Origin of the sequence: Bacillus sp. SORGH_AS_0510 (assembly GCF_030818775.1) — a bacterium.
GTDB lineage: Bacteria > Bacillota > Bacilli > Bacillales > Cytobacillaceae > Neobacillus.
Genome location: NZ_JAUTAU010000001.1, coordinates 140,001 through 370,686, shown reverse-complemented (window position 1 = coordinate 370,686; position 230,686 = coordinate 140,001). Strand labels below are relative to the sequence as shown.

Genomic DNA, 230,686 nt, shown 5'->3' with positions numbered 1-230,686 from the left:
CAGGACTCTATTCCCCACTCGCTTCGATGGAACGGGCAAAAAACCGCCAAAAGATTATTTTACAAAGCATGGTGAATAACAAGTACATCTCGAAGGCTACTGCCAAAAAAGCAGCAGAGCAGCCGCTCACACTAGTGGGCGCTCATACGACCAAGCAAGTAAAGATCGCACCTTATTTTCAGGATGCCGTCAAGAACGCTCTAAGGAACCAATTGCATTTAGATGACCGCACGATTGCTCTCGGCGGATTAAAGGTATATACCACCCTTAACCTTAAGCAGCAGGAGGCGGCAGAACAACAAGTCCATCAATATGTGGACAGCACATCTAAAATTCAAGCTGCCTTAGTCGCCATGGATCCGAAAAACGGGTATGTAAAAGCTCTAGTAGGTGGCCGGGACTATGAGAAAAGTCCTTTTAACCGGGCGATTCAAGCGATTCGCCAGCCAGGTTCCACCATTAAGCCGCTATTGTATTATGCGGCACTTGAGCAAGGCTTTACCCCTTCATCGACCATGAGGAGTGAATCTACGACCTTCCATTTTGATGATGGCCAGGCGGATTATACGCCGCATAACTTTAATAATAAGTATGCTGACGGCGAAGTCACACTCGCTCAAGCATTAGCTGTATCCGATAATATTTTTGCTGTTAAAACTCATTTGTTTTTAGGGGAAGATACATTAATTAAAACCGCCAAAAGATTTGGTTTATCCACGAAAATGACAGAGGTTCCGTCTCTAGCATTAGGAACTTCAGGTGTTCGAGTCATCGAAATGGCCAATGCCTACAGCCTGTTTGCCAACGGTGGAAAAAGTGTAAACCCAACATTCATTACAAAGGTAGAAGACTTTAACGGCAATGTCATTTTTGAAAAAGAAAACCAAACTAAAAAAGTATTAGACCCAGCCAAAGCTTTTGTCATGACCCAACTGCTGACGGGGATTTTCGACCCGAAGCTCAACGGATATGCCAAGGTTACGGGTAGTACGGTGATCAAAAATATCACCCGGCCATATGCAGGAAAGTCAGGTTCCACGGAAACGGATAGCTGGATGATTGGTTTCTCGCCGCAGCTCGTGACCGCTGTGTGGGCAGGATATGATATCGGTAAGCCGCTTGAGCTAACTGCGGAAAAGACGTATGCGAAGAAAATTTGGGCGAACTTTATGGAGGAAGCGTTAGACGGAAAGACGGTCAAAGCGTTTAAACCGCCAAAAGAAGGAGTCGTCGGTGTGTACGTGAACCCGTTAAACGGCAAGCTGGCGACAAAGGACTGTCCGGTACGCCGATTCACCTATTATGTGGCTGGCACCGAACCAACCGACTATTGCACCGAGCATATCAAAAACCCTGAATCCATCAAAAAGAAGGAAAGCAAAAAGGTTCCATGGTACAAAAAGATTCTACCTTGGAATTAGAAAAACAGAAGCGCCTTGTTCAGCCCTGACAGGCAAATGTTCTTTTACAAGAAAAGTTGCTTTTTGACTTTTATTGCAGAAGGATATTTGACCCGAGGGGCTAGGCGCTGGAGCTAGATAATATTAAATTATACTTAAATAGAAAAGCTCCGGATTGCTCCGGAGCTTTTCTTGTCCTAGTTTTACGTGTGTTCACACACTGTTTATCATACTATCTATCGTGTAAAAAAACTACCAAAAATTATCTTTAGGTATTTTTTACTCCGCATTTAATCCTTGTTTTAACTCATCCGTAGAATTATTCCACAATACCTCATTATGATTTTTCAAAAAGTCAGCGAGTATCTTTTTTGACTTGTCGTCCATATCAGCGACGATAATATGGCGTTTCAGTGACTTATCCATGCGGTTAACATGCTCTGGAAGCGACTTGAAGCCGCGGCGGATTTCGCGGTCAACGGTCATGTAACATGCAGTCACGCCAGCATAATAGGGTCCCTCTTCATGGCGGTCAATCGTCACCCATACCAGCCAATACGGCTTGCCATTTGGAACCTCTTCTTTATTCGCTAAAAATTTGATACCCTTCTCCACCGCACTGCGGGCATGCATCGCACCAATATCGATCACCGCGTCCCCAGCTTCTACATCAATGATCACAGGCGACACATTATCAAGGCTAAGCGCCCCTTTTCCAAACCCTTTATGATTAGCCATTGGATCAGTTTTTTTAATTATATTGAACCCAAGCTTTTTCTTCTTTTCATCCATCGATCGGAGACCTCCTTAAAAAAACATGCTATAAAAGAAATGGCTTAACCCTTCTAATACCCACGGGATAACGAACCCGAAAATTGGCTGAATCGTATATTGATCCAGTGGTGTAATGACTAATATTAAAAAAATTAACACTCCATATTGTTCGTACTGGGTCATCTTCGCACGAATATGATTAGGCGCTAAATCCTCTACAATCCGATACCCATCAAGTGGCGGAAGCGGAAGCAAGTTAAAAATAAATAACACCACGTTAAGATTAATAAAGATATTGAGAAAATCAATAAAATTATCTGACGGCACAGTACCATAACGGTTTAGGGCATACCAAACGATAAAGCCAACACAAGCTAACACCAGGTTACTCAACGGACCTGCGACAGAAACGAGAACACCTGCCAAGCGCGGCTTTTTAAAATGGAAACGATTCACCGGTACAGGACGGGCCCAACCGAAGCCGGCAATTAAAATCAACAGTGTTCCGAATGGGTCAAGATGCTGAAGTGGATTTAACGTCAGCCGTCCCTGCTTCTTGGCTGTCATGTCACCGAATTTGTAAGCCACATAGGCATGGGCAAACTCATGAAACGTAAAGGCAAACATGAGCGTAATGACAACATAGGGAATTTCTCTTAGTGGATAGGCAAGAAAATGTTCCAAGGTATCCATTTGGCTTCTCCTTCCTTACTGAACGGAAGGCACGCAAATGATTGGGACTGCTTCCGTTTTTCTCTTTCTTCTATTATATTCCTTTTAGTATACATGAAATCCTATGGAAAAAGAAAATCAAAAATGCCAACCATTATTGCACTTTTTTGCAGAATGAGGGAAACTTAAAACTAGTTACGTTATCAAGGAGGAAATCATCATGCCATACGTTACAGTCAAAATGCTAGAAGGACGCACCGAAGACCAAAAAAGAGCACTAGTGGCTAAAGTCACTGACGCTGTCAGCGAAACAACAGGCGCTCCAAAAGAAAACATCACTGTTTTCATCGAAGAAATGAGCAAGAATCATTACGGCGTCGGCGGCGTCAGATTTAGTGATAAATAAGAAAAGCGGAGGCGCCTCGGTCAGCCCCGACAGGCAAATGTTCTTCGGCAAAAAAAGTCCGCACTTTGACTTTTATTGCCGAAGGTTATTTGACCCGAGGGGCTAGGCGCTGGAGCTGGACAATTCTCGAAGTAGAATTTTACTTTCTTATAATAAAGAAAGTGGAAGCGCCCTTGCGTTTCCACTTTTCTTTTTATTATTGCACTTTCGCCTTCAAGCTCTCAATGTATTGATACGCTTCATCAATCTCTGCTTCGGTATAGCGCTGGCTGCTTTTCAACGTAAATACCTTATTCGCAACTTCTTCCTTTGGAAGATTATCAAAATATAAAACCGTGGAAACAAGCTCAAGGAATCTAGCATTCTGCGCATTCATATCCACAAGGCAATCCTGTAAGAAAGGCATTTCCACTTCATTCATGTTCAAGAACTCTTTCCCTGCATCCGTCAATGTATAGCGATACTGAAAATATCCGCCCTTTTTCTCTTTCACTTCATTCAAAAAGCCCATATTACACAGCTCTTCTACCCGTGTCGTCAATTCCTCCGAGTACGGCCCGTAAAAATGAAATTGAAATCGCTCCTGAAACGGAAATTCAACCTTTTTGGCAATATATATCATCTTTTGCAGCTTTTTTCTTCCCGTAATTTCACCGGACACCAAAATCGCCTGCATCAGTTTAGCATGATCTTTTAACAACGTTCGTCATCTCCTACTCCATCTAAACATGTCTCATATTCTCTACTATTCTTGACTCAGGAAAACCGTCCGCCTATCAACTTTCCAAAAGAGCGCGGATTTTCGCTTTACTCTCCTGACAGCCGGAATCACTCTCTAAAAAATCAGCTGGATAATAAAGCTTATGATCGGTTCTTCTTTTTCCAGATATCGCATCAACTATTTCTGATTCGCGGGAAAGCTCACGTAATTCTCCACTTTTCATCAACAAATGAATCGGCAGCCGTTCTTCTTCTTCACCTGGGCGGTAAAAATCATACGGCAGATCGGAGGATGAATCGACCACTAAATAATATTCCGGATCAATTCCGGCTTTTTGGAATAAGACCGTCAATTCAGCCAGCTTCTTATATTCTTTCGCAGGGTCAAACTCTGCATATTTGAATAGATTACGATTCACAAACCGGCGGCAAAGGTCACTTAAAATCGGATCGGCCTCTTCCTGCCAAATTTGAAAATAATATAAAATAACAGATTCATCTAATTTTAAATAGTCTTCTAATGTCACTTTCTCTCGAAAAATCGACGTAAAGTGAATCGGCTCATATTTAAACGAGTAGTTCTCTTCAAATAACTGCTTTGCCCGGTGGAGAATTTTTGTCAAAATCACCTCGGCACTGCGGCTTACGGGGTGAAAATAGACTTGCCAATACATCTGGTAGCGGCTCATAATATAATCTTCTACCGCATGCATTCCACTCTTTTTGATGACCACTTGATCTTCTCGTGGCCGCATGACGCGCAGAATTCGTTCCATATCAAACTGGCCGTAGCTGACACCGGTAAAATAGGCATCCCGTTGCAGATAATCCATGCGATCGGCATCGATTTGGCTGGAAATCAGACTCACTACGAGTTTTTTCTCGGATGTTTTCTCAATGACCTCGGCTACTTGTGAAGGGAAATCAGGTCCTACCTTCAAGAGCACGCGGTTCACTTCGGTGTCACCTAAAATGATGGCGCGGGTAAATTCTTCGTGGTCAAAGCCAAAGACTTTTTCGAAGGAATGTGAAAACGGTCCGTGGCCCAGGTCATGGAGGAGGGCCGCACATAGGGTGAGAAGTCGTTCGTTATCGTTCCATTCCGGTCTTCCAGCGAAGACATCGTCGATGATCCGGCGGACGATTTCGTATACGCCTAATGAATGGTTGAATCGGCTGTGCTCTGCACCATGAAAGGTTAAAAAGGTCGTTCCAAGCTGTTTGATTCGTCGTAAGCGCTGAAACTCTTTTGTTCCGATTAGATCCCAGATTGCCAAGTCACGTACGTGTACGTAGCGATGAACGGGGTCTTTAAACACTTTTTCTTCATTCAGTTTTACCGCCGAATATTGCATGAACTTCCCTCTTCCTTATAAACTCACATCTGACTTTCTTTCTCCTATTATATCCCAAAAACCAGCAAATTTCTGCAGTAGTTTTCGACAAAACGCTGCTTTCGTTATTAAAATAGTCTGTTGATTCCCACTCCAGGCGCGAGCGGTTCGTGGGTGTTTCGGCGAGCCTTCTCGGAGAAACGCGCCTGCGGGGTCTCCCCTGAACCATACTCACACAGGACATTGAATCAGCTTCTTCGAATCAACACCGCACGAAGGAAATGCGGTAGCATTTTCGAGGATCTTCGCGCCTTCCGCTCCAATCAACAGAGGTTTGTCAACTCAACATTTGGCTTTAACATAGCCTATAAAAAAGAAAATCACCTTAATCAATTTTCTTAAGGTGATTATTTTATCTTTTTATTAATTTTCTCCATTAATTCCTCTTCCGTTAATGCGGCAACCGGGCGGTTATTAACGAAGGCAAAGGTTTTTTTCCGGCCAGGTCCACAGTAAGACTGGCAGCCAATTTTCACTTCAGCATTCGGATCGCAATCTTTCAAACGAGGGATCAATGTCTTTAAATTCACGGCCTGACAATCATCGCAAACGCGAAATTCATTGGACATTTGGTACAACCCTTTCTACAATCAATCATTTATCTACTAACTAGTATATCCAATTTTACTCCATTGGTATTTTACATTTTCTTTTTTTTGAATGCAAGTTGCAATCTTTAGCAATCCTTGGACAACCGTCTGAATCTTTCAGTTAAAAAATCTAGTATCCTTTTAATCATTTTGGTATAAAGCCTGAAAAACTTGTCCATCATAAGACTAGAACTTTAAAAAATTAGTCAGAAACACGACGGCACAATAAAGTAAATTATTTTTAGGGAGTTGAAAAACATGAAAGTACGTCAAGATGCATGGACAGATGAAAATGATTTATTACTAGCAGAGACTGTCCTTCGCCATGTAAGAGAAGGTAGCACCCAGCTGAACGCCTTTGAAGAGGTAGGGGACAAGCTGAACAGGACTTCTGCAGCCTGCGGCTTCAGATGGAACGCAGTAGTACGTCACACGTATGAAAAAGCATTGCAACTAGCCAAAAAACAACGTAAACAAAGACAGAGAGTATTAGGAAAAGAACAAGGTGGAAAGAAAAAGCTTCTCTACAGCCCACCAATTACTACTACTGAAGAATTTGATGCACTTCCGATTTCAGTGGAAATGCCGGTTGAGACAGCTGTTGAAATGCCAGATATGACAGCTGAAATGGCTGCTGAAACCTACGTTAAACCAGCTGCACCAAGTTACAAAACAGCACCTGCTGCTTCTGGTACAATGTCGCTTGATTCCGTTATTTCTTACTTACAAAACTTTCATCATGCCAATCTGCAAAATGAAGCATTAAAAAGTGAGAATGAAAGATTGAAGAGAGAGATAGCCGAATTAAGGAAGCAAAATGAAGAGCTATCGAATAAAATCGCTGGACTCGAACAAAATACCGAGACGATTCAAGAAGATTACGAGACCTTAATGAAGATCATGAACCGTGCTCGCAAGCTCGTATTATTTGAAGAAGAAGAAAGACCTGCTACAAAATTTAAAATGGACCGTAACGGGAACCTAGAGAAAGTAGCGGAATAAGGGAGAATAGAACACGCGCAGCATCCCATTTTAGAAAAGAGGTTGACTCATTTATTAAGAGTCAGCCTCTTTTTACCTTTCCGCTATCTTTTCGTTCCGCTCAACGACCCTTTGATAGTAACCGGGAAATAATGAAAACTCATATTCGTTTAATTGCCCGGCAAATAAATGGTCACTATTGCTTTTTAACTGGTTTAATAGTCGCAGCATGACATCTGCAATCGTAAAATGCGTTCCCAGTAATTCAGAGAGAGACGCCATTACTTCCGGCACAACTTGAGGGTATTCAAATTTGGTCTCTTCGTCTTTTTTTGCCAGCTGGTAAAATTGCTTCACCAATTCGGCTCGTGCACTTCCGCTGCCATTGACACACAGGTAAATTTGAACAGCTACGCCTCTTTTCAACCGGCGCTGTGAAATCCCAGCAAATTTTTTGCCGCCAATGCTAAGGTCATAGCTTCCCGGACAATACGATCCGACAATTTCTCTCGCCTCAATCGCTTGCGGAAAATCAGCAAACATCAGCTGAATCAAATCCCACATCGCATCATAACCACGATTAATATCAATTCCCTTTTCCGCCTCCGGAAAAATCAACGAAATATTAAGAACCCCTTCATCTAGAACGACCGCTAAGCCGCCGGAGTTCCTTACAATAGACTGATAGCCCTGACTTCTTAAATATTCGATGCCATCTTGTAAGAATGGCAGTTTCGTATCTTGAATGCCTAGCACCACGGTATTGTGATGTACCCAGGTCCGCGCTGTGGCCGGTGCTTGTCCGGTGCCAACCGAGGCACACAGGGTATCATCAGTGCCAAAGGATTGTGTTGCATGAAAATGAATGCCAACTGCAGACTGGTCGATGATTCGCCACTCAGGCTGGCGCAGTAAACCTTCCATTTGCCTAACTCCTTACCCGTCAGATAGAGTTATTTTATCAAAAAGTAAGAGAAGTAACCATTTCTGACTAAAAAAAGAGCCAGCCCCACCCTGGAACTAGCTCAACTCTTCTTATAATCCTTGTGCAGCTGTAATCAATGCCAGCTTGTACACGTCTTCTTCGTTACAACCGCGAGACAGATCATTTACCGGTGCATTTAATCCTTGTAAAATCGGACCAACTGCCTCGAAACCGCCTAAGCGCTGGGCAATCTTGTAGCCGATGTTTCCTGCTTCCAGGCTTGGGAAAATAAACACGTTCGCATCCCCTTGCAGGACAGAGCCTGGCGCCTTACTTTTTGCCACAGATGGAACAAACGCCGCATCAAATTGGAACTCCCCGTCCAATACAAGGGAAGCATCACGACGCTTCGCTTCTTCAACCGCAGCAATCACTTTTTCCGTTTCTGGAGACTTTGCAGAACCCTTAGTAGAGAAGCTTAACATCGCTACACGCGGCTCCATGTCAAACATTTCAGCCGTTTTCGCACTCTCAATTGCAATTTCCGCTAAATCGTTGCTGTCTGGGGCAATATTGATCGCGCAATCGGCGAACACATATTTTTCATCCTCGCGAACCATGATGAACACGCCGGATGTCTTCTTTACGCCTTCTTTTGTTTTAATGATCTGCAACGCAGGTCTTACCGTATCTGCAGTCGAATGCGCCGCACCGCTGACAAGACCGTGTGCTTTCTTTGTATACACAAGCATTGTGCCAAAGTAGTTTTCATCAAGTAATATTTTACGTGCATCCTCTTCAGTCGCTTTACCCTTACGACGTTCAACAAACGCAGCCACTAGTTCATCCATGCCTGCATAGGTAGCTGGATCGTAAATTTCAACAGCGTCTAAGGAAACGCCAAGCTCATTTGCTTTTGCCTGCACTTGCTCAATGTTACCTACTAGAATCGGTGTGATTAATTTTTCCTCAGCCAAACGAGCAGTTGCTCTTACAATGCGCTCATCTAAGCCTTCTGGAAAAACAATACGTAAATCACGGCCGGAAATTTTTTGCTTTAAGCCTTCAAATAAGTCACTCACAATAAAATCCTCCCTTTTAAAAAAACTACCCCTATTAGCATACTTTACCAAAGTAAAATTTCAAGCAAAGTACGTCACAGATAGCGGTTACACTAAAATGTTTTTGTTTTCAAAAAATTGCACTCTCGTTTTTACTATGTACCCTTTTTTATAAAAATATCCCTTCTCTTCAATTAAGGTTTTATTGAGGCTTCACTTGGTCAAACTATGATATAGTTAATAGTGTTAAAAGAAGAATCATTATTTAGGAGTGATTTTAATGAGTGAAGCAGCACAAACGCTTGATGGCTGGTATTGCCTTCATGATTTCCGTACAGTTGATTGGACAACTTGGAAGATGCTTTCAAGTGAAGAGCGCGAAGAGGCGATCAACGAGTTTCTAAGTCTTGTGGAAAAATGGAACCAAACACAGGAACGTAAAGAAGGCAGTCATGCTTTATATACAATCGTTGGCCAAAAAGCAGATTTTATGATGATGATTTTGCGCCCAACCATGGAAGAGTTAAACGAAATTGAAACAGAATTTAATAAGACTAAATTAGCAGAATTCACAGTTCCTGCGCATTCTTATGTATCTGTTGTAGAATTAAGCAACTACCTTCCAGCAGGAGAAGATCCATACCAAAACCCACAAATTTTGGCGCGCCTTTACCCAACGCTTCCTAAAACGAAGCATGTTTGCTTCTATCCAATGGACAAGCGCCGTCAAGGCAATGACAACTGGTACATGCTACCGATGGAAGAGCGCCGTAACATGATGCGCAGCCACGGAATGATTGGCCGTACATATGCAGGAAAAGTAAAGCAGATCATCACTGGTTCTGTGGGCTTCGATGATTACGAGTGGGGTGTAACACTGTTTGCAGAAGATGCCCTACAATTCAAGAAGCTTATCTATGAAATGCGTTTTGACGAAGTAAGCGCTCGTTACGGCGAGTTCGGAGCCTTCTTCGTTGGTGTCCTTCTTGAAGAAGAACGTGTAGCTAACTTCCTTCATGTCTAATAGTAAAAGTTCTCAGGCTCCCGAGCTTGAGAGCTTTTTTGTTTTCCTCTGCTTAACCAAGTCATATTTCCCCCTTCACACTCATACTATTTAAACAGCGAGTCTCAAATAAAGCTCCGTAAGTCTCATCAAAAAGAGGTGAGAAAAAAGTAGCATCCCAATTGTAACCATTTGGGCTTCTTTGGAGTATCAATAGACCATTGGGCGATTCGTTCAATCATTTTAGGAGGGGAAAAAATGAACCAATATTACAATCCAAAAGGATTTCAGCCTTATACTGGAGCTGGGCAACAAGGTGCCCAACCGATGGGTGGAGGGCAAGGCTTCCCGCAATTCCCACCAGCATCCGCGGGTGGGCAAATGCCACAGCAGCAAATGCCACAAATGCCACAAATGCCGCCAGCTGGTGGAGCAGGTCCAGGCATGCTTCCATTAGAGCAATCGTACATTGAGAATATTTTACGTTTAAACAAAGGAAAGCTTGCCACTGTTTTTGCCACCTTTGAAGGCAACTCACAATGGAATGCCAAAGAATTTAAAGGCATTATCGAGGCAGCAGGAAGGGACCATGTAATTTTAAGTGACCCTCAGGTAGGGACTCGCTTTTTAATCCCGATGGTTGCCGTCGATTACATTACGTTCCCTGAAGAAATTGAGTATGAATATCCATACGGTGCGGCACCAAGCTTAGGTACTTACCCGCCAAGATAAAATAATGCATGAAAAAGGCATTGGGTTATGTACGCCCAATGCCTCTTGTTTGTGTTATAGGAACGTATAGAAATCGACTTCGAGAATTGTCCAGCTCCAGCGCCTAGCCAGTTTTCATCCTGGATATTCTTCCGTGAGTATCTTGTAACAATCATGGCTTGATAAAGCGATGATTGTTACAGCTCGGGTCAAATAACCTTCGGCAAGTGAAGTCAAAGAGCGACTTTTCTTGCCGAAGAACATTTGCCTGTCGGGGCTAACCAAGGCGCTTGCGCTTTTCTAGTTAAAAATGTTTCACTGCCCCAACAATCATGAGGATCCATGCTGCTAGGAAGCATACGCCGCCAATTGGTGTGATGGCTCCTAATACGCCTACTTTTGTTAGACTTAATGCGTACAAGCTGCCGCTAAAAAGGATGATTCCAGCTAGCATTAACCAGCCTGACCAGGTAAATTGTGTACTTGCCGCTACTTTTCCAAGTAGAAGACCGATGATCAAGATCCCGGTTGCGTGGAACATTTGATAAGTGACACCTGTCTTCCAAATTTCTAGATAATGAGCATCTAGCTTGTCCTTTAATCCATGGGCGCCGAAGGCACCTAGTGCTACTGCTATAAAGGCATTAATGGCCCCTATTACGATAAAAGCTTTCATATAGAATCTCCTCCCTTGTGTTAAAAATCAAATAGTGAATCTCCGTTTGCTTCGTCGTCCATTTCTAGTTTCTTTCCTTGTTGGACGGGTGCCGTTTGCTGGAAGACAGGTTGATTCATGAGCGGTTGTTGAAAGACTGGCTGTGCGGCCACTGGCTGCTGATAAGCAGGTTGTGTGTATACTGGCTTCACGGCCGCAGGTGCAGTCAACATTCGTTCGCTCTTCGCTGATGGCTGATCATCCAGGATCAATTCGCATAATATTTTAATAGAGTACACCTTTTCCCGCAAGCTTTCTTGCGCTTGAGCATTTTTTGCTAGCTTCAGTTCGTCTTCTATTTTGTCTAACAGTTTTTGGATGGATATATTCATGTGTGACACCTCTATTTTCAGTCTCGTCTTTATTCTACCTGATTATCGTCTATTTTACGAAAAATAGACCCATCCACCGTTCGACATGTTCCACGTGAAACAAGTCGAATATCGTACTTTTAATAAAGTCTGTTGATTTCCGTTCCAGGCGCGAGCGGTTCGTGGGTGTTTCGGCGAGCCTCCTCGGAGAAACGCGCCTGCGGGGTCTCCCCTGAACCATACTCCCACAGGACATTGAATAAGCTTCATTGAATCAGCACCGCACGAAGGAAATGCGCTAGCATTTTCGAGGATCTTCGCCTTCCACTCCAATCAACAGGATGCCATTCTTACATGAAAACAAAAACCCGCACCATCTCCTGGTACGAGCTCGGTTTTATCCTAATATTCGTTGATAGATAGTTTTTGCGTGTGTTAGGTCTTTGGTTCCGTGGATTAGTGCGCGGCCATCTTGGAAAATAACCATTCGTTCGTTGCCCATTTCCACGGACAGCAAATATGGATTGCCTTTTACCGCGTACCCCAATGAACTAAGTTGACCGGCCAGCCGTTCCAAAGAAATCTCACCAGCCGAAGAGGGCCGGATTTGTACGGTATCACGGCCGCACAGCACCGTTGTTTTAGTCATATTTTCATAATCGAGATACGGATATGTCCGCTCCTCGCCGCAAGATAAGCAGCCGGCGAACTTCGCCTTCGACATCTTTAAACTCGTATATTCATTTCTCCACAGATCAAAGCTGACAAACGTGGTTCGAACGGCATCCCAATCCTCCACCAGCATCTTCAATGCTTCCGCTGTTTGATGCGCTATCACCATTTGCACAGCTGGAGAAATAATCCCGCCTGTATCACAGGTCAGCCCTTGCAGTGGAATCGACCGCAACAAGCAGTTGAGGCACGGCGTTTTTCCAGGAATGATGGAAAAACTCATCCCATAGCTGCCCACACAGGCACCGTAGATCCATGGAACCTGATATTTCTGCGACACATCATTCATTGCCATCCGTGTCTCAAAATTATCCGTTGCATCCATCATCAAATCTACGTCTGCTACTAGTTCCTCTAACAATTCAGGAGTTGCATCACCAATGATCGCCCGAACCTCTACGTCGGAATTGATGGCCCGTAGGCGTTTTTCTGCTGCAGCAGCCTTTGGAAGCTTCTCCGCCACATCTTCCTCCGTATATAACTGTTGACGCTGCAGGTTGCTTGCCTCCACATAATCTCGGTCAATAATTGTCAGCTTTCCGACACCTGATCGGGTTAAGACTTCTGCACTACCCGACCCCAATGCCCCGGCACCAATGATCAGAACATGTTTGTGACTAATCTTCTTTTGCCCTTCTTTACCGATGCCAGGAAAGAGAACTTGTCGTGAATATCGTTCATCCATTTTCAGGTCACCCGCCACTAACAGGAGGGATGAACGCAATGACATCACCTTCAGCAATGACCTCATCATTGGATGCAAACTCTTCGTTGATAGCCGTCATCACGGTGTCCATTTTCGGCAGGTTATAATTGGCGGCTAACTCGTCTTTTAATTCCGCAACCGTTTTACCGCTTGCATCGATCGTCAGGAACTCCTCACCGCCGATCGCATCACGCAAATGGGCAAAAAATAATACCTTATTCATTCAAGTCACTCTCCTCCGGCTTACCGCTTGGGTAGGCCACCGTTTCAAGCTGATTGCCCATCCATTCCTCGCCATCTTCCCAGTGCTCTTTCTTCCAGATTGGCACAATTTCCTTGATCCGTTCAATCGCATACCGGTTTGCTTCATAAGCATCGGCCCGGTGCGGGGTAGAAACAGCAATGACAACTGCCACATCCGTTATATCCAAGCGGCCAACACGGTGGGTAATCGCGACGCATGAACCTTCCCAGCGCTTTTCAATCTCTGCGCCAATTTGCTCCAGCTTTTTCACGGCCATCGCTTCATACGCCTCATAAATTAAAAATAAGGTTTTCTTTCCTTTTGTTAATTCGCGGACCGTACCGATAAAAGTTGTTATCGCCCCTGCATCTCGCTGGACAACTTTATCAACGATTGCTTGTATATCAATCGGTTCCTTTGAGATTTCAAACATCTTCATTTAATACACCTCTTCAGACAAGCGCTTTGGCTCTGCATTTTCCACTACTTGATAACCGCCAATTTTTTCTACCTGGGCCTTAAACGCAGGCGACTGGATCAGTTCAATTAGCTGTCTTCCGTTGTCACTTTCATAAAAGCTTCTTGTCATTAATAAATCATATTCTTCATCAGCTACAGGAATAAAGTCCAAATCCATCGCCTTTGCGGCCGGGTAAATTCCAAGCCCAGCTCCAGAGCGGTCACCCTTTACCTCTGCTGCCACCGCTAGATGGGAGAACATTTCCCGTTCATAGCCGACAATGTCTTCTGATGTGAGTCCCTCTTCGGAAAGCAGCAAATCAAATAGAATCCTTGTGCCGGCTCCTTTTTGACGGTTCACGAAATTCGCCTTCACTCTAGCCATATCAGCCACGTTCTCTATTTCTAGTGGATTTCCTTTTGGTAAAATCCATCCTTGCTTTCTTTTTAAAAATGGATAAAGAATGACATCTTGCCCTGCTAGAATTTTATTTACATATGACACATTATATTGCTTTGTACTAGGGTCAAGCAAATGAATACCCGCTACATGGGCCTCGCCTTTTCGAATCGCCATGATTCCGGCCATACTGCCGACATGTGACGAGACAATTTTTCTATCAGTAGCAACCCGTTTTAATTGCGATGACAATAGATCAATCGTCAAATCGTGGCTTCCGCAAAATACGATCGAGTTTTTTACCTCTTCAAACGGTCGTAACAGCTCTACCTCAGCAAGATCTCCTTGTTCATAGCCAATGATATTGGGCGGTACGATCAAAAGACCGTCTGCTCGGACATATGACATCGTTACCCCAGCAGCTCTTGTCAGTGGATTTGCAACAAACTGTCCGTTCACATAACCGATATTCATTCGGACAAAGTCCTCTGCACCCATGGAGGAGACAATACGGCGGCCTAGCTTCACCGTTACCGTCTGTCTCTTAGGTTCAGGAATGCCTAAATATTTGCAGACAAGTGGGCGGACAAACCACTCTAAGGCTAAATAAGCAGAGACCGGATATCCTGGAACGCCAATGACGATTTTCCCATTGATTTTTCCTAAAATTACAGGTTTACCAGGCCGTGCGGCGACCCCATGGGTAAAGACAGTGCCAATTTCATTAATAATATGGACCGTGAAATCCTTTCGACCCGCGGAAGAACCAGCATTGATCACAATAATATCAGAGGTTTCAGCTGCTGCTAAAAGAGCTTCTTTAATCTTCTCCGGCTCGTCCTTCACAATCGGGTGCAGCTTCGGTTTGCCGCCCCATTCCTTTATGAAGTTAGCAAACACTGTTCCATTAAATTCAATAATGTTGCCTGAAGAAAGCTCTGAATCTGCCGCCACCAATTCATTCCCTGTTGGAATAATCGTAACGAGGGGTTTTTTTACGACGGGAATAACGGTTTGCTGTGCGGCCAAGAGTACGCCTAAATCTGCCGGCCTCAATACATGGCCTTGCGGGAACAGCATCTCCTCCTGAACAATATCTTCCCCAATTGGGCGGATATGCTGCCATGGAGTAGCTGGTTCAATGATTTCAATCGTTTCTTCATCAATGGCATGAACGTGCTCAATCATAATCACCGCGTTAAACGAGGATGGAATAGCATTTCCTGTATCTACATAGCAAAATTGACTGCCTTTTTTCAGCTCCAATGGATTCTGTTCATGAGCTGAATAGGTGCTTTCTGCTACAACGGCAATGCCGTCCATAGCGGAGGCATGATAATGTGGCATCGAGACTCGGGCAAAAATGGGTTCAGCCGTTGCTCGTCCCAAGGCTTCCGATGTTGAGAGATACTCCGTTTCAGAGAGCAGCTGTTGTGCTGCAAGAATTTCTTCTCTTGCTTCCGCTCGGGGTTTATCTTCTAAATAAATTTTCCGTTGATAATACTTCTGGTTCATTTCCTATTCCCCCTATCGTGATGCAATCACAGGCACGTATTCTCCCTGTGAAATTCCCTCTTTTTCTGAAACAATCTCCACAATGCCATCGCTTTTCACTAATGTAGTGATCAGGCCCGATTTTCCGATAATCGGCTCTGCCCACCATTCTCCCTCTTTTTCCGACAGGCGGACGCGAATATAATCAGACCGCCCTGGAGAGGATGGAATATTCTTCGTGATTCTTGCATAAATTCGCTCTGGTTTATGCTCGGTTTTTTCACCCATCAACTTGCGTAAAATTCTTTCGCCAAATAGACGGAAGATGATCATCGCTGATGCCGGATGTCCCGGCAGCCCAATGACTGGTTTTCCATCTGCCATCGCAAGAATGGTTGGCTTCCCTGGCTTGATAGAAATCCCGTGGACAAATACCCCAGGATCCCCCAAGGATTGAATAACTTCCGTCGTATAGTCCTTTGCCCCGACAGAGCTTCCTCCTGAAAGAATCAAGCAGTCTACTTGGTCATATAACTCGCGGGCCTTTTGACGGAACGTATCGAAGTCATCCTTCACGATGCCGCCGTATACGACCTCTATATTCCATTCTCGAGCCAGCCCTGCAATCGTCAAATAATTGATGTCACGGATTTGGCCTTCTTGAAGTGTTTCCGTTTGATAGGGGACAATTTCATCTCCAGAAGAAAGATAGCCTACCTTCAATTGACGAAAAACCGTTACATGGGTAATCCCTAGAGAGGCAAGTGCTCCTAACTCTTGGGGACGGAGCTTTGTCCCTGCTGTAAGGAGGGTCTCACCTTCTTTGATATCTTCACCGGCACGAATTACATTTTCGCCCGGTGCAATTTGCTTGTATGTATTTAAGAGGCCATCAAGGTCCTCACAATGTTCAATCATAATGACACTGTCACTGCCTGAAGGCATCATACCGCCAGTTGGCACATAGACAGCATTGCCCGGGCCCACCACTGCATGGGGAACCTCGCCCATTTTCACTTCTCCTGTTACAGTAAGAAATCCTGGCATCGATTCAGAGGAACCATACGTATCCTTTGCTTTTACGGCATATCCATCCACAGTTGAGCGATTAAAACTCGGCACATTTTCCTTGGCTGTGACCGGTTCAGCAAGAATATAGTGGAGGGCCTCCTCAAGCCCCCGCACCTCTGTATGTGGTGTCACCGGTATTTGTTCCTCGATTAAGGCAAATGTTTCTTCAACTGTCTTTACTTTGAAAAATTGCATGGTTCCCCTTTTCCCCCTTGTGTTCATCTAATCTGCTTCGGCCCACTTTTTTGCATCTTCGTACTCATTCGGGTGATTCATATTAAAAAAGACCTTATCAAGATCTAGTAGGCTATTCGATTGCAAATCTCTTTCAGTAACATACAGCACCTGTAAGCGATCTAAAAGGTGCTTCATTCGGAGTGTTCCTTCTTCAATGCTCTCAGCCACTTTACCTGCAATCTCCTTTTTAAAGACAGCAAAAAGCGGGTGTTGTTTTCCATCAATCACTGGTATGACGGCATCATACTCGCCGCAGAAGCGGACGAGTGCTTGCGCGAGTTCCCCCGAGACAAACGGCATATCACAGGCAACGATAAAGTTCACATCGTAATCCGAGTGAGTCAGGCCTGCATGGACCCCTGCAAGCGGCCCCATGCCAGGATAATAATCTTTGATCATCTTTAATCCTAAAAATTCATAAGATTCAGGATTGTTCGTTACTAGAATTATATCATCAAAGAGGGGTTTTAGCGTATCTGCAATTCTTTCGATGTTTGTTTTCTCGTTTATTTTTAGCAGGGCTTTGTTGGTACCCATTCTGCTAGATTTCCCACCTGATAAAATAATAGCTGCAGCCTTCACCTTAGCACCTTCTTAATTCTCTATTTTTTTCACGCCTACTGGGTTGTATCCATTTTCTTGTGCGACGAAGTCTAGGTGGATGGAGGTTAAGTCTAGTAAGGCGGCAGACGGTTTCGTGATATATTGTCTTGTATCAATAATTTTAATATAGCCGTCACATTGCTCGCAAACTTGAATTTGGGAGACTGCATCGCCTTCAATGGTTAAAAACTGAATGGTTTTATGGTCCTCGTTGCCGCAGTGCGAACATTCCAGACGTCTTGCTTGCCAATGGAACAGACAGCGCGGGCAATGCATGACCTTTTTTCCTTCCTCTTCAAGGGACGCTAATCTTACCGGCTCACCGCAGACTGGACAGCCCGCTCCCGGCACAGTCTGATGTATATCCTTTTCAACCTTTTCTGCTATTACTTGTAAATAAGGGCGCAGGGCTGTTTCAGCTAAAAATTGTGGAATCCATTCTTCGAGTCCATTTTCTTCGGCAAACTTAGCAAAGTACATGTAATTGAAAGTAAAAGACTCATCGAGCCATCTCAAAGCTACTTTCTCATCTAATAGATGGCCAACTCCTGCTAGTTTTGGTTCTAAGTGTGGATTCATTTCCACTAGCATCGCAATAATTTCCGCTATCCACTGTTGGAATAGTGAAATTTCAAAGTCAACGGCTGTTAATGCTGCAACTGGCACTCCTGCGTCCATTGCTGCCTGGTCGAGGTCGGTGCGGATGGTCTCTCTATCAATCTGTTGCTTCCACTTTTCTTGAAGCATGACAATTTGCTTTTGTAATTCCTGGTACTCTCTTGAAACAACGGACTTAATCATTGCTGCACCTCATTCTTTTACTATTTTTTGCTATATTAAACTTGCCCGTTGATTTCCGCTCCAGGCGCGAGCGGTCCGTGGGTGTTTCGGCGAGCCTCCTCGGAGAAAAGCGCCTGCGGGGTCTCCCCTGAACCATACTCCCACAGGACATTGAATCAGCTTCTTCGAATCAACACCGCACGAAGGAAATGCGATAGCATTTTCGAGGATCGAGCGCCTTCCGCTCCAATCAACTAAGTGCAAATAACATAGCTATTTTAAAAAGCAAGAGGCTGTCATGTTACTGACAGCCACTGCCCTGATTTACATATTGGCTATCAAGCGCCTTTTTTCTTTTTGTTGCTTGGATCGTCTAGTTTTGGGAAGTTGCCTTTTTTCACTTCTTCTTCGTACCATTCGGTGTAGTGTTCTTTCGCCCACCAGGCAGGGACCTTTCCTGTGACTACCCCGGAGTAGCCTGGTCTTGAGTTTTTGTGAATCACACTTAGATAGATATGGCCCACTACAACTGCTATCGCTAGTCCAAAACCTACGTTATGGAAGAAATATCCCCACTGGACAACGGCTCTTGGGAAAAATTGCGGGAACCACATCGGGAAGCCTGAACCAATAATCATGATGGCACATACAATTTGTAGGATGGAGTTGATCTTCTCACCCGCATTAAAGAACGTTTGTTTTACATGCTTGAACTTAAAGCCAAATAGCTCTTTCACAAACTCTGTAAAAAACTGAAGATCTCTCTTTTTCCATGTAATAAGCTCTTTCATCCAATTCATAAAGCCTTTATAGTCAAAAATCAAAAAGATAATGGTTGGCGAAACAAAAGCAACCGCAAAGATGCGATGAAGCAGTCGCGCTCCCGCTGGACCGCCAAAAACCGGGTATAACCAATCAAAAAATTCGGTGTACATTGGCAGGGCTGTAATATAAAGCGCAAAGAAGGAGATGGCATTTATGGCATGTGCCCACACAAAGCCCTTTGAAAACCGTTTTACTTGTATAGTAGGTTTTTGCTGCTTACTCATCGCTACCACCTCCATTTTCCTTGCCTTCTTTATTGAAAAGCCTATTGGTTACAAATGCACCTACAAGAGCCATCGTTGTCGCACCTAGCATCATTTTACCGATTGGCTGGGCATAATCCTTCCAGGCCACTGCAGAGGTAGGAACCTTTGGATTTTCAGGCAAACCGTATACAGAAGGCTTTTCCGCCAAGACATACACGGTATGTGTTCCACCTACACCTTGCGGGTTGTACACCATGGCATTCGGATAGCGGTCCTTGATTTCCTTCACGCGTTTTTCTGCTTTTTGAATCATTGCTTCAGCCTCGCCAAATTCCATGGCTCCTGTGTGGCATGTTGTCACGCAGGCTGGTTGTAGGCCTTCATCCAGACGGTCTGTACACATGGTGCATTTATGCGACTTCTTGTACTCTTTTCCGTTTTTGTCTTTGTATGTTTTTAAAGAAATCACTTCAAATGGGCAGTTTTGGACACAGTACCCACAGCCCACACACTTGTCTTGGTCGATGACAACCGAGCCATACTTTGTATAGCTGATCGCGTTCTCCGGGCACACCTTCTCACAGGCCGCATCTGTACAATGGAAGCAGGAAGAATGGCGGAATAGGTATTCTAAATCACCCTTTCCATTTTCATGCTCGATGTACTGTAAGACGTTCCACGTATCGGCTGTAGTTTTCGCATGGGACTGTACGCTTCCCAAAAACTCTGTTGGCTCTGCCGGAAGGTCATTCCAGTTCTTACAGGCCACCATACAGGCACGACAGCCGTCACACTTCGTTACATCCACATATTTCACATATTTCGTCATTAGTCAGCCCTCCTAACATCACAGAGGAATGCTTTAAATTCAGGAATCATGGTATTGGCATCTCCAATGTGCGGTGTCAGGCGGTTGGCTGTATCTCCTGTTGCAAATCCTTTATAGCCAAAGTGCCATGGCATTCCTACTTCATGGACCTTCTTACCGTTAGTGATGATTGGCTTAAAGCGCTTCGTCACCATCGCAAAGGCTTTAATTTCTCCACGTGCGGAGCTGACAATGATCTTATCTTTGTTCTTGATGCCTTTTTCTTTTGCAAGCTCTTCGCTCATTTCCACAAACATATGGCCTGCTAATTCAGACAGCCACTCCTGGTTCCTTGTCATGGAGCCTGACTGCCAGTGTTCACTGACTCGATAAGTGGTCGCGATGATAGGGAATTTCTTTTTGTCACCCTTTTTATTGAAGTCACCCTCAATAACCACAGTTGCCGGATTCAATTGAACCTTAGAAAAAGCATTCGCTACAGGGCTTTCGAATGGCTCATAGTGCTCAGGGAACGGACCGTCATTCAAAGTAGGTGCAAATAATAGCGCTACACCATCCTTGTTCATCATAAATGCTCCCGTTCCGCCTGGCTCGGTAGGTCCTAATACTGGCTTAAAGTCTGGAACATCATTGCCGACCCATTTCTTCTGAACGGCATCCCACCAAATGACCGCCTTTTCCTTACTCCACGGTTGGCCACTTGGATCAGCAGAGGCACGGTTATAAAGGATACGACGGTTTGATGGCCAAGCATATGACCAATTCAAATAATTTTCCCCACCTGTATCTATGTTGTCGCGGTTTTTGGATTTATTTTTGCCTTCTTCAGGATAGAAGCCGGAATATATCCAGTTACCACTTGAAGTGGTTCCATCATCTAACAGCGCACCAAAACCAGCGATTAATTTGCCTGTTTTCAAGTCATAGCCGTTGATTTCTTTTGCCACAAGATCAATATCAGGTACTTCTCCAGTACCATAATTCCAATCAAGTGCTAAGAACGGTTTGTCTGCTGATTTAGGACTGTTTGCATATAACGCCTTCAGTTTTAGCGCTAATTCGTGAATGATATCGAGATCTGGCCGTGCTTCGCCTCTTGAATCGATGGCTTTCCAACGATACTGCATCCAGCGTGAGCTGTTCGATATACTTCCTTCTTTTTCAAACGAAGCGGAGGCTGGGAGCAGGAACACTTCTGTATTGATCGTTGCTGGGTCACTGCCCGCTTCTTTTTGCCAGAAGGCAGACGTTTCTGTTTCCCAAAGGTCAATGGCCACTAGCCACTTCAGCTTGCCCAAGGCTTCTTTTTCTTTTCCAGCATTCGGTCCGCCGACAACCGGGTTAGTTCCAAATAGGAACGCACCATCTAGCTCTCCCTTATACATCGCATTAAATAAATTGATGTGGGAGTAGTTTTTGTTGCCTTTTGGCAGGAATTGATACCCGAATTCGTTATCTTTCGTAGCGTTCGCACCGTACCAAGCCTTTAGCAAGCTGACCACGAATTTCGGCTTATTGCTCCAGTAGCCTGTTTTTGGTGTTTCTTTTTCCAAATATCCTTTAAGAGTGGCATGCTCTGAAACCGTTGCTTTTGGGGCACCGAGGTAGCCCGTTAAGTTATCAAATAATAAACCAAAGTCGGTTGAACCTTGAACGTTCGATTCACCGCGCATCGCGTTGATGCCACCGCCAGGTAAGCCAATGTTTCCTAATAAAAGCTGCAAGATGGCATAGATCCGGACGTTTTGAGAGCCGACCGTATGCTGGGTTGTACCCATCGCATACATGATGGTTCCTGCCTTGCCCACCTTACCTGTTGAACAGAACGCCTCGCATACCTTTACGTAGTCTTCTCTTGGTGTTCCTGTCACGGTTGTTACGGTATTTACATCATAACGAGAATAATGCTTCTTCATTAATTGGAAGACAGAGCGTGGATGTGTTAAGGATGCATCCTTCACCGGTTTTCCATCTTCTGTCGTTTCAATCGCCCATTTTGTTTTGTCATAGGCTCTTTTTGCTTCATCGTATCCGGAGAAAAGACCCTCATTAAAGTCATAACCTTCCTTCACGATGAAGGCAGCATTTGTATAGTTAACAACATACTCTTTGTGAATAAGATTTTTTTCAAGCGCATAGTTAATCATCCCGCCAATGAACGGAATATCCGTACCGGAGCGAAGCGGAGCATACACATCTGCCTGTGCGGACGTTCTTGTGTAACGCGGGTCCACACTGACGATTTTACCGCCTCTTTCCTTTGCTTTTGTCAGCCATCTAAAGCTAATCGGATGATTCTCTGCAGGGTTTGCGCCGATAATCAACGCACAATCCGTATGCTGCAAATCATTCCAATGGTTCGTCATTGCTCCACGACCAAATGTAGGTGCCAGACCGGCAACCGTAGAACTATGTCATATTCGTGCCTGATGCTCTAAGTAGGTGACACCAAGCCCTCTCATTAGTTTGGATAGCAGGTAGGTTTCTTCATTATCAAGCGCCGCACCGCCAAGGCTGGCAATCTTTTCAGTTTTATTTACCGTGATGCCATTTTCGACTTCCACAAAGGAACGGTCGCGCGTTTCTTTTGTCCGCTTAGCAATGGTGTCAAGCATCCAACCCCATTCTTTTTCTTCCCACTTATTGCTTCCAGGAGCACGATAAAGTGGTTTGGTTAAGCGTTTTTCAGATGTATATAACTGTCTTAATGTGGTTCCTTTACTGCATAGCTTACCTTCGTTGATTGGGTTATCCGGATCCCCTTCCGTATAAACCACCGTGTTGTTTTTGGTGTGGACGAGAATTCCGCATCCGACACCACAGTAGCAGCAAATGGTTGGTGTTACAGTAGCTTTGGCAATTTTGAATTCCTTCGTCTTTGCATAGGCAGTCTTTTCATTAAAGCCAAGTTCCACCACAGCAAGTGTAGCTGCCGTCGCCCCTGACAGCTTTAGAAATTGCCGGCGATTTAGGTTCATTTCAACCATCACGAATCTCCTTCCCATAATTGATTAAAACATCCCAGTTTTCTCTCTATCTAACTCGCAATCTTGAACTCTACGCTATGAATTCCCCCCTTCAATACTTCTCTCAACTGGCAGTTCCGCTGCTAGATCATTAGTCACACGGCCAGTAATGGTATAGATCGTGGCCATTTTTCCTCTCAAATAGCCAATCACCTCAATGTTCAAAAACTTGGCCAGTTGCACCGCCTGCTTAGTGGCTGCCGTACGTGACCCAATAACAGGAAAACCAAATTTTGCTGCTTTTGAGAGCATTTCATATGAAACCCTTCCGGTTGTGAGTAAGATTAACCTTTCACGATGTAACCGTTTTCTTAAACAGTGGCCAATAATCTTGTCGACAGCGTTATGCCTGCCAATGTCTTCACGGATAGTTAACCGACCGTCTTCATCAATAATGCAGGCTCCGTGCATTCCGCCTGTCTCTAGGTAAAGGTCTGATTTCTGGGCAAACTCGCTTCTCTTTTTTAAAAGATAGCTTAAGGTATAGGTTTGATTTGAGATGATTCTGTCAAAACTCTTCACGTCTGTCATGGAAAAGAAGGTGACCCCTCTGCCACAGCCTGCTGTGTAATGCTTCTTTTTCGAAAAGACTTGTTCTTCATCAAAATCAGAGCAGAGAGAAACGTGAATACTCCCCATTTCCTCATTGATGACGATGGATTCAATATCCCATGCATTCTGAATAAATCCTTCAGAAAACAAGTATCCATAGGTCCAATCCTCCAGATCGTATTTGGTTAATTGAAAAACAGCCATTTCATAGCCGTTAATGATTAAGGAAATTGGATATTCATCGGGACAACCCTTGCGGTTCATTGTTTTCCCTCCCCACCCGAAGATTTTTCTTTGTTCATTGTAAAAATAGGAGCAACTCCAACACAGCGACATTTGTCACTTTGTCGAAAAGTTTCAAACGTCCCTTTGCATTCATCGTACTTTTCGCTTCCTTTTTTGAAAGTAATATTTATCACGCTGCAGGCATGCAAATAGTACAATTGGTCTAATTGTCATTTTTCTGTCAAGGATTCCACCATCACACAAAAGCCAAATCACATTTATGTTAAATTTTTGGATTTGTTTTATAATAATAGAAGGTCTACTATCCTGAAGGAGGAGTACATAATGACAATTAAAAAAGTAATGACGATTGCTGGTTCTGATACGAGCGGCGGCGCAGGCATTCAAGCGGACTTAAAAACATTCCAAGAGCTTGGGGTTTACGGGATGACGGCGTTAACAACGATTGTAACCATGGATCCAAAAGACTGGCACCACAGTGTGTTTCCTATTGCAGTGGACACACTGGAAACTCAAATAGAGACTGTTCTTTCCGTTGGCATCGATGCGATGAAAACTGGGATGCTTGGTACTGTTGAAATTATTGAATTAGCAGCAAGAAAAATTGATGAGAACAAGCTGGAAAAAGTAGTTATCGATCCAGTTATGGTTTGTAAGGGTGAAGATGAGGTATTACATCCGGAGACAACTGACGCAATGCGCGAGCTGCTTTTACCACGTGCATTAGTGGTTACTCCAAACCTTTTTGAAGCTGGACAGTTGGCTGGAACGAAAACACCACGTACAGTGGAAGAAATGAAGGAAGCCGCTGTAAAAATCCATGAACAAGGCGCTAAATTCGTTCTTATTAAAGGCGGCAGCAAGCTTACTTCAGAGGATAAAGCTGTTGACCTTCTGTATGATGGAAAGGAATTTAAGCTATACGAATCCGAAAAATTCGAAACAACGTATACGCACGGCGCTGGCTGTACGTATTCATCAGCTATCACAGCGGAACTGGCGAAAGGGAAATCTGTATATGATGCAGTGGATGTGGCGAAGGAATTTATTACTGCTGCCATCCAACAAGGCTTCCGCTTAAATCAATTCGTCGGACCTACATGGCACGGAGCCTACCGTGGCGGCGCTGTTACCGAGTACTGTGAGGATTGTGAATAAATAAGATCAAGAGAGGTTGGCGTTCGTGCAGCCTCTTTTTACATTATTAGAAGTGAATTTTCGACTTTGAGAATTGTCCAGCTCCAGTGCCTAGCAGTTTTCCCCCTGAATAATCTTCCATGAGTATCTTGTAACAATCATGGCTTAATAAAGCGATGATTGTTACAGCTCGGGTCAAATAACCTTCTGCAAGTAAAGTCAAAGAGCGACTTTTCTTGCAGAAGAACATTTACCTGTCGGGGCTGATCAAGGCGCTTACGCTTTTCTTTAAGCATTCATTTCGCATTTTTCAAATGATTTTAGTATGATAGTTACATTATTAAATAACAATAGTTATAGATTCTGCTTGTGGAATAATGGGAAGGAGGTCATGAGGCATGGAGTTAGTGGATTTAAGCCGTGTCCAAGAGGCCATTAATGGCTTTGCCAATCAAGATGTTTATATTCACCTTGAAACAACCAACGGTGCTTACGCATCTCATAAGGATGCATCTTTCTTTTCCGCTGGTGCCTATATTCGTAATGCCCTAGTCCGTTATGAATTAGGGAAGATTACAGGACCTGGCCCGTATCGCGTCGGTCTCAAAATTAACCTCGGTTGGATTTACGCCGAAGGTATTACTCATTTTGAAATTGATGAAGAAAACCATCTATTATTAGCCGGCCATGACCACGAAGGCAAGCTTGCGGTTGCCCTTGAGATCAGTCATACTCCGTTCGAGTAAGAATGGGAGCGAGCAACAATTACCTCGGAAAGGAGAATATCTATGAAAAAAGAACGCCATGTCTTAGTCGTTTTTCCTCACCCAGATGATGAAGCATTCGGTGTATCAGGTACGATTGCGACACATGTCCAAAATGGAACCCCTGTCACCTATGCTTGCTTAACATTAGGGGAAATGGGGAGAAACATGGGAAATCCTCCTTTTACCAATCGGGAAAATCTCCCTAAAATAAGAAAGCAGGAATTGCAGGAGGCAGCCCGTGTATTGGGTATTCAAGACCTTCGCATGCTAGGTTACCGTGATAAAACAATTGAATTTGAAGATGAAGCGAAGTTAACGGACAGGATGGCAGCCTTAATTGACGAACTGAATCCATCCTTAATTATCACGTTTTATCCAGGCTATTCCGTTCATCCAGACCACGATGCGACCGGTGCGGCGGTCGTTAGAGCGGTGGAGAAGATGCCTGCGGCTGCAAGGCCGACCCTGCATTGTGTGGCCTTCTCGAATAATTGTGTCGAAGAGCTTGGGGAAGCGGATGTAGTCAACAACATCGCCCCTGTAGGCCAAACAAAGCTCGCAGCCATCCAAGCGCACCGTTCACAAACCGAGCAGATGTTTATCGGCATGGAAGAGAAGCTGAAAAACCAAGACCCACAAATCATGATGTGGATCAACAACGAACGTTTTTGGACCTATAAATTTGCAAACTAGGGAGCCCTTCGCGCATGAAGGGCTTTTTTCATTGTGTTTATGGTACAAAGGGCTCGTAGAGGTAGTCTATGCGACCAATGTTAATGCGAAAAAGGCAAAAAGGGCTCGTAGAGGTGGGCTATGCGACCAATGTTAATGGAAAAAAAGAAAAAAGGGTCCGTAGACGCGGGCTATGCGACCGATGTTAATGAAAAAAAAGAAAAAAGGGCTCGTAGACGCGGGCTACTCGACCGATGTTAATGGAAAAAAAGAAAAAAGGGCTCGTAGACGCGGGCTACGCGACCGATGTTAATGCGAAAAAAGAAAAAAGGGCTCGTAGACGCGGGCTACGCGACCAATGTTAATGCGAAAAAAGAAAAAACGGTTCATAGAAGCCTGGCCTTCTATCCGACCGTTACCACTGAAAAAAATTGCAATTGGTCTCGTAAAGACGTTCTATGCGACCGTTACCACGCGAAAAAAGTTCAAATCGTCTCGTAGACCGCCGCCTCTATGTTACCCAACCCTCACTTTACTCCCTTGTAAGGTCACGTAGACCAGCTTCTACACCACCCTCACCAATTCTAATACTCCTTATGCAGCAGCGTACAAAGGCTGCACCAGTCCAGAATTATGATTTTTCGGGACTTCAAATCAATCAATCCCTCTTTCTTCAGCTTCGAAAACACACGGCTGACGCTTTCGCGGGTGGTGCCGACCAGCGTTGCAAATTCCTGTACCGTCAAAGGAATTTCAATATCCCATCTCGCTCTCCCTGTATTAAACTTCTCCCCCAACCGTTCAAGAGTCTTCACCGTTTTCGCATACACATCCAGCAAAGCAACATCCCTTAACTGTGCCGTCATTTCTCGTAGGCCATCACTCATATAGCGAATCATTTGCATCGCAAGCTCAGGATCATTGTATAAATCCTTTTCCAGCTCCAGCTTATCTAAAAATAGGATCTCCCCATCCTGGAGCAACGTGGCCGTTGCAGGGTACTTCGCTGTTTTTTTCGTAAATAAACTAGCCTCAGCAAACACATCCCCGGTTTGCTTCACACAAACGATGATATCATTGCCATTCTCATCCTGTTTGGTCAGCTTCACCGCTCCCGTACGGACAAAATAAACTCCTCTCGCGACGTCATCCTCTGAAATAATCCTGGTTCCTTTTTTTAAAGAAAAGGACTGAATCCGTTTTTCAATAACCTGGAGGGATTTTGACGATAAATCCTTAAAGATAATAATTTTCCGCAAAAACTCACTATGTTTTCCCTCTTGATAAACCGATAGATGTGGATCCTTTACACACTCGGACTGCTTCATATTCCCCACTCCTCTTTTTCCCTATTGTAAGTAAGTTCTAACCAAGATGTAGTGACGAGATTCACAAAACGTTCATTTTTTAAAACCGTGACCACACTAGGCTTTTTCCTACCATTCACAAAACGTTCATAAAGAAAAATAAAACTGTGCTTTACGTCACAATTTTCCACCTGCATTCCATTTAGGATGAAGGTGTTCATTTAAAAAAGGCTTTGTTAAACTTGTCTGTTGATTTCCGCTCCAGGCGCTTCGCTTTCCATGGGCGTTTCGGCGAGCCTCCTCGGCGCTCACGCCTGCGGGGTCTCCCCTGAACCGTACTCCCATAGGAGTCTTCGCGCCTTCCGCTCCAATCAACAGGGGATAAAAATCAACATTGTTCTTTAGCACAGCCTTGAAAAAAGGAGGGGACAGAATGAATAAAGCACTTATTAGCTTTGCCATTAGTGCATTGCTTGGCTTTGGTCTTGGTTACCTTGTTTTCGGCGTCATTATGGGAGACTCTGAGCAACCAGCACAAACCGCCCAAACCGAAACAAAAGCGACAACAACCACCAAGGAAGAGGCGAAAGATACAACAAGTGCCTCTGTCAGCGATGACAATATCCTTAATAAAAAAGGATGTCTGGGCTGCCACAGTGTTGAGGCTCTTAACTTAAAAGGTGGTGCAGTCGGTCCAGACCTTTCACAGGCCTTTGTTAACGTGGAAGGCAAGCACGGCAAGCCCATTGAAGAATTCCTGAAACAGCCTACATCTGCTGTGATGTCAGGAGTCATTGGCAAAAGTCCATTAACAGATGACGAACGAAAGCAGGTTTTAGATCTTCTTAAACAAGCATCTGAAGCCAAATAATTGAAAAAGGTGGTGTAAGTGTAAATGAAAAAATGGATTCCGATTGCATCGGGACTTCTCGCAGGGTTTGTCGCCGCAACTATTTCTTTTGCCGATTTTTCAGCAAAAACAAATACGGAAGCCGCTTCGACCAATAAGAGCGACGCAGAAAAGGTTTATGTTCCATTCGGGAAAAAAGATGATTATTACTTATTTGCATCTGGCGGTCACTCTGGACAAATGTTTATTTACGGCGTTCCATCCATGCGCCATATCAGAACCATTCCTGTATTCTCGCCAGATTCTGCAACAGGTTACGGCTTTGATGAGCACTCCAAAAAATTGATGGGTGACTACACATGGGGAGACCTTCATCACCCAGCCTTCTCTGAAACAAAAGGAGACTATGACGGGAAGTTCATGTTCGCGACAGATGTCGGTAATAGCCGCGCGGCCGCCATGGACTTAAAAACATTTACCGTCAAAGACATTATTAAAGTTCCAAATACAAGCGGACCACACTGTGCGGCCTTCGTTACTGAAAATACAGAGTACATGTTCCTGCCTACACGCTTCGCCGTACCGCTTGGCCAAAAATATGAATCGTTGGATGACTACAGCACGAAATACCGCGGCGTCATGTCAGCCGTCACTTTTGACCAAAACAAAGAAAAGCTGAACATTGCCTACCAGGTGGCCCTGCCGCCATGGTCCTATGACCTTTCAGATGCGGGTAAAAAGGGATCCGCTGATTGGGCCGTTATGACGACTTACAACACAGAAGAAGCGACGACGAACCTTGAAATCAACGCCTCACAGGCTGACCGCGACTACATCATTCTTTTTAACTGGAAAGAGCTTGAGAAAATGGTCAAGGAAGGCAAGTACGAGGATGTTGGCGGTCAAAAAATGATTTTCCCTGAAAAACAAAAAGGCGGTATTTATCTAGTCCCTGTTGCCAAATCTCCACATGGTGTAGACGTCACACCTGATGGTAAGTACTTTATTGCCTCTGGAAAACTGGCTCCTTCCATGACTGTTTTTTCATTCGAAAAGGCCTTTAAAGCAGTGGAAAATAAATCATTTGCCGGCGAACGCAATGGCATTCCTATCTTAAAATATGAGTCTGTCATGGAACGAGAAGTGAACCCAGAGAACGCGCTTGGACCACTTCACACTCAATTTGATGATAAAGGTATGGCCTATACAACGATGTTCATTTCTTCTGAAATTGTGAAATGGGATCCGAAGACAGGTAAAACATTAGACCGTGTTCCTGTTCAGTATTCTCCAGGACATTCTGTTGCAGCAGAGGGTGACACCGTCGCACCTGACGGTAAATGGCTCGTGGCTCTTAATAAAATCGCAAAAGACAGTTACTTATCTGTCGGACCTTCACACCCTGAATCCATGCAGTTAATTGATATCAGCGGCAAGATGAAGGTCATTCAATCAGCACCAGTGAACCCTGAACCACACTATGCGCAAATGATTAAGGCAGACAAGATTAAAACCATAAATGTGTATCCAAAGGATGCAAAGAATAAAGACGCGGTGTACAAAAAAGCTGATGCAAAAATAGTCCGCAACGGCAATGAAGTCCATGTGTATGGCATCGCGATGCGCTCTAAATTCATCTTTGATGCAAAGGCCAAGCGTCCTGATGTGATTGAAGTAAATGAAGGCGATCACGTATTCATCCATCTCACCAATATTGACTTCGATGAGGACATTACGCACGGTTTTGCCATCAACAGCTATAACTTAAACATGGAAGTCCAGCCAGGTCAGACCAATACAATGGAATTTGTCGCGAACAAAGCTGGAACTTACCCACTTTATTGCACAAACTTCTGCTCAGCTTTACATCAGGAAATGACCGGTTACTTCCTTGTAAAACCTAAAAAGTAAATGGATGACGGGTATCAATTCTCAAAAAATTGGTACCCTCCTCCTTTTATCTAATTATCACTATATTAGGAGTGGTTAACTTGATTGGCAGTACTAAAAAATTGTCGTTATTGTCTTCATTACTATTAGGGGTTTCCGCGATTTTAATAGCCGCTTCACTCTTTTTCCCGTGGTGGAAGATGGTGTTCATCGCACCACAATATCCGGAAGGATTAAATATCATCGTCTATCCTAACAAGCTCGAAGGACAAATTGATATCGTTAACGGCTTAAATCATTACATCGGGATGTCCAACTTCAGTGAAGAAAACTTCCCTGAGTTATTCTATCTCCCCTATCTAATTGGTGGTTTAGCGGCTCTTACTCTATTAACAGCGCTGCTTCGAAAAAAATCTGTCCTCTATGGATTGATCAGCCTATTCGTCATCGGAGGGGCACTCGGCGTCCTCGATCTTCATGCTGCCTTGAAAAAATTTGGTACCAACCTAAGTCCTAAGGCACCAATTAAAATTGATCCATTTGTGCCGCCTATCTTAGGACATAACACGATCGCAAACTTCCATACGACAAGTCTGCTCGGTATGGGAACGTATTTAGTTATGGCTGCCTTTATTCTCTTACTCATTCCGTTATGGAAGGACAGAAAGTAACATGAAAAAATTCACGCTCCTATCGCTAGTTTTTTTTCTCTTTCTCTTGATAAAACCAGAAAAAGATATAGCTGCCGAAAACTTGCAAGCAACGATCGACAGCTTGAAAGAGGGGGCGGTTTTGAAGCTTGAAAATAAAACCTATGAAGGCAATATCGTCATTACCAAGCGATTAACCATCATTGGATCTAAAAACACCGTGATAAAAGGAGACGGTACGGGGAACGTGATAGCCATTAAGGCCCCTCACGTTAAGTTAAGCCATTTAACCGTGACCCATGGAAGTATGAACCGCAACTCTTCCGAAGAATATGCGGCCATCAAGGTTTACACGGACAACAATATCGTGGAGCACATCCGCATCCGCCATTCTTTTCACGGGATTTATCTGAGCCAGGCTCATCACAACCAAGTGCGCTATAACGATATTAAAGGGTTGGGCAAAGGAGAAATCGCCGCGCAAGGAAATGGTCTTCACGTCTATTATGCAAATAATAATCTCTTAGAAAAAAACACAATCGAGGGCACCCGCGATGGGATGTTCTTCGAATATGCCAACAACAATCAAAGCTATGGAAATAACATTAGCCACACACGGTACGGCCTGCATTATATGTATTCCGATGAAAATATCTTCATAAAGAATATTTTCACGATGAATACAGGCGGTGCGGCCATTATGAACTCGAACCATCTGAAACTCGAAGATAATCAATTTATTGTTAACTATGGAAACCAATCGTTTGGCTTATTACTCTTACAAGCCAACGATAATTATATAGCCCATAATACGTTTTATATGAACCAGCGCGGCTTATATATTGATCAGGCCACAAGAAACACCATTAAAGCGAACAAAGTGATTCAAAACCAAATCGGCATTGAGCTTTGGGCCAGCTCCAATGATCAAACGTTCACCTTAAACCGGATCTCGGAAAATACCATTCCCGTTGTCACCCTTGGCGGCACGGGAGAAAACAACACATGGAGCAAGGCTGGAAAAGGCAATGACTGGGGAAGCTCCTTTCCGCTCACAGATTTAAATCAGAACGGGATTGGCGACTTTGACGTTACCTATCATTCTTCACTTCATCAGCTGTTAGAAGACCAGGAATTAACCCACCTATTTTTAAAGAGTCCAGCCATTAAAATCTATGAAAAAATCCATGCCACCCTGACAGACGATGAAGTGATGTTTACTGATCCACATCCGTTAGCTGCTGCAAAAGGCAGTCAATCACCTGTTCTATTCGCTGCTTTAGGACTGTTGGTGGTCTTAATTTTATTAAAAGGGAGACATCTACTATGCATTACATTTGGAAGGAATGGAAGGAAAATATAAGAGGAAAAGGACTTTGGCTTTCCTTAAGTATCATTGTTCTTATTTCAATTAGTATCTTGTTTCGTTCCTCTGTCCTTTCATTTGATAAAGGGTTTTATGTTCTCTTAATCAATCTATTTGATACGATTATTTATTTCATCCCGATCCTGTGCTTATTTATCGGAGCCTTCTCCATCTTTCAGGAAAAGGAACAAAAAACATTAATCATGTTACTAACGAAGAAAGACAGCTTTTCAACCTTCTTTGTGAAAAAAAGCCTGGGGCTTTATACCGTAGTTTTAGTCCCGCTTCTAGCTTGGTTTTTCATCTATTTACTATTGTTAAAGTTTAATTTCCAACTAGATATGAAGGGCTATCTCATCTTTGTAGTAACCATTACCTGTTTAGCACTCGTGTTTTTACAAATGGGGGCCGCCATTGGCAGTTTTAGCCGCTCGCGGATGCAAATAATCGGCTATACGATTTTCGTCTGGTTTTACTTCTTCTTTTTGCACGATTTTATCCTGCTTTCCTTCTTACCAGACGTCACCTATGAAAATGTGAAGCTCTTTTCTGCCGTCTACTTTTTAAACCCGCTGCAAGCGGTCCGAATGTTTCTCGAAACAGGTACGGGCGTGTATTCCTTTGGCCATATGTCCCGACTCCTGCAGGCCTTTATGTGGACGAAGCCTGTGTTCTTCTTACTGGGAAATCTCATTTTTTGGCTCGTGGCATCCTACACAACGGCCATTTTATTCAACCGCAAGGAGGGGTATGAATGATTAAAGTAAGGAATGTAAACCAATCCTTCGGGAAAAAGCTAGTCCTTGACTCGGTATCCGTTGAGATCCATGAAAATGAAATTTGTGCCCTTGTCGGCCGTAATGGCGCAGGAAAATCCACCTTGATTAATAGTCTGCTCGGCCTTTTGCCCGTGAAGCAAGGCTCGGTTACCATTAACGGTATCGAGGTCACGAAGAAAAACAGTGACTGGAAAAAAGCGATAGCGTACTTACCCGAAAAATTCATGCTTTATCCCATGCTGACAGGCCTTGATAATATGACCTTTTTCGCAGAAGCGGTATTTAAACAAGCGGATGCTGAACGGATTCAGCAAGTATTAACCGCCGTAAGGCTGTGGGACGACCGCAATGTCCAAGTAAAGCAATATTCGAAGGGAATGTTGCAGCGCCTCGGCCTCGCGATCACCTTGTTTCAGGATTCACGCATTCTTATTCTTGATGAGCCGACAAGCGGTATCGACCCCATGGGGCGAAAGGAGATCTTAGAGGTGTTAGGCTCTCTTCAGGATAAAACCATTTTGCTTTCCTCCCACCATTTGGATGAAATCAAACAGGTGTGTACCCATGTGGCCTATTTAGATGATGGAAAAATAGAAAAGTATACAGTAGAGGAATTTTTAAACACTCATAACCTAGGAGGAATTGGTTCATGAAAACACGGTTTATGCTCGTCTTACTCTTGTTGGCCAGTTTAATAACGGGCTGCAGCAGCGGTCCTGATTATAAGATCAAAGTGACGAAGGCGCCTTACTATCAAAAAGATTCGGCGATGCCCTTTGAAATCAAGGTAACGGAAAACAAGAAGGCGGTTAAAGGACTGAAGGTTAGCGGGCAATTATCGATGACCAATATGGATCACGGGACTTATGATGTTACTTTTACAGAAGGGAAAGACGGTACGTACGCTGGTAAAGCGGCGCTACCTATGGGTGGCAAATATGAAGCAGCGTTTGTAATTGAAAAAGACGGGAAAAAGACAGAAAAAGTCATCGACATCAATGTCACAAAGCCTAAGGGTGTGGCAATGATTAACGGTGAATGGATTACGAATGAGGATGTAGCGTTTTATAAGTTTATTAATCAACTGCAGCTTGAAATTAACCGCGAGGCCGCTAAGAAGAAATACTCAGGTAAACAATTAGAGGAAGAATTAGCCTATCTGGAGTCACAGGAACAGATTAATAACAATAAGAATCAATTATTAACACAAATTATTCGTCTTCGCTCGATGGCAATGCTCGCGAACGAAAAAGGGCATAAGGCATCGGCTGCGGAAGTAGAGTCCGCTGTCGGAAAGGCCCGCGAACAATATAACCAATATGATGCGGCGAAAAAGTTAATTAAGGAGTATGGGGAAGATAAGTTTTGGAAGACTGAAAAGGAGCAATACCAAATGATTGTTCTTGCACAAAAGGTGCAAAAGGATCTGATTGCAAAGGTAAAAAAAGAAAACCCAACCTACGGCGAGCAAGAAGTCTACTTCCAAGCCCAGAAACAATACGAAGAACTCCTCGTCTCCCAAGTCAACTCCTTGAAGATTGAAATCTTGTAGGGTGTCAGGCACCATGTGAAAATTTCACATGGTGCCACTCTTTCCTACAATACCTCCAAAATCGCTTTCGCTACACCATGCTCATTGTTAGTAGCTGTGACAGCATCACAAATGGACTTGATGTACGTGCCCGCATTGCCCATAGCCACCGCTTTTCCAGCAGCTTCAAACATGGAGACATCGTTAAAGTTATCGCCAATCGCCATTGTTTCGGACAGCTCAATTCCTTTTGCTTTTACAAACGCTCCAAGTGCAATTCCTTTTTGCGCATTCTTGTTGGTAATTTCCAAGTTCTCATGACCTGATGTAGAAACAGCCAGATCGTCCAACTCAGCTAGAGACTTGTTCGCTGCTTCCAATTTATCTGCATCAAAGTCAAACGCCAGGAATTTGTAGATTTGGTAGTCATCGCTGGCGAATAAAACTTCGTAATCCTCAACGGTATGAATTAACCCATCTCGGATTCTTGCCCCTGCAGCCTCCACAATCTCTTGGACGTTTGCCTCCGGGTTCGCACTGACAACGATATCGACGAGGATAGAAACTGCCTTATCTGCATCAATTGTATAGGCCCCCTTATCGGTATACACCTCAAAATACACATCTTTTTCAACTAGCTTTGCGGCTACTTTTCTAGCCAACTCTTTGCTGATTGGAGTGGAAGCAAGAACTCCCCCATCCTTCGAGCGCACCTCAGCCCCATTCACACCGATGACCGGGCAGTTTAAACCAGCTTCTGCTAACACATAGGTCGCCTCTTGATAAGACCTTCCTGTCGCCACAACAAATTCAATACCTTGTGCCTGTGCTTTTAAAATTGCTTCTTTATTTTCTTCACTGATCGTTTGTGTGGAATTCAATAATGTTCCATCCATGTCTGATGCAATACATTTAATCAAGAGTCTCACCTTCCATAATTTTTCATTATGCCCATTCTAACATGAATAGTTACACATGAATGGTTTAATGCTCAGCCTACATATTTGCTGCCTTCGCGAACACTTAAAGGAGCAAGGGTATTTTCATTAATAAACCGCCTAACGGAAGCTGGATTTGTCTTCGAATATTCACGAAGTGCCCAGCCGATTGCCTTTTGGATAAAAAACTGATTACTGTAGGAATTGCTCCTTATGTATCGGTACAGCCGATCCTCATCGGTTTTCTCTTTATATTTCAATTGAAAAAGAATCGCTGTTCTTCGCAGCCACATATTTTCATCCATCGCCCAGCCATCAATCGTCTCCTCAATTACTTCTGGATACATTTCCGCTATTCTGCCAACCGGCTTTGCCGCGATCGCATCCACCGTATCCCACCAGGATTTTTCCAGAACTAATCTTTCCATTAAAGCTAAGTCATCCTTTTTCAGCTTCTTTAACATTTTTTCTATGTAAGTTAAGGCAGTATATTGATATTCTCTCTCGTTCTTTTTCCAAAGCTCTATGATAAATTCTTGGTCAAAGGGCTCTTTTACTATTCCTGTTTCTTTAAAAAATTCCTTTTCTAATTCCTTCCGAATCGGCGACTTGATCCCTAAAAATGAAAAATGATCCTTCATATACTTCTTCATGGGCCCCGCCTCTGTCTCATTTCGGTTCGCTTCGAACAGCTTAGTTACAAAATCCAGCTTGTCTGACAAAGAAATGCCTCCTATGTAAAAATTTCTATTTTTTTCTAGTAGTTTACCCTTTAATTATTAGCATGAAAACATCGTCTTACGCCACACTACAAGTAAAAAGGAGGGATCATCATGACGAAGAAATACAATAAAGGCAGTAACAATCAAAATTCTCCTCGAGCCGGACACGCTGAAGCAGAATTTGCGACTGAATTTGTAAGTGGCGATAATAGCAAAGGCAATAAAAACAATCACACGCAAAAAAAGAAGAAGAAATAGAAAAGTGAGGCTGACTCTTAGTCAGCCCCACTTCAATTGAGATTAAAAAACATTTGCTGCCGCAATATCTTTTATTTCCCCAGCAATTTTACTCTGAATGTTTTCCACAACAGAGAAGTCCATGGCAGAAACATAAATTTCTTCAAGTTCATCATGCAGTTCTTTTGCTTTAGCAAGATAGCTAGTTGCTTCATTCATTTTATTTTTGTATTTAGCGGAGATTTTGCTGATAAAATCCGCAAAAATTTCATCCGTTCCTGGCTCAATAAGAAGTTCATACATATCGAGAATTTCGTCGCCATCGCGGCTTGGGAAGTACTCATGTGGTGCCGTACTATCAAAAATGGCGATGCCGAGTTCTCTAAAAATACACATATCGAGGCTGTTTGGATCAAAGCCGCAATGATAAATCTCCACATCGACCCCGCGTTCCTGTGCTGCGGCGGCAAGTTTTTTCAACATCGTTGATTTTCCGGACCCAGGGCGCCCTTTAATAAAGTAGCGTTTCGGAATCTCCTCTGTTAAGTTCGGAACGAAATCAACGGCGCCTTTCGGTGTGGCCGCACCTAAGAAACGATGACGAACATCTGGCGTCTTATTCAATTTCATTTTTCCAAAGAAGGTATCAATCAATTTATTCGTTAATTGATCGGCCTTTTTAAAATTCATGCTATTAATATAGATTTTTTCCCAATCATCATGAATGTCTAATGCTTCCTTAAAGGTGGCATACGCCTTCTGAAATGATTGGCTTATTTGAGTCGTCAGCTTTTGGATCACATTTTTTTGCACACTAAGCTTACGGGCATTCCAAGCTTCGCCGAGATTAATATATTCCTCAACTGCTCCAGGTGCTTTCGGCTCAATGACATGTGGTGCCGTTCCATCGACAATCCCAACCCTTAGTGCTGGTATAAGCACACCATCAATGGAATTATTATCGGAGGAACAGTGTAAAAACTCCACATCATAGCCTTGCTCTACCCACTCATGGCCAATTTTTTTCATCAATGAAGATTTACCTGTTCCAGGTCCGCCTTTTAAAATAAACAACCGGTCTAGTCCTTGAAGATTGGAATCATATAGGTTATGAAAGCCTCTGGCTGTGTTCCCGCCAGCAAAATAATTTCTAACTTTTCCTGCCACTCATCAACACTCCCTTTTATGCTACTCAACTGCGCCTCGTCATCCTGCATTCTGTTTAGTGGCGAGTTATTAGGTGAGATATTTACACCCTATCATATGCACATATGGGTTATAGGTGAGTGCCTATAGAAAAATTCATCTGATTCTCATTTTCTCTTTGCTAAACTTGTCTGTTGATTTCCGATCCAGGCACGAGCGGTTCGTGGGTGTTTCGGCGAGCCTCCTCGGCGCAAGCGTCTGCGGGGTCTCCCCTGAACCATACTCCCACAGGACATTGAATTTGCTTCATCGAATCAGCACCGCACGAAGGAAATGCGATAGCATTTTCGAGGATCTTCGCCTTCCGCTCCAATCAACAGGTGTTTCAAATCAACATAATGCTTTAACATAGCCTCTCATTTTATAAGATCAATCACTAGCGCCTTTGTTACTTCTTGCAGTACGGTGGGGGCGAGGACGATTTGTACGCCGATCTTGCCTGCGCTGACGACCATCTCGGGAAGGTCCTTGCAGGTTTCGTCCAAGAAGGTCTTGTAGTCTTTTTTCATTCCGATAGGGGAGCAGCCACCGCGGATATAGCCCGTCCATTTTTGAATATCCTTCACAGGGATCATCTCCATGCTTTTTTCTCCAGCGGCTCTTGCTGCCTTTTTCAAATCCAACTCTTCGGCAACAGGAATGACAAACACATAAATGTTTTTGCTAGGGCCTTGTGCCACAAGGGTTTTATAGACTATCTTTGGATCTTTGCCAATTTTCTCAGCGACCGAAACTCCGTCAATCTTTCCATCTTTATTATCATATGTCAGCATGTCATACTCGATTTTTTTTGCGTCCAGGATACGCATTGCATTCGTTTTGATCTGTGCCATCGTCATTCTCCTTGAAAAATATTGTCAATTACAGTTAGTCTAATAGACCATGCCCTGAATGACAACCATACTTTATACACAAAATCACCTAAATATTGTCACTCGTTTGTCACTTTATCCTTCTATGACTATAGTAAACTTAAATTATGGAAGCATAATTTATTTAAATTTGTGAATATATTCACATTTCAAGAGGTGGAGTCATGAAATACGATTTAGTTCTCTTGCACGCACCAAGTGTTTACGATTTTAGAAAAAATCCTTTGCTAGCAGGTCCCATCAGCGATGTTGTTCCGTCATCGCCTGTATTTGAAATGTACCCAGTCGGGCTGACAAGTATTGCGGATTACCTAGAAAGATACGGACTAAGGGTAAAAATTATTAACATCGCCAATCGAATGCTGATGAATGAACATTTTGATGTCGAAGCCAAACTAAGAAACATCCAAACCAAAGCATTTGGAATCGACCTTCATTGGCTCCCACATGCACATGGCAGTATCGAGCTTGCCAAAATTGTAAAGACCCTTCACCCCCAAACACCCATCATTTTTGGAGGACTATCTGCCACCTATTATCATAAAGATTTAATTGAATACCCGTTCATCGACTTTGTCATGCGCGGCGATTCGACCGAAAAGCTTATGCTTCTCCTAATGAACAAAGTCGAGGCAGGCAACACCCACTTTGCGGACATTCCAAACTTAACCTGGAAAAAGGGAAGCAAGTACGGCTTCAATCCACTCACATATGTACCAAAGGATTTAGATGATATCGACGTTCCTGGCTACCGCTACACGATCCGCTCTGTGTTCAAGTATAGGAATTTCCTAGACCCGCTACCATACAACGGCTGGCTGCAATACCCAAATACCGCTCTTTTAACGGCCAGAGGCTGCACGCAAAACTGCTTGATCTGCGGAGGCTCACGGGAAGCGTATGATCAAAACTGTAACCGCAATGCCCTTGCGCTACGGTCGCCGAAAAAGCTAATTGAAGATATTCAGTTTATCTCAAGGTTTAGCCGCGCTCCCATTTTCATTCTTCACGACCTAAGACAAGGCGGCAGTGACTATGTAAATGAATTCTTTAACCGTCTTAAAAAACTTAGGCTTAAAAATGAAATCGTGTTTGAATTGTTTCAGTATGCGGATGAGGAATTTTTCAAGCAAATCAATGAGAGTGTACCAAAGTATAGCATTGAAATCACGCTGGAGACGCATGATGAACAAATAAGAAGGTATAATGGAAAGTTCAGCTGTACCAACGAAAAGGTCATCGACACTCTTAACTATGCTCTTAAAAATGGCTGTCAAAAAATCGATTTATTCTTCATGGTGGGGATACCTGGACAGACCTATCAAAGTGCCCTCGAAAATATTGATTTTTGTGAGGAAATTCATCTGGCCTGCCAGAAGGACCCCAGAGTCTATTACTTTGTCGCACCTTTGGCACCGTTCTTAGACCCGGCAAGTCCAGCTTTTGAACATCCGGAAATCCATGGCTATAAAAAACTCTGTCATACCCTTGAAGACCACCGCAAAGCGATCACACAACCTTCCTGGAAGCATATGCTCAGCTATGAAACTAAAGATTTGACACGAGATGATATTGTGAATGCGACCTATGAATCTGCTAAGAAATTAAACGAGTTCAAATTATACTACCAACTCATTGATCAGGAGGGATATCAAGAAATAAAGGAGAAGATCGATAAATCAAAAGCCTATATTGAAAAAATCGACCAGGTTTTGTCGCTTCCTGAGGAGGAGCAAACTAGGGAATTAGTGAAGATTCAAAAGGAAATTGAAGAGTTAAATAAGTACAGTATTTGCGGAAAGAATGAGTTAAAGTGGGAGGTTCAAAAGAATTATGCTAATTTCTTTTCCCTTGCTTTAGTGGGAATAGAACAGCTTTATCAGGATTATTCGAACATAATTCGAGCAAAAGTAAGCCCAAAACAACGGTTCCAATTTAAACTTGAAACAGATCGTCAAAAAATAAAGATATAACGAAAAAAAGGGATTACAGCCCCTTTTAAATGATAAGAAAACATATTCTTCGACTTCGAGAATTGTCCAGCTCCAGCGTCTAGCCCCTCGGGTCAAATAACCTTCGGCAATAAAAGTCAAAGAACGACTTTTCTTGCCGAAGAACATTTGCCTGTCGGGGCTGAACAAGGCGCTTGCGCTTTTCTTATTTAATGCCCACCCAAGTAGGCCGCTCTTATTTGATCGCTTTGCCCCAGCTCTTCCGCCGAACCTGAAGCGACAATTTTTCCTGTCTCGATGACATAAGCACGATCGGCAATCGATAAGGCCATATTCGCATTTTGCTCGACTAATAATATAGTCGTGCCTTGTTGATTGATTTCCTCAATAATTTTAAAGATGGTTTTTACCAGCAATGGGGCCAGACCCATGGATGGCTCATCTAGTAACAATAGGCGCGGTCTAGCCATAAGGGCACGACCCATCGCAAGCATTTGCTGCTCACCACCTGAAAGCGTACCTGAGAGTTGCTTGCGGCGCTCTTCTAATCGCGGGAAAAGCTGATAGACTTTTTCAAAATCCTCACGAATTCCTTTTTTGTCTTTGCGTAAATACGCACCTAACTCTAAATTTTCCTCAACAGACATATTTTGAAAGACTCGACGGCCTTCAGGAACCTGAGAAATGCCTCTTTTTACGATAGATTGGGCAACCTTCCCAGCCACATGCTCATTCTCAAAGACAATTTCTCCACTTTTTGGCTTCAAGAGGCCAGAGATCGACTTTAACAGCGTACTTTTACCGGCACCATTTGCTCCAATCAGTGTCACAATTTCTCCCTGATTGATTTCGAGGGAAACTCCCTTCAATGCATGAATATTTCCGTAATAGACATTCATATCCTTTATTTTTAGCATATTAAGAGACCTCCTCGCCAAGATACGCTTCGATGACTTTTGGATTATTTCTGATCTGTTCTGGTGTTCCCTCAGCAATCAATTGACCATGGTCAAGAACATAGATGCGCTCACAAACTCCCATAACAAGAAGCATGTCATGTTCAATTAATAGAATGGTTAATGAAAATTTCTCGCGAATAAGAGCGATTAAATTCATCAACTCTTCCGTTTCCTGCGGGTTCATACCAGCTGCCGGTTCATCCAAGAGCAATAGCTTTGGATTTGCAGCCAAGGCTCTCGCAATCTCAAGACGGCGCTGCTGGCCATATGGTAAGTTCTTTGCTTTCTCATGCAAGACATCGTCAAGCTTAAAGATTTTTAAGAATTCAATCGCCTTTTCTTCCATCTCCTTCTCGCCGGAAAAGTGGGAAGGGAGGCGAAGAATCGAGCTAACAATGGAATGCTTAGACAAAGTATGATAGGCAACCTTTACGTTATCCAGTACGGATAATTCACTAAACAAACGGATATTTTGGAAGGTCCGGCTGATTCCCTTTTTTGTAATCCGATAAGGAGCCAGGCCATTCAGTTTTTCTCCCTCTAATGAAATGCTTCCCTCAGTGGGAACATACACACCTGTCAGAAGGTTAAAGAAGGTTGTTTTTCCGGCACCGTTTGGTCCAATTAAACCGACAAGTTCACCCTGCTTTAATTCCAGGTTTACATCAGACACTGCTTTCAACCCGCCAAATCGGATTCCTGCATTTTCAACCTTAAGCAACTGTGTTTTTGCTGCCATGCTGTACTCCTCCTTTAGCGGACTTACCCGTTTTAAATAGTGATGTAATTTCTTTTGTACCCATCAAACCTTGTGGACGGTAAAGCATCATTACGATTAAGACTAAGCTATAGATAACCATCCGTACCTCTGGATAGTTTTGAAGATAGGTAGAGATGATGGTCAACAGGACAGTGGCGATAACGGCACCAGACATACTGCCCAACCCACCCAATACGACAAAAATTAAAATATCAAATGACTTTAAGAATCCGAAGTTAGTTGGCTGGATAATGTAGAAGTTGTGGGCAAATAATGCACCCGCAATCCCTGCGAAAAAGGCACCAAGCGCAAAGGCTGCGACTTTATAATAAGTCGTATTGATTCCCATAGCATCAGCTGCAATCTCATTCTCTCGGATGGAGATACAAGCTCTTCCATGTGTAGAGTTGGTGAAGTTTGCAATCACAATAATCGTTAGTAATACACATCCAATCAACCACGGCCATGTGGTTAAATGGGATACAGTCATCCCGCTGGCGCCGCCTACATAATCAATATTTAAAAAGACAATTCTTACAATTTCCCCAAAACCAAGAGTAGCAATGGCTAAATAATCTCCTCTTAAACGGAGGGTAGGGATCCCAATAATTAGACCTGCTACCGCTGCCGCTAATCCACCTGTTATTAATGCTACTGGAAACGGCATGCTTAATTTCATGGTCATAATTGCAGACGCATAGGCACCCACTGCGAGAAACCCAGCATGTCCAATGGAAAACTGGCCAGTAATCCCAATAATTAAGTGAAGGCTGACCGCTAAAATAATGTTAATTCCCATAAAAAACAGTGTATTTACATAAAATTGATTGAGTGTTCCGCCTGTAATAAAAAATTGCATCACGACTGCAAAAACAACGGCTAAAACGATTGAAGTCCAAAAAAACTTTGCCTGTTTAAAAATAGTCATCGTAGAAGCCTCCCCCTATACCTTTTCCCTGACATTTTTACCAAATAAGCCTGCTGGTTTGAAGATTAAAATTAAGATGAGGACAATGAATGCAACTCCATCACGCCATAAAGAATAGCCTGCCGCACTAACAAACGCTTCAATTGTACCTAAAACTAATCCGCCTGCCATCGCTCCTGGAATAATTCCGATTCCGCCCAAAACAGCAGCAACGAAAGCTTTCAGCCCTGGGATAATCCCCATCAGCGGTTCAATCTTCGTATAATACATTCCAAAAATAACCCCAGCTGCACCTGCTAGAGCAGAACCGATAGCGAAGGTAGCAGAAATAGTGTTATTTACGTTAATCCCCATCAATCTTGCTGCATCCATATCATGAGAAACGGCACGCATCGCTTTTCCAATTTTCGTTTTATGAACAATGAATTGCAGAAGAATCATTAAAACTAAGGATGTTCCTAGAATAAGGATGGATTGTCCACTAATTTTTACCCCAAACACATCTAAGCTCTTGATTGGGACCAAATTACTTGGATACGCTTCTGGCTGTGCACCACGAGCATAAATCGTTCCATATTCAATAAACAAGGACACCCCAATGGCTGTAATGAGAGCTGCTATTCTTGTCGCATTCCGCAATGGCTTGTACGCAATCCGTTCAATTAGTACCCCGAAGATAGCACAAGCTGCCATGGAAATAACTAAAGCAGGGAAAAATCCTAAATCTAAAATAGTAATAGAATAAAAGCCTATAAATGCACCGACCATGAAGACATCCCCATGGGCAAAATTAATCAGTTTGACGATACCGTATACCATCGTGTAGCCTAGGGCAATTAACGCATATATACTCCCCAGGGATATTCCGTTGACTAATTGTTGTATAAACTGTTCCATGTCCAAACACTCCCTTAAAAGGACTTCAACTTGTCTCTAAAATGGGAATAGGGAGACATCCATTCTCCCTATTCATTTGCCCATTATAAAATTTATTGAACCAGTATCCCTTATCATGTTGCTCTGTTATTAACTTGTCTAGCTTCAGCGCCTAGCCCCTCGGGTCAAATAACCTTCGGCAATAAAAGTCAAAAGGCGGACTTTTCTCGCTGAAGAACATTTGCCTGTCGGGACTGAACAAGGCACTTCCGCTTTTCTAATTTAAGGATTTACTTTCACTTTAAATTGTTGTTCGCCGTTTACATACTCAAGGATAACAGCTGCCTTGATTGGATCGTGATTTTTATCAAGCTTCATTTTTCCTGAAACAAGCTCAAGTCCATCTGTTTCAGCCAAGGCCTTCTGAAGTTTCTTCGAATCGCTGCTTCCTGCACGCTTAATTGCATCAGCAATAAAGTACACTGTGTCATAACCTAAAGCATTGAACGCATCTGGTGATTTGCCATCATATTTTGCTTTGAAGGCATTAACAAAGTCTTGTACTTTCTTATCACTATCACCTGATGAATAGTGGTTAGTAATAAATGTGTTCTTTAATGGTTCCGCGCCGCCAGCAATTTTTACTAGAGTAGGTGAATCCCAGCCGTCGCCACCCATTAATGGTACATTTAGACCAATTTCACGAGCTTGCTTAATGATTAGACCTACTTCTTCATAGTATCCAGGAATGAATACATATTCCGGATTTGCTGCCTTGATATTTGTTAAAGTAGCGTGGAAATCTGTATCCTTTGCCACGTATGCTTCTTCAGAAACGATTTTTCCGCCATTTTTCTTAAATGCTTTTTTGAACGAATCTGCAAGTCCTTTTGCATAGTCACTAGAACTGTCAATAAGGATCGCCGCTGTCTTTACCTTTAATTCTTTCGCTGCAAAGTTCGCCGCAACCGTACCTTGGAATGGGTCGATAAAGCATGTACGGAAAACAAAGTCACTTACTTTTCCATCTTTATTTGTGATTGTAGGATTTGTACCAGTTGGTGTAATTAATGGGATCTTATTATCTTGAGCAATTTGTACTTGTGCAAGCGTATTTGTACTTGTTGCTGCACCAATAATTGCAGCCACTTTGTCTTGAGTAGCTAATTTAAGCGCACCACTTGTTGCTTCAGATGCCTCTGACTTATTGTCAAACGTAACAAGCTTTAGTTTCTTTCCATCAATACCTTTTTTGTTGATTTCTTCGATAGCAAGGTCGATACCTTCTTTTTCTGATTGGCCGTAAGAAGCGACCCCACCAGACAATTCAAGGTTTGCTCCAATTTTAATCGTATCTCCTCCACCACCATCACCGCTAGTTGTAGAGTTACATCCTGCCATCACGCCTGCTGCTACCATCATTGACATAAAAATACCAGCTAATTTTTTCTTTCTCATGGCTTTACCCCCCGTTTTTTAAAAAAATTTCCCAAGATAGTTACTTTACTCTTCGCAATAAAGATAATATTCTGAAAACATTGTACATAATATTTAGGGGTTCGTCTAGTAGAAAAGTCCATTATTTTAAAATAATTTAGAAAATAATAAAAATTAAACTTTTCCTATACTTATAGGCTTTATTTCAGTAAAGTGAATAGAAATTTACTTTCAATTTAAAAGTAACGCAGCAAATGAATTATTTTGTCTAAATATGATTCTTTCGTCTGCTAATGTAAAAAAGAGATTCCTATAAGGGAATCTCTTTCCGTTTATTATTATACTAATTCTTTTCTTTTGGTTTCCTTTCCCAAAACGAAAACAGCTAATGCACCAATAAGAATAGAGATACAAAAGATTGTAAATATGGATGAAATAGCTACCTTTTGTGCAACAAGGTTACCTACTAATAAGGGCCCTAGCACACCGCCAATTCGCCCAAATGATGCTGCCATACCAGTTCCCGTACCGCGAATGATGGTAGGATATTGTTCTGGAGAGTACGCATATAGGCCTCCCCATGCTCCGAGGTTAAAGAAAGATAAGAGAATACCTGAAGTCATTAAGAGAGCCGTTGACTCAGCTGTACCAAAGAAGTAGGCACTCACAGCCGTACCTAGTAAATAAACCACTAACACAAACTTCCGGCCGAACTTTTCAATAAACCATGCCGCTGTAAAATAACCTGGTAACTGAGCTAGCGTCATAATCAGAACATATTCAAAGCTTTTAATTAAGCTGAATCCTTTCATCACCATTACACTTGGAAGCCATAAGAACATTCCGTAATATGAGAAGACGACACAGAACCAAACAATCCAAAGCATCGTCGTTTGGCGGATATGTTCTTTCGACCAAAGCTTTGCCAGGCCTTGCCATACAGATGGCTTCTCCTTACTCTTCACTGCTTCAAAACGAGGAGAGTCGGGGAGACCGATTCGTAAATAAAGCGCATAGATTGCAGGAAGGGCACTAATTAATAGAGCGACTTGCCAGCCATACTTGGGAATGACAAAATACGAAATAATGGCAGAAATTAACCAGCCACCTGCCCAAAAGCTCTCTAACAGCACAACGATTCTTCCACGCTTATCTGCTGATACACTTTCAGATACGAGTGTAGAGGCAACTGGAAGCTCTCCACCTAAACCTGCACCAATTAAGAAACGAAACACTAAAAAGACGGCTAACGTGGAGGCAAGCGCGGAAGCCCCACTGCCTACTGAAAATAACAATAAGGTAATAATAAAAACATTTTTTCGGCCGATCCGATCCGCCATTAGACCAAATATGAGTGCACCGACAGCCATCCCGATTGAATTGATACTGCCGATCCAGCCCATCTGTTCTGGAGTGAGGTCCCATTCCACTTTTAGAGCAGCAATAATAAAGGAAAGCATCCCCACATCCATGGCATCAAACATCCAGCCCAGCCCGGCAATGCCAAGTAACTTTCTCTCTGAAATTTCTTTTTGTATTTTCATCTTGTTCCCCCTATTAGGTTACCTGCACTTACATTATTCCCTAAAACCTATTTGTTTAGGTATAAAATGTAATTATAGTAATCACCTGTATTTTATCAACTGTCTTTACACTTGTCACGATAAAATACCTAAGGGAGAACAATTTCCTACAAAAAAAGAGAGAATGCGAATGCACTCTCTCTTACTCTAGTAAATTATTTAATCCAAGCTCCGTTAGAATCTAACTTATAACCGTCGATTACTGTATCGTGAGCCATTTTACCATTGCTGTATAGGTAGTACCACTTGTTAGACACTTTCACCCAGCCAGTAGCCATTGCGCCACTTGCTTTTAGGTAATACCACTCGCCACCAACTTTTGCCCAGCCAGTTACCATTGCGCCGTTTTGAGACATAAAGTACCAAACACCATTAACACTTGTCCAGCCAGTTACCATCTTACCAGTAGTTGGATTTAGATAGTACCAATTCTTGCCGGATTTAATCCAACCTAGTGTAGCTGAGTTATTCGTTAGGTAGTACCAATCATTTCCGTCTTTCACCCATGCGTTGCCAGTTAACCATGCTCCGCTAGTTCTAAGAATATAATTCGACTTACCTTCTTTTAGTAGACCCGTTACCATTTCACCTGACTTGTTAAGGAAATACGACTGACCTCCATCTTTTATCCAGCCAGTTTGCATTGCACCTGACTTGTTAAGGAAGTACCACTTGCCATCGACTTTTACCCAGCCAGTTTGCATTGCACCTGATTCGCTAAGGAAATACCACTTACCGCCATCTGATACCCAGCCAGTTTGCATTGCACCAGTTTTTGTATTGAAAAAGTACCAAGTACCGCCAATATTATTCCAGCCAACTGCTTTTTCACCAGTTTTAAGAATGTAATACCATGCACCATCAATTTGTACCCAACCAGTTTGAGAAATAGTCACTGAGAACGGAGATTGGTTGCCGTTATCGTCTGCAACAACACCATTTAATGTTGTAATACCAGAACCAGTAAGAACTGTGTTTACCATAAATACTGGAAGAACAGCTTCATTTGGTACTGTAATTCCAAGATTTGCAGCCCAATTTGTTACTTTCGCACGATCTAATGTTGCTACATGATTAGCGAACTTAACATCTGTTACATCAGAATAGAAGGCAGAATCTCTTGAGAAAATAGATACTGTTGTTGCTGTATTAGAAGTTAATTTGATTGATTCAAGTAAATCCTCAATCCCAAAACCAGCTAAATTGATATTAAATTTGTTCTTGCCAGTTTTTGTTGCATTTAATACTTTCCCGTTAGCAGTTAATGAGAAGCTATCAACATTAACAGGAGTACCTTTAGAAACATTTAATAAATTTGTTGCACTAAGAACTAAAGTTAAATTTTCCTTTTTAGTACCAAAGTCAACTTCAGCTTGACCCATAACTTTGTTGTTTACTGGGTACAAGAATTCACGAACCGTGCTAAGAGCAACACCATCTTGCTGTGAATCTAATTCACCTAAAAGCTCTGCTACAACTAATTCAACTTTATTACCGACAACCGGAATAGCTGTATCTGGAAGAAGTAATGCTCCAGCACCCATTCCTGTAAGTGTTTTCGCACCATTTGGTGTTTCAATCGTGATCTTTTCGACCTTGTCTGTTTCTTTTAAATTATACTGTTTTTCAAGGTCATCAATATTAACAACAATAGCGTTATCAACACTGTTAATCTTGTAATCTTTCCCACTAATAGTAACAGTTGCACTATACGTAGATGCAGCTTGTACTGCATTTTGCGGAAGTACTGCTACCAAAAACAAGAAAAGAAGACTTGTAATGGCTAAAACTTTCTTCACTGTAATCCTCCTACAATTTATGTATTTTTAAAATCCACTAGCTTACTAGCTTGCTAGCATACTAAAGAAATAATACTATTATTTTACATAAAAATACCAACTATTACAATTAATTTAGACTTATTTTCCTATTTTAAAAAAATTACTTACCATGTGACATTGCTTGACTCATAATCGAGTTTCTTCTTTGTTTTTTCACGTTTAAATAATGGTTTTTAATTGGCTCTGCCGCATTTGCACTATACCCTGAACTTCTCAATTCTTTCACAAGTGCATTATAAACATAGTAAAATGTAGAATCTGTACTAGCTTCTAGACTCTTTGCAGCACTCGTATACTTTGAGTAGAAATAGAAGTAAGAAACTTCTTCACCGTTAGACTTCTTAGTTTGATATTCACTAATTGCATAAGATAGAAGGCTACTTAGTTTTCCATTAGCTTGGCTTTCTAGATTTTGAAAAACAGGTTGATACTTACCAATAATTTCAGCAGATGTCAGTTTCTTTGGTTTCACAACAGTAGATGCTACCTGCTTTTCACGTGTAGCCGCGGCACTTGTATGGTTCCCACTAACTGCTGTTGCTGAATTTCCTGAAATTGTTGTTTCAACGGTTTGGCTGGAGCTTTGATTCGCCTTAATCGCCTTTGATTCAACCGGAGTCGAATCTCCCGTGCTATTTTCATCAGGTAATTGGATGTCATAATCACTTTTAACGATCTTTTCTACCTTCCTATCAGCTGTTTTATATTCTTTTACATTTAAAAAATAATAAAGGGTACCACCGCCCGCTGCTAAAACTAAAACGAAGATACTTAAAATAATCTTCCACTTTTTCACTGCTGTTCCACCTTTTTTCAATAAAATTCACCTAACTACATTATCATAATTTGGTATCTAAGCGACAAAATATTTATTAATTGGAAAAAATTTCGTCAAATTTCACCCCTTTTCTCACTGTTCTTTCATACTACCTAGTCATTTTTATCTATTAAAGTGAGTACTAGTAATATACAATAGTTTTGAATAGAAGAAATGAGGTTGATTTATGAAAAGAAGATCCATACATCTATTAAGTGCACTTTTGACTACAATTCTAATCTCTCTATGGCTACCTGGAATTTCTGTAAAAGCTAATGAGACACCCAACCTTCAAATGGCCGTTATGAGTGATGTACATATTGTTTTCAATAACCCAAACAACCGTTTTAAGCAGGCATTAACTGACCTGATGGGCATTGTTCCTGATTATGATGCCATCGCTATTGTGGGAGACATGACGAACAGTGGACGAGATCCTGACTATCAACTCTTTAACAAAATCCTTCAAACCTATAAAAATCCAACTGCTGAGCAGCTGCTCTCCATGGGGAATCATGAATATTTCGAAACTGATCTAGATAAAAACTCTCCAGTAACGGACGAAATGCTGCAAGCCAGATTCATCAATTATACGAATGAGTCCCTGCCTAATATATATTATGATAAGTGGATTAAAGGCTATCATTTCATCTCCTTAGCTGGGGAACTTTCTCCTAGATCGTTGCTCGCCTATAGTCCATATCCGCAAGCTAGGGATTGGGCCTATATTTCAGATCAACAGTACGAGTGGTTAGAACAAACACTGGCAATTAATTCGTCTAGCAACAAGCCAATTTTTGTTTTTTTACACCAGCCCATTACCAATACCGTGTATGGCAGTATTAATTGGGGAGCAGGATTTGATAGAGAAAGATTGTTAGCTATCTTAAAAAAATATCCACAAGCCATTCTATTTTCTGGTCATTCTCATTTTCTATTAAATCATCCAAAAAGTATTTATCAAGATGGCTTTACGATGGTTAATACCAGTTCGGTGGATTACACCTGGTATGAGGGCGGCTCCGTATCTAACCATTCTCAAGGATACATAGTCAATGTATTTGATGACCACGTGGAACTGAAAGCTCGTGAATTTAGTAATGGTACATGGATTCGGACCGTTTCAATCCCTATCCCGTATCGAGAAGCACCTAAAGATACCACCAACCCAAGCTTTACAGGAAATTCAGGGTTAACTGTATCAGACTTAGGCTCGACAAGTTGTACTCTTACATGGAATCAAGCGGAGGATAATACTGTTGTGGACCGCTATGTTATAAAAGAAGCGGATCAAGTGATTCAGACGATTTATTCGCCCTTTTGGGAACCTGAGGAAAAAGTGTCTGTTAAACTAAACGACATAGCTCCAAATTCAACTCACCTGTACGAAGTGTATGCCATGGATGCCTATGAGAACCTAAGCACGACCCCCATTAAAATTACTGTTACCACCAAGCGCCCATCAGGTTGGTACCAAAACGATCATATTTGGTATTACTATACAACTGAAGGAATTAAACAGATTGGATGGCTATCAGACAAGAATCACTGGTATTACTTTGATTCAACTGGTGCCATGAAAACAGGTTGGGTTTTCATTAACGGCCGATGGTATGACTTTGACGCAGATGGTGTTATGAAAACAGGTTGGGTAACAGAGGACAACGTGTGGTATTATTTAGAATCAAGTGGAGCCATGAAAACCGGGTGGCTCTTCACAGCCAACAAATGGTACTTCCTTGGTACAACTGGTGCCATGAAAACCGGGTGGCTCTTCAATAAAAATTACTGGTACTACTTCGAAGGTAGCGGAGCTATGAAAACCGGATGGCTTGCCCTTGGAAATCAGTGGTATTATCTTAAAACAGATGGCACCATGGCGACCAACTGGAATTCAATCGCAGGAAAATGGTATTACTTTATGTCAAATGGCGTTTGGAAACCATAAAATAAAGGCCTCCGCTGGGCAAAACCCGCGGAGGCCTTTATTTTAGTCCAAAGCACCCTCAATATTTTTAAATTGATTATCAAACATTTGATGGTATCTGCCTTGTGCCTGTAAGAGCTCATCATGACTGCCTTTTTCAATTATTTCACCATGGTCAATCACCATGATGGTATCGGCGTCACGAATCGTATTCAAGCGGTGGGCAATGATAAAGCTGGTCCGATTCTCCATTAAGGATAACATGGCCGCTTGAATATGAAGCTCTGTTCTCGTATCGATACTGCTTGTCGCCTCATCTAAAATAAGCAAGGACGGCTTGGCTAAGATGACTCTGGCAATCGCTAATAATTGCCGCTGCCCTTGACTCAAATTCCCGCCATTTTCTGACAGTACCGTTTCATACTGATTTGGAAGGCGCTTGATGAAAGCATCTGCATTCGCCATTTTGGCTGCCTGCTCCACTTCTTCATCCGTTGCATCCGGTTTCCCATATTTAATATTTTCTTTAATCGTTCCAGAAAACAAATACGTATCCTGCAACACAAATCCAAAGCATTTCCTTAAGCTGTCTCTTGTGTATTCACGAATATCCCGGCCATCAAGGAGAATTCTCCCGCTCGTTACATCATAGAACCGGGTAAGCAGATTCACAATGGTTGTTTTACCTGCACCCGTTGGTCCCACCAAGGCCGTGCTGCTGCCAATTTGGGCTTCAAAGCTGACATTTTTTAAAATAAGAACATCCGGCCGATACCCAAAGCTGACATTTTCAAACACCACATGTCCCTTAGGATGTTCCAGTGGAACTGCCATCGGAAGGTCTTCAGTCTCCTCCTGCTCATCCATTACTTCAAAGACTCGCTCAGCCCCAGCCACACCGGATTGTAAAACATTAAAAATGTTGGCCAAATCATTAAGCGGTCGAACGAATTGCCTTGAATAGGTGATGAAGCTAGCAATTGCTCCAATTGTAATCAAACTTTTTACTGCGAGGATACCGCCTATTACGGCAACAATGGCAAACCCCAGGTTGTTGATGACGTTCATAATAGGCATAAGGAAGCCTGACCAAATCTGAGCTTTTAAAAAACCCACCGCACGGAGCTTTTCATTGACGTCATCGAACTCCTCAATCACCTTTTCCTCATGATTAAAAGCTTTGACGACTTCAATACCGGAAATCGTCTCTTCGATATGACCATTTAACTTCCCCAACTGGATTTGTTGGTTTTTAAATAACACACTGGTTCTTTTGGCAATGGTTCTTGTAAGCAAGAACACAAGTGGTACCGTTAGCAAACTCGCTACTGTTAACAACGGACTCAAAATTAACATCATAATCAACGAGCCAATAATGACCATTAGACCCGACATGAGCTGGGTTGTTGACTGGGAAATGGTATTACTCACATTATCAACATCATTGGAAAGTCTGCTCATGAGTTCGCCGTGCGTCCTTGAATCAAAGAAGGAGACAGGCAGCTTTTGCAGTTTTTGAAACAGCGCGGCCCGCAATCGTTTCACTACTCGTTGAGCCACCCCAGCCATCAGCCATCCTTGAGAAAAGGTGAGGATGGCATCGCCGACATACGCACACGTAAGCACGATAATCAGTACTTCAAGCAGGCTAAAATCGACTCCTCCTGCCTTTATGGTCATCGCATCCACTGCTTTCCCAATCAGATAGGGGGCAAGGAGCATTAAAACCGAATCCATTAAGATAAAAACAAAGATTAGGGCAAGCATTTTCCGTTCATTTCCAAAGTACTGCCAAAGACGCTTCAAGGTCGCTTTGAAATTCTTCGGCTTTACCACAGGGCCCCCTCGGTGGTGGCCTCCGCCTACACCAGCTGGTCTAATCGGCGGCGGGGTAGGGGCGGTGTTTCTAGCTGGTATATTTCCTTGTGACATCCTACAACCCCTCCTTGCCGATTTGTGACTGGTAGATTTCTTGATACACGCTGCACGTTTCGATTAGTTCCTGATGCGTCCCGACACCAACAAGCTCACCATGATCGAGAACAACAATCTTGTCTGCATCCATAATGGAAGTAATTCGCTGAGCAATGAGCAAGCATGTCAGCCCTTGGGCATATTTTTTCAAGGCGGCTTTAATTTTTGCCTCCGTTGCCACATCCACTGCACTTGTACTATCATCCAGAATTAAGATCTCAGGCTGCTTAATTAAAGCTCTGGCGATTGAAATTCGCTGTTTCTGACCGCCGGAAAAATTAACCCCGCCCTGCCCAATTCGTGTTTGATAGCCTTCAGGAGAAGCCGCAATAAAGTCATGTGCTCCTGCCATTGTTGCTGCGGTTTCCATCTCTTCTTCGGTAGCATCCTCTTTACCCCAACGGAGGTTGTCAGCGACACTGCCGGAAAACAAGATATTTTTCTGAGGCACTATCGCAATTTTTTCTCTTAATGCTTTAGGACTCACTCGCTTTATATCTAGCCCATCAACTTTAATGGTCCCGCTAGTCACATCGTAAAAGCGGGGAATCAGGTTGACCAAGGTACTTTTCCCTGAACCGGTTGAACCTATGATACCAACCGTCTCACCAGGGAGAATCGTTAAGTTAATTCCTTTTAGAATCGGCTCACCCGTAGTCCCTTCGTAGGTAAAAGTCACATCTTCAAAGTCGATTCTTCCTTTTTCTATTGTCCGTTGACTCGCTTCCTGATCCCATATAAAGGATTCGTCTAGTAAAAAGACTTCATCAATTCTCCCTGCGGATGCTTTTGCCCGGACAAACATATTGAAAACCATCGAAATCATCATCAAAGAAAATAAGATTTGAGTCATATAGTTCGTGAATGCAATGATATGGCCTACTTGTATCGAACCGGAATCAACACCTAATCCACCAATCCAAAGGACAACCACAATCCCCAAATTGACAGTCAGCATAATAGCCGGGCTAAAGGTCGCCATGAGACGGCTTGCGGCGATGGATTGGTCTTTAAAATGGTCATTCGCCTTAGCAAATTTGCCAATTTCCACATCAAAACGGTTAAACGCCTTTACCACGCGCACACCGGATAAGTACTCCCTCATAACCGAATTCACCTTATCCAAGGCTTGTTGAACCTTTGAAAAAAGCGGGAATCCCAATCGCAAGTTCAGAATAATTAACAGTGCCACAATCGGGACAACTACTGCTAGTACCACTGATAAATGCAGGTTCAGCCTCGTTGCCATAATCAAGCCGCCAATCGCCAAGAGCGGGGCTTTAACAAATATTCGCATTAAACCATTCACAAATACCTGCACTTGCGTCACATCGTTTGTTAGACGGGTAATTAAGGACGCGCGGTCAAACTTATCGAGATTTCTAAACGCAAGGGTTTGAATTTTCTTAAACAGGTCGGAGCGCAGTTCCGTTCCAAAGCTTTGCGAAACGGTGCTCGCTAGTACACTTCTTGATGATGCACTGACTGCACCCAGTGCCGTGATCAGCAGCATCAATCCGCCCATTTTTAACACATAGTGAAGGTCGCGATTCGCTACCCCTTCATCAATAATTTTTGCCATAATCGTCGGCTGCATCAGGTCGCTGATCGCCTCAAAGGTGAGAAATAAAACCGCTAAGCAAAAGGTCTTCCAGTATTTCTTTACGTATTTTGACAGAAACTTCATGAATCCACCCCAACATGTCAGCCAACTTTAATAAAGCTATTATAATTTTGTTCTTCACTAATTAACAAATATTTAGACTCTAGAAATATTTGTTTTGCTTTATTAAATGGCTTGTTAATTTGCGCTCCAGGCGCGAGCGGTCCGTGGGTGTTTCGGCGAGCCTCCTCGGAGAAACGCACCTGCGGGGTCTCCCCTGAACCATACTCCCACAGGACATTGAATCATCTTCATCGAATCAACACCGCACGAAGGAAATGCGCAGCATTTTCGAGGATCTTCGCCTTCCGCTCCAATCAACAGGAGAATAAATATCTAAAAAGTTCTTTAATCAAAGTAAAAAAAAGAGACTGATACATCAGTCTCTCGTTTAGTCATATTAATCTTGAACTGGGCTGAATTCGTGAACCCAGACGCGCATTTGTGGCAGCCATGGCATTCCTGGGTGAATGCTTAGGATGCTTTGTTTGTATTCTTCTACATTGTTGAAGCCCTCGCGGCGAGCATCATCGTCTGTTAATTCGCCTAAGCTCTGTGAGTACACCTTATCAACTACAAATTTGTGGCCTTCAAGGGTCATAATTTCACCTGGATCCGCGTATCTTCCATTTCGGCGTGTCGCTGTCTTTTCACCAGCTATAACCTTTTTCACATCTTCCTCCATTGTCACTAAGCGGTCAACGGAACAAGTCTTTGGCGGTAATGTTTGATTATCATTCTGTGTCATCAAGTTATCCTCCTTTTACCAATTCATTTTCTTATATTAACACTATTAATAAATTAATAAAAGGAAGGGGCGGCATTACCCATTTAAATCTTTCTTTTTATAAAAAAGATACGTCCCATACGTAAGGGCCATAATGAGGAAGAGCGATAGGAAAATAGATACAATCTCCAGCCCATCACCAACCATCATATGCTTTGCTTCAAAATATTTAAAAGGGGTCAAATATTTAAGAAGGTCCAGATTCTCATTCAAATCAATGACCATTGATAGAACAAACGTAAGCAAAAGAATGGCTGTTGCTAAGGAGGCCGCTGTTTTCGGCTGCTTTTTAACGGCAGAGATGGCACTGCCAACCACCATAAACAGAAGTTGTAATAAAAACATTCCCAGCATTGTTACAGCAATCTCCCCGTTTACCTTTTCGCCGTCGCTGACTTTCCCAACGATGATCACCGATGAAGCAAACGTAACAAGGTTAAAAATAACGATATTCGTTATTGCTGCCAGCAGCTTAGCCGTGATGATCTTTTCCCTTGATACGGGTTTAACGAATAAAAACTCAGTCGTTTTATCCCGTTCCTCTTTTGCAATAATAGTAGCGCCCAGCATTGCAGCATGAATGGTTGCCATCAAGACCAAATACATAAACAGCATGCCATAATAACCACTAGCCTTGGATAAATCAAAGCTACCGACCCCCATAATCGCCTGAAGGGACTTAGGCATATCGGCCATCAACTCATTCATCGATTGCCCTGATGAATACAAACTAGAATATTTATTCATACCGGACGCAACCATGAGAAATACACCAATGCACCAAAAGATGAGTGACTTTCGATGAGACTTTAATTCTTTTATAAAAATATTCATGAGTTACCCCTCCATTTACCCTTTACACAGCATGGATGTCCTTTTTGGTATAAACTAAATAGCTTGCACCGATGGCGACTAAAACAATGGCCAATCCTGCTATGATAAATGGCGCTTCATAAGCAGAGTGTTTCAAAATATAAGCCGTATCAAAATATTTAAAGGGAGATAAAAATCGTTTCCCTTTCACACCGGAACTTGCACTAATCATCCCTAAAAAATAAAAGGCAAACACCGTGCTTAGCGATACGGTCAACACCGATTTAATTTTAGGTACCACAACTGAAATAATGATTCCCAGCGCTAGAAAGATTAGTTGAATAAAAAAGACAGTGAGCGAAAGAAGTATCAACAGTTTGAAGCTGAAATCCTCTGTTTTAACTTGTGAGGCGATAACACTTGCCGCTGCTAAATAAAACACATTTGTGATTACGAGTGAAACAAATGCCGCCAGTAGCTTAGAAGTGAGAATCGTTGTCCGGGTCACGGGCTTCGTTAACAAAAAATCTGCCGTCTTCTCACGGACCTCCTTGCTGACAATGGACGTTCCAAGATTCATAGCCTGAATTGCACCGCAAAGGGTGATAAACGATAACGCATAGCAATAGAATCCGAGAATCGAAAACAAATTATCTAGATTGAGCCCAATTGCCTTCCGAACGCCTTCTGGATAGCCCTCCAAAAGCTTCTTGAATTCCTCCGCATCACGGGCAAAAGCAGGAAACATGGACATGAACAACAAAGTGACCAGGATGAGCGAGACCGTCCAAATCAGCGTAGACTTCCGGTATGCCTTTAACTCATGGAAAAAGATATTCATCGCCTTACTCCTCCTCCTCATAGTAATGCATAAAGATCTCCTCGAGGTCCGGCTCCTCAATCCATAGATTCACAATCTCAATATCTGCTATTTTTTTCATAATGGTATTGATATTGCCTTTAAAAATAAAGCTCGTCACCTGATTCTTCACGGCTAAATTACTGACACCGCTAATATTAAAATAATCAGGACTTTGAGGGGTTTTTGTTTCTACCTTGAACTTCTTATAGGTATTTTCCTTTAAGGTACTAATCTTTTCGACGGTTACAATTTTGCCCTCTTTAATAATGGCCACTCGATTACAGAGTCGTTGAACCTCACTGAGGATATGCGAGGAAAATAGAATCGTCGCACCCTTTTTGTTTTCTTCCTCCAGTAATTCAAAGAATTTTTGCTGCATGAGAGGGTCCAAGCCGCTCGTCGGTTCATCTAAAATGATCAACTTCGGCTCATGCAAAAGCCCCTGGACAATCCCTACCTTCTTTTTGTTTCCTAAAGATAGGTCATCGATTTTTTTATTCAAATCCAGGTTCATAATCTCGGCCAATTCTTTGATTCTCTTACTGCAATCCTTTTTATAAAAACTAGCAGAATAGTTTAATAGGTCTTTTACCTTCATATTGTCATAGTAAAAAACCTCTGATGGGAGGTAGCCAATTTCCCGTTTTATTTCCGGGGCAAACTTAATGCAATCCTTTCCGAAAATGGTTGCACTGCCGCTGGTTGGATAAATCAGCGACAGCAATGTCCGGATGGTAGTTGATTTTCCTGCCCCATTCGGCCCAATGAAGCCGAAGATTTCGCCCTCCTCTACATGAAAGCTAATATCGGTGATGCCCCGTGATTTTCCATACATCTTTGTAAGACCATTAATTTCAATCACATTCATCATTACAACCCCCTATTTATAAAAACATGTAATGAGTATCTCGAAATACTCTTCTGCTTCCTTCTGAATCTTTTGATAATCCATTTCGTATCCGGGAATCAATTTCGTTTTATAAAGCTCTTCCTCACTCATCTTTTCAAATGTCCAGGTGATGATCTTGAGAATTTTTTGAATATCGATGTCTTCTCTAAACTTGGAAATATCAATTCCTTCATAAATTTTTCCAATATTAATTTTATTTAGCTCTTTGATTTTCTTTTGCATCTCTGCATGAATATCAGCGGCATCATCCATATAAGCTTTTTCAACAAACTTAAAGATGTCAGGGTATTGAGCTAATAACTCCATTTTGATTAACACGGATTGCCTGATTCTTTGGAAAAAGTCCGTCTCTCCTAAGTCAATATTTTTATAAAAATCAACGGTAATCAGCTCCACGCAATAATCGAATAAAAATAAGAATAGCTGCTTTTTATTTTGAAAATAGTGAAAGAGCAACCCTTTTGAAATACCTGCCTCCTTAACAATTTCATTGGTCGAAGCATTGCTATAACCCTTCTGGGCAAATTCTTGGATTGCTGCATTTATTATTCTATTTTGTTTATCTGAATCGAGATTGAGAAATTTTGAGATCATTGATGTGTCCTCCTTTGGTAAACCATTGACCACTTGAGTCAATTCCATTGTACTCCTGGTTGACTGATGTGGTCAACGATGGTCAACCCAAATTTTTTACAAAAATTTGTATTTATCTTGTTGTTCATAGTATGGGTTGTCCAGAAGTGATACGATTTAGTGGTAAGTGTTATGTATTATGGAGGTGACGTTTATTTTTATGAAGAATAGAGATCACTCATTGAAGTTAGAAGGGCTGGTTGCCGCTCGAAGCCGGTTAGCAGCAGGGCATCCCATTCTCCCTGTTTTGGCAGCTAAGCAGGGCGCCGTGGAGGCTGGAATCGGTGGGGAGGAACGGGTGGCCGAGGTTTTCCGGCAACACTCCTTTTCATTCACCAACCACTTATTCCACGATTTGTCTCCCACATCAGATGAAAGATTCCAAATGGACACGTTAGCTTTGACACCTTGGTTTGGTGTGCTTTTAGAGGTGAAAAATATTGGCGGAGTGCTGGAATTCAAGGATAATCCGCCACAGTTGATTCGAACCAAGGAGGATGGGCATAAGGATGGGTTCGAGAGCCCAGTTGTCCAACTGGAACGTAATCATGATTTGTTAGGATCGTGGCTGAAGTGTCGGAACATTCGGCTCCCCATTTACGGAGCGGTCGTCCTCGCGTACCCCAAACAAATCGTTGCTGCTCCTCCAGCAAAAACCAAACTGTTATTTCCCAGCTTGATTCCACCCTATATACGAAGTCTTCCACAGCAAGGAAAGAAGTTAGATCAAGATGCATTCAACTGGCTTTCGACTGAACTCCTCCACAGCCACCAACCCTTTATTCCGCAACCCATTTCTGAAGCGTATGGTATTCCGTTCAAAGATTTTAAACCAGGAGTTAGGTGCGGGGTTTGTGGAAGGATTGGAATGGTGAAGCAGCCTCGAACCTGGTATTGCCCCTTCTGTGATGCAACCGACCACCTGGCCCACGAACGAAATCTAAGGGAGTGGTTCTTGATTTTTAAAAGGACGATCACGAACCGGGAGTGTAGGGAGTTTTTGGGGGTGGATGATATCCAGGTAGCTAAACGGATTTTAACAAGTATGGATTGGCCAAGTACAGGAACTTTTCGGGACAGGACATATATAATTAAGCTGAATGACAGAAGTAGGAAGGAGGATTTTGATATCCGACAGTAAATTAGGTTTATACGACAGTAACTCCATCTTATCCGACAGTATTCAGAGCTCATGCGACAGTTATTTTGGCCAACGACAGTAATGTCTCTCTATCCGACAGTAAATGAGGCCTATGCGACAGTTACTCATCCTCATCCGACAGTAACGCCTCCCCGCCAAAATTGCACCTCACTCAAAATGATGTAACCCCTCCCAAATAGTGGTATGATATCCTTGAATCAACTAAAAAGGGGAGTGCAGTGAATTGAAAAATGAGCTTATTGAGAGATTTACTTCCTATGTTAGAGTAGACACACAATCGGATGAAAGCAGCGAGACCTGTCCGTCAACCGAGGGACAATGGACGTTAGCACGTATGCTTGTCAACGAGCTAAAATCAATCGGCATGAAGGACGTAACCATCGATGAAAATGCCTACGTGATGGCAACCTTGCCGCCCAATACCAACAAAGACGTACCGACGATCGGCTTCCTAGCCCACGTCGACACTGCTACCGACTTCACGGGGAAAAACGTCAATCCGCAAATCGTCGAAAACTACGATGGCGGCGACATCGTTTTAAACGAAGCGCTAAAGGTTGTCATGTCACCAAAGGACTTTCCAAACTTGCCGAACTATAAAGGTCATACATTAATCACAACAGATGGCACCACCCTTCTTGGCGCTGACAACAAAGCGGGGATTACCGAAATCATGACCGCCATGGCGTACCTCATTAAACACCCTGAAATTAAGCACGGTGCGGTCCGCGTTGCGTTCACGCCAGATGAGGAAATTGGCAGAGGTCCACATAAGTTTGACGTTGCGGCGTTCAATGCAAATCATGCTTACACGGTCGACGGCGGGCCGCTAGGGGAGTTAGAGTACGAAAGCTTTAATGCTGCGGGAGCGAAGATTACCATCAAAGGGAACAACATCCACCCAGGCTCAGCCAAAAACAAAATGGTCAACTCGATGAAAATCGCCATGGAATTACATAGCAAGCTTCCAGCAGGAGAGGCGCCGGAGCATACAGAAGGCTACGAAGGCTTCTTCCACCTGTTATCATTTAACGGCGATGTCGAGCTAACCAAACTGAACTACATTATCCGTGACCATGACCGTGAAACCTTCAATGCAAGAAAGGCAACACTCGAAGGCATCGTGAATGAGTTAAAAGAGAAATATGGTCAAGATACGATCTTACTTGAGCTCAACGACCAATATTACAATATGAAAGAAAAGATTGAGCCTGTCATGGAGATCGTTGACATTGCCCACGAAGCGATGGTGAGCTTAGGCATCGAGCCAATTACCAAGCCAATTCGTGGCGGTACCGATGGCTCACAGCTTTCCTATATGGGGCTGCCGACACCGAATATTTTTACCGGCGGCGAAAACTTCCACGGTAAATTCGAATTTATCTCTGTCGATAACATGATAAAAGCCACCCAGACAGTGATTGAAATTATCAAATTAACCGAACAAAAAGCGTAAGACAAAGAAGAGGCTGACTCACAACCGAGCCAACCTCTTTTTTCTATGATAAAAGTGCCGCCGCACACTGCTCCAAACTAGATAATGTCTCAACTACCTGTCGCTCCAGTTGCTCCCTTGGCCATTTGGCATCTCCAGCATTTAAATCTTTTTGAATAAGAAAAAGCATCCAAATAGAAAATACAGAAGAAAATAAATAATACTCTTTCAAAAAAGAACCTTCTTCTATTTCAAGTTCCACTTGATCTACATAGGTTTTCAAAATCTGTTCACGTAACGGTTGCGTCACATGCTTTGGAAAAAGAGGATGAGACATATCGATGACATGGTATAAATCCCAGTGTGGTATGTTTAAATGAGTGTGTTCCCAGTCCAAGATTATTAACCGTTCATCGACAACCGCAAAATTGCCCACATGCAAGTCTCCATGGGATAACACTAGTCTCTTGGAAAACTCAAATTGTTCAAGCATACGGTATACGTGTTCTATCGGCGCATTACCCAATTCGGGCCACTGCCTTATTAAGTCATCCTTCCTTGCAAAAACATCTGTCAAAATATCTTCCATCCGCGGCTTCAACCCTGCCGCTGGAACATTGCCGAATCGTTCCGTCGACAATGAATGCCACCAGGCAACCCACTTAATCACCCCCAATGCAGTCTGATCATTAAAGCTGTGACTAAGTGTTCCTAAATCCTCAAGGATCATCCAATTTAGCTCTGGCTGCTCACTAATCGTATGCGAAATGATTTTTGGGAAAATTGCAGGGAATTGGGGGAGAACATTCTCATGTACCCACACCTCTTGCCCTAATTGGCCATTGTTTGTCAGTGGTTTGAAAATAAAGCTATCTGTTGGGGACAGAAAAAATCTCTCAACAAATCTCCCGTTCATTCCCTTGTAGAGCTTCTCGCTTCTTAAAATTAACTCTTCGTTCAACGTGCCATCCGCACGGACAATATTAACAGGCAGCTCCATCGACCCACCACCCAGTTCTATAATAATAGTTTAATAGATTTGTTTATGAAGAACGTTTCCACTATGAATATAATGTTAATCCAATATCTATAGCAAGTATATTTGCTTGTCAGTAGAAAATCCCCATTATTTATAGATATGTGCGATGGGTCAATTTAACCCTAGATTTTTTAAAAATGAAAATCGAGCCGAAACATCCAACTTAGTTACATAATCCTTCAGCAACTGGTCACACTAACTATGGTTCAATTTCCAAAAGGAGGGGTATGCAGATGGATAACAACAAAAGTACGCATGAATTTGTCGAGGATCTTCACGAAAAACAACAAAAGGATCAGAAGAACAAGGAACGCCAAAGCCGATCACACCAAAGCCAACAGTTGCCAAATAAACAGCATTAATATTAGAAATGCGCATGTGCCTTGATCAGCCCCGACAGGCAAATGTTCTTTTGCAAGAAAAGTCCGCCTGTTGACTTTTCTTATCGAAGGTTATTTGACCCGAGGGGCTAGGCTCAGGAGCTGGATATTTCTCGAAGTCGAATTTTTACATGCTTATTATATTAAAAAAAACACCCCCTCACTTGTTATGAGGGGGTGGCCGCAACACTACATCACTTATTCATATTCGCCAAAAAACCGCCAAGCAGATCATCGACATCCACTTCTTCATCCGTATCTTCTTCTATGACAGGCGGCTCTTCTGCTGATTTTGCAGCATCCCAGTCAAATCCATTAAGGTCGTCATCCATATCACTTAAATCGATAGGAGAGGGTATATTCTCCATAGCAGCGGCTGTTTCCTCAAAACCGCCAACCTCCAAGGGAGAATTTGGTTGTTTCTCGGGAAATATTCTTTCCTGAAGGTACAATGCCTCCTCAATGTCCAGTGATTGGCTGTTTAAAGAAGCTAATAATGACGTCGCACGAACAGGATCTGATATAAGCTGAAAAAGGATGCTTCCAAGTAAGGCTTCCGAGTGCTCATGCTTCAACCAGTCCCTTTGTGCCTTCGTCAATTTATGAGGGAGGGGAATCGTAATCGTTTCCTTTTCTCTTGAATAAGAATGGCTTACACCCTGCATCACGAACTCAGCAATTTTACTGGAAAAATTTCTTCGCTCGGTCTCTTTTAATTTTTGCAAATGCTTCACAATATGTTCGGGTGTATCTGAGGGGACACGAAAGGAAATTGCTTGGCCCCTCTTAATTTCATTTCCGGCAGCTTTTTTCATACAATCACCTTATCAACTTTTTACTGGTGTTTTATCTGTGACTGCTTTTTGTTTCTCCGTTTTTCTGACAAAATCCATAATCAGCTTATAATACGCATTGGCCATCATCCAAATGCTTTCTTTCTCATCCTCGAAGAAATCGATGTTATATCCATCTAAGTTGTTGTTTAATGTTTTCAAATATTCCTTTAGGACATTGGCTCCGCCGCCAACAAAATAACAAATCTCTGTTTGGGAATTTCTCTGCCAAACATTTCGTAGAAGACGATATTGCTTTTTGGCTAAATCAAGCAATATCCGGTCCGTAATATCATGAACGCTTGTCCGGCTTCCTTTTACCATAATGTGGTTGCGGTCGTTTTTCTTTGTAATAATTTCAACGACATCGCGGCGGCTGTCGAGCTCCACGCCATGCTTCGTGCGAATCTCCTCACGAATCGCCTCTAAAGACTCTGAAACCCCTAAGTTAAAGCCTTGCGCTTTATCATCATCCACATTTCGATTTTTAATCACAGCAATATCAGTAGACAACCCACCGATATCCTGGATTAAAATCCGCTTATCGAGCAGATCCTTGTTAATAATCTTTCCACTATTGTCCATAACAAGATTTATGTAGGCAGCAAAGCCTTCCGGATAGACCTTTACTTCATCGAATTTTATATTAACCTTTAGTCCTTGGTATTTTGGAGTGACGAGGAATTCAACTTGATGGACAGAACCAATTAATTTGGAGCGATAACCTGCATCTTTTCCTTCCTTCACTTCACGAAGGGGGAGACCGGTCCCTAATGTATAGTTTGCATCAATCACATTTTTTACTTTTGAAAAAGGGGATTCTTCCTTCACAGCATCGAGTGCTAATGAAGCAAACAACATGACAAGTGTCTGATCTTCTTCTGACTTGCTGCTTCCAGGATCCAATTCAGTAGCATTATTACTTTTAGTCGCTAGATGACCGATTCTGTAAATTGCATTGTTCTCTTTCAGGGCAGGGGAGTGCACCTTAATGTGAATCCCATCCAACGGGTTTTTGTTATCGAGTTCTTCAATCCCAATGACAGGGCGATCTTCTGTGTCTCTCGCGATAATATTAGGAATATTTAATTCATACTCTAACTCCCCGAAAATGGCTTTAATGGAGTCATTTCCTACGTCTACTGCAGCGATTCTGGACTTAGTCATAAACATCATTCCTTTTCATTTAATAGATTCTATTTGTAACTCTAGTTTCTTTCTTTAAGGCTAAAGGAGATTGATAGAATGTTCAATGACACTAACGGAAAAGACATATAAGTGTAAAAAAGTAAACAATATGTAAACTTTAGTAGACAAGTAAACTTTTTTGTAAACAGAAAAGACAAAATTGTGTACATGCCGTTATAAAGGGATGTATACAGAATTGTATACATGTAAACAGAGTTGTTTACATTCTGTTTACACAACGTAAACTTGTAAACAACATTGTAAGCAAGGCTCCATTGTTACAAATATTACATCGGACATTAATAAAAAACCTAAAGCAATAATGAACTGCCCCGTAAAAGTTAGACACTAATCTCTCTTTTACGGGGTATTTTTTATGACTAAATTTACAAAAGATGAAAAAATACGTATCTCCTTACGTTATATAAAAGGGCAGGAAAGTGTTAAAGAAATCGCTCGAGATGAAAATGTGAGCGTAGCCGAATTAACTTCTTGGATTCGTTTATATGAGCAACATGGTGTAGAAGCCTTTCTAAAATCATATACAAGCTATTCTGCAGAGTTTAAAATGGATGTACTTAACTATATGAACGAAACGGGTACGTCCTCAATTGATGCAGCTGCGATTTTCAATATCTCCTCTTCAAGATTAATTAGAAAATGGCGAAATCAAGCTGAAACAGGTGGATTTGATGCCCTCATATCAAAGAAAAAGGGGCGTCCATCCATGAATAAAAAAGCGAAAAAAACAACAGAATCAATACCAGCTGATGGATCTGTAGATGCACTTGAAGCACGCATTAAACAACTCGAAATGGAGAATGCATACTTAAAAAAGTTGAATGCTTTAGTTCAAATGCAAGAAAAATTACAAATAAAATCAAAGCGCAAGTAATTTTTGAACTAAAGGACATCTACGATGTCGTGGAATTGGCTAAAGTCGCACGCATTCCACGAAGCACTTATTATTACTGGGAAAAACGATTAAATTGCAAAGATAAATATGCAGAGGTAAAGGAGGCAATTCAAAAGATTTATCACGAACATAAAGGGCGTTATGGTTATCGTCGCATCACAAAAGAACTGAAGAAATATGGTTTCCATCACGATCCAAAGACAGTTAACCGATTAATGAATGATATGGGCATAAAATGTATGGTACGTATGAAAAAATACCGTTCTTATAAGGGACAAAAAGGTCGTATTGCGCCTAATTTATTGATGCGTGATTTCAAGGCAGAGAAGATGAATGAGAAATGGGTAACGGATGTGACCGAGTTCCATTTGTTTGGAGAAAAACGCTTTTTATCTCCTGTGATGGATTTATGTAATGGTGAAATAATCGCCTATACCCTCATGAATCGACCTGTATATAAACTTGTTTCAGATATGTTGGATCAAGCATTAACACATCTTCAGCCGGGAAATGAAGTAATTTTACATTCTGATCAGGGCTGGCATTATCAGATGAAACAATATCAGAAAACACTCCAAACACATGGCATCAAGCAAAGTATGTCCCGCAAGGGAAATTGTCTTGATAATGCTTCAATGGAGAGTTTCTTTGGCGTGTTAAAATCGGAATTACTCTATTTACAAGAATTTGATAGTATGGAACACTTCGAAGAAGAATTAAAGCAATATATCGAGTATTATAATCACAAACGTATGAAGGTAAATTTAAAAGACCTAAGCCCGGTAGAATACCGAACTCAGGTCTTGGAAGCCGCTTAACTATATTTGTCTAACTTTCTTGGGTCAGTTCATAACTGCTTTAGGTTTTTTATAAGGGGTGTAAATATAGAAAGAAATTATTGCTCTGTCCGTTGTTTTCCTGCATCTGTAACAGCAAAGCCCCGCTTCATCGTCTTAATCTTCTCGGGCTTACGAAACCTTAGTGCGGACCAGTCGTCATCAATAGCAATTTGCCGAACAGGTTCATAACCTTCATCCGCGAGCAAATACATGACAGTGTCACGGCTACAATCTGAGCCTTTATAGGTCTTGGAAGTTTTCTTTGGATAACAGAGCCAAAAAAGACCATCTGGCTTGACGCTATTTTCTGCGCTCTTAGCGAGTTCTTTAAGCTCTCCATTGCTAGTGCCAAAGACTTGAACAAAATCATAGCCTTCAGGATTGATTGCCTCCGTATGAACTTCACCTTCAAACAGGGCCATTACTTCTTCGTAAACCTTTGGCGGGTTGATGACTAAAACAGCTTGTCCCTGATCCTTAAACTGCAGCTTTTTTATAACAGACACATCATTTCATTCCCTTCAATCGTTTATATTCATTTTATCATTTTAAATCACGCAAAATCACCTTACCGACAGGCTCTGTTAGACTTGCCTGTTTATTTCCGCTCCAGGCACGAGCGGTTCGTGGGTGTTTCGGCGAAACGCGCCTGCGAGGTCTCCCCTGAACCATACTCCCACAGGAGTCTTCATGCCTTCCGCTCCAATCAACAGGGTGTAAAAATCAACAATGTTCTTTAACAAAGTCATCAAAAAAGAAGGACACCTTGTTTGCAAGGTGCCCTTTACTTATTCAATTTTTATTTATTGCATGACCTTCCAGAACTCACCTGCTACTACTTGGTATCCAGATAAGCTTAGGTGGATGTTTTGTGGGTTTGGCAGGTATTCTGCAAAATTAGACGTATTGATGACCTGGGCAGTTGGAACAAAGGTATCACCGTGTTGAACCGCCTGCGCCTGGATTTGACCATTAAAGGCAGTTAAGACTGGCAGTAATTGTGCTTGTTGTGCCTCAGGAAGATATGGGAATGGATTATAGTAGCCCATCACATAAACTTTCACATTTGGGTTTAATCCATCAATCGTGTTTAAAATAGCATTTAACTTTCCAGCGATCGTTGCAATCGCCGCTGGTGCATCCTGCGGGGTTTTTTGAATCACTGGAAGCAGATCATTTGCACCGATATCAATAGTAAGATGTGTAGCTTCTTTAATTTCCTTTTGCACTTCTGGTTTCGCTAAATCAGCGATAACATTGTCTGTTGTATAACCTGAAACACCAAAGTTTGCGAAATCAAGTAATTGATAGGATTTTGCAAATCTCTCAGCAATATAGTTTGGATAACCCCAGTTTGGATCCACTCCATTTTCTGGTTTTTTATCTTCACCTAACGGAGTCATACCAGCTGCTAAGGAATCCCCTAATGCTACATACTCCACTTGAATCCAAGCACCATCTGCGCCTAGTTTATATCCGTTAATGACTGTATTCGCAGCCATCAACCCATTTCCATCAAAATAGTACCATTTTCCTTCAAGTTCCTTCCAGCCTGTAATCATAACACCATCACTATTGAGGAAGTATTTTGAACCGGATAACTCTAACCAGCCTGTTTTCATAACACCGCTAGGTTGTAGGAAATACCATTTTCCTTTATCAAGCAGCCAACCTGTTTTCATGGCACCGCTATTCTGTAAGTAGTACCAAGAATCCCCATCTTTTAGCCAGCCTTTTTTCATTACTCCGGATGATTCAAGGTAGTACCAGCTACCCTTATCCTTCGTCCAGCCCGTTTTCATTGCTCCGGATGAATCGAGATAGTACCACTTTCCACTATCTAATACCCAACCTGTTTTCATGGCACCATTTTTATCGAAATAATACCATTGTCCTTTATATGATACCCATCCAGTCTTCATAACACCTGAATTGTCAAAATAATACCAAGTGCTACCTTGTAATAACCAGCCTGTTTTAGCTGTCCCATTCATATAATAATACCATTTGCCACCACTCTGTACCCAACCGGTTGTTGTAGTGGAGTAACCACTAGCCTTAGCAATGGCATCAAAACTGCTGCTAGAATAGGTGATAATGACCGTTGTATATAATTGAACCTGGTCATAAAGCCAACGAACTTCTTCGTTATGCATTCGTACACAGCCTGAGCTTACATATTTTCCGATTGAGCTTTCATTGTTATTACCATGGATACCATAGGTGGTTCCATATGTACCTCTTGCTTCAAGCCCCATCCAGCGGTCACCTAGCGGGTTCCGAGGATCTCCTCCAGGAATCCCTCCCTTGTAATAGGGACGATTTTTAATTTTTGTTACAACCCGGAATGTTCCTTCAGGGGTTAAATCTCTTGACCGCCCTGTCGCGACGCTAAACGTTTTTACGAGTTTCCCATTGTTATAAAATGCTAGGGTGTTGGTCTTCTTGTTGATGATCAGTAACTGTGGGCTTGCTGCCTCTGAATGCGGCAGGTTAAAGAAAAAGATACTAAATAAGAGAGCAAAAATGACAGTTAATTTTTTCATATCTATCTCCTCACATATGTAATTACTAATAAATTACCATTTTAGAACTACTTTTTTTGTCATAATTTGGAGGGAATTCCGTAGTATTTTAGTATTTTTTTAAAAAAATAGTAAGATAGTCTTTAAATCATTCGACATGACTTCTTTTTATGGTTGGCACCATTAAAAATGTCTGTTGATTTCCGCTCCAGGCACGAGCGGTTCGTGGGTGTTTCGGCGAGCCTCCTCGGCGAAAAGCGCCTGCGGGGTCACCCCTGAACCATACTCCCACAGGACATTGAGTTGCATCTTGAATCCGCCCACGCACGAAGGAAATGCGATAGCATTTTCGAGGAGTCTTCGTGCCTTCCGCTCCAATCAACAGGTGTTCAAACCTATAACTGGCTTTAACATAGCCTATGTATAAAAAAGGCTGGCTCTTGTAAGCCAACCTCTTAAAATTAGTATAGTTTTTCTACGATGGTTTCTATTTCTTTGTTTGTTGGTATCCTTGGATTGGTTGCTGTACAGCCATCTTTCAGGGCTGCTTCACTTATGATTGCCAATGCTGCCTTAATCTGTTCTTTTGTCAGGCCGCAGGCGCGCAGATTAGCTGGCATATGGAGCTCTCTTTTTAGTTGATTAATATGCTGGATTAAGCTATTAATCCCCAATCGAACGTTTGCAGCCGGCAGACCCATTATTCTTGCTAACTGGGCATATTTTTTGGCTGAAGGACTAAAAGACCCGCTGCCCACCCCTTGCTGTTCTGCATTAAATTCAATCACCGGAGTAAGTAAAAGCGCATTCATTCTTCCATGTGGAATATGGAACTGCGCCCCGCAAACATGTGCAATACTGTGGTTAATTCCCAGTCCAACCATATTAAAAGCCAATCCAGCCAAACATGAAGCATGATGAACCTTCTCCCGCGCCACTACATCATTTCCGTTTTTATAGCATCGCGGTAAATAATCAAAGATCAGCTGGACCGCTTTTTCCGCAAAGGCATCCGAAAAATCATTTGCCTTTGTTGATACATACGCCTCAATTGCATGGGTTAATACGTCCATCCCTGTATCAGCTGTAACCGCTGGAGGAACTGACGTAACAAGACTGCTATCTAAAATGGCCTCATCCGGTAATAAAGTATCAGATACGAGCGGGTGCTTGACATGATTGACCTTATCCGTAATGACCGAAAATGAAGTGACTTCTGTCCCTGTTCCGCTTGTCGTTGGAATGGCAATAAATTTCATATTCTTCTGCTGTGGAGATAATCGGATGGCAAAATCCTTCATCGCCTTGGCTGCATCAATAGCAGACCCTCCGCCAATCGCAATTAATACACCGGGATTGAACTCCTGAATAACTTTTACTCCTGCTGCCACAGTTTCAATAGGAGGATCTGGTACAATTTCACTAAAGATCTGATACTCGTTTCCTTCCAATTGAAGACGATTGGTTACTACAGCCGTCATACCAGACTTTTCAATAAACGGGTCTGTCACAATAAAAACCCGCTCTGCTGTTATTTGTGATAGGCGATCTAATGCATTTTCTCCAATAAATATCTTTGTTCGAAAAGAAATCTCTTCCATTCAAATTCTCCTTGGCATATAGTATGAAAAGCGTAAGCGCCTTGGTCAGCCCCGACAGGCAAATGTTCTTCAGAAAGAAAAGTCGCTCTTTGACTTTACTTGCCGAAGGTTATTTGACCCGAGCTGTAACAATCATCGCTTTATCAAGCCATGATTGTAACAAGATACTCATGGAAGAATATTCGGGATGAAAACTGGCTAGGCGCTGGAGCTGGAATTCTCGAAGTCAAATCTTATACATTCTTATTATATTGGCTCTGTTAAACTTGCCTGTTGATTTCCGCTCCAGACGCGAGCGATTCGTGGGTGTTTCGGCGATCCTCTTCGACGCATGCGTCTACGGGGTCTCCCCTGAACCATACTCCCACAGGAGTCTTCGCGTCTTCCACTCCAATCAACAGGGTGCAATAATCAACATTGTTCTTTAACAAAGCCATTATATTAAATAGGTACCATTACTTACTATGAATCTATTAATTTAACTATACTATCTGGCTTTACCTGGAACAAACGACAGTTTCGTGTCTAAAAGGGTGTCAGGCACCACTGTAAGCTTGAAAATCCTATCCGTGTTCGATATTCTTAAATTTAGAATTCTCCACTTAAGGGTGTGTCGTATGCATGCGTATTAATAAATTTATCAGTGAATCCGGAAAATCCTCGAGGCGTGGGGCGGATAAATTAGTTAGTGAGGGCAGAGTCACTATCAATGGGAAAGTGGCTGAAATGGGAAGCCAGGTAGAGCCTGGAGATGATGTTCGAATTGACGGAAGTCCCGTTAAGGTCACGAACAATTACGTTTATATCGCCTTAAATAAACCCGTTGGAATTACCAGCACAACCGAACGCCATGTCAAAGGCAATATAGTCGATTTTGTTAATCATCCCTTACGTATTTTTCACATTGGACGGCTTGATAAAGAGTCTGAAGGGCTAATCCTTCTTACGAACGATGGGGATATCGTCAATGAGATTTTACGTGCAGAAAATAAACATGAAAAAGAATATATTGTTACTGTAGACAAGCCTATCACCCCTGAATTTGTAAGAAGAATGGAAGCAGGCGTTGAGATATTAAACACAAAAACACTTCCCTGTAAGGTAACCCAGTTGTCTAAGTATGTGTTTCAGATAATTTTAACTCAGGGTCTTAATCGCCAAATAAGAAGGATGTGTTCCGCACTCGGTTATCAAGTTGTAAGGCTGCAGCGGACCCGAATTATGAATATCCATTTAGGCAACATGCCGGTTGGACAATGGCGGGACCTATCGAAAAAGGAACGCAATCAATTATTCCACGAGCTTAATTATGAACCAAAGGAATGGTAAGGAGGGAGAGTGTTGTCATGAGCCAAACAAAAACAGCCATGTCAAAAGTAGAAACGATGGACCACGAGTTAAAGAGGTACGGAAAAGACATCGGTTATGAAGAAATACGGCAGATTGTCCATTCTGTATTTGATATTGATTTAGAAACGAAATTGGTGGTCTTTCAGGAATATTTAGCACCACTCTCCATTGATGAAGCAAACACGGATATTCCAGTCGCTAAATTGGTATTGGAATATTACTTTAATCAATCCAAGGATGATTTAACGGGGAGTCAAATTCGCACAATCATCAAAAATCTGTTCGGCATCAATCTAGAGGGTATTTCCTCATTAGCTGGAGCAAAAATTTCAATCTATTCCAAAGAGCAATGGATTACCCAACATGACCATGACTTGTTTGTTGTAGATACACCTCTCGGAGATGCAGATGTACGGATCTATCCTACCCCTTATTTCACGAAAAAAACAGGAATAAACAAGGTGCCATTAGTGCTGCAACAAGCATTGGCTTCTCTCGGCTATAGCTATGATTCTGATAACAACTGGTGTTATTACAGTAACCCGACAGGGGAATCTGTAGGGCATGAGTTTAAAGTCGAAACGATAGAAACCATCCGACAAATCATTTTAGATTCCTACCAATAACAAAAAAAACATATAGGTGCACGCACCTATATGTTTTTTTTATTTTCCGAACGAAGATAAAAACTTCACTCGGGTCCCCCATTGGTGGAACATTGTTATCGGTTAATGCCACCTCTAGCACGGCAGGACCATCTAGATCTAGTAAGCTATTAATGACATTCTGGTTCAAGTCTTCTAGAGCAGAAACTCTAAAGCTAGGGATGTTCATAGCCGCTGCCATTGCACTTATATTGATTGGCTCCTGTTCAAAGGATGGGTGGGTCCGTTTGAATTGTAAGGAATGTCCATGATAGACCATTCCCAAGCGGGCATTATTCATTACGACAAACAAGATCGGCAGATTGTATTCCTTGGCTGTTAAAATTTCCATTCCATGCATGAAAAAGCAGCCATCCCCAGTAATACATACAACCGGACGTTCAGGTTCAGCCAACTTACTTCCTATTGCTGAACCAATTCCACTTCCCATAGCCCCAAAATGAACATTAATACTAAAACTATCCGAATCTACTACCTTCATATAGTGAATAACATAGGACATAAATTCCCCGATATCAATAGTATACCTCGTAGAAGAAGGAAGACATTTTTGCAGTGAAAGAAGGATATTTTGCGTGTTGTACTCATCCGCATTTCCAACCGTCCCTTTCTCCTTTTCAACCACATACCCAGGTTCTTTTCTTGTCACCCCAAGGTTCTTTAATTCCTCTATTAAAAATAATAAACTTAAATGAACATCCCCTAAAATAGGCAGGTCAATGGAATATTTGCGGTTAAAAACAGTCTGGTCGAAATCCAGTTGCAGCGTAAATCGATTCTTCGTCAGGTTATCATTATAATTATTCGTGGCTGTCTCTCCTAAACTTGAACCAACGATTAATAATGCTTCACCATCACCTTCCGTGATTAACTTGGAAGCCGCCTCATGGCCGGCAAAACCGAATACTCCCACTAAAAGTGGGTGGTCTTCCGGAATATATCCCTTTGCTTGTGGAGTAGTAACGATCGGCCACTCTAGCATTTCTGCTAACTCAACTAATTGTTCTACTGAATTTCTCACACCCTGGCCTGCAAAAATGTAGCCCTTTTTCCTTGATAAAAGCTCTTTAGCTGCCGTTTTGATTGTTTCAAGCTCTGGAACAATCGGATTTCTCTTAGGTGGGTTCGGTATTTCATGATGTTGCACTTGCTCGTGTTGAATATCAATTGGGATTGCAATATGAACCGGGCCAGGTACTCCAGATAAAGCAATTTCTGTTGCTGTTGCTACCTGGTTCAGTAATTCGCTAGCATCCTTCACTGTGACACTATACTTAGTAATCGAACGGAAGATAGGCTCTGCATCTAACTCCTGGGAGGCATTTAATCCCTCTGTGTTAATTGGAACAGCACCTGTAATAAATAATACAGGTAAATGCTCTCTCATCGCATTAGCTGCACCTGTAACTAAATTTGTTCCTCCAGGACCGCTGCAACCTATGACAACACTCAACTGGTCACTATACTTGGCATAGGCAGCCGCCATGTAAGATGCGGCTCCTTCATGCTTCGTGACGATTGGTGTGATTTCCGGCATATCATAAAGCTCATCAAACAATCCATTGACTGAACCTGCTGGTATTCCGAAAATATGCTTTACTCCATATCCTTTTAAATATTCTAATACACTACGTGCTGCCTTCATGACATTCCCTCTTTTCTCTTATCTTTATCTACAGTAGAAAATAGTTACGTATGATATCTCCAGCCGATAATGGGCGGCTGAAAAAATAACCTTGCATAAGGTGACAATTTCTGGCAGATAAGAAATCTGCTTGTTCCTTTGTCTCAACACCTTCTGCAATGACATCGAGGCTTAAATTCTGAGCTAGTGTAATAATCGTATTGGTGATGGCCGCATCATCGATGGTCATATCGCGGACAAAGGACTTATCAATTTTCAATGTGTTAATGGGCAGGTTCTTCAAATAACCTAATGAGGAATAGCCTGTACCAAAATCATCGATAGCGATGTTAATCCCAAGCCCCTTCAACTTTTTCATCGTTTTTAGAGTTAACTCCGTATTTTTAACAATTAAATTTTCGGTCAGTTCCAGGTGTAAATACTCAGGTTGTAAACCTACCTTTTTCAACACATTTTTTACCGTTTGGAATAAGTTGTTCTGTTCGAACTGCCGGACAGATAAGTTCACAGACATACTGATCAATGGATATCCTTGATCATGCCATTCCTTTAACTGCCTGCAAGCTTCCTTCAGTACCCATTCACCAATTGGTACAATTAAACCTGTTTCCTCCGCAATTGGAATAAACTTATCCGGTGCAATCATGCCATACTCTGGATGGTTCCAACGGAGCAAGGCTTCTACACCTTCGAGTTTTTTTGTTTGATAATTGATTTGCGGCTGATAGTACAGTAACAATTCCTTATGTTCTAGTGCTTTATATAAGGAATTTTCTAGCCTAATACTTTCAAATGTCCTCGTATCCATTCCCTCACTAAAGAAATGATAGCTATTACCCGAAATCTCCTTTGACTTATACATAGCTGTATCGGCATTTTTAATTAAAATTTCGGTTGTATCACCATTATCTGGAAACAAGCTAATCCCAATACTTGTTTTAATATAAATTTCATTGTCTATTAAATGAAATGGCTTAGAGAAAGAATCGATGACACGATTGACTACCTTTAACACTGTATTTTCATTTTTGATATTCGGTAAATAAATCGTAAATTCATCGCCTCCCTGTCTTGATACAGTGGCTGTTTTTGGAACACAGGCACTCAGACGGGCTGCCACCTCGCGAAGCAATAAATCTCCAAAGCTATGTCCTAGTGTGTCATTCACAAACTTAAATCTATCTAAATCCAAGTAAAGAACAGCTAGCTTTTCTCCATTCATCTGCGCGTAGGTAATTCCCTGATTCAACCTGTCCTTTAACAGAACTCTATTAGGCAACTCTGTTAAACTATCAAAATAAGCATGGTACTTAATCTCTTCCTCTAATTGTTTCCGTTGGGTGATATCTTTAAAGGTGACCACCTCTCCTACAATCTCTTCTCCTTCTTTAATAGGAGTGATCACGTACTCTACTGGAAAGCTGGAATGGTCTTTTCGGATAAATTTCTCATCCTTATAATAGTGGTCCCAATTTCCATCAAAGGTAGATAAAGCATTACTTTGCTTATCCACTCCATTGGAAAAAATACTCCACGCTGATTTTCCAATTAATTCATTTTTTGATTCATAGCCTAACATAGAGGCACCGGCTGGATTACAGAAGGTGATATTTCGTTCAAGATCCAAGCCAAAAATCCCATCCCCAGCAGAGTTAAGGATTAATTCCTTTTCACGGCTAAGGTGCTTTAACTCTGTCACCACTTTTTCAAGCTCTCGATTTTTTACCGTTATTTCCGAGGTTCTTTCCTCAATAATGACTTCTTGCTTCTCCATATATAGAAGATTGGATAATGTAGATGCAGTAGCATCCACAATAGACTGTGCAAGCTGTATTTCCGTTTCAGAAAAATTGAAAAGGCCCTCTCCAAGATCCGCTACAGATATTTGACCTAATACCTCACCCATAGAAACGAGTGGCAGCATAAATAAACCCTTCATCCCGAAATTACGGCATACATCATGGTTCGGTCTTTCGTCTGCATAAACGTCAGGAATTAAAATAGCCCTTTTCGTTTCAATAACCTCTTGCATGAGCAAATCATTGCTTTGATCAATTTTTATTTTTTCATGCGTCCTAAACCAATCTTCTTCCGTCCAATCACTATCCTTACTTAACTTTGCTGGACGAATACGCTTTTCAGCCAATGGATCAAGGACGTGGACGCCAATATTGTAATTATCTAATACTTTCCCTAGGTATGAAAAACAGATATCCAAGCTTTCTTGCATGGTGGAACACATAGATAAATCACGTGTTACATCGAGCAGCAATTGTTTTTCTGCAATAAGGTTTTCCTTGTGGGTTAAATTGTTAGCATTTTGGATGGCAACGGCAGCCATATTGACATAGGCTTCCACCGTTTGGATTTCATCCTCCGTTAAATCCATCGGAATTCCATAGTCAAATAAAAAAACAAGGCCAAAAAGCTCTTCTTCAAAACAGATAGGAAGAACTAATAGTGATTTAATCTGAAAGCCCTCAACAGCTCTAGGATCTGGCCGGTCATCCTGTGAAGTGTCAGGAATGTAAATAGCCTTGTTTGTTTCAATGACTTCCTTCGCTAACAAATCGTATTCTGTATCAATAATATGCATGTCCAGTGTCCAACCATTAATGACCTCTGGTTTTCCTACATATCCTCTGAATTTCCCATCCTCCTGTGGTAAGTAAATCCCAACGGAATCGCATTGGACAATTTCTTCAGAGATTGCAATGGTTACTTGCTCCAATACCTCGCGTAAATCAAGCTTGGTATTGATCATTTTAGTAATATTGGCTAGTCGTGAATATCTTGTTTGCTCTCTTAACATTCAAACACTCCCAGTCGTAATATTTCGACATATTCTCCTATAATTTTCATTCTACATCAGGTTACCTTCCATTTAATACAATGATTACATAATAAACATAAATTTCCCTCATTTCCATACTAAGTACCTATATTTACACAAAGGAAATTTTAGTCATTTAGAACTAAAATATAAAACCTGCGCTAGCCATTCCAGCCATTATCGTATATATACATTCCCTTATGTGCGAACAGTGTTTCAATAACTGAATAGAATAGAACCTAAAAAACATAACTGTCGGGTATTGTTTTTTCCATTGAGCTCAGTCATTATGGGCCTTTTGGGGTGAAGAAACATGTATTTAATATTAGTCATTGTGGTGTGGATTTTTTTCGCAGGTTTATACTAAAGGAGGGGTATGTTTTGGAATCATCTGTTGCATTTTTTCAAGAGATGTTGGTTCTATACAGTATTGCCATTTTAGGTTTTTTTGTGAGAAAAAAAGGAGTCCTAAATGGAAACGCTATTGAGGTACTGACACAGCTCATATTAAATATCACTTTACCTGCTCTTATTTTATTTTCACTTGATACCTCTTTTCAATTTACTCTTGTCAAAGACTTTATTTGGCTGGTGTCCATGTCCCTTTATGTACTCACATTATCTACTATTTTAGCGTTCTGGATGAGAAAGAGATCCCGACTGCCAGAAACCCAAAAAAGTGTGTATGAGGGGCTTACGATCTTTGGCAACCAGGGGTTTATTGGTTATGCTGTGAGTTATATCCTTTTAGGAGAACAAGGAATCCTTTATTCAACCATATTTAATTTATGTTATTTAATTTTGATCTGGACATATGGAATATATTTATTTAGCAAAAGCAAAAGCACAATTGACTATAAATTGATTTTTTTCAATCCAGGAATCATTTCTACTTTCATCGGACTAATCATGTTTTTCCTGCCCATAAGATGGCCCGTTTTTTTGTCCAGTGGGCTTGAATCGGTTGGTAAAATGACTATTCCTCTTTCTATGATGATGATTGGAATTCTGATTGCGAATGTAGAATGGAAGAAAATCTCCATTATGATCAAGAATAACTACCTATGGAAATCAGCCCTTGTAAAACTTCTAGTCATCCCTTTACTATTGCTTCCTTTTGCTGGCTTTGTTTCCTTCCCGTTACTTGTTATTGCTGTATTGGTTTCAGGAATGCCGTCTGCTCCAACCATTTCTCTCTACTCCCAAAGATACGGTGCTGATACCTACTTTGCCTCGCTGGGAGTACTTTTAACAACAGTGTTATGTATCCTTACGCTTCCTCTTCTTTATACAGTGGTTGTTTTTTTACAATAAGGCTTTTTTAAACTTGTCTGTTGATTTCCACTCCAGGCGTGAGCGGTTCGTGGGTGTTTCGGCGATCCTTCCTCGGCACTAGCTCCTGCGGGGTCTCCCCTGAACCACACTCCCACAGGAGTCTTCGCGCCTTCCGCTCCAATCAACAGGGTGTAAAAACCAACATTGCTCTTTAACACAGCCTCCAATAAAAATGCGGGGCCCTTATAGGCCCCGCTTTATCTATTTCTATATATAATCCTATAGACTATCTTCAGGTGAACCGGTCTCGGATAATTGCCCGTCTTCATCGAAATAGTACCTTGATCCTTCGATTTCCAACCAGCCAATTGCCATTTCTCCACTATCAGTAAGATAATACTTCTTTCCTTCTATATCGAGCCAGCCTGTGGCCATTTCTCCAGAAGCATAAAAGTAATACCATTTTCCATTTACCATTTTCCAGCCGACAAGCATATCACCGTTCGACTGCAGGTAATACCATTTTCCGTCAGATAGCAGCCAGCCTGTTTTCATTACGCCTGTAGGCTGAAGATAATACCAATTACTATTCGATTTAATCCAGCCTGTCTTCATTGCTCCAGATAAATCTAAGAAATACCATGAGCGTCCATAATATAGCCAGCCCGTCTTCATGGAACCATCCTTATTTAAGTAGTACCATATATCTCCGTCCATTATCCAACCCGTTTTCATCACACCTGTTGAATCGAGAAAATACCACTTACCATTATTGGACAGCCAACCTGTAACTTTCTTGTTGTTTGAATAAAAGTACCATTTTCCATTAGTATATACCCAACCATTGGGAGCTATCTGCTTCCACACAAGACTAGAAATTTTTTCAATGGTGTTAATTCCATAATCAAGGGATGGATTATTTTTTGTCAAAACAACAATCACATAATTTTTTCCTTGCCCATTTATGTAGCCCACACTATTCACATAGGATCCGGTAGTCACCCAGCCATTTTTCAATGCTACACTAACGCCTGCTGGAACCCCCCCATTCGTTCCCCACCGTTGCTCGGAGATGATATTCCGCATCAAATTAAGACCATAAGCTCTTTGTGAATCGGTTAGTAAGGAATTAGGATAGGCGAAGTATTTCATAATGGTTAGCTGATCTGAAACAGTAGTAGTCGTACGCCCCCACCAGCCTCCTGTACCTGCAACTGTATTATACATGCCTATTTTTTTGAAAAACGATTGTACACTTTGATCACTGCCAAGCTGCCGCCAGAGTGTACTTGCCGAGCTATTATCACTTTGTTCTATCATTCTAGTTAATAATGAATTTTCAGAGGATGCAATTGGAATCCCTTGATACAGTATATCTGCCATGATTGAAATTTTAACCACACTTTGCGTGTAATAGGTGGTTGTAGGATTGTATGTATAGGTTTTACCTGTATTCGCATCGTACACACCAACAGAAACTGTGCCGCTTCTTGAAGCAAGATAATTGGCTATATCCGATTCTATTATACTGTCTGCATGTACTGGCATCTGTACAAATAATAGGATGGACATCCCTAATAGGAGAGAACTAATAATTTTCTTAAATGTTTTCATCTTAAAAAATCCTTTCTATTAATCTATATATCTAAATATATACTACTTATATAAAAATTTCATATACATACAAAAAACGACAAAGTTTACGCCATTCGGTCTAGTAGAATAGTAGTTAATTTAAGAATAAGGTAAAATAGTGTGTATCTAATTCATTCAACTAGTTTAATAGTCGGAGGACGTATATAGCAGACTACGTGATAAACGGGGGATTCATTATGGAAAGTGCAGTAAAGGAATCAGTTCAGGAGTTGGGCCAAAGAAGGGCGAAATCGCCTAAGTGGCCAAAAAAGTGGAAGGTTGTTACACCTAGTATCATCATTATAGTTGTTCTCGGATTTGCGGCACTTAGCTATTATCAGGCAAACCACTTTAATGCACACATCAAAATAAATGGCATAAAAGTAGGTGGACTGACGGCTGAGCAGGCACTAAACAAATTGCAAACAGCAGATCTAAGAAATGTAGTCTATGTCGGTGAAAAGCAAATTTTAGATGGAAAAGATACAAAGATGGCTTTTACAAAAGGGGATTTAGCAGGGATCAAACAATTATTAAAAGAACAGTGGACATTTTTCCCCTCAACTAAGGCAAAAGATGATTCCTTGCTACCTGCAAAAAAAGATCACTACCGCAGTCATGTGATGAAACAACAAGTGGAAGAAACTCTCGCTGCCATGAATAAAAATTTACTAGCACCTATCGATGCAAAGGCAAAGTTAAAACAAGGTAAGATTATTATTACAAAAAGTAATAACGGCCAGCAGTATGATGTCGCTAGTCTGTTAAAAGACTATGAGAAGCAGAGATATACAAGTGAGATTCATCTGAAGCCGGCCTTCAATCAGCCTATTAAAGAAGACAGTGCGATTGTCAAAAATGAACAGAAAAAACTTCAAGAACTCTTGCAACAAACGGTTGAATATAAAGTTCAAGATAAAGTTTATTCTTTAAAAGGCAGTGAATTAATCAAGAATGCCTCTGTTTCAGAAGATATGAAGGCTACGATTGAAGCAAGTGATATTAAAAATAAGATTGCTGAAATTAACCATTCACAATCCACATTAAATAAGAATTTCTCTTTCAAAACACACTCAGGTTCAGTCATTTCAGTAAAGGGGCAAGGGTACGGCTGGGCTTTAGATGTGGACAAAGAGGCAACAAGGCTTTTAGCCGCTTTTGAAAAAGGGGATAAAGCCATTTCTGCTTCTAATATTATTGGGCACGGCTGGAAGGGTGAAGGCTACGGTTATGAAACCACCGCGAACAACGGAATTGGTGATACATATGCTGAAGTATCCATTGCAGAACAGCGGATTTGGATTTATAAAAAGGGCAAATTAGTCGTCACAACAAATGTCGTAACTGGCAAACACAGCACCGGTAATGATACATCCAAAGGGGTTTGGTATATCCTCTATAAACGGTCACCATCTATACTAACAGGTAGAGAGCTTGGAGGCGCTAAAACTTACTCCGCAGAAGTGAATTATTGGGCTCCTTTTACAAATGACGGACAAGGATTCCACGATGCCAGCTGGCGCTCCAACTGGTCAAGTAACGCTTATTTAAATGCAGGATCCCATGGCTGCGTAAATACACCGCCAAATCAGATGAAAATCGTGTATGAAAACCTAAGTACCTATGAACCGGTTGTAATTTATTAAGAAAAGCGCATGCGCCTTGGTCAGCCCCGAGGGGCTAGGCGCTGGAGCTGGACAATTCTCGAAGTCGAATTTAATACTTTCTTTCACTTCAAACAAAGAGGATGACTCAAATTTGAGTCATCCTTTTTATTTATCAAAATATTAACTATGAACCAATTCCCGATCGCCGAGTTCAAGTGTCTTAGCTGTGGAAGTATTAATTTTTTGGAAAAGCTCTGGATTTTCTACTAGTGACATACCATAGGATGGGATCATTTCCACTATTTTCGATTCCCATTCTTCAAAGTGTTGCGGGAAGCATTTTTCTAATACCTCGAGCATAACGTGTACAGCAGTTGAAGCACCAGGTGAGGCTCCTAACAAGGCTGCTACCGAGCCATCCGCCGCACTAACTACTTCCGTACCAAATTGCAGGGTTCCCATGCCAGCCTCAGTATCTTTGATCACCTGTACGCGTTGACCAGCTACAACAATATCCCAATCCTCACTTTTCGCATTAGGGATAAACTCTCTTAATTCTTCCATCCGCTTTTCGTTTGATAACAATACTTGCTGAATCAAGTACTTCGTCAACGCCATTTCCTTAACGCCTGCAGCTAACATGGTGAAAAGGTTATTTGGCTTAACAGAACCAATCAAATCCATATTTGAACCTGTTTTTAAGAACTTTGGTGAGAAACCGGCAAACGGCCCAAACAGCAAGGTTTTTTTGTTATCAATGAATCTAGTATCAAGATGTGGAACAGACATTGGTGGAGCGCCAACCTTAGCTTTACCGTACACTTTTGCATGATGCTGCGCCGCTACCTCTGGATTGTTACATACCATAAATAGTCCACTTACTGGAAAACCACCGATATGTTTTGATTCAGGAATACCAGTTTTTTGTAATAATGGCAAACTTCCGCCTCCACCACCGATAAAAACAAATTTTGCGGAGTGGCGTTCAATGTTACCTGTAGCCATATTCCACACCTTGAGTTCCCATAAACCATCGCTGGTACGTTTGATATCATCCACTTGATGGTTGTATTTGATTTCAACATTTTGTTTCTTTAAGTGGTCAAACAACATGCGTGTTAATGCACCGAAGTTTACATCCGTTCCTGAATCAATTTTTGTGGCAGCTATTGGTTCATTTGAAGTACGGCCTTCCATAATAAGCGGAATCCATTCCTTCAGTTTTTTAGGGTCATCTGAATATTCCATTCCTTGGAATAATGGATTGTTAGAAAGCGCTTTAAATCTGTTTTTCAAAAAGGAAACGTTCTTTTCACCTTGCACGAAACTCATATGTGGAATCGGCATAATAAAGTCCTGCGGATTACGAATTTGATTGCTGTTTACAAGATAAGACCAGAACTGTCTTGAAAGTTGAAACTGTTCGTTAATTTTTACCGCTTTGCTAATGTCTATAGAGCCGTCCGGCTTTTCGCTTGTGTAGTTAAGCTCGCACAGTGCAGCGTGGCCAGTACCCGCATTATTCCATTCGTTAGAGCTTTCTTCTCCAGCGCTTTCGAGCTTTTCAAATACTTTGATTTCCCAATCAGGAGCTAACTCCTTCAATAAGGATCCCAAAGTCGCGCTCATGATACCTGCACCAATTAAGATTACGTCTGTCTTTGTCTGTATGTTGCTCATAGTAGGAACACACCTTCTCTGTCTCATTTATAATCATTTATAACTTTATTATAATACTTATCTGATAATTATAAACTATTTAAAGCTTGTAAAAAAGGGAAAGAATAGAAGTTTATAGTGACAAGAATAGCAATCGATAGAATACACCCGAAAAAATTTAAAAAAATGCTGAAAACACCAGTCGAAATGGTCAAAGATTCACATTGAACATAATCATCTGGTGTTTAAATAATAATCCAAAACTTAACAAAAATTAGTGTGCATATCGTTCTTATAAATTAAAGATACTTAAGGTACCAATTTTTTCACAATTGGAATACGTTGTAAAACTATTGTAATTAACGCACTTAGCACAAAAGTAATTATAATATTTATTGGAATAACCAATACTTGGTGGAAATTAGCATTAACTTGTGGGAATACCTTCCATAAATAATTATTCATTAACCAATAATGAAGAATATAAATTCCTAAACTAGCTTTATTTATCGGTGAAAATATTATTGGTAGAGATAGCTTATTAAAGTTATATCGAAATAATATAAACAAGCCGGCTGAGATAAGGAATACAGATGGTGAAAAGTACCCATACCAATACTGGCTAAGTTTTCCGCCATTTACTAGTGTGTAATGGTAAGTTAAAAAGAATAATGAAAGAATACCAATACCTAATCCAAAATATGAAAGTCTTCTCCAAAACTTTTTGATTTCAAAATAACTAAGGTAATACCCGAGTAGGAAATAACCAACATAACCAGTTACATATTCTAGTTCCAAAGAAAATTTCATCCCAAACAAAAAGTTGGATAATCCTGTAATTACTGATGCATATAACCACAGGATTAAAAAGTATTCTATATGATGCTTTTGAGCATGCTTTACAAACACCTTTAATAGAGGGGTAATTAGATATAATCCAATTATCATATAAAAAAACCAAAAGTGATAGGTTATACCATTATTTATAAAAGCTTTTATAGCACTCTTAATTGATAATGGGAAATAACCCTTATATGCTCCGTAAACATAAAATAAAACACTCCATCCCACAAAAGGAATTATTACCTTACTCGCACGTTTCATTAAAAAGTCCCAATACGACATTTCTCGTTGATCTTTCAATAACAGAGCACCACTAATCATAACAAATCCTGGGACAGCCCAACGCGAAATAGTTTCAAAAAAATTCCCTATAAACCAAGTCGTTTCCCCGTCTGGTTGTAGCGTTCCTACATAACCAGCAGCACATACATGAATAATAACCACACAAATTGTCGCGCACACCCGTAGCCAATCCAAATATAATAGTCTATTCATTTATTTATACTCTCCTAACTTTGAATAACTCCATAAAAAGTGAAAACTAAAATTAACTATTATAAATTTAAAATTCGATAGCAAAGATTGTATATATTAACCATCGGGATTATATCATAAACCGAATCAATTTCATAATCGAAATGCTACTAGAACTCTTTTTATATAGTCAAAAAAACCGCATCTATTTATGATACGGTTCACCATGACAAGTCTAAATGAGTTTTCACCAAACCTGTTAGTATTTCATTTGCATCACAGCACTGAGGATGGAGAATATGCCTATTCCTATACAAATCAAGCAGACAGTTCTTGCCTTCTTTTTGGATAATTTAAGGAAATATATTGAAAATCCTAATAAAATCAATAAAATACCTATTATTATACTTGACTGATAAAATAGCGGGGCAAGGTTTTCAAGAGTATTATCTATTGAATTTTCAATTTTTTGTTCCATGTTTGTTATACCTCCATGCAGTTAATCGTTCTTGTCATTATGTTGATGACAAGAACACTGATCAATACAAGAATTATTGTAAAAATCACCATTGGACTATCCGTAGATATAGACCCTGCCACGATGTTACTTAATAGAGAGCAAAGCAAGACTGCGGATATAATAGTGGTAGGTATAGATTTTTTTATAAAGCCGATTGCCATAGAGATAATTCCAACACTAACAGCTGAAATAGACATAAAAAATGTGGTTTTGGCAGCCCTTTTTATAATTTCAAAAGTGATGTTTCCGTCTACCACAGGGGAAATGGATTCACTAATACCAAAAATAATAAATATGATTATACTTGAGGTGATCATTGCAGTTGCCACAAACAGTGAAACCAAAGATATTTTTGCCAGAAAGACCTTGCTTCTACTGATAGGGTAAGAGAATAGCAGAACGGTGCGTTTCCCTGCATATTCTTCAATTACTATTTTAGAAAACATTACTGATGATAATAAGCTGAAAGCAAACATAGAAATCGTGTTAAATAATGGAATGATATTTCCATATCCTGCAAACATTTTCATGTCTGGGTCTTTGGGCTCAATCTTTGGAGCATAGGCAAATAGATATATTATTCCTAACATACAAAATCCAACGATAGAGGCTGAAATAATGTATGTACGAATATTGTTCTTTTTCAATTCAAGTTGCAATAGGTTAATCATTATTTCATTCCTCCATTTACTATACTAAAAAAATATCCTTCTAAGCCATCTGCAATATCCCTTTCGATATTGGATAACTCTACTTCTTTAATAATGCTTCCTTCTTCTATAATTCCTATAACATCTGAGATTTGTTCGATTTCATTTAATATATGACTGGAAACAAGTATAGTTATATCATGTTTTTTTACAAGTTCTTGAAAGAGCTCCCTCATTTCTCGTATTCCCACTGGATCCAGCCCGTTAATCGGTTCATCCAAAATTAAAAGTTTTGGATGATGGATGATTGCTCTTGCTATCCCAAGACGCTGACGCATACCTAGAGAAAATTGAGCAACAGGTTGATTACCTATATCATGTAACCCAACGATTTCTAATGTTTTTTGAATATCTGTATTTTGAATACCCATATAGGAAAGATGAATTTCTAAATTTTCAATAGCGGATAAATGTTCATAAAAAATGGGAGTTTCGATCATGCTTCCCACATCCCTTAGAATATTATTTTTACCAACTCGAATATCCTTGCCGAAAATCTCTATGTGTCCGGCAGTGGGATGAAGTAATCCTAATAGCAGTTTAAAAATTGTTGTCTTTCCAGCTCCATTTACACCCAGTAGTCCATAAACGCTTCCTTTTGAAACGGTCATGTTACAATTTCTTATGACTTCTTTTTGATTGAATGTCTTTACTAATCCAGATATTTTTACAGCAAATTCATAATCCACGTCATATTCCTCCTAAAGTGTTTTACATACATATATATGTATGTATATATGTAAAAGTAAACTGCCCAATGGCAGTCCACTTAGATATTTAAAATAGATCTATGAAATAATTCAAGGGTATCAAGTATCTGGTCATCAATCACTGGAAGTCCGATACTATTAAATAATTCTTGTAAATGTTTTGCCTTTAATAGATATTCTTCCGTATCCACTGAAAAGATTATAGGACTTAGCCATATATTGGTCAGCAGCATAAATGTTTCAGATGTCTGCTTAGGATATTGAACAGAAATAGACCCATCTATTACCCCTTCTTCGATAAAGGCGAGAATGTCGGGGCCCCCATACTTCACACAATCCTGTAATTGTTTGGCAATCAATTTGGGATTGTTTAGGATCGTTGGTATCGTTTTAACGGCTTCTAATTGGCCAATATTTTCAAAAGACATTAAAAATGCCATTCTCAACTTTTCTAGTCCGTTTAAACCAGAGAAGTTTTTAGCCTTTTTGAATGGGTCGTTTTCAGTTGCCAGTTGACTGAGAACAGCGTCTATTATATCGTCTTTAGACTTAAAATGATGGTAAAATGCGCCTCTGGTTAAATCACCCAATTCATCTACAATATCTTGAATGGTAGTTTCTTCCCATCCCTTTTCCATAAACAACTTCGTTGCTGTATCTAAAATTCTCTTTTCTGTTATTTCTGGATATTTATTTCTTGGCAAGATGCTACCCTCCATACATACATTTATATGTATGTATAATATCTCTTATTTAAGGAAGTGTAAAGTATTTCCTGCAGGAAATTTTAAGGGTAATATTTACTGAGTATTATGAACCTTAGTTGGATGCTTCACCTTGTCCAAAGAGGATATTTTCAGTAAGATTGAACAACTCGAGCAAGAAATCATGGAGAAAAAGAAAAAGCTAACTCAATTAAGAAAATCCGTTCCCGAACTGAAAGCTGAAAACTATCTATTTATCACATCTGATAGACAAGAAGTAAGTATGCAGGATTTTCAGGATAAAGATGAACTCATCGTTACACATAATATGGGGAGGAGCTGTCCTACTGCACGATGTGGACTGACGGTTTTAACGGAATTTACGAACATTTAATCCAGAAGGCACCCTTTGTCCGATCCTATCCTCTCCTGCTGCTCCTGAAGAACAAGAAGACTTGCAGCGTCGAGATGAACTTGAGAGGAGCTTTGAGAACGAAACGAAATTTTCTGTGGGAGGAAATCAACTTTTAAAAACCTCTTTACTTATGATACGGTTCACCGTACTCCATCGAATAACATAGTTAATTTCGAACAGAAAGTTTTTATTTCTATATAAGTAAAAAGACCACTTATTTCATTGAGTGGTCTTTTACTCAGCCTACATTATCATTTATCTAATTATTCATCACTTTCTTCTTCTTCAACTTCTTCTAAAACAGCTACATTTTTAATATATGTTTTTAGAAGTTGGTCTTTTATCTTATATAAACCTCTATCTATTTTGATTATTAAATCTGATTTTAATAAGTTACTGAGATTAGTGCTATAGTGTTTTGGATGGTCAACGCCTAGTTTTTCATTTATATAAGATATCGGAACTACGTCACCCTCGTAAGTTGCCATTATTTTTAAAATTTGAGGAGTTCTTCCCCAGCCAGCTCCTTTAAGCTTATCATTTAATTCAGCTTTCTTTATATACTTTACAACATTACTTAAACCACTTTCGAAATCTTTAATATCGATATGTGAATCCGTGTCTTCATCAAACATACTTTCTCCCACTACATGAATTGGAGCAGGAAATCCGTCTGATATTTTTGATACTTCATCTAACACATCATTATCTACTGTTGTATCAACCTCATTTAATGCACTTACCACAATATCCTTTCTTTTATCATCTTCCAATAACGGAATTTCAATTTCATGAAAGGCTCTTCTAATAGATGAGTGTTGATTTTCCATTGTACCCATTGCTCCGTTTATTCCTACAAGTATAATACTCACATTATTTGCACCATCGTCAATTAACTTTTCTGTTAATGCTTTAAAGAAGGAACCAAAATTTATTTTATCAACGACCCTGTCTAATTCGTCAATTATTATCAAAATACCTGAATGGCTATGTGAGGTCTTATCGGAAATTCTTTTTAAAAGGTTTGAAAATTTATTAATAATATCTGGTGATATATGTTCTGCTTCACTCTCTGCCTTTAAAATAGTCTTTACAATACCGAAATTAAACTCAACGTCAATATTGAAAGCTTTGTCCTTAAAACTAGGTAACATTAATAATTTATTTTTTAAGTTTTGAATAATTGAATCCACAATTTCCTCTAAGGTATTTGTTTCCAGACAGATATGTTTTCCTACTAAAAACCTAAAATCTACATCAGCACTCTCTATACCGATCTTATCCATTAGAGTAGTGTCACCATTAGCAATTAATTCAATTTGTTTCACATAAGAACTTTTTCCTATTCCTCTTTCACCACTTACAAAAACGTGCTTTGGCTTGCCAAATTGTGTTTGATATAAAGAGTTCACCATATAAAATATTTCTTTTTCTCTACCTGCAAAAATCCTAGGATTATCTAATGGTAGATTAGTAAATGGGTTTCTTTTTAATTTAAATACCATTGTTAATCACCTCTTTTTATTATCATTTTATCCCAATTTTCAGCTAATATACAGCTTTTTCTAGGTCAAACCGATAAATTCCTCTTTATTTCAGGTAATACATTATTATATTCACTATACTCAGGTATTGTTAGCTTAATCCCACCTTTTGTAGCCGATTATATTTTATTTGATTTTCTGCAAATCACTTTAAGTATTTAGGTACTCTCAGCTAATACCAGCTAATCATTAACTTATTCAGCTAATTATGTATTTGGTTTTTCTGCTAATCATCTAAAGTGTTTAGGTCATCTCAGCTTTTTACCAGCTAGCCATTAACTTATTCAGCTAGTTAGGTATTTGATTTTCTGCTAATCATCTGAAGTATTCAGGTCATCTCAGTTTTTTGCCAGCTAACTATTAACTTACTCAGCTAATTTTAGGTTTAATTTATTTGTTTTTAGCATTTATTCAATGTATTCAGGTTATGTTAGCTCCTTAATAAAATTACTATCTAAAAAAGGAAGCACCTTCTTAGGTAATTGGTGTTTTCCTTTTCTTTATTTCTCTATACAAAGTAGCTTTTGAAACATCTGTCATATCCTCTATTTCACTTACTGTGTATTGCTTTGTGTCATATAATTTTAAAGCCTTTTCAACCTGTCTGTTATCCTTCTTAGGTCTACCACCATTTCTTCCTCTTGCTCTAGCACTCTCAAGACCTGCTCTAGTTCGTTCTGAGATTAAATCTCGTTCCATTTCAGCTAATACAGCCAACATTTTAAACATTGCCTTTCCTACTGCTGTAGTTGTGTCTATGCTATCCCTTATACTTACTAGTTCAATTCCTTGTTCTTGAAGTTCTTCTGATAACTCAATTAACCTCTTTGTAGAACGTCCAAGTCGATCGAGTTTATAAACAACTAATACATCACCTTTTCTTGCATAGGAGATTAATTTTTGAAGCTCAGGTCTATCATCTTTCATACCACTCATTTTTTCGTGATAAATCTTTTCACATCCTGCTTTCTCTAATGCGTCTAATTGTAGGTCCAATGACTGTTCTAGAGTGCTTACTCTTGCATATCCAATTTTCATTTATGTATCACCGTCCAATATCATTTGTTATTTATATTGTATCAAAAACGTTATATAAAGTAAATAAAGATACATAGTTTTTGATACGACTTTTAATACTTAAAACTAGCTATTTTACCATGTTTGCTTTGTCTTTTTGAGTTGTCTCATAAACATTCGTTTTTGATACACTAATCTGTTGTATAATATTTACATATGATTCTTTTGGAGATGATTTCATGGACATTATTGAAACCATTTTGTACTCAAAACCATCAAGTAATAACAATGTTGAATTAATTGATTGTGATTGGAGCGACAACTATGGATTATTATTGATATTAGAAAAGAACAGAAAATTTATAGTAAAAATAGGTGGCACTCAATTAAGTCTTAATAATATTAATATCACTTGTGATTTTCCGTTAATTAGATGGATTGACCATAATCGTTTCCTAATTGCCGACGCACGTAATGATAGCAAAAGAGAAAATCTGTATATTTTAAATACTGAAGGTAAAATTCAAAACTCCTTTTACTGTGGAGATGGTATTGAAGATATAGTGATAAGTAAAGAAGGTATTTGGATTAGTTATTTTGACGAAGGTGTGTTTGGAAGTGGAATTTCAACTGAAGGTCTTGTACTTTTTTCCTATAATGGTACTCCAACATTTAGATACCATAGTGACTTATTAGATAGACCATATATTGTCGACTGTTACGCTATCTGTAAAGGCAAATCTCCTTCATTATGGCTTTTTCCTTATACTGATTTTCCTTTGCTTTGCGTAAATCCAGCTAAAAAAACTCTAGAATCTTACAAAGTGCCTAAAGTCTTACATGGCTCAAATGCTCTTTGTGTAAGAGGAAAATTTGGATACTTTTTTGATAGATACAATTCTAATGGTGAACTATATTGTTGGGAGATTGGCAAAAGCCGTCCTCAACTAATAGGTAAAATTAAAGGTAGCACAAGAGGATTAGATACAAGAGAATCAAATCACTTTATATCAATAGATGAGAGTAATGTAAAAGTCTATAGGATAATAAATCATAAAGAATATGAGTAAAAAAGTTGTTAATTTTTGATACATTTACTTAAACAAAAAATCCCCTTTCTTAAGAGGATTTTTTTAGTGCATTTATGTTTGGATTGTGTTTATAGTGTGGGGTTAGTAGTGCTTACATTATCTTAGCATTCTGTTTTGTTCTAAATGGTAAAAAGCACCCCTACATGATTCAGTGTTTATACGCAGAATTATGTTATTAGAGAGGAAAATCTTTATATTCATACGTGGAATATTTTTTATAGAGATTGCGTGGCTATATCACTATTTTTTTACGTTTTAGTCCATAATTTATAAAATCTTTCTTTTATTTACGTTAATTAGTCCAACGATATGTAAAGTTCGGTTTCCTCAGTGCCATTTCTTATGTACTTATTATATTCTTCTAAAAGTTCTTTTCTGTTCCTAAAAGTTCCCTCTTTGTAATAGCCTTTTTCCAGAAGTGTTTTCTCTCCAATTTTTTCAACTAACATTTTAAAAGCTAGGACTTTTTCAATATCGGCTACTTTCATTACATTTAAACCCTTGAATAAGTTTCTATCTTCTGTTTCTTTATGCTGTTTAAGTAAATCATTTATATTAAACTTTTCAATTATGTAAGTAAAAAAATCTTTGCTTATCAATTCGACTGCTATTCTTCTAGGTGAATGTTCTTTTAAATGGTAAGTAGCTGGTCTTATTTCAAGTCTTAAAATACCCTTAGCATTTTCTATAACATTTTGTGGCTCTTTCTTGTTAATACATTCTTTTTCTTTATCGTAAAAACAGATCGAGCTACTTTTATTTCTAAAAATAACTGTCTCATTATCGTTATACGTAACTTTTGTCCTTTTAGAGATAGCTTTTTTATTAATTTCGCTTATGTATGCTCTTACGTCATCAACCTTAAAATTATGTGAAATGTCCAATCGCATTACTATCCATTGCTCTTTACTAATTTTGGTATTTAAATGTTTTCTGATTAACATATCTAGCTTACTCCAAAAGTCCTCAATATCAGATTCCGTTACCATTTTAGTATTTGTACCAAAAATTAACTTTGGAATAGATAACTCTATTTTAAGTATTCTTTTTTGCAAATTATATTTATAACTGATTCGTTCTTTGGTAAAAGAAAATCTACTAATGAAAGTTCCATCATCATTATCCATGAATGTGAATGGAATAATCCCCTCTAGTTGGTTTGGATTTATTTCTATATCAAAGGCTATTAGTGTTACAGTATCAAACATTTTTCAACCTCCTTACTTTTAAGATTTTGAAGTCTTTTTTAATGTGTTACTAGAATAAACACTTAAATATGCTACCAATTAATAAAAGGTGTTAAGAATATACTACCTTTTACTATGCTGTTTTAAAGCAGTTTCCATTATCTAACCCTTTGCATTCATCAAGTAACGTATCAATAATAATTAAGGCTAGCTTATCAATAAAGAGGTTAAGGGATTCGTTTCCTTTTTCAACATTTTTCTTATCTTTTTCCATTTTCCACCCCTCCTTTCAAAAACTATTGTAGCATATATATGCTACTCTTGTCAATATATTATGCTACTTTATGTTGACTTTTCATACTACCATATGCTATAATTCAAATATCAATATTAAAAGGAGCGATAAAAATTGAGTGGTATTAGTTTTGGAAATGAACTTAAAAAAATAAGAAAATCAGCAGGTATTTCTTCTAAAGTGCTTTCTCAAAAGGTTAATAAAGCCGTTACATATGTGTCTCAACTTGAAAGAGGATTGATTAAAAAACCAGATTTTGAAACTTGTCTACAAATATTATTGGAGTTGGATTTTAAGGAAACAGAAGCTATAAGGACCCTCAATTATTTTGACATTAAATCTCCTGAGCAGGAAAAAGCTGAACTAGATTGGGTAATTAAACAGGCAGAAAGAACCTATGAAGAAGAAGAAATGAAATATAAAACAGGCTTTTACACCAATAAAATCGAGAAAATCTCTAACAAAAATCAAGAAGTTATCGATCGATTACGGGATAATCTAGATTTATTTGTGAAACATGACCTTACAAGAGCAGAAAAAGTCCTTTCTAATCTTATTTCTATCTTTGAAAATGAAGAGAATTTTGATTTCTTTTGTTCTGTGTTTGAAAATGATTTTTCTAACTTATCTTCATCAGAAAGAAACAAATTACTTTCAGTAATAACAAACTATGTTAGAAAGGCAAATACAGACAAAATAATTAATTCAGATGAATTTACTAAGGAGGAATAAAAATGAAAGTAGCATTATATGTACGAGTTTCAACAGAAGAACAAGCAGAAGAAGGCTATTCTATTAATGGGCAAATCAAGGTATTAGAGGATTACTGCAACAAGAACAACTTTCAAGTAGTAGAAATATACAAGGATGAAGGTATTAGTGGCAAATCAACCGATAGACCTGCACTTAAAGAACTGCTAAGGGATTCTGAGCATAACAAATTTGATATGGTTATGGTATGGAAAATTTCTAGATTATCTCGTAAACAACTTGACTTTCTTAATATTATTGAACATTTAAAGAAACATAATGTTAGTTTTTTTAGTTACAGTGACAACGTTGACGCTTCAACCCCTATGGGTATTGCTATGCTTCAAATGATGGGGACTTTTGCCGAGCTAGAAAGAAATACAATTTTGAAAATGTAAAAATGGGAATGACCCAAAGAGCAAAAGAGGGAAAATGGAATGGTGGAAGTGTATTAGGCTATTCTTCAAAGGATAAAAAATTAGTTATAAAGGAAATCGAAGCTAATCTTATTAAGTATATTTTCAATTTGTATATTAGAGGTAAAGGCTTCAAAACAATAGCGAACCAATTAAATCACGAAGGATACAAAACTAAACGAAACACAAATTTTTCTACTAATTCTATAAGAACTATCATCACTAATCCTTTGTACGCTGGATTCATTCGTTTTAATCAAGTTGAGAATTGGAACGACAAGAGAAGGCAAGGCAAAAGTAATAATACCATTATTGTAAAAGGCGAACATGAACCAATTATTAGTATGGAAGTATGGGAAAAAGCCCGAAAAATATTTGAACAGAAGTCACATAAACCAGCTAAAACATTTACAGGACATTTCCCCCTCACAACTCTACTACGCTGTCCAAAATGTGGTCAAGGAATGATTGGACATAAAATAAAGAAAGCTAAAAACAGCACAGAATACATACGTTATTATCAATGTGGAAATTTCCATTATAAAGGTAGTGCAGTTTGTAACTCTAATTTAATAAGGGCAGAAGTAGTAGAACAGTTTGTTTTCAATAGAATAGAGGAAATTACAACTAAGCCAACTGTACTTAAATCCATTGTTGAAAGAGTAAATGGGAAGATTAGAGATTTAAAAGAACCCATTAAAGATAGACTTAATTTTATAACCAAACAAATTAAACAAGCAGAGAAAAATATAAACAAATACCTTATTATTATTGAAAAATCATCAAACCCTCCTGAATCAATTTTGGATAGACTTACAGACCTTGATAACGAAAAGAAAGCATTATTAAAGCAAAAAGACGAATTGGAGTATGAGTTAAATAAACCTACCATTAAAGAAATTTCATTAGAGCAATTACAATATGTATTAAGCACTTTTTCAAAAGTCCTTCCTCACGTTACCCCCGAAAAACAAAAGGATTTACTTCATACAATTATTAATAAAATAAATGTTAATGAAGGAAATTCACCTACAGAAAGAAGCGTCAAAGACATTGAGTTGTACTTTGACGCTTCAAAAAATAATAACTATGTGCTTACTTGTGGTACGGTTCATTCCGATTAATTCGGAAGGCTCGATAGATCTGTTCAACTAAAATCAATCGCATCAGCTGATGAGGGAAGGTCATCCGGGAAAAGGAGAGCTGCTCGTTCGACCTTTTCAACACTTCCTCACTTAGACCTAACGAACCGCCAATTACAAAGGCAATCTTGCTTTTTCCGTACGTAGCTAATTTATCTAACGTATTTGCAAGTTCTTCCGAGGATTGCAATTTTCCTTGAATAGCTAAAGCAATTACATATGTATCTGCACTGATTTTAGCAAGAATTCTTTCTCCTTCTTTTTGCTTCACCTGAATCATTTCCAACTCACTTAATTCTTCCGGAGCTTTTTCATCTGCGACTTCTACGATATCCATTTTTGCATACGCAGACAGTCGCTTAACGTATTCCTCAATCCCAAGTTTTAAATATTTTTCTTTTAATTTACCAACCGTAATGATAGAGATATTCACAATCCACAACCCTTTTATTTTTATTACAAACAGTTTACAAACAACATATCCACAGAAGTTATCCACATATCCACATTTTTTGTCCACATCTTGTATGGAATCACTTGTTCGCCACCATATATACAGCTGTATTTTGGCAGTATTCACAACTTGTTGATAAGTTATCCACATCAATTTTTGATAAAACAGGGAATGTTTCATACTCATCCACAACGGTATCCAATGCTACTTCCACGTGTTCCTCACAGCAATAAATCATTTTGTTCACTCCCTACATAAATGAATTCTGTTATTCCTATTGTTTACTTTCGTAGTAACGGCCATTCAGCCGCTTTAAAAACAAAATACATCATACCATAATAAAAGAAAAACCAGGCAAGTGAATCATCACTTGCCTGGTTTTTCTTATTGAAGTTTCTCTCCAGATAGCGTTAAGGTTGTCTCTTTTAACTGGCCCTCTCGATAGTATTTAATCTTCATTTTGTCGCCAATTTTCTTTTTCTGATACAGATGTTTACGTAAATCGATGACATCATTTATCTTCTGTCCGTCCATTTCAACGATGACATCCAGCTCTTTTAGTCCAGCAAGAGAAGCAGGTGAATTTGGAACTACTTGACGTAAGGCTACACCGTAATTCACATCACGTGGAAGTTTCAATGCCTCCTGCTGATAATATGCGGGAATTTCTGAAACTGATTTTAAGTCCACTCCCATGTATGGACGTTTGACTGACCCAAACTGTTCAAGATCACTGATAATTGGCTTTGCTGAGTTAATAGGAATCGATAACCCAATTCCTTCAACCGCTTCTTGAGATATTTTCATTGAATTAATCCCAATCACTTGACCAGCGATATTGATTAACGCACCACCGCTGTTTCCTGGATTAATTGCGGCATCTGTTTGCAGAACCTCTGACTGCCAGTCAATAATACCATCTTGATTGATATCTACTGGAATCGTCCGTTTAATTCCTGAAATAATCCCTTGTGTAACTGAACCAGAGAAGGTTGCTCCTAGTGGATTTCCAATCGCAATAACTGGTTCACCCATTTTTAAGCTATCAGAATCACCAAACTCTGCCACTTTCTTTATTTTACTCGCATCAATTTCAAGTACGGCTAAATCGGTCCAAATATCACTTCCCAGCAACTTAGCCGGAATTTTTGTTCCGTCTTGCATACTAACTTCTAACTTAGTCGCACCTTCCACTACATGGTGATTGGTTACGACGTAAGCTTTATTACCTGCCTTTTTATAAATGACGCCTGAACCAGTTCCTGCAGCTTCCTCTGAGCTGTCACCATTATCTGACCAAAAGCTTGATGACTGGATGTTGTTGATACCCACAACCGCATCTGCCGCTTTATCTACTGCTTTTGTGGTATTTGTATTTACGTCGTAAGAAACTTGCCTTTGAACGACCTTTTGCTGGTTATTATTCGTGGTGGTATTGTCTGTTCCTGCATCCTGAGCTGGATTTATCTCATAAGGCAGAATACCTTGGTTAGACAAGGCTGGAATGGCAATGATAACTAAAATTGCTCCGAGTATGGCTCCAACTAAACTAGCGAGAAAGATTCCACTCTTTTTACCCTTTTGTTCCCGATAGCGCCCTTGTGAATGATCATCATAATAACCCACTTTACACCATTCCTCTCTTTCGAAAAGATTGCTAATTACTATTTTGGCTTATAATAACAATTATACTCGTTCTACCTTAAATTTCTAAAAATTAGGCTAAAATTATGAAAAACTTACGAGTTTGTTCATACTTTTTTCATAAGAAAAGCGCAAGTGCCTTGGTCAGCCCCGACAGGCAAATGTTCTTCGGCAAAAAAAGTCCGCCTTTTGACTTTTATTACCGAAGGTTATTTGACCCGAGCTGTAACAATCATCGCTTTATCAAGCCATGATTGTTACAAGATACTCAAGGTAGAATATTCAGGATGAAAACTGGCTAGGCGCTGGAGCTGGACAATTCTCAAAGTCAAATTTTATACTTTCTTATTGAAAAAAAAGAAGCCGCCTTAAAAGGCAACTTCAATTTATAGGCTTTGTTAACTTGTCTGTTGATTTCCGCTCCAGGAGCGAGCGGTTCGGGGGTGTTTCGGCGAGCCTCCTCAGCGCTAATGCCTCAGGGATCTCCCCTGAACCATACTCCCACAGGAGTCTCCGCTCTTTCCGTTCCAATCAACAGTGTATAGAAATTAACAATGTTCTTTAACACAGCCTTTTTATAAAAACACGTTAAACTGCTGTTAAGATGGTTGGTGTTTTTGGGTCTGTGTCGTAGAGGTCAAATTGTTCTCCTACAATGAGACCGCGGCTTTGGAGTGTTTGGGCTACTGACATCTTTGCTAAGTCTTTCATGTTGTTATCAAGACTTAAGTGGGCAAGATACACACGTTTGGTATTGTCACCCACCACATCACTCATGGCAAGAGCAGCATCTTCATTAGATACATGACCGACATCGCTTAGAATTCTGCGCTTAATATTCCACGGATATCTTCCCATTCTAAGCATCTGCACGTCATGGTTAGATTCAAAAATATACACATCGGCATTGGAGATAATCCCCTTCATTCGGTCACTTACATAGCCTGTATCCGTAATCAACACCAGTTTTTTGCCTCCATGATGGAATACATAAAACATTGGTTCAGCCGCGTCATGTGAAACGCCAAATGATTCAATATCAGTTCCCCCAAAGCTCTTCACTGTTTCCATATCAAAAGTGAACTTTTGTTCCGTTGGAATAGCCCCAACTGAACTCTCCATGGCCCGCCAGGTTTTTTCATTGGCGAAAACAGGTAAATGATACTTACGAGCAAGAATGCCTATTCCTTTAATATGATCACTGTGCTCATGAGTAACAAAGATACCGGAGAGCTTACTAATATCACGGTCAATATTAGCAAACAGCGATTCCATTTGTTTCCCGCTGAATCCAGCATCGACAAGAAAGGAATGCTCATCCGACTCCACATAGAGAGCATTTCCCGTACTCCCGCTAGCCAGAATGCTATATCGTAAAGACATGATTTAATCACTCCACTTTACTATTTTCATCGTTGTTAAATTCAATAATCTGGCCTTCAAATGCGTTAACAAATAGGCTTTCTTTATCATCGACAACAAATCGCCAAGTTGGAGCTAATACTTGAGAAGCAGCCAACTGAACGAGCGTCGAATACCCAAGCTCAACCTTAGTAATTTTACTCTTTGGTTTTAGATTCCCTTTAGAGTGAAGGGTTTCAAGTGCTTTTAATGGAGGAAGAATTTCTTCCTTTCCCATTAGCTTTTCAATTCCTTCGAGGTAGGTTTGTTGATAGGAGACAATTTGATTATCCGTATTAATCGTGAATGTAATCATCCCATTCCTATTTTTAAATAATGGGAAGTTATCATATTGTTGAAAATAGGTAATCGTATTTTTCTTGTCATTCTTCTCCCAAAATTGATAATGCTCACCAAACAGGATATTTTCCTTTAAAAAAGTGGCCAATTCTGCAGGTTCAAACTTAGAATTGAGCTGCACGGGCTTTTCAAGTGTAGCCTGAAGAGTTGCCCCAGGCTCCTTTAAAGACACCGTCTGTCCTTTCAACTTGGCGATATCCCCTTTAGTAAAAGTCTTCGGCTTTGCACTCAAATACTGACCTTTAATCGGCTCCTTTGGAAGTTCCACATATTTTATCTCGTCAGTCTTTAATCGCTCTTCGAAGGAAGCCTCTGTTTTGATTTCATACTTATTGGCATCCCGTATCTTCATGAATTGAAATAACAGATACACATCTAAAATCAAGAAGGTCAAGATAAAAATGGTCTTAATTTTACTCCAATCCATGCTTCGAGCCTCCTAGATCGTCCGTCGTAATCTGCCCCCATGTTTTATCGTATCGATAAAACCAGGTCGGTTCTAGAAGGATCAATTTATTCTCCTCCGCATCCCTTTCCATTCGATAGCCTAACATCAGGTCCTCTAGCAGCTCTGGTTTAAAGTTTGGCTTCCTTTTTATGAACTCCAATACTTCATGACCTGAAGGCTGTATCACCTTTTGCATTTCAGTTGTTAAAGGCAGGTTAAGGGCAATGTAGGAACGCACATATTTCTTAATTTCATCTCTTCCCCATTCTTCATAGATCTCTGACAGTCCTCTATCGTTAAAAACAGGAAAACCATCCTCACTGTACAAACGGAAAGTTACAGAACGATTATATTCTCTTTTCGAAACATACCGATAAGGGCCTGTCCACCCGCCATGCTCATTCACGAAATCAATGCTTCGCTTAACTAGATCATATGAGCTATCAAGATAATTATCTTCTGGAATAGGGTTTACGTATTGAAGCATATTTGTATCATAATTAATCGTCATCTTACTAGAATCGTTTGCATATTCTTCCCCATGGGAGATAAAGCTTTTTTGCACATAACTTGGATCATTAAACAGCGCATCCTTGAATTCCTCTGAATTGACTGCATCCCACAAATATTTATAGGAGGTCATCTCGGTTTTTCCTTCTGGTAAATAAATCGTTCTTCTCTCAGAAGCTTCAAAAGCAAAAAACTCAGGATAACGAGCTGCATTTTTATAAAAATCATGATTAAACTCACTTAGGTTGACAGAAGAAATCCGACTTAAATAAACCTGTTGATTTTCAGAGGAAACAAAATAAACACTGCCCGTGTCCTTCTCTGAATTATCGACATCTATAATAATACGATTGAAATTAAAGGAGGGTAGCTTTTTTCCTTCAATATTTAAGACGCTGCGATAAAGCTCTATAGGAATTTCTCCAGAAAAAATAATTTCTGCATTTCCATCCTTACGGGCTAAATCATTCATATTCCCTACTTTATCAGTCACATTTTTGACATCAAAAAAGGTCCACTTTCTAAGTTCCTTTACCATCTTATCTAATTCTGCTGGATTGTTGGTGCCATAATGCTTGCCCTTCAAATGGAATAAAACCTGGTCTGGACTCACAAGACTTTGCACCTCTTGCTTTTCGCTAACCGTAACCTCTTTTACAGTATTACTGTTTTCCATGGTGTCATAATTGGGTTGATAGGTCCAAAGATTCCAGGTTAAAAGAATACTTACTAATACTAATATTATTAAAATCCCTGATTTAATATTTTCATATCTCATGACCATTCATCCTCTTCTGAACGCTCGTATGGAAGTGAAAACGAAATGGTTGTTCCTTTGCCTTCCTCACTTGTTGCCCAAATCGATCCCCCGTGTGCATTGACCATTTCCTTCGCAATCGCTAATCCTAAACCAGTGCCGCCCAGTTTACGGGTTCTTGCTTTATCAACACGATAAAAACGGTCGAAGATTTTTTCGATATTCTCCTTAGGAATTCCAACGCCCTGGTCCTTGACACTCACAATAATTCTACTTTCTTCTTCTTTAATGGAGAAGGTTACTTGTCCGCCTTCAGGAGAGTACTTTAAGGCATTAGAAATGATATTATATAAGACCTGTGTCATCTTATCTTCATCCACTTCTATAAAAATGGCATGGTTAGGTAGCTTTCGTTTAAAGGTAATCTTTTGCTCCTTGGACATCTCGAACCGATCAATGATTCGGTGGTAGAAATCCACAAAATTCACCCATTCAATCGTCAGTCGATAATCTGTACTATCCATTTTGGAAAGCTGTAACAGATCATTGACCAATCGGATCATTCGCTCCGTCTCTGTTCGGGTTACTTCTAGAAAGTTCGGAGCAATTTCTTCATCCTGCCATGCACCATCGGCCAAGGCCTCTAAATAACTTCTCATCGTTGTTAGAGGGGTCCTAAGCTCATGGGATACATTGGCGACAAATTCGCGTCTTTCCGCATCTATTTTCTCCTGATCGGTAATATCATGCAAAACCGCAATCAGTCCGTTTACAAAGCCGGTTTCCTTTTGAATAACGGAGAAATTAGCACGAAGGAAGTAGCGCTCCTTTTTGGTGCTATAATCTAGAATTAGCGATTCCTTTTCTTCGAGTAAATCTTCAAATGTATTGGTATCATCTAATTTCAGAAGGGAGACGATCGGTTGTGATAGAACTGTTTCACGTGAAACATTCAGCAGTTTGGCTGCCGGTTCATTAATCAAAATAACTCGCCCTTTCCGATCTGTCGCAATAACCCCATCTGTCATATAAGAAAGAACAGAGGAAAGCTTTCTCCGTTCTCCTTCGGTCATTGCCTGTGCTTCTTGCAACTTTTTCGTCAGGTTGTTAAAAGTAATTGCGAGTGTCCCAATCTCATCATAACCATACACCTTTACTTTCCGTGAAAAGTTTCCTTTCGCCATGGCTAATGCCTGCTTCTTCATATCGGCAATCGGTCGGGTGATGGTCTGGGCTAATAGAATCCCTAAAACAGCCGTAATCGATAAAGCAATCGCTGTTCCAGTGGCAAAAATACCATTGATAGTTTTCATTTGTTCAAATACATTTTCAATTTTTGCGACTAGATAGATGGCCCCGATGACCTTTTTCCCTGATTTAATAGGGGTAGCAAGTACCCAAATCCGGTCACCTGTATGCGGGTCAATTTGAATGACACTCTGGTCTTCTTCCATCACCATCGATTGTTTGATTCGAAGCTCTGTTGTCCGTTGCCCAACAAGACCCTGATTGTTGGTATTGGATGTGCCGAGAATTTTAAGTGATCTATTTTCAATCACTCGAACCTCAGAAATATCCCCCGCATCAAAGTCTCGAAGGATTTTCTTAATGTCTTCTTCGACTGTTGGATCCTCTGGTGTACGCTCTTTTTTCATTTCTTCCACAATATTATAAGCAAGCAAATTCACGCGCTCTTTTAGTGATGTTTGAAAGTTAGTCCTAAGTGTTTCTTCCAGCTGCTTGACAAAATACACGCCGATAATTTGCATAGCAACTAAAATAAGCAGAACATAGATGATGACAAATTTTACGTGTATCGAACGAAAGAATCCAACCTTTTTCATCAAAAAGACTACTCCTGTTCAGGATTCCGTAAATAATATCCGACACCACGGCGAGTCACAATCCACGTCGGATGGCTTGGGCTATCTTCAATTTTTTCCCGCAAGCGTCTAACGGTTACGTCCACCGTTCTTACATCACCGTAATAGTCGTAGCCCCAAACAGTTTGCAGAAGGTGTTCTCTCGTCATAACCTGGCCAATGTGCTGGGCTAAGTAATAAAGCAGTTCAAACTCACGGTGTGTTAGTTCAATCGTTTCTCCGCGCTTAGAAACCACATAGGCATCTGGATGTATAACAAGTGAGCCGATTTCAATTTCATTTGTCTCATTCTCTGCATCAGGCTGCGATAAGACCTGCTGATGTCTACGTAAATTTGCTTTCACTCGGGCAATTAATTCCCTCGTGCTAAATGGCTTTGTCACGTAGTCATCTGCCCCTAACTCAAGGCCTAATACTTTATCAATTTCTGAATCCTTTGCAGTCAACATAATGATTGGCATTTCATATTTTTTGCGAACTTCACGGCAGACTTCCATTCCGTCTTTTAATGGGAGCATAATATCTAAGAGTATTAAATCTGGCTGAACCTCTTCTACCAGTTCAAGTGCTTCATTTCCATCATAGGCGCAATAGACAACATATCCTTCTTTTTTCAGGTTAAACTGCAAAATATCTGCAATTGGCTTTTCATCGTCCACAACAAGAATTTTCTTTTCCATACCATTGCTCCTTCTTTTTCATTTATCTATTTATTCTTAAGCTGTACAAAAGCTGTAAAAAGTCATAACTATACTATTTTACTTTACCATTTTATTAGTATAAATTCACCTATAACTAGCATTTGGCAAGATTGGAATAGATTATTTTCCTATTAGTATTTCTAAAAAAGTAAAAGTCTCTAGCGGAGACTAGAGACCTTCAAACTATTTTATCTTAAATAAGAAAGTGGGTTGACCAAGCTTCCATTTTTATATACTTCGAAATGGAGGTGTACGCCAGTTACGTTTCCTGTTGCACCCATGATTCCAATTGGTGTGCCTTTCGAAACCGTTTGACCTACACTAACCTTGATTGATGACATATGGGCATATAATGTACGGAATCCATTTTTATGGTCAATTATGACTTTATTCCCATAACCACCTGAATCCCATCCAGCGGAAACAACCACACCATTATCGGCAGCCTTGATTGTCTTATTACTTGGTCGGGCAATATCGATCCCTTTGTGCATTTTCCCCCAGCGGTGGCCTTGCTTACTAGAAATATACCCACCTACTGTAGGCCAAGCAAAGGTTCCTTCTCCACGAGAAGGGATTACCTTGGTTCCTTTGATCAAAATATGATTGACTGGTTGTTGTATGATTTGTTCACTGGTTTGATCCTTCTTAAGGGTCACTCCATTTTGTTCAGATATCAAATAGTTCACTAGACGTGAACCATTTTGCCCTGCTTGTTTTTCTTTTGTTTCGCCCTTAGGCATAGATGAATCCTCAACTACTTCATTAGCAAAGGCGATTTCTTCCTTCAAACTGGCTTCCTTATCCACAATGACAGCAACATACGGTTGAGGTACAGTCACATATAATTCCTGTCCAATTTTCAACAGAGAGTCAGCAGTCAAACCTGGATTAATTGCTAAGAGGTCTGCCTGGCTTAAACCGTGGTTCGCAGCAATTGTTTCAAGTACATCGCCTTCTTGAACCACATATTTCTGCTCTACTAACGTTCCTTTTTGTAAAAAGGTTACGGCCTCCTTAATAGACATGATTTTCTTTGGCGCAACATTCTCTGTGTGAATGGAAACATCTTTTGATAACCGAACGTCTAAAATACGTGTTTCATTTTCCTTTAATGCGGGTAAAGCAGTATTATCTGAGGCTTTACGATCCTCTAATTCCTTTAATTGCTCTTCTGTTACATATTGTAACTTTAAACTTTTAACGACATCTTCCGCCGCATCTTTGTTTTCAAGATATACAACTGGCTTTCCATCGATATCAATGGCTGATGCCTCTGCTTGCAGCTGGAATGAATTTTTTATTGTTTGTAATGTTTCTTGATTGTTGGCTGTAGCATGTAGGACCTGTTCAGGTATGTACTGCACTTGCGGTCCAAATTTTAGTGTAACATCCTTAAGCGTTTTCTTCGCTTCCTTAATTTCATGTTCCACTAATTGATCGACAAGATGTTTATCCGTCACATTCCCAATATATGTACCATTCAGATAGACTTGATAAATGGTGGTAACATTCGATGATGTAGCAAGTGCAACCGGTCCACTGCTGAATGCAACAGCAGATGCTGCCATTACAGTAATAATGGTTGTTTTAAGTAGTAAAAACTTTTTTGTCTTCGCTATTTTTTTAAAAAACATTTTTTCCTCCTAAACCACGGTAAAACCCTCTTACTCTAGTACTTTTGACTAACTAAGAATTTTCCAGAATTTTAGACCTTCTCTACTTTACCATAGTTTAATTTAAAAAGATTAATAGTTGATATAATGTAACAAAAATGTATAATTGTTGACATTTTTCTACTTTCTCTTGGAAAAATATAGTCAAATAAGCATGGGTTTTGTCTGAAAATATTCGTGCGAAGTAGGTTCCTATCCCTAGCATATCAAGGTTTTTTCTAGTTCAAGAGTAATAGAAAGGGAGCAGCAAAATAGGATAAGAGAATTATTCCTCTATTGGAATAGAAATGGAAGTTTTATTACACATATGTTACAAAAGTGTATTTTGAGGAAAAAGAAAAGGAGTTTGCTTTTGCAAACTCCTCTTTGGGATGGCTCAGGACGGAATCGAACCGCCGACACAAGGATTTTCAGTCCTTTGCTCTACCGACTGAGCTACTGAGCCATATTAAGATGATTCACTAATCCTTTATTGAGCATTAGTCCTTTGCTCAAAAGAACTTACGTTCTTTTTCGCAGATTGCCGCAGAAGCAAAATCAGGATGTGAGCAATCTGCTCTACCGACTGAGCTACTGAGCCATAATAAGATATTTCACTAATCTTTGATTGAGATAAAGTCCTTCGTCCCCATCTCAGAAAGCTTATTCAAGCAGCAGCTCGATGGGTACGCTGATGCTGATTCTTAGAAGCCTATTCGATCGTGCTCTACCGACTGAGCTACTGAGCCATAATAAACTTTGTAATATGTATAATGGCGGTCCGGACGGGACTCGAACCCGCGACCTCCTGCGTGACAGGCAGGCATTCTAACCAACTGAACTACCGGACCATTATAAATTGATCATCAGCAAGGAAACCGTCCTTGCCAGTCACTTGCTGACAATCAAATGCCGATGACCCCTACGGGATTCGAACCCGTGTTACCGCCGTGAAAGGGCGGTGTCTTAACCGCTTGACCAAGGGGCCATATAAAATATTAAAATGGTGAGCCATGAAGGACTCGAACCTTCGACCCTCTGATTAAAAGTCAGATGCTCTACCAACTGAGCTAATGGCTCTCGTGTGTTTCTTTGTCGTATCGTGGCGACGCTTTTTATAATAGCATGGTTAATACTATTTAGGCAATACTTTTTCAAAAAAACTTTTAAAATAATTGAAGCCCTCAAATTTGAGGGCTCCACATTATGTTTTAAACTTGTCTCCACGGGCTTCTTACAACGTTTGTTTTGATTACGATCAGGACCTACGGAGAATGTAGTTAATGGTACACCTGTAAGCTGTGTTACACGCTCTACATAGTGGCGTGCATTTGCAGGCAGCTCATCCAATGATTTCACACCTGTAATATCCTCTGTCCAGCCTGGTAACTCCTCGTAAACCGGCTCACATTCTGCTAGAATGCGTAAATTTGCAGGATATTCAGTGATTAACTCATCCTTATGACGATAAGCCGTACAAATTTTCAATGTTTCAATGCCAGTTAAAACATCAATTGAATTAAGTGAAAGATCCGTTAATCCACTCACACGACGCGCATGGCGAACAACAACACTGTCAAACCAGCCGACACGGCGAGGGCGTCCTGTAGTTGTACCATATTCACGACCTACTTCACGGATTTGGTGACCAATTTCATCATGTAATTCAGTCGGGAACGGTCCATCACCTACACGAGAAGTATAAGCTTTGCATACTCCCACTACATGCGTGATCTTAGAAGGACCTACACCAGATCCAATAGTTACCCCGCCAGCTACAGGATTAGACGATGTTACGAATGGATAAGTACCTTGGTCAATATCAAGCATGACACCTTGTGCACCTTCAAAAAGCACACGCTTGCCATCATCTAATGCATCATTTAATACAACAGATGTATCACAAACGTACTTTTTCACTTGTTGACCATACTCATAGTATTCATCAAGGATTTCTTCTTTTGTAAAACCTGTTGTTTCATATATACGTTCGAATAATCGATTCTTTTCTGCTAGGTTGTGCTCCAGCTTTTCTTCAAAAATTTCACGGTCTAATAAATCTGCCATACGAATACCGACACGAGCCGCTTTATCCATGTATGCAGGGCCGATTCCTTTTTTCGTTGTACCAATTTTATTGGCACCTTTACGTTCTTCTTCCACTTCATCCAGCTTAAGATGATAAGGAAGAATGACATGGGCACGGTTACTAATACGTAGATTATCTGTTGTAATCCCTTTTTCGTGTAAATAAGCAAGTTCTTTAACAAGTGCCTTTGGATCGACCACCATACCATTTCCAATTACACATGCTTTTTCTTTATAGAATATCCCAGATGGAATGAGGTGTAATTTGTAGGTTTCTCCATTAAACTTGATGGTGTGGCCTGCATTGTTTCCACCTTGATAACGTGCGATTACTTCTGCATTCTCAGAAAGGAAATCAGTAATTTTCCCTTTTCCTTCGTCTCCCCATTGCGTACCAACAACCACTACTGATGACATAAAAGGCACCTCCGAAATTTTTGCTTTCAGTAAATAATTATTATTCCCTCAGATAGTTTATCAATTTAGCGGACAAAAATCAACAAAACACGAACATTTTACATAAAAGTTTATATTATGTTCGTAAAATATTAATTTGTTATTCTACTAAAATCACAACTTGTAAAATATGACCTTTTTCCATAAAATGAAAGTGTAGTTTTATTAAAATAATAAAAGGATGTGGAACATGATTATTAAGCATCGGCAAAAGACATTAGAATTAATACTACTAGAGTATTTACATGCCCGGATGGATTTTTCAACTAAAGAGTTGAAAAGATACTTAAACCTAAAAAAAGGTTATGAAGGGGAGCTAAAGAGTGACTTATGGTTAGATGGGCTTTCAGACGATTGGATTATTCTTCAGGGTCTATTACTTGAAATTAATCAGTCTACATTTCAAATTGATACCCTACTTATTTCGCAAGAAACTATTTATAATTTAGACATAAAAAATTTTGAAGGTGACCATTACATCGAGGGTGAAAAATGGCTTATCACTCCTAAGCAAGACGTGAAAAATCCCCTACATCAACTTAACCGCTCTCAAATCCTATTAAGAGGACTACTCCACGAACTTGGATATCATTATCCGATTGAATCCTATCTCATTTTTGTCAACCCTGAATTCCACTTATATCAACCCACTATTAATACTACTATTGTTTATCCAACGCAGCTCAATCGCTTTTTAAAGATGTTAAATACAAAGCCGGCAAACTTACAAAAAAATCATTTCAAATTAGCGGAGAAACTAGTAGCTCTTCATAAAGTAGAATTACCTTACTCGCGATTACCTGGTTACAATTTTGATTCATTAAAAAAGGGGATTATCTGTCCACAAGGCGACGGCTTTTTTTCTGAGGTGTCGGGGCGAATGCTTGTATGTGCTAATTGTGGCTGTACAGAGGAGATCGATGCCGCTGTCTTACGTACAGTAAATGAACTGATCCTTCTTTTTCCGGATATAAACATTACCACAAACATTATCCAGGAGTGGTGCGATATTATAAAATCTAAGAAAACCCTTTGGAGAATTCTTTCCAGACACTATAATCGTGTAGGAAGCAGTAAGTCAACTAATTATATACCCCCTAAAGATTAGCTAGTTTATTTTAGTGCCCGTTGGAAAAATTTTTATTTTTCAACGGGCATTAGTCGTTTTGACTAGTTACCGTTTCTTTACCTTCACATCTGACACGGGCACTTATCCTGCTGACTAGTTACCGTTCACCTAATTTCCACCCCTCCACTGGCACTAGTCCCACCGACCAGTTACCGTTCACCCAAAATTTCACCCTTAAAAGGCACGAGGCCTCCTCAAAAACAAAAAAGGCTAGCCCCAAAAAGGCTAACCTTTATGCCCCCGGCGACTCATACCGCGTCTCGAGGTTGACGAACTTATTATATTCCTTAACAAATGCCAACGAAACCGTTCCAGTTGGACCGTTACGCTGTTTGGCAATAATAATCTCAATGATATTCTTATTCTCAGATTCTTTATCATAGTAATCATCACGATATAAGAAGGCAACGATATCAGCGTCCTGCTCGATACTTCCTGATTCACGGATATCAGACATCATTGGACGCTTATCTTGACGCTGCTCTACACCACGGGAAAGCTGTGAAAGGGCAATAACAGGAACCTTCAGCTCACGAGCTAACTGCTTTAGTGAACGGGAAATTTCTGAAACCTCCTGCTGACGGTTCTCACCCGCTCGGCCGCTTCCTAAAATAAGCTGCAAGTAATCGATTAAAATCATGCCAAGACCATGTTCTTGCTGCAAGCGGCGGCATTTTGAACGGATATCACTGATTCTAACACCCGGCGTATCATCGATAAAAATACCAGAATTCGAAAGACTTCCCATTGCCATTGTCAGCTTGCCCCAGTCCTCATCGGTTAAAGAGCCAGTACGAAGTCTTTGGGCATCAATATTCCCTTCTGAACAAAGCATACGCATAACCAACTGTTCGGCACCCATCTCTAGACTGAAGATCGCTACATTTTCTCCTGTTTTAACCGCTACATTGGAAGCAATATTCAAAGCAAAGGCTGTTTTACCTACGGAAGGACGGGCACCAACGATGATCAAGTCATTCCGTTGGAAGCCGGCTGTCATTCTGTCCAGCTCAGCAAATCCAGTTGAGATCCCCGTAATTTCTCCCACGCGGTTATGCATTTCTTCAATGTTGTCATACGTGCGGACAAGTACATCTTTAATATTATGGAACGCACCCGCATTCTTTCTTTGAGCCACTTCCATAATGCTTTTTTCCGCTTCACTTAAGAGAGCTTCCACCTCATCCTCACGCGAATATCCATCAGTAGCAATATTCGTCGCTGTACGAATCAGCCTTCTAAGCAAGGACTTTTCTTCTACGATTCTAGCATAATACTCAATGTTGGCGGCTGTAGGCACAGACCCGGCCAGTTCACTTAAATAACTAACACCGCCTGTATCTTCTAAAAGCTTGGCTGCTGCCAGCTCTTCCGTAACGGTAATTAAATCAACGGCTTTCCCTTGATCATTCAAGTCGAGCATGACATTGAATATCTTTTGATGGGAAGCACGATAAAAATCCTCAGGAATAAGTATCTCTGAAGCGAGTGTTAATGAAGAGGGTTCTAAGAAGATAGCCCCTAAAACAGCCTGTTCGGCTTCTATATTTTGTGGCGGCATACGATCCGCGAATAAATCATTCATCTATAAAAAACCTCCTATTCTAGTAGGATGATTTTAGCGTAATAGTATAAAAGTATTATAGCATATCCGAAAAAGAAAAATGTGACCAGCACATACCGATCACATCATTGATAACTTTTATATTCTAACATGGTTATACAGAATCTCGCACTGGGAATTTTTATCCCAGATTATTTTACTTCTTTAACAGAAACCGTTAAAGTTGCTGTTACTTCATGATGAAGCTTCACTGGAACCTTTGTATGGCCAAGTGTACGAATCGCATCAGCTAGTTCCATTTTACGCTTATCAATTTTAATTCCGTGTTTCTTTTGTAATTCTTCTGCAACTTGCTTTGTAGTAATGGAGCCAAAGAGTCTTCCGCCTTCACCAGCTTTTGCTGTTAACTCAACTGTTGTTTGGTCTAATACTTCTTTCAGCTTTTTCGCTTCAGCAAGCTCTTCTGCCGCTTCCTTTTCTTGTTTCTTCTTTTGAGCATCTAATGAGCTGATGTTGGCATTGTTTGCTTCCACTGCTAAACCTTGCTTTATTAAAAAGTTATGTGCATAGCCATCAGCTACATTTTTCACTTCGCCTTTTTTTCCTTTTCCTTTAACATCTTTAAGAAAAATTACTTTCATTCTTTCTTCACTCCTTCAAAGTATTCATCAATAGCCAGCTTTAATTTGTCTTCTGTTTCTTTTATCGTTAGACCGCTAAGCTGGGTCGCAGCATTCGTAAGGTGACCGCCGCCTTTCAGGCTCTCCATAATCACTTGGACATTGATGTTTCCAAGTGACCGGGCACTGATTCCAATGACACCTTCGCTCCGCTTGGAAATGACAAAAGAGGCAAGAACCCCATCCATGGTTAATAAAGTATCTGCTGCTTGAGCGATAATGACTTGATCATTTAACTCATTTTCATTTCCCTTTGCAATGGCTACACCCTCACGGTAAAAGGTAACAGATTCAATTAGCCTTGCCCGCTTGATATATGTATCTACATCTTCTTTTAATAACTTTTGGACAAGAATGGTATCTGCCCCATGTGCCCGTAAGTAAGAGGCCGCATCAAACGTTCTAGAGCCTGTACGTAAGGAGAAACTTTTGGTATCGACAATGATCCCAGCCAATAATGCAGTGGCTTCAATCATCTCAATTTTACCGCGTTTCGGCTGATATTCCAAAAATTCCGTTACAAGCTCGGCAGTGGAGGAGGCATATGGCTCCATGTAGACAAGCAATGGGTTGGCGATAAAATCTTCCCCACGACGATGATGGTCAATAACTACCACATTGTCGATTTTATTTAACAGTCGTTCTTCCATTACCAAGGCAGGCTTATGCGTATCAACAATCACCAAAAGGGTTTTGTCTGTCGCTATTTCTAAAGCCTGTTCTGGACCGATAAAATGCGAGTATAGCTGCTCATTTTGGCGAATTTCATTCATTAGCCTTTTTACACCGTTGTCCATTTCCATAGTATTCACAACAATGTAGGCCTCTTTTTGATTCATTTGTGCTACTTTATAGATACCAATACTTGAACCGATTGAGTCCATATCAGGGTTTTTATGGCCCATGACAATGACTTTATCACTAGCGGTAATTAAATCCCTCAGAGCGTGTGAAATCACTCGTGCTCTTACTCTTGTCCGCTTTTCCACAGGATTAGTTTTCCCACCAAAGAATTTCACTTTTCCATTTGGCAGTTTAATAGCAACCTGATCGCCACCTCTGCCTAGGGCTAAATCCAGACTGGATTGTGCTAGCGCTCCCAATTCAGGCAAGGAGGAAACACCTGTCCCAACACCAATACTTAATGTAAAAGAGACATTTTGCTTAGATGTCATTTCTCTCACTTCATCAAGAATCGTGAACTTCCCTTTCTCAAGAGAGTGGAGGATGCCTTCACTAAAAACAGCAATAAATCGTTCTGAAGAAATCCGCTTCAGGAAAATTCCATTATCCTGAGCCCATTTATTCAGGATAGATGTCACGAGATTGTTAATACTCCCGCGCATTTGATCATCCATACCCTGCGTCAAATCATCATAATTATCTAAGAAAATAATTGCAATAACGGTGCGGTCATCCTGGTACTTCTTCTCAATTTCCTTTTGTTCAGTTACATCAAAAAAGTATAAAAGCCGCTCTTCACGTTTATGTATAACACGGAACTTCCGGTCATGAAGAGTAATAATTTCCGTTTCCACTTCCTGTTTTAACAACGGAATGAGCGTATCTGCCACATCATAAAGAGATCTTCCAACTAATGTCTCTTCATCAAAGCATGAGGCCAAAAAAGGATTTGTCCACTCGACAAAGTACTCCTCATTGATGAGCATAATCCCAATTGGCATTTCCATAAGCGCTTCTTCGCCAACCTTTTTGACCCGGTAGGAAAGCGTGGAAATGTATTCTTCCATTTCCTTTCGTTGGCGGTGCTCAATGACAAACATATAGTAGAGAGGAAAAAACATTAATAATAGCCCGGCTACACTTAATATCCAGTTATATAAAAACAGGATAATGAGCAGTACCACTGTTACGCCAACTAACCCATAAAAGGGGTATCGTATTGACCGCTTTTCTAAAAATGCAGGCAAAGTTTTCAGCTCCTAGTCGTGAATCTTACTCTTTCTTTTCAAACTGCTTTCGAAAATCAAAGCCTAAATCAGTAATGCCCAATATCAATATTATATAACGGACTACTGGAATCATCAAAGTAAGAATTACAACAAGCACACCAAGTCCTTTTGCAACTGACCTTTGGTGGAAAATAAAAAATAAAAATGCAAGACCTTGCACCATTATAAATATCTCTAATAGGTATTTAACATTGATTATTACAGCATATCCGTATGTACCCACATGCGGGTGAAACAGAAACATAGCACCTAAATCAATTAAATAATACCATAATAGACTTTTTGGCAGGGAAAGGTTACGGAAACTTCCCCATGGCTGGGCCTTTACCCCAAACCTTCTTACAATTGGGAAGCTTATCCACTGAATGACAAAGGAAACAGAGATTGCAGTGAAAATCACTAACGATGGAGCAAGGGTCGTGAGCTGATTGATCATATCAGCACTTTGCTTATGCAGTTTATCAATTTGTTCCTCTTGCCCTTGCGCCCTTAATAACTCTTCCGATTGTTTCAATGATTGGTTTACAGAGGTCTTCAGTTCATGAATGATGTCCATATGAAAAAAAGCAGCTGAAGCACTATAAAAAACAACGATCCCAATCGTAAGGATAAGCGTGCTAGTAAGTAAAATAAAACTTCTACTCTTATTTTTTTGTAACAAATAACCGATACCAACTCCAACTGAACCATAGAACAACATGAGAGCCAGTCCAATGAAAGATCCTGCAAGGAAGGATATCAAGATACTTGCCAAAAAGAAAGCAGAAATGAATTTCACATTATTTTTCGCCGAAAATAAAATAAACGGTATTGGAACAGCAATATTTACAATAGAACCCAAGATGGGAACATAAACACTTATTGCGATGAGAGCTGCCATTGTAGCTAAAAGAATAGCACCCTCTGTTAGTTTATGTACATTTTTCACTTCTTCACCTCTAATTATGAAAGCTATCCTCTTATTTTAGACTAGAAAAGAGTTCTCATTCAACTTTTATAGAAACGAAAAGGCAGTAAGGGTAATCCCTTACTGCCTTAAAAAACGTATTATTCTCCAGCCACGAATGGTAATAATGCCATTTGACGTGCACGTTTGATTGCAACTGTTAGTTTACGTTGGTATTTAGCGCTAGTACCAGTTACACGACGTGGTAAAATCTTTCCACGCTCAGAGATGAATTTTTTTAGTAAATCTACATCTTTATAATCGATGCGAGTGATGCCGTTTGCTGTGAAATAGCACACTTTACGACGCTTTGCGCGACCGCCTTTACGTCCTCCTGCCATGAAAATTCCCTCCTTTATGATTTATTATTATTCCCGGTCAATAAAGGTGTTTAGAATGGAAGATCATCATCAGAAATGTCAATTTGGCCATTTCCTGCAAATGGGTCTTCATCCATACGAGTAAAACCTTTATTTTGATTTTGGTTTTGATTTTGGTACTGGCGTTGATTCTGATTGCCGCCTCCATATTGGTTTCCTTGCGGTTCCCTTGGTGGTGCACCGAAATAATCATTGTCGCCTCTTCCACCGCCGCCGCCAGACGAGCTTTTAGGTTCTAAGAACTGAACGCTCTCTGCTTGAACCTCTGTAACGTAAACACGTTTACCATCTTGTCCTTCATAGTTGCGGGTTTGAATACGACCATCAACACCTGCAAGACTGCCCTTTTTCAAGAAGTTCGCTACATTTTCAGCCGGTTTACGCCAAACAACACAGTTAATAAAGTCTGCTTCACGCTCACCTGCTTGACTAGAAAATGGTCGATTAACTGCTAGAGTAAAAGTAGCAACAGGAACCCCATTTGGCGTATAGCGCAAATCAGGATCTTTTGTTAAACGGCCAACAAGCACGACACGATTCATCATCAGAATCAACTCCTTTTCTTCCAGGTACTGTTTCACATGAAACAGTATGCACCTGAAAAAATTTTATATTAATATTAAGCTTCTTCTTTAATTACGATATGGCGAATGATATCTTCGCTGATTTTTGCAAGACGAGAAAATTCTTGTACTGCATCAGCTGAAGATGTAGTTTTAGCGATTTGGTAGTATCCGTCACGGAAATCGTTGATTTCGTATGCAAGACGGCGCTTACCCCAATCTTTTGTTTCAGCAGTTTCCGCACCATTGTCAAGAAGAATTGTGTTAAAACGCTCAACTAGAGCTTTTTTCGCTTCCTCTTCAATGTTTGGGCGGATGATGTACATGATTTCGTACTTATTCATCACAGTCACCTCCTTTTGGTCTAAACGGCCCGATTGGGCAAGGAGCAATTATTCATTACTCACAAGTTAAGATTATAGCATAGAAAAACAGGAAAAGCAATGTTCTTTCCCTGTTCCCATTTTTACCTATTTACAATGATTTAAACATGGAACCTATTCTGTTGATTTCCGCTCCAATTAACAGGATGCCAGTTTTCAACAATATGCTATAAACTATACGTTGAAACGGAAGTGGATGACGTCGCCGTCTTTTACTTCGTATTCTTTTCCTTCTAGGCGAACTTTTCCAGCTTCTTTCGCTGCGTTGTGGCTTCCTGCTGCTAGAAGGTCATCGTAGGATACTGTTTCCGCACGGATAAATCCACGTTCGAAGTCAGAGTGAATAACACCCGCACATTGCGGAGCCTTCATTCCCTTTCTGAATGTCCATGCACGAACTTCCTGAACTCCAGCTGTGAAGTAAGTGGCTAAACCAAGCAAATTATATGCCGCACGGATTAACTGGTCTAGACCGGATTCTTCAATACCAAGTTCAGAAAGGAACATCGCCTTTTCATCGCCCTCAAGCTCAGCAATTTCTTCCTCAATTTTCGCGCAGACAACAATCACTTCAGCGTTATCAGCTGCTGCATATTCACGAACCTTTTGAACATATTCATTTTCAGATGGATCCGCAATATCGTCCTCGCTAACATTAGCCACATACAGAACAGGCTTAATCGTTAATAGGTGTAATCCTTTTACTAATTTCATTTGTTCTTCCGTGAAATCAACTGTACGAGCTGGTTTTTCTGCTTCAAACGCATCACGAAGCATCGCAAGGACTTCAAATTCTGCTGCTGCATCCTTATCTTTTTGCTTAGCTAATTTTTCCACACGGCTAATACGCTTTTCTACGGATTCCATATCCGCAAGAATTAATTCAAGGTTAATAACTTCGATATCATCAATTGGATCTACTTTTCCAGAAACGTGTGTAATGTTTTCATCCGCAAAGCAGCGAACCACTTGGCAAATCGCGTCTACTTGACGAATGTGTGAAAGAAACTTGTTTCCTAGTCCTTCACCTTTACTAGCACCTTTCACAATCCCGGCAATATCAGTAAATTCAAATGCTGTTGGAACAGTTTTCTTAGGTTGAACAAGCTCCGTTAGTTTTTGTAAACGATGGTCAGGTACTTCTACAATCCCTACGTTTGGATCAATCGTACAGAAAGGATAGTTTGCAGATTCCGCTCCTGCCTGTGTAATTGCGTTAAATAAAGTAGACTTACCAACGTTCGGTAAACCTACGATACCAGCTGTTAAAGCCATTTCCTTCACTCCTCATATCAAAAATTAATCTATTTAAACACTGGCTTTGTTAAACTTGTCTGTTGATATCCGCTCCAGGCACGAGCGGTTCGTGGGTGTTTCGGCGAGCCTCCTCGGAGAAACGCGCCTGCGGGGTCTCCCCTGAACCATACTCCCACAGGAGTCTTCGTGCCTTCCACTCCAATCAACAGGGTATAAAATCCACAATGTTCTTTAACATAGCCTAAATAAAATTGAGTCCATCAAATCAATAGTCAAGCCTTTCACAATTATAGGTTTTTGTACAAAAAAAGACAAGAAAGAAAAAACTGCCACCCATAGGCAGCAGTTACATAATTTTTTCTAGGTTTACAAGACAATCATATAATGTACTTCCAAGCCCATTATCGGATTCCCTGCTGGAGGTTAGATTATTAACTGAACCACCGAACTCTTTCCATATGCCTTCATCGATATTGACCGTGTTCGGATGAGCGGTCGCTAATATCGAGATCGTTCCTTTTACTTCACCACGTTCATTCCATACCCTGACAAAATCACCATTTTGTAAATTTTTCTGTTCAGCAATATTAGAGGCAATTTCTACTTTCATCTTCGGCTTAGAAGGGAAGATGTGGTAGTTTTGCGAATGATTCGAGCGTAATGGATGAATCGTTAACAAACTATATGGATAGTTTTCTGCAAGCTTTGGATTTTTCCATTTCGACTCCTCTGGTACGGCTAGCTTTAAAGAACCACCTAGCAGAGTTGTAAATTCAAACTTTCCTGTAGGCGTTTGGAACCGGTGATCCTGCCAAGGTATTTGTTCAACAGGCAGTTCCACCGTATGCTTTTCTTTTAGTGCCTCAAGCGTCACACCTTTTTGTTCTAATGATTGGAATGTCATCTTTAGCCATTCTTCTCTAGAAAAATCAAAGTCCTCACCAAATCCTAAGCGTTTCGCTAACTCTGTCCAGATCCATAAGTCAGACTTCGCTTCACCGGCAGAAGAGACCAGTTTAGGGCCATAATTAACATAATGATGATACATGGAAGAATAATAAATATCCTCTTCCTCAAAAGCAGTGGTGGTTGGCAATACATAATCAGCTAGCATGGCTGTGTCTGTCATAAACTGTTCTATGACTACAAGTGTTTCTACTGATGAGAATGCCTTCTCCACAATAGTTGTATCTGGAACCTGTGTAATTGGATTCCCACATGTGACAACAATCATCTTAATTTCCGGATCAACAGCTGCTAATACTTCTTCTGCCTGCTTCATAATGGAAAACTGCCGCTGACTTTGTTTGCGATGGGGAAGGGTCAGCTCATCATAGGAAAAACTTTGACCTACTTGTAGATTTGCATAATTGGCCCCGCCACCAGCAATTCCAATGTTTCCGCTGATGGCAACGAGGGCATCAATGAAACGAATCGTATTCCCGCCGTTTTGATACCTTTGTAATCCTAAGCCCATATAAGTAGCAGTTGGTTTATCACTGTAGATTTTTGCTAACTCGTTAATCACTTCATGAGGTACTTCTGTCATTTCACTTAGTTTTTCAATCGTGATCCCATCTAAAAGGTCTACTAAATCAGTAAAACCATGGGTAGACGCTTCAATAAACTCCCGGTCTTCCATTCCTAGTCGAAGCATTTCTTTAATAATCGCCGCAGCCAATAATCCATCCATCCCCGGCTTAATCGAAATGTATCGGTCTGCTATTTTTGCTGTCGCATTGTACAGAGGATCAATGACATAGATTTTAGCACCTTGCTTTTTTACTTCCAGTAACTTTTCATATAAGTGCATGTTGGTTCTTGCCACATTTCTTCCCCAAATAACGATGTGCTTGCTATTCGTAATATCTTCAGGTCCATGGCTATATGCATTCCCAAAATCCCATTTTTGCGCTTCAATACCTGCACCCCAGCAAAGGGAGCCATACAGTTCTGTTACGCCGCCATAGCAGTTAAAAAAGCGCTGGTCTAAGTTTTTCAAGATGCCATTATTGGCATAATCATGGCTGTGCAAAACTGCTGTTGGTCCGTAGTGCTCTTTAACTTCCCTTAGTTTTGAAGCAATTTCATTTAGGGCTTGTTTCCAGGAGATCTGTTCAAATTGGCCGTTGACCTTCTTTAAGGGATGCAATAGCCTTTGGCTGGAGTTAGTTCTTGTTTCGAGCATCCTGCCTCGTCCACAAATTTTCCCTTTTGTTATGGGATGGGTGGGGTCGCCTTCCACTTTCACTACTTTATCGTTTTCTATTGTTACGTTAAAACCGCAGCTGTCCCAACAGTTTAAAGGACACGCTGCCTTTCGTATTTCTTTCAACCTCTCCACCCCCAACCATTACTTCTGTGTTTAAGAAAAGCGCAAGCGCCTTGGTCAGCCCCGACAGGCAAATGTTCTTCGTCAAGAAAAGTCGCTCTTTGACTTTACTTGACGAAGGTTATTTGACCCGAGGGGCTAGGCGCTGGAGCTGGACAATTCTCAACGTCGAATTACGCTTTCTTATTTTGTTAAAAAAAGAAGCACGGGCTTAGCCCTCATGCTTCACTAAGATCTTTTTCATTTTCCTTGAAAATTCTTTTCTTGGAATTAATACGCTATGTCCGCAGCCTTCACATTTAATCCTAATGTCCATGCCAAGGCGAATAATCTTCCATCGGTTCGTTCCACAAGGATGTTGCTTTTTCATTTCAACCACATCATTTAAGGCAAATTCTTTTTCCTCCATCGAACTTCCTCTCCTTTAAACTCCAGGTTCTTTCACTCCAGAATCTTTAGCATACATGACCATACGTGGATATGGTATTTCAATTCCATGTTCATCTAGGGTCAATTTAATATCTTTACGAATTTTCCTTGAAACCCCTGCATGCTGCATTGGCAATGTTTCAGCCACAATCCTGACGATTACCTCTGAAGGTCCAAAGTTTTGAATCCCTAGATAATCGGGTGTTTTCACTAGTTCCTCATATTTTTCCGGCATGGTTTCAAGTAATTCACGAATAACCTTCTCAGCCTTATCAATATCTTCCTCGTAGGCAATTCCCACATCAATAATAGCAAGACTATTATTAAGCGAGAAATTAGTTACCTCCATTATACTACCATTAGGTAAAATATGGACCTCACCTGTCCAGCTTTTTATTTTAGTCGTTCTTAAACCAATGGTTTGGACATTCCCTTCGAACTGCCCTAGACGAACATGGTCACCTACTGAAAACTGATCTTCAAAAATGATAAAGAAGCCGGAAATCACATCTTTCACCAGGTTCTGTGCACCGAAACCTACGGCTAATCCCACTACTCCAGCTCCAGCTATGAGAGCTTTTACATCAATTCCCAAAACAGAAAGAATCATCATCAGGGCAATAAAATAAATAACATATGACAAAATATTATCGAGAAGTTTGGAAAGAGTCTCTTCGCGCCTTACGGAAGTAGTAAGAGGGGAGAGATTTCTGATTTTAAAAATATTATGAATGGCTACTTTTCCAATCCGAATTAAGATATTAGAGATGACGATGATCGCAACAATTTTTAAAAGACCTTCACCCATGTTTAGCCACGTGTCTTCATTTTGAAATTTATCAATTATTTTTTGAATACCTTTTTCAGTAATACTCATCCACACACCATCCTTAACCATTAATACCTCATCTATTTTAGCAATTTTTCATGTTAGATAATAGCATTGTGATTTTTCTTTTTCTTCCTTGTTATGTATAGAATCCCTGATTTTTCCGTATAATAGTAAAACTATTCAAAATTTAAGGAGTGGGCGAAGTGAATCTGAAACCAAGCCTTTTTGACAGACGGGCTAATACACGCATTAGTCACGAAGAAGTCCATGCTGCAGAACATTTAGCTGAAGATTTATTAGCTCATATCCCAAGAGTAACCAACCGCCCAATTGTTTTTGTTTGTATCGGAACAGACCGCTCGACAGGAGACTCATTAGGCCCGCTTGTCGGTACATTGTTGGAAGAAAAGAAACTCACTTCTTTCCATGTGTACGGAACATTAGATGAGCCTATTCATGCGGTGAATCTGGCAGAAAAACTAAAAGAGATCCAATCTAAACATGTGGAACCATATATCATCGGAATCGATGCATGTTTGGGAAGGATGAAGAATGTCGGTGTCATACAAGTAGGTACAGGTCCTGTCAAGCCGGGTGCTGGTGTGAACAAGGACCTTCCAGCGGTGGGCGATATACATATCACTGGCATTGTGAATGTAAGTGGATTTATGGAGTTTTTTGTTTTACAAAATACACGATTAAATTTAGTCATGAAAATGGCTAAAACAATCGCAAATGGAATTTATCAGGCCAACCTTCTTTATCCTAAGAAGAACTGGACTGAATTAAATTGGGTAGAAGAAGAGAGGACAAATTAAAAGAGCAGCCGGAACGCACCGGTTGCTCTTTTAATTTTCATTTATTAGAAAAACTTATGGTAATAATAAATAACTGTCACACAGATACCCACTATCACTATCCCAGGCAATAGATTAGCCACTTTAATTTTTGTCATTCCTGTTAGATTTAAGCCAATGGCAAAGATCATGATTCCGCCTGTAGCTGTCATTTCGACAATAAACTGGTCCATTAGTGCCTGTGGAACGAAACGATCAATTTGCGTAGCAAATAAGGCAATTATTCCTTCATAAAGCACGACTGGAATAGCAGAGAAGATTACGCCAATTCCAAGAGTAGTCGTTAAGATGAGTGCGGTAAATCCGTCAATCAGTGCTTTTGTATACAATACATCATGATCACCTCGAATTCCACTATCTAGTGCACCGAGGATTGCCATTGCCCCAATGACAAAGATTAGAGTTGCCGTAACGAACCCTTCGGAAATGCTTCCTTTTCCATTTGACCCAACCTTCGATTCAAGCCATTGTCCCAGATCATTTAACTTTTCTTCTAATTTTAGTAGTTCTCCGGTTACAGCTCCACCTACCAAGCTGATGATAACGATCAAGAAGTTTTCACTTTTTAATCCCATCTGAAGTCCAAGTACCATCACAGACATACCGATGGCGTACATGACGGTTACTTTCATTCCTTCAGGGATTCGGTTTAGTGCTTTTCCAATAAGTGTACCGATAATGATTAAAAGTCCGTTTACCAATGTGCCTAATAAGAACATGATTGTTTCCCCTTTTTTCGCCTCTCGAAATAATATTAGTATTAAACTATCATTTTTCTGCTAGATTGAAAAGAAATTTCTCAAATTGTCTGTTGATTTCCGTTCCAGGCGCGAGCGGTTCGTGCGGGTTTCGGCGAGCCTCCTCGGCGAAACCCGCCTGTGGGGTCTCCCCTGAACCATACTCCCACAAGAGTCTTCGCGCCTTCCGCTCCAATCAACAGGTGTGTTAAATAGCGTAAAGCTTTAACCTAGCCTATAAAAAAATAAACCATCCTGGAGATGGTTTATAAGGTTTCCTCGCGATCTAGCATTTCTAGGATTCGCTCGAGATCCTCTTGAGAGAAAAATTCTATTTCAATTTTACCCTTATTTTTGTTCTGTTTAATGTTTACTGTGGTTCCAAAGCGCTCACGAAGAACATGCTCCCGTTCTTGGAGGAAGACATCCTTTTTCTTTTCCGGCTTCTTTGTTTCACGTGAAACATCTTCATTTAATTGCTGAATTAATTTTTCTAACTGACGGACATTTAGCCCCTCGTTCACGACCTTTTCCACGACAGTTGGCAATTTTGCTTTCTGTCTTAGTCCAAGTAAGGCACGACCATGTCCCATCGTAATTTTCTCAGCCGAGATTAGTTCCTGGATTTTCTGCGGAAGCTGGAGCAGACGGATATGGTTAGCAATATGTGGACGGCTTTTTCCTAACCGCTTTGCTACTTCTTCCTGTGTGAGCTTAAGCTTCTCCATTAATGTTTGGTAGGCTTGTCCTTCTTCAATGGGATTTAAATCTTCCCGTTGTAAATTTTCCAGTACCGCTAACTCCATCATCTGCTGCTCAGATAACTCACGAACAACGGCCGGGACAGTTTCCAATTTCGCTTCTTTTGCTGCACGGAAACGACGTTCACCTACGACAATTTCATAGCCCTTAATACTTTTTCTAACCACGAGAGGCTGCAGAATTCCATGTTCAATGATGGAATCTCTTAATTCATCGATGGAGTCTTGATGGAAGGTTTTTCGCGGCTGATAAGGGTTTGGACGCAGTTCTTTCAGCTTGATTTCTTGGACTGCCTCTTCCTTCCCAGGTTCAACATTCGCAAAAAATGCATTCAGGCCTTTTCCTAAACCTTTAGCCATTCGATACCACTTCCTTTGCTAAATCCAAATATACTTCCGCTCCGCGGGATTTTGAATCATACGTAATGATGGGTTCCCCATGGCTTGGAGCTTCACTTAGACGCACATTTCTTGGAATGATGGTTTTATAGACTTTATCTTGAAAATATTTTTTTACTTCTTCAATAACTTGGATCCCGAGATTCGTTCTCGCATCGAGCATCGTTAGTAATACACCTTCAATTTTTAAATCCTGGTTCAAATGCTTTTGTACCAGTCTTACCGTATTTAATAATTGACTGAGTCCTTCTAACGCATAGTACTCACATTGTACTGGTATAATCACCGCATCAGAGGCAGTTAAGGCATTCAAAGTTAGTAATCCTAAGGATGGAGGACAATCAATAATAATATAATCAAATTGATCCTTCACTTCTCCAAGAGCACGTTTTAGGCGAACTTCTCGTGAAATAGTAGGAACTAATTCAATTTCAGCCCCTGCTAGTTGAATAGTTGCCGGAATGGCATATAAATTATCAACGGATGTTGATTTAATAACATCCTTTGCTTCCACATCATCTACTAATACATCATAAATACATTGTTCAACTTCTGCCTTTTCAATTCCAACCCCGCTTGTTGCATTTCCCTGCGGGTCAATGTCTACTAATAAGACACGTTTCCCTATGTATGCTAAGCAGGCTCCTAGGTTGACGCTTGTAGTCGTTTTGCCGACTCCGCCTTTTTGGTTTGCGATTGCAAGGATTTTGCCCACGTTGTCACCTACCTTAATTCTACAAAAATTTTAATCTTCCATTCTATTAAAAGTCATTATTATTAATTATCCAACATCTATAAAGGAATGTAAAATTCCATTCCTTTATTTTAACATGAAATGATTTCGTTGTTATTTATTTTCTAAAAATATTCCAATGTATAATATGGATATATTTTACAATAATTCAAATAAAGAATATGTCCAATTAAAGCATGCACTTTAACATTGTCTGTTGATTTCCGTTCCAGGCACGAGCGGTCCGTGGGTGTTTCGGCGAAACGCGCCTGTGGGTCTCCAATGAACTATACTCCCACAGGAGTCTACGTGCCTTTCACTCCAATCAACAGGATGCCAAATTAACATTGGATATATAAAAGTCAAATATAATTCCAATAAAAAAAGAACCAAACTTGTCCGGTCTGGTTCTTCACGCCATGTTCAGTTATTTTTTCTTTGGAATACGAATAGTGAATTGGTAGAATTCGTCGAATTCTTCTTCTTCTGCGTCCAGGTTGATTCCGCTGTCCGTTACCATGGATAATGATTGGCGAATCGTATTCACAGCTATTCTCATATCTTTACTAAAAGCCTTCCGTTTCGGTTTTGGCTTTTCATTTTTTTGTTCTAGCATTCTGACAACGCGTTCTTCTGTTTGCTTTACATTAAAATTTCTTTCAATCACTTCTGCTAAAAGCATGACTTGTTTTTCCGGATCTTTTAATGGTATAAGTGCACGAGCATGGCGCTCGGTAATCACTTTATTAAGCAAGGCTTCTTGAACAGGCTGTGGTAATTTAAGAAGGCGCAGCTTATTGGCAACGGTTGATTGTCCTTTACCTAGTCGCTGAGCTAATGCCTCTTGTGTCAAATTGTGAAGCTCAAGCAGCTTTCCATAGGCCACTGCTTCTTCAATAGGCGATAATTCTTCACGCTGAAGGTTCTCAATAAGTGCAACAGAGGCTGTTTCAGTATCCGATAGATTTTTAACAATTGCAGGTGCTTCGGTCCAGCCAAGCTTTTTCATTGCACGCCAACGGCGCTCTCCTGCAATAATCTCAAATTTATCGATCTCAAACTCTCTGACAACAATTGGTTGAATAATCCCATGTATATGAATAGTTCTTGATAGTTCTTCGATTTTCTCTTCGTCAAATACCGTTCGAGGCTGGAACCGATTAGCCACAATCTGGTCGATTGGTATTTTTCTTATTTCCTCGTTGCGTTCGATATCGATCTCTTGCTCAAGCTCTACCGCTTGTTCTCCCTTATCGCCGAGGCCAAAAAAGCGTGTAAACGAATGCTTCATCCCCAACACCACCTTTACGAAACTCCCTATTACTTATTCTCTATACCCATAATCTCTTCCTGCCTAGGATACCATTTTTATAGAAAAATTGTTAGCTTGACAAAATAATTTTACCATACCATACTTGTTGATTTCCGCTCCAGGCACGAGCGGTTCGTGGGTGTTTCGGCGAGACTCCTCGGCGCAAGCGCCTGCGGGGTCTCCCCTGAACCATACTCCCACAGGAGTCTTCGTGCCTTCCGCTCCAATCAACAAGGTGCTTAACAGTATCTATTCAATCGGTGATTTTCCTGGTGTTCCCGGTTTCCGAGGGTATTTCTTTGGCGTTTGTTTTTGCTTTTTAATAATTAAAATATTCCGTTCACTCTCTTCTAATGGAAGGGTAAAGGTAAATACCTTTTCCAACTTTCCACCAAGAGTGGTGATGGCTTTTTGGCCCACTTCTAACTCATCCTTCGCATGCGCTGCCTTCATGGCAATAAATGTTCCGCCTACTTTAGCTAAAGGCAAACAAAGCTCACTTAAAACAGACATTCGAGCGACAGCTCTTGCTGTCACCACGTCAAAGGACTCCCGGTAAGTCGGATTTACTCCGAAGGTTTCCGCACGGTCATGGACAAAGTGCACATTTTCTAACTGTAAAACATTTGCAAGATGATTTAAGAATGAAATCCGCTTGTTCAATGAATCCACGATGGTGACCTCAATATGAGGATACACAATTTTTAATGGAATGCTTGGAAATCCTGCACCTGCACCTACATCACAAAGATGAAAGGGCTTCGTAAAGTCAAAATAAAACGAAGCAGCGATAGAATCATAAAAGTGTTTTAAATACACCTCATGTTTTTCAGTTATTGCTGTTAAATTCATTTTTTCATTCCACTCGACAAGGGTTTCAAAATACGTTTGAAACTGATCAAGCTGCTTGTCCGTAAGGGTGATCCCCTTTTCCGCAAGGCAAGTTACAAATTGTTCAATATTCATAAACAAATTTCCTCACTAACTATTCAAGCCCCAGCAATGCATGGGCATGCTGGGAGCTCTTCATTATTATTCATGAACTTTGGCAATCCGGCCTTGCTCTAAATAGACAAGGAGGATTGAAATATCGGCAGGATTTACCCCAGAAATACGAGAGGCCTGAGCTATGGATAATGGTTTGATTTGCTTTAGCTTCTGTTTCGCTTCTGTCGCTAAGCTGTTAATTGCATCATAATCAATATTTTCAGGAATTTTCTTGTTCTCCATTTTCTTTAAGCGTTCTACCTGCTGTAGTGATTTTTCAATATAACCTTCATACTTAATTTGAATTTCTACTTGTTCTTTTACATCAGTATCTAATTCAATGTCACTCTTTGTCAGTTGTTCAACTAACTCATACGTCATTTCAGGTCTTTTTAGCAAATCGGCCGCATGAATACCATCCTTAAGCTCACTGCCGCCCACACTTCGAATAACAGCTTGGACTTCTGCAGATGGCTTTAAAATAATGGACTGTAGACGTTCCTTTTCTGCTTCAATGGCTCCCTTTTTGGCTAAAAATGCTTCATAACGGTCATCGCGAATCAGGCCAATTTTATGACCAATTTCAGTCAGCCTTAAATCCGCATTATCGTGACGTAATAATAGACGGTATTCTGCACGAGACGTTAACAAACGGTATGGTTCATTTGTCCCCTTCGTAATCAGATCGTCAATTAATACTCCAATATAAGCATCAGAACGGCTAAGCACTAATTCTCCCCGATCTAATGCTTTAAGCCCCGCATTGATCCCTGCCATGATTCCTTGGCCTGCTGCTTCCTCATAACCGGATGTTCCGTTAATCTGTCCTGCTGTATATAAATTTTTCACAACTTTTGTTTCTAGAGTCGGCCAAAGTTGCGTAGGAACAATTGCGTCATACTCGATGGCATATCCGGCTCTCATCATTTGAGATTCCTCTAACCCAGGTATCGTTTTAAGGATTCGATGCTGGACATCTTCTGGCAGAGAGGTCGATAACCCTTGAACATAGACTTCCTTCGTATTTCTTCCTTCTGGCTCAAGGAAGATTTGATGACGAGGTTTATCATTAAAACGAACCACTTTATCCTCAATCGACGGACAATATCTTGGACCTGTCCCCTTAATCATTCCAGAGAACATTGGGGAACGGTGTAGATTATCATCGATTAATTGATGTGTTCGATCGTTTGTATAGGTCAACCAGCATGGCAACTGATCGGTAATAAATTTTGTCGTCTCGTAAGAAAATGCCCTTGGCTCTTCATCGCCCGGCTGTATTTCCGTTTTACTATAATCAATCGTATTTCCATCTACACGAGGTGGTGTACCTGTCTTGAAACGGACTAACTCAAAACCAAGTTCCTCTAAGTGTTCAGACAGCTTAATGGATGGTTGTTGATTGTTTGGACCGCTGGAATACTTTAATTCACCCAGAATAATTTCCCCGCGAAGGTAAGTTCCAGTGGTGATTACAACTGTTTTTGCAGAATAGGTGGCTCCAGTTTTTGTGACGACCCCTTTTACCATTCCATCTTCAACAATTAAATTTTCAACCATACCCTGAAGTAATGTTAGGTTTGGTTCTTCTTCGAGTGTTTTCTTCATTTCATGTTGGTAGTCGAATTTATCTGCCTGCGCGCGTAAAGCACGGACCGCAGGACCTTTTCCAGTGTTAAGCATCCGCATTTGAATATAGGTTTTATCTATATTTCTCGCCATTTCACCGCCAAGTGCGTCGATTTCACGCACCACAATTCCCTTTGCTGGTCCACCAACAGATGGATTACAAGGCATAAAGGCAACCATATCTAAATTAATGGTAATCATTAATGTTTTTGCGCCAAGTCTTGCAGCGGCAAGGCCTGCTTCGCAGCCTGCATGTCCAGCCCCAACGACAATGACATCATAACTTCCTGCTTCGTATTGCATGTTGTTCCTCCTTTTCCGTCATAACGGAAACATAGCTTATTTCCCTAAACAGAACTGTGAAAATAGCTGATCAATTAAACTTTCATGAACATTTTCACCCGTGATTTCCCCAAGTAGTTCCCATGTTCTTGTTAAATCAATTTGAACGATATCAATTGGAGTACCTGCTTCTACTCCTTCAATCGCCTCTTCAATGGCATGAAGACTTTGGTTTAGCAATGCAATATGACGACTGTTTGAAACATAGGTGATATCACCTGCTTCGATGGATCCTGCAAAGAACAATGAGGCAATCGCTTCCTCGAGCTCATCGACACCCCGTTCTTCCAACAAAGATGTCGTTACAATTTTATGTCCCTCAGCAAGCTGCTGCACTCGTTCCATATCAATGTGTTGTGGGAGATCAGTTTTGTTAATAATGACAATAACGTCCATTCCTTTAACAACCTCAAATAGGTTTTCATCCTCTACTGTCAGCTTGTCGGAGTAGTTCAATACCAGTAGAATTAAATCGGCTTCCTTTAATACCTGACGTGAACGTTCCACACCGATCCGCTCCACGATATCTTCTGTTTCCCTGATACCCGCTGTATCCAGTAATCTTAATGGTACTCCACGGACATTCACATATTCTTCAATGACATCACGTGTGGTCCCAGGAATATCTGTTACAATTGCTTTATTTTCATGAACGAGGCTATTAAGTAATGACGACTTTCCAACGTTCGGACGTCCGACAATAACCGTAGATAAACCTTCTCGTAAAATTTTTCCCTGTTGCGATGTTTGGAGGATCTTTTGAATTTCTTCCCTTACAAATGTCGCTTTTTCAATCAACATGTGATGCGTCATTTCTTCTACATCGTCATATTCTGGATAATCTATATTTACTTCGACGTGTGCAAGAATTTCTAAAATCTCCTGACGAAGTCGGCGAATTAAATTAGAAAGGCGACCTTCCATTTGACCGAGAGCTACATTCATCGCTCGGTCAGTTTTTGCCCGAATTAAATCCATTACCGCTTCTGCTTGGGATAAATCAATCCGTCCATTTAAAAATGCTCTTTTTGTAAATTCACCCGGTTCGGCTAACCTAGCCCCATTATTAAGTACATGCTGTAATACTCGATTAACAGACACCATCCCGCCGTGACAGTTAATTTCAACAACATCCTCTTTCGTAAAGGTTTTCGGCCCCTTCATGACTGAAACCATTACCTCTTCAATCACTTGATCGCTTTTTGGGTCAAATAAATGTCCGTAATGAATGGTGTGTGATGGCATATCTAGAAGCCTTTTCCCGCCAACACCTTTGAAAAGCTTATCTGCAATTTGAATGGCATCATCACCACTCAATCTGACAATCGCAATAGCACCCTCTCCCATTGGCGTAGAGATGGCTGCAATCGTATCAAACTCCATGTTCTTCACCTCACATAAAGAAATTCATCTATATATCAATCGGAAATTTTTTCTCAAATTATTAGAATACCACAGGAATCCCCGTTAAAAAAGCAAATCAATTATCCACAGTCAAAAAAATGTCTATTTATTATTTTAACTTATCCACATGTGAATAACAATAAAACGAAAACTCAAAGTTAGTTATTAACATTCATCTATTTAAAAGTTTTTTTAAATTTGTCTGTTGATTTCCGCTCCAGGATCTTTGCTACTAATAAGCTGGCCAATTGGATTGCCTCCTTAGAAGAGCAATAAATAAACGGAATTTTTCCGGTTATTCAAAGAAAAGTGCTCTATTTTTGCGTTTTAAAAACAAATAAGCGGAATTCTTCCGTCTATTTATTAGGACGAACCTTAAAAAAGGTATCCAAAAGCAACCATGCCTTAGAAAAGAGCCTAAAAAAAAGACACCCTATAAAGTAGGATGTCTTTTACTAAGAATGATTATCTTCTGACGGGATTAATCACCACATAACGATGTGGTTCCGCTCCATCAGAGGATGTTTTAACACGTCTGTTTTCAGACAAAGCGGTATGAATGACTTTTCGCTCATAGGAAGGCATAGGTTCTAAGGAAACTTCTTTTCCCGACTTCACTGCCTTCTGGGCTAGACGATGGGCAAGTTGAATCAATGTTTCATTTCTTCTGTTTCGATAATCTTCAGCATCTAAGATGACATTTAAATATTGCTTGGAAAAGCGATTAATCACTAACTGGGTCAAATATTGCAATGAATTTAATGTTTGACCTCTTTTTCCAATCAATAAAGCAATCTTTTCTCCAGTCATCACAAAAGTAACATTTTTACCCTCACGTCTGATTTCAATTTCTGCCGGTGCCCCCATTTGCTCACTTACTTGTGACAGAAATTTCTTTGCTTCTTCGATTGGATCAATGATTACAGTTACTTTTACGACAGCTGGCCGCGAGCCGAAAATTCCAAAAATCCCCTTTTTACCCTCATCAATAATGTCAACATCTGTGCGGTCTTTGGTGGTATTCAATTGAGCTAAAGCTGATTCTACTGCTGCTTCGACAGTTTGTCCTGTAGCAGTTACCTGTTTCACTTTTTTGCTCCTCCCACATTACCGGTGGCGTTAGCCCTTAAATCCGGTCCTTTAATAAAATAGGTTTGAACAATCATGAAGATATTACCAACAACCCAGTACAATGAAAGAGCTGCCGGGAAACTAAATGCAAAGAAAACAATCATGATTGGCATCATCCATACCATCATAGCCATTTGCGGATTTTGCTCTTGACCTGCCATCATCATTTTTTGCTGAATAAAAGTGGTAATACCTGCAATAATCGGCAAAATATAATATGGGTCCTTTTCGCCTAGATCAAACCACAAGAAACTATCAGAAGCAATTTCACGTGTTCTTGAAATAGCATGATAGAAACCAATGAGAATTGGCATTTGGACAATGAGTGGAAAACATCCTGCCATAGGATTTACTCCATGTTTAGAAAATAACGCCATCGTTTCTTGCTGCAATTTTTGCTGTGTCTTCTGATCTTTAGAACTATATTTTTCACGAAGGGCCTTCATTTCTGGCTGAAGAGCCTGCATCGCTTTAGAGCTTTTCGTCTGCTTGATCATTAGTGGCAAAATAGCAAGTCGAATTAGAATTGTAACGACTATTAGCGCTAACCCATAGCTTCCGCCTAATAAATGGGCGCCTTCTTTAATCAACCAGGACAGTGGATAGACAATATATTCATTCCAAAACCCTGTACTTTCTGAAGTAATCGGCTTTTTAATTTCACTACATCCGGTTAAAAACAAAAAGACAGAAAGCATACCGAACAAAAGAAATATTCGTTTTTTCAACCAAATTTTCCTCCTTGCCAATATATTAAATTTTTTATGTATATTTACTTGGTATTTTATCATTTCCTAAGTACTTTTCCTACCTTAAGGACATGGGTCAAGCTTTTTTTCACTTCAAAAAAGTCCATTTCTGCTGTTGGCTTTCTTGCAATGATAACGTAATCATTTCCTGGAGCAAGCTGTTCATTCAATTCAAAGATAGATTGTCTTACATACCGTTTAATTCTATTTCTTGTAACAGCATTTCCAATCTTTTTGCTGACAGACAACCCGATACGGAAATGATCTTGGTCAGCCTTTTCAAGGGCATAAACGACAAATTGCCGGTTGGCAAATGAACGTCCTTTTTGAAAGGCTGCTTGAAATTCTTTATTTTTTTTCACACGAAACTCTTTTTTCATCGATTTAACACCTACAGTCTCTAATTGGCTAAGGCTCGGTTCTTTTAGTTTCTACTATAACCATTCCTGCTTTTCCTAATCTAAAGGGGAAGATCAACTAATGGCTGTCCTCCCCTCTGATTAGAAAAAAGACCACTGAGACGTTTCAGTGGTCTAAGCTGATAATACTTTTCTTCCTTTTTGACGACGACGAGCTAGAACCTTACGTCCATTTGCTGAGCTCATACGACTGCGGAAACCGTGAACTTTACTATGTTTACGCTTATTTGGTTGATATGTTCTTTTCATTATATGACACCTCCCTGAGGAATAGCTGACAATTCTAAACGACAGTCTTACTTATTATAAAGACGTCTACTCCAAATTGTCAACTCCTCTCCAATTATTGTTTCCTATTTCCAGTTTTTTTCGAACATGAATTATAGATATTCCAGAAATTCTATCAAAGAAAGGTTCTTTTAAAGATGTCTGTTGAGCTCCGCTCCAGGCGCGAGCGGTTCGTGGGTGTTTCGGCGAGCCTCCTCGGAGAAACGCGCCTGCGGGGTCTCCCCTGAACCATACTCCCACAGGACATTGAATAAGTTTCATCGAGTTAACACCGCACGAAGGAAATGCGTTAGCATTTTCGAGGATCTTCGCGCCTTCCACTCCAATCAACAGGTGCGGCAATCAGTTAGGACTGGAACATACTCTAACTCAAAAGTTTCTATGTGGATATTTTTTCGACAGTTTTTTCGTTATCCACACAACATATTGACAGGTTTTGCACAAATCATCTACTTGTGGACAATTTTTGTGCACACATTGTTGCGCTTGTGGATAAACCAGTAAAAGGCATTGCACCATAAGCAATTATTTGATATTATATTTGTGTTTTCACTCTGAATAACTTTATCCCCAAATTACGTTATCCACAAATTGTGGATAAGGTGTGGATAGTTTATCCAAGCACTATGTAGAAACTTGTCCACAAGGGGTGGATATTGTCGAAACTCCACATTTATTCCTTATTATATGTTTTTCCACAACCAGTGTTTCGTATATTTATAAATTAATAGGTTGTACAACTTGTATAACCCTTGTTTTTTCTCGCGGAACTTAGTCAATAGATTGCCCGGTTGCTAAGAAATACTCAGTAGTAACTATATTTTTGGGAGTTAGACATAATTAAAAAAATACAATTAAGGAGGGATACTAGTTGGAAAATATTGCGGATCTTTGGAATGCTGCCCTGGCCAATATAGAGAAAAAGATAAGCAAGCCTAGCTTTGATACTTGGCTTAAGTCTACAAAGGCCCATTCCCTTCAAGGTAATTTGCTTATCATAACAGCACCCAATGAATTTGCGCGTGATTGGCTGGAAGAGCGATATTCTCAGTTAATCTCTGGGATTCTATATGAAATTACCGGAGAAGAACTATCTGTAAAGTTTATTATTCCGCAAAACCAGAATGAAGCAGAAAATGATGTGCAATTACCGCCAAAAAAGGTAAAAAAAGAGGATGACCCTGGAGATTTTCCTCAAGGTATTTTAAATCAAAAGTATACATTTGATACATTCGTTATCGGTTCTGGTAACCGTTTTGCCCATGCAGCATCTCTAGCAGTTGCTGAGGCGCCAGCAAAAGCCTATAATCCTCTATTTATTTACGGAGGTGTAGGATTAGGAAAAACCCACTTAATGCACGCAATTGGCCATTATGTTTTAGATCATAACCCTCAAGCAAAAGTGGTGTATTTATCATCCGAAAAATTCACAAATGAATTCATTAACTCAATTCGTGACAATAAAGCCGAAAATTTCCGCAATAAATATCGAAATGTCGATATTTTACTTATAGATGATATTCAATTCTTAGCCGGAAAAGAATCAACACAAGAAGAATTTTTCCATACATTTAATGCTTTGCATGAAGAAAGCAAACAAATTATTATCTCTAGTGACCGGCCGCCAAGAGAGATCCCCACATTAGAGGATCGTTTGCGCTCCCGCTTTGAATGGGGCTTAATTACGGATATTACTCCACCTGACTTAGAAACAAGGATTGCTATTCTTCGGAAGAAAGCAAAGGCAGAAGGATTAGATATTCCAAACGAGGTCATGCTCTACATCGCTAATCAAATCGATTCGAACATTCGTGAATTAGAAGGGGCATTGATTCGAGTAGTTGCCTATTCATCCCTAATCAATAAGGATATTAATGCAGATCTTGCTGCAGAGGCATTAAAGGATATCATTCCAAGCTCTAAGCCTAAAGTGATTACCATTCATGAGATCCAACGGATTGTTGGAGAGCACTTTAGTATTAAGCTAGAGGACTTTAAAGCGAAAAAACGGACAAAATCCGTTGCCTTTCCAAGACAAATTGCTATGTATTTATCTCGCGAATTAACGGACTACTCGCTGCCTAAAATAGGAGAAGAGTTCGGTGGACGCGACCACACAACTGTCATTCATGCGCATGAAAAAATTTCAAAACTTCTTCAAACAGATGCGCAATTGCAAAAACAAATGAAAGAATTAAATGATCTGTTAAAGGTCTAATTATTTTTTTTATTTTTTTCTGTTGAAAAATGTGAATAACTTCTTAGTTGTTTTACACAGTCTGTCCACATGTGGATAGGCTGTATTTCCGTTAAATTTGCTAGTTATCCACATACTAACAGGACCTACTAGTACTTCTACTAATTTTTTTAAAAAATAATATTATATGTTACAGCTAAAAAAATATGCCTATACGGAGGATTTTGATATGAAATTTATCATCCAACGCGACCGCCTTGTTCAAAGTGTTCAAGATGTTATGAAGGCAGTCACAACAAGAACAACAATTCCGATCTTAACGGGAATTAAGATTACTGCAGCTGCTGATGGAGTAACTTTAACTGGTAGTGACTCTGATATTTCTATTGAATCGTTTATCCCTAAAGAGGATGCTGGCGATGAAATTGTTGAAATTAAACAGTCTGGTTCTATTGTTCTTCAAGCTAAGTTTTTCAGTGAAATCGTTAAAAAACTTCCTACAGACACTGTAGAGATTGAAGTTCTTGGTTCCCTACAAACGGTTATTCGCTCTGGGAAATCCGAGTTTAACTTAAACGGCTTGGATGCAGAAGAATATCCTCACTTACCGCAAATAGAGGAAAATAATAAATTTCATATTGCTACCGACCTTCTAAAAGCGATGATTCGTCAAACCCATTTTGCAGTGTCCACCTCAGAAACACGCCCCATCTTGACAGGTGTAAACTGGAAGATTGAAAATGGGGAATTAATCTGTATTGCAACAGATAGCCATCGTCTGGCATTAAGAAAAGCGAAGATCGAAACAGAAAATAATGAAAGCTACAATGTCGTAATTCCAGGAAAGAGTCTAAATGAATTAAGCAAAATTATTGATGATTCCAATGAACTAATCGATATAGTTATTACTGAAAATCAAATCCTATTTAAAGCTAAGCACTTACTATTCTTTTCAAGATTGTTAGAAGGCAATTACCCTGATACTTCAAGATTGATTCCAAATGAAAGTAAGACGGATGTAACAGTTAATACAAAGGAATTCCTTCAAGCGATTGACCGTGCTTCCCTATTAGCACGAGAAGGAAGAAATAATGTCGTAAAATTCTCTACGATTGAGGATGGAATTATCGAGGTTTCTTCTAATACTCCTGAAATTGGAAAGGTAGTCGAAGAGATTCAAAGCTCTTCCATTGAGGGAGAAGATTTGAAAATTTCTTTTAGTGCAAAATATATGATGGATGCCCTAAAGGCACTTGAAGGAACAGATATTAAGGTAAGCTTCACGGGAGCGATGCGCCCATTCTTAATTCGCCCGCTTCATGACGAAAGCATTTTACAGCTGATCTTACCTGTAAGAACATACTAGACAAATATACAAATTTATAAGCTGCCGCCATTTAATTTTGGCGGCTTTCTTTACTTATAAATTTCTTTTTTGGTTTTCTTTGTATCCTGATGATTTTTTTAGTAAAATAAAGTATTGAGACCATTTTTAGAAATGAGGGTGACAACATGCCTGAAAAAGTAAAGCTAGACACAGAATTTATTACGTTAGGTCAATTTTTAAAAGCGGCTGATGTAATTCAAACAGGTGGAATGGCAAAATGGTTTTTGAGCGAACATGAAGTATTTATCAATGGTGAACAAGATCAAAGAAGAGGTAGAAAGCTTCGCGCAGGTGACAAAGTCCAAATTGCTGGCTTTGGGGAGTTTGTGATTACCGACTAGCTTAAAGGATGCGTTGCCATGTATATAGAAAAATTAGCCTTAAATAACTATCGAAACTATGAAGAGTTATTCGTAGAATTTGAAAATAAAGTCAATGTCATTTTGGGCGAAAATGCCCAGGGGAAAACGAATGTGATGGAGTCCATTTATGTACTTGCAATGGCAAAATCTCATCGTACCTCTAATGACAAAGAACTTATTCGTTGGGACCAAGAATATGCTAAAATAGAAGGACGGGTTCAAAAACAGCACAGCTCTTTACCGCTGGAATTAATTATTTCCAAAAAAGGAAAAAAGGCGAAGTGCAACCATATTGAACAGCAAAAATTAAGTCAATATGTGGGAAATCTGAACGTGGTGATGTTTGCGCCTGAAGACCTTAATATTGTAAAAGGCAGCCCGCAGGTGCGAAGACGGTTTATAGATATGGAAATTGGGCAGGTTTCGCCAATTTATTTACATGATATGAGTCAATATCAAAAAATACTTCAACAGCGTAATCATTATTTAAAAATGATGCAAATAAAAAAACAATCAGATCAAACGATGCTGGAGATTTTAACAGAGCAATTCATTCAAATGGCCGTTAAAATTGTCACAAAGCGGTTTGAATTCTTACGGTTGCTAGAGAATTGGGCAAAACCAATCCATCAAGGAATTTCAAGGGGATTAGAAACGCTAGAAATTACCTATAAGCCTTCAGTTGAGGTATTAGAAGAACAAGATTTGTCGAAGATGATAGCAAGCTTTGAAGAAAAATTTGCGAAGGTCCGGTCAAGAGAAATTGAACGAGGTACGACCCTCTTTGGGCCTCATCGTGATGATTTATTATTTTTGGTGAACGGTAGAGATGTTCAAACCTTTGGCTCACAGGGACAGCAGCGGACAACGGCCCTTTCTGTAAAACTTGCGGAAATCGAGCTAATCTATTCGGAGATTGGTGAGTACCCTATTTTACTGCTTGATGACGTGTTATCTGAATTAGATGATTACAGACAATCCCATTTACTGAATACCATTCAAGGGAAGGTTCAAACATTTGTGACAACCACAAGTGTCGAAGGGATTGACCATCAAACATTAAAGGAAGCTTCAACTTATGTTGTTGAGGCTGGTGTAATTAGGAAAGAAAACTGAGGTGTACCATGTATATCCACATAGGAGAAGATTTAAATATTAGGGCAAAAGATATTATTTCTATTTTGGATAAAGAGAGTGCAAAACACTCTTCGCTTGTGGAAGAATTCCTAAAGCATCACCAAGAGAAGGTAATCAATTTATCTAAAAACCCTTATAAATCAGTCATTATTACCCATGACCAAGTATACCTATCTCCGATTGCCTCTGGAACATTAAAAAAGCGTTCCAGTCAAATAAATATACATGAATTTTAATATAAACATTCTTTTCTCGTTTTAAACAACGAAAATATAGATATATTTTTGTCAGAAGGTGCAGGTGAACTAGTATGACTATCGAACAAAATGCAGTACAGGAACAATCATACGGTGCAGATCAAATACAAGTCCTTGAGGGCCTTGAAGCGGTTAGAAAAAGACCGGGGATGTATATTGGCTCAACTAGTGGCAAGGGTCTTCATCACCTTGTATGGGAAATTGTCGATAACAGTATTGACGAAGCACTCGCTGGTTACTGTGATGAAATTAATGTCGTAATAGAAGAAGATAACAGTATTACTGTTATGGATAATGGCCGTGGAATCCCGGTTGATATCCAAGAAAAGATGGGTAGACCTGCAGTAGAGGTAATTATGACCGTCCTTCACGCCGGTGGGAAATTTGGCGGAGGCGGATATAAGGTCTCTGGTGGTCTACATGGTGTAGGAGCCTCTGTTGTTAATGCTCTTTCTACAGATCTAGAGGTCTATGTCCATCGTGACGGTAAAATTCACTCGATTAAATTCGAGCGTGGTGCAGTTGTTCAAGAGTTAGAGGTAATTGGAACAACCGATAGAACGGGCACTACTACACACTTTAAACCGGATGGGGAAATATTCACTGAAACACTAGTATATGAGTATGACATACTCGCAACTCGTCTTCGTGAATTAGCCTTCCTGAACAAGGGAATTAAGATCACAATTGAAGATAAACGCGTTGAAAATAAACATAATGAATACTACTACGAAGGCGGAATTAAATCCTATGTAGAGCATTTAAACCGCACGAAGGAAGTCATTCATGAAGAGCCGATTTACATCGGCGGAGAACGTGACGGCATTAGCGTAGAAGTCGCACTACAGTATAACGAAGGCTACACTGATAACATTTACTCTTTCGCAAATAATATCCACACCTATGAAGGTGGAACGCATGAATCAGGCTTTAAAACAGCCTTAACAAGAGTGATTAATGATTATGCTAGAAAAAATGGCCTTATTAAAGAAAGTGACACAAACCTTTCAGGGGAAGATGTTCGTGAAGGATTAACAGCCATTGTGTCAATCAAACATCCTGACCCGCAATTTGAGGGACAAACAAAGACTAAGCTTGGAAACTCAGAAGTTAGAGCTATTACAGACACAATCTTTGCCGGCCACTTCGAAAAATTCTTGCTAGAAAATCCAACAGTAGCGAAGAAAATTGTTGAGAAAGGCTTGATGGCTGCGCGTGCAAGACTGGCAGCGAAGAAAGCTAGGGAATTAACACGCCGTAAGAGTGCTTTAGAAGTATCAAGTCTACCAGGTAAGCTTGCAGATTGTTCTTCCAAAGATCCTTCAGAGAGTGAATTATACATCGTTGAGGGTGACTCTGCGGGAGGTTCAGCGAAGCAAGGACGGGATCGACACTTCCAAGCCATTCTACCGCTAAGAGGTAAAATCCTGAATGTTGAAAAAGCACGTCTTGATAAAATTTTATCTAACAACGAAGTAAGAGCAATGATTACTGCAATCGGTACCGGTATTGGTGAGGATTTCGATATTTCAAAAGCTCGTTATCATAAAGTCGTTATAATGACAGATGCTGACGTCGATGGAGCTCATATTCGGACACTTATTTTGACCTTCTTCTATCGTTATATGAGAAAAATACTAGAAGCAGGCTATATCTATATTGCGCAGCCGCCGCTCTATAAGGTTCAACAAGGAAAGCGGATAGAGTACGCATACAATGACAAAGAACTAGATAAGATTTTTGCTGAGTTACCTGCAACACCAAAACCAAATATTCAACGATACAAAGGTTTGGGAGAGATGAATCCTGAACAATTATGGGAAACAACGATGGATCCATCTACTAGAACCATGCTGCAGGTGAGCTTAGAAGATGCAATAGAAGCTGACGAGACGTTTGAAATGTTAATGGGCGATAAAGTAGAACCTCGCCGTAACTTCATAGAAGCAAATGCACAGTATGTAAAAAATCTGGATATATAACTAGATATAGACTAAGGGGTAGAGGTTTGACCACTATCCTCCTTTTTCTTTTGGCTATGTTAAAGAACAGTGTTGATTTTTACACTCTATTGATTGGAGCGGAAGGCACAAAGACTCCTGTGGGAGTAAGGTTCAGGTGAGACCCCGCAGGCGCGTTTCGCCGAGGAGGCTCACCGAAACACCCACGAACCGCTCGTGCCTGGAGCGGAAATCAATAGGAAAGTTTAACAGAGCCTATCTTTTACATAGACCTTAGGGTGATCCAATAGGAGGTACCAATTATGGCTGAAACACCAAGTTCTCAAATAAAAGAGATTAATATTAGTCAGGAGATGAAATCTTCTTTCCTTGATTATGCGATGAGTGTTATTGTTTCTCGTGCCCTTCCAGATGTTCGTGATGGGTTAAAACCTGTTCATCGCCGTATTCTTTATGCAATGCATGATTTAGGTATGCATTCGGACAAACCATATAAAAAATCCGCACGTATTGTTGGGGATGTAATCGGTAAGTATCACCCCCATGGTGATTCTGCCGTTTATGAAACAATGGTACGTATGGCACAGGATTTCAACTATCGATATATGCTCGTTGATGGGCATGGAAACTTCGGTTCTGTAGACGGGGACGCAGCAGCAGCAATGCGTTATACAGAATCAAGAATGTCCAAAATATCAATGGAATTATTAAGAGATATAAACAAAGACACCATTGATTATCAAGATAACTATGACGGTGAAGAAAAAGAGCCGGTTGTTTTACCAGCAAGATTCCCAAATTTATTGGTTAACGGAACGACAGGTATTGCTGTTGGTATGGCTACAAATATACCACCGCATCAGCTTGGAGAGGTAATTGATGGAGTGTTAGCACTCAGTCATGACCCAGAAATTACTACGCAGGAATTAATGGAGATTATTCCTGGTCCTGATTTCCCAACTGGCGGAATAATTCTTGGTCGAAGTGGTATTCGTAAGGCTTACGAAACGGGCAGAGGCTCCATAACAATCCGAGCAAAAGTAGAAATTGAACAAAAGTCTAACGGTAAGGAAGTTATCATTGTAAATGAGCTGCCATATCAGGTAAATAAGGCAAAGTTAATCGAAAAAATTGCGGAATTAGCTCGTGATAAAAAAATTGAAGGCATCACCGATTTGCGAGATGAATCTGACCGTAGAGGAATGCGAATCGTTATTGAAGTTCGTAAAGACGCTAATGCAAATGTCCTTTTAAATAACTTATATAAACAAACGGCACTTCAAACCAGCTTCGGTATTAACACTTTAGCACTTGTTGGTGGACAGCCGAAGGTATTGAGCCTAAAGCAATGCTTAGTTCACTATCTAGATCATCAAAGAGTAGTCATTCGTAGAAGAACTGAATTTGAATTGCGAAAAGCAGAAGCACGGGCCCATATTTTAGATGGTTTAAGAATTGCTTTGGACAATCTTGATGCGGTTATTAGTTTAATTCGCAGTTCACAAACAACAGATATTGCGAGAGAAGGATTAATGACTACATTCAATCTCTCTGAAAAGCAGGCGCAAGCGATCCTTGATATGCGTCTACAACGCTTAACAGGATTAGAAAGAGAAAAGATTGAAGAAGAGTACCAAAACTTAATGAAGTTAATTGCAGAATTAAAGGCTATTTTAGCTGATGAAGAAAAGGTGCTTGAGATTATCCGTGAGGAATTAACTGAAATTAAAGAGCGTTTCAATGATACACGTCGTACAGAAATTGTAACTGGCGGAATTGAGAACATTGAAGATGAGGACTTAATTCCTCGTGAAAATATTGTCATCTCATTAACTCATAATGGCTATATTAAACGTCTTCCGGTTTCTACATACCGCGCCCAAAGACGTGGCGGCCGAGGAATTCAAGGCATGGGAACAAATGAAGATGATTTCGTTGAACATTTAATCACCACATCTACGCATGATACCATCCTTTTCTTTACCAACAAAGGGAAGGTATATCGTTCTAAAGGATACGAGATTCCAGAATATAGCCGTACAGCTAAAGGAATTCCAATCATCAACCTTCTTGGAATTGAAAAAGGTGAGTGGGTAAATGCAATTATCCCTGTTGAAGAATTTGTGGATGATTGGTTCCTATTCTTTACAACAAAAGAGGGTGTTTCTAAACGTTCTCCGTTAACATCATTTGCAAATATCCGAAACAATGGACTTATTGCGTTAAGCTTGCGTGAAGGGGACGAACTAATTTCAGCTCGTCTGACTGATGGAAATAAACATATGATTATTGGAACGAAAAAAGGTATGTTAATCCACTTCCCTGAAACGGATGTAAGGTCCATGGGAAGAACAGCAACAGGAGTAAAGGGAATCACCCTTGATTCCGACGATGAAGTGGTTGGAATGGAAGTGTTAGAAGAGAACAATGATGTTCTTATTGTAACCAAGAATGGTTATGGTAAACGCACTCCTGCATCAGAATATCGCGTCCAGGGAAGAGGCGGTAAAGGGATTAAGACTTGCCAAGTGACCGATAAAAACGGTCCGCTGGTTTCAATGAGAGCAGTGACAGGTGAAGAAGATCTTATGTTAATTACAACTGGCGGGGTACTGATCAGAATTGATGTAGCAGGAATTTCTAAAATGGGCCGTAGCACGCAAGGTGTCAAACTTATTAGTATGAAAGAAAGCGAAAACGAGTTTGTTGCGACAGTAGCTAAAGTAGAGAAAGAAGAGGCATCGCAAGAAGCAAACATTGATGACATTGAAGACAACAGTGCCGAGGAAACACAGGAAGTAAATACTCCTGACAGTGAAGAATAATTAGATTATGGCAAGGGCTAACTCATGTGAGTTGGCCTTTTTTCTTTTTTTATTTTTTAGAAAAGAAAAAGTGTTGACTTTAATTTTGGTGCATGATATATTTATTGAGTCGCTTACGAGACATACAAGCGATTAAGAAATTTGTTCTTTGAAAACTAAACAAACAAAAACGTCAACAAACAATAATATTTAGTTTCCTATGAAACTAAGCCAACGTAACAAAATGAGCTAATCAACTTTCTTGGAGAGTTTGATCCTGGCTCAGGACGAACGCTGGCGGCGTGCCTAATACATGCAAGTCGAGCGAATCACTTCGGTGGTTAGCGGCGGACGGGTGAGTAACACGTGGGCAACCTGCCTGTAAGACTGGGATAACACCGGGAAACCGGTGCTAATACCGGATAATCCTTTTCCTCACATGAGGGAAAGCTGAAAGTCGGTTTCGGCTGACACTTACAGATGGGCCCGCGGCGCATTAGCTAGTTGGTGAGGTAACGGCTCACCAAGGCGACGATGCGTAGCCGACCTGAGAGGGTGATCGGCCACACTGGGACTGAGACACGGCCCAGACTCCTACGGGAGGCAGCAGTAGGGAATCTTCCACAATGGACGAAAGTCTGATGGAGCAACGCCGCGTGAGCGATGAAGGCCTTCGGGTCGTAAAGCTCTGTTGTTAGGGAAGAACAAGTACCGGAGTAACTGCCGGTACCTTGACGGTACCTAACCAGAAAGCCACGGCTAACTACGTGCCAGCAGCCGCGGTAATACGTAGGTGGCAAGCGTTGTCCGGAATTATTGGGCGTAAAGCGCGCGCAGGCGGTCCTTTAAGTCTGATGTGAAAGCCCACGGCTCAACCGTGGAGGGTCATTGGAAACTGGGGGACTTGAGTGCAGAAGAGGAAAGCGGAATTCCACGTGTAGCGGTGAAATGCGTAGAGATGTGGAGGAACACCAGTGGCGAAGGCGGCTTTCTGGTCTGTAACTGACGCTGAGGCGCGAAAGCGTGGGGAGCAAACAGGATTAGATACCCTGGTAGTCCACGCCGTAAACGATGAGTGCTAAGTGTTAGGGGGTTTCCGCCCCTTAGTGCTGCAGCTAACGCATTAAGCACTCCGCCTGGGGAGTACGGCCGCAAGGCTGAAACTCAAAGGAATTGACGGGGGCCCGCACAAGCGGTGGAGCATGTGGTTTAATTCGAAGCAACGCGAAGAACCTTACCAGGTCTTGACATCCTCTGACACTCCTAGAGATAGGACTTTCCCCTTCGGGGGACAGAGTGACAGGTGGTGCATGGTTGTCGTCAGCTCGTGTCGTGAGATGTTGGGTTAAGTCCCGCAACGAGCGCAACCCTTGATCTTAGTTGCCAGCATTCAGTTGGGCACTCTAAGGTGACTGCCGGTGACAAACCGGAGGAAGGTGGGGATGACGTCAAATCATCATGCCCCTTATGACCTGGGCTACACACGTGCTACAATGGATGGTACAAAGGGCTGCAAGACCGCGAGGTTTAGCCAATCCCATAAAACCATTCTCAGTTCGGATTGTAGGCTGCAACTCGCCTACATGAAGCCGGAATCGCTAGTAATCGCGGATCAGCATGCCGCGGTGAATACGTTCCCGGGCCTTGTACACACCGCCCGTCACACCACGAGAGTTTGTAACACCCGAAGTCGGTGGGGTAACCGTAAGGAGCCAGCCGCCTAAGGTGGGACAGATGATTGGGGTGAAGTCGTAACAAGGTAGCCGTATCGGAAGGTGCGGCTGGATCACCTCCTTTCTAAGGATATAAGCTGGACCTATGAGCCAGACAAAACATGTTTGTTTGATTGTTTTCTGTTTGTTTAGTTTTGAGAGTGCAAATTCTCATTCATATTTTCGTAGTGGGGGCCTATAGCTCAGCTGGTTAGAGCGCACGCCTGATAAGCGTGAGGTCGATGGTTCGAGTCCATTTAGGCCCACTTTCCTTCTACGGGGCTTTAGCTCAGCTGGGAGAGCGCCTGCCTTGCACGCAGGAGGTCAGCGGTTCGATCCCGCTAAGCTCCACTTAGTTTAATTCATTAACATTGGATTAAACGTTCATATAACTTGCATTGCTCCTGCGCCGCAGTAGTTCGAGGAAGTAATCCCTCAGCTCGTCGCAAGGCAGCATGATGTAAAGCTCTGAAGTTTAATCACGTTGTGATTGAAATCAGTAGCCTCGTTCTTTGAAAACTAGATAATCGTAAAGAAGAAAGTCAAGAAACATCGAGTAATCGCCATTTTAGTTTTCTCTCTATTATATATAGAGTAATAAACCTTTTAGGTTAAGTTAGAAAGGGCGCACGGTGAATGCCTTGGCACTAGGAGCCGATGAAGGACGGGACTAACACCGATATGCTTTGGGGAGCTGTAAGTAAGCTTTGATCCAGAGATTTCCGAATGGGGAAACCCACTGTTCGTAATGGAACAGTATCTTTACCTGAATACATAGGGTATTGAAGGCATACCCGGGGAACTGAAACATCTAAGTACCCGGAGGAAGAGAAAGCAAACGCGATTCCCTGAGTAGCGGCGAGCGAAACGGGACATAGCCCAAACCAAGAGGCTTGCCTCTTGGGGTTGTAGGACACTCTACATGGAGTTACAAAGGAACGGGGTAGATGAAGCGGCCTGGAAAGGCCCGTCAGAGAAGGTAAAAACCCTGTAGTCGAAACTTCGTTCCCTCCTGAGTGGATCCTGAGTACGGCCGGACACGTGAAATCCGGTCGGAAGCAGGGAGGACCATCTCCCAAGGCTAAATACTCCCTAGTGACCGATAGTGAACCAGTACCGTGAGGGAAAGGTGAAAAGCACCCCGGAAGGGGAGTGAAATAGTTCCTGAAACCGTGTGCCTACAAGTAGTTAGAGCCCGTTAATGGGTGATAGCGTGCCTTTTGTAGAATGAACCGGCGAGTTACGATCCCATGCAAGGTTAAGTTGAAGAGACGGAGCCGCAGCGAAAGCGAGTCTGAATAGGGCGAATGAGTATGTGGTCGTAGACCCGAAACCAGGTGATCTACCCATGTCCAGGGTGAAGTCCAGGTAACACTGGATGGAGGCCCGAACCCACGCACGTTGAAAAGTGCGGGGATGAGGTGTGGGTAGCGGAGAAATTCCAATCGAACTTGGAGATAGCTGGTTCTCTCCGAAATAGCTTTAGGGCTAGCCTCACGTTGTTAGAGTCTTGGAGGTAGAGCACTGTTTGGACTAGGGGCCCTCATCGGGTTACCGAATTCAGACAAACTCCGAATGCCAAAGACTTATCCGTGGGAGTCAGACTGCGAGTGATAAGATCCGTAGTCAAAAGGGAAACAGCCCAGACCACCAGCTAAGGTCCCAAAGTTTACGTTAAGTGGAAAAGGATGTGGAGTTGCTTAGACAACCAGGATGTTGGCTTAGAAGCAGCCACCATTTAAAGAGTGCGTAATAGCTCACTGGTCGAGTGACTCTGCGCCGAAAATGTACCGGGGCTAAACGTAACACCGAAGCTGTGGATTGACATCGTAGATGTCAGTGGTAGGAGAGCGTTCTAAGGGCGTTGAAGCTAGACCGTAAGGACTGGTGGAGCGCTTAGAAGTGAGAATGCCGGTATGAGTAGCGAAAGATGAGTGAGAATCTCATCCACCGTATGCCTAAGGTTTCCTGAGGAAGGCTCGTCCGCTCAGGGTTAGTCGGGACCTAAGCCGAGGCCGAAAGGCGTAGGCGATGGACAACAGGTTGATATTCCTGTACCACCTCTTTATCGTTTGAGTGATGGGGGGACGCAGGAGGATAGGGTAAGCGCGCTGTTGGATATGCGCGTCTAAGCAGTTAGGCTGGAAAGTAGGAAAATCCGCTTTCCGTAAAGGCTGAGCTGTGATAGCGAGGGAAATTTAGTACCGAAGTTCCTGATTCCACACTGCCAAGAAAAGCCTCTAGCGAGATAAAAGGTGCCCGTACCGCAAACCGACACAGGTAGGCGAGGAGAGAATCCTAAGGTGAGCGAGAGAACTCTCGTTAAGGAACTCGGCAAAATGACCCCGTAACTTCGGGAGAAGGGGTGCTTTTTGAGGTGAATAGCCTCGAAGAGCCGCAGTGAATAGGCCCAGGCGACTGTTTAGCAAAAACACAGGTCTCTGCGAAGCCGCAAGGCGAAGTATAGGGGCTGACGCCTGCCCGGTGCTGGAAGGTTAAGAGGAGGGGTTAGCGCAAGCGAAGCTCTGAATCGAAGCCCCAGTAAACGGCGGCCGTAACTATAACGGTCCTAAGGTAGCGAAATTCCTTGTCGGGTAAGTTCCGACCCGCACGAAAGGCGTAACGATCTGGGCACTGTCTCAACGAGAGACTCGGTGAAATTATAGTACCTGTGAAGATGCAGGTTACCCGCGACAGGACGGAAAGACCCCGTGGAGCTTTACTGTAGCCTGATATTGAATTTTGGTACAGCTTGTACAGGATAGGTAGGAGCCGTAGAAGCCGGAGCGCTAGCTTCGGTGGAGGCGTCGGTGGGATACTACCCTGGCTGTATTGAAATTCTAACCCGCACCCCTTATCGGGGTGGGAGACAGTGTCAGGTGGGCAGTTTGACTGGGGCGGTCGCCTCCTAAAGAGTAACGGAGGCGCCCAAAGGTTCCCTCAGAATGGTTGGAAATCATTCGTAGAGTGTAAAGGCACAAGGGAGCTTGACTGCGAGACCTACAAGTCGAGCAGGGACGAAAGTCGGGCTTAGTGATCCGGTGGTTCCGCATGGAAGGGCCATCGCTCAACGGATAAAAGCTACCCCGGGGATAACAGGCTTATCTCCCCCAAGAGTCCACATCGACGGGGAGGTTTGGCACCTCGATGTCGGCTCATCGCATCCTGGGGCTGTAGTCGGTCCCAAGGGTTGGGCTGTTCGCCCATTAAAGCGGTACGCGAGCTGGGTTCAGAACGTCGTGAGACAGTTCGGTCCCTATCCGTCGTGGGCGCAGGAAATTTGAGAGGAGCTGTCCTTAGTACGAGAGGACCGGGATGGACGCACCGCTGGTGTACCAGTTGTCTTGCCAAAGGCATCGCTGGGTAGCTATGTGCGGACGGGATAAGTGCTGAAAGCATCTAAGCATGAAGCCCCCCTCAAGATGAGATTTCCCATAGCGTCAAGCTAGTAAGAACCCTGAAAGATGATCAGGTTGATAGGTCAGAGGTGGAAGCGTGGTAACATGTGGAGCTGACTGATACTAATCGTTCGAGGACTTAACCAAGTTTTAAAGCGAACTCAAATGTTTATTGAACTTTCTTCTACATTATCTAGTTTTGAGGGAACGAACTCTCAATTAAATAGCCTGGTAGCAATGGCGAGAAGGTCACACCCGTTCCCATACCGAACACGGAAGTTAAGCTTCTCAGCGCCGATGGTAGTTGGGACGAAAGTCCCTGTGAGAGTAGGACGTTGCCAGGCAAATGAAAAGACAACCTGTATTGGGTTGTCTTTTTTTACGTTTTCATTAGGTACTGGTAAATTAAAAACGGTCCTTTTTGCAGGGTGACCTCCAAAAAGGATTGGATAAATGGATAATCCTGATTAGGCATCATTTTCGTTAATTCACTCCACCATTCCGTTTCATAGCGGGCAATCATACTTAAATTGTAGAGCAGTAAATAATGAACTAGCAGCTCAGGAAAGTGATACAAACCGCTTTTATTTAACGGGAGAACATAACATTGATTTTCTAGATTTACTTTTAGAGGTGAGTAGCCCTTTGTTGAACTCATTGAAAAAGAAAGCCCCTCACTAGCAAATTCAATGGGGTGTTCAAATTTAGACAGGAGAAATTCCTTCAATCTACCTTCAGTCATATGATAAGAGTCCAAGATGCCTTCTGGTATAATTAAACGACCGTCATCTTCGGCTAACTGGACAAATGTCCTTTTTCCCAAAAGTAAGTAGAATAATTCATCTAACTCCGGTATAAGCTGTAATAATTCCTCCATTACGACTTTCTCCCCTTCTAATTGTTTCATGTGAAACAATTTTTCAGACATGAAGGGGAAAAGTCCATTTTTTTGTAGTTTCACTTCATCTTGGAAAAAGAGGTAATTTTGCTTTTTCCTTTTCCTCGTCGATACTCCATGGGCTAAGACGGCCGTTGTTTCAGGATAGGAAGGATCTGTTGTTAAGATACAGGCCTTTATTAAATGGACAAGTCCATAAAATAATAAAATAGGCTTTAAAATAAGCGGAGATTTTTCAGCCTGCTCATAATAAATTTTTCCATGCTCAAGATAATAAAGAAAGGCGTACCCGTTTTCATAGCTTTTTTGTTCTGGAAGATCTATTCGATGCCTTTGATAGCTGCTCTTTAAATAACGCTGGCAATATTCGGCTGAAAAAAAGCTAGAGTAGCTTTTCCACCCTTTATATTCAATATTCAAGTCTGTACCACCTTTTTCAGAAGAATCAAACTAATATTTATTCCTTGACAGTATTTTGTCCAATTGATAACCTACAAATAAAATTTTTTATCCTGGAGGCCGTTAAAATGTGGGAAAGTAAATTTGTAAAAGAAGGTTTAACGTTTGATGATGTATTATTAATTCCGGGCAAATCAGAAGTATTACCAAGAGATGTAAGTCTTAAAGTGGAATTATCGCCAAGTGTAAAGCTCAATATCCCAATTATAAGTGCGGGAATGGATACAGTAACGGAATCAGAAATGGCGATTTCTATGGCGCGCCAAGGCGGTTTAGGTATTATCCATAAAAACATGACCATTGAACAACAGGCAGAACAGGTAGAAAAGGTAAAAAGATCTGAAAGTGGCGTCATAACCGATCCATTTTTCCTAACGCCAGAACATCAGGTATATGATGCAGAACACCTAATGGGGAAATATAGAATCTCTGGGGTACCGATTGTAAATAACCTGGAGGAGCAAAAACTAATTGGTATTATTACAAATAGAGATTTACGCTTTATCCAAGACCAGGATTATTCTTTTAAGATTGCTGATGTTATGACAAGAGAAAATCTTGTTACAGCACCAGTTGGAACCACATTGAAAGAGGCGGAAATGATTCTTCAGCGTTACAAAATAGAGAAACTTCCACTCGTAAATGAAGAAGGCGTGTTAAAAGGGTTAATAACGATTAAAGATATTGAAAAGGTCATTGAATTCCCACACTCTGCTAAAGATAAGCAAGGACGTCTATTAGCAGGGGCAGCTGTTGGGGTAACTAGTGATACAATGAAGCGTGTAGATATGCTTGTAAAGGCAAACGTGGATGTCATAGTGGTGGATACAGCTCACGGTCATTCAAAGGGTGTTCTCGACACAGTAAAGGAAATTAGAACAGCATACCCACAACTGACGATTATCGCAGGAAATGTGGCTACAGCGGAAGCGACAAAGGATCTGTTTGAAGCAGGGGCAGATGTTGTTAAAGTAGGTATCGGACCTGGATCGATTTGTACAACGAGGGTTGTAGCCGGTGTAGGTGTTCCACAAATTACCGCGATATACGATTGTGCAACTGAAGCCATGAAGCATGGAAAGACGATTATTGCCGATGGCGGGATTAAATACTCTGGGGATATTGTAAAGGCATTGGCTGCAGGCGGACATGCTGTTATGCTAGGCAGTCTATTAGCAGGGGTATCAGAAAGTCCTGGTGAAACAGAAATCTTCCAAGGACGCCGCTTTAAGGTATATCGTGGTATGGGCTCTGTAGCTGCTATGGAAAAGGGGTCTAAGGACCGATATTTCCAAGAGGATAATAAGAAATTTGTTCCTGAAGGAATTGAAGGAAGAATTCCTTATAAAGGGCCATTGTCCGAAACGATTTACCAGCTTATTGGTGGTCTTAGATCTGGTATGGGGTATTGCGGAACAAAGGACCTGGAATCCCTAAGAACAAAAGCACAATTTGTGAAGATGACAGGTGCGGGGTTAAGAGAAAGTCACCCTCATGATGTACAAATTACAAAGGAAGCACCAAACTATTCCCTATAATTAATCTAAAACAGAGAAGCCAGCCTTCTCTGTTTTTTTTTACAATATAAGAATGTATAAAACTCGACTTCGAGAATTGTCCAGCTCCAGTGCCTAGCCAGTTTTCGTCCTGAATATTCTACCTTGAGTATCTTGTAACAATCATGGCTTGATAAAGCGATGATTGTTACAGCTCGGGTCAAATAACCTTCGGCAATAAAAGTCAAAAGGCGGACTTTTTTTGCCGAAGAACATTTGCCTGTCGGGGCTGACCAAGACGCTTGCGCTTTTCTTAGTGTAAATATTCCTAGAAAAATAGCAGAATTGGAAAAAGAATGGTTCAATGCTCTGTCTATGATTTGCCAGCTAGTTATGTTAAAATAACCAAAGTGTATAAAATCGTTGGAGGGCGTTACAGTGAACAAACATTTTTATCAAAAATTTGTTGCCAGTGCACTGGCAATGATTCTGTTTTTTAGTTTATTTGCTGGTGTAAACCAAGCTAAGGCAGAAGCAGCATTAAATATTAATGCCGATGGTGCAATACTAGTTGATGCTGAGACAGGTAAAGTTTTATATGAAAAAAATGCTGATAATGTACTAGGGATTGCCAGCATGACGAAGATGATGACGGAGTATATCCTACTTGATTCAGTAAAAAAGGGTAAAGTAAAGTGGGATCAGGAGTACCATGTCTCTGACCTTGTATACAAAATTTCACAACGTCGTGACCTATCTAATGTTCCGTTACGCGCAGATGGTACTTACACGGTAAGAGAGCTATATGAGGCTATGGCTATTTACTCAGCTAATGCAGCTACTATTGCCATTGCAGAAATTATTGGTGGCTCTGAAACAAACTTTGTTAAGAAAATGAATGAAAAAGCAAAAGCGCTAGGTTTAAAGGATTATAAATTTGTTAACTCGACAGGTTTAAATAACCGAGATTATAAGGGAGAACAACCAGAAGGTACAGGGGCAGAAGAAGAAAACGTAATGTCCTCTCGTGCTGTTGCTAAACTGGCCTTCCATTTAATTAATGATTTCCCAGACGTGTTAAAAACAGCAAGTACGCCTAAGAAAGTCTTCCGTGAAGGAACAGATGACCAGATTAATATGATTAACTGGAACTGGATGCTTCCAACACTTGATTATGGATATAAAGGAATGGACGGGCTTAAGACTGGAACAACTGATTTTGCTGGGTATTGCTTCACAGGTACGGCGAGCCGTGATGGGAAACGATTTATCACAGTTGTACAAAATGCCAAGGATGCCAGCGGCCAGGGCGGATATAAGGCGCGTTTTGAAGAAACAAGAAAAATGATGGATTATGCTTTTAGTAATTATACAACGGAACAGATCGTTCCTAAGCATTACCAAGTAAAAGGTCACAAAACACTTCCTGTTACAAAGGGGAAGGAAGACCAAGTAAAAATTTATACGAAGTCAGCTATTAAAATGGTTGTTCTGAATGGTGAAAAGAATAACTACAAACCAGTTCTTGTCTTGGATAAGAAAAAAGTAAACAGTAAGGGTGAAATTACTGCACCTGTTAAAAAGGGTGAAACCGTAGGGTATGTAACCATTAAACCTAAAAACGGTGAAAAGGTTTCATTCTTAACAGAAGAAGGACAAAAGAAAGTCAAAGTAGATGTCATAGCTGGGCAAGATGTTGAAAAAGCCAATTGGTTTGTTCTCATGATGCGCGGCATCGGCAACTTCTTTGGAAATGTATGGGACGGGATTTCTTCTACTGTAAAAGGTTGGTTTTAATTAAATAATTATTGTGGGATTTTAGATCTCATAAGAAGGATTCTTGTCTTGACAGGAATCCTTTTTTGTTGCTTTAATGATTTTATGGAAAAAGATAATTCCGATTAGTTAAAGGGGAATTTTCCTAGAGCGTAAAGAGATTTTTCATAATATTTTTACTAAAAGGGGGATTTTTAAAATGAAAACAGGTACAGAACTCGTAAAACGCGGTATGGCTGAAATGCAAAAGGGCGGCGTAATCATGGATGTTGTGAATGCTGAACAGGCAAAAATTGCTGAAGAAGCAGGCGCAGTGGCAGTAATGGCATTAGAGCGGGTGCCTTCAGATATCCGTGCAGCTGGTGGCGTAGCAAGAATGGCTGACCCTAGAATAGTTGAAGAGGTACTTAATGCTGTTTCAATCCCTGTAATGGCTAAGGCAAGAATTGGTCATATTGTAGAAGCAAGAGTGCTTGAAGCAATGGGTGTTGACTATATTGACGAAAGTGAAGTCTTAACACCAGCTGATGAAGAGTACCATTTATATAAGAGTGATTTTACTGTTCCATTTGTTTGCGGTTGTCGTGACCTGGGTGAGGCTGCACGCCGTATTGGTGAAGGAGCTTCTATGCTTCGTACCAAAGGTGAGCCGGGAACAGGAAATATTGTTGAAGCCGTTCGTCATATCCGTAAGGTGAATGCACAGGTTCGTAAAGTCGTTGGAATGAATGAAGATGAACTAATGACAGAAGCGAAGCTTTTAGGGGCTCCATTTGAATTGCTTCTTGAAATTAAGCGTCTTGGACGTCTTCCAGTAGTTAACTTTGCAGCTGGCGGTGTAGCCACTCCTGCAGATGCTGCCCTTATGATGCAGTTAGGTGCAGACGGAGTGTTTGTAGGCTCTGGTATCTTTAAATCAGAAAACCCTGCAAAATTTGCTAGAGCGATTGTTGAAGCAACTACTCACTACCAAGACTATAAGTTAATTGCGGAACTTTCAAAGGATCTTGGAACACCAATGAAGGGAATTGAAATTTCCTCCCTAGCACCAGAATCACGCATGCAAGAAAGAGGATGGTAATCGATGATTAAGATCGGTGTTCTCGCCCTGCAAGGAGCGGTTCGTGAACATATTCGGTCACTTGAGGCCTGCGGTGTAGAGGCAGTAGCTGTGAAGCGTAAGGACGAGTTACAAGACCTAGATGGCTTGATCCTTCCTGGTGGAGAAAGCACAGCAATGCGCCGCTTGATTGACAAATATGATTTCATGGGTGATTTAAAGGAATTTGCTCGTAGTGGAAAGCCTGTGTTTGGGACATGCGCTGGACTGATTCTTTTAGCAAAGCAACTTGTGGGTTATGATGAGCCTCATATCGGAGTGATGGACATTCAGGTAGAACGCAACTCATTTGGCCGTCAAGTGGACAGCTTTGAAGCAGACCTTTCTATTAAGGATGTAGCAGAGAGTTTCCCAGCCGTGTTCATTCGTGCGCCGCACATCGTTGAAGCGGGAGAAGATGTGGAGATTTTGTGTAAGCATAATGACCGCATTGTGGCCGCACGGGACGGGCAATTTCTAGGATGCTCCTTCCATCCAGAGTTAACAGATGATCACCGCATGACCGCATACTTCGTTGAGATGGTAAAAGAAGCGAAACAAAAGCAACGAATATAGGCATAATTTGGTTGCATTTCGTAAATAATTATAGTAACGTATAAATACAAATTAATCATATTGTTAAAAGCAATGAGAGGAACTAGTAACAGGAAACTCATTCTAGTAGAGAGCCGGTGGCTGGTGAAAACCGGTGAATGAAGCTTGTGAATCCCTCCTCGAGCAAGGTATGGAACACTACATCATGTGGTAAGTAAGTACTTTCGGTTAAAACCGTTACATTTTCTTCGAGGTGGATAGCGCATGCTGTCAACCAGGGTGGTATCGCGGGTTAACTCTCGTCCCTGTTTATTAGGGACGGGAGTTTTTTGTTTTTAAAATAGGTTGGAGCTTTTGTTGATTTGGCACGATGTAATTGGAGCGGAAGGCACGAAGACTCCTGTGGGAGTATGGTTCAGGGGAGACTCCGCAGGCGCTTGCGCCGAGGAGGCTCGCCGAAACACCCACGAACCGCTCGTGCCTGGAGCGGAAATCAACAGGAATTTTTAACTTAAGCTTATCTATTCAAGCGGAAGCCGTCAAAAATATTTTAAAAGGAGTGTCAAACATGCTGGATATTAAAGTCCTAAGAGCAAATTTTGCTGAAGTAAAAGAAAAGCTTCAGAATCGTGGAGAAGATCTAACCGATCTTGGCCGATTCGAGGAACTAGACCAAAAGCGACGCGAACTGATCGTAGAATCTGAAAAACTTAAGAGCAAACGAAACGAGGTTACTCAGCAAGTTGCCGCATTAAAACGCGAAAAGCAGGATGCGGACCACTTAATTAAAGAAATGCGTGAGGTCGGCGATCAAATTAAAGCACTTGATGAAGAGCTTCGCGGAGTAGAAGAAACATTAGAAATGTTACTTCTAAGCATCCCGAATATTCCTCATGAAAGTGTTCCTGTAGGGGAAACAGAAGACGATAATATCGAAATCCGAAAATGGGGCCAGGTCCGTGACTTTGAATTCGAAGCAAAGCCGCACTGGGACGTTGCTGATCAGTTAGGGATCCTTGATTTTGAACGTGCGGGCAAAGTAACGGGAAGCCGCTTTGTTTTTTACAAAGGATTAGGGGCACGTTTAGAGCGAGCACTTATAAGCTTTATGCTTGATTTGCATGTGGATGAACATGGCTATACAGAAATCCTGCCTCCTTACTTAGTAAACCGTACAAGTATGACAGGAACAGGACAATTGCCAAAGTTTGAAGAGGATGCCTTCTTAATCGAGAGCGAAGATTATTTCCTTATTCCAACAGCAGAAGTGCCTGTCACAAACTATCACCGTGATGAGATTTTAAGTGGGGAAGAGCTTCCAATCCGCTTTGCGGCCTATAGCGCATGCTTCCGTTCTGAGGCAGGCTCTGCTGGACGTGATACAAGAGGATTGATTCGTCAGCACCAATTCAATAAGGTTGAACTTGTTAAGTTCGTGAAGCCAGAGGACTCTTATGAAGAGCTTGAAAAGCTAACGAATGATGCGGAACGTGTTCTACAATTACTTGAGCTTCCATACCGTGTGCTAAGCATGTGTACGGGTGACCTCGGCTTTACGGCTGCGAAGAAGTATGATATTGAAGTTTGGATTCCAAGCTATGGAACATATCGTGAGATTTCTTCTTGCAGTAACTTTGAAGCTTTTCAGGCGAGACGAGCAAATATTCGCTTCCGTCGTGATCCGAAAGCGAAGCCGGAACATGTGCATACACTAAATGGATCTGGCCTTGCAATTGGCCGCACGGTCGCAGCCATCCTTGAGAACTATCAGCAAGAGGACGGCAGTGTCATCATACCGACGGTTTTACGTCCATATATGGGCAATCGTGATATAATTAAATCTATGTAATTTCTAAAAATTCCGGATGTTTTATTCATCCGGAATTTCTTTGTTTCTTTGTTGACATTCATATTCGATGTATGATAAATTATCTTTTGTTGATACGGAGGAATACCCAAGTCCGGCTGAAGGGATCGGTCTTGAAAACCGACAGGCGGGTTAAACCGCGCGGGGGTTCGAATCCCTCTTCCTCCGCCATCATATAAACAATCGCGCATAAAATACTGGAGATAAAAGTTCGTTACATTCTTGTAACGAGCTTTTTTTTTATAAACTTTGTCGTCTTTGTTACTATGGGTTAAGGGACTAGTGCCCGTAGAGGAAGAAAAACAGCAGAAAGGTAAGTAGTCGAGGGGACTAGTGCCCGTAGAGAAAGGAAAACAAGCAGAATGGTAACAAGTCTAGTCCACTAGTGGCTATAGGGGAAAAAAGCACATCTTATACAAAAAAAACACACATTGGATTACCCAATATGTGCTTCTGTTATATTAAGGATCGCTTTTAATTTTTCATCCACTTCACGACATACTCTTTCAGCATCTGCTTTACTTTTCACAACATCCGTTGTGTCCATGTCAATCACTAAGACTTCACTTGCGTCATACTGATTCATTACCCACTCATCATAACCCTTCCACACTTCAAAATAATACTCTTTCAGCTCAGGGTTAATTTCAAAGCTTCTGCCGCGGGCCATAATCCGGTCAATGACCGTATCGAAGGAACCTTTTAAATAAACCATTAAATCAGGTGCCTTCTTAGGAAGCTCCTTCAGTTCTTCTAACATATTATCTACCAGATCTTCATAAATCTTGAACTCTAAGCTTGAAATTCTGCCTAAGTTTTTATTTACATATGCAAAATACCAGTCTTCATAAATTGAACGATCTTGAATCGTATAAATTGGTTCACTCCAGTTGATACAATCTTTGACCGTCTTAAAGCGTTTGTTTAAGAAAAATAATTGTAAGAGGAATGGAATTCTTCGTGCATCCAATTCTTCGGGTGTCAACTCATAATAAAGAGGGAGAATCGGATTGTCATCCACCGATTCATAAAACACCTTACTTTCAATTCCTTTATTTTTAAAGTGTGCATTTAAGGTATCAGCCACACTGGTTTTTCCTAGACCAATCATACCACCTATAACGATACTCACTAACATCCCCCTATTCTATATGTTTGTCCAGCTGCAAGTTTTTAACGATAAGGTTAATTTTTCAATAATATGGTTTAGATCATTTTCGTTTTGCACGAAATCTAACTCATCGCCGCTAAAGCGAAGAACAGGTATTTCTGGATGTTCTTTTTCAAAAATCGCTATGGCATTTTCATAGTCGATGGAGAGCTGTTCTAAATATAATGGGCTAATATTTTTTTCAACCTCGCGCCCTCTAAGCTTGATTCGTTTTAACAATGTATCTAAGCTGGCATTTAAATAAATAATGACATTTGGCTTTGGCATATCTTCGGTAAGAATTTGATATATCTTATAATACTTTTGGTATTCTTCCGGATTTAAAGTTCTTTGTGCAAAAATCAAATTCTTAAAAATATGATAGTCTGCAACAACAGATTGATTTTGACTTAAGTAATGGGTATTGATGTCCCCTAATTGCTTAAAGCGATTGCAGAGGAAAAACATTTCCGTCTGGAAACTCCATTCCTCGATGTTGTCGTAAAATTTCCCTAAAAATGGGTTTTCATCCACAATCTCTTTAAGTAACGCAAATTGAAAATGCTCTGAAATGGCTTTTGCGAGCGATGTTTTCCCAACACCAATCGGCCCTTCAACCGTAATAAAGGGTGTATCCCCCATTGCAAGTCCTCCTTCTCCAACTGCCTGCACTTCTATGTTTAACCAGTTTCCACTGGTTCATTTATCCTATTTATGTCTTCTTATTTATGGACACAAATGTTATTTTAACACAATCTACGACAGGAAGGGATATGGAATATTTTGAAGTAGGTAGTTTTATGTCAGATATATGAAAAAACTGCCGAATAACGGCAGTTTTTGTTGTAAAAAATATTTTTCGACTATGGGAATACCCTCATTAAGTTCCCCGTTTCGTTACATTGAAATTATCTACGATTAACAACCAATTCTGCGGGAATGATAGGCCAAGCTTCCAATAACTCATGCCTCTTAAATTTAATTCTTTAATTAAATCAAATTTAGCCTGGATGCTGCGGGCATCCTCAAACCAAACTTCATGTTCTTTGCCTGCTTCGTCTTTATATTTAAAATGAGGTGCTTGGGCTTTAGTGTCATATTGAATCTCTACATTATGTTTAGCTGCAAGCTGAATGGCTTGCTGAGGGCTTACTGCTTTTGCCACCGATCCTTGAACGAAGGGCAGTGTCCAATCATAGCCATAGAGATTTTGCCCCATAAGAATCTTATTTGAAGGTATTTCAGTAATTGCATAATCCAATACCTTTCTTACAGCATCAATCGGGGATACAGCCATTGCAGGCCCTCCACTATATCCCCACTCATATGTCATAATAACGACAAAGTCAGATATCTCTCCGTGTGCCTTATAATCATGTCCTTCATACCATTTCCCTTTTTGTGTAGCACTAGTTTTCGGAGCAAGGGCTGTAGACATCAGCCAGCCTTCGCTCTTAAAACGTTGCTTTGCTTTTCGTAAAAAATTATTGTAAGCCTCCCGGTCAGCTGGACGCAAAAATTCAAAGTCGAAGTGTATATCGCGAAATCCATATTTTTTAGCGGTTGCAACGATATTGTTTAAAAATTTATCTTGAATAGCCATGTCGTTTAAAAGAATACGTCCGAGTTCATCACTAAATTGATCGTTTTCTTGATTGTTAATCACCATCATTAGGACGTTCCGATTGGCTTTTGCGATGGCAGGGAAATTATTCAGTAAAGGTTCCTTTAAGGTCCCGTCCCGGCGTGCTTGAAAACTAAAAGGGGCTAGATAGGTTAAGTAAGGAGCTGCTTCACGGGCACTGTTCTCTAATACCGGTGCAACGGTTGTACCTCTTGGCTCTACATAGGCATTAAACTCAGCGTTTCTTTTTTTCCCTTGGGGTATATAAAGGCGGAAGCCAACATTAAGCGGTTGATTCACATTAATTCGATTAATAGAGGCAAGCTCTTGATAGGGGATTCCTACTTTTCTGGCGATAGAGAATAAAGAATCACCCGGCTGAACGAAATAAAAGCGGCCGATAATTGGGATGACGATAGATTGCCCAATCACTAGATCATTAGGATTGGGTAATTCATTTGCCTCCACAATATCGTTCACAGTGGTTTGATATGCTCTAGCAATTGAGGTTAACGATTCGTTCCTTCTTATTACATGGATTTGCATCCTAATCCCTCCCATCAAACATGCGTTGCAACTATTTTATGAGGGAAGGGAAGGATAAATGATATAATGTTGATAAATTTCATGATGACTAGGCTCGGTCTTTGCCTTTAATACATTCTTCATCATAGTTAGAGCAAAGTGATTATCCTGTGTATCGACAGATGTAATACAATTACAAGGGGCATAAATTTGATACTCGCGCATATAGGCATCGTTTGCAGTAAATAACACGCAAATATTGCCGGCAATGCCTGTTAGGATAAGGGAATTTACCTTTAACTGTGCTAACAAGATGGATAAGGAAGTTTCGTAAAAGGCGGAGTGCTTTGGCTTTATTAAAAAATAATCTTGTTCCTCAGGAAGCAGACAGTCAAAAATCGGTTGGCTGTATTCATTCCTGCAGTGGTCGATGATTTTAGTAAAATCAGCCTGCCACAAATTGTAATGATCATTCATAAAGATGACAGGTAGATTATGTTCATTAAATTGTTTTTTTAATTCTTTGATGGGCTTAGCAATTTGCAGGGCTTTTTTGGCTAAAATGGGACCATGTGAAAAATCAAAATTGTTTATCATATCAATAATAATCAGTGCGGGATAATTATTCTCCATTTGCTTCTCTCCTCCTTCCTTTATTTTGGAGTAAGAATAGAATACTTATCCATAAGAAGGAGTTTGCTATGACGGTTGATGGAAATCTAGATGAGCATTATATGAAAGAAGCGATAAAGGAAGCACAAAAGGCGGAAGAACTAAATGAGGTGCCAATCGGGGCGGTTATTGTCGTAGGAGACAAGATTATTTCCCGGGCACATAATTTACGGGAAAGGGAACAGAGCGCTGTAGCACATGCAGAACTTCTCGCGATTGAGCAGGCATGTCGGGAAATAGGCTCCTGGCGATTAGAGGATGCCACCTTGTATGTGACTCTTGAACCATGTCCAATGTGCTCGGGAGCAATTATTTTATCAAGAGTGAAAAGAGTGGTTTATGGTGCGAGTGATCCAAAGGGAGGGTGTGCAGGCACACTCATGAATCTTTTACAGGATGCACGCTTTAATCATCAAAGTGAGATAAGCCGAGGTGTATTAGAAGCGGAATGCGGCCAGCTGCTTTCGGACTTTTTTCGGGGAATTAGAGAAAGAAAAAAACTTGAGAAACAACGAAAGAAAGAGCTTGAATAAATATTTACAATAACTTACAGAGGATATTTATTGATTTTTCTCTGGATTGATTGTATATTAGAAAGGCGTCAGATACGACGCACAAAACTTAGTTATCAACTTTGCCGTGCTAGGTGGGGAGGTAGCGGTGCCCTGTACCCGCAATCCGCTCTAGCGGGACTGAATCCCTTCCTGAGGCTGATTGTCTGTAGGGTCTGCCTTAAGTAAGTGGTGTTGACGCCTGGGTCCTGCGCAATGGGAATCCATGAACCATGTCAGGTCCGGAAGGAAGCAGCATTAAGTGGACTCTCTCATGTGCCGCAGGGCAGCCTGGGCCGAGCTAACTGCTTAAGTAACGCTTATGGGCGTCAGTCGAAGGAAGGTGCACGGCAGTTACATATTATTTATAAATTAACTCATCTCAGAATGGAGATGAGTTTTTTTGTGAACTCTTATGAATACACTTTGAAAAAATGAAAATGGATACGTTATAATGGTTAGGATGAATTATTTCGAAGGGGGCGGTGTCAGTTGGCTTATCAAGCTTTATATCGTGTTTGGCGTCCGCAGGCATTTATTGATGTAGTAGGACAAGAACATGTGACGCAGACATTGCAAAACGCCCTACTTCAACAAAAGATTTCTCATGCCTATCTTTTTTCTGGCCCAAGAGGAACAGGGAAAACGAGTGCTGCTAAAATCTTAGCAAAAGCTATCAATTGTGAACGTGCGCCTGTAGCTGAACCATGCAATGAATGTGCGGCGTGCCGTGGAATTACCAATGGAACCATTCCAGATGTGTTAGAATTTGATGCTGCATCCAACTCTCGTGTAGAAGAAATGAGAGATGTATTGGAAAAGGTCAAATTTGCACCGACTGCAGTGAACTATAAGGTTTACATCATTGATGAGGTACATATGCTTTCGATTAGTGCTTTTAATGCCTTATTGAAAACACTAGAAGAACCACCCAAGCATGTAATTTTTATCTTAGCTACAACAGAACCTCATAAAATCCCATTAACGATTATCTCTAGGTGTCAGCGATTTGATTTTAGACGCATTACAGCCCATTCGATTGTAAAGCGAATGAAATTGATTGTGGACGAAACAGGAATAAATTGCGATGAGGATGCACTAAAAATGATTGCCCGCGCTGCCGAGGGTGGAATGCGTGATGCCTTAAGCCTGTTAGACCAAGCGATATCCTATAGTCAGGATCGGGTAACAGTGGAAGATGCTTTAACCGTAACCGGTTCAGTATCTCAAGGATTTCTGAATAAATTAAGTAAGTCTTTCCTAGACAAGGATGTAGCAAGCGGTTTAGAGGCATTAGAAGAGCTCTTATTCCATGGGAAGGATCCAACACGGTTCATTGAAGATTTCATTCTTTTCTATCGAGACATGCTGCTTTATAAAACTGCACCTAACCTGGAAGAGTCACTTGAACGAGTGATGCTAGATGATGAATTTCGCCAGATGGCAGAGGTTGTTCCTACCGGGCAAATTTACGAGTACATTGATTTCTTGAATAAAACACAACAAGAAATGCGCTGGACAAACCATCCGAGAATCTTTCTTGAAGTAGCCATTGTGAAGCTATGTCAAATGGAAGGTATAGAAAGAGAAGCTACACAGCCGGCAAATGTCGATCATTTGTTGTCACGAATTGAACAACTCGAAAATGAGTTACAGCAATTGAAGTCAAGCGGGATCGCAGTGTCACAGCAAGATGCTCCACCTCAACAGCAAAAGGTGGCACAGAGGGCATCGAGAAAAGGATTCCAGCCTGCAGTTGGAAGAATCAATGAAGTGTTAAAGATTGCTACTAAAAATGATTTAAATCAGATTAAAGGTAATTGGGGTGAAATGCGATCAAACTTAATCAAATCGCATGCAGCCTTGTTAAATGACGCCGAGCCAGTTGCTGCTTCGGCAGATGCCATAATTATAAAATTTAAGCATGAGATGATTTGTCAGATGGCAATGGATCGAAGGGACTTCCAAGAGGCGGTAGCTGCTACCCTTCAGAAATTAACCGGAAAAAGGTTTATATTCTTAGGAGTTCCTGAAGAGCAGTGGGGGCCGATCCGTGAAAGTTTCTTGAATAGCCAGCATGGCGATGAAGGAGAAGACAGCGAAACTAAAAGTAAGGAAGAAGAACCTCATATTTCTGAGGCGAAGAAACTTTTTGGCGCTGAATTCGTAGAAATCATAGACTAATACTAATTAAACTTTTGGAGGTAATAGAATGATGCGTGGCGGTATGGGAAATATGCAAAATATGATGAAACAAATGCAAAAAATGCAAAAGAAAATGGCGGAAGCTCAAGAAGAATTAGGTCAAAAACAAATTGAAGGAACAGCTGGCGGCGGTATGGTAAAAGTAATCGTAACCGGTCACAAAGAAGTAGTAGATGTTCAAATCAAACCTGAAGCAGTAGATCCAGACGATGTAGAAATGTTACAAGATCTTGTGTTAGCGGCAGTAAATGATGCACTTAAAAAAGCGGAAGAATTATCAAACAATACAATGGGCCAATTCACAAAGGGAATGAATCTTCCATTCTAAGCTAGATTAAATAAAAAGAGGCTGACTCTTAAGTGCAGCCTCTTTTATTAAAGGGGAAAATCGAACATGCATTATCCTGAACCGATTTCTAAGCTCATAGACAGCTTTATGAAACTGCCGGGAATCGGCCCGAAAACGGCTGCGCGCCTGGCCTTTTATGTGTTAAGCATGAAAGAAGACACCGTCCTCGATTTTGCAAAAGCACTAGTAAATGCTAAACGTAATTTAACCTATTGTTCCGTATGTGGACACATCACGGATCAAGACCCATGTTATATCTGTGAGGATCAGCGCAGAGATAGAAGTGTTATTTGTGTGGTCCAAGATCCTAAAGACGTAATAGCTATGGAAAAAATGAAGGAGTTTAACGGCTTATATCATGTATTACATGGAGCCATTTCTCCAATGGATGGAATTGGACCTGAGGATATTAATATCCCAGACTTATTAAAACGTCTTCAAGATGAAACCGTTCAAGAAGTCATCTTAGCCACCAACCCGAACATTGAAGGGGAAGCAACGGCTATGTATATCTCCCGTTTGTTAAAGCCATCAGGGATCAAAACAACAAGAATAGCCCACGGGCTGCCTGTTGGTGGAGATCTGGAATATGCAGATGAAGTAACTTTATCCAAAGCGATAGAGGGACGACGGGAATTATAAGAAACGCGGAGGAAGAAAACTATGTTTTTTCGACGTAAAGGGCGGCTTCGCAAAGAGTATGATGAGAAGCTCTTGATACAGCTAAGTCGATTGAAAGGGCATTGGCATCAAGAAAAACAGCTTTTGGAAAAAAGTTTCGACCCTTCCGAAGAGGTCATTTGCCAAACAAAAATTGCAGAAGCAAAATATATCTTCTTATTAAGAGAAGCGAAACAACGAAATTTAACCTTACTTAAATAAAATGATTAAAGCTGCCTGAACACAAAGTATGTGCGAAGGCTTTTTTTATTTTTACGGTCTATTCTCCCTAACTTGTACATAAGTTGTATTGAAAATAACTGAAGAAGGAGGGGAACATTATTTGGAGCCGATTGTCGTAATATCTGTACTAGGTGGTCTGATTCTTTTACTCTTATTCTCAGGGGCGCCCTTTAAACCAGCAAGATTTATTGGACAAGCAGCGGTTAAATTTCTCATTGGTGCGCTTTTTTTATTTTTCTTAAACACAGCGGGTAACGGATACGGGATCCATGTCCCCATCAATGTCGCTACATCTGCAGTTTCTGGTTTTCTAGGAATCCCAGGCGTATTTGCCCTAGTAGCCATACAACAATGGATATTATAGCTGTACAGGCCGCTGACCACAGCGGCTATTATTTTTTTAAAATAACTATTGACCATATGGGTTGAATGCTGTAATATAGTAAAAGTCGTCACAGAGACGGCAAAACATTAAATAAAAAGTTATTGACTTTTTATTAGTAACTTGGTAAGATTAAAAAGTCGTCTTAAGACGGCGTGAGGTTTTGTTCTTTGAAAACTAAACAAACAAAAACGTCAACAAACAATAATATTTAACTTCTTAATTGAAGTTAGCCAACGTAACAAAATGAGCTAATCAACTTTCTTGGAGAGTTTGATCCTGGCTCAGGACGAACGCTGGCGGCGTGCCTAATACATGCAAGTCGAGCGAACCACTTCGGTGGTTAGCGGCGGACGGGTGAGTAACACGTGGGCAACCTGCCTGTAAGACTGGGATAACTTCGGGAAACCGGAGCTAATACCGGATAATCCTTTTCCTCACATGAGGAAAAGCTGAAAGTCGGTTTCGGCTGACACTTACAGATGGGCCCGCGGCGCATTAGCTAGTTGGTGAGGTAACGGCTCACCAAGGCGACGATGCGTAGCCGACCTGAGAGGGTGATCGGCCACACTGGGACTGAGACACGGCCCAGACTCCTACGGGAGGCAGCAGTAGGGAATCTTCCACAATGGACGAAAGTCTGATGGAGCAACGCCGCGTGAGCGATGAAGGCCTTCGGGTCGTAAAGCTCTGTTGTTAGGGAAGAACAAGTACCGGAGTAACTGCCGGTACCTTGACGGTACCTAACCAGAAAGCCACGGCTAACTACGTGCCAGCAGCCGCGGTAATACGTAGGTGGCAAGCGTTGTCCGGAATTATTGGGCGTAAAGCGCGCGCAGGCGGTCCTTTAAGTCTGATGTGAAAGCCCACGGCTCAACCGTGGAGGGTCATTGGAAACTGGGGGACTTGAGTGCAGAAGAGGAAAGCGGAATTCCACGTGTAGCGGTGAAATGCGTAGAGATGTGGAGGAACACCAGTGGCGAAGGCGGCTTTCTGGTCTGTAACTGACGCTGAGGCGCGAAAGCGTGGGGAGCAAACAGGATTAGATACCCTGGTAGTCCACGCCGTAAACGATGAGTGCTAAGTGTTAGGGGGTTTCCGCCCCTTAGTGCTGCAGCTAACGCATTAAGCACTCCGCCTGGGGAGTACGGCCGCAAGGCTGAAACTCAAAGGAATTGACGGGGGCCCGCACAAGCGGTGGAGCATGTGGTTTAATTCGAAGCAACGCGAAGAACCTTACCAGGTCTTGACATCCTCTGACACTCCTAGAGATAGGACTTTCCCCTTCGGGGGACAGAGTGACAGGTGGTGCATGGTTGTCGTCAGCTCGTGTCGTGAGATGTTGGGTTAAGTCCCGCAACGAGCGCAACCCTTGATCTTAGTTGCCAGCATTCAGTTGGGCACTCTAAGGTGACTGCCGGTGACAAACCGGAGGAAGGTGGGGATGACGTCAAATCATCATGCCCCTTATGACCTGGGCTACACACGTGCTACAATGGATGGTACAAAGGGCTGCAAGACCGCGAGGTTTAGCCAATCCCATAAAACCATTCTCAGTTCGGATTGTAGGCTGCAACTCGCCTACATGAAGCCGGAATCGCTAGTAATCGCGGATCAGCATGCCGCGGTGAATACGTTCCCGGGCCTTGTACACACCGCCCGTCACACCACGAGAGTTTGTAACACCCGAAGTCGGTGGGGTAACCGTAAGGAGCCAGCCGCCTAAGGTGGGACAGATGATTGGGGTGAAGTCGTAACAAGGTAGCCGTATCGGAAGGTGCGGCTGGATCACCTCCTTTCTAAGGATATAAGCTGGACCTATGAGCCAGACAAAACATGTTTGTTTGATTGTTTTCTGTTTGTTTAGTTTTGAGAGTGCAAATTCTCATTCATATTTTCGTAGTGGGGGCCTATAGCTCAGCTGGTTAGAGCGCACGCCTGATAAGCGTGAGGTCGATGGTTCGAGTCCATTTAGGCCCACTTTCCTTCTACGGGGCTTTAGCTCAGCTGGGAGAGCGCCTGCCTTGCACGCAGGAGGTCAGCGGTTCGATCCCGCTAAGCTCCACTTAGTTTAATTCATTAACATTGGATTAAACGTTCATATAACTTGCATTGCTCCTGCGCCGCAGTAGTTCGAGGAAGTAATCCCTCAGCTCGTCGCAAGGCAGCATGATGTAAAGCTCTGAAGTTTAATCACGTTGTGATTGAAATCAGTAGCCTCGTTCTTTGAAAACTAGATAATCGTAAAGAAGAAAGTCAAGAAACATCGAGTAATCGCCATTTTAGTTTTCTCTCTATTATATATAGAGTAATAAACCTTTTAGGTTAAGTTAGAAAGGGCGCACGGTGAATGCCTTGGCACTAGGAGCCGATGAAGGACGGGACTAACACCGATATGCTTTGGGGAGCTGTAAGTAAGCTTTGATCCAGAGATTTCCGAATGGGGAAACCCACTGTTCGTAATGGAACAGTATCTTTACCTGAATACATAGGGTATTGAAGGCATACCCGGGGAACTGAAACATCTAAGTACCCGGAGGAAGAGAAAGCAAACGCGATTCCCTGAGTAGCGGCGAGCGAAACGGGACATAGCCCAAACCAAGAGGCTTGCCTCTTGGGGTTGTAGGACACTCTACATGGAGTTACAAAGGAACGGGGTAGATGAAGCGGCCTGGAAAGGCCCGTCAGAGAAGGTAAAAACCCTGTAGTCGAAACTTCGTTCCCTCCTGAGTGGATCCTGAGTACGGCCGGACACGTGAAATCCGGTCGGAAGCAGGGAGGACCATCTCCCAAGGCTAAATACTCCCTAGTGACCGATAGTGAACCAGTACCGTGAGGGAAAGGTGAAAAGCACCCCGGAAGGGGAGTGAAATAGTTCCTGAAACCGTGTGCCTACAAGTAGTTAGAGCCCGTTAATGGGTGATAGCGTGCCTTTTGTAGAATGAACCGGCGAGTTACGATCCCATGCAAGGTTAAGTTGAAGAGACGGAGCCGCAGCGAAAGCGAGTCTGAATAGGGCGAATGAGTATGTGGTCGTAGACCCGAAACCAGGTGATCTACCCATGTCCAGGGTGAAGTCCAGGTAACACTGGATGGAGGCCCGAACCCACGCACGTTGAAAAGTGCGGGGATGAGGTGTGGGTAGCGGAGAAATTCCAATCGAACTTGGAGATAGCTGGTTCTCTCCGAAATAGCTTTAGGGCTAGCCTCACGTTGTTAGAGTCTTGGAGGTAGAGCACTGTTTGGACTAGGGGCCCTCATCGGGTTACCGAATTCAGACAAACTCCGAATGCCAAAGACTTATCCGTGGGAGTCAGACTGCGAGTGATAAGATCCGTAGTCAAAAGGGAAACAGCCCAGACCACCAGCTAAGGTCCCAAAGTTTACGTTAAGTGGAAAAGGATGTGGAGTTGCTTAGACAACCAGGATGTTGGCTTAGAAGCAGCCACCATTTAAAGAGTGCGTAATAGCTCACTGGTCGAGTGACTCTGCGCCGAAAATGTACCGGGGCTAAACGTAACACCGAAGCTGTGGATTGACATCGTAGATGTCAGTGGTAGGAGAGCGTTCTAAGGGCGTTGAAGCTAGACCGTAAGGACTGGTGGAGCGCTTAGAAGTGAGAATGCCGGTATGAGTAGCGAAAGATGAGTGAGAATCTCATCCACCGTATGCCTAAGGTTTCCTGAGGAAGGCTCGTCCGCTCAGGGTTAGTCGGGACCTAAGCCGAGGCCGAATGGCGTAGGCGATGGACAACAGGTTGATATTCCTGTACCACCTCTTTATCGTTTGAGTGATGGGGGGACGCAGGAGGATAGGGTAAGCGCGCTGTTGGATATGCGCGTCTAAGCAGTTAGGCTGGAAAGTAGGAAAATCCGCTTTCCGTAAAGGCTGAGCTGTGATAGCGAGGGAAATTTAGTACCGAAGTTCCTGATTCCACACTGCCAAGAAAAGCCTCTAGCGAGATAAAAGGTGCCCGTACCGCAAACCGACACAGGTAGGCGAGGAGAGAATCCTAAGGTGAGCGAGAGAACTCTCGTTAAGGAACTCGGCAAAATGACCCCGTAACTTCGGGAGAAGGGGTGCTTTTTGAGGTGAATAGCCTCGAAGAGCCGCAGTGAATAGGCCCAGGCGACTGTTTAGCAAAAACACAGGTCTCTGCGAAGCCGCAAGGCGAAGTATAGGGGCTGACGCCTGCCCGGTGCTGGAAGGTTAAGAGGAGGGGTTAGCGCAAGCGAAGCTCTGAATCGAAGCCCCAGTAAACGGCGGCCGTAACTATAACGGTCCTAAGGTAGCGAAATTCCTTGTCGGGTAAGTTCCGACCCGCACGAAAGGCGTAACGATCTGGGCACTGTCTCAACGAGAGACTCGGTGAAATTATAGTACCTGTGAAGATGCAGGTTACCCGCGACAGGACGGAAAGACCCCGTGGAGCTTTACTGTAGCCTGATATTGAATTTTGGTACAGCTTGTACAGGATAGGTAGGAGCCGTAGAAGCCGGAGCGCTAGCTTCGGTGGAGGCGTCGGTGGGATACTACCCTGGCTGTATTGAAATTCTAACCCGCACCCCTTATCGGGGTGGGAGACAGTGTCAGGTGGGCAGTTTGACTGGGGCGGTCGCCTCCTAAAGAGTAACGGAGGCGCCCAAAGGTTCCCTCAGAATGGTTGGAAATCATTCGTAGAGTGTAAAGGCACAAGGGAGCTTGACTGCGAGACCTACAAGTCGAGCAGGGACGAAAGTCGGGCTTAGTGATCCGGTGGTTCCGCATGGAAGGGCCATCGCTCAACGGATAAAAGCTACCCCGGGGATAACAGGCTTATCTCCCCCAAGAGTCCACATCGACGGGGAGGTTTGGCACCTCGATGTCGGCTCATCGCATCCTGGGGCTGTAGTCGGTCCCAAGGGTTGGGCTGTTCGCCCATTAAAGCGGTACGCGAGCTGGGTTCAGAACGTCGTGAGACAGTTCGGTCCCTATCCGTCGTGGGCGCAGGAAATTTGAGAGGAGCTGTCCTTAGTACGAGAGGACCGGGATGGACGCACCGCTGGTGTACCAGTTGTCTTGCCAAAGGCATCGCTGGGTAGCTATGTGCGGACGGGATAAGTGCTGAAAGCATCTAAGCATGAAGCCCCCCTCAAGATGAGATTTCCCATAGCGTCAAGCTAGTAAGAACCCTGAAAGATGATCAGGTTGATAGGTCAGAGGTGGAAGCGTGGTAACATGTGGAGCTGACTGATACTAATCGTTCGAGGACTTAACCAAGTTTTTAGCGAACTCAATTGTTTATTGAATTTTCTTCTACATTATCTAGTTTTGAGGGAATGAAACCTCAATTTAATAGGTCTGGTAATTATGGCGAGAAGGTCACACCCGTTCCCATACCGAACACGGAAGTTAAGCTTCTCAGCGCCGATGGTAGTTGGGACGAAAGTCCCTGTGAGAGTAGGACGTTGCCAGGCAAATGAAAAGACAACCTGTATTGGGTTGTCTTTTTTGTGCTTTTTTCAAAAAGAGCATGTTCATATAAAAAGTACGAATTGTTTTAAAAGAAATCGCCTATAGACATACACCCAATTCCACTTTACAACATAGTATATTACAGGATGGAATGAGTGGAGAATTCAAAAAATTGTATACAAATATTATTTAAAGGGCAGAATGGATGTATGGAGGTGGAGGACGTGAGTTCATTTTTAGCACATAGTCATTATGAGGAAACGTGCGTTATTTGCGAAAATCTAAAACCGAAGGGCATACATCTTTATACTTCTTTTATTTGTACGGATTGTGAAAGTGATTTGATACAAACAGATACGAATGATCCAAAGTATAAATATTTTCTTAAACAGCTTAGGAAAATAACGACACCTGAAATATTTTCTTAAATAAGTCCTTTTAGGGCTTTATTTTTTTGGAATGGGTGGGGAAAGGACAACATTTTTTGTTAAAATAAATAAGACTCTTTAAAGGAAGTATGCAGATGAATACACAAATAAATACACCTCTTTTTGACGCATTAGTTAAACATAGCCAATTGAACCCTATTTCATTTCACGTCCCTGGACATAAAAATGGCTTTATCAATGAAAGTGATGCAAGCTTATTTTATGAACAGCTATTAAAACTCGATGTAACAGAGCTATCTGGCTTAGATGACTTACATTCACCTGAGGGTGTTATTTTAGAAGCTGAACAGCTATTAACTGAACTTTTTCAAACAAAGGAAAGTTTCTTTTTAATAAATGGATCAACAGTAGGCAATTTAGCGATGATCATGGCTGCTTGCTCTGAAGATGATATAGTTTTCGTTCAGAGGAATTGCCATAAGTCTGTATTAAATGCCTTAAAGCTGGCTAGAGTAAGACCTGTATTTTTAGAACCGGAATATAACGAAGAATGGAAGGTAGCTGCAGGAGTTAGAGTAGATACAGTTAAGGAAGCAATTAATCTATATCCTCATGTAAAAGCTATCATTTTAACTTATCCTAATTACTATGGAATGGTTTACGACTTGGAAGGAATTATAAAGGAAGCCCACCTTCACGAGATACCTGTTTTAGTTGATGAGGCTCATGGGGCTCATTTTATAATCGGTGCCTACTTCCCGGCTTCAGCCGTCCAATTAGGGGCAGATATGGTCGTTCAATCGGCACATAAAACACTTCCAGCCATGACAATGGGTTCATATTTGCATGTGAACAGCCACTTAGTTGATATAATTAAAGTAAAGGATTATTTGCAGATATTTCAATCCAGCAGTCCCTCGTACCCTATCATGGCATCATTGGATTTAGCGAGAAAATACTTAGCTACATACTCAAAGCAGGATATAGACGCATTACAAACGAGCATCAATCATTTTAAAGCAGAATTGGAAAACATTCCGGCGATAAAAGTATTGGCATTTCCTAATTTTCAAGGGGACCTATTAAAACTAACCATTCAAACGAGATGCGGTTTAAGTGGTTTTGAATTACAAAAGAGATTGGAAGCAGAGGCAATCTATACAGAATTAGCAGATCCATACAACGTACTCTTGGTTCTTCCTATACTAAAAGAAAATCAAACCTATCCATGGGGAGATGTAGTGAAGAAAATGAAAAAAGTAGTCGAGGATTTGCCTTATCAAGAACATGAAAGCAAACATCTCATTACAAACAATAGAATCTCTGAGTTAGCTATTCCATATCGGGAATTGGCAAACTTAGTTGAAGTAGCTATGCCGCTAGAACAGGCAGTTGGAAAAGTATGCTCAGAAACCATTATTCCATATCCGCCGGGAATTCCATTGCTATTAAAAGGAGAAGAAATAAAACAAGAAGCGGTTATACAACTTCAAGGTCTGTTAGAAAAAGGAGCAAGATTTCAAGGAGGCTCCATGCTTACTGAAGGCAGGGTTAAGGTATATATAAAATAGGTTTTGTAAAAGAACATTGTTAATTTTCAAAACCTGTTGATTGGAGCGGAAGGCGCGAAGACTCCTGTGGGAGTATGGTTCAGGGGAGACCCCGCAGGCGCGTTTCTCCGAGGAGGCTCGCCGAAACACCCACGAACCGCTCGCGCCTGGAACGGAAATCAACAGACAAGTTTAACAGAGCCAAAAAATAAAGAGTAATGTGCTTTTTAATATGGAGGTATTAGTTTGAACACTGGAATGTTTATTACATTTGAAGGTCCAGATGGGGCTGGGAAAACAACAATTTTAAGTATGGTAGCTAACCATTTTAAAGAAGCCATGGTTACTAGAGAACCTGGTGGCATCGATATTGCAGAACAAATTAGACAGGTTATCTTAAATAAAGAAAATACTGCCATGGATCCGCGAACAGAGGCCTTACTGTATGCAGCAGCACGGAGACAGCACTTGATAGAAAAAGTAAAACCGGCACTAGAAGAAGGAAAAATAGTATTATGCGACAGGTTTGTTGACAGCTCCTTAGCGTACCAGGGACATGCTCGTAACCTAGGAATTGATGAGGCATGGAGCATTAATAAGTTTGCCATTGAAGAGCTAATGCCACAGTTAACGATTTACTTTGATATTGAACCTGAGTTAGGACTAAGACGGATCAATAAGAATAAAGATAGAGAAGTCAATCGACTAGATTTAGAAGACCTCGAGTTTCACCAAAAGGTAAGAGAAGGGTACTATTTATTATTGGAGCGCTTCCCTGATCGAATTGTTAAAATTGACGCTTCAGGTACATTGGAAGAAGTATATGATCAGACCGTAAAGATAATAAGTGAAAAACTAGCAAAGTAAAGGCCTACCTATGTAGGCCTTTTTTAGATATCTATCACGTTGTTGCTTTTGTCTACCTTTTCTAAGGTTTGTTCTAATAAATAGACGGAGGAATGCCGCTTATTTGATTTTAAAACGCAAAAATGGGACACTTTTCTTTGAATAACCGGAAAAAATCCGCTTATTGGTTACTCTTCTAATTGGGCAATCCAATTAGCCAGCTTTTCGTAGTGTAGCTCTGGTTCTTAATGATAATCCTCTGCTTTTCTTTCATAATAACAATGTTTACGTAAACGGCCTTTAAAAATAGGAATTTATCGTGTGTTCCGCCCCTATAACAAATGTAAGAGGGACAATAACCTGTTATAATATAGATAAGGAACTTTTGTCGATAAATAGGAAGGAAAGGGTGTTCCACATGAAACTAATTATTGCTGTTATACAAGACCAGGATAGTAACCGATTATCAAAGGCCTTGATAGAGAATAATTTTAGGGCCACAAAACTAGCAAGTACAGGTGGATTTTTGAAATCGGGGAACACCACCTTTATGATTGGGACAGAAGATATTCGAGTGGACCGCGCGCTACAGATCATAAAAGAAAATTGTAGGGCTAGAGAACAGCTAGTATCACCTGTTTCACCAATGGGTGGCAATGCAGACTCCTTTGTACCATACCCAGTCGAAGTAGAAGTAGGCGGCGCAACCGTATTCGTCCTACCAATCGAACAATCCTTACATTTTTAATGGCTTTGTTATAGCCTTATGATAAGTTATCTCACCTGTTGATTGGAGCGGAAGGAGCGAAGATCCTCGAAAATGCTACCGCATTTCCTTCGTGCGGTGATAATTCGATGAAGTTTATTCAGTGTCCTGTGGGAGTATGGTTCAGGGGAGACCACGCAGGCGCGTTTCTCCGAGGAGGCTCGCCGAAACAACCACGAACCGCTCGCTCCTGGAGCGGAATTCAACAGAAAAGTTAACAGAGCAACTCCAGAAAAATATATTTAGCTATTATATACAGTAAGTGAGTGATTACATTGGTCAAATCATGGGATCAACTAGAAGAGCTACAGCCAACAGTCTTAAAAATGCTAAAAAACAGCTTAGTGAAAAATCGAGTGGCCCATGCGTACCTATTTGAAGGCATGAGGGGAACAGGCAAAAAGGAAATAGGCTTGCTGCTAACCAAGTCTATTTATTGTGAAAATGTAATAGATGGCTATAAACCATGCGAATCCTGTACAAACTGCCGAAGAATCAATAGTGGGAACCATCCAGACGTGCATATCGTGGAGCCGGACGGACTTTCCATTAAAGTGGACCAGATTAGGAGCCTGCAAGCAGAGTTTGCTAAAAAAGGTGTAGAATCTTTGAAAAAAGTATATTTAATCTCACATGCTGATAAAATGAGTGTGAGTGCATCTAATAGTCTTTTAAAGTTTCTTGAGGAACCTAGTCCAGGAACGGTAGCCTTTTTATTAACAGAGCAATTGCAACAGATATTACCTACAATCCTTTCGAGATGCCAAATATTAGCTTTCCAACCATTGTCTCCTCAAGTGATGACCAAACAATTGGTGGAAAACGGTGTAAAACCATCAAAAGCACCACTGTTAGCACAAATAACCAATAATTTGGAAGAAGCTCTTGCATTAAATGTCGATGAATGGTTTGCACAAGCCCAAAAAATAGTGTTAAAATTATATGAGGTGTTGAAAAAAAATCCGTTGGAGGCAATGGTCACACTCCAAGGAGATTGGTTTTCTCATTTCAAAGAAAAAGAGCAAATTAATCGTGGTTTAGATCTTTTACTTCTTATTTTTAAGGATTTACTATATATACAGCTAGATAAGCAAGAGCAAATTGTTTTCATAGAAGAAAATGAACGTTTACAACAGTTTGCTTTGCACACATCTGGACGGCGCATATCGGATCAAATGTCAGCTATTCTTGATGCAAAAAGAAAGCTGCAGGCAAATATGAATCCTCAGCTGATGATGGAACAGCTTGTGTTAAAATTGCAGGAGGGATCTTCATTTGTATGATGTTGTAGGAGTACGCTTTAAAAAAGCGGGGAAAATCTATTATTTTGATCCAGGAGAACTCTCTATTGAAAAGGATGACTTTGTCATTGTTGAAACGGTCCGCGGCGTTGAATTTGGAAAGGCTGTCATTGCTCGCAAACAGGTAGATGAGCACGATGTCGTTCTTCCACTAAAAAAGGTGGTCAGAATTGCGGACCAAAAGGATCGAATGATTGTCGAAGAGAATAAGTTTGCAGCCCAGGAAGCATATGAGGTATGTAATGAAAAGGTGAATGAACATCAACTGGATATGAAACTGGTTGATGTAGAATACACTTTTGATCGAAATAAAATCATCTTCTATTTTACTGCTGATGGAAGAGTGGATTTCCGTGAGCTAGTAAAGGATTTAGCAGCTATTTTTCGAACACGAATTGAATTACGCCAGATTGGAGTGCGTGATGAAGCGAAGATGCTTGGTGGCATTGGCCCTTGTGGGAGAATGCTCTGTTGCTCCACATTTCTAGGTGATTTCGATCCCGTTTCGATAAAAATGGCTAAGGACCAAAACCTTTCATTGAATCCTACTAAGATTTCTGGTTTATGCGGTAGACTTATGTGCTGCTTAAAATATGAAAATGATGAATATGAATCTGCAAAAGAACAATTGCCAGATTTAGGTGAAATCATTGAAACACCACAAGGAAAAGGAAAAGTAGTAGGATTAAATATATTAGAGCGGGTGCTTCAGGTTGAACTAAAGGAACAAGAACGGGTTCTGGAGTATACTTTGGATGAAATCATTAAAGAAGGTGCCTTTTCTATACAATCCACAGATTAATGAGGTGGAAGACGTGGATAAAAAAGAAATTTTTGAGTCAGTAAGTAATATGGAAACACAAATTGGACATCTTTATCAACAGCTGGGCGAATTAAAGCAGCACCTAGCCGAGATACTAGAAGAGAATCATTATTTAAAGCTTGAAAATGAACATCTGAGGCGCCGTTTAGATGTAACCACGGAAAATGGAAAGAAAGTAACAAAGAATAAGAAGGGGACAACCCCTGAAGCAACTCCTGGGGTAAAACCGTTTGATGTTGGTGAAGGGTATGATAACCTCGCCCGTCTTTATCAAGAAGGGTTTCATATTTGTAACCTTCATTTTGGGAGCTTGCGTAAGGAAGGCGATTGTTTATTTTGTCTTTCATTTCTTAATAAAAAATAACCGTAAGAGGCTGACGAAATCAGCCTCTATTTTCATACATTTAATTGAAGGATGGATACGTGTGGTTAACTTAAAAGATGATGAGCGGCTTGATTATTTACTAGCAGAAAATTTAAGAATCATTCAAAGCCCCTCCGTTTTTGCCTTTTCTCTGGATGCGGTGCTATTAGCACGATTCGTGTATGTTCCTATACAAAAAGGAAATCTGATTGATTTATGCAGTGGAAACGGAGTTATTCCGCTGTTTTTAAGTGCCCGTACCAAGGGGCAAATTACAGGTGTAGAAATACAAGAGCGATTGTATGAAATGGCGAATAGAAGTATTGAGTATAACGGTTTACAAGATCGGCTACATATGATTCACGGAGACATAAAGGAAATGCCCAAGCAGCTGGGGTATGGAAAATTTGATGTGGTTACTTGTAACCCTCCATACTTTCCAACTCCCTCAAAGGATGAAATAAATCCTAACGAACATTTAGCGATTGCTCGCCATGAAATTCTTTGTACCCTTGAGGATGCAATTAAGGCATCGAGTCAGTTAGCAAAACAAGGTGGAAAGGTGGCATTTGTGCACCGTCCGGGCAGACTATTGGATATCGTGACATTAATGCGCCAGTATAGACTTGAGCCAAAACGAATTCAGTTGGTCTATCCAAAGAAGGGAAAAGAGGCCAATACACTGCTAATAGAGGCAATTAAGGATGGCAGCCCTGACTTGAAGATATCTCCACCACTGTTTGTTTATGATGAGGATGATCAGTACACCCCGGAAATTAGGGCAGTCTTATATGGAGAATAACAACCATTATTTTTATGTGTTAACATGTAAGGATGGCAGTTTTTATGGCGGATATACCACGAACCTTGAACGCCGAGTGATGCAGCATAATGAAGGCAAGGGTGCCAAATATACGAGGGGACGAGGCCCGGTAAAGCTGACCTACTACAAAGGTTATGATAATAAAGGGGATGCACTAAGGGCAGAGCATCATTTCAAAAGTTTACCTCGAAAGAAAAAAGTCGAGTTTTTAATACGTGAAACGGGTGATGAACATGTGGCAGCAGAAAAGCTTTGAGAATGAAGATAATAAGGGAATTCTTTATCTTGTTCCCACTCCGATTGGTAACTTAGAGGATATGAGCTTTCGAGCTATTAGGATTTTAAAGGAAGCGGACTTGATTGCTGCAGAAGATACTAGAAATACAAAAAAACTATGTAACTATTTTGAAATTGATACCCCTATAGTGAGTTATCACGAGCATAACAAGGAAACGAGCGGCGAAAAATTAATTCAAAAGGTGCAGCAAGGTTTAAAGATTGCACTTGTCAGCGACGCAGGTATGCCTGCCATATCAGACCCTGGATATGAATTAGTAGCAGCTGCAGTCAGCGAGCAAGTGACGGTTGTACCGCTGCCAGGAGCAAATGCAGCAATAACCTCCTTGATTGCTTCAGGAATAGCCTGTCAGCCTTTTTATTTTTATGGGTTTTTACATCGAAGTAAAAAAGATAAACGGACTGAATTAGAAGTTTTAAAATGGCAAAAGGCCACCCTAATATTTTATGAATCTCCCCATAGGTTGAAAGAGACACTAGCCGTTATGCTTGAAGTTTTGGGAAATAGAAATATTGCTATTTGTCGCGAGTTAACAAAGAAGTATGAAGAGTTTATCAGAGGAACACTTGAAGAAGTCATCGAGTGGGCACATAATGATGAGATTCGTGGAGAGTTTTGTATCATTGTTGAAGGCACAAATGAAGAGGTAGAAGAGGGGACTAGCTGGTGGGAAGACTTATCTATAGAAGAGCATGTAAATCACTACATGTCAGTCGAAAATGTTTCTTCAAAAGATGCTATTAAGCAAACCGCTAAAGACCGTGGACTGAACAAAAGAGAAGTGTATCAAGCTTATCATATCGAATAAAAAAAACTCCGGCACTTAACGTGCCTGGAGTTTTATTTTGCTAATTCAAAGTTATTTTTAATTTCTGCTAATAATTGCTCTGCACCTTCACGGCTTAAGATTAACTTTCCACCTGCAAGAGCTAAGTTATCATCAGAAACTTCGCCAGTTACCTGACAAGTCATGTTTGGCTTGTATTTCTTTAAGATAATGCGCTCGTCATCCACATAGATTTCTAGAGCGTCTTTTTCAGCGATTCCAAGAGTACGTCTTAATTCAATCGGAATAACTACACGACCTAATTCATCAACTTTACGAACAATACCTGTAGATTTCATTTAAAGTGATCTCCTCTCAATAGTACGATATTTTATCTATTTTTATTCGTCATTATTCGACAAAATTCTTACAGATTTATAATACCAGTACTTCCCATATTCGTCAATTATTTTATTTTAAAAACAATAGAAAAAATTTTCCAAGTTAAGAAACGTTGATTTAACAAGGTTTTACTAAAAATTCATGCAATTGTCATAGATTTTTAATATTATTGGATTTTCAAATGTTTATTTAAATGAATCATACAACATTCGACAAATTTCTACAATAACAGACTTAATCCAATATATTCTTCGAGGACGTTCCCCATTTTATGGGGGTGAAAAGGAGATTTTTAAAAAAGTCTTTGAAAAAGCGTCTTCTTGCACAAAAGTTTATTTTTCGGTATATTTTGATGATAGAAGCGGGAAAAAAAGGCAATAATGAGTAGATGAGATTTAGGTTTTTTAGCCTAGTAATTGTCGATACTTAGAGCTATGTTTTTCTGATGAGGAGGAAATATAATGGAGGAAAAATTAAAAACGTTTTACCTTACCACGCCTATTTACTATCCAAGTGGGAATTTACATATAGGACATGCCTATACGACTGTTGCAGGTGATGCAATGGCACGTTATAAGCGGATGCGCGGATATGACGTAATGTACTTAACGGGAACGGATGAGCATGGACAGAAAATTCAGCGTAAAGCGGAAGAAGCAAATATTACACCACAACAGTATGTGGACGGAATTGTAGATGGAATTAAGGAGCTTTGGAAAAAGCTTGATATCTCCTATGACGATTTTATTCGTACAACAGAAGAAAGACATAAACAAGTAGTTTCAAAGATCTTTGCCAGACTTTTAGAGCAGGGGGATATTTACCTTGACCAATACGAAGGCTGGTATTGTACTCCATGTGAATCATTTTTCACAGACCGCCAGTTAGTAGATGGGAATTGTCCTGATTGCGGACGACCAGTAGAGCTTGTTAAAGAAGAATCTTACTTCTTTAGAATGAGCAAGTATGCTGACCGCCTATTAGCCTATTATGAGGAAAATCCGGAGTTTATCCAACCTGAATCTCGTAAAAATGAAATGATTAATAACTTCATTAAACCTGGTTTAGAGGATTTAGCTGTATCAAGAACCACCTTTGATTGGGGAATAAAAGTTCCTGGCGATCCTAAGCATGTCATTTATGTTTGGATTGATGCTCTATCCAATTATATTACTGCGCTTGGATATGGAACGGAAAATGACTCTAAATATTTAAATTACTGGCCGGCAGATGTTCATCTTGTTGGTAAAGAAATTGTACGCTTCCATACTATTTATTGGCCAATCATGTTAATGGCACTGGATCTGCCGCTGCCAAAGAAGGTTTTTGCCCATGGATGGTTATTAATGAAAGATGGCAAAATGTCTAAGTCAAAAGGGAATGTGGTAGACCCTGTGACATTAATCGACCGTTACGGTTTAGATGCCCTTCGCTACTACTTATTAAGAGAAGTACCGTTCGGTGCAGATGGTGTATTCACTCCAGAAGGATTTGTCGAAAGAATCAACTTTGACTTAGCCAATGACTTAGGAAATCTATTAAACAGAACGGTTGCGATGATTGAGAAGTACTTTAATGGTGTGATTCCTGATTATACTGGATCAATCAGTGAGTTTGATGAGTCATTACTGCAAATGAACCGTGAAACTATTCAAAAATATGAAGAAGCGATGGAAAAAATGGAGTTCTCTGTTGCGTTAACATCCATTTGGCAGTTAGTCAGCAGAACCAATAAGTATATTGATGAAACACAGCCGTGGACTTTAGCTAAGGATGAAGAGAAAAAAGGTGAGCTTGCAAGTGTAATGGTTCATTTAGCCGAGTCATTACGCAGAATGGCGATTCTTTTACAGCCATTTTTAACACGTACTCCTGATGGAATCTTTAAACAACTGGGAATTCAAGATGAAGGTCTAAAAACATGGGAAAGTCTTGAAAGCTTTGGCGTAATCCCAAGTGGAACGAAAGTAGAAAAGGATGCTCCGTTATTCCCAAGACTTGAAATTGCGGAAGAAGTAGATTTTATTAAAACTAAAATGCAAGGTTCTTCTCCTGCAGCAGAAGAAAAGAAAGAGGAGCAGAAAGAAGATAAACCTGAACCAATCGAGGAAATCTCAATCGATGATTTTATGAAAATTGATTTGCGTGTAGCTGAAGTCGTTGAAGCAGAGCCAGTGAAGAAGGCAGACAAGCTTTTGAAGCTGCAACTTGATTTGGGTTACGAAAAGCGACAAGTGGTTTCAGGTATTGCCCAATACTATAAGCCGGAAGAGTTAGTCGGACGCAAAGTGATTTGTATAACAAATTTAAAGCCTGTTAAACTTCGCGGTGAATTGTCACAAGGAATGATTTTAGCGGGGTCAAAAGATGGCCAGCTTTCCTTAGCAACTGTTGACCAGACGTTACCGAATGGTTCGAAGGTAAAATAATGTAAAAAAAAAGCGCCAATTATGGCGCTTTTGCTTTTCGTTGTTTCACGTGAAACATTATTCGCTAAATTTTGTCTTTTTAGAAAAAAATAAAGTGTATTGCTGAAAAAAGGAGAAAAGTTATGTTATTTGACACACATGTACATTTAAATGCAGATCAATATGATGAGGACCTAGAGGAAGTTATCGCAAGGGCGCAGGAAGCAGGAGTCACTAATATGGTGGTTGTCGGATTTGACCGGCTAACGATTACAAGAGCAATGGAATTAGTAGAACAATATGACTTTTTATATGCCTGTGTTGGCTGGCACCCAGTGGATGCAATCGATATGACAGAAGAGGATTTAGAATGGATTGAGGAGTTAGCATCCCATCCCAAGGTTGTAGCCATCGGTGAGATGGGGTTAGATTACCATTGGGATAAGTCTCCGAAAGAAATTCAGAAAGAGGTATTTCGTAAACAAATCAGATTGGCTAAAAAAGTAAAACTGCCAATCGTGATCCACAACCGGGAAGCGACAGCAGATATCGTAGAGATATTAAAGGAAGAAGAGGCTGAAGAAGTAGGGGGAATCATGCATTGCTTTAGCGGCAGCCCAGAAGTGGCGAAAGAGTGTGTAAAAATGAACTTTTACATTTCTCTCGGGGGGCCTGTGACCTTTAAAAATGCCAAAAAACCGAAGGAAGTAGCAGCAGAAATTCCTTTAGATCAATTGCTCATAGAAACAGACTGCCCTTATTTAGCTCCACACCCATATCGCGGAAAACGAAATGAACCGGGTTATGTTAGGTTGGTAGCTGAAGAAATTGCCGAAATAAAGGGCTTGACATTAGAAGAAGTGGCAGAGGCAACGACACGAAATGCTAAAAAAGTATTCGCCATAAAATGATAGGGGAATTTGTCGAAGCTGCGGGAAGCCTGTCTTAATTTTTTCTGATAACAAAAAGTTCTACATGTCTCCTTTTCAACATAGGATAACCGTGTCGATAAGTTTTTCTTTGCAAATTTTCCAGTTTTGTGCATAATTAGAAATACCTTCACAGGTGATGCAGGGATTGACAGCCGACACAATAGGTTCTCTATAATCTCTCCAAGAAAAGGAGGCGTTTTTCATCGTATTCCAAAACATGAAAAACCTGTTTCCCAAGTCTTTGAGTGGAAGGTCATGGGTCATCATTTTTGCTAGTCTAGTAGTTTTGCTAACTACTTTTGGGATTCTTGTTTATGAAGGATCGAAGAAGACAGTCGCAATGACACTGAATGGCAAAGAGATGGTCGTGAAAACACATGCAGATACGATCAAAGAGTTATTTGATGAAATGGATGTCTCACTTCGCTCACAAGACTACTTGTATCCAAACGCTAATACAAAGGTGAAGGACCACCTTAAGGTTGTTTGGAAACAAGCAAACAAGGTTCACATTGTCAAAGACAACGAGAAGAAAACGATCTGGACAACAGCCAAAACGGTGGCTGGGCTCTTAAAAGAGCAGAAAATTGCATTAAATGAGCATGATCAAATTTCACCGAAACCACAAGCGGCAATAAAAGATAAGATGAATATAAAAATAAAGTTCGCTTTTCATCTTACATATGTGGACGGCGGTAAAGAACAACAAGTTTGGACCACTTCGGCTACGGTCGCTGACTTTTTAACACAACAGGGAATCATACTAGATAAACTAGACCGAGTTGAACCGTCATTAACAGCAACCATCAAAAAGAATGGTGTAGTTAACGTCATTCGAGTAGAAAAAGTCACCGATGTAGTGGAAGAACCAGTTCAGTTTGCCGTGGTTACGAAAAAGGATGAAAGTCTAGAAAAAGGAAAAGAAAGAGTTATAAGTGCGGGTATGCATGGCCTTGTTTCCAGGCAGTACGAAGTCGTGCTGGAAAATGGAAAAGAGGTATCTAGGAAACTAATAAGTGAGCAAAATCTCAAAGAAAAAAAGGATAAAATTGTGGCTGTCGGAACGAAGGACCTGGCTTTACAAGTATCTCGTGGTGCTGTAGAAACAGGCAAAGAGTTTTATGTATCGTCAACAGCCTATACTGCAAATTGTAATGGCTGTTCCGGTCGTACGGCAACGGGTCTAAACTTACGTGCTAATCCGAATATGAAAATCATCGCTGTTGATCCTAGAATTATTCCGCTGGGTACGAAGGTGTATGTGGAAGGCTATGGATATGCGGTAGCTGCAGATACAGGCGGAGCGATAAAGGGTTATAAAATTGATGTTTTCATGCCGTCTAACCAGGATTGCTATCGATGGGGCCGAAAGAAGGTAAAAATTAGAATTTTACAGTAGTTTTTCTATGCAGAGGGTCCTTCCTCTGCATTTTGCTTTTTCTGAGATTTTCTTTATACTTACATCGATACATACTTTTCTTTTTTCTTACTCTAGTGTATGAATCTGTTCAATAATATAGACGATGGACATTACAAAATTGTTTCAAATTTTTTTCAATTTTTCTTATTTTATTACGAAGGAATTGGCTTGTATTATGAAGATTAAAGAAATCATTGTTGTTGAAGGAAAAGATGATACAACGGCAATTAAACGAGCCGTTGATGCAGATACAATCGAAACGAATGGTTCAGCAGTTAATCAAGCAACCATTGAAAAGGTCAGAAGAGCCCAGGAGACAAGGGGAGTAATTATTTTTACTGACCCTGACTTTCCAGGCGAAAAGATTAGAAAGACCATTGCAGAGAGTGTACCCGGCTGTAAACATGCCTTCCTGACCAAAGCAGAAGCAATTGCGAAGGGTGGAAGGGGACTAGGGGTGGAGCATGCCAGTCCTGAAGCGATAAGGGAAGCACTAAAGGATGCTCAGATTCTAAAAGATATACCTTCAGAGGTCATCACTCAGGAAGATTTGATAACAGCTGGCCTCATTGGCGGTGATGGCGCTAAAGAGCGCAGAATCTTGCTGGGAGAGATTTTAAAAATTGGCTATACCAATGGGAAACAATTGCATAAACGCTTAATGATGTTTCAAATAAGCAAACAGGAATTTGCAGAAGCATTAAGCGTTGTCTTACATCGGGAGGAAGAAAATGAATAAAGATATTGCAACCCCTGTGAGAACAAGGGCGATTTTAGAGAAATATGGTTTTTCATTTAAGAAAAGCTTAGGTCAAAACTTCTTAATCGACACAAACATTTTAAAAAAGATTGTTAGTTTTGCGGATTTAACTGAGAATTCAGGTGCTATTGAAATTGGCCCAGGAATTGGAGCACTTACGGAACAATTAGCTCGTTCGAGTAAAAAGGTCGTGGCCTTTGAAATTGATCAACGACTTTTACCTATTCTGAAGGATACATTATCACCCTATCCACATGTCAAAGTGATTCATAAAGATGTTCTTGAAGCAGATGTACAAAGTGTAATGACTGAAGAATTTCAGGACATGGAAGATATTATGGTCGTGGCGAATTTGCCTTACTATGTCACCACGCCGATTATTATGAAGCTTCTGGAGGAGCATCTGCCTATTCGTGGAATTGTTTGTATGCTTCAAAAAGAGGTGGCAGACCGTATTTCGGCTAAGCCAGGCACTAAGGATTATGGTTCACTTTCTATTGCCGTACAGTATTATACAGAAGCTGAGACCGTTATGATTGTCCCTAAAACGGTGTTTGTTCCACAGCCCAATGTAGATTCTGCTGTCATTCGCTTAACCAGACGCAGCCAGCCGGCGGTTTCTGTGAAGGATGAGAACTTCTTTTTCCAAGTGACGAAAGCAAGCTTTGCACAGAGGAGAAAGACGATCTTGAATAACTTAACGAGTCAGCTCCCGGATGGAAAGCAGAAGAAGGAAGAAATCCTTTCCGCGCTATCAGCAAGTGGAATTGAGCCAACGCGCAGGGGAGAGACCCTCTCATTAGAGGAATTTGGCCTATTAAGCGATGAACTATACCCATACTTCCATTAGACCCTTGATAAAGGGTCTTTTTTAATGATAAGAAAGTATAAAATTCAACTTCAAGAATTGTCCAGCTCCAGCGCCTAGCCAGTTTTCATCCTGAATAGTCTACCTTGAGTATCTTGTAACAATCATGGCTTGATAAAGCGATGATTGTTACAGCTCGGGTCAAATAACCTTCGGCAAGTAAAGTCAAAGAGCGACTTTTCTTGCCGAAGAACATTTGCCTGTCGGGGCTGACCAAGGTGCTTGCGCTTTTCTATTCACAAGGACAACAGGCTTTGCATAGCCTAAGAAAGAGGAAATTATATAGAAAAGGCCTTTTTGCTGGTCTTATTGGAGTGACAGCAGTGAATATAAAAATAAACGATGTGGTAGGTAGAAAATCATATAACTGTGATATTCTATTTCGCGTTATTGATATTCAACATATGAATGGCCAAAGACTTGCCATCCTTTATGGAGAGGACTTTCGCCTTGTTGCGGATTCACCTTTCAATGATCTAGTCGTCATCGATCTAAATGAACGAGTGAAGCTGGAACAGGAATATAGGGTGCTGGAGGAGCAATCATTAAAGTTGTTTGAACAAGATGTGGATCTAATAAGGCAGAGACAGGAATATGAGGCCACAGGGGGATATGTGAAGCCTAGTAATTACTTTCAAATCCCAGGGAAGGTCCTTCATTTAGATGGAGATCCCGCTTATTTAAAAAAATGTATGCTGTTATACGAAAAAATAGGGATACCTGTTCTCGGGATACATTGCAACGAGAAGGAAATGCCAGAAAAAATTGGGGAACTCATTGATTACTACCGGCCCGATATTCTTGTAATCACCGGCCACGACGCCTATTCGAAAGCAAAGGGAAAGATAACCGATATTAATGCCTACCGCCATTCTAAGCATTTTGTCCAAACAGTCAGAGAGGCGAGGCGAAAAATCCCTCACTTAGACCAACTTGTCATCTTTGCAGGCGCCTGTCAGTCACATTTTGAATCTCTCATCCATGCAGGAGCCAACTTTGCCAGTTCCCCATCTAGAATTAATATCCATGCTTTAGATCCTGTCTATATTGTTGCAAAAATAAGTTTTACCCCTTTTATGGAGAGAATAAATGTTTGGGATGTTCTTAGAAACACATTGACTGGAGAAAAGGGGCTTGGAGGAATTGAAACAAAAGGGGTCTTACGAACAGGAATGCCCTACCGGCCCCACCAAGAAGAAGAGGAATAAGCCTTTAGAGAAGAGGAAGTACGCAACAATTCGTACGACCCCATTATTCTAATGGGCTTATTTTTTTTTGGATACATAATCCTTATACAATCAGGTAACGATAGAAATGTTGAATTTTAAGAGAAAAAGTAGAAGAAAAATTATTGACAATCTTTTTGTTGGACTGATATAATTTATGTTTTTGTTTGACAGAACTATGTCAGTGTGTTATACTTTACACAGTGAGGTGGACCGAATGCCAAAAACCTTAGCCGATATTAAAAAGGCTCTCGACACAAATTTAGGGAAAAGGTTACTGCTAAAGGCAAATGGAGGACGTAGGAAGACGATTGAACGTTCCGGTGTTTTAGCTGAAACTTACCCATCAGTTTTTGTTATTGAACTAGACCAAGATGAAAACTCATTCGAGCGTGTTTCATACAGCTATGCGGATGTGTTAACAGAGACAGTTCAAATTACATTCTACGATGAAACAACAGGACATGTAGCTTTAAGTTAGTATATAAGCAATGAGTGGCAGTAAACTTAAAGTTTACTGCTTTTTGCTGTCTTTAAGTGGCCGATTGTTACTCAAGTTATCAAAACGTGCTTTTAATCCATACTAATAATGCTGTGGATTGAAAGGGGCTGTTTGAATGGCTAGAAGAAGAGGGATTATGTCGGATCGGTTAAAAGAAGAGCTTGCAAAAGAACTTGGTTTTTATGATGTGGTTCAAAAAGAAGGTTGGGGCGGTATCAAGTCTAAGGACGCAGGAAATATGGTAAAGCGGGCCGTAGAACTTGCCCAACAGCAAATGATCAATCGACGTTCACATTTTTAATCCTTAGGCTATGTTAAAGAGCAGTGTTGATTTTTACACCCTATTGATTGGAGCGGAAGGCACGAAGACTCCTGTGGGAGTATGGTTCAGGGGAGACCCCGCAGGCGCAAGCGCCGAGGAGGCTCGCCGAAACACCCACGGAAAGCGAAGTGCCTGGAGCGGAAATCAATAGGCAAGTTTAACAAAGCCAATTCTTAAAATGGTTCGAGCATTTCGTTTAAACAAATCTGTCCCACAGCTGCCAGGGGGCCATGCCCTCTGGTATTTATCTATCTTTTGATTCATATTTTTGCTAAGTTTGTGATAAAATAATTAAATTTATTAAGATATATGAGAACTGACGTCTTACATTTATCATTTTGTGGTAAAATAGGACAAAATGTGGATTTTTCGGAAAGCGCCCGTGCGATTGGCTCGCTTGAGGGTGGATCATATAGAAGTAGGTGGACGTAGTGAAGCTTTTAGTTAAAGCACCGGCCAAAATCAATTTATCATTAGATGTTTTACATAAACGTCCGGATGGATATCATGAAGTGGAAATGATTATGACAACCATCGATTTGGCTGATCGGGTGGAATTAACCCTATTAAATCAAGATAAAATACATATTCTTTCACATAACCGGTATGTTCCGGATGATCAGAGAAATTTAGCTTATCAGGCGGCACAGCTGTTAAAGGATCGTTTTCAAGTAAAGAAGGGTGTAGTGATTACCATTGAAAAAACGATTCCAGTTGCTGCAGGACTTGCTGGGGGAAGCAGTGATGCAGCTGCCACATTGAGAGGATTAAATAAGCTTTGGGATCTTGGGCTGACATTAGATGAATTAGCGGAACTTGGTTCCGAAATTGGTTCGGATGTATCCTTTTGCGTGTACGGTGGCACAGCTTTAGCAAAGGGAAGAGGAGAGATCATTACGGAACTCCCTGCACCCCCAACATGCTGGGTGATTCTGGCGAAGCCGTTTATAGGTGTCTCTACCGCTGAAGTATACCGAAGACTGGATGTTAACGGAGTGAAGCATCCAGATATTCAAGGAATGATTCAAGCCATTAATCAGAACGATTACCAAAAGGTATGCAGTAATGTTGGAAACGTCCTTGAAGAAGTGACGTTAAACCTTCATCCTGAAGTAGCCCAAATAAAGGATCAAATGAAGCGATTTGGAGCTGATGCTGTTTTAATGAGCGGAAGTGGTCCAACTGTTTTTGGGATTGTGCAGCATGATTCCCGGATGCACCGAATCTATAATGGGCTAAGAGGATTCTGCGATCAGGTTTTTGCCGTCCGAATGTTAGGTGAACGGCACACGCTTGATTAGAGGCGTACAATAATATATTCTTGAAGTAGAATATACGGGTTTTGGGGGTTCTTTATGAAATTTCGTCGCAGTGAACGTTTGATAGATATGACAAATTACTTACTCGACCATCCTCGTCAGCTTGTTCCGCTCACCTTTTTTGCTGAACGATATGCGTCAGCCAAGTCTTCTATCAGTGAAGACCTTGCAATTGTGAAGGAAACGTTTGAACAAAGAGGAATAGGAACATTGCAAACTGTACCTGGTGCGGCAGGCGGGGTAAAATTCTTTGTGAAAGTCAGCAGGGAAGAAGCGGAGCCTTTTGTCAATGAATTATGTGACTTAATTGCCAAACCAGAAAGACTGCTGCCTGGTGGGTATTTATACTTAACCGATATTTTGGGCGACCCTCAGGTAGTGCAAAAGGCTGGTCGGATCATCGCCTCAGCTTATGCAAATGCAAAAATTGATGTAGTTATGACCGTAGCAACCAAGGGAATTCCCCTTGCTTATGCGGTTGCTAGTCAATTAAACGTCCCAGTAGTCATCGTAAGAAGAGATAGTAAAGTAACAGAAGGGCCTACAGTGAGTATTAATTATGTTTCGGGATCAGCAAAAAGAATTCAAACCATGGTTCTATCCAAGCGAAGCATGAAGCAAAATTCGCGGGTCCTTATTGTGGATGACTTTATGAAGGCTGGCGGCACTGTCAATGGAATGATCAGCATGCTGGAGGAATTTAATTCTCAATTAGCTGGCATTGCGGTGTTGGTAGAGGCTGAAAAGATTCAAGAGCGTTTAGTAGATGAGTATATCTCGCTGGTACAGCTATCCGATGTGGATGTAAAAGATAAGAAAATTAAAGTAGAAGCAGGAAATTATTTTTCTATCTGGAGGAATTAAAAATGAGAACAGTTCAAACTAATCAAGCACCAGCTGCAATCGGTCCGTATTCGCAAGGAATTATCGTAAATAATCTGTTTTATAGCTCAGGCCAAATTCCATTAACGGCTGAAGGGAACTTGGTAACAGGTGATGTGAAGGAACAAACACATCAGGTTTTTAAAAATTTACAGGCAGTTTTAACAGAAGCCGGTGCTTCTTTCGAAACTGTGGTGAAGGCTACTGTATTTATTAAAAATATGGATGATTTTGCTGCGATTAACGAGGTATACGGAGAATACTTCAGCACACATAAACCAGCACGGTCATGTGTAGAAGTGGCACGTCTTCCTAAAGATGTCCTAGTAGAAATCGAAGTAATTGCGCTCGTAAAATAAACGAGCGCTTTTTTTATGCGCCTGGAGCGGAAATCAACAGGCATAGGTCAAAAAGAGGAGGAAAACAACCATTTTTTACAAATGTTCACTATTTTGACCTAAATTTTCAAAAAATTTTTTAATATAAAGAAGGAATATACAAATAATTGTTGAATTTATAACACTAGCTTTTTATACAAAAGAAAAGGGTGTGAGCACATGGAAGTAACTGACGTAAGATTACGCCGGGTTAACACGGATGGAAGAATGAGAGCGATTGCATCAATCACATTAGACAATGAATTTGTTGTTCATGACATTCGCGTTATCGACGGAAACAACGGTTTATTTGTAGCTATGCCAAGTAAACGTACTCCAGATGGAGAATTTCGTGACATTGCGCATCCAATTAATTCAGGAACACGCGGTAAAATCCAAGAAGCAGTTTTGGCTGAGTACCATCGCCTAGGTGAATTGGAAGTAGAATTTGAAGAAGCCGGTGCTTCCTAAGGATTTTAACAACTAGGGCCTACTTCACAAGTAAGGCTCTTTTTTATTGTGGATTTTCTTTGCTCAAAACTTAACATACTGTATCTCCCTACATACCTCCCTCCTCTTCATAAAAAAACTTAAAATTGTGAAATTAGACACATCCTGTTCATTCCTTGAAAATGGCGTCCATTTACGTTAATATTTTTAATGGATAAAAAGGTAAATTGGAGGACTGTCCATGTCTAATCGTTATGCTGTGATTTTGGCCGCAGGGCAAGGAACGCGGATGAAATCAAAGCTTTATAAAGTTTTACACCCAGTTTGCGGTAAACCAATGGTACAACACGTAGTTGATCAAATAAAAAAGTTGAATATTCGCGAAATGGTCACCATTACTGGTCATGGAGCAGAAATGGTACAATCACAGCTAGGTGAGACCAGTCTTTACGCCTTGCAGGAAGAACAGCTTGGTACGGCACATGCAGTCATGCAGGCTAGCAGTATGCTTGAGGACAAAGAGGGTGTTACGATCGTTGTGTGTGGTGATACACCTTTAATAACAGCTGAAACAATGGAGTCATTGTTTAAACACCATGAAGAACTATCTGCAAAAGCTACAATCCTCACAGCAAAAATAGACAATCCTACGGGATATGGCCGAATCATTCGCAATGAAGAAGGTCTCGTTGAAAAAATAGTGGAGCATAAAGATGCTACCGATACAGAACGAAAAATCAACGAAATCAATACAGGTACGTATTGTTTTGACAATAAAGCATTATTTGAAGCATTAAAAAATGTATCTAATGACAATGTTCAAGGGGAATATTATTTACCTGATGTCATTGAAATTTTGAAAAATCAAGGGGAGGTAGTGACTGCCTTCCAAACGAATGAATTTGAAGAAACATTAGGTGTAAATGACCGTGTAGCTCTAGCAGAAGCAGAGCGAATTATGAGAACCCGTACGAATATTGCCCATATGCGTAACGGGGTGACCATCATTGACCCAGCTAACACCTATATTGAGACAGATGTGGAAATCGGACAAGACACCGTTATCTATCCAGGAAGCATCATTAAAGGAAATACACTCATTGGTTCTGAATGTCATATTGGTCCAAATTCAGAAATTGATTCTTGTGAAATTGGAAATGAGACTGTAATTCGCCAGTCAGTTGCCCATAAAAGCGCGATTGGTTCTCAAGTGAATATTGGGCCGTTTGCACATATTAGACCGGAGTCCAATATTGAAGATGAAGTGAAAATCGGTAACTTTGTCGAAATTAAGAAGGCTGTTTTCGGAAAAGGAAGCAAAGCCTCTCACTTGAGCTATATTGGTGATGCTGAGGTTGGCAGCGATGTGAACCTTGGTTGTGGGTCCATTACTGTGAATTACGATGGAAAAAATAAATATTTAACCAAAATTGAAGATGGAGTTTTCATTGGCTGTAATTCAAATCTTGTTGCCCCTGTCACAATTGGAAAGGGCGCATATGTGGCTGCTGGTTCAACAATCACAAAGGATGTACCAGGTGAAGCCTTATCTATCGCCCGTGCACAACAAGTGAATAAAGAAAATTATGTTCAAAAGCTTAATATAAAGAAATAGGCTATGCTAAAGAACATTTGCTGATTGTTTACCCTGTTGATTGGAGCGGAAGGAGCGAAGACTTCTGTGGGAGTATGGTTCAGGGGAGACCCCGCAGGCGCGTTTCGCCGAGGAGGCTCGCCGAAACAACCACGAACCGCTCGCTCCTGGAGCGGAAATCAACAAAAAAATTTAACAAAGCCAAGAAATAAGCAATGATAATTGGAGGGCCATCATGTCAAATCAATATTTAGATCCGAACTTAAAGGTATTTAGTTTAAATTCAAATGTCCCACTAGCAAGAGAAATCGCTAAAGTTATTGGAGTTGAACTAGGGAAGAGCTCTGTAACTAGATTTAGTGACGGTGAAATTCAGATTAATATTGAAGAAAGTATCCGTGGTTGTGATGTATATGTCATCCAGTCAACTAGCTCACCTGTGAATGAAAATATCATGGAATTATTAATCATGATTGATGCACTAAAAAGAGCATCTGCTAAAACGATTAATATTGTTATGCCGTACTATGGTTATGCACGTCAAGACCGTAAGGCGCGTGCACGTGAGCCAATCACAGCGAAGTTATTTGCAAACTTACTTGAGACGGCTGGTGCTACTCGTGTGATCTGTCTGGATTTACATGCACCGCAAATTCAAGGATTCTTTGATATTCCAATCGATCACTTAATGGGTGTACCTATTTTATCAGAATACTTTAAAACAAAAGATCTAAATGGCGACATCGTTATTGTTTCTCCAGACCATGGCGGTGTAACAAGAGCAAGAAAGATGGCAGAACGTTTAAAGGCTCCAATTGCAATTATCGACAAACGCCGTCCGAGACCAAATGTTGCTGAAGTCATGAATATTGTAGGTAATATCGAAGGCAAAGTAGCTATTTTAATTGATGATATTATCGATACAGCAGGTACGATTACACTTGCGGCTAATGCGTTAGTTGAGAATGGGGCAGCAGAAGTATATGCATGCTGTACACATCCAGTATTGTCAGGCCCGGCAATTGAGAGAATTGAAAACTCTAAAATTAAAGAATTAGTCGTAACAAACTCTATCGCTCTTCCAGAAGAAAAGAAGAGCAGCAAAATTATTAACCTATCGGTGGCTCCATTAATTGGTGAAGCGATTATTCGTGTACACGAAGAGCAATCGGTTAGTACGTTGTTTGATTAATAGTCCTTTTACAGGACCTGGCTTATTGGTCAGGTCCTGCTCTTGATTTAATGAATCTCCGCTCCTTCCTTTTAAGAAAAAATGTTTAGACCTTCCGATTTTAGGGCAATTTTATATAGACAGATATGAATAGGAAGGGGACTAAACTTATGAGTACTGTATTACAAGCGAAGGAACGAAAGGAATTACGTCACTCTGCATTAAAACGAATCCGAGAAAATGGAGATATTCCAGCTGTAATCTATGGGTCAAAGGTTGATAGTAAACCAGTAGTAGTGAGTTCTGCTGATTTAACGAAAACCATCCGCTCTGTTGGTAGAAATGGTGTTATTTCTCTCGATGTGGACGGAAGTAAACAAGATGTGGTTCTGACCGATGTTCAAAGCGACTTTATCAAAAAGGAAATTATCCATGTGGATTTCCTAGCTGTAGATAAGTCCTCTAAGATTAACGTCGATGTGAGACTGGTTCTTGTAGGCGATGCACCAGGAGTAAAAGATGGTGGCGTGCTGCAGCAGCCGGTTCACGAGTTATCGATTACTGCAACCCCGGATAACATTCCACAACAAATAGAAGTGGATATTTCCAACCTACAAGTAGGAGAAACCGTATTGGTCGGTGACATTCCTTCTGCAGGTGGATTTACGATTAACCATGAGGATGATGAAGTAGTTGCTTCCATCCTTCCTCCAAGACAGGAAGAGGAAATTAACTCTGGGGAACAACAAGAAGAAGGACACCCAGACAAAGAAGAAGGAAGAGAAACTACACCAGAATAAAAGAACTTTCAATTTAAGAGCAAAAGACGTAACCAATCTGTGGTTACGTCTTTTGCCGCATTAATCAATGGGAGAAAACCATGTTTCGAAAACTATTTAAAAGGTTGGCTGAACCGGAAGAGGTGGGAAATATGAAATGTATCGTTGGTTTAGGTAACCCTGGAAAGCAATACGATCAAACAAGACACAATATTGGCTTTGAGGTAATTGATGAACTATCCCATCAATTCTCCATCCCTCTGACCCAGTCTAAATTTAAGGGACTGTTTGGAATGGGGATGTATAAAGGGGAAAAGGTATTATTATTAAAACCACTTACATATATGAACTTATCAGGTGAATCCATTCGCGCAGTCATGGATTACTATCAAATAGATGTGGAAGATTTAGTGGTGATTTATGATGATTTGGACCTTCCAGTCGGAAAAATTAGACTGCGTCAAAAAGGAAGTCCTGGAGGCCATAACGGAATTAAATCCACGGTGGCACATCTTGGAACACAGCAATTTAATCGTATTAGAATCGGAATTGACCGTCCTACACCAGGGATGAGTGTGCCGGATTATGTTTTAGGCCGCTTTCGCAGTGAGGAAACTCCATTCATGCAGGAGGCAGTAAAAAAGAGTGCAGCTGCCTGTGAATCCTGGTTAGAAAAGCCATTTTTACAAGTAATGAATGAATATAATCAATAATTGCTCATGTAACAAGCTGTACCTTCATATGATTGAAAAAGACAGAAATCGATTCAAACCTATTGCCATTCATCTAGTTGAATAAGTTCCTCCCAACAGGTACATACTAATAAGGAAACATAGAGTGGGGAGGGACAGGCGTGGCCATTCATTACCATTGTCGTCATTGTGGTACAAAGCTTGGTTCCATTGAAAAAGCATCGATTCATAGCGAAACACTGGGTCTTCATAAATTAACGGAGCAAGAAAGACAGGAAATGGTTGCTTATGACTCATCTGGCGAGATTCACATCACAGCAATTTGTGAAGACTGTCAGGAAGCTTTAGAACGGAATCCAGATTACCACCAATATGATTTTCTTATTCACTAACCAGCTTTGGAGCTTAATCCAAAGCATTTTTCTATTTTTAATTTTTTACTATTAAAATGTTATTTATATTAAATCTAGCTATGAAAGAGCCTAATGTTGAGTTTAACACACCTATTGATTGGAGCGGAAGGCACGTAGACTCCTGTGGGAGTATCGTTCAGGTGAGAACCCCGCAGGCGCGTTTCTCCGAGGAGGCTCACCGAAACACACACGAACCGCTCGTGCTGGAGCGGAAATCAATAGACTAGTTAACAGTGCTCTAAATTTAAATGATAAAGGGCCATTGGCCATTTACATATTGTAGGAAGGGAGGAGAAACCTTGGATGGTTTAAAGTCACTGTTCCTTAAACAGGAAGATGTCCACTCAGTCATTGCTGGCGTGGAGGAAGGTTTAAGAGAACAATTGGTCGCAGGCTTATCAGGTTCCTCACGAACAGTATTAACGGCTTCAATCTACGAACAAATGCAGAAGCCTATTATGCTTGTAACCCATAATCTATTACAAGCACAAAAACTCTATGATGATATTGTAAATCTACTAAGTGACAAGGAAGTATTTCTTTTTCCAGCCAACGAATTAATTGCAGCCGAACTCAGTATTGCCAGTCCAGAGTTGAAGGCCCAAAGAATAGAGGCATTAAACCATTGGAGTAAAAGCAATAAAGGGATTTTAATTGTCCCTATTGCCGGTTTGAAAAAAATTGTCCCTCCTAAGTCGCATTGGAAAAAGTATCAGCTGTCGTTAAAACTTGGGGAAGACATTAACATCGATCAGCTGTTGAATACGTTGGTGAAAATGGGCTATACCCGTGCTGAAATGGTTAACACGCCAGGGGAGTTCAGTGTAAGAGGCGGAATCATCGATATTTATCCTCTAACTGAAGCTAACCCGCTTCGAATTGAATTATTTGATACGGAAATTGATTCGATTCGCTATTTTTCTCTTGAAGACCAGCGTTCTAAAGAAAAAGTAAAAACAGTGATGATTGGTCCTGCTACTGAAATCCTGTTTGAAGATGAGGATTATAGCCGAATCATTAGTAAATTAGAGTCAGGATTAGCACAAAGTCTACGAAAGCTGAAAGATGAAAAAGCCAAAATCCAGCTTTCTCAAAATATTAGTTATGAATTAGAGCAGCTGAAAAATGGGCAAAAGCCAGACCAAGTTTATAAGTACTTATCGCTAGCCTACGAGAGGCCTGCTAGTTTACTAGACTACCTTCCGGCTAACGGTCTCGTGTTTATTGATGAAATAAGCCGAGTTCAAGAAATGAATGAGTCATTAATCAAGGAAGAAGCTGAATGGTATACAGGTCTACTTGCTGAGGGTCAAATTATCCATGATCTCCATATCTCGCATGACCTGCAAGTCATGCTGCAAAAAAAGGAATTTCCTATTGTTTATATGTCCTTATTCTTACGGCATGTGGCCAATACAAGTCCGCAAAATATCATTAATGTTTCTTGTAAGCAAATGCAAAACTTCCACGGTCAAATGCATGTATTAAAGGCTGAGGTTGATCGCTGGAAGAAGGGCAATTATTCTATTCTCTTTCTAGGTCCAGATGAGGAACGGGTAAAAAAATTAGAGCGTGTTCTAGAGGACTATGAAATTGAAGGAAGTATTGTAAAGGATAATCAGCAGCTTATGCCTGGTAAAGTCCACATCATGAAAGGAAACCTGCATGCAGGGTTCGAACTATCCATTCAAAAGATTGCTGTGATTACAGAGGAAGAGCTGTTTAATAAACGGGTGAAGAAGTCTGTCAGCCGTCAAAAACTCTCCAATGCCGAACGAATCAAAAGCTACTCGGAGCTTAAAGTGGGAGACTATGTGGTTCATGTCAATCACGGGATTGGGAAATACTTGGGGATTGAGACGCTTGTCATTAACGGGATTCACAAAGATTATCTTCACATTCGCTACCAGGGAACGGATAAACTGTATGTACCTGTTGAACAAATTGATCTTGTTCAGAAGTATGTGGGCTCAGAAGGCAAGGAGCCTAAGGTCTATAAGCTTGGCGGCACCGATTGGAAGAAGGTTAAGAAGAAGGTTGAATCCTCCGTTCAAGATATTGCGGATGACCTAATTAAACTGTATGCAGAACGCGAGGCAGCGGTAGGGTATGGCTTTTCCCCTGATGGAGATATGCAGCGGGAATTTGAAACCTCCTTTGCCTATCAGGAAACAGAAGACCAGCTTCGATCCATCCATGAAATTAAAAAGGATATGGAAAGAGCCCGTCCAATGGACCGTCTGCTTTGTGGTGACGTTGGTTATGGAAAAACAGAAGTAGCGATTCGTGCAGCCTTTAAAGCCATTGCTGATGGGAAACAGGTAGCTTTCTTAGTACCGACAACGATTTTGGCACAGCAGCATCATGAAACGTTACGCGAGAGATTCCAAGACTATCCGATTAATATTGGCTTGCTAAGCCGCTTCCGTTCAAGAAAGGAACAAACAGAAACGATTAAAGGCTTAAAGGCCGGTACGGTGGACATTGTGGTTGGAACCCATCGTTTGCTTTCAAAGGATATTGTTTATCGTGATCTAGGGCTGTTAATTATAGATGAAGAACAAAGATTCGGAGTCACACATAAAGAGAAGATTAAAAAGTTAAAAACCAATGTTGATGTATTAACCTTAACAGCCACGCCAATCCCAAGAACACTTCATATGTCAATGCTGGGCGTCCGTGACTTGTCTGTTATTGAAACACCGCCAGAAAACCGCTTCCCAGTACAAACCTATGTAATGGAATACAATGGATCACTGGTCCGCGAGGCAATTGAACGAGAACTGGCAAGGGACGGACAAGTATTCTTCCTGTATAACAGAGTAGAAGATATTGAACGTAAAGCAGAGGAAATTTCGATGCTTGTTCCTGATGCACGTGTTACCTATGCCCATGGACAAATGTCGGAGAATGAGCTGGAGTCTGTTATGCTTAGCTTCCTTGAGGGTGAATTTGACGTGCTTGTAAGTACGACTATCATTGAAACCGGAGTAGATATTCCGAATGTAAATACATTAATTGTTTTTGATGCTGACCGGATGGGACTTTCACAGCTTTATCAGCTGCGAGGTCGTGTGGGAAGATCCAATCGTGTTGCGTATGCCTATTTTACTTATCGAAAAGATAAGGTTTTAACAGAAGTCGCTGAAAAACGACTGCAGGCCATAAAGGAATTTACCGAATTAGGCTCAGGCTTTAAAATTGCGATGCGAGATTTATCAATTAGAGGAGCTGGTAACCTATTAGGCGCCCAGCAGCATGGCTTTATAGACTCTGTCGGATTTGACCTTTACTCGCAAATGTTAAAAGAAGCGATAGAAGAGCGTAAGGGAGATCTTGGAGCGGAAGTAAAGAAATCTGTGGAGATTGACCTTGAAATTGATGCATATATTCCTGATTCTTATATTAAAGATGGAAATCAAAAGATTGAGATGTACAAACGGTTTAGAGGTGCTGATTCTCTCGAAGAAATTGAAGAGCTGCAAGCGGAAATCCTCGACCGTTTTGGAGAATACCCGGAAGAGGTAGCCTTCCTTTTCCAAATTGCTGAAATAAAGGTTCATGCCCTTGCAAATGGTGTAGAGCAAATAAAACAAGCAAAACAAGAGATAACAATCTTAATAAGTGAGCAGGTGACCCAAACGATTGACGGAAGCAGGCTCTTCCAGATTGGCAGTCAGTTTGGCAGAAATGTGACCCCTGGAATGGAGGGGCCAAGGTTAAAAATCATGATTAAGACAAAGGAATATCAAACACATCAGTGGCTTAATATTGTTGAGGAGATGGTGAAAGGAATCTCCATGGCGAAGAGAGGCCATGAAAATCCTGTGAACTAATTTCCTGTATATGTGAAAATGTGAAAATTATATGTCTAATGTGTATAGAACTTTCCAGATGAAAGATACTAAGTTCAAAGTTGGTGATGATTTCAATAAAAGGAAACTTATCATTGCCAAGTTGAATAATCATCAGATGAAAGTGAGGCAACATTGGATGAAAGCAACTGGAATAGTTCGTCGAATCGATGATTTGGGTCGTGTTGTTATTCCTAAAGAAATACGTAGAACGCTGCGTATTCGTGAAGGAGACCCGTTAGAGATTTTTGTGGATCGAGACGGGGAAGTCATTTTAAAGAAATATTCACCAATCAGCGAGTTAAGCGATTTTGCCAAGGAATATGCAGAAGCCCTATTTGATAGCCTCGGTAATCCCGTTTTAATTTGTGATAGAGATACGTATATTGCTGTCGCTGGCGGGTCTAAGAAAGAGTATTTAAATAAGAACATTAGTGATTTAGTTGAAAAAACGATGGAAGAACGGAATTCAGTGCTACATACACAGCAAGGTGAAATTGCACTGGCTGATGGAAATGATGAAACCGTATCTTCTTATACCATTGGACCAATCATTGCGAATGGGGATCCAATTGGAGCTGTTATTATTTTCTCTAAAGAAGGAACACTTGGTGAAGTAGAACAAAAGGCAGTGGAAACAGCTGCAGGGTTTTTAGCTAGACAAATGGAATCGTAAATTTTTCTCCAAAAAAAGGCAGCGGGCTCGCTGTCTTTTTTATTTAATCTTTTGTTAAACTTTGTTCCAGATTCAAAAGCAACTTCAGACAGAGCAGGAGTGAAAAGCAGCAACATTGTCAGAAGACGGGGCAACTTCAGACAGAGCAGGAGTAAAAAGTTGCAACATTGTCAGAAGTCAGAGCAACTTCAGACAGAGTAGGAGGAAAGGCCAGCAACATTGTCAGAAGACGGGGCAACTTCGGACAAAGTAGGAGTGAAAAGCAGTAACATTGTCAGAAGTCAGAGCAACTTCAGACAGAGTAGGAGGAAAGGCCAGTAACATTGTCAGAAGACGGGTCAACTTCAGACAGAGTAGGAGTGAAAAGCAGCAACATTGTCAGAAGTCAGAGTAACTTCAGACAGAGTAGGAGGAAAGGCCAGTAACATTGTCAGAAGTCGGGTCAACTTCAGACAGAGTAGGAGTGAAAAACAGCAACATTGTCAGAAGACAAGGTAACTTCGGATAGTACTGATGAAATTAATAGTATTAAGTCAAAAGAAGTAAATATCAACGTAAAACATAAGTATGAATAACAACAATCTTTGCTATAACGGCATTTATATTTCATCTAATATGATGTCTTCATATGCTATAATACTTTGGAGTTTATTATTAGTGGGTGAAGCGATGTATTCAGGGAAGTCTGCCAATCAATCGAAGGCTTTGTTTAGAGGGGCGTTTATTTTAACTATTGCGGCGCTTGTGGTGAAAATTCTAAGTGCGTTTTACCGCATCCCTTTTCAAAACATTGTCGGTGACGTTGGTTTTTACATATATCAACAGGTATATCCAATCTATGGGATGGCTATTGTCTTATCTACAACAGGCTTTCCGGTTGTCATATCTAAACTATATGCGGAGCAAAGAGAAAAAGGAAATGCGGAAAAGTCCCGCCTTCTACTTTTTACCTCATTTATCTATTTACAACTATTCGGTTTTATTTGTTTCCTTGTCTTATATTTAGGAGCGGAGCGGATTGCTCTTTGGATGAACGATCCCCATTTAGCTATCTTATTAAGAGTAGTTTCTATTGTATATCTAACCTTTCCTTTTGTCTCGCTGCTGAGAGGATACTATCAGGGAATTGGGAATATGGTTCCAACTGCACTGTCGCAAGTGGGGGAACAAACCATTCGGGTGTTGACGATTCTTGTTCTGTCCTACCTGTTTATGCAGAAGGGATATTCGCTCTACCTTGTTGGCGGAGGGGCGATGTTTGGTTCTATTACGGGAACCATAGTTTCTAGTATTATTCTGTTTATGTTTTTATGGATTCGTAAAGAATGGAAAGGGATTGCGCCCACACGAGGGATGTTTCGTACCTTTACTGTAGAAGCAAAAGAAATCGTAATGGCACTGACCCTTCAAGGATTGATGATTTGTTTAAGTGGGATGCTGCTAATCCTTATTCAATTAGCGGATTCTATGAACCTGTACTCGTTATTAACAAACAATGGATTCGATAAGGAATATGCCAAGAGTCTGAAGGGAATTTTTGATCGGGGGCAGCCTCTCATTCAATTAGGTACGGTTGCAGCGACCTCAATGTCTTTAACCCTTGTACCACTTATTACCCGTGAGAGAATAGCAGAAGAACAAAACAATCTAACGGGAAAAATTCAAATGGCGTTAAAGGTAAGTATCGTTATTGGCCTCGGTGCATCAGCAGGTCTTTGGGCCATTATTAGGCCGACGAACATCATGTTGTTTGAAAATGACCTTGGTTCAACAGAATTAGGAATACTCGGCTTTGTTATTCTTTTTACATCGATTATTTTAACGATCATCGCCATTATGCAGGGGCTAGGGAGGCTGTTGTTCCCTGCCTTAGCCGTAACCATCTCGTTTCCTATCAAATATGGGTTAAATATGTTGTTGGTTCCCTGGGTTGGAACCAGGGGTGCTGCTATTTCTACCATTATTACGTTGGCTTTTGTTACGCTATTATTATTAGTAAGGCTAAGGAAGATGTTAGCTGCCTCACTTTTAACCGGCCGCTTTTTTACAACGGTACTCTTGGCAACTGTGGTGATGGTTGTGTTTTTAAAAGGGTACATTTTGGGTACAAATCCTTTGTTAGGCCAACTTGGTATAGAACGGATAGGAGCTGCCGTACAGGCTTTAAGTGCTGTCTGTTTTGGTGGCATCCTCTTCATGATAATCATCATAAGAGGCAGGGTATTCCTCGAGGAGGAGTTGGCATTATTTCCACTGGGAAATAGATTGATCCATTTTTTAGCACGAAAGGACAGAACATAAATTATGGCGAAAAAAATTGAAGTTCTTGGATTAGGGGCAGGAGACCTTGAGCAACTGCCGGTTGGAGTTTATAAAAAGTTATTACGTTCAGGGCATGTATTTTTAAGGACAAAGGAGCATCCAGTTGTCCAGGATTTAGAAAAGGAAGGGATGACCTATTCTTCCTTTGATACTGTTTATGAAAAACATGACCAATTTGAAAAGGTATACGAAGAAATAGTCCAGACTTTATTGAAAAAGGCTGAACAAGAAGCGATTGTCTATGCTGTCCCGGGGCACCCGCTTGTAGCGGAACGGACGGTGCAGCTGCTGTTAGACTATGGTCCTCAAAATAACGTGGAAATTAGCATTGGCGGCGGACAAAGTTTTATTGATGCCTTGTTCGCCTCTTTAAAAATTGATCCAATTGAAGGATTTCAATTGCTTGACGGTACCGATTTACATACAGGTCAACTGCAATTAGAGCAACATATGATTATCAGTCAGGTGTATGATCAGTTCGTCGCCTCTAATGTCAAATTAACTTTGATGGAAAAACTACCGGATGATTACGAGGTATTTATCGTCACTGCAGCAGGTAGTACACAGGAGATTATAGAAAAAGTACCACTGTATGAACTAGATCGAAATGTATCGATAAATAATTTGACATCTGTTTATGTTCCACCTGTGGTACAAGAAGAGGTTCTCTACAAGAATTTTTCTAAGCTGAGGGAAATCATTGCGGTCTTAAGAGGACCAGATGGTTGCCCATGGGATAAGAAACAAACACATGAGTCATTAAAAAAATATTTAATCGAAGAATGCTATGAAGTCATTGAAGCCATTGATAGTGGAGATATTGATCATTTAATCGAAGAGCTCGGCGACGTCCTGTTACAGGTGATGCTTCATGCTCAAATTGGTGAAGATGAAGGGTATTTCACTGTAGATGATGTGATTGAAGGTCTTTCAGCAAAAATGATTCGCCGTCATCCGCATGTTTTCGGAAATGGAAAGGCGGAAAGTGCTGAAGAAGTCGTCCAAAATTGGCAGCAAATTAAGGAACAGGAAAAAGGCAAGGTTCCCGCGTCCTTATTAGAGGGTATCTCAAAATCCCAGCCGAATTTATTGCGGGCATACGAGCTGCAAAAGAAAGCGGCAAAGGTTGGGTTTGATTGGCAGGAAATTACACCCGCTTTGGAGAAAGTGAAAGAAGAGCTAGAAGAATTCATCCATGAATTAAATGGTACAGATGAAGGATTAAACTTGGCAAAAAAGGAATTTGGAGATTTATTGTTTGCGTTTGTTAACGTCGCTCGTTTCCTGAAAATACATCCCGAAGAAGCGCTATTCGAGACGAATGAAAAGTTTATCCGCCGTTTTCAGCATGTAGAAAAAATGGTGGAGCAAAGCGGGAGAACCTTTGAAGAGCACACGCTAGAACAGCTCGACAAGTACTGGGACGATGCTAAAGAAAAAGGATTATAAGTGAGGAGGAATCGCATATGCGTCTAGATAAGTTTTTAAAGGTATCGAGACTAATTAAAAGAAGAACATTAGCAAAGGAAGTATCTGATCAAGGCAGAATTGAGGTAAATGGTAAAGAGGCAAAAGCGAGCACGACAGTAAAAGTTGGCGACGAATTAACCATCCGTCTCGGACAGCGGATAGTAACTGCCCGAATCGATCGGATTCAGGATACAACAAAGAAAGAGGACGCTGCAGAGATGTATACAATCATTAAAGAAGAAAGACTGGGTCCTACGGATAGCTTCTAAAATGTCCAGCTTCAGCGCCCAGCCCCTCGGGTCAAATAACCTTCGGCAATAAAAGTCAAAAGGCGGACTTTTCTTGCCGAAGAACATTTGCCTGTCGGGGCTAACCAGTTCGCTTACGCTTTTCTATGTTCTAATCTCATCGTTTATCACATACAAATGTACAAAGGGTTGTACAAATGATTGTGAGGGATGAATGATGAGTCAATATTATGAAACTAATCCATCAAAGAGTAGTGTTCCTGACCATGATGTTATTATGAGAGGGAGAAAACTCCTTGATATTACGGGCGTTAAACAAGTAGAAAGCTTCGATAATGAGGAATTTTTGTTAGAAACGGTGATGGGTTTTCTGGCAATTAAAGGACAGAACCTGCAAATGAAAAATCTCGATGTCGAAAAAGGGATTGTCTCAATTAAGGGAAAGATCTTTGACTTAGTTTACTTAGATGAGCAGCATGGGGAGAAGGCTAAAGGTTTCTTTAGCAAGTTGTTCCGATGACACTTTCTACGCAATTTCTAACCATGCTTTCCATGATCGGAATGGGGTCAGTTTTTGGCGCCCTGTTTGATACGTATCAGAGGTTCCTCAATCGGCCGAAAAGGAAGCAATGGATTGTTTTTATCAATGATGTACTGTTTTGGGTCATCCAAGCTTTACTTGTTTTTTATACATTATTTATAGTTAACGATGGAGAGCTACGGTTTTACATCTTTATCGCTCTCTTATGTGGATTTGCTGCCTATCAAAGCTTGTTTAAAGGAATTTATTTACGGTTGCTGGAGCTGGTCATCAATACGGTGATTGCGACGATTAACTTCCTGAAAAAGACCTTTAGACTTCTAATTTATAAACCAATCGTGGGTCTTATCCAGGTAGTGATTGTCATTATTGTGGCATTTGGCAGGGGCATATACACCCTTGTCAAATTTATTTTTAAAGTTGTATTATTTATTCTTAAAATGATTGTCGTTCCGTTGCAAAAAATTCTACTAATTTTTTGGAAACTTTTGCCGAAAGGTATTAAAAAAACCGTCGAGAAGTTATATAATAAAACGGCAGGAAATTTTAAGGAAATCAAGAATTATATAATTAAGTTCATTCATAAATGGAAGAAAAGAAAAGAGTAAGGAGGGAAAGGGAAATGGGAGCAGAGCCGAATCGCAATGTATCGAAAATGCAGACAACCTATGTAAAACAACAAGAATATGCGGAAATTGCCTCAGCAAGGAAAAGGAAACTATTAATCAGACGCCTCGTGCTGTTTTTTGTTTTAGCTTGTGTACTTTCCTATTCCATGATTTCCAGTTCTATTTCCCAAACCGCTAAGCTCGAAGCGAAAATTGCACAAAAGAAAAAGCTTGATCATCAGCTGGCTGAACTAAAAAAACAGGAGGATATTCTGAAAGAGAATATCGTCAAATTGAATGATGATGATTATATTGCCAAACTCGCAAGAAAAGAATATTTTTTCTCTGAAAAAAATGAAATCATATTTAATATTCCTGAAGATAAAAAAGAAAATTAAGCAAATTTGCGTCTTATTGACACTGATTTTTTCCTTTTTGTATAATATAGGGTAAGATTGATTTTTTATATTCTTAAGGAGGAACATTCTTTTTATGTCAATTGAAGTAGGCAGCAAGTTACAAGGAAAGGTAACAGGGATTACAAAGTTCGGAGCGTTTGTGGAGCTGCCAGAAGGCTCAACAGGACTTGTGCACATCAGTGAGGTTGCAGACAATTATGTTAAAGATATTAACGAACATCTTAAAGTAGGCGACCTGATTGAGGTAAAAGTCATTAATGTTGAGAAGGATGGGAAAATTGGCCTATCCATTAAAAAGGCAAAGGATAGACCAGAACCACAACAAAGATCCCAATCACAACGTCCTCGTCAGGGTAGAGCAAATGATCGGAATAATGCGAAGCCTGAAAATTTCGAAACAAAAATGGCGAAGTTTTTAAAAGAGAGTGAGGATCGTTTAACTTCCTTAAAACGTCACACAGAATCCAAGCGTGGCGGAAGAGGAGCGAGACGAGGCTAACTTAGCTGCTTATTTATAATAACTATATCATTCAAAGACAGGTCTAATGGACTTGTCTTTTTTATTTTAGGCTGTGTTAAAGAACAGTGTTGATTTTTATACCCTGTTGATATTGGATCGGAAGGCACGAAGACTCCTGTGGGAGTATGGTTCAGGGGAGACCCCGCAGGCGCGTTTCTCCGAGGAGGCTCGCCGAAACACCCACGAACCGCTCGTGCCTGGAGCGGAAATCAACAGGCACATTTAACAGAGCCTTATGTTAATCGCGCAAAGGCTTCGACAATAAAGTAGTTAGTTAATATTTATTGATTAAAAACAGTGAAAACCGTCGAACGATTATTTAAATTTTTCCACTATTTTGACAAACTTCTAACCCTATTAATTTTATAATTATCTGTACGATGAAAGAATAGGGAGTGTGATTTATGGAAAAGACAAATGCTAGTTTCATAGAACCAATCAGAGAAGTCAACCTTCATTCATCAAAATGGGATGTGGGGAGGGGGCTTAGAAAAGTCCAGTTCATGCTTGAATCCTTTTTTATTAAGAAGGGATTCCTCTTACTCCTAGTCGGTTTCTTACTGGGACGAGCTTTAATATTGGCGAAGTTGACTCCATTCTGTCTTCCCTTCTTTGCTTCTGTATATTTAATCAAGAGGGATCGGGCACCGCTTGCCCTAATCGGACTGACTGTCGGAGCAGCCACTATCTCGTTAGCTAATGCGGCGTCTACCTTTATCATAACGATTCTATTTTTAGCAATTTTCAGGATTAGTAGAAAGTGGCTGACCAACGAAATGAGGGCTATCCCTTTCTTTGTAGGGATTATTCTAGGAATAGGAAAATTGGCAGAAGCATTCGTCTTAACTAAACAATTAACATTGTATGATCTCATGATGGTAGGGGTACAAGCCAGTCTCGCCTTTATTTTGACACTCATCTTTTTACAAAGCATCCCATTGCTAACCTTGAATAAGCGCAGGCAATTACTTAAAACAGAAGAAATTGTCTGCTTAATTATTATGCTTGCTTCGATTATGACAGGCACCATTGGTTGGAAGGTCTATGATTTGTCGATTGAGCATATTATGTCGAGATATCTAGTATTAGTGTTCTCCTTTATTGCTGGGGCAACAGTTGGTTCGACAGTTGGTGTAGTAACGGGCCTAATCTTTAGTCTAGCAAGTGTATCTAGCTTCAATCATATGAGCTTGCTAGCATTTTCGGGTGTTTTAGGCGGCTTGTTAAAAGAGGGGAAAAAAATAGGGGTATCCGCAGGGTTAATGATTGCCACTCTTCTCATCGGCATGTATGGCGAAGGCGGGGGCTCGATCCTGTTAACCGTATTAGAAACTACGGCAGCTATTTTCTTATTCCTCCTGACACCACAGGTCTTAACCTCGAGATTAGCCAAATATATTCCAGGTACACCAGAACATACAGCTGAACAGCAGAAATATATGAGGAAAATGCGCGATGTAACAGCACAACGGGTATCCCAATTCTCGAGTGTCTTCCTTGCTTTATCAAAGAGTTTTTCCCAAATGGAAGTGCAACCCGAAGAGAGTGAACATGACCGGGAAATGGATTACTTTATGAGTAATGTAACAGAACGAACCTGTCAAACTTGTTTTAAAAAGGAACAGTGCTGGGCGAAGAACTTTAATACAACCTATGCTTACATGGAAGAAATTATTCATGAAATGGATCAAAACGATGGGAATGTGTCTCCACGGTTATCGAGGGAATGGGACAAGCATTGCACACGTTCGAAAAAAGTTTTCGAAACAATTGGTCAGGAATTAACTTTTTTTCAAGCTAATCAAAAATTGAAGAAACAGGTGCAGGAGAGTCGTAAGCTGGTTGCCGACCAATTGTTAGGTGTGTCTGAAGTAATGGAGAACTTCGCTAAGGAAATTCAAAGAGAAAGGGAAAACCATCATAAACAGGAAGAACTGATTATGGATGCACTTCAAGACTTTGGTATCCATATTGAACAGGTAGAAATCTATAGCTTGGAGCAGGGTAATGTGGATATTGAAATGTCAGTTCCGTTTTGTAATGGCCATGGTGAGTGTGAGAAGTTAATCGCACCGATGCTATCAGACATCCTTGGGGAAACGATTATTGTAAATAAGGAGGAATGTGCCACCTATCCAGCCGGTTTCTGTCACGTAACCTTCCGTTCCAATAAAGCTTTTACAGTAGAGACTGGAGTTGCTCATGCGGCTAAGGATGGCGGCTTGGTTTCAGGAGACAGCTATTCTACCATTGAGCTTGGTTTGGGCAAGTATGCCATAGCTATTAGCGATGGAATGGGAAATGGGGAAAGAGCTCACTATGAAAGTAAAGAAACGTTGCAATTACTACAAAAAATCCTCCAATCAGGAATTGAAGAAAAGGTGGCTATTAAATCTGTTAACTCGATCCTTTCGCTACGAACAACGGATGAGATTTTTTCTACATTGGATTTAGCGATGATTGACCTGAAGAATGCATCGGCTAAGTTTTTAAAGATTGGATCTACACCAAGCTTCATTAAGAGAGGAAATAAAGTCATTAAGATTCAGGCAAGCAACTTACCGATGGGAATTATTCAAGAGTTTGATGTCGATGTGGTAAGCGAACAGCTTAAGGCTGGAGATTTACTAATTATGATGAGTGATGGGGTGTTTGAAGGACCAAAGCATGTAGAAAATTACGATTTATGGATGAAAAGAAAAGTACAAGAACTACAGACTGATGACCCACAAGAGGTGGCTGACTTAATCATGGAGGAGGTTATCCGATCAAGATCTGGATTGATAGAAGATGATATGACAGTCACAGTTGCAAAAATAAAACATAACACACCAAAGTGGGCATCCATTCCAGTCTACAAAAAAAATGCGTAGTAATGTTTAAGAAATATTATGCTGTGTTTAAAGGTAATAGTTGATTTTGGACACCCTGTTGATTGGAGCGGAAGGCACGTAGACTCCTGTGGGAGTATGGTTCAGGGAGACCCCGCAGGCGCTTGCGCCGAGGAAACTCGCCGAAACACCCACGAACCGCTCGTGCCTGGAGCGGAAATCAACAGGACATGGTAGTATAACAGGAAAAAATTGTGTACATGCCTGCATGCTATAAACTGATTATTTTACCCGCTCCATTGGAAAATATGTATAAATCACCATGAACCCGTCGAAAATGGTACCAATACGTTTATGGAGGGAGAAGGTTATGTACACAGGAAAAATACGCCAGATCCTATTGATAACAGATGGTTGCTCTAATCAGGGTGAAGATCCAATTGCTATGGCTGCCCTTGCCAAGGAACAGGGAATAACGGTAAATGTCATTGGTGTCGTTGAACAGGATATTATTGATGAAAAAGGTATGACCGAAATCGAAGGAATCGCCCTTTCAGGAGGAGGAGTCAGCCAAATTGTTTATGCTCAGGCTCTTTCTCAAACGGTACAAATGGTCACACGTAAAGCGATGAATCAAACGATACAAGGTGTCGTGAACAGTCAGTTAAAGCAAATCTTAGGCGGTTCACAAACGATGGAAGACCTGCCTCCAGAAAAAAGAGGAGAAGTCATGGAGGTTGTTGATGAATTAGGAGAAACTGTCGAATTAGATGTGTTGATTCTTGTCGATACAAGCGCAAGTATGAAGCATAAGCTACCGATGGTGAAAGAGGCGTTATTTGACCTTTCTCTTAGCTTAAATGCTCGTACAGGTGATAATCAGTTTTCAGTTTACGTATTTCCCGGGAAAAAGAATGATGTCGAAAAACTGCTAGATTGGACACCAAAGATGCAATCTTTGACGAGTGTTTTCTCTCAGCTTTCGACAGGAGGAATTACTCCGACCGGCCCGGCATTACGAACAGCTATTTCAGCCTTTAATCAAAAACAATCGTTAAGGAGCCTGCTTGCACGTGATGATGAATCATACTTTGAAGAATCAATGTAAGGTGAGTCCAGGGACAATCATTTCAGGAAAATGGCATTCGAATAACTATACAATTATAAAAGAGCTAGGATTTGGGGCGAACGGGGTGGTCTACCTTGCGAAACACAAAAACACTCATGTAGCTTTGAAAATGAGTGATAACGGCATGTCGATTACCTCAGAGGTAAATGTCTTGAAATCCTTTGCAAAGGTCCAGGGTTCAACCCTCGGGCCTTCTTTACTTGATGTCGATGATTGGCAAAGTCCTCGTTCACGAATTTCCTTTTATGTAATGGAATATATTCAAGGCCCGGATCTCCTAAGCTTTATCCGTGAGAAGGGAAAGTCATGGTCAACGGTTTTATTTATTCAACTGTTAAAGGATTTAGAAACACTTCACGAGAACGGATGGGTATTCGGCGATTTAAAGCCAGAGAATTTAATTGTTACTGGACCTCCTTCCAAAATAAGGTGTATTGATGTAGGGGGTACTACAATTAAAGGCAGGGCTATTAAGGAGTTTACGGAGTTTTATGATCGAGGCTATTGGGGACTAGGCTCTAGAAAAGCAGATTCTTCCTATGATTTATTCGCTGTGGCCATGATTATGATTAATACAGCCTATCCAAAACGATTCACAAAGACTATTGGGGGTATACAACAGTTAAAGGAAGCGATCCGGCAAAAGCCAGAGCTAACCAAATATGAAAAGATTATTCTCAGAGCCCTTCAGGGTCAGTACAGTAGTGCAAAGGAAATGAGGGAGGATCTTCTAGAACGGATGGTTGAGAAAAGAGCAGATTCTAAGCCATTACAACCACAAGCGATTAATAACCCTGGCTCCAATCAGGTCAAAAATGGAGCAGCAAAAAGTCAAAAGAATGTATCAAGACTAACGTACCGTAAAAAGAAGAAGAAAAGCGCATGGTTAGAATTTTTTATCATTGCTGTCCTTTTAGGTGCTTTCTATGCGTGGTACACATTTGACAAATTACTTTAAATAGTTGAAACCTTTTTTTAATACAATCGTATTAAGGGAGTAATCCTATATTTGTAATGCCTAAGTTTTGATAGTTATTTATGGTTAGTGGTAAGCTATTGGTATTCTTAAATTATTTTTGCAAATACTTTGTTTTAAGGAAAGAGTGCCATACTATGTTGGAAACAAAGGTTGAGGGTTATCTTAATCGCCAATCGTTTCAATTAGATAACAAACAGATTGTCGTTGGAGTTTCAGGTGGTCCTGATTCCCTGGCACTGCTTCACTATCTGCATTCTCAAAAAGAAAGGAAAAACCTTTCCATCGTTGTCGCTCATGTGGACCATATGTTCCGCGGAGCAGAGTCCTTTGAGGATGCCCTGTTTGTAAAAAGGTTCTGTCATGAATACGAGATACCGTTTGAAATGAGACAGATTGATGTAATGAAAATAATGGAGGCTACAGGAAAGAGTTCTCAAGTAGCTGCCAGAGAAGTACGGTATCAATTTTATTCGGAAATAATGGAGAAATATAATTTCCGCTATTTGTCCCTTGGTCATCATGGGGATGATCAGATTGAAACCATACTCATGCGCTTAACGAGAGGCAGCTCTGGAATGGCGAGAGCCGGGATTCCATTTACACGTCCGTTTGGAAAAGGATTTATTTTCCGTCCATTCCTCACTGTGACAAAGGATGAAATTGAACAATATTGTAAAAAGCATGCACTAAATCCGAGACTAGACCCTAGTAACTTAAAAAGTATCTATAGTAGAAATCGATTCCGGCAACAGGTTCTTCCTTTTTTAAAAGAAGAAAACAGTCAGGTTCATGATCATTTCCAACGATTTAGTGAAGAATTACAAGGTGATGAAGCCTTCCTGCTGGAATTGACAAAAAAACACTTGAATTCCGTAATGACAAAAAGAGAAAAGGGCAAAATTACTATTGACATAAAAACATTTCTTGAGATGCCTTTACCTTTACAAAGGAGAGGTATTCAACTAATATTAAACTATCTTTACAAAGAAAAGCCTGCTTCTCTTTCTGCCGTACATATCGACCAAGTTTTTTCTATCATTCATCACCGTGAACCTTCAGGTAAACTTGATTTCCCAAATGGTTTAAAAGTTATTCGCTCATACCTTCAATTGACGTTCCAATTTCAACTAATAAAGGCGAAACCTTATGAACTTGAAATAGTCGAACCAGGAATGGTCATACTGCCTACTGGAGGGAGTATGCGAATTGATTATTTAGATGGGGAAATTCCTGAATTTCATCATCCATACACGGCTTTGTTTCATGTGGATGTGGTCAAATGGCCGCTTGTCATCCGCACTAGGAAAAATGGTGATCGAATGACATTAAAAGGAATGCAGGGATCAAAAAAAATAAAGGATATTTTTATTGATCAAAAGGTTCCTGTACAAGATAGGGACACATGGCCTGTAATAACCGATAGTGAAGATTGTATTCTCTGGCTTCCAGGTTTAAAAAAATCTTCATTTGAAGGTATAGATTACAATGCTAAGCAATATATACTACTCACATACATTAAGTAATGATCTTCTAGGGGGCACATTTTATGATGAATCAGGATATTGAAAAAGTGTTAGTTTCAGAAGAGGAAATCCAAGAAAAAATTAAAGAGTTGGCTGGACAGTTAACTGAGGAATATAAGGACCGTTTCCCGTTGGCAATCGGCGTTTTAAAAGGTGCAATGCCTTTTATGGCTGATTTATTAAAGCGGATGGACTGCTATTTAGAAATGGACTTTATGGATGTTTCCAGCTATGGCAGCGCCTTTGTTTCTTCAGGGGAAGTAAAAATTCTTAAGGATTTAGATACTTCTGTTGAAGGCAGAGACATATTAATTATTGAGGATATTATCGACAGTGGCTTAACACTCAGCTATTTAGTTGATTTATTCCGTTACAGAAAAGCAAAATCAATCAAAATTGTCACTTTGCTTGATAAGCCAACAGGAAGAAAGAGTTCTATCCAAGCAGACTATGTAGGATTTATTGTTCCAGATGAGTTTGTTGTTGGGTATGGATTGGATTATATTGAAAAATACCGAAACCTTCCATATATTGGGGTTTTAAAACCGGAAGTATACAGCAATAATCAATAAATTTCATTGAAAATGGAATCATAAACCCTTCAACGATGGGCTTTTTACAACCTATAGAATTGAGAGTAATTCCTTGAATTAGTAAGATTTTCTATGATACTATCTAATATAGTTTTTACCCGCGGGAGGAGGTAAGAGATGAATCGGATTTTCCGTAATACCATCTTTTATTTATTGATATTTTTAGTCATTATTGGTGTAGTTAGCTTCTTTAATGGAAGCAATGAGACTACAAGTCGTTTAACGTATGATAAATTTGTGACAAAGCTAGAAAACGGGGAAGTAAAGTCTTTCTCCATGCAGCCTGAACGAGGTGTTTTCGAAGTTAGAGGTGAGGATAAAGCAAGCAAGAAGTTTATCACCTATGTACCTAACAGCGAAAAGATCCTTGATCGGATAGATAAAGCAGGGAAAAATGTAGAAGTGATGCCGGCTAAAGAAACAAGCGGCTGGGTTACTTTCTTTACTTCGATTATTCCGTTTGTGATTATCTTTATTTTATTCTTCTTCTTATTAAACCAAGCTCAAGGCGGCGGAAGCCGAGTAATGAACTTTGGGAAAAGCAAAGCTAAGCTCTATAACGATGATAAGAAAAAGGTTCGTTTTAGAGATGTAGCTGGTGCAGATGAAGAAAAACAAGAATTAGTTGAAGTGGTTGAGTTCTTAAAAGACCCTCGCAAATTCGCTGAGCTTGGCGCTAGAATTCCTAAAGGTGTCCTTTTAGTAGGACCTCCAGGAACGGGTAAAACTTTGTTAGCAAGAGCAACTGCTGGTGAAGCAGGAGTGCCTTTCTTTTCAATCAGTGGTTCTGACTTCGTTGAAATGTTTGTCGGTGTGGGTGCTTCCCGCGTACGTGACTTATTCGAAAATGCGAAGAAAAATGCACCATGTATCATCTTCATCGATGAAATTGATGCTGTAGGACGTCAGCGTGGAGCAGGACTTGGCGGCGGACATGACGAACGTGAACAAACATTGAACCAATTATTAGTTGAAATGGATGGTTTCGGTGCAAATGAAGGAATTATCATTATCGCCGCAACGAACCGTGCAGATATCCTTGACCCAGCATTATTACGTCCAGGACGTTTCGACCGTCAAATTACAGTCGACCGCCCAGATGTAATTGGGCGTGAAGCTGTTCTTAAAGTACATGCTCGTAATAAACCGTTAGATGAGACAGTCAACTTAAAAAATATCGCTATGCGTACACCAGGTTTTTCTGGTGCTGATTTAGAAAACTTACTAAATGAGGCAGCATTAGTTGCAGCACGTAGTGGTAAAAAGAAAATCGACATGGAAGATATTGATGAAGCAACCGATCGAGTGATTGCCGGACCAGCTAAGAAGAGCAGGGTTATTTCAGAAAAAGAACGTAATATTGTTGCTTTCCACGAAGGTGGTCATACGGTTATTGGGTTAGTACTTGATGAAGCGGATATGGTTCACAAGGTTACAATCGTACCACGTGGGCAAGCTGGTGGATATGCTGTCATGCTTCCAAGAGAAGACCGTTACTTTATGACTAAACCTGAATTACTTGATAAAATTGTTGGTCTATTAGGTGGACGTGTCGCTGAGGAAATCGTTTTTGGAGAAGTAAGTACGGGTGCGCATAATGACTTCCAACGTGCGACTAGTATTGCTCGTAAAATGGTAACTGAATATGGTATGAGTGATAAACTTGGACCGCTTCAGTTTGGCCAAGGTCAAGGCGGTCAAGTATTCTTAGGCCGTGACATCCATAATGAGCAAAATTACTCGGATGCGATTGCTTACGAAATTGACCTTGAAATCCAAAGAATTATTAAAGAGTGTTATGAAAGAGCTAGAAAGATTCTTACTGAGAATCGTGATAAGCTTGATTTGATTGCTAAGACTCTACTTGAAGTGGAAACGCTTGTTGCTGAACAAATCAAATACTTGGTTGAACATGGTCATATGCCTGATCCTTCCCTTCACTTAGATTCAGTGAAAATTGGACCGAAAAAAGATGACGTGAAAGTTAACATCAATACAAAAAAAGAAGAGGCTCCTAAAGAAGAGAAATCCTTTTTAGATACGCCTCCTGATGATATTGATTATAAGTAAATTAAGAAGAGTGCTTCGCTGAAGCACTCTTTTTTTTCTTCATATACTATTTATGGTATGATGTTTCCGTGTATAGAAAAGAAAAATCGGTAAAGTGAGTGATAGATTTGATTTTCGTATTTGATGTAGGAAATACAAATATTGTATTAGGTGTTTATCAAGGGGATGAACTGAAATATCATTGGCGGATAGAAACAAACCGAAATCGTACAGAAGACGAATTTGGTATGAATATAAAAGCATTATTTGATCATTCGGGTCTATCTTTTACCGATATTGACGGTATTATTATCTCTTCTGTTGTTCCACCAATCATGTTCGCATTAGAAAGAATGTGCCAAAAGTATTTCCATATTAAGCCGCTGGTTGTGGGACCTGGAATCAAGACGGGACTTAATATTAAATATGAAAACCCAAGAGAAGTGGGTGCGGACCGAATTGTGAATGCAGTGGCCGCCATCTATGAATATGGAAGTCCGTTGATTATTGTTGATTTTGGTACGGCCACCACCTATTGTTATGTAAATGAAGAGCGTCAATATATGGGTGGCGCAATTGCTCCTGGAGTTGGCATTTCTACGGAAGCGTTATATTCAAGAGCGGCAAAGCTACCAAGAATTGAAATTGCCCGTCCAGAGGGTGTTATTGGGAAAAATACAGTAGCGGCCATGCAGGCTGGCATTGTCTATGGATATGTAGGACAAGTAGAAGGTATCGTCAAACGAATGATGGAGCAAAGCGGCAAGAAGCCAACAGTCATCGCTACAGGTGGTTTGGCTAACTTAATTGCCCAAGAATCCACTATTATTGATATCGTTGATCCATTTTTAACTTTAAAAGGATTGCAGCTTATCTATAAACGCAATATGGGATAACCTAAGGATTAGCAGCAGAGAAGGGAGTTTTACCATGAGTGATTATTTAGTTAAGGCGTTAGCCTTTGATGGTAATATACGCGCATATGCAGTAAGAACAACAGAAACTATTTGTGAGGCGCAAGAACGCCATCAAACGTGGAGAACAGCATCAGCAGCACTTGGCCGCACGATGACCGCAGGGGTCATGATGGGTGCCATGCTCAAGGGTGAAGATAAGCTGACCATTAAAATCAATGGTGGCGGTCCACTTGGTCCAATCGTCGTTGACAGTAATGCTAAAGGAGAGGTTCGTGGCTATGTAACCAATCCGGAAGTTGACTTTGAATCCAATGAGCACGGTAAGCTGGATGTCCGCCGCGCGGTTGGAACGGATGGGATGTTAGCGGTAGTAAAGGATATTGGTTTACGCGATTTCTTCTCTGGGCAGGTTCCGCTTGTATCTGGAGAATTGGGTGAGGATTTTACCTATTATTTTGCAACATCTGAACAGGTGCCATCTTCTGTAGGCGTGGGTGTGCTGGTTAATCCGGACGATACCATTTTAGCAGCGGGAGGGTTTATTTTTCAATTGATGCCTGGAACTCCTGAATCTGTGATTTCACAGGTAGAGGAACGCTTAAAAACCATTCCGCCTGTTTCTAAACTAATCGAGCAAGGGTTAACACCTGAGGAGATTTTAGCTGAGTTATTCGGGAAAGAACAGGTAAAGATATTAGAAAAGATGCCTGTACAATTCGCGTGTAACTGCTCGAAGGATCGTTTTGCCAATGCGATCATTGGATTAGGGAAAGCTGAAATTGATGCTATGATTGAGGAAGACGGACAAGCGGAAGCTCATTGTCACTTCTGTAACGAGAAATATCTTTTTACTAAAGAAGAATTAGAAGAAATGAAACAGGAAGCGAAATAAGCATTCCTAGGGGGAAAGAAATTGGGGAAGAAGCAGCTTTGGATGGTAATTGCTGCCCTTATTTTGGTGAATGTCCTAACGATTGCTTTTTATCAGTCAAGAGTAAAAGAAGCAAGCGGGGCAGCGATGAGCGAGGAAAGCGTTGCAACAATAGGGAAAACGGAGATTTCTAGGCAAGATTGGCTAAATGAATTAGAAGCCAAATATGGAAAAGATGTTTTAAAGGAAATGATTGATCAGAAGGTTGTAACAGAGACCGCAGCTAAGTACAAAATAAAAATCTCAGATCAAGAGGTTGAGCGTGAATTTAGAATGCTCCAAACGACTGTGGATCCACTTAGTCAAAAGAATCATGCGAGCGAGAAAAAGTGGAAAGAAGAAATACGTAACACCCTTCTGTTAGAAGAGCTTTTAACAAGAGATGTGGCAGTATCGACGAAAGAGTTGAGAAGGTACTATGCGGAAAACAAAAGTGTTTTCAAGGTTCCTACTGCTTATCATCTATCACATATTATTGTGAAAACAAAAAATGAAGCAACAAAAGCATCGAAAGAGCTAGCACATGGGTCTAGTTTTTCCGCATTGGCCATGGAGCGTTCGATTGAGGAATTCTCGGCTAATGAAGGCGGAGATATCGGATATATTACGGAAGAGGATGAACGCTATCCAAAAAAATATATCGAAACGGCTAAAAGGCTGAAAAAGGGAGCATATAGCAAACCGTTAAAGGTTGAAGACGGATATGCCCTAATAAAGCTTGAAGGAAAGCTAAACGGCAAAAGCTATTCCTTTGATGAAGTGAAAGAACAAATACGCAGACAAATTGCCCTTGAGCAAATGAAAACCCCTGCAAACGCTTCAACATTTTGGGACGAAGCTGGGGTAGAATGGTTCTACGGCAAAGATAAAAACAAAGATTAAGAAGAAGAAAAAACACAGGGGAACTTCTGTGTTTTTCTTTTACGAAATTTGCGGAAAATTTAATTATTTTAGTGAGTTAAAACGATTGACAAAACAAGTATAAAACTGGTAAATTTGTGATAAATCCAATAAAAATACTCGGAATAGAGGTGCCAATATGGTTCGTGTTGCAAATTCAGTTGCCGAATTAGTCGGCCAAACTCCTATTGTAAAATTAAACAGATTAGTAGATGAAAATAGCGCTGAGGTTTACTTAAAGCTGGAATATTTTAATCCGGGCAGCAGTGTAAAGGATCGAATCGCATTAGCAATGATTGAAGCAGCAGAGGAAAAAGGCTTAATCAAGCCTGGAGTAGATACAATCATTGAACCTACTAGCGGAAACACTGGAATCGGACTTGCGATGATTGCTGCAGCAAAGGGATACAAAGCAGTTTTTGTTATGCCCGAAACCATGAGTTTAGAAAGACGCAACTTGCTTCGCGCTTATGGTGCAGAATTAGTATTAACCCCTGGTCCAGAAGGAATGAAAGGGGCAATTGCTAAGGCGGAGGAACTTGTAAAGGAGCATGGTTACTTCTTACCACAGCAATTTAAGAATGAAGCAAATCCTGAAGTTCACAGAAGAACAACAGGTAAAGAGATTGCTGAACAAATGGACCAGTTAGATGCTTTCGTTTCAGGAATTGGAACTGGTGGAACCATTTCAGGAGCAGGTAGTGTGCTTCGTGAAAAATTCCCAGAGGTTACAATTTATGCGGTAGAGCCACAGGATTCACCAGTATTATCCGGTGGAAAACCAGGCCCGCATAAACTCCAAGGACTTGGAGCTGGATTTGTTCCTGATACGTTAAATACCGATATTTATGATGAGATTATAAAGGTTGGAACAGAAGAAGCTTTTGAAGCATCACGCCGTGCAGCGAAGGAAGAGGGAATTTTGGGTGGAATCTCTTCAGGTGCAGCTATTCATGCAGCTTTAGAAGTGGGTAAGAAGCTTGGAAAAGGGAAAAAGGTCTTAGCGATCATTCCAGATAACGGTGAGCGTTACTTAAGTACACCACTTTATCAATATGATGTTGAGTAAATAAATAGGAGGAGGCATTGGCAATTGCCAGTGCTTCTTTTTTTATAGCTGTGTTAAAGAACAGTGTTGATTTATACATCCTGTTAATTGGAACGGAAGGCACGAAGACTCCTGTGGGAGTATGGTTCAGGGGAAACCCCGCAGACGCTTGCGTCGAGGAGGCCCGCCGAAACACCCACGAACCGCTCGCGTCTGGAGCGGAAATCAACAGGCAAGTTTAACAGAGCCTTTTTTATAGGAATATATAAAATTCGACTTCGGGAATTGTCCAGCTCCAGCGCCTAGCCAGTTTTCACCCTGAATATTCTTTTATGAGTATCTTGTAACAATCATGGTTTGATAAAGCGATGATTGTTACAGCACCGGTCAAATAACCTTCGGCAAGTAAAGTCAAAGAGCGACTTTTCTTGCCGAAGAACATTTGCCTGTCGGGGCTGACCAAGGCGCTTGCGCTTTTCTTTTAATATGAAACTATTTGTCATTTCATGTATGATAAAGGGAGTGAAATATTTTAGCTAGGAGGAATTGGGTTGAACGCACACCAAGGACAAATCCATTGTGGACCTTATACCTTAGACTTTACAAAGAAAACCATGATTATGGGCATTCTAAATGTCACTCCAGATTCCTTTTCGGATGGTGGGAAATATAATCACATTGATAAAGCCATCCTTCGTGCAAAAGAGATGGTTGCGAACGGTGCGGATATAATAGATATTGGTGGAGAATCAACCCGGCCAGGATTTGCAGCTGTTTCCGTGGAAGAAGAGCTAGAGCGGGTCATCCCTATGATTAAGGCTGTATCCCAACATGTCCAAATACCAATCTCTATTGATACCTATAAGGCAGAGGTTGCCAAACAAGCCCTTGAAGCTGGTGCTCATATTATAAATGATATTTGGGGTGCGAAGGCAGATGATCAAATGGCGCACGTGGCAGCTCGATTTGATGCTCCCATTGTGTTAATGCACAATCGCCATGATCGTAACTACCAAGTTTTCATGCGTGATGTCATTAATGACCTATATGAAAGTATTGCGATTGTAAAAAAAGCAGGGGTCAAAGATGAAAAGATTATTCTTGATCCAGGAATCGGATTTGCACGAGATTTTCAGCAAAATGTGTTGACGATGCAGAATCTAGATAAATTAGTGATGCTTGGCTATCCCGTTCTTTTAGGAACATCAAGAAAATCCTTAATTGGACAAGCCTTAAACCTCCCTGTGGAGGAAAGAATGGAGGGTACAGGTGCAACCATCTGTTACGGAATACAAAAAGGCTGCCACATCATTCGTGTGCATGATATTAAGGAAATGAGCAGAATGGCGAAAATGATGGATGTGCTAATGGGAAAGGGTGAAGCGCTTGGATAAGATTTTTGTCAACAGAATGGAGTTTTACGGATACCATGGTGTATTTCCTGAAGAAAATCGCTTAGGACAACGATTTGCGGTTGATTTAACTGTATCCGTTGACTTAAGAAAAGCAGGAGAAACAGATGAACTGGAGCACTCTGTCAATTACGGTGAACTCTATCAGGTTTGCAAGGAGATTGTTGAGGGGAAACCGTATAAGTTGGTGGAAGCTGTTGCCGAGCAAATTGCTTCAAGTATATTAGAGCAATTTGCATTAGTCCAAGATGTAACGGTAAAAGTGATTAAACCAGATCCACCTATTCCTGGTCACTACCGGTCGGTTGCAGTTGAAATTATGAGGAGTAGATCATAGTGGAAAATACAGCATTTATAGCTCTTGGTTCTAATATGGGAGATCGCTATGGGAATCTAATGAGTGCAATTAAACATTTATTAGATTATTCACAGATAGAGTTAGTAAATTATTCCTCTATCTATGAAACAGATCCTGTTGGTTATGAAGACCAGGATTTATTTTTAAACATGGTAATCGAGATTCGAACAGCATTTAGTGCAATGGAACTATTAGATGTCTGTCTGAAAACAGAATTAGTTCTTGGAAGAAAAAGGGAAGTAAGATGGGGCCCACGTACAATTGACCTTGACATTCTCCTTTATAACCAAGAAAATATTGAAACAGAGAAACTAGTAGTTCCGCATCCGAGAATGCTAGAACGGGCATTTGTTATGATTCCGCTTTTAGAAACAAATCGAAACATCAGTATTCCAGAAATGGAAAAACCTCTTACAGCATGGTTAAATGCAATACCTGATAAAGAAGGAGTCCGAATATGGAAGCAGAAAAATGGGGAAGACGTATTCGAGCCTATCGAAAGCTAAAAGGTTATACACAAGAAGGCTTCTCGAGGGAACTAGGTGTATCAGTGTCAATATTAGGAGAGATTGAAAGAGGAAATCGTCTGCCTGCAGAAGATTTACTAGAGCGTATTGCTCACTCCTTAAAAATAACTATAGATGATTTAAGTCCGAAAGAATAAGGAGGGCGTAATAGTTGTTAAAGATCGGCGATATTGAAATGAAAAATCCTGTTGTCCTAGCACCAATGGCCGGTGTATGTAACTCAGCATTCCGTTTGACGGTCAAAGAATTTGGAGCAGGCTTAGTTTGTGCTGAAATGATTAGTGACAAAGGAATCGTTTTAAAAAATGAAAAAACAATGAATATGCTCTATATTGACGAGCGTGAAAAGCCACTAAGCTTGCAAATTTTTGGCGGTGAAAAAGATACACTCGTAGAAGCAGCGAAATTCGTAGATAAAAACACGAATGCAGATATCATCGATATTAATATGGGCTGTCCGGTTCCGAAAATTACGAAATGTGATGCTGGGGCGAAGTGGCTGTTAGATCCCAATAAAATCTATGAAATGGTTTCTGCTGTTGTTGCAGAGGTAGAAAAACCAGTTACAGTTAAAATGCGTATGGGATGGGACGACGAGCATATTTTTGCGATTCAAAACGCCCAGGCTGTTGAGAGAGCAGGCGGTAAGGCAGTTGCCCTTCACGGTCGTACGCGTGTTCAAATGTATGAAGGAAAAGCAAACTGGGATATCATTCGTGAAGTTAAACAATCTGTTAACATTCCGGTAATCGGTAATGGGGATGTGCAAACACCACAGGATGCGAAAAGAATGCTAGATGAAACTGGTGTTGATGGCGTCATGATTGGCAGAGCAGCTCTAGGAAATCCATGGATGATTTACCGTACGGTTCAATATTTAGAAACAGGTAAATTAATGCCAGAGCCTTCTGTGCGTGAAAAAATTGATGTATGCATCCTGCACCTAGATCGTCTTATTGCACTTAAGAGTGAGTATATCGCTGTACGGGAAATGCGTAAGCATGCCGCTTGGTATTTAAAAGGTGTTCGCGGAAATGGAACAGTCCGCAATGCTATCAATGAGTGCAATACAAGAGAAGACCTAGTCATCCTTCTTAACGGTTTGGTTGCTGAAGTGGAAGAAAAGGAACAAAGTCAATTAATCGTAGGTTAATTTGACAATGAATCTCTCTTTTTCTATACTATTTTTGTTTAGAATGAAGCTGCCAGTAGAATAACTGGCAGTTTTTATTCTATTTACGTACTTTTTTGATGTCTGAATTCTTAAGTTTGTGTAAAATAATATAGTATGTAAAAAAAGTGATAATGCGCGGATTTGTTTAGCGTTTTACATAATAAAAAAATAAATGGAGTTGATAGCTTTGAGTCAGGAAGAATTAAATGACCAACTGAGGGTCAGACGCGAAAAAATGAGCAGTATGCGTGAACAAGGACTTGATCCTTTCGGTAAGCGTTTTGACCGTTCTCACAGCGCAATGGAATTGATTAATCAATATAGTGAAACAGAGAAGGAAGAGCTTGAAGCCCAGAATGTTTCTGTTTCTTTGGCAGGCCGTATTATGACGAAGCGTGGTAAAGGGAAGGCCGGATTTGCCCATATTCAAGATTTAACTGGTCAGATTCAAGTGTATGTTCGTCAGGATGCAATTGGTGAAGAGTCGTATAAGATATTCGATTCTGCAGATTTAGGCGATATCATCGGCGTAACGGGTACTCTATTTAAAACCAAAGTCGGTGAGCTTTCTGTAAAGGTTGAGAATTTTGAATTCTTAACAAAAGCACTTCGTCCACTTCCAGACAAATTCCACGGTTTGAAAGATGTAGAGCAGCGCTACCGTCAGCGTTACTTGGATCTCATCATGAGCCAAGAGAGCAAGGCGACATTTATTGCTAGAAGCCGTATTATTCAATCGATGCGTCGTTATTTAGATAGCCACGGCTATTTAGAGGTGGAAACACCAATGATGCACTCTATCGCTGGAGGAGCATCCGCTAGACCGTTCATTACACACCATAATGCTTTAGATATGCCACTATTTATGAGGATTGCAATTGAGCTTCACTTAAAGCGCCTTATCGTTGGTGGTCTTGAAAAGGTGTATGAAATCGGCCGCGTATTCAGAAATGAGGGAGTGTCAACACGCCACAACCCTGAATTCACAATGATTGAATTGTATGAAGCGTATGCAGATTACAGAGATATCATGAGCTTAACAGAAAACCTAATTGCACATATTGCAGAAGAGGTTGTAGGAACTACGACTATTCAATATGGAGACTATGAAGTAGATCTTAAACCAGAGTGGAAAAGACTTCACATGGTAGATGCAATTAAAGAATATACAGGTGTAGACTTCTGGAAAGAAATGAGTGTTGAAGAGGCACGTCAACTTGCAAAAGAATACGGCGTAGAGATTAACGATAACATGCTTTATGGTCATATTGTTAATGAGTTCTTCGAGCAAAAGGTTGAGGAGAAACTGATTCAACCTACATTTATTTACGGTCATCCTGTAGAAATTTCGCCATTAGCGAAAAAGAATGAGGAAGATCCTCGCTTCACAGATCGTTTTGAATTGTTTATTGTAGCTCGTGAGCATGCGAATGCCTTCACAGAACTAAATGATCCAATTGATCAAAGAGAACGCTTTGAAGCACAATTAAAAGAACGTGAACAAGGAAACGACGAAGCCCATATGATGGATGACGACTTCGTCGAAGCATTAGAATATGGAATGCCGCCAACAGGTGGACTAGGAATCGGTATTGACCGCCTAGTAATGTTGTTAACCAACTCACCATCTATTCGCGACGTCCTACTATTCCCATTAATGCGTCATCGTTAATTTTTTGAAAAAGTGTCGGGTAAAACCGGCACTTTTCTTTTGTATCATTAGTATGAATATTTTTACTTTAGATAAATAAGAATAAAAGCGAAAAAGGCTATTGCGCCCTAGTGATAATGGTGGTATATTAATATCTGTTGCTGCGAGACAGTAACACAGCAAGAAAAAAGAAATTAAAAAAGTTATTGACTTTCGGTTGATAACTTGGTAAGATAATAAAGTCGCTTTTGGGCGACGGTGAGATTGTTCTTTGAAAACTAAACAAACAAAAACGTCAACAAACAATAACATTTAACTTCTTAAATGAAGTTAGCCAACGTAACAAAATGAGCTAATCAACTTTCTTGGAGAGTTTGATCCTGGCTCAGGACGAACGCTGGCGGCGTGCCTAATACATGCAAGTCGAGCGAACCACTTCGGTGGTTAGCGGCGGACGGGTGAGTAACACGTGGGCAACCTGCCTGTAAGACTGGGATAACACCGGGAAACCGGTGCTAATACCGGATAATCCTTTTCCTCACATGAGGGAAAGCTGAAAGTCGGTTTCGGCTGACACTTACAGATGGGCCCGCGGCGCATTAGCTAGTTGGTGAGGTAACGGCTCACCAAGGCGACGATGCGTAGCCGACCTGAGAGGGTGATCGGCCACACTGGGACTGAGACACGGCCCAGACTCCTACGGGAGGCAGCAGTAGGGAATCTTCCACAATGGACGAAAGTCTGATGGAGCAACGCCGCGTGAGCGATGAAGGCCTTCGGGTCGTAAAGCTCTGTTGTTAGGGAAGAACAAGTACCGGAGTAACTGCCGGTACCTTGACGGTACCTAACCAGAAAGCCACGGCTAACTACGTGCCAGCAGCCGCGGTAATACGTAGGTGGCAAGCGTTGTCCGGAATTATTGGGCGTAAAGCGCGCGCAGGCGGTCCTTTAAGTCTGATGTGAAAGCCCACGGCTCAACCGTGGAGGGTCATTGGAAACTGGGGGACTTGAGTGCAGAAGAGGAAAGCGGAATTCCACGTGTAGCGGTGAAATGCGTAGAGATGTGGAGGAACACCAGTGGCGAAGGCGGCTTTCTGGTCTGTAACTGACGCTGAGGCGCGAAAGCGTGGGGAGCAAACAGGATTAGATACCCTGGTAGTCCACGCCGTAAACGATGAGTGCTAAGTGTTAGGGGGTTTCCGCCCCTTAGTGCTGCAGCTAACGCATTAAGCACTCCGCCTGGGGAGTACGGCCGCAAGGCTGAAACTCAAAGGAATTGACGGGGGCCCGCACAAGCGGTGGAGCATGTGGTTTAATTCGAAGCAACGCGAAGAACCTTACCAGGTCTTGACATCCTCTGACACTCCTAGAGATAGGACTTTCCCCTTCGGGGGACAGAGTGACAGGTGGTGCATGGTTGTCGTCAGCTCGTGTCGTGAGATGTTGGGTTAAGTCCCGCAACGAGCGCAACCCTTGATCTTAGTTGCCAGCATTCAGTTGGGCACTCTAAGGTGACTGCCGGTGACAAACCGGAGGAAGGTGGGGATGACGTCAAATCATCATGCCCCTTATGACCTGGGCTACACACGTGCTACAATGGATGGTACAAAGGGCTGCAAGACCGCGAGGTTTAGCCAATCCCATAAAACCATTCTCAGTTCGGATTGTAGGCTGCAACTCGCCTACATGAAGCCGGAATCGCTAGTAATCGCGGATCATCATGCCGCGGTGAATACGTTCCCGGGCCTTGTACACACCGCCCGTCACACCACGAGAGTTTGTAACACCCGAAGTCGGTGGGGTAACCGTAAGGAGCCAGCCGCCTAAGGTGGGACAGATGATTGGGGTGAAGTCGTAACAAGGTAGCCGTATCGGAAGGTGCGGCTGGATCACCTCCTTTCTAAGGATATAAGCTGGACCTATGAGCCAGACAAAACATGTTTGTTTGATTGTTTTCTGTTTGTTTAGTTTTGAGAGTGCAATTTCTCTCTGACTAGTTGGTCTTTTACAACTAGATTTAAACGTTCTAATATTTGCTTTGCTCCTGCGCCATAGCGTATTCGAAGAGGTAACTCTTCAGCTCGTCGCAAGGCAGCATGATGCAAAAGCTCTGATGCTCAATCATGATGTGATTGAAGTCAGTAGCCTCGTTCTTTGAAAACTAGATAATCGTAAAGAAGAAAGTCAAGAAACATCGAGTAATCGCCATTTTAGTTTTCTCTCTATTATATATAGAGTAATAAACCTTTTAGGTTAAGTTAGAAAGGGCGCACGGTGAATGCCTTGGCACTAGGAGCCGATGAAGGACGGGACTAACACCGATATGCTTTGGGGAGCTGTAAGTAAGCTTTGATCCAGAGATTTCCGAATGGGGAAACCCACTGTTCGTAATGGAACAGTATCTTTACCTGAATACATAGGGTATTGAAGGCATACCCGGGGAACTGAAACATCTAAGTACCCGGAGGAAGAGAAAGCAAACGCGATTCCCTGAGTAGCGGCGAGCGAAACGGGACATAGCCCAAACCAAGAGGCTTGCCTCTTGGGGTTGTAGGACACTCTACATGGAGTTACAAAGGAACGGGGTAGATGAAGCGGCCTGGAAAGGCCCGTCAGAGAAGGTAAAAACCCTGTAGTCGAAACTTCGTTCCCTCCTGAGTGGATCCTGAGTACGGCCGGACACGTGAAATCCGGTCGGAAGCAGGGAGGACCATCTCCCAAGGCTAAATACTCCCTAGTGACCGATAGTGAACCAGTACCGTGAGGGAAAGGTGAAAAGCACCCCGGAAGGGGAGTGAAATAGTTCCTGAAACCGTGTGCCTACAAGTAGTTAGAGCCCGTTAATGGGTGATAGCGTGCCTTTTGTAGAATGAACCGGCGAGTTACGATCCCATGCAAGGTTAAGTTGAAGAGACGGAGCCGCAGCGAAAGCGAGTCTGAATAGGGCGAATGAGTATGTGGTCGTAGACCCGAAACCAGGTGATCTACCCATGTCCAGGGTGAAGTCCAGGTAACACTGGATGGAGGCCCGAACCCACGCACGTTGAAAAGTGCGGGGATGAGGTGTGGGTAGCGGAGAAATTCCAATCGAACTTGGAGATAGCTGGTTCTCTCCGAAATAGCTTTAGGGCTAGCCTCACGTTGTTAGAGTCTTGGAGGTAGAGCACTGTTTGGACTAGGGGCCCTCATCGGGTTACCGAATTCAGACAAACTCCGAATGCCAAAGACTTATCCGTGGGAGTCAGACTGCGAGTGATAAGATCCGTAGTCAAAAGGGAAACAGCCCAGACCACCAGCTAAGGTCCCAAAGTTTACGTTAAGTGGAAAAGGATGTGGAGTTGCTTAGACAACCAGGATGTTGGCTTAGAAGCAGCCACCATTTAAAGAGTGCGTAATAGCTCACTGGTCGAGTGACTCTGCGCCGAAAATGTACCGGGGCTAAACGTAACACCGAAGCTGTGGATTGACATCGTAGATGTCAGTGGTAGGAGAGCGTTCTAAGGGCGTTGAAGCTAGACCGTAAGGACTGGTGGAGCGCTTAGAAGTGAGAATGCCGGTATGAGTAGCGAAAGATGAGTGAGAATCTCATCCACCGTATGCCTAAGGTTTCCTGAGGAAGGCTCGTCCGCTCAGGGTTAGTCGGGACCTAAGCCGAGGCCGAAAGGCGTAGGCGATGGACAACAGGTTGATATTCCTGTACCACCTCTTTATCGTTTGAGTGATGGGGGGACGCAGGAGGATAGGGTAAGCGCGCTGTTGGATATGCGCGTCTAAGCAGTTAGGCTGGAAAGTAGGAAAATCCGCTTTCCGTAAAGGCTGAGCTGTGATAGCGAGGGAAATTTAGTACCGAAGTTCCTGATTCCACACTGCCAAGAAAAGCCTCTAGCGAGATAAAAGGTGCCCGTACCGCAAACCGACACAGGTAGGCGAGGAGAGAATCCTAAGGTGAGCGAGAGAACTCTCGTTAAGGAACTCGGCAAAATGACCCCGTAACTTCGGGAGAAGGGGTGCTTTTTGAGGTGAATAGCCTCGAAGAGCCGCAGTGAATAGGCCCAGGCGACTGTTTAGCAAAAACACAGGTCTCTGCGAAGCCGCAAGGCGAAGTATAGGGGCTGACGCCTGCCCGGTGCTGGAAGGTTAAGAGGAGGGGTTAGCGCAAGCGAAGCTCTGAATCGAAGCCCCAGTAAACGGCGGCCGTAACTATAACGGTCCTAAGGTAGCGAAATTCCTTGTCGGGTAAGTTCCGACCCGCACGAAAGGCGTAACGATCTGGGCACTGTCTCAACGAGAGACTCGGTGAAATTATAGTACCTGTGAAGATGCAGGTTACCCGCGACAGGACGGAAAGACCCCGTGGAGCTTTACTGTAGCCTGATATTGAATTTTGGTACAGCTTGTACAGGATAGGTAGGAGCCGTAGAAGCCGGAGCGCTAGCTTCGGTGGAGGCGTCGGTGGGATACTACCCTGGCTGTATTGAAATTCTAACCCGCACCCCTTATCGGGGTGGGAGACAGTGTCAGGTGGGCAGTTTGACTGGGGCGGTCGCCTCCTAAAGAGTAACGGAGGCGCCCAAAGGTTCCCTCAGAATGGTTGGAAATCATTCGTAGAGTGTAAAGGCACAAGGGAGCTTGACTGCGAGACCTACAAGTCGAGCAGGGACGAAAGTCGGGCTTAGTGATCCGGTGGTTCCGCATGGAAGGGCCATCGCTCAACGGATAAAAGCTACCCCGGGGATAACAGGCTTATCTCCCCCAAGAGTCCACATCGACGGGGAGGTTTGGCACCTCGATGTCGGCTCATCGCATCCTGGGGCTGTAGTCGGTCCCAAGGGTTGGGCTGTTCGCCCATTAAAGCGGTACGCGAGCTGGGTTCAGAACGTCGTGAGACAGTTCGGTCCCTATCCGTCGTGGGCGCAGGAAATTTGAGAGGAGCTGTCCTTAGTACGAGAGGACCGGGATGGACGCACCGCTGGTGTACCAGTTGTCTTGCCAAAGGCATCGCTGGGTAGCTATGTGCGGACGGGATAAGTGCTGAAAGCATCTAAGCATGAAGCCCCCCTCAAGATGAGATTTCCCATAGCGTCAAGCTAGTAAGAACCCTGAAAGATGATCAGGTTGATAGGTCAGAGGTGGAAGCGTGGTAACATGTGGAGCTGACTGATACTAATCGTTCGAGGACTTAACCAAGTTTTAAAGCGAACTCAAATGTTTATTGAACTTTCTTCTACATTATCTAGTTTTGAGAGAACGAACTCTCAAATAAAATAGTCTGGTAACTATGGCGAGAAGGTCACACCCGTTCCCATACCGAACACGGAAGTTAAGCTTCTCAGCGCCGATGGTAGTTGGGACGAAAGTCCCTGTGAGAGTAGGACGTTGCCAGGCTATCTATTATATGGAGGATTAGCTCAGCTGGGAGAGCATCTGCCTTACAAGCAGAGGGTCGGCGGTTCGATCCCGTCATCCTCCACCATATATTTTCCAAATTATTTGCCGGTGTAGCTCAATTGGTAGAGCACGACCGAATAAGCTTCCTGAAATATCATCAGCATACTGACCGAGCTGCTTCTTGATTAAGCTTTCTGAGGACAGGATGACGATAACAAGGAAAACGTGTACAATTTAATATTTTTTCCAAACTATTGCCGGTGTAGCTCAATTGGTAGAGCAACTGACTTGTAATCAGTAGGTTGGGGGTTCAAGTCCTCTCGCCGGCACCATTTTTTCTAAGAATTTATCTTTGTACGAGCCATTAGCTCAGTTGGTAGAGCCCGTTCGAATAAGCTTCAATGATTTAGCATCAGGGCACACGCCGAGCTGCTACTTGAATAAGCTTACTGAGGCGGGGGCATCCGTCGCAAATCAAAGATTAGTGAATCATCTTAATTCGAGAGCCATTAGCTCAGTTGGTAGAGCATCTGACTTTTAATCAGAGGGTCGAAGGTTCGAGTCCTTCATGGCTCACCATTTTTAAAGAATTTAGCGGGTGTGGCGGAATTGGCAGACGCACCAGACTTAGGATCTGGCGCCGCAAGGCGTGGGGGTTCGACTCCCTTCACCCGCACCATTTAAACTTAATATGCGGAAGTAGTTCAGTGGTAGAACACCACCTTGCCAAGGTGGGGGTCGCGGGTTCGAATCCCGTCTTCCGCTCCATATGTGCCGGGGTGGCGGAACTGGCAGACGCACAGGACTTAAAATCCTGCGGTAGGTGACTACCGTACCGGTTCGATTCCGGTCCTCGGCACCACTTTTAAATATATGCGCCCGTAGCTCAATTGGATAGAGCGTCTGACTACGGATCAGAAGGTTATGGGTTCGACTCCTTTCGGGCGCGCCATATTTTACGGGAAGTAGCTCAGCTTGGTAGAGCACTTGGTTTGGGACCAAGGGGTCGCAGGTTCGAATCCTGTCTTCCCGACCATTCATATTTTACGGGGCCTTAGCTCAGCTGGGAGAGCGCCTGCTTTGCACGCAGGAGGTCAGCGGTTCGATCCCGCTAGGCTCCACCAAAAAACATGTTGACAATAATTTTATTATTTGTTAACATATAAAAGTCGCACATACGACAAATTGTTCTTTGAAAACTAAACAAACAAAAACGTCAACAAACAATAACATTTAACTTCTTAAATGAAGTTAGCCAACGTAACAAAATGAGCTAATCAACTTTCTTGGAGAGTTTGATCCTGGCTCAGGACGAACGCTGGCGGCGTGCCTAATACATGCAAGTCGAGCGAACCACTTCGGTGGTTAGCGGCGGACGGGTGAGTAACACGTGGGCAACCTGCCTGTAAGACTGGGATAACACCGGGAAACCGGTGCTAATACCGGATAATCCTTTTCCTCACATGAGGGAAAGCTGAAAGTCGGTTTCGGCTGACACTTACAGATGGGCCCGCGGCGCATTAGCTAGTTGGTGAGGTAACGGCTCACCAAGGCGACGATGCGTAGCCGACCTGAGAGGGTGATCGGCCACACTGGGACTGAGACACGGCCCAGACTCCTACGGGAGGCAGCAGTAGGGAATCTTCCACAATGGACGAAAGTCTGATGGAGCAACGCCGCGTGAGCGATGAAGGCCTTCGGGTCGTAAAGCTCTGTTGTTAGGGAAGAACAAGTACCGGAGTAACTGCCGGTACCTTGACGGTACCTAACCAGAAAGCCACGGCTAACTACGTGCCAGCAGCCGCGGTAATACGTAGGTGGCAAGCGTTGTCCGGAATTATTGGGCGTAAAGCGCGCGCAGGCGGTCCTTTAAGTCTGATGTGAAAGCCCACGGCTCAACCGTGGAGGGTCATTGGAAACTGGGGGACTTGAGTGCAGAAGAGGAAAGCGGAATTCCACGTGTAGCGGTGAAATGCGTAGAGATGTGGAGGAACACCAGTGGCGAAGGCGGCTTTCTGGTCTGTAACTGACGCTGAGGCGCGAAAGCGTGGGGAGCAAACAGGATTAGATACCCTGGTAGTCCACGCCGTAAACGATGAGTGCTAAGTGTTAGGGGGTTTCCGCCCCTTAGTGCTGCAGCTAACGCATTAAGCACTCCGCCTGGGGAGTACGGCCGCAAGGCTGAAACTCAAAGGAATTGACGGGGGCCCGCACAAGCGGTGGAGCATGTGGTTTAATTCGAAGCAACGCGAAGAACCTTACCAGGTCTTGACATCCTCTGACACTCCTAGAGATAGG

The 230,686-nt window shown here is 41.1% G+C and carries 199 protein-coding genes, 18 tRNA genes, 10 rRNA genes, 1 other RNA gene, 2 pseudogenes and 1 other annotated feature (2 of these 231 only partly in view); of the genes and pseudogenes, 128 read left to right on the top strand and 102 right to left on the bottom strand.

Annotation, left to right across the window (positions count from 1 at the left end; translation table 11 throughout):
- Positions 1-1,421 carry the 3' portion of a transglycosylase domain-containing protein gene (locus QE429_RS01955; protein WP_307283377.1) on the top strand. 640 nt of this gene lie to the left of the window's left edge, so only the last 1,421 of its 2,061 coding nucleotides appear in the window; its start codon lies beyond the left edge, outside the window; its stop codon occupies positions 1,419-1,421.
- A gap of 258 nt (positions 1,422-1,679) precedes the next feature.
- Here the strand turns inward: QE429_RS01955 and QE429_RS01950 are convergent, their stop codons facing one another.
- Together QE429_RS01950 and QE429_RS01945 are read right to left on the bottom strand one after the other, a co-directional pair.
- On the bottom strand, positions 1,680-2,192 hold the full coding sequence (locus QE429_RS01950; protein WP_307283375.1) for a YwhD family protein: 513 nt from the start codon (positions 2,190-2,192) through the stop codon (positions 1,680-1,682).
- 15 nt (positions 2,193-2,207) lie between these two features.
- A complete protein-coding gene (locus QE429_RS01945) occupies positions 2,208-2,858 on the bottom strand; it encodes a site-2 protease family protein (protein WP_307290710.1) in 651 nt (216 codons plus the stop codon).
- Between the two features lie 208 nt (positions 2,859-3,066).
- Between QE429_RS01945 and QE429_RS01940 the strand changes: the two genes are divergently transcribed.
- The gene (locus QE429_RS01940; RefSeq protein WP_307283373.1) at positions 3,067-3,252 is read left to right on the top strand and encodes a 2-hydroxymuconate tautomerase; all 186 of its coding nucleotides are present in this window, start codon (positions 3,067-3,069) and stop codon (positions 3,250-3,252) included.
- 196 nt (positions 3,253-3,448) lie between these two features.
- On the opposite strand, the gene QE429_RS01935 is transcribed toward QE429_RS01940, so the two are convergent.
- The 3 genes from QE429_RS01935 to QE429_RS01925 all read right to left on the bottom strand — a co-directional run bounded on the left by QE429_RS01935 (position 3,449) and on the right by QE429_RS01925 (position 5,935).
- Positions 3,449-3,952, bottom strand: a complete 504-nt coding sequence (locus tag QE429_RS01935) for a YwgA family protein (RefSeq protein ID WP_307283371.1) — start codon at positions 3,950-3,952, stop codon at positions 3,449-3,451.
- Positions 3,953-4,028: 76 nt separating this feature from the next.
- On the bottom strand, positions 4,029-5,327 hold the full coding sequence (locus QE429_RS01930) for an HD domain-containing protein (RefSeq protein ID WP_307283369.1): 1,299 nt from the start codon (positions 5,325-5,327) through the stop codon (positions 4,029-4,031).
- A 386-nt stretch (positions 5,328-5,713) separates the two neighbouring features.
- Positions 5,714-5,935 carry a YuzB family protein gene (locus tag QE429_RS01925; protein WP_307283366.1) on the bottom strand — a complete coding sequence of 74 codons (222 nt, stop codon included), beginning with the start codon at positions 5,933-5,935 and terminating at the stop codon, positions 5,714-5,716.
- Positions 5,936-6,214: 279 nt separating this feature from the next.
- Here QE429_RS01925 and QE429_RS01920 point away from each other — a divergent pair, with 279 nt between their 5' ends.
- Entirely contained in the window at positions 6,215-6,958 is a 744-nt protein-coding gene (locus tag QE429_RS01920; protein WP_307283365.1) for an RsfA family transcriptional regulator, read from the top strand.
- A 72-nt stretch (positions 6,959-7,030) separates the two neighbouring features.
- On the opposite strand, the gene lipL is transcribed toward QE429_RS01920, so the two are convergent.
- Positions 7,031-7,861 (bottom strand): octanoyl-[GcvH]:protein N-octanoyltransferase, encoded by an 831-nt coding sequence (gene lipL, locus QE429_RS01915; RefSeq protein WP_307283363.1) that lies wholly within the window; start codon positions 7,859-7,861, stop codon positions 7,031-7,033.
- Positions 7,862-7,972: 111 nt separating this feature from the next.
- Positions 7,973-8,944, bottom strand: a complete 972-nt coding sequence (gene pta / locus QE429_RS01910) for a phosphate acetyltransferase (RefSeq protein WP_307283361.1) — start codon at positions 8,942-8,944, stop codon at positions 7,973-7,975.
- A gap of 259 nt (positions 8,945-9,203) precedes the next feature.
- On the opposite strand from pta, the gene hemQ reads away from it, so the two are divergent.
- Positions 9,204-9,947 (top strand): hydrogen peroxide-dependent heme synthase, encoded by a 744-nt coding sequence (gene hemQ, locus QE429_RS01905; RefSeq protein WP_307283358.1) that lies wholly within the window; start codon positions 9,204-9,206, stop codon positions 9,945-9,947.
- Between the two features lie 237 nt (positions 9,948-10,184).
- On the top strand, positions 10,185-10,658 hold the full coding sequence (gerQ, locus tag QE429_RS01900; protein WP_307283356.1) for a spore coat protein GerQ: 474 nt from the start codon (positions 10,185-10,187) through the stop codon (positions 10,656-10,658).
- A gap of 283 nt (positions 10,659-10,941) precedes the next feature.
- On the opposite strand, the gene QE429_RS01895 is transcribed toward gerQ, so the two are convergent.
- The 14 genes and pseudogenes from QE429_RS01895 to fdhD all read right to left on the bottom strand — a co-directional run bounded on the left by QE429_RS01895 (position 10,942) and on the right by fdhD (position 24,091).
- Complete coding sequence (locus QE429_RS01895; protein ID WP_307283353.1) at positions 10,942-11,313, bottom strand: DUF423 domain-containing protein; 372 nt, start codon at positions 11,311-11,313, stop codon at positions 10,942-10,944.
- A 20-nt stretch (positions 11,314-11,333) separates the two neighbouring features.
- On the bottom strand, positions 11,334-11,684 hold the full coding sequence (locus QE429_RS01890; protein WP_307283350.1) for a YwdI family protein: 351 nt from the start codon (positions 11,682-11,684) through the stop codon (positions 11,334-11,336).
- Positions 11,685-12,060: 376 nt separating this feature from the next.
- Positions 12,061-13,080, bottom strand: a complete 1,020-nt coding sequence (locus tag QE429_RS01885; protein WP_307283347.1) for a thiazole biosynthesis adenylyltransferase ThiF — start codon at positions 13,078-13,080, stop codon at positions 12,061-12,063.
- Between the two features lie 7 nt (positions 13,081-13,087).
- A complete protein-coding gene (gene moaD, locus QE429_RS01880) occupies positions 13,088-13,324 on the bottom strand; it encodes a molybdopterin converting factor subunit 1 (RefSeq protein ID WP_307283346.1) in 237 nt (78 codons plus the stop codon).
- Positions 13,317-13,784, bottom strand: coding sequence for a molybdenum cofactor biosynthesis protein MoaE (locus QE429_RS01875; RefSeq protein ID WP_307283344.1), 468 nt, complete (start codon positions 13,782-13,784; stop codon positions 13,317-13,319). The genes moaD and QE429_RS01875 overlap by 8 nt, the downstream gene beginning before the upstream one ends.
- Complete coding sequence (locus tag QE429_RS01870) at positions 13,785-15,719, bottom strand: molybdopterin biosynthesis protein (protein ID WP_307283342.1); 1,935 nt, start codon at positions 15,717-15,719, stop codon at positions 13,785-13,787.
- A gap of 12 nt (positions 15,720-15,731) precedes the next feature.
- On the bottom strand, positions 15,732-16,964 hold the full coding sequence (locus tag QE429_RS01865) for a molybdopterin molybdotransferase MoeA (protein ID WP_307283340.1): 1,233 nt from the start codon (positions 16,962-16,964) through the stop codon (positions 15,732-15,734).
- Positions 16,965-16,991: 27 nt separating this feature from the next.
- Entirely contained in the window at positions 16,992-17,588 is a 597-nt protein-coding gene (gene mobA, locus QE429_RS01860; RefSeq protein ID WP_307283338.1) for a molybdenum cofactor guanylyltransferase, read from the bottom strand.
- Positions 17,589-17,600: 12 nt separating this feature from the next.
- Positions 17,601-18,410: a formate dehydrogenase accessory protein FdhE gene (locus QE429_RS01855; protein ID WP_307283334.1), complete on the bottom strand. Its 810-nt coding sequence runs from the start codon at positions 18,408-18,410 to the stop codon at positions 17,601-17,603.
- A 317-nt stretch (positions 18,411-18,727) separates the two neighbouring features.
- Complete coding sequence (locus QE429_RS01850) at positions 18,728-19,438, bottom strand: formate dehydrogenase subunit gamma (RefSeq protein WP_307283332.1); 711 nt, start codon at positions 19,436-19,438, stop codon at positions 18,728-18,730.
- Positions 19,431-20,249, bottom strand: coding sequence for a 4Fe-4S dicluster domain-containing protein (locus QE429_RS01845; protein ID WP_307283331.1), 819 nt, complete (start codon positions 20,247-20,249; stop codon positions 19,431-19,433). Before QE429_RS01845 ends, QE429_RS01850 begins: the two co-directional genes overlap by 8 nt.
- Positions 20,249-22,651: pseudogene (gene fdnG, locus QE429_RS01840) on the bottom strand (formate dehydrogenase-N subunit alpha); the annotation flags it as partial. The gene QE429_RS01845 and the pseudogene fdnG, both read right to left, overlap by 1 nt.
- 12 nt (positions 22,652-22,663) lie before the next feature.
- Complete coding sequence (locus tag QE429_RS24520) at positions 22,664-23,236, bottom strand: twin-arginine translocation signal domain-containing protein (RefSeq protein ID WP_483862224.1); 573 nt, start codon at positions 23,234-23,236, stop codon at positions 22,664-22,666.
- A gap of 75 nt (positions 23,237-23,311) precedes the next feature.
- Positions 23,312-24,091 (bottom strand): formate dehydrogenase accessory sulfurtransferase FdhD, encoded by a 780-nt coding sequence (gene fdhD, locus QE429_RS01835; protein ID WP_307283328.1) that lies wholly within the window; start codon positions 24,089-24,091, stop codon positions 23,312-23,314.
- A gap of 306 nt (positions 24,092-24,397) precedes the next feature.
- Between fdhD and pdxK the strand changes: the two genes are divergently transcribed.
- The 3 genes from pdxK to bshB2 all read left to right on the top strand — a co-directional run bounded on the left by pdxK (position 24,398) and on the right by bshB2 (position 26,670).
- The gene (pdxK, locus tag QE429_RS01830; RefSeq protein WP_307283326.1) at positions 24,398-25,231 is read left to right on the top strand and encodes a pyridoxine/pyridoxal/pyridoxamine kinase; all 834 of its coding nucleotides are present in this window, start codon (positions 24,398-24,400) and stop codon (positions 25,229-25,231) included.
- A 377-nt stretch (positions 25,232-25,608) separates the two neighbouring features.
- A complete protein-coding gene (locus QE429_RS01825; RefSeq protein ID WP_307283324.1) occupies positions 25,609-25,956 on the top strand; it encodes a YojF family protein in 348 nt (115 codons plus the stop codon).
- 42 nt (positions 25,957-25,998) lie between these two features.
- Positions 25,999-26,670 (top strand): bacillithiol biosynthesis deacetylase BshB2, encoded by a 672-nt coding sequence (gene bshB2 / locus QE429_RS01820; RefSeq protein ID WP_307283322.1) that lies wholly within the window; start codon positions 25,999-26,001, stop codon positions 26,668-26,670.
- 563 nt (positions 26,671-27,233) lie between these two features.
- On the opposite strand, the gene QE429_RS01815 is transcribed toward bshB2, so the two are convergent.
- Positions 27,234-27,977 carry a Crp/Fnr family transcriptional regulator gene (locus tag QE429_RS01815; protein ID WP_307283319.1) on the bottom strand — a complete coding sequence of 248 codons (744 nt, stop codon included), beginning with the start codon at positions 27,975-27,977 and terminating at the stop codon, positions 27,234-27,236.
- 412 nt (positions 27,978-28,389) lie between these two features.
- On the opposite strand from QE429_RS01815, the gene QE429_RS01810 reads away from it, so the two are divergent.
- The 7 genes from QE429_RS01810 to QE429_RS01780 all read left to right on the top strand — a co-directional run bounded on the left by QE429_RS01810 (position 28,390) and on the right by QE429_RS01780 (position 35,043).
- On the top strand, positions 28,390-28,827 hold the full coding sequence (locus QE429_RS01810) for a cytochrome C (RefSeq protein WP_307283316.1): 438 nt from the start codon (positions 28,390-28,392) through the stop codon (positions 28,825-28,827).
- Positions 28,828-28,851: 24 nt separating this feature from the next.
- Complete coding sequence (nosZ, locus tag QE429_RS01805) at positions 28,852-30,717, top strand: Sec-dependent nitrous-oxide reductase (RefSeq protein WP_307283313.1); 1,866 nt, start codon at positions 28,852-28,854, stop codon at positions 30,715-30,717.
- A gap of 83 nt (positions 30,718-30,800) precedes the next feature.
- The gene (locus QE429_RS01800; protein WP_307290708.1) at positions 30,801-31,367 is read left to right on the top strand and encodes a hypothetical protein; all 567 of its coding nucleotides are present in this window, start codon (positions 30,801-30,803) and stop codon (positions 31,365-31,367) included.
- A gap of 121 nt (positions 31,368-31,488) precedes the next feature.
- Positions 31,489-32,709, top strand: a complete 1,221-nt coding sequence (gene nosD, locus QE429_RS01795) for a nitrous oxide reductase family maturation protein NosD (RefSeq protein WP_373463171.1) — start codon at positions 31,489-31,491, stop codon at positions 32,707-32,709.
- Entirely contained in the window at positions 32,673-33,470 is a 798-nt protein-coding gene (locus QE429_RS01790; protein WP_307283308.1) for an ABC transporter permease, read from the top strand. Before nosD ends, QE429_RS01790 begins: the two co-directional genes overlap by 37 nt.
- Positions 33,467-34,144 (top strand): ABC transporter ATP-binding protein, encoded by a 678-nt coding sequence (locus QE429_RS01785; RefSeq protein ID WP_307283306.1) that lies wholly within the window; start codon positions 33,467-33,469, stop codon positions 34,142-34,144. Before QE429_RS01790 ends, QE429_RS01785 begins: the two co-directional genes overlap by 4 nt.
- Positions 34,141-35,043, top strand: coding sequence for a FixH family protein (locus tag QE429_RS01780; RefSeq protein ID WP_307283303.1), 903 nt, complete (start codon positions 34,141-34,143; stop codon positions 35,041-35,043). Before QE429_RS01785 ends, QE429_RS01780 begins: the two co-directional genes overlap by 4 nt.
- A 44-nt stretch (positions 35,044-35,087) precedes the next feature.
- Here the strand turns inward: QE429_RS01780 and QE429_RS01775 are convergent, their stop codons facing one another.
- The gene (locus QE429_RS01775; protein ID WP_307283302.1) at positions 35,088-35,942 is read right to left on the bottom strand and encodes a Cof-type HAD-IIB family hydrolase; all 855 of its coding nucleotides are present in this window, start codon (positions 35,940-35,942) and stop codon (positions 35,088-35,090) included.
- Between the two features lie 71 nt (positions 35,943-36,013).
- Positions 36,014-36,682 (bottom strand): DNA alkylation repair protein, encoded by a 669-nt coding sequence (locus QE429_RS01770; RefSeq protein WP_307283299.1) that lies wholly within the window; start codon positions 36,680-36,682, stop codon positions 36,014-36,016.
- Positions 36,683-36,793: 111 nt separating this feature from the next.
- Between QE429_RS01770 and QE429_RS01765 the strand changes: the two genes are divergently transcribed.
- Complete coding sequence (locus tag QE429_RS01765) at positions 36,794-36,940, top strand: hypothetical protein (RefSeq protein WP_307283297.1); 147 nt, start codon at positions 36,794-36,796, stop codon at positions 36,938-36,940.
- Positions 36,941-36,982: 42 nt separating this feature from the next.
- Here the strand turns inward: QE429_RS01765 and QE429_RS01760 are convergent, their stop codons facing one another.
- Together QE429_RS01760 and ybaK are read right to left on the bottom strand one after the other, a co-directional pair.
- A complete protein-coding gene (locus QE429_RS01760) occupies positions 36,983-38,086 on the bottom strand; it encodes a PRK06851 family protein (protein ID WP_307283295.1) in 1,104 nt (367 codons plus the stop codon).
- Between the two features lie 395 nt (positions 38,087-38,481).
- Positions 38,482-38,958 (bottom strand): Cys-tRNA(Pro) deacylase, encoded by a 477-nt coding sequence (gene ybaK / locus QE429_RS01755; RefSeq protein WP_307283293.1) that lies wholly within the window; start codon positions 38,956-38,958, stop codon positions 38,482-38,484.
- 203 nt (positions 38,959-39,161) lie between these two features.
- Here ybaK and QE429_RS01750 point away from each other — a divergent pair, with 203 nt between their 5' ends.
- Positions 39,162-40,970: a TIGR04190 family B12-binding domain/radical SAM domain protein gene (locus tag QE429_RS01750; RefSeq protein ID WP_307283286.1), complete on the top strand. Its 1,809-nt coding sequence runs from the start codon at positions 39,162-39,164 to the stop codon at positions 40,968-40,970.
- Between the two features lie 188 nt (positions 40,971-41,158).
- Here QE429_RS01750 and QE429_RS01745 read toward each other — a convergent pair whose 3' ends face one another.
- The 8 genes from QE429_RS01745 to QE429_RS01710 all read right to left on the bottom strand — a co-directional run bounded on the left by QE429_RS01745 (position 41,159) and on the right by QE429_RS01710 (position 50,129).
- Complete coding sequence (locus QE429_RS01745; protein WP_307283283.1) at positions 41,159-41,866, bottom strand: ABC transporter ATP-binding protein; 708 nt, start codon at positions 41,864-41,866, stop codon at positions 41,159-41,161.
- A 1-nt stretch (position 41,867) separates the two neighbouring features.
- On the bottom strand, positions 41,868-42,647 hold the full coding sequence (locus tag QE429_RS01740) for an ABC transporter ATP-binding protein (RefSeq protein WP_307283280.1): 780 nt from the start codon (positions 42,645-42,647) through the stop codon (positions 41,868-41,870).
- On the bottom strand, positions 42,622-43,596 hold the full coding sequence (locus QE429_RS01735) for a branched-chain amino acid ABC transporter permease (protein ID WP_307283278.1): 975 nt from the start codon (positions 43,594-43,596) through the stop codon (positions 42,622-42,624). The genes QE429_RS01740 and QE429_RS01735 overlap by 26 nt, the downstream gene beginning before the upstream one ends.
- Before the next feature lie 15 nt (positions 43,597-43,611).
- Entirely contained in the window at positions 43,612-44,493 is an 882-nt protein-coding gene (locus QE429_RS01730; protein ID WP_307283275.1) for a branched-chain amino acid ABC transporter permease, read from the bottom strand.
- A gap of 261 nt (positions 44,494-44,754) precedes the next feature.
- Positions 44,755-45,930 carry an ABC transporter substrate-binding protein gene (locus QE429_RS01725; RefSeq protein WP_307283272.1) on the bottom strand — a complete coding sequence of 392 codons (1,176 nt, stop codon included), beginning with the start codon at positions 45,928-45,930 and terminating at the stop codon, positions 44,755-44,757.
- A 317-nt stretch (positions 45,931-46,247) separates the two neighbouring features.
- Positions 46,248-47,453: an MFS transporter gene (locus QE429_RS01720; RefSeq protein WP_307283269.1), complete on the bottom strand. Its 1,206-nt coding sequence runs from the start codon at positions 47,451-47,453 to the stop codon at positions 46,248-46,250.
- A 194-nt stretch (positions 47,454-47,647) separates the two neighbouring features.
- Complete coding sequence (locus tag QE429_RS01715) at positions 47,648-49,291, bottom strand: hypothetical protein (RefSeq protein WP_307283267.1); 1,644 nt, start codon at positions 49,289-49,291, stop codon at positions 47,648-47,650.
- A gap of 142 nt (positions 49,292-49,433) precedes the next feature.
- Positions 49,434-50,129 carry a hypothetical protein gene (locus QE429_RS01710; RefSeq protein ID WP_307283263.1) on the bottom strand — a complete coding sequence of 232 codons (696 nt, stop codon included), beginning with the start codon at positions 50,127-50,129 and terminating at the stop codon, positions 49,434-49,436.
- 208 nt (positions 50,130-50,337) lie between these two features.
- Here QE429_RS01710 and QE429_RS01705 point away from each other — a divergent pair, with 208 nt between their 5' ends.
- Positions 50,338-52,098 (top strand): metallophosphoesterase, encoded by a 1,761-nt coding sequence (locus QE429_RS01705; protein ID WP_307283261.1) that lies wholly within the window; start codon positions 50,338-50,340, stop codon positions 52,096-52,098.
- Positions 52,099-52,140: 42 nt separating this feature from the next.
- Here the strand turns inward: QE429_RS01705 and QE429_RS01700 are convergent, their stop codons facing one another.
- From QE429_RS01700 to QE429_RS01670, 7 genes are all read right to left on the bottom strand, one after another.
- The gene (locus QE429_RS01700; protein WP_307283258.1) at positions 52,141-54,009 is read right to left on the bottom strand and encodes an ABC transporter ATP-binding protein; all 1,869 of its coding nucleotides are present in this window, start codon (positions 54,007-54,009) and stop codon (positions 52,141-52,143) included.
- A gap of 1 nt (position 54,010) precedes the next feature.
- Positions 54,011-55,738, bottom strand: coding sequence for an ABC transporter ATP-binding protein (locus tag QE429_RS01695; RefSeq protein ID WP_307283256.1), 1,728 nt, complete (start codon positions 55,736-55,738; stop codon positions 54,011-54,013).
- Positions 55,739-56,114: 376 nt separating this feature from the next.
- Positions 56,115-56,462, bottom strand: coding sequence for an ASCH domain-containing protein (locus QE429_RS01690; RefSeq protein ID WP_307283253.1), 348 nt, complete (start codon positions 56,460-56,462; stop codon positions 56,115-56,117).
- 75 nt (positions 56,463-56,537) lie between these two features.
- Positions 56,538-57,335, bottom strand: a complete 798-nt coding sequence (locus QE429_RS01685; protein ID WP_307283250.1) for an ABC transporter permease subunit — start codon at positions 57,333-57,335, stop codon at positions 56,538-56,540.
- Positions 57,336-57,357: 22 nt separating this feature from the next.
- Positions 57,358-58,155 carry an ABC transporter permease subunit gene (locus tag QE429_RS01680; protein WP_307283249.1) on the bottom strand — a complete coding sequence of 266 codons (798 nt, stop codon included), beginning with the start codon at positions 58,153-58,155 and terminating at the stop codon, positions 57,358-57,360.
- A 4-nt stretch (positions 58,156-58,159) separates the two neighbouring features.
- On the bottom strand, positions 58,160-59,044 hold the full coding sequence (locus tag QE429_RS01675; RefSeq protein WP_307290707.1) for an ABC transporter ATP-binding protein: 885 nt from the start codon (positions 59,042-59,044) through the stop codon (positions 58,160-58,162).
- Between the two features lie 12 nt (positions 59,045-59,056).
- Positions 59,057-59,680: a TetR/AcrR family transcriptional regulator gene (locus QE429_RS01670; protein ID WP_307283246.1), complete on the bottom strand. Its 624-nt coding sequence runs from the start codon at positions 59,678-59,680 to the stop codon at positions 59,057-59,059.
- Positions 59,681-59,879: 199 nt separating this feature from the next.
- On the opposite strand from QE429_RS01670, the gene QE429_RS01665 reads away from it, so the two are divergent.
- Both QE429_RS01665 and pepT read left to right on the top strand, forming a co-directional pair.
- Positions 59,880-60,860, top strand: a complete 981-nt coding sequence (locus QE429_RS01665; RefSeq protein ID WP_307283243.1) for a nuclease-related domain-containing protein — start codon at positions 59,880-59,882, stop codon at positions 60,858-60,860.
- A gap of 244 nt (positions 60,861-61,104) precedes the next feature.
- Entirely contained in the window at positions 61,105-62,337 is a 1,233-nt protein-coding gene (pepT, locus tag QE429_RS01660; protein ID WP_307283239.1) for a peptidase T, read from the top strand.
- A 43-nt stretch (positions 62,338-62,380) separates the two neighbouring features.
- Here the strand turns inward: pepT and QE429_RS01655 are convergent, their stop codons facing one another.
- Positions 62,381-63,316 carry a phosphotransferase gene (locus QE429_RS01655; protein ID WP_307283237.1) on the bottom strand — a complete coding sequence of 312 codons (936 nt, stop codon included), beginning with the start codon at positions 63,314-63,316 and terminating at the stop codon, positions 62,381-62,383.
- Positions 63,317-63,588: 272 nt separating this feature from the next.
- On the opposite strand from QE429_RS01655, the gene QE429_RS01650 reads away from it, so the two are divergent.
- Entirely contained in the window at positions 63,589-63,717 is a 129-nt protein-coding gene (locus QE429_RS01650) for a DUF4023 domain-containing protein (protein ID WP_307283234.1), read from the top strand.
- 212 nt (positions 63,718-63,929) lie between these two features.
- Here QE429_RS01650 and QE429_RS01645 read toward each other — a convergent pair whose 3' ends face one another.
- Both QE429_RS01645 and QE429_RS01640 read right to left on the bottom strand, forming a co-directional pair.
- Positions 63,930-64,550, bottom strand: a complete 621-nt coding sequence (locus QE429_RS01645) for a hypothetical protein (RefSeq protein ID WP_307283232.1) — start codon at positions 64,548-64,550, stop codon at positions 63,930-63,932.
- Between the two features lie 12 nt (positions 64,551-64,562).
- Positions 64,563-65,735, bottom strand: a complete 1,173-nt coding sequence (locus tag QE429_RS01640) for a ParM/StbA family protein (protein WP_307283230.1) — start codon at positions 65,733-65,735, stop codon at positions 64,563-64,565.
- A gap of 397 nt (positions 65,736-66,132) precedes the next feature.
- Between QE429_RS01640 and QE429_RS01635 the strand changes: the two genes are divergently transcribed.
- Positions 66,133-67,490 (top strand): IS3 family transposase gene (locus QE429_RS01635; protein ID WP_307283228.1). Its coding sequence is split into 2 segments (ribosomal slippage): positions 66,133-66,586 and positions 66,586-67,490, totalling 1,359 coding nucleotides; the frame shifts between segments, so codons are not numbered across the junction.
- A gap of 77 nt (positions 67,491-67,567) precedes the next feature.
- Here QE429_RS01635 and QE429_RS01630 read toward each other — a convergent pair.
- The 3 genes from QE429_RS01630 to QE429_RS01620 all read right to left on the bottom strand — a co-directional run bounded on the left by QE429_RS01630 (position 67,568) and on the right by QE429_RS01620 (position 71,637).
- On the bottom strand, positions 67,568-68,017 hold the full coding sequence (locus tag QE429_RS01630) for a DUF3052 domain-containing protein (RefSeq protein WP_307283227.1): 450 nt from the start codon (positions 68,015-68,017) through the stop codon (positions 67,568-67,570).
- Between the two features lie 297 nt (positions 68,018-68,314).
- A complete protein-coding gene (locus tag QE429_RS01625; protein WP_307283223.1) occupies positions 68,315-70,057 on the bottom strand; it encodes a L,D-transpeptidase family protein in 1,743 nt (580 codons plus the stop codon).
- Between the two features lie 440 nt (positions 70,058-70,497).
- Positions 70,498-71,637: a 1-propanol dehydrogenase PduQ gene (locus QE429_RS01620; protein ID WP_307283221.1), complete on the bottom strand. Its 1,140-nt coding sequence runs from the start codon at positions 71,635-71,637 to the stop codon at positions 70,498-70,500.
- 621 nt (positions 71,638-72,258) lie between these two features.
- Here QE429_RS01620 and rluF point away from each other — a divergent pair.
- Positions 72,259-72,966: a 23S rRNA pseudouridine(2604) synthase RluF gene (gene rluF, locus QE429_RS01615; protein WP_307283220.1), complete on the top strand. Its 708-nt coding sequence runs from the start codon at positions 72,259-72,261 to the stop codon at positions 72,964-72,966.
- A gap of 17 nt (positions 72,967-72,983) precedes the next feature.
- Positions 72,984-73,613 carry a hypothetical protein gene (locus tag QE429_RS01610; RefSeq protein ID WP_307283217.1) on the top strand — a complete coding sequence of 210 codons (630 nt, stop codon included), beginning with the start codon at positions 72,984-72,986 and terminating at the stop codon, positions 73,611-73,613.
- Here the strand turns inward: QE429_RS01610 and QE429_RS01605 are convergent.
- Positions 73,591-75,297 carry a thiamine pyrophosphate-binding protein gene (locus QE429_RS01605; protein WP_373463170.1) on the bottom strand — a complete coding sequence of 569 codons (1,707 nt, stop codon included), beginning with the start codon at positions 75,295-75,297 and terminating at the stop codon, positions 73,591-73,593. The genes QE429_RS01610 and QE429_RS01605 overlap by 23 nt on opposite strands.
- Positions 75,298-75,325: 28 nt before the next feature.
- Positions 75,326-78,109, bottom strand: coding sequence for a bifunctional diguanylate cyclase/phosphodiesterase (locus QE429_RS01600; protein ID WP_307283215.1), 2,784 nt, complete (start codon positions 78,107-78,109; stop codon positions 75,326-75,328).
- A 402-nt stretch (positions 78,110-78,511) separates the two neighbouring features.
- Between QE429_RS01600 and QE429_RS01595 the strand changes: the two genes are divergently transcribed.
- Positions 78,512-79,444 carry an AEC family transporter gene (locus QE429_RS01595; protein ID WP_307283212.1) on the top strand — a complete coding sequence of 311 codons (933 nt, stop codon included), beginning with the start codon at positions 78,512-78,514 and terminating at the stop codon, positions 79,442-79,444.
- Between the two features lie 240 nt (positions 79,445-79,684).
- On the opposite strand, the gene QE429_RS01590 is transcribed toward QE429_RS01595, so the two are convergent.
- Positions 79,685-81,019 carry a serine hydrolase gene (locus tag QE429_RS01590; protein ID WP_307283209.1) on the bottom strand — a complete coding sequence of 445 codons (1,335 nt, stop codon included), beginning with the start codon at positions 81,017-81,019 and terminating at the stop codon, positions 79,685-79,687.
- A gap of 218 nt (positions 81,020-81,237) precedes the next feature.
- Here QE429_RS01590 and QE429_RS01585 point away from each other — a divergent pair, with 218 nt between their 5' ends.
- Positions 81,238-82,686, top strand: coding sequence for a L,D-transpeptidase family protein (locus tag QE429_RS01585; RefSeq protein WP_307283207.1), 1,449 nt, complete (start codon positions 81,238-81,240; stop codon positions 82,684-82,686).
- Positions 82,687-82,827: 141 nt separating this feature from the next.
- On the opposite strand, the gene QE429_RS01580 is transcribed toward QE429_RS01585, so the two are convergent.
- The 6 genes from QE429_RS01580 to QE429_RS01555 form a co-directional block, all read right to left on the bottom strand.
- Positions 82,828-84,327 carry a malate:quinone oxidoreductase gene (locus QE429_RS01580; RefSeq protein WP_307283204.1) on the bottom strand — a complete coding sequence of 500 codons (1,500 nt, stop codon included), beginning with the start codon at positions 84,325-84,327 and terminating at the stop codon, positions 82,828-82,830.
- Positions 84,328-84,615: 288 nt separating this feature from the next.
- Positions 84,616-85,644, bottom strand: a complete 1,029-nt coding sequence (locus QE429_RS01575; RefSeq protein WP_307283201.1) for an acyltransferase — start codon at positions 85,642-85,644, stop codon at positions 84,616-84,618.
- Between the two features lie 238 nt (positions 85,645-85,882).
- The gene (locus QE429_RS01570; protein ID WP_307283197.1) at positions 85,883-86,101 is read right to left on the bottom strand and encodes a hypothetical protein; all 219 of its coding nucleotides are present in this window, start codon (positions 86,099-86,101) and stop codon (positions 85,883-85,885) included.
- Positions 86,102-86,106: 5 nt separating this feature from the next.
- On the bottom strand, positions 86,107-86,814 hold the full coding sequence (locus QE429_RS01565) for an ABC transporter permease (protein WP_307283194.1): 708 nt from the start codon (positions 86,812-86,814) through the stop codon (positions 86,107-86,109).
- Positions 86,814-87,542 carry an ABC transporter ATP-binding protein gene (locus tag QE429_RS01560; protein WP_307283192.1) on the bottom strand — a complete coding sequence of 243 codons (729 nt, stop codon included), beginning with the start codon at positions 87,540-87,542 and terminating at the stop codon, positions 86,814-86,816. Before QE429_RS01560 ends, QE429_RS01565 begins: the two co-directional genes overlap by 1 nt.
- Before the next feature lie 80 nt (positions 87,543-87,622).
- Positions 87,623-88,267: a TetR/AcrR family transcriptional regulator gene (locus QE429_RS01555; protein ID WP_307283189.1), complete on the bottom strand. Its 645-nt coding sequence runs from the start codon at positions 88,265-88,267 to the stop codon at positions 87,623-87,625.
- A 133-nt stretch (positions 88,268-88,400) separates the two neighbouring features.
- Here QE429_RS01555 and QE429_RS01550 point away from each other — a divergent pair, with 133 nt between their 5' ends.
- On the top strand, positions 88,401-88,661 hold the full coding sequence (locus tag QE429_RS01550) for a hypothetical protein (RefSeq protein WP_307283187.1): 261 nt from the start codon (positions 88,401-88,403) through the stop codon (positions 88,659-88,661).
- Positions 88,662-88,945: 284 nt separating this feature from the next.
- On the opposite strand, the gene QE429_RS01545 is transcribed toward QE429_RS01550, so the two are convergent.
- Both QE429_RS01545 and QE429_RS01540 read right to left on the bottom strand, forming a co-directional pair.
- Complete coding sequence (locus QE429_RS01545) at positions 88,946-90,187, bottom strand: AAA family ATPase (protein WP_307283184.1); 1,242 nt, start codon at positions 90,185-90,187, stop codon at positions 88,946-88,948.
- A 513-nt stretch (positions 90,188-90,700) separates the two neighbouring features.
- Entirely contained in the window at positions 90,701-91,264 is a 564-nt protein-coding gene (locus QE429_RS01540) for a recombinase family protein (RefSeq protein ID WP_307283182.1), read from the bottom strand.
- 218 nt (positions 91,265-91,482) lie between these two features.
- On the opposite strand from QE429_RS01540, the gene QE429_RS01535 reads away from it, so the two are divergent.
- Positions 91,483-92,313, top strand: coding sequence for a TetR family transcriptional regulator (locus QE429_RS01535; RefSeq protein ID WP_307283180.1), 831 nt, complete (start codon positions 91,483-91,485; stop codon positions 92,311-92,313).
- Positions 92,314-92,630: 317 nt separating this feature from the next.
- Here the strand turns inward: QE429_RS01535 and QE429_RS01530 are convergent, their stop codons facing one another.
- Both QE429_RS01530 and QE429_RS01525 read right to left on the bottom strand, forming a co-directional pair.
- Entirely contained in the window at positions 92,631-93,542 is a 912-nt protein-coding gene (locus tag QE429_RS01530) for a phage/plasmid replication domain-containing protein (protein ID WP_307283177.1), read from the bottom strand.
- 112 nt (positions 93,543-93,654) lie between these two features.
- Positions 93,655-93,795: a hypothetical protein gene (locus QE429_RS01525; protein ID WP_307283174.1), complete on the bottom strand. Its 141-nt coding sequence runs from the start codon at positions 93,793-93,795 to the stop codon at positions 93,655-93,657.
- A 135-nt stretch (positions 93,796-93,930) separates the two neighbouring features.
- Between QE429_RS01525 and QE429_RS01520 the strand changes: the two genes are divergently transcribed.
- From QE429_RS01520 to QE429_RS01510, 3 genes are read left to right on the top strand one after another with little or no spacing between them, the layout of a single operon-like run.
- Positions 93,931-94,548, top strand: coding sequence for a helix-turn-helix domain-containing protein (locus QE429_RS01520; RefSeq protein ID WP_307283171.1), 618 nt, complete (start codon positions 93,931-93,933; stop codon positions 94,546-94,548).
- 2 nt (positions 94,549-94,550) lie between these two features.
- The gene (locus tag QE429_RS01515) at positions 94,551-94,964 is read left to right on the top strand and encodes a recombinase family protein (protein WP_307283168.1); all 414 of its coding nucleotides are present in this window, start codon (positions 94,551-94,553) and stop codon (positions 94,962-94,964) included.
- Between the two features lie 2 nt (positions 94,965-94,966).
- Positions 94,967-96,106 (top strand): recombinase family protein, encoded by a 1,140-nt coding sequence (locus QE429_RS01510; RefSeq protein ID WP_307283163.1) that lies wholly within the window; start codon positions 94,967-94,969, stop codon positions 96,104-96,106.
- On the opposite strand, the gene rlmH is transcribed toward QE429_RS01510, so the two are convergent.
- The 14 genes and pseudogenes from rlmH to QE429_RS01440 form a co-directional block, all read right to left on the bottom strand.
- The gene (rlmH, locus tag QE429_RS01505; RefSeq protein WP_307283160.1) at positions 96,078-96,557 is read right to left on the bottom strand and encodes a 23S rRNA (pseudouridine(1915)-N(3))-methyltransferase RlmH; all 480 of its coding nucleotides are present in this window, start codon (positions 96,555-96,557) and stop codon (positions 96,078-96,080) included. The genes QE429_RS01510 and rlmH overlap by 29 nt on opposite strands.
- Before the next feature lie 100 nt (positions 96,558-96,657).
- Positions 96,658-96,816: a CxxH/CxxC protein gene (locus tag QE429_RS01500; protein ID WP_307283157.1), complete on the bottom strand. Its 159-nt coding sequence runs from the start codon at positions 96,814-96,816 to the stop codon at positions 96,658-96,660.
- A 146-nt stretch (positions 96,817-96,962) separates the two neighbouring features.
- On the bottom strand, positions 96,963-98,204 hold the full coding sequence (locus tag QE429_RS01495) for a S1C family serine protease (protein WP_307283154.1): 1,242 nt from the start codon (positions 98,202-98,204) through the stop codon (positions 96,963-96,965).
- 606 nt (positions 98,205-98,810) lie between these two features.
- Positions 98,811-99,605, bottom strand: coding sequence for an MBL fold metallo-hydrolase (locus QE429_RS01490; RefSeq protein ID WP_307283151.1), 795 nt, complete (start codon positions 99,603-99,605; stop codon positions 98,811-98,813).
- A gap of 7 nt (positions 99,606-99,612) precedes the next feature.
- A complete protein-coding gene (locus tag QE429_RS01485) occupies positions 99,613-100,410 on the bottom strand; it encodes a two-component system regulatory protein YycI (RefSeq protein ID WP_307283148.1) in 798 nt (265 codons plus the stop codon).
- Complete coding sequence (locus tag QE429_RS01480) at positions 100,397-101,719, bottom strand: YycH family regulatory protein (protein ID WP_307283145.1); 1,323 nt, start codon at positions 101,717-101,719, stop codon at positions 100,397-100,399. The genes QE429_RS01485 and QE429_RS01480 overlap by 14 nt, the downstream gene beginning before the upstream one ends.
- Positions 101,716-103,542 carry a cell wall metabolism sensor histidine kinase WalK gene (gene walK / locus QE429_RS01475; protein WP_307290706.1) on the bottom strand — a complete coding sequence of 609 codons (1,827 nt, stop codon included), beginning with the start codon at positions 103,540-103,542 and terminating at the stop codon, positions 101,716-101,718. Before walK ends, QE429_RS01480 begins: the two co-directional genes overlap by 4 nt.
- Positions 103,543-103,550: 8 nt before the next feature.
- Positions 103,551-104,261 carry a response regulator YycF gene (yycF, locus tag QE429_RS01470; RefSeq protein ID WP_307283144.1) on the bottom strand — a complete coding sequence of 237 codons (711 nt, stop codon included), beginning with the start codon at positions 104,259-104,261 and terminating at the stop codon, positions 103,551-103,553.
- A gap of 209 nt (positions 104,262-104,470) precedes the next feature.
- Positions 104,471-105,919 (bottom strand): M23 family metallopeptidase, encoded by a 1,449-nt coding sequence (locus tag QE429_RS01465; RefSeq protein WP_307283142.1) that lies wholly within the window; start codon positions 105,917-105,919, stop codon positions 104,471-104,473.
- A 411-nt stretch (positions 105,920-106,330) separates the two neighbouring features.
- Positions 106,331-106,403: transfer RNA gene (locus QE429_RS01460), tRNA-Phe, on the bottom strand.
- Positions 106,404-106,711: 308 nt separating this feature from the next.
- Positions 106,712-106,788 (bottom strand) — tRNA-Asp (locus QE429_RS01455).
- Between the two features lie 65 nt (positions 106,789-106,853).
- Positions 106,854-106,925: transfer RNA gene (locus QE429_RS01450), tRNA-Glu, on the bottom strand.
- A gap of 16 nt (positions 106,926-106,941) precedes the next feature.
- A tRNA-Lys gene (locus QE429_RS01445) sits at positions 106,942-107,017 on the bottom strand.
- A 131-nt stretch (positions 107,018-107,148) separates the two neighbouring features.
- Positions 107,149-108,442 (bottom strand): annotated as a pseudogene (locus QE429_RS01440) (adenylosuccinate synthase).
- A 229-nt stretch (positions 108,443-108,671) separates the two neighbouring features.
- On the opposite strand from QE429_RS01440, the gene QE429_RS01435 reads away from it, so the two are divergent.
- The gene (locus tag QE429_RS01435) at positions 108,672-109,589 is read left to right on the top strand and encodes a nuclease-related domain-containing protein (protein ID WP_307283140.1); all 918 of its coding nucleotides are present in this window, start codon (positions 108,672-108,674) and stop codon (positions 109,587-109,589) included.
- A gap of 253 nt (positions 109,590-109,842) precedes the next feature.
- Here the strand turns inward: QE429_RS01435 and dnaB are convergent, their stop codons facing one another.
- The 11 genes from dnaB to QE429_RS01380 form a co-directional block, all read right to left on the bottom strand.
- Positions 109,843-111,195: a replicative DNA helicase gene (dnaB, locus tag QE429_RS01430; protein ID WP_307283135.1), complete on the bottom strand. Its 1,353-nt coding sequence runs from the start codon at positions 111,193-111,195 to the stop codon at positions 109,843-109,845.
- 170 nt (positions 111,196-111,365) lie between these two features.
- On the bottom strand, positions 111,366-111,815 hold the full coding sequence (gene rplI, locus QE429_RS01425) for a 50S ribosomal protein L9 (protein WP_307283130.1): 450 nt from the start codon (positions 111,813-111,815) through the stop codon (positions 111,366-111,368).
- A complete protein-coding gene (locus QE429_RS01420) occupies positions 111,812-113,785 on the bottom strand; it encodes a DHH family phosphoesterase (RefSeq protein ID WP_307283128.1) in 1,974 nt (657 codons plus the stop codon). The genes rplI and QE429_RS01420 overlap by 4 nt, the downstream gene beginning before the upstream one ends.
- Before the next feature lie 25 nt (positions 113,786-113,810).
- Positions 113,811-114,755 carry a YybS family protein gene (locus tag QE429_RS01415; RefSeq protein ID WP_307283125.1) on the bottom strand — a complete coding sequence of 315 codons (945 nt, stop codon included), beginning with the start codon at positions 114,753-114,755 and terminating at the stop codon, positions 113,811-113,813.
- A gap of 119 nt (positions 114,756-114,874) precedes the next feature.
- Positions 114,875-115,114 (bottom strand): 30S ribosomal protein S18, encoded by a 240-nt coding sequence (gene rpsR / locus QE429_RS01410; protein ID WP_007088219.1) that lies wholly within the window; start codon positions 115,112-115,114, stop codon positions 114,875-114,877.
- 50 nt (positions 115,115-115,164) lie between these two features.
- The gene (gene ssb / locus QE429_RS01405) at positions 115,165-115,698 is read right to left on the bottom strand and encodes a single-stranded DNA-binding protein (RefSeq protein WP_307283117.1); all 534 of its coding nucleotides are present in this window, start codon (positions 115,696-115,698) and stop codon (positions 115,165-115,167) included.
- 74 nt (positions 115,699-115,772) lie between these two features.
- A complete protein-coding gene (gene rpsF / locus QE429_RS01400) occupies positions 115,773-116,060 on the bottom strand; it encodes a 30S ribosomal protein S6 (protein WP_307283115.1) in 288 nt (95 codons plus the stop codon).
- A gap of 213 nt (positions 116,061-116,273) precedes the next feature.
- Positions 116,274-117,374, bottom strand: a complete 1,101-nt coding sequence (gene ychF, locus QE429_RS01395) for a redox-regulated ATPase YchF (protein ID WP_307283113.1) — start codon at positions 117,372-117,374, stop codon at positions 116,274-116,276.
- Between the two features lie 328 nt (positions 117,375-117,702).
- The gene (locus tag QE429_RS01390) at positions 117,703-119,691 is read right to left on the bottom strand and encodes a molybdopterin-dependent oxidoreductase (RefSeq protein ID WP_307283111.1); all 1,989 of its coding nucleotides are present in this window, start codon (positions 119,689-119,691) and stop codon (positions 117,703-117,705) included.
- Between the two features lie 208 nt (positions 119,692-119,899).
- Positions 119,900-120,097, bottom strand: a complete 198-nt coding sequence (locus QE429_RS01385) for a DUF951 domain-containing protein (protein WP_283920949.1) — start codon at positions 120,095-120,097, stop codon at positions 119,900-119,902.
- Between the two features lie 15 nt (positions 120,098-120,112).
- Entirely contained in the window at positions 120,113-120,994 is an 882-nt protein-coding gene (locus QE429_RS01380) for a mechanosensitive ion channel family protein (protein ID WP_307283105.1), read from the bottom strand.
- A 158-nt stretch (positions 120,995-121,152) separates the two neighbouring features.
- Between QE429_RS01380 and yyaC the strand changes: the two genes are divergently transcribed.
- Positions 121,153-121,767, top strand: coding sequence for a spore protease YyaC (yyaC, locus tag QE429_RS01375; RefSeq protein ID WP_307283103.1), 615 nt, complete (start codon positions 121,153-121,155; stop codon positions 121,765-121,767).
- 44 nt (positions 121,768-121,811) lie between these two features.
- On the opposite strand, the gene QE429_RS01370 is transcribed toward yyaC, so the two are convergent.
- The 11 genes from QE429_RS01370 to rpmH all read right to left on the bottom strand — a co-directional run bounded on the left by QE429_RS01370 (position 121,812) and on the right by rpmH (position 132,658).
- Complete coding sequence (locus QE429_RS01370; protein ID WP_307283100.1) at positions 121,812-122,525, bottom strand: DUF554 domain-containing protein; 714 nt, start codon at positions 122,523-122,525, stop codon at positions 121,812-121,814.
- Positions 122,526-122,809: 284 nt separating this feature from the next.
- Complete coding sequence (locus QE429_RS01365; RefSeq protein WP_307283098.1) at positions 122,810-123,664, bottom strand: ParB/RepB/Spo0J family partition protein; 855 nt, start codon at positions 123,662-123,664, stop codon at positions 122,810-122,812.
- Entirely contained in the window at positions 123,657-124,418 is a 762-nt protein-coding gene (locus tag QE429_RS01360) for a ParA family protein (RefSeq protein WP_307283095.1), read from the bottom strand. Before QE429_RS01360 ends, QE429_RS01365 begins: the two co-directional genes overlap by 8 nt.
- A 445-nt stretch (positions 124,419-124,863) precedes the next feature.
- Complete coding sequence (noc, locus tag QE429_RS01355; RefSeq protein WP_307283093.1) at positions 124,864-125,727, bottom strand: nucleoid occlusion protein; 864 nt, start codon at positions 125,725-125,727, stop codon at positions 124,864-124,866.
- A 270-nt stretch (positions 125,728-125,997) separates the two neighbouring features.
- Complete coding sequence (gene rsmG, locus QE429_RS01350) at positions 125,998-126,714, bottom strand: 16S rRNA (guanine(527)-N(7))-methyltransferase RsmG (RefSeq protein WP_307283091.1); 717 nt, start codon at positions 126,712-126,714, stop codon at positions 125,998-126,000.
- A gap of 66 nt (positions 126,715-126,780) precedes the next feature.
- Complete coding sequence (gene mnmG, locus QE429_RS01345; RefSeq protein ID WP_307283088.1) at positions 126,781-128,667, bottom strand: tRNA uridine-5-carboxymethylaminomethyl(34) synthesis enzyme MnmG; 1,887 nt, start codon at positions 128,665-128,667, stop codon at positions 126,781-126,783.
- A gap of 36 nt (positions 128,668-128,703) precedes the next feature.
- Positions 128,704-130,089 (bottom strand): tRNA uridine-5-carboxymethylaminomethyl(34) synthesis GTPase MnmE, encoded by a 1,386-nt coding sequence (mnmE, locus tag QE429_RS01340; RefSeq protein ID WP_307283085.1) that lies wholly within the window; start codon positions 130,087-130,089, stop codon positions 128,704-128,706.
- A gap of 486 nt (positions 130,090-130,575) precedes the next feature.
- The gene (jag, locus tag QE429_RS01335) at positions 130,576-131,199 is read right to left on the bottom strand and encodes an RNA-binding cell elongation regulator Jag/EloR (RefSeq protein WP_307283082.1); all 624 of its coding nucleotides are present in this window, start codon (positions 131,197-131,199) and stop codon (positions 130,576-130,578) included.
- Positions 131,196-131,969 carry a YidC family membrane integrase SpoIIIJ gene (gene spoIIIJ / locus QE429_RS01330; protein WP_307283080.1) on the bottom strand — a complete coding sequence of 258 codons (774 nt, stop codon included), beginning with the start codon at positions 131,967-131,969 and terminating at the stop codon, positions 131,196-131,198. The genes jag and spoIIIJ overlap by 4 nt, the downstream gene beginning before the upstream one ends.
- A 59-nt stretch (positions 131,970-132,028) precedes the next feature.
- Entirely contained in the window at positions 132,029-132,370 is a 342-nt protein-coding gene (rnpA, locus tag QE429_RS01325) for a ribonuclease P protein component (protein ID WP_307283076.1), read from the bottom strand.
- Positions 132,371-132,523: 153 nt separating this feature from the next.
- A complete protein-coding gene (rpmH, locus tag QE429_RS01320; protein WP_063255153.1) occupies positions 132,524-132,658 on the bottom strand; it encodes a 50S ribosomal protein L34 in 135 nt (44 codons plus the stop codon).
- 910 nt (positions 132,659-133,568) lie between these two features.
- Here rpmH and dnaA point away from each other — a divergent pair.
- The 12 genes from dnaA (at position 133,569) to rrf (QE429_RS01260) (ending at position 148,256) form a co-directional block, all read left to right on the top strand.
- Positions 133,569-134,915, top strand: coding sequence for a chromosomal replication initiator protein DnaA (dnaA, locus tag QE429_RS01315; RefSeq protein WP_307283074.1), 1,347 nt, complete (start codon positions 133,569-133,571; stop codon positions 134,913-134,915).
- Between the two features lie 208 nt (positions 134,916-135,123).
- Positions 135,124-136,260: a DNA polymerase III subunit beta gene (dnaN, locus tag QE429_RS01310; protein ID WP_307283072.1), complete on the top strand. Its 1,137-nt coding sequence runs from the start codon at positions 135,124-135,126 to the stop codon at positions 136,258-136,260.
- Between the two features lie 146 nt (positions 136,261-136,406).
- Positions 136,407-136,622 carry a S4 domain-containing protein YaaA gene (gene yaaA, locus QE429_RS01305; protein WP_307283070.1) on the top strand — a complete coding sequence of 72 codons (216 nt, stop codon included), beginning with the start codon at positions 136,407-136,409 and terminating at the stop codon, positions 136,620-136,622.
- An 18-nt stretch (positions 136,623-136,640) separates the two neighbouring features.
- Positions 136,641-137,759 (top strand): DNA replication/repair protein RecF, encoded by a 1,119-nt coding sequence (gene recF / locus QE429_RS01300; RefSeq protein WP_307283068.1) that lies wholly within the window; start codon positions 136,641-136,643, stop codon positions 137,757-137,759.
- Positions 137,760-137,767: 8 nt separating this feature from the next.
- Positions 137,768-138,016 carry an extracellular matrix regulator RemB gene (gene remB / locus QE429_RS01295; RefSeq protein ID WP_307283067.1) on the top strand — a complete coding sequence of 83 codons (249 nt, stop codon included), beginning with the start codon at positions 137,768-137,770 and terminating at the stop codon, positions 138,014-138,016.
- Positions 138,017-138,090: 74 nt separating this feature from the next.
- Complete coding sequence (gene gyrB / locus QE429_RS01290; RefSeq protein ID WP_373463169.1) at positions 138,091-140,019, top strand: DNA topoisomerase (ATP-hydrolyzing) subunit B; 1,929 nt, start codon at positions 138,091-138,093, stop codon at positions 140,017-140,019.
- A gap of 281 nt (positions 140,020-140,300) precedes the next feature.
- Complete coding sequence (gene gyrA / locus QE429_RS01285) at positions 140,301-142,823, top strand: DNA gyrase subunit A (RefSeq protein WP_307283065.1); 2,523 nt, start codon at positions 140,301-140,303, stop codon at positions 142,821-142,823.
- Between the two features lie 238 nt (positions 142,824-143,061).
- A 16S ribosomal RNA gene (locus QE429_RS01280) occupies positions 143,062-144,599 on the top strand.
- A gap of 107 nt (positions 144,600-144,706) precedes the next feature.
- Positions 144,707-144,780: transfer RNA gene (locus QE429_RS01275), tRNA-Ile, on the top strand.
- 12 nt (positions 144,781-144,792) lie between these two features.
- Positions 144,793-144,865: transfer RNA gene (locus tag QE429_RS01270), tRNA-Ala, on the top strand.
- Positions 144,866-145,123: 258 nt separating this feature from the next.
- Positions 145,124-148,059: ribosomal RNA gene (locus QE429_RS01265) — 23S ribosomal RNA — on the top strand.
- An 80-nt stretch (positions 148,060-148,139) separates the two neighbouring features.
- A 5S ribosomal RNA gene (rrf, locus tag QE429_RS01260) occupies positions 148,140-148,256 on the top strand.
- The 16S, 23S and 5S rRNA genes sit together here with 2 tRNA genes alongside, the layout of an rRNA operon.
- A gap of 35 nt (positions 148,257-148,291) precedes the next feature.
- Here the strand turns inward: rrf (QE429_RS01260) and QE429_RS01255 are convergent.
- Positions 148,292-149,230: a YaaC family protein gene (locus tag QE429_RS01255; protein ID WP_307283062.1), complete on the bottom strand. Its 939-nt coding sequence runs from the start codon at positions 149,228-149,230 to the stop codon at positions 148,292-148,294.
- 107 nt (positions 149,231-149,337) lie between these two features.
- On the opposite strand from QE429_RS01255, the gene guaB reads away from it, so the two are divergent.
- The 6 genes from guaB to QE429_RS01225 all read left to right on the top strand — a co-directional run bounded on the left by guaB (position 149,338) and on the right by QE429_RS01225 (position 156,233).
- Positions 149,338-150,807, top strand: a complete 1,470-nt coding sequence (guaB, locus tag QE429_RS01250) for an IMP dehydrogenase (RefSeq protein ID WP_307283060.1) — start codon at positions 149,338-149,340, stop codon at positions 150,805-150,807.
- 441 nt (positions 150,808-151,248) lie between these two features.
- The gene (locus tag QE429_RS01245) at positions 151,249-152,562 is read left to right on the top strand and encodes a D-alanyl-D-alanine carboxypeptidase family protein (protein ID WP_307290703.1); all 1,314 of its coding nucleotides are present in this window, start codon (positions 151,249-151,251) and stop codon (positions 152,560-152,562) included.
- 178 nt (positions 152,563-152,740) lie between these two features.
- Positions 152,741-153,622: a pyridoxal 5'-phosphate synthase lyase subunit PdxS gene (gene pdxS, locus QE429_RS01240; protein ID WP_307283056.1), complete on the top strand. Its 882-nt coding sequence runs from the start codon at positions 152,741-152,743 to the stop codon at positions 153,620-153,622.
- A 3-nt stretch (positions 153,623-153,625) separates the two neighbouring features.
- Positions 153,626-154,216 carry a pyridoxal 5'-phosphate synthase glutaminase subunit PdxT gene (gene pdxT, locus QE429_RS01235; RefSeq protein ID WP_307283054.1) on the top strand — a complete coding sequence of 197 codons (591 nt, stop codon included), beginning with the start codon at positions 153,626-153,628 and terminating at the stop codon, positions 154,214-154,216.
- A gap of 63 nt (positions 154,217-154,279) precedes the next feature.
- Positions 154,280-154,505, top strand: a binding site (T-box leader).
- 258 nt (positions 154,506-154,763) lie between these two features.
- Positions 154,764-156,044, top strand: coding sequence for a serine--tRNA ligase (gene serS / locus QE429_RS01230; RefSeq protein WP_307283051.1), 1,281 nt, complete (start codon positions 154,764-154,766; stop codon positions 156,042-156,044).
- 96 nt (positions 156,045-156,140) lie between these two features.
- A tRNA-Ser gene (locus tag QE429_RS01225) sits at positions 156,141-156,233 on the top strand.
- A gap of 265 nt (positions 156,234-156,498) precedes the next feature.
- On the opposite strand, the gene QE429_RS01220 is transcribed toward QE429_RS01225, so the two are convergent.
- The 4 genes from QE429_RS01220 to QE429_RS01205 all read right to left on the bottom strand — a co-directional run bounded on the left by QE429_RS01220 (position 156,499) and on the right by QE429_RS01205 (position 159,994).
- Positions 156,499-157,194, bottom strand: a complete 696-nt coding sequence (locus QE429_RS01220; RefSeq protein WP_373463168.1) for a deoxynucleoside kinase — start codon at positions 157,192-157,194, stop codon at positions 156,499-156,501.
- Positions 157,195-157,209: 15 nt separating this feature from the next.
- Positions 157,210-157,854, bottom strand: coding sequence for a deoxynucleoside kinase (locus QE429_RS01215; protein WP_307283047.1), 645 nt, complete (start codon positions 157,852-157,854; stop codon positions 157,210-157,212).
- A gap of 238 nt (positions 157,855-158,092) precedes the next feature.
- A complete protein-coding gene (locus QE429_RS01210; RefSeq protein WP_307283044.1) occupies positions 158,093-159,382 on the bottom strand; it encodes a glycoside hydrolase family 18 protein in 1,290 nt (429 codons plus the stop codon).
- Between the two features lie 36 nt (positions 159,383-159,418).
- Positions 159,419-159,994 (bottom strand): cysteine hydrolase family protein, encoded by a 576-nt coding sequence (locus QE429_RS01205; RefSeq protein WP_307283041.1) that lies wholly within the window; start codon positions 159,992-159,994, stop codon positions 159,419-159,421.
- A 68-nt stretch (positions 159,995-160,062) separates the two neighbouring features.
- On the opposite strand from QE429_RS01205, the gene tadA reads away from it, so the two are divergent.
- The 22 genes from tadA (at position 160,063) to rsmI (ending at position 177,845) form a co-directional block, all read left to right on the top strand.
- Positions 160,063-160,566 (top strand): tRNA adenosine(34) deaminase TadA, encoded by a 504-nt coding sequence (tadA, locus tag QE429_RS01200; protein WP_307283039.1) that lies wholly within the window; start codon positions 160,063-160,065, stop codon positions 160,564-160,566.
- A 104-nt stretch (positions 160,567-160,670) separates the two neighbouring features.
- Positions 160,671-160,935: signal recognition particle sRNA large type (ffs, locus tag QE429_RS01195), an RNA gene on the top strand.
- Between the two features lie 141 nt (positions 160,936-161,076).
- Positions 161,077-162,768 carry a DNA polymerase III subunit gamma/tau gene (gene dnaX, locus QE429_RS01190; RefSeq protein ID WP_307283037.1) on the top strand — a complete coding sequence of 564 codons (1,692 nt, stop codon included), beginning with the start codon at positions 161,077-161,079 and terminating at the stop codon, positions 162,766-162,768.
- 28 nt (positions 162,769-162,796) lie between these two features.
- Complete coding sequence (locus QE429_RS01185) at positions 162,797-163,117, top strand: YbaB/EbfC family nucleoid-associated protein (protein ID WP_307283034.1); 321 nt, start codon at positions 162,797-162,799, stop codon at positions 163,115-163,117.
- A 66-nt stretch (positions 163,118-163,183) separates the two neighbouring features.
- Complete coding sequence (recR, locus tag QE429_RS01180; protein ID WP_307283031.1) at positions 163,184-163,780, top strand: recombination mediator RecR; 597 nt, start codon at positions 163,184-163,186, stop codon at positions 163,778-163,780.
- Positions 163,781-163,801: 21 nt separating this feature from the next.
- Entirely contained in the window at positions 163,802-164,020 is a 219-nt protein-coding gene (locus QE429_RS01175; protein WP_307283028.1) for a YaaL family protein, read from the top strand.
- A gap of 121 nt (positions 164,021-164,141) precedes the next feature.
- Positions 164,142-164,405, top strand: a complete 264-nt coding sequence (locus QE429_RS01170) for a pro-sigmaK processing inhibitor BofA family protein (RefSeq protein WP_307283026.1) — start codon at positions 164,142-164,144, stop codon at positions 164,403-164,405.
- A gap of 279 nt (positions 164,406-164,684) precedes the next feature.
- Positions 164,685-166,222, top strand: a 16S ribosomal RNA gene (locus QE429_RS01165).
- Positions 166,223-166,329: 107 nt separating this feature from the next.
- Positions 166,330-166,403: transfer RNA gene (locus QE429_RS01160), tRNA-Ile, on the top strand.
- Positions 166,404-166,415: 12 nt separating this feature from the next.
- Positions 166,416-166,488 (top strand) — tRNA-Ala (locus QE429_RS01155).
- A gap of 258 nt (positions 166,489-166,746) precedes the next feature.
- Positions 166,747-169,682, top strand: a 23S ribosomal RNA gene (locus tag QE429_RS01150).
- A gap of 80 nt (positions 169,683-169,762) precedes the next feature.
- A 5S ribosomal RNA gene (gene rrf, locus QE429_RS01145) occupies positions 169,763-169,879 on the top strand.
- A 207-nt stretch (positions 169,880-170,086) separates the two neighbouring features.
- The gene (locus QE429_RS01140) at positions 170,087-170,305 is read left to right on the top strand and encodes a sigma factor G inhibitor Gin (protein WP_307290702.1); all 219 of its coding nucleotides are present in this window, start codon (positions 170,087-170,089) and stop codon (positions 170,303-170,305) included.
- Between the two features lie 95 nt (positions 170,306-170,400).
- The gene (locus tag QE429_RS01135; protein ID WP_307283023.1) at positions 170,401-171,837 is read left to right on the top strand and encodes an aminotransferase class I/II-fold pyridoxal phosphate-dependent enzyme; all 1,437 of its coding nucleotides are present in this window, start codon (positions 170,401-170,403) and stop codon (positions 171,835-171,837) included.
- A gap of 225 nt (positions 171,838-172,062) precedes the next feature.
- Positions 172,063-172,683 (top strand): dTMP kinase, encoded by a 621-nt coding sequence (gene tmk / locus QE429_RS01130; protein ID WP_307283020.1) that lies wholly within the window; start codon positions 172,063-172,065, stop codon positions 172,681-172,683.
- A gap of 397 nt (positions 172,684-173,080) precedes the next feature.
- The gene (locus QE429_RS01125; RefSeq protein ID WP_307283017.1) at positions 173,081-173,410 is read left to right on the top strand and encodes a cyclic-di-AMP receptor; all 330 of its coding nucleotides are present in this window, start codon (positions 173,081-173,083) and stop codon (positions 173,408-173,410) included.
- Between the two features lie 293 nt (positions 173,411-173,703).
- Complete coding sequence (holB, locus tag QE429_RS01120) at positions 173,704-174,711, top strand: DNA polymerase III subunit delta' (RefSeq protein WP_307283015.1); 1,008 nt, start codon at positions 173,704-173,706, stop codon at positions 174,709-174,711.
- Positions 174,704-175,531, top strand: a complete 828-nt coding sequence (locus tag QE429_RS01115; RefSeq protein ID WP_307283012.1) for a PSP1 domain-containing protein — start codon at positions 174,704-174,706, stop codon at positions 175,529-175,531. The genes holB and QE429_RS01115 overlap by 8 nt, the downstream gene beginning before the upstream one ends.
- Positions 175,485-175,916 (top strand): DNA replication initiation control protein YabA, encoded by a 432-nt coding sequence (yabA, locus tag QE429_RS01110; RefSeq protein ID WP_307283009.1) that lies wholly within the window; start codon positions 175,485-175,487, stop codon positions 175,914-175,916. The genes QE429_RS01115 and yabA overlap by 47 nt, the downstream gene beginning before the upstream one ends.
- Before the next feature lie 61 nt (positions 175,917-175,977).
- Positions 175,978-176,718, top strand: a complete 741-nt coding sequence (locus QE429_RS01105; protein ID WP_307283007.1) for a tRNA1(Val) (adenine(37)-N6)-methyltransferase — start codon at positions 175,978-175,980, stop codon at positions 176,716-176,718.
- Positions 176,708-176,995 (top strand): GIY-YIG nuclease family protein, encoded by a 288-nt coding sequence (locus QE429_RS01100; protein ID WP_307283005.1) that lies wholly within the window; start codon positions 176,708-176,710, stop codon positions 176,993-176,995. The genes QE429_RS01105 and QE429_RS01100 overlap by 11 nt, the downstream gene beginning before the upstream one ends.
- Positions 176,973-177,845: a 16S rRNA (cytidine(1402)-2'-O)-methyltransferase gene (gene rsmI, locus QE429_RS01095; protein ID WP_307283003.1), complete on the top strand. Its 873-nt coding sequence runs from the start codon at positions 176,973-176,975 to the stop codon at positions 177,843-177,845. Before QE429_RS01100 ends, rsmI begins: the two co-directional genes overlap by 23 nt.
- Positions 177,846-177,877: 32 nt before the next feature.
- On the opposite strand, the gene QE429_RS01090 is transcribed toward rsmI, so the two are convergent.
- Complete coding sequence (locus tag QE429_RS01090; RefSeq protein ID WP_307282999.1) at positions 177,878-178,162, bottom strand: transition state genes transcriptional regulator AbrB; 285 nt, start codon at positions 178,160-178,162, stop codon at positions 177,878-177,880.
- A gap of 504 nt (positions 178,163-178,666) precedes the next feature.
- On the opposite strand from QE429_RS01090, the gene metG reads away from it, so the two are divergent.
- The 55 genes from metG to QE429_RS00815 all read left to right on the top strand — a co-directional run.
- Entirely contained in the window at positions 178,667-180,634 is a 1,968-nt protein-coding gene (metG, locus tag QE429_RS01085) for a methionine--tRNA ligase (RefSeq protein ID WP_307282996.1), read from the top strand.
- Between the two features lie 122 nt (positions 180,635-180,756).
- Positions 180,757-181,524 carry a TatD family hydrolase gene (locus tag QE429_RS01080; RefSeq protein WP_307282993.1) on the top strand — a complete coding sequence of 256 codons (768 nt, stop codon included), beginning with the start codon at positions 180,757-180,759 and terminating at the stop codon, positions 181,522-181,524.
- A 238-nt stretch (positions 181,525-181,762) separates the two neighbouring features.
- Positions 181,763-182,944 (top strand): G5 and 3D domain-containing protein, encoded by a 1,182-nt coding sequence (locus QE429_RS01075; protein ID WP_307282991.1) that lies wholly within the window; start codon positions 181,763-181,765, stop codon positions 182,942-182,944.
- Between the two features lie 196 nt (positions 182,945-183,140).
- Positions 183,141-183,704: a ribonuclease M5 gene (rnmV, locus tag QE429_RS01070; RefSeq protein WP_307282987.1), complete on the top strand. Its 564-nt coding sequence runs from the start codon at positions 183,141-183,143 to the stop codon at positions 183,702-183,704.
- On the top strand, positions 183,697-184,575 hold the full coding sequence (gene rsmA / locus QE429_RS01065) for a 16S rRNA (adenine(1518)-N(6)/adenine(1519)-N(6))-dimethyltransferase RsmA (protein WP_307282984.1): 879 nt from the start codon (positions 183,697-183,699) through the stop codon (positions 184,573-184,575). The genes rnmV and rsmA overlap by 8 nt, the downstream gene beginning before the upstream one ends.
- A gap of 341 nt (positions 184,576-184,916) precedes the next feature.
- Positions 184,917-185,801, top strand: a complete 885-nt coding sequence (gene yabG / locus QE429_RS01060) for a sporulation peptidase YabG (protein ID WP_307282981.1) — start codon at positions 184,917-184,919, stop codon at positions 185,799-185,801.
- Between the two features lie 235 nt (positions 185,802-186,036).
- Positions 186,037-186,300: a biofilm formation stimulator Veg gene (veg, locus tag QE429_RS01055; protein ID WP_307282979.1), complete on the top strand. Its 264-nt coding sequence runs from the start codon at positions 186,037-186,039 to the stop codon at positions 186,298-186,300.
- A 136-nt stretch (positions 186,301-186,436) separates the two neighbouring features.
- A complete protein-coding gene (locus QE429_RS01050; RefSeq protein ID WP_307282977.1) occupies positions 186,437-186,622 on the top strand; it encodes a small, acid-soluble spore protein, alpha/beta type in 186 nt (61 codons plus the stop codon).
- Between the two features lie 452 nt (positions 186,623-187,074).
- Positions 187,075-187,944, top strand: a complete 870-nt coding sequence (gene ispE / locus QE429_RS01045) for a 4-(cytidine 5'-diphospho)-2-C-methyl-D-erythritol kinase (protein ID WP_307282974.1) — start codon at positions 187,075-187,077, stop codon at positions 187,942-187,944.
- Between the two features lie 54 nt (positions 187,945-187,998).
- Positions 187,999-188,826, top strand: a complete 828-nt coding sequence (purR, locus tag QE429_RS01040) for a pur operon repressor (RefSeq protein ID WP_307282972.1) — start codon at positions 187,999-188,001, stop codon at positions 188,824-188,826.
- Positions 188,827-188,828: 2 nt separating this feature from the next.
- A complete protein-coding gene (gene ridA, locus QE429_RS01035; protein WP_307282969.1) occupies positions 188,829-189,203 on the top strand; it encodes a 2-iminobutanoate/2-iminopropanoate deaminase in 375 nt (124 codons plus the stop codon).
- Between the two features lie 198 nt (positions 189,204-189,401).
- Entirely contained in the window at positions 189,402-189,692 is a 291-nt protein-coding gene (spoVG, locus tag QE429_RS01030; protein WP_003347151.1) for a septation regulator SpoVG, read from the top strand.
- A gap of 220 nt (positions 189,693-189,912) precedes the next feature.
- Positions 189,913-191,286, top strand: coding sequence for a bifunctional UDP-N-acetylglucosamine diphosphorylase/glucosamine-1-phosphate N-acetyltransferase GlmU (glmU, locus tag QE429_RS01025; protein ID WP_307282966.1), 1,374 nt, complete (start codon positions 189,913-189,915; stop codon positions 191,284-191,286).
- A 214-nt stretch (positions 191,287-191,500) separates the two neighbouring features.
- Positions 191,501-192,457: a ribose-phosphate diphosphokinase gene (locus tag QE429_RS01020; RefSeq protein WP_307282964.1), complete on the top strand. Its 957-nt coding sequence runs from the start codon at positions 191,501-191,503 to the stop codon at positions 192,455-192,457.
- A 149-nt stretch (positions 192,458-192,606) separates the two neighbouring features.
- Positions 192,607-193,236, top strand: coding sequence for a 50S ribosomal protein L25/general stress protein Ctc (locus QE429_RS01015; protein ID WP_307282962.1), 630 nt, complete (start codon positions 192,607-192,609; stop codon positions 193,234-193,236).
- A gap of 131 nt (positions 193,237-193,367) precedes the next feature.
- Positions 193,368-193,928, top strand: a complete 561-nt coding sequence (pth, locus tag QE429_RS01010; RefSeq protein WP_307290701.1) for an aminoacyl-tRNA hydrolase — start codon at positions 193,368-193,370, stop codon at positions 193,926-193,928.
- Positions 193,929-194,068: 140 nt separating this feature from the next.
- Positions 194,069-194,299, top strand: coding sequence for an anti-sigma-F factor Fin (gene fin / locus QE429_RS01005; protein WP_307282960.1), 231 nt, complete (start codon positions 194,069-194,071; stop codon positions 194,297-194,299).
- A 320-nt stretch (positions 194,300-194,619) separates the two neighbouring features.
- Complete coding sequence (gene mfd / locus QE429_RS01000) at positions 194,620-198,156, top strand: transcription-repair coupling factor (protein WP_307282957.1); 3,537 nt, start codon at positions 194,620-194,622, stop codon at positions 198,154-198,156.
- A 157-nt stretch (positions 198,157-198,313) separates the two neighbouring features.
- The gene (gene spoVT, locus QE429_RS00995; protein ID WP_307290700.1) at positions 198,314-198,850 is read left to right on the top strand and encodes a stage V sporulation protein T; all 537 of its coding nucleotides are present in this window, start codon (positions 198,314-198,316) and stop codon (positions 198,848-198,850) included.
- Positions 198,851-199,507: 657 nt separating this feature from the next.
- The gene (locus QE429_RS00990; protein ID WP_307282954.1) at positions 199,508-201,151 is read left to right on the top strand and encodes a putative polysaccharide biosynthesis protein; all 1,644 of its coding nucleotides are present in this window, start codon (positions 199,508-199,510) and stop codon (positions 201,149-201,151) included.
- 3 nt (positions 201,152-201,154) lie between these two features.
- Complete coding sequence (gene yabN, locus QE429_RS00985) at positions 201,155-202,621, top strand: bifunctional methyltransferase/pyrophosphohydrolase YabN (protein ID WP_307282952.1); 1,467 nt, start codon at positions 201,155-201,157, stop codon at positions 202,619-202,621.
- 17 nt (positions 202,622-202,638) lie between these two features.
- Positions 202,639-202,911, top strand: coding sequence for an RNA-binding S4 domain-containing protein (locus QE429_RS00980; protein ID WP_307282949.1), 273 nt, complete (start codon positions 202,639-202,641; stop codon positions 202,909-202,911).
- A 196-nt stretch (positions 202,912-203,107) separates the two neighbouring features.
- Positions 203,108-203,410, top strand: coding sequence for a sporulation protein YabP (yabP, locus tag QE429_RS00975; RefSeq protein ID WP_307290699.1), 303 nt, complete (start codon positions 203,108-203,110; stop codon positions 203,408-203,410).
- Positions 203,407-204,039 (top strand): spore cortex biosynthesis protein YabQ, encoded by a 633-nt coding sequence (gene yabQ, locus QE429_RS00970; RefSeq protein ID WP_307282946.1) that lies wholly within the window; start codon positions 203,407-203,409, stop codon positions 204,037-204,039. The genes yabP and yabQ overlap by 4 nt, the downstream gene beginning before the upstream one ends.
- Before the next feature lie 14 nt (positions 204,040-204,053).
- Positions 204,054-204,437: an FtsB family cell division protein gene (locus tag QE429_RS00965; protein ID WP_307282944.1), complete on the top strand. Its 384-nt coding sequence runs from the start codon at positions 204,054-204,056 to the stop codon at positions 204,435-204,437.
- A 94-nt stretch (positions 204,438-204,531) separates the two neighbouring features.
- Positions 204,532-204,957: a S1 domain-containing RNA-binding protein gene (locus tag QE429_RS00960; protein WP_307282940.1), complete on the top strand. Its 426-nt coding sequence runs from the start codon at positions 204,532-204,534 to the stop codon at positions 204,955-204,957.
- A 425-nt stretch (positions 204,958-205,382) separates the two neighbouring features.
- Positions 205,383-207,851 (top strand): stage II sporulation protein E, encoded by a 2,469-nt coding sequence (spoIIE, locus tag QE429_RS00955; RefSeq protein WP_307282937.1) that lies wholly within the window; start codon positions 205,383-205,385, stop codon positions 207,849-207,851.
- A gap of 328 nt (positions 207,852-208,179) precedes the next feature.
- The gene (locus QE429_RS00950; protein ID WP_307282934.1) at positions 208,180-208,917 is read left to right on the top strand and encodes a VWA domain-containing protein; all 738 of its coding nucleotides are present in this window, start codon (positions 208,180-208,182) and stop codon (positions 208,915-208,917) included.
- Positions 208,886-209,896: a serine/threonine protein kinase gene (locus QE429_RS00945; protein ID WP_307290698.1), complete on the top strand. Its 1,011-nt coding sequence runs from the start codon at positions 208,886-208,888 to the stop codon at positions 209,894-209,896. The genes QE429_RS00950 and QE429_RS00945 overlap by 32 nt, the downstream gene beginning before the upstream one ends.
- 155 nt (positions 209,897-210,051) lie before the next feature.
- Positions 210,052-211,440, top strand: coding sequence for a tRNA lysidine(34) synthetase TilS (tilS, locus tag QE429_RS00940; RefSeq protein ID WP_307282932.1), 1,389 nt, complete (start codon positions 210,052-210,054; stop codon positions 211,438-211,440).
- A 23-nt stretch (positions 211,441-211,463) separates the two neighbouring features.
- Entirely contained in the window at positions 211,464-212,012 is a 549-nt protein-coding gene (gene hpt, locus QE429_RS00935; RefSeq protein WP_307282929.1) for a hypoxanthine phosphoribosyltransferase, read from the top strand.
- A gap of 138 nt (positions 212,013-212,150) precedes the next feature.
- The gene (gene ftsH / locus QE429_RS00930) at positions 212,151-214,103 is read left to right on the top strand and encodes an ATP-dependent zinc metalloprotease FtsH (RefSeq protein ID WP_307282927.1); all 1,953 of its coding nucleotides are present in this window, start codon (positions 212,151-212,153) and stop codon (positions 214,101-214,103) included.
- 107 nt (positions 214,104-214,210) lie between these two features.
- Entirely contained in the window at positions 214,211-214,978 is a 768-nt protein-coding gene (locus QE429_RS00925; protein ID WP_307282924.1) for a type III pantothenate kinase, read from the top strand.
- A gap of 34 nt (positions 214,979-215,012) precedes the next feature.
- Positions 215,013-215,891 (top strand): Hsp33 family molecular chaperone HslO, encoded by an 879-nt coding sequence (hslO, locus tag QE429_RS00920; protein WP_307282922.1) that lies wholly within the window; start codon positions 215,013-215,015, stop codon positions 215,889-215,891.
- Positions 215,892-215,912: 21 nt separating this feature from the next.
- On the top strand, positions 215,913-216,812 hold the full coding sequence (locus QE429_RS00915) for a peptidyl-prolyl cis-trans isomerase (protein WP_307282919.1): 900 nt from the start codon (positions 215,913-215,915) through the stop codon (positions 216,810-216,812).
- A 157-nt stretch (positions 216,813-216,969) separates the two neighbouring features.
- Complete coding sequence (gene cysK / locus QE429_RS00910; RefSeq protein ID WP_307282916.1) at positions 216,970-217,899, top strand: cysteine synthase A; 930 nt, start codon at positions 216,970-216,972, stop codon at positions 217,897-217,899.
- Positions 217,900-218,492: 593 nt separating this feature from the next.
- Positions 218,493-219,272: a dihydropteroate synthase gene (gene folP / locus QE429_RS00905; protein ID WP_307290697.1), complete on the top strand. Its 780-nt coding sequence runs from the start codon at positions 218,493-218,495 to the stop codon at positions 219,270-219,272.
- Positions 219,265-219,627: a dihydroneopterin aldolase gene (gene folB / locus QE429_RS00900; RefSeq protein ID WP_307282913.1), complete on the top strand. Its 363-nt coding sequence runs from the start codon at positions 219,265-219,267 to the stop codon at positions 219,625-219,627. Before folP ends, folB begins: the two co-directional genes overlap by 8 nt.
- Positions 219,627-220,154, top strand: coding sequence for a 2-amino-4-hydroxy-6-hydroxymethyldihydropteridine diphosphokinase (folK, locus tag QE429_RS00895; RefSeq protein WP_307282910.1), 528 nt, complete (start codon positions 219,627-219,629; stop codon positions 220,152-220,154). The genes folB and folK overlap by 1 nt, the downstream gene beginning before the upstream one ends.
- Positions 220,106-220,312 carry a helix-turn-helix domain-containing protein gene (locus QE429_RS00890; protein ID WP_307282908.1) on the top strand — a complete coding sequence of 69 codons (207 nt, stop codon included), beginning with the start codon at positions 220,106-220,108 and terminating at the stop codon, positions 220,310-220,312. The genes folK and QE429_RS00890 overlap by 49 nt, the downstream gene beginning before the upstream one ends.
- A gap of 14 nt (positions 220,313-220,326) precedes the next feature.
- Positions 220,327-221,328, top strand: a complete 1,002-nt coding sequence (gene dusB / locus QE429_RS00885; protein ID WP_307282904.1) for a tRNA dihydrouridine synthase DusB — start codon at positions 220,327-220,329, stop codon at positions 221,326-221,328.
- A 193-nt stretch (positions 221,329-221,521) separates the two neighbouring features.
- Positions 221,522-223,021: a lysine--tRNA ligase gene (gene lysS / locus QE429_RS00880; RefSeq protein WP_307282901.1), complete on the top strand. Its 1,500-nt coding sequence runs from the start codon at positions 221,522-221,524 to the stop codon at positions 223,019-223,021.
- A 341-nt stretch (positions 223,022-223,362) separates the two neighbouring features.
- Positions 223,363-224,900: ribosomal RNA gene (locus tag QE429_RS00875) — 16S ribosomal RNA — on the top strand.
- A 351-nt stretch (positions 224,901-225,251) separates the two neighbouring features.
- Positions 225,252-228,187: ribosomal RNA gene (locus QE429_RS00870) — 23S ribosomal RNA — on the top strand.
- An 81-nt stretch (positions 228,188-228,268) separates the two neighbouring features.
- Positions 228,269-228,385 (top strand): 5S ribosomal RNA (rrf, locus tag QE429_RS00865).
- Between the two features lie 12 nt (positions 228,386-228,397).
- A tRNA-Val gene (locus QE429_RS00860) sits at positions 228,398-228,473 on the top strand.
- 171 nt (positions 228,474-228,644) lie between these two features.
- A tRNA-Thr gene (locus QE429_RS00855) sits at positions 228,645-228,720 on the top strand.
- A gap of 171 nt (positions 228,721-228,891) precedes the next feature.
- Positions 228,892-228,967, top strand: a tRNA-Lys gene (locus tag QE429_RS00850).
- A gap of 15 nt (positions 228,968-228,982) precedes the next feature.
- Positions 228,983-229,067: transfer RNA gene (locus QE429_RS00845), tRNA-Leu, on the top strand.
- A 14-nt stretch (positions 229,068-229,081) separates the two neighbouring features.
- Positions 229,082-229,156 (top strand) — tRNA-Gly (locus QE429_RS00840).
- Between the two features lie 5 nt (positions 229,157-229,161).
- Positions 229,162-229,250: transfer RNA gene (locus tag QE429_RS00835), tRNA-Leu, on the top strand.
- A 13-nt stretch (positions 229,251-229,263) separates the two neighbouring features.
- A tRNA-Arg gene (locus QE429_RS00830) sits at positions 229,264-229,340 on the top strand.
- 7 nt (positions 229,341-229,347) lie between these two features.
- Positions 229,348-229,424 (top strand) — tRNA-Pro (locus tag QE429_RS00825).
- A 12-nt stretch (positions 229,425-229,436) separates the two neighbouring features.
- A tRNA-Ala gene (locus QE429_RS00820) sits at positions 229,437-229,512 on the top strand.
- A gap of 159 nt (positions 229,513-229,671) precedes the next feature.
- Positions 229,672-230,686 (top strand): 16S ribosomal RNA (locus QE429_RS00815); it runs 523 nt beyond the window's last position.

Coding starts and splice junctions, on each gene's coding strand:
- QE429_RS01950 (WP_307283375.1), bottom strand. CDS start 2,192: ATGGATGAAAAGAAGAAAAAGCTTGGGTTCAATATAATTAAAAAAACT.
- QE429_RS01940 (WP_307283373.1), top strand. CDS start 3,067: ATGCCATACGTTACAGTCAAAATGCTAGAAGGACGCACCGAAGACCAA.
- QE429_RS01930 (WP_307283369.1), bottom strand. CDS start 5,327: ATGCAATATTCGGCGGTAAAACTGAATGAAGAAAAAGTGTTTAAAGAC.
- QE429_RS01925 (WP_307283366.1), bottom strand. CDS start 5,935: ATGTCCAATGAATTTCGCGTTTGCGATGATTGTCAGGCCGTGAATTTA.
- QE429_RS01920 (WP_307283365.1), top strand. CDS start 6,215: ATGAAAGTACGTCAAGATGCATGGACAGATGAAAATGATTTATTACTA.
- lipL (WP_307283363.1), bottom strand. CDS start 7,861: ATGGAAGGTTTACTGCGCCAGCCTGAGTGGCGAATCATCGACCAGTCT.
- hemQ (WP_307283358.1), top strand. CDS start 9,204: ATGAGTGAAGCAGCACAAACGCTTGATGGCTGGTATTGCCTTCATGAT.
- gerQ (WP_307283356.1), top strand. CDS start 10,185: ATGAACCAATATTACAATCCAAAAGGATTTCAGCCTTATACTGGAGCT.
- QE429_RS01895 (WP_307283353.1), bottom strand. CDS start 11,313: ATGAAAGCTTTTATCGTAATAGGGGCCATTAATGCCTTTATAGCAGTA.
- QE429_RS01890 (WP_307283350.1), bottom strand. CDS start 11,684: ATGAATATATCCATCCAAAAACTGTTAGACAAAATAGAAGACGAACTG.
- QE429_RS01885 (WP_307283347.1), bottom strand. CDS start 13,080: ATGGATGAACGATATTCACGACAAGTTCTCTTTCCTGGCATCGGTAAA.
- moaD (WP_307283346.1), bottom strand. CDS start 13,324: ATGAATAAGGTATTATTTTTTGCCCATTTGCGTGATGCGATCGGCGGT.
- QE429_RS01875 (WP_307283344.1), bottom strand. CDS start 13,784: ATGAAGATGTTTGAAATCTCAAAGGAACCGATTGATATACAAGCAATC.
- QE429_RS01870 (WP_307283342.1), bottom strand. CDS start 15,719: ATGAACCAGAAGTATTATCAACGGAAAATTTATTTAGAAGATAAACCC.
- QE429_RS01865 (WP_307283340.1), bottom strand. CDS start 16,964: ATGCAATTTTTCAAAGTAAAGACAGTTGAAGAAACATTTGCCTTAATC.
- QE429_RS01855 (WP_307283334.1), bottom strand. CDS start 18,410: ATGATTAAGTCCGTTGTTTCAAGAGAGTACCAGGAATTACAAAAGCAA.
- QE429_RS01850 (WP_307283332.1), bottom strand. CDS start 19,438: ATGAGTAAGCAGCAAAAACCTACTATACAAGTAAAACGGTTTTCAAAG.
- QE429_RS01845 (WP_307283331.1), bottom strand. CDS start 20,249: ATGACGAAATATGTGAAATATGTGGATGTAACGAAGTGTGACGGCTGT.
- QE429_RS24520 (WP_483862224.1), bottom strand. CDS start 23,236: ATGGTTGAAATGAACCTAAATCGCCGGCAATTTCTAAAGCTGTCAGGG.
- fdhD (WP_307283328.1), bottom strand. CDS start 24,091: ATGAACCGCAAGGGTTGTCCCGATGAATATCCAATTTCCTTAATCATT.
- pdxK (WP_307283326.1), top strand. CDS start 24,398: ATGACAATTAAAAAAGTAATGACGATTGCTGGTTCTGATACGAGCGGC.
- QE429_RS01825 (WP_307283324.1), top strand. CDS start 25,609: ATGGAGTTAGTGGATTTAAGCCGTGTCCAAGAGGCCATTAATGGCTTT.
- bshB2 (WP_307283322.1), top strand. CDS start 25,999: ATGAAAAAAGAACGCCATGTCTTAGTCGTTTTTCCTCACCCAGATGAT.
- QE429_RS01815 (WP_307283319.1), bottom strand. CDS start 27,977: ATGAAGCAGTCCGAGTGTGTAAAGGATCCACATCTATCGGTTTATCAA.
- QE429_RS01810 (WP_307283316.1), top strand. CDS start 28,390: ATGAATAAAGCACTTATTAGCTTTGCCATTAGTGCATTGCTTGGCTTT.
- nosZ (WP_307283313.1), top strand. CDS start 28,852: ATGAAAAAATGGATTCCGATTGCATCGGGACTTCTCGCAGGGTTTGTC.
- QE429_RS01790 (WP_307283308.1), top strand. CDS start 32,673: ATGCATTACATTTGGAAGGAATGGAAGGAAAATATAAGAGGAAAAGGA.
- QE429_RS01785 (WP_307283306.1), top strand. CDS start 33,467: ATGATTAAAGTAAGGAATGTAAACCAATCCTTCGGGAAAAAGCTAGTC.
- QE429_RS01780 (WP_307283303.1), top strand. CDS start 34,141: ATGAAAACACGGTTTATGCTCGTCTTACTCTTGTTGGCCAGTTTAATA.
- QE429_RS01765 (WP_307283297.1), top strand. CDS start 36,794: ATGACGAAGAAATACAATAAAGGCAGTAACAATCAAAATTCTCCTCGA.
- ybaK (WP_307283293.1), bottom strand. CDS start 38,958: ATGGCACAGATCAAAACGAATGCAATGCGTATCCTGGACGCAAAAAAA.
- QE429_RS01750 (WP_307283286.1), top strand. CDS start 39,162: ATGAAATACGATTTAGTTCTCTTGCACGCACCAAGTGTTTACGATTTT.
- QE429_RS01745 (WP_307283283.1), bottom strand. CDS start 41,866: ATGCTAAAAATAAAGGATATGAATGTCTATTACGGAAATATTCATGCA.
- QE429_RS01740 (WP_307283280.1), bottom strand. CDS start 42,647: ATGGCAGCAAAAACACAGTTGCTTAAGGTTGAAAATGCAGGAATCCGA.
- QE429_RS01735 (WP_307283278.1), bottom strand. CDS start 43,596: ATGACTATTTTTAAACAGGCAAAGTTTTTTTGGACTTCAATCGTTTTA.
- QE429_RS01730 (WP_307283275.1), bottom strand. CDS start 44,493: ATGGAACAGTTTATACAACAATTAGTCAACGGAATATCCCTGGGGAGT.
- QE429_RS01725 (WP_307283272.1), bottom strand. CDS start 45,930: ATGAGAAAGAAAAAATTAGCTGGTATTTTTATGTCAATGATGGTAGCA.
- QE429_RS01720 (WP_307283269.1), bottom strand. CDS start 47,453: ATGAAAATACAAAAAGAAATTTCAGAGAGAAAGTTACTTGGCATTGCC.
- QE429_RS01705 (WP_307283261.1), top strand. CDS start 50,338: ATGAAAAGAAGATCCATACATCTATTAAGTGCACTTTTGACTACAATT.
- QE429_RS01700 (WP_307283258.1), bottom strand. CDS start 54,009: ATGTCACAAGGAAATATACCAGCTAGAAACACCGCCCCTACCCCGCCG.
- QE429_RS01695 (WP_307283256.1), bottom strand. CDS start 55,738: ATGAAGTTTCTGTCAAAATACGTAAAGAAATACTGGAAGACCTTTTGC.
- QE429_RS01690 (WP_307283253.1), bottom strand. CDS start 56,462: ATGACACAGAATGATAATCAAACATTACCGCCAAAGACTTGTTCCGTT.
- QE429_RS01685 (WP_307283250.1), bottom strand. CDS start 57,335: ATGAATATTTTTATAAAAGAATTAAAGTCTCATCGAAAGTCACTCATC.
- QE429_RS01680 (WP_307283249.1), bottom strand. CDS start 58,155: ATGAATATCTTTTTCCATGAGTTAAAGGCATACCGGAAGTCTACGCTG.
- QE429_RS01675 (WP_307290707.1), bottom strand. CDS start 59,044: ATGAATGTGATTGAAATTAATGGTCTTACAAAGATGTATGGAAAATCA.
- QE429_RS01670 (WP_307283246.1), bottom strand. CDS start 59,680: ATGATCTCAAAATTTCTCAATCTCGATTCAGATAAACAAAATAGAATA.
- QE429_RS01665 (WP_307283243.1), top strand. CDS start 59,880: ATGAAGAATAGAGATCACTCATTGAAGTTAGAAGGGCTGGTTGCCGCT.
- QE429_RS01655 (WP_307283237.1), bottom strand. CDS start 63,316: ATGGAGCTGCCTGTTAATATTGTCCGTGCGGATGGCACGTTGAACGAA.
- QE429_RS01650 (WP_307283234.1), top strand. CDS start 63,589: ATGGATAACAACAAAAGTACGCATGAATTTGTCGAGGATCTTCACGAA.
- QE429_RS01645 (WP_307283232.1), bottom strand. CDS start 64,550: ATGAAAAAAGCTGCCGGAAATGAAATTAAGAGGGGCCAAGCAATTTCC.
- QE429_RS01640 (WP_307283230.1), bottom strand. CDS start 65,735: ATGACTAAGTCCAGAATCGCTGCAGTAGACGTAGGAAATGACTCCATT.
- QE429_RS01625 (WP_307283223.1), bottom strand. CDS start 70,057: ATGAAAAAATTAACTGTCATTTTTGCTCTCTTATTTAGTATCTTTTTC.
- QE429_RS01620 (WP_307283221.1), bottom strand. CDS start 71,637: ATGGAAGAGATTTCTTTTCGAACAAAGATATTTATTGGAGAAAATGCA.
- rluF (WP_307283220.1), top strand. CDS start 72,259: ATGCGTATTAATAAATTTATCAGTGAATCCGGAAAATCCTCGAGGCGT.
- QE429_RS01610 (WP_307283217.1), top strand. CDS start 72,984: ATGAGCCAAACAAAAACAGCCATGTCAAAAGTAGAAACGATGGACCAC.
- QE429_RS01605 (WP_373463170.1), bottom strand. CDS start 75,297: ATGAAGGCAGCACGTAGTGTATTAGAATATTTAAAAGGATATGGAGTA.
- QE429_RS01600 (WP_307283215.1), bottom strand. CDS start 78,109: ATGTTAAGAGAGCAAACAAGATATTCACGACTAGCCAATATTACTAAA.
- QE429_RS01590 (WP_307283209.1), bottom strand. CDS start 81,019: ATGAAAACATTTAAGAAAATTATTAGTTCTCTCCTATTAGGGATGTCC.
- QE429_RS01585 (WP_307283207.1), top strand. CDS start 81,238: ATGGAAAGTGCAGTAAAGGAATCAGTTCAGGAGTTGGGCCAAAGAAGG.
- QE429_RS01580 (WP_307283204.1), bottom strand. CDS start 84,327: ATGAGCAACATACAGACAAAGACAGACGTAATCTTAATTGGTGCAGGT.
- QE429_RS01575 (WP_307283201.1), bottom strand. CDS start 85,644: ATGAATAGACTATTATATTTGGATTGGCTACGGGTGTGCGCGACAATT.
- QE429_RS01570 (WP_307283197.1), bottom strand. CDS start 86,101: ATGGAACAAAAAATTGAAAATTCAATAGATAATACTCTTGAAAACCTT.
- QE429_RS01565 (WP_307283194.1), bottom strand. CDS start 86,814: ATGATTAACCTATTGCAACTTGAATTGAAAAAGAACAATATTCGTACA.
- QE429_RS01545 (WP_307283184.1), bottom strand. CDS start 90,187: ATGGTATTTAAATTAAAAAGAAACCCATTTACTAATCTACCATTAGAT.
- QE429_RS01540 (WP_307283182.1), bottom strand. CDS start 91,264: ATGAAAATTGGATATGCAAGAGTAAGCACTCTAGAACAGTCATTGGAC.
- QE429_RS01535 (WP_307283180.1), top strand. CDS start 91,483: ATGGACATTATTGAAACCATTTTGTACTCAAAACCATCAAGTAATAAC.
- QE429_RS01530 (WP_307283177.1), bottom strand. CDS start 93,542: ATGTTTGATACTGTAACACTAATAGCCTTTGATATAGAAATAAATCCA.
- QE429_RS01525 (WP_307283174.1), bottom strand. CDS start 93,795: ATGGAAAAAGATAAGAAAAATGTTGAAAAAGGAAACGAATCCCTTAAC.
- QE429_RS01515 (WP_307283168.1), top strand. CDS start 94,551: ATGAAAGTAGCATTATATGTACGAGTTTCAACAGAAGAACAAGCAGAA.
- QE429_RS01510 (WP_307283163.1), top strand. CDS start 94,967: ATGGGAATGACCCAAAGAGCAAAAGAGGGAAAATGGAATGGTGGAAGT.
- QE429_RS01500 (WP_307283157.1), bottom strand. CDS start 96,816: ATGATTTATTGCTGTGAGGAACACGTGGAAGTAGCATTGGATACCGTT.
- QE429_RS01490 (WP_307283151.1), bottom strand. CDS start 99,605: ATGTCTTTACGATATAGCATTCTGGCTAGCGGGAGTACGGGAAATGCT.
- QE429_RS01485 (WP_307283148.1), bottom strand. CDS start 100,410: ATGGATTGGAGTAAAATTAAGACCATTTTTATCTTGACCTTCTTGATT.
- QE429_RS01480 (WP_307283145.1), bottom strand. CDS start 101,719: ATGAGATATGAAAATATTAAATCAGGGATTTTAATAATATTAGTATTA.
- walK (WP_307290706.1), bottom strand. CDS start 103,542: ATGAAAAAGGTTGGATTCTTTCGTTCGATACACGTAAAATTTGTCATC.
- yycF (WP_307283144.1), bottom strand. CDS start 104,261: ATGGAAAAGAAAATTCTTGTTGTGGACGATGAAAAGCCAATTGCAGAT.
- QE429_RS01465 (WP_307283142.1), bottom strand. CDS start 105,919: ATGTTTTTTAAAAAAATAGCGAAGACAAAAAAGTTTTTACTACTTAAA.
- QE429_RS01435 (WP_307283140.1), top strand. CDS start 108,672: ATGATTATTAAGCATCGGCAAAAGACATTAGAATTAATACTACTAGAG.
- dnaB (WP_307283135.1), bottom strand. CDS start 111,195: ATGAATGATTTATTCGCGGATCGTATGCCGCCACAAAATATAGAAGCC.
- rplI (WP_307283130.1), bottom strand. CDS start 111,815: ATGAAAGTAATTTTTCTTAAAGATGTTAAAGGAAAAGGAAAAAAAGGC.
- rpsR (WP_007088219.1), bottom strand. CDS start 115,114: ATGGCAGGAGGACGTAAAGGCGGTCGCGCAAAGCGTCGTAAAGTGTGC.
- ssb (WP_307283117.1), bottom strand. CDS start 115,698: ATGATGAATCGTGTCGTGCTTGTTGGCCGTTTAACAAAAGATCCTGAT.
- rpsF (WP_307283115.1), bottom strand. CDS start 116,060: ATGAATAAGTACGAAATCATGTACATCATCCGCCCAAACATTGAAGAG.
- ychF (WP_307283113.1), bottom strand. CDS start 117,374: ATGGCTTTAACAGCTGGTATCGTAGGTTTACCGAACGTTGGTAAGTCT.
- QE429_RS01385 (WP_283920949.1), bottom strand. CDS start 120,097: ATGGAGGAAAAAGAATTTGCCTTAAATGATGTGGTTGAAATGAAAAAG.
- QE429_RS01380 (WP_307283105.1), bottom strand. CDS start 120,994: ATGAGTATTACTGAAAAAGGTATTCAAAAAATAATTGATAAATTTCAA.
- QE429_RS01370 (WP_307283100.1), bottom strand. CDS start 122,525: ATGTTCTTATTAGGCACATTGGTAAACGGACTTTTAATCATTATCGGT.
- QE429_RS01365 (WP_307283098.1), bottom strand. CDS start 123,664: ATGGCTAAAGGTTTAGGAAAAGGCCTGAATGCATTTTTTGCGAATGTT.
- noc (WP_307283093.1), bottom strand. CDS start 125,727: ATGAAGCATTCGTTTACACGCTTTTTTGGCCTCGGCGATAAGGGAGAA.
- rsmG (WP_307283091.1), bottom strand. CDS start 126,714: ATGAATATTGAACAATTTGTAACTTGCCTTGCGGAAAAGGGGATCACC.
- mnmG (WP_307283088.1), bottom strand. CDS start 128,667: ATGCAATACGAAGCAGGAAGTTATGATGTCATTGTCGTTGGGGCTGGA.
- mnmE (WP_307283085.1), bottom strand. CDS start 130,089: ATGGAGTTTGATACGATTGCAGCCATCTCTACGCCAATGGGAGAGGGT.
- rnpA (WP_307283076.1), bottom strand. CDS start 132,370: ATGAAAAAAGAGTTTCGTGTGAAAAAAAATAAAGAATTTCAAGCAGCC.
- rpmH (WP_063255153.1), bottom strand. CDS start 132,658: ATGAAAAGAACATATCAACCAAATAAGCGTAAACATAGTAAAGTTCAC.
- dnaN (WP_307283072.1), top strand. CDS start 135,124: ATGAAATTTATCATCCAACGCGACCGCCTTGTTCAAAGTGTTCAAGAT.
- yaaA (WP_307283070.1), top strand. CDS start 136,407: ATGCCTGAAAAAGTAAAGCTAGACACAGAATTTATTACGTTAGGTCAA.
- recF (WP_307283068.1), top strand. CDS start 136,641: ATGTATATAGAAAAATTAGCCTTAAATAACTATCGAAACTATGAAGAG.
- remB (WP_307283067.1), top strand. CDS start 137,768: ATGTATATCCACATAGGAGAAGATTTAAATATTAGGGCAAAAGATATT.
- gyrB (WP_373463169.1), top strand. CDS start 138,091: ATGACTATCGAACAAAATGCAGTACAGGAACAATCATACGGTGCAGAT.
- gyrA (WP_307283065.1), top strand. CDS start 140,301: ATGGCTGAAACACCAAGTTCTCAAATAAAAGAGATTAATATTAGTCAG.
- guaB (WP_307283060.1), top strand. CDS start 149,338: ATGTGGGAAAGTAAATTTGTAAAAGAAGGTTTAACGTTTGATGATGTA.
- QE429_RS01245 (WP_307290703.1), top strand. CDS start 151,249: ATGATTCTGTTTTTTAGTTTATTTGCTGGTGTAAACCAAGCTAAGGCA.
- pdxS (WP_307283056.1), top strand. CDS start 152,741: ATGAAAACAGGTACAGAACTCGTAAAACGCGGTATGGCTGAAATGCAA.
- pdxT (WP_307283054.1), top strand. CDS start 153,626: ATGATTAAGATCGGTGTTCTCGCCCTGCAAGGAGCGGTTCGTGAACAT.
- serS (WP_307283051.1), top strand. CDS start 154,764: ATGCTGGATATTAAAGTCCTAAGAGCAAATTTTGCTGAAGTAAAAGAA.
- QE429_RS01215 (WP_307283047.1), bottom strand. CDS start 157,854: ATGGGGGATACACCCTTTATTACGGTTGAAGGGCCGATTGGTGTTGGG.
- QE429_RS01210 (WP_307283044.1), bottom strand. CDS start 159,382: ATGCAAATCCATGTAATAAGAAGGAACGAATCGTTAACCTCAATTGCT.
- QE429_RS01205 (WP_307283041.1), bottom strand. CDS start 159,994: ATGGAGAATAATTATCCCGCACTGATTATTATTGATATGATAAACAAT.
- tadA (WP_307283039.1), top strand. CDS start 160,063: ATGACGGTTGATGGAAATCTAGATGAGCATTATATGAAAGAAGCGATA.
- QE429_RS01185 (WP_307283034.1), top strand. CDS start 162,797: ATGATGCGTGGCGGTATGGGAAATATGCAAAATATGATGAAACAAATG.
- recR (WP_307283031.1), top strand. CDS start 163,184: ATGCATTATCCTGAACCGATTTCTAAGCTCATAGACAGCTTTATGAAA.
- QE429_RS01175 (WP_307283028.1), top strand. CDS start 163,802: ATGTTTTTTCGACGTAAAGGGCGGCTTCGCAAAGAGTATGATGAGAAG.
- QE429_RS01140 (WP_307290702.1), top strand. CDS start 170,087: ATGGAGGTGGAGGACGTGAGTTCATTTTTAGCACATAGTCATTATGAG.
- QE429_RS01135 (WP_307283023.1), top strand. CDS start 170,401: ATGAATACACAAATAAATACACCTCTTTTTGACGCATTAGTTAAACAT.
- QE429_RS01125 (WP_307283017.1), top strand. CDS start 173,081: ATGAAACTAATTATTGCTGTTATACAAGACCAGGATAGTAACCGATTA.
- yabA (WP_307283009.1), top strand. CDS start 175,485: ATGAAATCATTAAAGAAGGTGCCTTTTCTATACAATCCACAGATTAAT.
- QE429_RS01100 (WP_307283005.1), top strand. CDS start 176,708: ATGGAGAATAACAACCATTATTTTTATGTGTTAACATGTAAGGATGGC.
- rsmI (WP_307283003.1), top strand. CDS start 176,973: ATGTGGCAGCAGAAAAGCTTTGAGAATGAAGATAATAAGGGAATTCTT.
- QE429_RS01090 (WP_307282999.1), bottom strand. CDS start 178,162: ATGAAATCTACAGGTATTGTTCGTAAAGTTGATGAATTAGGTCGTGTA.
- metG (WP_307282996.1), top strand. CDS start 178,667: ATGGAGGAAAAATTAAAAACGTTTTACCTTACCACGCCTATTTACTAT.
- QE429_RS01080 (WP_307282993.1), top strand. CDS start 180,757: ATGTTATTTGACACACATGTACATTTAAATGCAGATCAATATGATGAG.
- QE429_RS01075 (WP_307282991.1), top strand. CDS start 181,763: ATGAAAAACCTGTTTCCCAAGTCTTTGAGTGGAAGGTCATGGGTCATC.
- rnmV (WP_307282987.1), top strand. CDS start 183,141: ATGAAGATTAAAGAAATCATTGTTGTTGAAGGAAAAGATGATACAACG.
- rsmA (WP_307282984.1), top strand. CDS start 183,697: ATGAATAAAGATATTGCAACCCCTGTGAGAACAAGGGCGATTTTAGAG.
- veg (WP_307282979.1), top strand. CDS start 186,037: ATGCCAAAAACCTTAGCCGATATTAAAAAGGCTCTCGACACAAATTTA.
- QE429_RS01050 (WP_307282977.1), top strand. CDS start 186,437: ATGGCTAGAAGAAGAGGGATTATGTCGGATCGGTTAAAAGAAGAGCTT.
- purR (WP_307282972.1), top strand. CDS start 187,999: ATGAAATTTCGTCGCAGTGAACGTTTGATAGATATGACAAATTACTTA.
- ridA (WP_307282969.1), top strand. CDS start 188,829: ATGAGAACAGTTCAAACTAATCAAGCACCAGCTGCAATCGGTCCGTAT.
- spoVG (WP_003347151.1), top strand. CDS start 189,402: ATGGAAGTAACTGACGTAAGATTACGCCGGGTTAACACGGATGGAAGA.
- glmU (WP_307282966.1), top strand. CDS start 189,913: ATGTCTAATCGTTATGCTGTGATTTTGGCCGCAGGGCAAGGAACGCGG.
- QE429_RS01020 (WP_307282964.1), top strand. CDS start 191,501: ATGTCAAATCAATATTTAGATCCGAACTTAAAGGTATTTAGTTTAAAT.
- QE429_RS01015 (WP_307282962.1), top strand. CDS start 192,607: ATGAGTACTGTATTACAAGCGAAGGAACGAAAGGAATTACGTCACTCT.
- pth (WP_307290701.1), top strand. CDS start 193,368: ATGAAATGTATCGTTGGTTTAGGTAACCCTGGAAAGCAATACGATCAA.
- spoVT (WP_307290700.1), top strand. CDS start 198,314: ATGAAAGCAACTGGAATAGTTCGTCGAATCGATGATTTGGGTCGTGTT.
- yabN (WP_307282952.1), top strand. CDS start 201,155: ATGGCGAAAAAAATTGAAGTTCTTGGATTAGGGGCAGGAGACCTTGAG.
- QE429_RS00980 (WP_307282949.1), top strand. CDS start 202,639: ATGCGTCTAGATAAGTTTTTAAAGGTATCGAGACTAATTAAAAGAAGA.
- yabP (WP_307290699.1), top strand. CDS start 203,108: ATGAGTCAATATTATGAAACTAATCCATCAAAGAGTAGTGTTCCTGAC.
- yabQ (WP_307282946.1), top strand. CDS start 203,407: ATGACACTTTCTACGCAATTTCTAACCATGCTTTCCATGATCGGAATG.
- QE429_RS00965 (WP_307282944.1), top strand. CDS start 204,054: ATGGGAGCAGAGCCGAATCGCAATGTATCGAAAATGCAGACAACCTAT.
- QE429_RS00960 (WP_307282940.1), top strand. CDS start 204,532: ATGTCAATTGAAGTAGGCAGCAAGTTACAAGGAAAGGTAACAGGGATT.
- spoIIE (WP_307282937.1), top strand. CDS start 205,383: ATGGAAAAGACAAATGCTAGTTTCATAGAACCAATCAGAGAAGTCAAC.
- QE429_RS00950 (WP_307282934.1), top strand. CDS start 208,180: ATGTACACAGGAAAAATACGCCAGATCCTATTGATAACAGATGGTTGC.
- QE429_RS00945 (WP_307290698.1), top strand. CDS start 208,886: ATGATGAATCATACTTTGAAGAATCAATGTAAGGTGAGTCCAGGGACA.
- tilS (WP_307282932.1), top strand. CDS start 210,052: ATGTTGGAAACAAAGGTTGAGGGTTATCTTAATCGCCAATCGTTTCAA.
- hpt (WP_307282929.1), top strand. CDS start 211,464: ATGATGAATCAGGATATTGAAAAAGTGTTAGTTTCAGAAGAGGAAATC.
- ftsH (WP_307282927.1), top strand. CDS start 212,151: ATGAATCGGATTTTCCGTAATACCATCTTTTATTTATTGATATTTTTA.
- hslO (WP_307282922.1), top strand. CDS start 215,013: ATGAGTGATTATTTAGTTAAGGCGTTAGCCTTTGATGGTAATATACGC.
- cysK (WP_307282916.1), top strand. CDS start 216,970: ATGGTTCGTGTTGCAAATTCAGTTGCCGAATTAGTCGGCCAAACTCCT.
- folP (WP_307290697.1), top strand. CDS start 218,493: ATGATTATGGGCATTCTAAATGTCACTCCAGATTCCTTTTCGGATGGT.
- QE429_RS00890 (WP_307282908.1), top strand. CDS start 220,106: ATGGAAGCAGAAAAATGGGGAAGACGTATTCGAGCCTATCGAAAGCTA.
- lysS (WP_307282901.1), top strand. CDS start 221,522: ATGGAGTTGATAGCTTTGAGTCAGGAAGAATTAAATGACCAACTGAGG.